This window comes from Streptomyces sp. NBC_00659, from assembly GCF_036226925.1.
Taxonomy (GTDB): Bacteria; Actinomycetota; Actinomycetes; order Streptomycetales; family Streptomycetaceae; genus Streptomyces.
The window spans coordinates 6,428,272-6,658,957 of the sequence record NZ_CP109031.1; the positions used below are offsets into that span (position 1 = coordinate 6,428,272).

Consider the following 230,686-nt stretch of genomic DNA (forward strand, 5'->3'; position numbering starts at 1 on the left):
CTTGAGCGTGGTGGTCTTGCCCGCGCCGTTCGGGCCGAGGAGGCCGAGGATCTCGCCGGGCCGCACCGTGAGGTCGATGCCGCGCACCGCCTCGACCGGGCCGTGCTTCGTCGCGAAGGTACGGGCCAGGCCGGCCGTACTGATGATTGCCATGCCGTCAAGAAAAACAGAGTCACTGAAAATTTGCAATGACTCCAAAAATTCAGGAGCTCCAGCGAAAGCTACGATGCGTGCATGACCGAGGGGCTCAGGGAGCGGAAGAAGCGGCAGACCCGGCAGTACATCTCCGATGTCGCCACGGGGCTGTTCCTGGAGCGGGGCTTCGACGCGGTGAAGGTCGCGGAGATCGCGGACGCCGCGAACGTCTCCGTGAACACCGTGTACAACTACTTCCCGGCCAAGGAGGACCTCTTCCTCGACCGGTCCGCGGGCGTGGTCGACCGGCTCGCCCGCTGGGTGCGCGGCCGCCCGAAGGGCGAGTCCGCCGCCGTCGCCGTCCTGCGCGAACTGCGCGAGGAGGCCGAGGCGGTCTCGCCCCGGCTCGGCCTGGCGGTGGGTGTCGCCCGCTTCATGCAGGTCGTCGACGAGGCCCCCGCGCTCCGCTCGCGGCTCTGGGCGATCGGCCAGGAGGCCCTGGAGGAAGCCCTGCGCGAGGAGACCGGTGCGCCGCCCGGGGACCCCCTGCCGGGCCTCGTCGCCGGTCAGATCAACTGGGTGCACCAGACCGTCACGACGGCCATCAGCCGCGAGATGAGGGCGGACCGCGCCCCGGACGAGGTGTCGCGCGAGATCCTCGTGCTCCTCGACGACATGGAGGAGCTCCTGAGCCCGAAGGTTCTCGGCTACGCCGTACGGGCTGACGGATGATCCGAGGCCCGGTGACACGTCCGGACCGGACGTGACGGGTGTCTCACGCCCTGAGACCGTGACACGCGTTACTTACGGGTTTCCCGCCCCCTTCCGAACGCTACTCTCCGCCGAAGAGGCATACACAAGCAGCGTGTTAAGGGAGTACGAGTGGCTGGGAAGCTCGCCGTCATCGGAGCCGGACTCATGGGGTCCGGTATCGCCCAGGTCTCCGCGCAGGCGGGCTGGGACGTCGTTCTGCGCGATGTCACCGACGAGGCGCTGAACCGCGGCCTCGACGGCATCAGGGCCTCGTACGACAAGTTCGTGAGCAAGGGCAGGCTGGAAGCCGCCGACGCGGACGCCGCGCTCGCGCGGATCACGGCGACCACCGACCTGGACGCGGCCGCCGACGCCGACATCGTCGTCGAGGCGGTCTTCGAGAAGCTCGAGGTCAAGCACGAGATCTTCCAGGCCCTGGACAAGATCGTCCGCCCTGACGCCGTGCTCGCCTCCAACACCTCCGCGATCCCGATCACCAAGATCGCGGCGGCCACGGAGCGCCCGGAGCGGGTCGTGGGCGTGCACTTCTTCTCGCCGGTGCCGATGATGCAGCTCGTCGAGCTGGTCCGCGGTTACAAGACCAGCGACGAAACGCTCGCCACCGCGCGGGAGTTCAGCGAGTCCGTCGGCAAGACCTGCATCGTCGTCAACCGCGACGTGGCCGGCTTCGTGACCACCCGCCTCATCTCGGCCCTCGTCGTCGAGGCGACGAAGCTGTACGAGTCGGGCGTGGCCACCGCCGAGGACATCGACCTCGCCTGCCGGCTGGGCTTCGGCCACGCCATGGGACCCCTGGCCACCGCCGACCTCACGGGCGTCGACATCCTGCTGCACGCCACCGGCAACATCTACACCGAGACCCAGGACGAGAAGTTCGCCCCGCCGGAGCTGATGCGCCGGATGGTTGACGCCGGTGACATCGGGCGCAAGAGCGGGCAGGGCTTCTACAAGCACTGAACGATCATGCGGCGACCGGGATCCGGTCGCCGCATGTGCCGCGGAAGCCGTGCACACCTCTCGGATGTCACTCCATGAGGTGAATTCGGTATCGGTTCGCTTACAGACGGCAACCTTCACGGCCCTCAGGCAGTCAGACCATGCACAACATGCAGACGCGAAGACGCGGAAACAGACACACGCGGAGTTACGAGACGCATTCTCGGGGAGCGCATATGTACATCAGGGGCGACCACGCCGAGCTGGTCGTCGGGGGCCGCCTCGACGTACGCAGCGCGGCGGACGCCCGTACGGTCCTGCACACGGCCGTCGACGACGGAGCGGGCGACCTGGTGCTGGATCTGTCCGAGCTGGATTCCTGGGACGCCACCGGGCTCGGTGTCATCATGGGGGCCCACCGACGCGCCGGGCGGTGCGGCCGACGGCTCGTGCTGCGCGGCGTACCGCCGCAGATGCAGCGCCTGCTGGTGGCCACCCGGCTGCACCGGATCCTGGCGATCGAGGGCGGGATCGGGGTCGAGTCCCTGCCCCGGGTGTGACCCGAGCGCACGCCCCCGTCACTCCTGCGCGCACGCGACCGCGTGCGCGACCGAGTACGCGCCCCGGCCGCCGCACCGGGCGCACGGCGTGCACAATCCTCACGAAGCCGTGATGCTTCGGGCGGCGCGGTACCCCGCCTGTTCATAGATACTGTGCGAAGGTTTAGGGTTCGGCTGCCCGCCGACCGAAACCCTACGAGCGGGCACCGGACCAGAAGCGACGAAGCGGTGTGCAGCCAGGCCGGGAGGGCATCGGCACACGACGCTTTTGGGGGGCTTGGAACATGGACCCGATCAACCGGGGAGCCGAAGAGCACGGCCATGACGACGACGGTCAGGTGACTCGCCCGCGCCCGCCGCGTGACCCGCTCGCAGCCGACCTCGGCCAGCACAAACCCGTGCCCGTCCGCACGGTCAGACTCGTCACGGGCGAATTCGCGCTCACCGTCAACCCCATCGACGGCAGCGAGATAGAGAACTGCCCGCCGCACGAGCGGCCGGCGACGCCGGCCAGGCACGACGCCGCGAAACGCGCCGAACTGGCCCGCGCGGCCCAGCCGCCCGTTCCGCCCGGCCCGGCCCAGCCCCGGCTGCCGCTCCTCGAACGCCACGAGGAGCGCGAGCAGGTCGTGCGCCTCCTCGCGCGCGGCCGCTCGGTACGGCTCACCGGCCCCTCGGGATCCGGCCGCACCGTCCTGCTGGACGCCGTCGCCGAGGACTGCGCGGACCTCGCCCCCGACGGCGTCGTCCGCCTGTCCGGCCTCGGGCGCACCGCGAGCGACGTGCTGTACGACCTCTTCGCGGCCGTCTACGAAGCCCCCTTGTACCGCCCGGACCACGAGGAACTGCACCGGCTCGTCCGCGAGATCGGGGCGGTCGTCATCGTCGACGACGCGGAGATCGGCGGCAGCGCCCTCGACGTGCTGCTCGACGCCACCCCCGAGTGCGCCTTCGTGATCGCCGTCACTCCCGACATACCGGCCCCGTCCGTCCAGGCCCAGCTCGACGAGGTCCTGCTCGGCGGTCTCGACCGCAGCGGCGGCCTCGAACTGCTGGAGCGCTCCGTCGGACGCGTCCTGAGCGAGGACGAGTCGAACTGGGCGGGCGACCTCTGGTTCGAGTCCGAGGGACTGCCGCTGCGCTTCATACAGGCCGGAGCGCTGCTGCGGCAGCGCGACCGGATGCAGGCCAGCGAAGAGGCCTTCGACGACTACGGCGTCTTCCAGGAAGCCCCGGCCGACGCGGCCTTCGAGACAGGCGACGGAACCGACGTACCGCTGCCCTCGCTCGCCGAGGGCGCCGCGCCCGCCGCGCTGCTCGCCTCCCGGCTCAGCGAGTCGGCGCGCGCCACTCTGCGCTTCGCCGTCGCGCTCGGCGGCGAGGTGCCCCACCAGGCCCATCTGCCCGCACTCGTGGGCGACACCCACGCCGACGCCGCGCTCGCCGAACTCGCGGCCTCCGCGCTGATCTCCCCGGTCGGCTCCCGCTACCGGCTCGCCGCCGGGGTGCAGGTCCAGCTGGAGGCCTCCGGATACGCGGACACCGTCCAGGAGAGCGCGCTGGCCGCCGCGCGGCACTACACCTGGTGGGCCGGGCACCCCTCGGTCACCCCGGAGCGGGTCTGCGCCGAGGCCGACGCGCTGCTCGCCGCCCTGGACATGCTCGTCCCGGTCACCACCGTCCCGCAGGACGAGGCCGAGGAGAGCGTCTCCGTCCAGCTCGCCCGCACGGCCGCGCCCGCCTTCGCGGCGGGACTGCACTGGAGCGCCTGGGAGCGCGTCCTGCGGTTCGGCGTCGAGGCCTCCGAGCTGGCCGACGACCTCGGTGAACAGGCCTACTTCCACCACGAGTTGGGTGTACTCGCGCTCTGCGGCCACCAGCTCGACCGGTCCCGCGCCGAGCTGGAGGCCTCCGTCGCCATGCGCGGCGAACTCGCCGACAAGCGCGGCACCACCGCCGGCCGCCGCGCCCTCGCGCTGGTCACCGACCGCTCCGGAACCCTTCAGCTGACCGGCGGGCGCACCGCGGCGGGCGAAGAGGTGCCCGGCGCGCGTCACGAGGAGTCGGTGTCGCCTCCCGGCGGTGTACCGGCCGCCTTCCCCCGCACCGACCCGTCGGGCGACACCCTCACGGTGCTCGCCCACCCGGGCAGCCCCGGCATTCCGCCGGCCGGGCCGCGGAGCGTCGCGGGGCGGCTGGTCACCGGCACCCGGCGCAATCTGGTGGCCGCGGGCGCGGGCGCGCTCCTCGTCGCCGTCCTCGGGACCGTGGTGACCCTCGGAGCGACCTCGGACCACAACAACGACACGCCGTCCGAGAAGATCGGCGTCAACCCGTCGGCCACGCAGGACAGCCAGGAGGACAGCCTGGGCGCGGACACGCCGAAGAAGGGCGACGACGCCTCTCCCGGCGCGGTGGCCACCCCCACCGACCCGGGCCCCGACGGCACGTACGGCACCTCGGACGACCCGACCCCCACGGCCTCGGCGAGCCGGCAGCCGTCCGGCGAACCGAGCGGGACGCACACCGGCGCGAGCAAGCCCTCGAAGTCGTCGTCCGCGCCGCCGTCGAAGTCGCCCACGCACAGGCCCTCCCCGTCCCCCTCGAAGTCGTCGAGCGCCTCGCCGTCGGCGTCCTCCACGAAGTCGTCGAGCCCTTCGCCGTCCACGTCGCCGTCGGCCAGTACGTCGACGACCCCGGCCACCACCGACTCCGCGAGCGGCCCCGTGCCGAGCAGCGCGGCGGCGCAGACGTCGGCGGGCAGCGGGCCGGAGAGCACCGGCTTCGCCACGACGTCGCCGAGCGGCACGGTGATCTGACCGTTCGGTCCGGACGCACCGGACCGTCTGGACAAAGCAGAGGGCCGGGTCCGATGGCGGACCCGGCCCTCTGCCGTATACGAACCCGGGGGGCTCAGAACAGCCGCAGTTTGTCGTCCTCGATGCCGCGCAGGGCGTCGTAGTCCAGGACCGCGCACCCGATGCCGCGGTCGGTGGCGAGGACGCGGGCCTGCGGCTTGATCTCCTGGGCGGCGAAGATGCCGCGGACCGGCGCGAGGTGCGGGTCGCGGTTCAACAGCTCCAGATAGCGCGTGAGTTGCTCCACGCCGTCGATCTCGCCGCGGCGCTTGATCTCCACGGCGACGGTCTTCCCCTCGCCGTCCCGGCACAGGATGTCGACCGGGCCGATGGCCGTCATGTACTCGCGGCGGATGAGCGAGTAGCCCTCGCCGAGGGTCTCGATGCGGTCGGCGAGCAGCTCCTGGAGGTGCGCTTCCACGCCGTCCTTGATCAGGCCGGGGTCCACGCCGAGTTCGTGCGAGGAGTCGTGGAGGATCTCCTCCATCGTGATGATGAGCTTCTCGCCCGCCTTGTTGATGACGGTCCAGGTGCCTTCGTCGTCGCCGGACCCCTCCTTCAGTGTGCAGGGCGGCGACATCCAGTTGAGGGGCTTGTAGGCCCGGTCGTCCGCGTGGATCGAGACGCTGCCGTCCGCCTTCACGAGGATCAGGCGGGGGGCCGACGGGAGATGGGCGGTGAGCCGGCCCGCGTAGTCCACGGAACAGCGGGCAATGACGAGACGCATGGTCGGCAACGCTACTCGACCGGCGGCGGTGCACGCGATTCTCGCGACCGTCCCGCGCCCGTCTCCCGGGCCCGGCGCCGAGGAGGAACTCATGGTTCGCCCCATTTGTTCCCCCGGCTTCCGTCGCCCGGCCCGGCCGGCGTTCTCGCGGGTCACCCCATTGATCCTGAAGATTCCCTGTTCCTCCGTGGCCGATTGTCGGCCTACCCGCGGTTCGCTATGTGCCCATTCTCCTGGTGCCGTTACCTGCCGATGCTTACCGTATGAACGGGAGGTCGCGATACATGTACTCAGCGTGTTCGGTATCGCGGTCCCCGTCCCTGTCCGGCAACCCCCGATGTGTGGGGGTGCGAGAGGAGTACCCATGTCGCTCGACGTCTCACCGGCCCTACTCCAACAGGCCGAGCGAGGCGAGGTCGATGAAGCTGAATTCGTCGACTGCGTCCGGACCTCCCTGCCCTACGCGTGGGAGATGATCAGCTCCCTGGTGGCCCAGCTGAAGGTGGACGGCGGCAAGTTCGCCGACAACCAGACGCCCCCGCCGGACGAGCAGGCACGTGGCCAGCTGCTGCGTGCGCTCGCGAGTGACGCGATACGCGGCGCGCTGCAGCGGCACTTCGGAGTGCGGCTGGCCTTCCAGAACTGCCACCGGGTGGCGGTGTTCCCACTGGACGACTCGGTGGACGACACACTGGCACGCTTCACCTCGGTCCGCAGTCAGCTGCTCAACCAGTCCCCGGAGTTCAGGGACTGCTGACGCACTGATGCCGCATTGCTTGCCGCTCCGTACGCGGGAGGTGCATTGGTACTGGGGCGGCAAGCTCCCCGCGTGTCCGGCCCGTCGGGCCGGACCCCGTGCGGTCACCTGAGCTGGGGCAGTACCTCGGTCCCCAGCCGCCGTACGTTCTCCTCGGTCGCCGCCAGGTCGCCCGAACCCTCGACGAGCAGGGCGAACCGCGCGATGCCGGTCCGCTCCGCGGTCGCCGCGAGCCGGTCGGCGCACAGTCGTGGCGTGCCCACCGGGTGCAGTCCGCAGAGCAGTTCGGTGTACGCCACCGGGTCCCGCATCGCGCGGGCACGGCCGTCGACCGTCACATGGGCGTCCAGTCCCTGCCTCAGCCAGCCCGGCATCGCCTTGACGAGGGTCTCGACGGCGCCGGTCCGGCGGTCCGCGATCTGGCAGACGCCGGCGGAGACATGGGCGGCCGTGAGGATCTCGTCCGAGGGGCGGCCCGCCGCGCGCGCGTGCCGCCTCCACAGCGCGACCATTTCGGCCTTCTCCTCGTCCCCGACGTGCATGCCGAGAAGCATCGGCAGCCCGCGTTCGGCGGCGAGCCGAATGCTCGCGGGCGAGGTGCACGCCACGACGACCTCGGGGCCCGGAGCGCCGCTCAGTGCCTCCGACGGGCGCGGCACGACGGGGACTTCACGGAACGGGAACCGTTCGGAGGCGCCGGCGACGGACGGCTCGCGCAGCCAGCGGAGCAGCAGATCGAGTGACTCCGGGAACCCGTGTTCGTACGCCGCGAGGCCCGCGCCGAAGACCTCCAGATCGACCCAGGGGCCGCCGCGGCCGACTCCCAGCGAGAACCGCCCCCCGGACGTCAGGTGCAGCAGGGCGGCCTGCTCGCCGAGCGCCACGGGATGGACGGTGGGCAGCACGCTGACCGCCGTGCCGATCCGGATCCGGTCGGTGCGGCCGAGCAGATACGCGGCGAGTGTGATGGCCGACGGGCATGTCCCGTACGGCACGAAGTGGTGTTCGGCCAGCCAGACCGCGTCGAGCCCGGCCTCCTCGGCGACCTCGGCCGACCGCACCGCGCGGTGCAGGGCCTCTCCCTGGCCCTGCCCAGGGAACTGGGCCGCCAGTACAAAACTTCCAACGTGCATCGAACTTCCTGCTTCCTCGGCTCCGACACGGAGCTCCCCCACCCGGCATAACCGCCTGACACGTGCCGAAGACACGGCCTTGCGGGGAGATTTGCGGATTGTCTGGGAATTGGGCTGTCCGAAGACCGTCCGAGGACTGTCCGAGGGGGGATCTGAGCGGGTTGGCGGAGTACGCGTACCCGTGTGCGTCCCGCGTAGGCTGGTGTCGGCCCCTGCTCCCTGTATAGCTCCGTGAGGTGTCCCTTGTCCCCGCGTCGCAACCGTCCGAAGGACACCGCCTCGTCCGGCAGGAGCCCGGAGGGGGACCCGTCGGACCGTTACGGCGGCTGGCAGTCCACGGAGAGCTGGCAGGGCGAGGAGTGGAGCGTGCGCCATGTGGCGGGCGCGAGCGCGCAGGGCAAGACCTACCGCTGCCCCGGCTGCGACCAGTTGATCCCCTCCGGGGTGCCGCACGTGGTGGCCTGGCCGGAGCACTCGGGCGTCGACGAGCGGCGGCACTGGCACAAGGCCTGCTGGAACGCGAAGGACCGCCGCACCTCGCGGGTGCAGCGGTCCCGTAACGCGCCCAGGTTCTAGGGTCTGTTGTCCGGTTCAGGTGGCGCCGAGGCGCGGTGTGCCGTCGGCCGGGCCGTCACACGTCCCGGCGCTCCAGGAGGACGAAGGCGCCGACGACCGCCGCCGCCGTCACCCCGGCGAGCAGACCGAGCTGCGCACCGCCGTTGCCGCTCTCCGAGTCGAGCCGGAAGACATGGGCGAGGGCGTTCGGAGCGTTGTACTCCTGCATCTTCTCGCCGATCGTGCGCAAGCTCTCGGACATCATCAGGAACGCGGGCATGATCGCAGGCAGGAGCACGACACCGAGCATCGTGGTGATCGCGCCCGCCGAGTGACGCAGCATCGAGCCCACCGCGAGCGCGAGCACGCCGAGCAGGGAGACGTACAGCGCGCCCATCACGACGGTGCCGCCCCAGGCGATCTGGGAGGCCTCGCTGGAGGCGTCGCTGTGCATCCCCTCGGTGAACAGGCCGACGAGCCCGATCGCGAACGCCGAGACGCCGAACGCCACCGCGAAGAAGATGACCAGCTTGGCGGCGAGCACCCGGTGACGCTGCGGCGAGGCCGTGAACGTCGTACGGATCATGCCCGTGCCGTACTCGGAGGAGACCACCAGCACGCCCAGCGTGATCAGGCAGATCTGTCCGAGCATCAGGCCGAAGAACGCCGGGATCGTGTACGGCACGTCGCCGAAGTCCTCGTTCGTGGTCTGTGCGGCGACCAGGAAGCCGATGCCGACCACCAGGAGCAGGAAGATCCCGAGCGTCCACATCGTGGAGCGCACTGACTTGATCTTCGTCCACTCGGAGTTGAGCGCGTGCCCGAGGTGGGTGCGGGTGACGGGGATCGGCGAGGTGTACGAATTGCCGGGCGCCGCCTGCCAGTCGGGGGCAGCGGCGGCCTGCTGCGGCATCGGGGGCTGGGGCGTGCTCATCGGGCGTCCTCGGGCTTGGTCAGGTCGGCGGCGGGCGCGGTCGTGGGTGCGGACTCCGGCGCGGGCGCCGGAGCGGGCGCGGCGGCGGGCGGGCTCGCGGGGCCCTGGGCGTACGGGTTGACGTCCGTGGCGCCGGGGGCCGGAGGAGCGCCGTACGGGCCCGGAGCGCCCGTGCCGGGGGCCGCGGGGGCGCCGTAGGGACCGGTCTGCGGCATGGCGAAGGGCTGCCCGCCCTGCTGGGGCGGCAGCGGCGCGTACCAGCCGGGCTGGCCCTGGCCCGCCACCGGCATCTGCGGCGGCGGCATGGCGCCCGGCGGCAGCTGCTGCTGGAGCCCGGCCTTCTGGTCGACGGTCGAGCGGTAGTCGACGGCGCCCTGCGTCATCCGCATGTACGCCTCCTCCAGCGAAGCCTGGTGCGGCGACAGCTCCCACAGGCGGACGTCGGCGGAGTGCGCGAGGTCGCTGATCCGGGGGAGCGGCAGTCCGGTGATGCGCAGCGCGCCGTCCTGCTCGGGCAGCACCTGACCGCCGGCCTCGGTCAGCGCGGCGGTCAGCTTCTCGCGCTGCTGCGGCTCGGTGTCGGGGGTGCGCACCCGGGCGAAGTCGGCCGAGTTGTGGGAGATGAACTCCTTGATGCTCTGGTCGGCGAGGAGCTGGCCGCGGCCGATCACGATGAGGTGGTCGGCGGTCAGCGCCATCTCGCTCATGAGGTGCGAGGAGACGAAGACCGTACGGCCCTCCGAGGCGAGGGACTTCATCAGGTTGCGCACCCAGAGGATGCCCTCGGGGTCGAGGCCGTTGACCGGCTCGTCGAAGAGCAGCACCTGGGGGTCGCCGAGGAGCGCGGCGGCGATGCCGAGGCGCTGGCCCATACCGAGCGAGAAGCCCTTGGAGCGCTTTCGGGCCACGTCCTGGAGACCGACGACGCCGAGCACCTCGTCCACGCGGCGGGCCGGGATGCCCGAGAGCTGGGCCAGGCTCAGCAGGTGGTTGCGGGCGCTCCGGCCGCCGTGGACGGCCTTGGCGTCGAGGAGCGCGCCGACCTGGCGGGGCGCGTTCGGCAGCCTGCGGTAGGGGAAGCCGCCGATCGTCACCTGCCCGGAGGTCGGGTTGTCGAGGCCGAGGATCATGCGCATCGTCGTCGACTTGCCCGAGCCGTTGGGCCCGAGGAACCCGGTGACGGCACCCGGCCGGACCTGGAAGGAAAGGTTGTACACGGCTGTCTTGGCGCCGTAGCGCTTCGTCAGGCCGACTGCCTCGATCATTCTCCGCACCCATCGAAAGGTTCAGGACGTCGGGGCGCACGCCCCCGTAAGGGTTAGGAGGATATCCGGGCGCCGGCGGTTCCACTCAAGGGCAGGTAAAGTCCCGCCCATCGACTGGTGAAAGATCCAGGAGAGGGCGAGATTTCGTACGACCGTTCTGTCAGGTACTCGTCTTTCCTGGTGGGACGGGAAAAGGGAATGCGCGCCGGCCCGGCGGCGGGAAAATCTCAGACGCGCCCCGGCAGGGAATCGTCCAGCGGCGGAAGATCGTCGTACAGCCGCAGCTCGGCCGATTCGTCGAGGTAGGGCAGGAAATCGGTCTGCGGCAATACCCAGCCCTCCTCGCCGAAGATCAGCGTGCCCGCCTCGCGCAGCGACGGGTCGGCACCCGCACGGCGCACCCAGGCCGCGGGGTCGGGCCCGAGCAGGTCGCGCAGGCGCTCGGAGCCGGCCAGCAGGGCCGTGAGCAGCTCGGACTGGTCACCCCCGCCCGCGCGGGGCCGCCCGGTCTCCGGCTCGGCGAGCACGCCGTACGCGCTGAAGTAGATGTACGCGCCGCCCAGCCGTTCCCCGGAGGGCATCGTCATCGTGAACGCGTCGCCGGGGAGTATCGGCCGCCGGTAGTCGGGGAACTCGGTGTCGTCGACGGCCTTGAGCTGCGTCGAGTCCAGCCAGGCCACCACGAGCGTCGTCTCGGCACCCGGGTCCACGTACGGCGTCCCGGCCACGTAACCCGCCGGACTGATGTGTCCGGAGCAGCCCACGCCGATTCCCCGCACCCGCACCGGAACCATCGGCACCGCCGCCGGGATGCCCAGCCGGGTCAGCTTGTGGGAGACCTGCCCGGGGGAGGCGTTCGAACCGACGGCGATGACCGGGTGGCGCAGCCCGGTGCCCACCTGCCCCAGGTCGGCGAGGGCCTCGTCCAGCCGTTGCTGCGCCTGGCGCTCCTCCACGTACCACTCGCCGAGCCGCAGCGGCCGTACGTCGAGCCGGAGCAGCTCGCCGCCGGTCAGCAGGGACGGCTCGGTGGTGGGCCGGCCGGGATACGTCAGGGGCTTCTGCGCGGGCACGTCGCTCAGGCCCAGCGCCTCGAGGCTTCGGTCCTTCGTCGTCACGGTGACGCCCTCCGGTCGTGGACCTGCGGGCCCGCGCCCGTCTGCGCTGCCTGGAGGACTCCCCGCACGACGGCAGTCTCGTCATCTACAGGCAGTGGCTGAAGGTCCTGGACGCGCAGGGCGAGCCGGCCGACGAGCGGAGCCGGCTCGTGGTCGAACGAGGGGTCCCCTTCACGGTCTGGATACCGGTCGAGGCGCCGGTGGCCGAACTGCCGTTCCGCCGGATCCAGGGCAAGGACCTGTCCCGCTCGTCCGGGGTGAAGCCGCTCGTCCGGCTGACCGCACGGACCGTCGGACTCGGCACCGAGGTCGCCGACGAGCGCTGGTTCGACCCGGAGGCCGGGGACTTCGAACTCGGCCGTTTCGTACCGCTCCAGCCGGATCTCGACAAGGACGTGTGGCAGTGGGAGGGGTGGTCCGGCTTCGACGGACCGACCCACCCCCGCCCGGACGGTGACGAGCCGCCCGGACGTTCTACGCGTCCCGTTTCTTGAGCAGGACATAGCCGCCGGCCAGGGCCACGGCCACCCACAGCAGCATGATGCCGAGGCCGCCCCAGGGACCGTAGGGGGTGTCGTCGATGGGGGTCACCACCCGCAGGATCCTGCTGCCGGCCTGGTCGGGGAGGTAGCGGCCGACCTTCTTGGTCGCGGAGACCGCGCCCAGGATGTTGGAGATCAGGAAGAAGAACGGCATCAGGATGCCGAGCGAGAGCATCGGAGAGCGCAGCATCGCCGCGACACCCATCGAGAAGACGGCGATGAGCGTCATGTAGAGCCCTCCGCCGATCACCGCGCGCAGCACCCCCGTATCGCTGATCGACGCCTTGTGCGTGCCGAGCGCCGCCTGGCCCACGAAGAACGTGATGAAGCTGGTGATCATCCCGACGGCCAGGGCGAGGCCGGCCGCCACCGCGACCTTGCTGAACAGGAAGGTGCCGCGCTGGGGGACGGCCGAGAGCGAGGTGCGGATCATGCCGGTGCTGTACTCGTTGCCGACGACGAGCACCCCGAACACGATCATCGCGAGCTGGCCGAGGGTCATGCCCGCGAAACTGATGAACGTCGGGTCGAAGGTCAGCTGGTCCCTCGGGCTCAGGTTGTCCCACTCGTTGTTGGAGAGGATCGAGATGAGCAGGCCCAGCGCGATCGTGACGACCGCCGCGAGGCTCAGCGTCCACACCGTGGACGACACGGAACGGATCTTGGTCCACTCGGACCTGAGGACCTGGGTCGCCGCCATCCCGCTCAGCCCTTCTTCCAGTCGCTGCCCCACTGCGGGCCAGGGCCAGGGGCGGGGGCGGGGACGGGGGGCGTGCCCGGCGGGCTCGACGCGGGCTCCTGTCCCGGCGTGTCCGTGTGCGCGTGGTACTCGACCGACTCCGCGGTCAGCTGCATGAACGCCTCCTCCAGCGAAGCCTGCTGCGGGCTCAGCTCGTGCAGCACGAGCTGGTGCTGCGCGGCCAGTTCCCCGATGTGCTCCGGTTTCCCGTCGTCCACCTCCAGCGCCCCGCCGCCCGTCTGGACGACGGTGATCCCCGCCCTTTTCAGCACGTCCAGCAGCCGCTCGCGCTGTGGGGAGCGGACACGGACGTAACTGCGCGAGTTCTGCCGGATGAAGTCCGCCATCGAGGTGTCGGCGAGCAGCCTGCCCTGGCCGATGACGACGAGATGGTCGGCGGTCAGCGCCATCTCGCTCATGAGGTGGGAGGAGACGAAGACCGTACGGCCCTGGGACGCGAGGGATTTCATCAGGTTGCGGATCCAGTGGATGCCCTCGGGGTCGAGGCCGTTGACCGGCTCGTCGAACATCAGGATCCGCGGGTCGCCCAGCAGCGCGCCCGCGATGCCGAGGCGCTGGCCCATGCCCAGCGAGAACCCCTTCGCCTTCTTCCGCGCGACCGCGGTGAGGCCGACGGTGTCGAGGACCTCGTGCACCCGCGCCCTCGGGATGCCGTTGCTCTGGGCGAGGCACAGCAGATGGTTGAAGGCGCTGCGGCCGCCGTGCATGGCCTGGGCGTCCAGCAGGGCGCCGATGTACTTCAGAGGGTCCTTGAGCCGGTCGTAGTGCTGTCCGTCGATCCGTACGTCGCCGGCCGTGGGACGGTCGAGCCCGAGCATCATCCGCATCGTCGTGGACTTGCCGGCGCCGTTGGGACCGAGGAAGCCGGTCACGATGCCCGGTCTGACGGTGAAGGTGAGGTTGTTGACCGCCACCTTCTCGCCGTACCGCTTCGTCAGCCCCTCGAGCTCGATCATGCGGCCACGCTAAGACGGCCCCCGGGGGCCTGCCACCCGACGACAAGGCCCGCGCCCTCGGCAGAGGGAGCGGGCCCTGGTGTCGTGCTGTGCGGTTACCGGGACTGCTGTGCCGGAACCCCGCGGGAGATCGGCTCGTCCTCCGCCGGGCCGGTGGCGGCGGCCACCGCGGCGCCCGTGAGCGTCGCGAGCATCTCGCGGACGTTCGTGAGCTGCGCGTTGATCGAGTCGCGGCGGTTGGTGAGGGCGGCCAGCTCGCGCTCGGATTCCGAACGGATCCGGTCGGCCTTGGCGTTGGCGTCGGCCACGATGTCCTCGGCCTGGCGCTGAGCCGTCTCCACCGTCTGGCGGGCGCGGCGCTCGGCGTCCGTGCGCAGCTTCTCGGCCTCCAGGCGGAGCTGCTCCGCGCGGTGCTCGATCTCCGCGAGGCGCTTCTCGGCCTTGGCCTGGCGCGAGGCCAGGTCGCGCTCGGACTGCTCGCGGCGCTTGGCGAGGTTCGTCTCGAAATCGGCGGCGGCCTGGGCGGCCTTGGCGCGGGTCTCCTCGAAGAGGGCGTCCGCCTCCTCACGCTTGGACGAGGCGTCCTTCTGCGCGTCGGAGCGCAGCTGCGAGGCGTCGCTCTTGGCCTTCTCGACGATCCGGACGCCCTCGTCCTCCGCCTTGGACTTGCGGTCCGCGGCGAACGACTCGGCGTCGTTGCGCACCTGCTGAGCCGCCGACTCGGCGAGCTCGCGGTGCTGCTCGGACGCGCGACGGGCCTCCTCGCGCAGGTCCTTGGCCTCCTCCTCGGCGAGGCGGAGGATCTTCTCGACGCGTGCGCCGAGACCGGCGTACGACGGCTCGGCGTCGCTCACCTGCGCCTGGGCGTTCTGCGTTTCGAGATGGAGTTCCTCGATGCGCTTTTCAAGGGCGGTGATACGGGCCAGAGCGCTGTCACGGTCGGAGACGAGCTTCGAGATGCGTTCGTCCACCTGAGCGCGGTCGTATCCACGCCGCACAAGCTCGAAGCCGTAGGGGGAAGTGTCGCTCATGGGGTTCCTGTCGAATGAGACCGGTGAGGTGATAGGTGGAATCCTAGGGGGCAATGCGGTGTGTCATCGAGCGGATACGTGTTTGATCTGGAGAATGACACCCCTTTTGGGTGGCCGGCCGCCGGAAGGCTTGCCAGAACCTGTGACAAACGTCCTACTAAGCACGTAATCCGCGCTTCCGTCCAGCTCTCCGATGCCCTGCCATCCGACCGACCGTCGGCTAGCTCTCCGACGCCTTGCCGCCCGACCGTGCCGCTCCCGCGGCCGCACCCGCCTTCATCCCGCCGTCCTTGCCGGCCGTAGGAGCCTCGAAGGACTCCAACGCTTCCAGGACATCCTGGACACGGGAGATCTCCGTGTTGATGTCCTCACGCCGGCGGACCAGGACCTCCAGGTCGCGCTTGCCCTCCTCGACGGCGGCCTTCGCCTCCTGAATGGCCTCGGACCTGATCTTCTCCGCCTCGGTGACGAGCGAGGACTTCTTCTGCTCGGCCTCCTTGAGGAGCCCCTCGGCCTTGCGCACGGCGGCGATCCGGACCTTGCTCGCCTCGGAGTTCGCCTCCGCCACCAGGTCCTTGGCCTTCGCCTCGGCCTCGGCGAGCTGGTCCTCGGCGGCCTTGATGAGCGCGTCGCACCGGTCGCCCGCGTTCTTCATCGCCTCGGACGACTCACGGCGCGCCCGCTCGTGCAGATCCTCGATCTCGGACGTGACACGGTCGCGCAGCTCCTCGGCGCGCTCCCGGATCGCCGTGGCGTCCCGGCGAGCGCCGATCAGCAGCTCGTCCGCGTCCGCACGGGCCCGCTCCACGCGGGTGTTGCCCTCGACGGTCGCCTCCGAGACGAGCCGCTCGGCCTCGCCACGCGCCACACCGACCATCGTGTCGGCCTGCGACTCGGCGTCCGCCGTCGTCCTCTGCGCGCTCTGCTGCGCCTCCGAGAGCAGCTTGTCCGCCTCGGACGCCGTCTCGGTGATGAGCGTGTCGACCTGCTCGGCCGCTTCGGAGCGCTTCTTGTTGGCTTCCCGGCGTGCCTCGTCCAGCAGGCGCTCGGACTCCTCGCGCGCCGCCGCCGTACGCCGCTCGCCCTCCTCCGTCGCCCGTACCTTGAAGCGCTCGGCCTCGGTGCGGATCCGCTCGGAGTGCTGCTGGGCGGAACCGACCGCCTCGGAGGCCTCGGCGCGCAGCCGCTCCGCGTCACCGGTCGCGTCCGAGATGAGCTTCTCGGCCTTGGCCACGGCCTCGGCGCGTACCCGCTCGGCCTCGGCCGCGGTCTCGGTCCCGAGCCGCTCGGCCTCCGCCGTCGCCTCGGTGATGAGGGTGTCCACCTGCGCGGCCGCGTCCGAACGGATCCGGTTCGCGTCCTCCCGGGCGTCCGCACGGGTGCGCGCGGCGTCCTGGTCGGCGTTCGCGATGGCGTCCGACACCTCGGTGCGCACCCGCTGGGCGTGGTCGGAGGCGTCCGAACGCATCCGCTCCGCCTCGGCGATCGCCTCCGCGACGGTGCGCTCCGCGAGCGCGCTCGCGGCCTCCCTCTCCTCGTTCGCCTCGCGCCGCAGCCGTGCCCCGTCCTCGGAGGCCCGCTCGCGCTCGGCGTACGCGTCGGCGCGGACCCGGTCCGCCTCCTCCTGCGCCTCGGTCCGCGTACGGTCCGCCACGTGCTCGGCGGCCGAGCGCAGCCCGGTGATCTCCTCCTGGGCCTGCTCGTGCAGCCCCGCCACCGAGTCCCGCACCTGCTGCGCGGTCTGCTCGGCGTTGGAGACCATCTCGGTCGCGCGCCGGTCGGCCTCCTCGACGAGACGTACGGCCTCGGCCCCTGCCTCCTCGACGCGCTTGCGCGCGGAAGCCAGCAGTTCCTCGCTCTGCTCGCGGGCCCGCTCGCGCTCCTGGTCGGCCTCCTGGCGCGCCGAACCGAGGGTCTCCTCGGCCTCGCGGCGGCGCCGGGCGGCCTCCTCCTGGGCGGCGGCCAGCGTCTCGGCACCCTCGGTCGCCAGACGCTCGGCCGCGGCCTGCGCCTCGCTCCGCACCCGGTCGGCGCTGTCCTGTGCCTCCGACTTGAGCCGCTCGGCCTCCGCCGCGGCGTCCGAACGCAGCCGTACGGCGATGGACTCGCCCTCGGCACGGGACGCCGCCGCGTCCGCCGCGGCCTCGTCGCGCAGCCGGTCGGCCTCCGTCTCGGCCTGAGCCTGGAGCGTACGGATCCGCTCGGCGGACTCCGAACGCAGCCGGTCGATCTCCTCGGAGGCCTCGCGGCGGATCCGCTCGGCCTCCGCACGCGCGTCGGTCAGCGCCTGCTCGGCGGCGGCCAGACGCTCCTCGGTCTCCGTGTGCAGCCGGGCCAGCCCCTCGGCGGCCTCGGCCTGGCGGGCCTCTATGGCCCGCTCGGTCTCCTCGCGCTGCCGCTCGGCGGCCCGCTCCGCGTCGGCCGCGATCGTCTCGGCCTGCTCGACGGCGTCCGCGCGGTTCCGCTCGGCCTCCGCGCGGGTGCGCTCCAGCGTCTCCTCGGCCTGCCGGCGCAGCGTCGTGGCGCGCTCGATGGCCTCGGTGCGGACCTTCTCGCTGTCCGCCGTGGCGGCCTGGCGCAGCTCGTCCGCGTCCGCCTTCGCCTTGGCGAGCACTTCCTCGGCGGTCCGCGCGCCCTCCTCGATCTGCTGGACGGCCTCGCGCCGGGCCTCGGCGCGGATGCGCTCACCCTCGGCGACCGCGTCCGAACGCAGCTGCTCCGCGTCCCCGCGCAGCCGCCGCGCCTCCTCCTGGAGCTCGACCGTCTTGGCGCGGTACTCCTTGGTGTCGTCCTTCGCCGTGCCCTTGAGCTGCTCGGCGATGTCGTGCGCCTCGGCGCGCAGCCGGTCGGCCTCGGTCTCCGCCTCGGTGCGGATCCGCTCGGCCTCCTCGGACGCCGCCTTCGTGGTCCGCTTGGCGTCCTCGGACGCCTTGTTCAGCACGTCCTCGGCGGTCCGGGCCGCCTTGGCGAGCTGGGAGGCGGTCTCCTCGGCGGTGAGGCTGCGCGCGCTCTCCTCGGCCTCCGCGACGATCGTCTCGGCCTTGCTGCGGGCGTCCGCGACGATCTGCTCGGCCTCGGACTTGGTGGTCTCGGCTTCCTGGCTGGCCTCGCTGACCAGCCGGGCGACCTGCTCCTTCGCCGTCCGGGTGCGCTGTTCGTTGACCGACTCGGCGCTGGCGATCGTCTTCGCCGCGGCTTCCTTGGCCTCGTTCAGGACCTTGTCCGCCTCGGACTGGGCCTCGCGCAGCGCCGTCTCGGCGGCGCTCATGCGCTGCTCGGCGGCCCGGCTCAGCTCGGTGGCCTGACGGCGGGCGTTGTCCGACTCGTTCGCCGTGGAGCTGCGCAGCTGCTCGGCGTGGTCGGTGGCCTCCTGGGCCTGCGTCGAGGCGGCGTTCAGCAGCCGCTCGGCGTCCGTGCGGGCACGGCGCAGCAGCGCCTCGGTCTCCGCGCGGGCCGCCTCGGCGTCGGTGGTGAGCCGCTGGCGCGCCTCGGCGGCGACCCGCTCGGCCTCGGCGCGGGCCGCGGCGAGCGCCTGATCGGCCTCGGCACGCGACTCGTCCAGCAGACGGCGGGCCTGGGACTCGGAGCGGGCGCGGAGCTGCTCCGCCCACGCCACGTTCTCGTTGACGTGCGACTCGACGGTCTGGCGGCGTTCCGCCAGCTCCTGGTCGAGCTGCTGACGCCGGGTGACGGCCTCCTGGTGGAGCTCCGCCTGGAGCCGGGCCGAATGCTCGGCGTGCTCCTGAAGGAGACGCTGGGTCTGCGCCCGTGCCTGGCTGATCTCCCGCTCGGCGTCGACGCGCAGCTGGTCTGCCTGCATCTGGGCATTACGGAGCATCTGCTCGGCCTGATAGCCGATGTCGGCCCCGTCGTAGGCAGGACGGGTCGCCAGACTGCGGCGCGCCTCATGCAGCTTGGCGCGCAGCACCTCGACCTGATAGCCGCGGTCCTCGGCGTGCTGGACGGCCTTCTCCCGCTCGGTCTTCAGCCGTTCCATCTCGGCCTCGAACCGAGAGAGGTGGTCGACGTCAGCCGCCGGCTCTCGCTCCTGGCGTTCGTAGCCCCGCACTGCGCGGTCCCATCCGTCCCCTGGTCGCAAGTAATTCCGAACGAGCACCGTTCTTCCGCCGAACGGGGCCCCCGGGGAATGGTGTCAGATCAACGGCTGAGCACGGGCTGCTGCCCCGACGCTCGCCCCCCGAAACCTGGACCCCGGCCCTTGGTCCCGCTCGCCGGAAGGCGCCAGGACCACGGCCGTCCCCCGCGAAAGGCGACGGCCGAGCCCAACCCTACCGGCCCAGATATACGGAGGTCAGTGCTCAGGTGACTCAACCGCCGCCGAAGTGACCAGTTCTGTCAGTACTCCGTGGCAATCCTTGGGGTGCAGGAACGTGATCCGGGACCCCATGGACCCGGTCCGGGGCTCGTCGTAGAGCACCCGGACGCCCTTGCCGCGGATGTCGGCGGCGTCACCGTCGACGTCCGCGGTGCCGAAGGCGATGTGGTGCACGCCCTCGCCGTTCTTGGCCAGCCACTTGCCCACGGCGGAGTCCTCGCGGGTGGGTTCCAGCAGCTGGAGGTAGGAGGCGCCGCCGTCGGACGTCTCGTTGATCTTGAGCATGGCCTCGCGGACGCCCTGCTCCTCATTGATCTCGGAGTGGAAGACTTCGAAGCCGTACGTCGCACGGTAGAACTCGACAGTGGCGTCGAGGTCGAAACAGGCGATCCCGATGTGGTCGATTCGCGTCAGCATGGAGTCAGTGCAGCGCTCCCGGCGTGGTTACGCAACGTGCGCGCGATCACACTGCGGGCCGGATGACGGGTGGCCTACCGCTCAGTACATTCTCAGTAAACCCTCGTTCACTCCTCGGCTGTGCAGCCGGTAAGGGGATCGCACCTCATGTCTGGAACGAACAGCAGTACCTCGGTGATCGTCGCGGGCGCCCGAACGCCCATGGGACGGTTGCTGGGCTCGCTGAAGTCCTTCTCCGGGGCCGACCTCGGTGGCTTCGCGATCAAGGCCGCCCTCGACCGTGCGGGCATCGGCGGCGACCAGGTGCAGTACGTGATCATGGGCCAGGTGCTCCAGGCCGGGGCAGGGCAGATCCCGGCACGCCAGGCCGCCGTCAAGGCGGGCATCCCCATGAGCGTCCCGGCTCTCACCATCAACAAGGTGTGCCTCTCCGGCCTCGACGCCATCGCCCTCGCGGACCAGCTGATCCGCGCCGGCGAGTTCGACATCGTGGTCGCCGGCGGCCAGGAGTCCATGACGAACGCCCCGCACCTGCTCCCGAAGTCCCGCGAGGGCTACAAGTACGGCGCCATCGAGATGCTCGACGCCATGGCCCACGACGGTCTGACGGACGCCTTCGAGAACATCGCCATGGGCGAGTCGACGGAGAAGCACAACACCCGCCTCGGGATCCAGCGTCCGGCGCAGGACGAGATCGCCGCCCTCTCGCACCAGCGCGCGGCCACCGCCCAGAAGAACGGTATCTTCGAGGCGGAGATCACACCGATCGAGATCCCGCAGCGCAAGGGCGAGCCCGTCGTCTTCAGCAAGGACGAGGGCATCCGCGCCGAGACGACCGCCGAGTCGCTCGGCAAGCTGCGCCCCGCCTTCGCCAAGGACGGCACCATCACCGCCGGCAGCGCCTCCCAGATCTCGGACGGCGCGGCCGCCGTGGTCGTGATGAGCAAGGCCAAGGCGCTGGAGCTCGGTCTGGACTGGATCGCGGAGATCGGCGCCCACGGCAACGTGGCGGGCCCGGACAACTCCCTCCAGTCGCAGCCCTCGAACGCGATCCTGCACGCCCTGAAGAAGGAGGGCCTGGAGGTCGAGGACCTCGACCTGATCGAGATCAACGAGGCCTTCGCGGCCGTCGCGGTCCAGTCAATGAAGGACCTCGGGGTGTCCACGGAAAAGGTGAACGTCAACGGTGGCGCCATCGCCCTCGGTCACCCGATCGGCATGTCCGGCGCCCGTCTCGTGCTGCACCTGGCCCTCGAACTGAAGCGGCGCGGCGGCGGTGTGGGCGCGGCCGCCCTGTGCGGCGGCGGCGGTCAGGGCGACGCGCTGATCGTGCGGGTGGCCAAGGCCTGACCCGCGTTCGTACGACCGACCCCTCGTGAACGGAGCTGTGATGCAGGACGTCTCCTCGCTGGTGACCCAGGCCAGGGAAGGACGGCCGCGGGCGGTGGCCCGGCTGATCTCCCTCGTGGAGGGAGCGGCACCGCAGCTCCGTGAGGTCATGGCCGCGCTGGCCCCGCTGACCGGCAACGCGTACGTGGTGGGTCTCACCGGCTCGCCCGGCGTCGGCAAGTCGACGTCGACGTCGGCGCTGGTGACGGCCTACCGCCGGCAGGGCAAGCGGGTCGGCGTCCTGGCCGTCGACCCGTCCTCGCCGTTCTCCGGCGGCGCGCTGCTCGGCGACCGCGTCCGGATGTCCGACCACGCCTCGGACCCGGGCGTCTACATCCGCTCGATGGCGACGCGCGGCCACCTGGGCGGACTGGCCTGGTCGGCCCCCCAGGCCATCCGTGTCCTGGACGCGGCGGGCTGCGACGTGATCCTGGTGGAGACGGTGGGCGTCGGCCAGTCGGAGGTGGAGATCGCCTCCCAGGCCGACACCTCCGTCGTCCTCCTCGCCCCCGGCATGGGCGACGGCATCCAGGCCGCCAAGGCGGGAATCCTGGAGATCGGCGACGTGTACGTCGTCAACAAGGCCGACCGCGACGGCGCCGACGCCACCGCCCGCGAGCTCAACCACATGCTCAGCCTCGGCGAGTCCCGCGGCCCGGGGGACTGGCGCCCGCCGATCGTCAAGACCGTGGCCGCGCGTGCGGAGGGCATCGACGAGGTCGTCGAGGCCCTGGAGAAGCACCGGGCGTGGATGGAGGAGCGCGGCGTCCTGGCCGAGCGCCGGCTCGCCCGGGCGTCCCAGGAGGTCGAGACGATCGCCGTCACCGCGCTGCGCCGGCGGATCGGCGACCTTCACGGCGACCGCCGTCTCAGCGCCCTCGCCGAGCGCATCGTCGCGGGCGAACTGGACCCCTACGAAGCCGCCGACACCCTGATCCAGGGCCTGACGGAGAGCTGAACCGGCCCGGCGCGAGGCCGGGCACCCTCTCCGAGCCGAGCCGAGCCGAGCCGAGCCGAGCCGAGCCGACCCGCACCCTCCCGTGCCGGGTCGGCTCGACGCCCCCCCGGCACGATGCGGCGCGCACCCGCACGACACGCCCCTTGCGGGAGCGGCACGGCACGGTGCGCCGGGACTCTCGCGGGAGCCGCGCCGGAGGCGACGCCACGCCGCACCGCCCACCGGGGCGGAGCACTCGTGATCCGTTCCGGGGTGCGACGACACGGGCGGGTGCGCTCGCGGAGCGAGCGCCGGACAGGCGCCGGCTTCGCGCCGGTGCCCCGTGGGGCGCTTCGGGGTACGGCGGCACGCACGTGCGCGGCGCCACGCACGGGTGTGCCGGCATACGCGGGTGCGCCGCCGGGACGAGCGCCGGAGGCGGTGCCCGTCGTCGTGGCGCTGGGCGTGGGCCCGCTGGTGGGCCGGCTGTCTCCGGGGCTGTGCTTCGCGGTCTCGGGGGCGGCGGCGATGGCGGCGGCCCCGGTCTGCGCGCGGAGCGCACGGACCCCGCGTCCGGACGCGGACGCGGGGCACTGTGCGGGCGGGGCCGCGCGCCCCGCAGAGGCGGACGGCGCGCGACTGCCCGCCTGAGTCCTAAGGCTTGCCGCGCTGTCCCAGCAGGTGTTCGGCGATCGGGCGCAGCGACTTGTGCAGGTCCTCGAGCGCCTCGGGCGACAGCAGGTCGATGAAGTGCCGCCGCACGGACGCCACATGATGAGGCGAGACCTTCTGCATCGTCTCCATGCCGTGCTGGGTGAGGACCGCGTACAGCCCTCGCCGGTCGGACTCGCAGTTCTCCCGGCGCACCAGATCCGCGTTCTCCATGCGCGTGATCTGGTGCGAGAGCCGGCTCTTGGACTGGAGGGTGGCGGACGCCAGATCGCTCATCCGCATGCGCACGCCCTCCGACTCGGAGAGGTTCACCAGGATCTCGTAGTCGTTCATGGTCAGCCCGAACGGCTGCAGGTCCCTCTCAAGCTGGTACGTCAACAGCCTGTTGACCTCCAGGTGGGTGCGCCAGGCGCACTGCTCCGCATCGGTCAGCCAGCGCGTGGCCGTCTCGGTCTCCATAAATGAAGTCTACCTAAAATGTTGAAATGCGAACTAGTGAGGGGTTGTGTGACGGTGCGCACGTGTTCGACGTGCGTTCGATGTCACACTCCGCAGACTACCGCTCACAGCCCGAAGCGACGCTGGAGGTCCCCCAGCTGTCCGGGAAGGCGCGGTGCGCCGGCTTGCCCCCCGCGCTGACCGGGCACCCCTCCCGCTCCGGGCACCCCGGCCTGCTGCGGGACCGCCCCCGTGGCCTGCTCGGCCATCAGGATCTCGGTGGACTGGAGCAGCACCGTGCCCGCCCCCACGAACTCGAACTGGTGCTCCTCGCCGGAGGCCCCTCCGAGGCCCGTCATCGCACGTAGACCGCCCATCACGCCCGTCATGTACGCATGGTCGTAGTGATGGCAGGGGGAGGGGCAGTCCGCCCATCCGACAAGGGCCTGCGGGTCCACCCGGATCGGGGGTTCCATGAACACCACCGGACCGTTGGACGCGGCCACGAACTTGCCGGTTCCGATCAGTGTCAGAAAGCCCGGCACAATCGACTGCTTGAGCGCGAGACTTGGCTGAAAAGCGAGCAAGTTGCCGGAGCGAATGGTCAGGTTGCCGTCGTCGAGGTCGTACGAATTCACGTCGAAGGCCCGGTCGGCGAGCAGCATCTTGCCCGAGCCCTGCGCCACGACCCAGTCGCTCGCGTGCAGAGGCGAATGGAACGACGTACGGACAAGACGGTCAAGTCGGCCGTGCCCGATGCCGTTGAACTCCATCGATCCGTAGTAGGCGATCATCTTGCCCTTCTGCAGGAACCACTGGCTCCCCTTGAGCTCCACGCAGAAGGTGTAGTTGTTGACGTTGTCGTCGACCGGCAGCGACATCGGATCGTGGATCACCGGACCGCCGGGGGTTCCGTACCCGCTCACAGCTTCTCCTCCGAGGCCTGGACGTACACCGAACCGCTGCCGCTCAGCTCCAGCTGGAACGCCTCGCCCGAACCGCGTCCCACCATGTCGCGCCAGCCCAGCGCCGTGGACAGCTTGTTGCGCACGTCGCCGTGGTGCGCCACGTACGCCTGCGGGTCGACGTGCACCGCGCGCTGCGGGGTGATCGGGATCTCGAAGACGCCGCCGTGCGCCATGACGGCCACCGCCCCGTGGCCCTTGAGCGTTGTCGTGAAGAGTCCCTGACCCGTCACCTGGCCCCGCACCATGCCCATGACGCCGCCCTGCGATCCCAGGAACATCGTCCCCTGCTGGAGCGTCCCGTCGAAGGCCAGCAGCCGGTCCGCCTCGACGTACAGCGTGTCCCCCGTGAGGCCGATCACCTGGACGTGGTGGCCGCCGTGCCCGAAGAGGACCGTGCCCGAACCCTCCACGGTCATGAGGGGAGTCGCCTCGTTGGCCAGGCGGCGGCCGATCATCGACATCACCCCGCCCTGCCCGCCCTGGATGTTGGGGGTGAACGACACCTCGCCCTTGTAGGCGAGCATCGCGCCGCGCTGACTGAACAGCCGCTGCCCCGGCACCACGGTCGCCTCGACGACCTTCGAGTTCACCTCGCGGAACGCCATCTCACACATCCCCCGCGATCGTGTTGCGCTCACTGGGCTGGACGTAGACCAGCCCGTCGCCCTCGAAGCGCATCTGGAACGCCTCGCCGCCGCCCTCGCCGATCAGTGTGCGGAACGTCACACCGGACTGCAGCGACTGCCGCACGTTGCCCTGGTGCGCGATGTACGCGCCCGGATCGACCGTCAGCGGGTACTGGGAACTGACGCGCAGCACCACCGCCGGCCCGTCCGACGTGATCGCCGCCTGGCCGTGGCCCTCGACGGTCGTCGTGAACAGACCGTTGCCCTGCGAGGCGCCGCGCAGCCCCGTGAACGTGGTGCCCGTGCGCAGACCCGTGTCCGTGGCGAGCAGATTGCTCGACTCCACGTACAGCTTGTCCCCCTGAAGGGACACCAGGTTTATCTCCGAGGCCCGGTCGGCGAACCAGCAGGTGCCGTGCCCCTTCACCTCCATCACCGTCATCTGCTCGCCGGTGAGGCGCCGGGTCACCATCCCCCGGATCCCCTCACCGCCCCCGCTGAGCTTCTTGAAGGCCATCTGACCGTCGTACGCGACCATGGAGCCGTTCTTCGCTTTCACGGCGTCCCCGGTCATGTCGACGGCGAGCACCTTGCTGCCCTGAAGTCGAAACATCGCCACGGTGTGAAGGTAGCCGCAGCGCGGGACGGCGGACAGAGTCCACGGGTGGATCCTGTCCCTGATCCGCCCCCTAGGGGGCGTGTCGTCCGGTGCCGTCCGGTATCACCCGGTGTCGTCGGGGCCCCCGGGCCCGGGATCCCGCCCGCCGGATGCCACAATGTCCGGGACGCTTGTGCTTGCGTTCACAAGGGCAGCGTTCCCCCGACAGCGAATCCCACCGAAGGTGACCCGTGGACATAAAGACCGCCACCGCACTCCGCCGGCTCCGTCTGGTCTCGGCCCCCGAGGCCGTTTCCTTCCTGCTGCTGCTCGTCTGCTCGGTGCTGAAGCGGACCACGGACTTCAACGCCGTGCCCGTCATGGGCGCGGTCCACGGTGCCCTCTTCGTCCTGTACGTGATCTTCTGGGCGGACGCCTGGAACCGTGCCCGGTGGAGCGCCGGCACCGGCGTCCTCTACTTCGTTCTGTCGGTGCTGCCCACCGGCGGCTTCTTCGCCGAGCGCAAGCTCAAGCGCGAGGCCGAGGACGCGGTCGTCGCCTCCCGCGCCTTCGCGGAAGGGGCCGTGAAGGCATGATCGTCGCCTTCTCCGTGACACCGCTCGGCGTCGGCGAGGACGTGGGGGAGTACGTCGCCGACGCCGTCCGCGTGGTCCGCGAGTCGGGGCTGCCCAACCGCACCGACGCGATGTTCACCTCGATCGAAGGCGAGTGGGACGAGGTGATGGCCGTCGTCAAGCGTGCCGTCGCCGCCGTCGAGGCCCGCGCGCCCCGCGTCTCGGTCGTCCTCAAGGCGGACATCCGTCCCGGTGTGACGGACGGCCTCACCTCGAAGGTGGAGACGGTGGAGCGACACCTGTCGGAGTGACCCCGGGGCGCGGCCCCGTACCAGGAACCCCGGTCCCTCGGACCGGGGTTCTTTCGTGCCCGCACGGCGACCGCGACGGAGGTGACGGAACCTCAGGGACGAAAGACCACCCGCCCGCACGCCCCCGTACCCCTTCGGACCCGCCCCGTTCGACATGTCACGGAAACTCCACTTATGTGTGGGTACCAGCCATGACGATCATCGGACTCGTCGAACCACGGGAGGGCGATGTGCGGCCCGCGGGCTACGACTACGACACCTACAGCCGGCTCGCCGGACCCCTGACCCAGCCGTCCGGCACCGGCTACCGGGTGCAGTACACCAAGCTCCTGTCGCGCGAGCCGCGCCGAATAGGCGCCATCCTGCTGACGACCTTCGCCCCGGTGCTCACCGGCGCGCTCCTCGTCTACCTCGTGTGGCCCACCCACTGGGTGCAGCGCGAGGGCGGCGAGCCATGGCGGAACGCCCTCGACACCACGATGCTCGTCGTCATCGGCCTGATCGAACTCTTCATGGTCGTCAACGTCATGAGCATCGCCCACGCGACGCTGGTCGCCCGCGACCCCGTACCCGTCCTTCCCGCGCAGGGGACCCGGGTCGCCTTCCTCACCACCTACGTCCCGGGAAAGGAACCCCTCACCACGGTCCGCGCCACCCTCGAAGCCGCGGTCCGGCTCACCCACTCCGGCCCCCTCGACGTCTGGCTGCTCGACGAGGGCGACGACGAGCAGGCCAGAGCCCTGTGCGCCGAGCTCGGCGTCCGGCACTTCACCCGGTTCGGCGTGCCCGAGTGGAACCGCCCCGAGGGAAGCCACAAGGCCCGCACCAAACACGGCAACTACAACGCGTGGCTCGCCCTGTACGGGCACGCGTACGACTTCTTCGCCTCCGTCGACACCGACCATGTCCCGCTGCCCGGATTCCTCGAGCGCATGATGGGCTACTTCCGGGACCCCGACGTCGCGTTCGTCGTCGGCCCCCAGGTGTACGGGAACTACGAGAGCCCCGTCACCAAGGCCGCCGAGTCCCAGCAGTTCCTCTTCCACGCCCTCATCCAGCGCGCCGGCAACCGCTACGGCTCGCCCATGTTCGTCGGCACCAACAACGTCGTCCGGATCGCGGCCCTCAAGCAGATCGGCGGGCTGTACGACTCCATCACCGAGGACATGGCCACCGGGTTCGAACTGCACCGGCACCGCAACCCCCGGACGGGCCGGCACTGGCGGTCCGTCTACACGCCGGACGTGCTCGCCGTCGGCGAGGGGCCCTCCTCCTGGACCGACTTCTTCACCCAGCAGATGCGCTGGTCGCGCGGCACCTACGAGACCCTGATCAAGCAGTACGGGAAGGCGCTGGTCACCATGCCTCCCGGCCGGCTCCTGTCGTACACGCTGATGCTCCTCTACTACCCGATGACCGCCGTCAACTGGCTCCTGGGCATCGTCAGCTGCTTCCTGTTCCTGTGGTTCGGGGCATCCGGGACGCAGGTCTCCGCGTCCATGTGGCTGATGCTCTACAGCGACGCCGCCGCCCTCCAGATCTGTCTGTACCTGTGGAACCGGCGGCACAACGTCTCACCGCACGAACCCGAGGGATCCGGCGGCCTGGCCGGCATGGCGATGTCGGCGCTGTCGGCCCCCATCTATCTGAAGGCGCTGAGCGACGCGGTCGTCCGGCGCCCCAGCCGTTTCGTCGTCACCCCGAAGGGCCACGACGCGAGCCCCGACCGGCTGGGGACCTTCCGTGTCCATCTCGGCTGGGCCGCGCTGCTCGCCGTCTCGCTCGGCGCCTCGGCCGTCCTCGGCCACACCCACGCGGCCATGCGTGCCTGGGCGCTGCTGGCCATGGGGATCTCCCTCGCCCCGGTCGCGGTCTGGATCCGCACCCTCGCCGGGGAGCGCGGGACCCGGCTCGAGGCGCCCGCTTCCGTCCGCGTTCCCGACAGCCGGGAATCGCCGGCGGCCACCCCCGTCACGGTCACCGGCTCCACGACAGGAGGCACCTAGTCCATGGCCCGCCGGCCCTCGAAGAAGACGAAGACGACGAGTACGAAGAATACGAAGAAGGCGAGGAAGACGCTGCTCGGCATCACGGGCCTCGCCGTCCTCGCGGGGCTCAACGCCCCGGCCGCGCTCGGCTTCGCCGGTGAGACGTACCACGAGTACAAGATCTCCCGGCCCGCCTACACGGCGAAGTACGGCTCCTGGAGCAGCGTCGAGATCCCCGCGGAGTACCGCACCAACGCGATCCACGCGGCCCTGCTGCACACCGGGAAGGTGCTCATCGTCGCCGGCTCGGGCAACGAGCAGAAGAAGTTCGACCAGGGGTCCTTCGACACGGTCCTGTGGGATCCGAGGACGGACACCTTCAAGAAGATCCCCACGCCGGACGACTTCTTCTGCTCCGGACACGCCCAGCTCCCCGACGGCAGGATGCTCGTGGCCGGCGGCACCGCCCGCTACGAGAAGCTGGACGGCGAGGTCGTCCGGGCCGGCGGCGGCATGCGCGTGAAGAACGAGAACCCCGACAGAACCGTCGTCCTCAAGAAGGGCACCGTCTTCCGCTCGCCCGCCGGCGTCGACTACGTCAGCAGGGTCGACGTGACGGTCCCCAGGGCGAAGCGGAACCAGATCATCACCTACGACCGCAACGGCGCCATGCAGCCCTGGAGGACCGAGGTCACCGCCGGAGAGGCCCGTGTCTTCGTGGAGGCGGAGGAGAAGGGACCGGGGTCGGTCACCGACCGGCAGGCCCAGTACGAGATCGTCGGCCTGCGCGGCGAGGACGCCTACAACACGTACGGCCTCTCGGAGAAGATCACCCTGGAGAAGCAGGACTTCCAGGGCATCAGGGCCGCCTACGAGTTCGACCCCAGGGCCGAGCGGTACATCCCCGTCGACCCGATGGACAAGGCCCGCTGGTACCCGACCCTCGTGGGACTCGACGACGGACGCGTCCTCGCCGTCTCCGGGCTCGACGACGTCGGGGTCATCGACCCGGGCGACACCGAGATCTACGACCCGGTGACGAAGAGGTGGAGCCCCGGGCCCCACCGCTACTTCCCCACCTACCCGGCCCTCTTCCTCACCAAGGGCGGCAAACTCTTCTACCCGGCCTCCAACGCCGGGTACGGACCCGCCGGCCAGGGCCGCGATCCGGGCCTGTGGGACCCGCGGACCAACACCTTCCAGAAGGTCCCCGGCCTGCGGGACGCCGACCGGACGGAGACCTCCGCGTCGGTCCTGCTCCCGCCCGCTCAGGAGCAGAAGGTGATGATCCTCGGCGGCGGAGGCGTCGGCGAGTCCAGGAAGTCCACCGCCCGCACCGCCATCGTCGACCTCAAGAAGGACAGCCCGGCTTTCGAGGACGGCCCCGACCTTCCCCAGGGCACGCGCTATCTGAACAGCGTGATCATGCCGGACGACACCGTGTTCACCACGAACGGCTCCCGGGACTACCGCGGCCGCGGCGCCAGCAACATCCTCAAGGCGCAGTTCTACGATCCCCGGACCAACACCTTCCACGAGGCCGCGTCCCCCCGCGTGGGCCGCAACTACCACTCCGAGGCACTGCTCCTGCCCGACGGCCGTGTCGTCACCTTCGGTTCGGACCCGCTCTTCGACGATCAGCGGAACACCAAACTGGGCCACTTCGAACAGCGCATGGAGGTCTTCACCCCGCCCGCCCTGCACCGCAACCGCGCGAACCGACCGGTGCTGGGCGCCGGCCCGGAGGAGCTCGACGCGAACCACCGGGCGAGGTTCCTCACCGGCCACCCGGAACGGGTCGTCAAGGCCCGGCTGATGCGGCCGAGCGCCGTCACCCACACCACGGACGTCGAGCAGCGGTCGATCGAACTGGGGCTGACGAGGACGGCGGACTCGGTCACCGTGGACGTACCGAGGGACCCGGCGCTGGTACCGCCCGGCTGGTACATGCTGTTCGTGACCGACGCGCAGGGCACACCGTCCGAGGCGAAGTGGCTCCACGTCAGGTGACCCCGCGCGCGGAGCCGTGGGCGGCCGTCAGCCGGTGGGACCGCGCGTCAGCTCCAGGGCGTACTCCGGCCACCACCGGCCGGCCGCCGGACCGCCCCCGCACTCTCCGTCCGACTCGCCGGGCCGTTTGATCCACAGGTAGGCGTCGAGGGCGGGCTCACCGGTGGCCGTGGTCGGCGGGGTGCCCAGCGCCCGGCCCGGCGGGTTGCACCAGACCCCCTCCAGCGGGCCGTTGCCGTTGCGGCTGGTGTCGACGACGAAGTGCTTGCCGCCGAGTCTGCCGGAGAGGCGGACGCCGTACTCCTTGCTGACCGTGTCCGTCTGGAAGTTGGCGACGTTGAGCGAGAAGCCGTCGGCGTGCGCGATGCCCGCGCGTTCCAGGGGCCCGACCAGTTTCTCCGGGTCGGGGATCCAGGAGGGGTTTCCGGCGTCCAGGTACACCGTGGTGCCCGGCCGGCGCTTCAGCCGGACGATCGCCTCGCTCAGCAGCCGTTCGCGCTCGTCGTGGTACTCGCCCGGCGTACAGCCGTCCACGATGTGGGCGACCGCGTCCGGTTCCAGGATCACCAGGGCCCGGCCGTCGCCGAGGGCGTCGGCGAACCTGCCGATCCACCGCCGGTAGGCGTCCGCGTCCGCCGCCCCGCCCGCCGAGTGCTGGCCGCAGTCCCGGTGCGGGATGTCGTACGCCACGAAGAGCGCCGTCCGCCCCTCGCGGGCCGCGGACGCGGTCGCCGACCGGACCGCCGGACCGGGGTCGAGCTCGCCGGCCGGCCACAGGGCGACGGGCTCGTCCGCGATCCGCCTCAGCAGCGCGGCGTCCCCGGCACGGCCCTGCCGGCGCCACAGCTCGCTCTGCCGGGCCGCCGGGCCCCGAGGGTCGACCCAGAAGGGCGAGCGGGCGGCGGGGCCCGCCTGCTTCGAGGCGCCGCCTGCGACCGGGGTCCGGCCCGTCTCGGGCGAGGGCGCGCAGCCCGCCGCGAGCCCGAGCACCGCGAGCGCCGCGAGGGCGCGGATCAGCCGGGGCATGCTGCTCCCTTGTACGAGGGTGACAACCGGTCACCAATCGTGGCACAAGGGGGCATTGCGGCGGCATTTACGCGGGGGAGCGGCATGGCGCGGTGGGGCACCCCGCGGTCAGCCGCCGCCCGACGCCAGCGCGATCCCGAGTGGCGTCCGCTCGTACAGCACCTGATGCCCGTACCGGCGCGAGACGAGCAGGCCCGCGTCGCGCAGGGCGGTGAGATGCGCGGAGACCGACGACGGGGCGAGGCGCAGCCGGTGCGCGAGCGCGGTCGTGCCGGCCGGTTCGTCGAGCGCGGTGAGCACGGCGGCCCGGCCGCGCCCGAGGAGCCGTACGAGCACGTCGGGGGTGCGGTCCGTCGGCTCGGCCCACAGGCCGCCGATGCCGCGCGCCGGATAGACGAGCGTCGGCTGCCAGGGCGGTTCGAAGCCGCTGATCACGTCCGGCCACGAGAACACGCTCGGCATGAGGACCAGGCCCTGCCCGGCCAGGTGCCGTTCGTGCCGGCCCGCGACCTCGACGGTCAGGGTGTGGGAGCGCCAGCCGAACCGCCGGTCGATCTCCGGGAGGAGTCCGCCGAGGCCGACCTCGGCGAGCCGCCGCGAGTGGAAGGCGACGTCGGCCTCCAGCAGGGCGCGCAGCCGTGGCCAGTCCGGTTCGACGAGGGTGTGCCAGGCCTGTTCCAGCAAGCCGGTCAGTTCGCGCACCATGCGGGCCGGGTCGGCCAGCAGAGCCCGGCCGCGCGCCGAGGCCAGGGCGCCGGGGGTGTCGGCGAGCGAACGCGCGCTCTCCTCGCGGGCCACCTCCGGGTCGGCCGCGCGGATGGCGGCGATCTCCTCCTCGAAGCTCGCCGCGGGGCCCAGCGGTGGCGGGCCGAGCCAGTCGGGGGAGTAGCCGCGCTGCGGCATCAGCAGCCACAGCGGGGTGAGGTCGAGTCCGGCGGCCGCCGCGCGCATACGGCGCAGCCAGTGTGCGTGATAGCCGTGCCGCGCGGGCCGGTTGAGCGTGCGTACCGCCTCCTGCGTCTCCCACAGCGGCGACACCGCGAACCGGCAGTTGAGGAGGTCGTCCTCCCCGAAGTGCAGCAGCGACGGCATGAATGACCTCAGAAGATTCGGCTGACGCCGAAACTTTACGTGGCCGGAGCGGGGCCGGGCACGCTGTCGCCCATGCCGGAAGCAGAGACGAAGGGCGCGCCGACAGTGCCCGCACCAGCGCCCGCCACGGAGAACACCGCTGGGCCCGCCACGGAGAACATCGCTGGGCCCGCCAAGGAGAACATCGCTGGGCCCGCCAAGGAGAACGCGTCCGTCGCCGAGAGCGCGTCGGAAGCCTTCCCCGCGCGGACCGGGTACGGTCCCGTGTTCGCCGTGCCCGAGTTCCGTGCCGTCTTCGCCGCGCACGCGTTCTCGCTGCTCGGGCTCGTCGTCAGCGAGATCACGCTCTCCGTCCTCGTCTACGGTCTGACGGGCTCCCCGCTGCTGAGCGCCCTGACGTTCGCGCTCGGGTTTCTGCCCTACCTGATCGGCGGGACCCTGCTCGCGGGCGTCGCGGACCGCTTTCCGGCCCGCCGGGTCCTGGTGGTGTGCGATCTGGTGTGCGCGGGCTGTGTGGCCGTGATGGTGCTGCCCGGCGCGCCCGTCGCGGTGCTGCTCGTGATGCGGGCGGCGCTCGCCCTGGTCGCGCCGGTCTTCCAGGGGACGCGGACGGCGACCCTCGCGGACGTCCTCGGCGACGGGGAACTGTTCGTACTGGGCCGGTCCCTGCTGCGGATCCTGTCGCAGAGCGCGCTGCTCGCCGGTTTCGGGGCGGGCGGCCTGCTGCTCACCGTCGTCTCCCCGCGCCACGCGCTCCTCGTCACGGTCTGCACCTTCCTCGCCTCCGCGGCGCTGCTGCGCTTCGGCACCCGGCGGCGGCCCGCGCGGGCGCACCGGGGGCAGGCGCTCGTGCGCGACTCCCTGCGCGGTGCCCGCCGGGTGCTGGCCGACCGGCGGATCCTCGTGCTGCTCCTGCTGTTCTGGGTCCCGCCGATGTTCGTCGTCGCGCCGGAGGCGCTGGCGGCGCCGTACGCCGAGGGGCTCGGGGCCGGTACGGCCGGGCTCGGCCTGCTGATGTGCGCGCTGCCCGTCGGCACGATCGCGGGGGAGCTGTTCGCGGGTTCGCGGCTGCGGCCGGTGACCCGGGGCCGGCTCACGCTCCCGCTGGTCTGCGTCACCTTGCTGCCCTACGCCGCGTACGCGCTGCGGCCCGGACTCGGCTGGACGCTGGTCCTGCTGGTGCTCGCGGGCGCCGGATCGGCGTACACCCTCGGCCTGGACCAGTGGTTCGTGCGGGCGGTGCCGGACGAACTGCTCGGGCGGGCCATGACGCTGAACACGGCCGGGCTGATGACCGTTCAGGGCGTGGGGATGGCCCTGTCGGGCGCGGTGGCGGAGCTCGCCGGGGTGAGGGCGACGGTCGTGGGCGCGGGTGTCCTCGGGACCATGGTCTGTGTGGCCCTGGCGGTGGCGGCCCGGCGTGCCGGACACGGCACGGAACCGGGCGGGAGAACGGACAGGACGTCGGACAGGACGTCGGACAGGACGACGGACAGGACGACGGACAGGACGTCGGGGAGCGGTGAACGGTGAACGGTGAACGGAACGGGGATACGGGCGCGGCGGGCGGAACGGGGAGCGGAGGGAGCCGGTAGTCGTATGGAACCGTCGGCCGAACCGGCCCGGCACCCACCTCCCGGACCCTGTCATTTCGGGGTCCCGGGACCGCCCCGGAGCCCGTTTCCGCGGGGGCGGATACCGAAAAGCGAGACGGGGCTGACCACGATGTGACCGGCCGGTAAGGTCGTTGGCGTGCCGAAGCCGCTCAGTCTTGCCTTCGATCCCATCGCCCGTGCCGACGAACACTGGCGCGAGCGCTGGGGCGCCGTGCCGTCCATGTCCGCGATCACCTCGATCATGCGCGCGCACCAGATCCTGCTCGCCGAGGTGGACGCGGTCGTCAAGCCGTACGGACTGACCTTCGCGCGCTACGAGGCGCTGGTCCTCCTCACGTTCTCCAAGGCGGGCGAGCTGCCGATGTCCAAGATCGGCGAGCGGCTCATGGTGCACCCGACGTCCGTCACGAACACGGTGGACCGGCTGGTGCGGTCCGGGCTCGTCGACAAGCGGCCGAACCCGAACGACGGCCGGGGCACCCTCGCCTCCATCACGGACAAGGGCCGTGAGGTCTGCGACGCGGCCACCCGCGATCTGATGGGGATGGACTTCGGTCTCGGGGTGTACGACGCCGAGGAGTGCGCGGAGATCTTCGCCATGCTGCGGCCCCTGCGGGTCGCCGCGCACGACTTCGACGAGGCGTAGCCGCGGGAGAGCCGGGCGCCGGACGGGCGACGGGCGGGTGCCCGGGAGCCCGGGCGGCGTGGCGTGGGGGCGCGTGAAGATCGGCCGAAAAGGGTGGCTACCCTCGTGCCATGAAGAAGAGCGTGTTGACCCGCTACCGCGTCATGGCCTACGTCACCGGCGTCCTGCTGGTTCTGCTGTGCCTCGGCATGATCGCCAAGTACGGCATGGGCATGGACGGAGCCGCGGACTTCACCCGTGTCGTCGCCATCGCGCACGGCTGGCTGTACGTCGTCTACCTGATTTTCGCCTTCGACCTGGGTTCGAAGGCGAAGTGGCCGGTCGGCAAGCAGCTCTGGGTGCTGCTGGCGGGCACGATTCCGACGGCCGCCTTCTTCGTGGAGCGCAGCATCAGCCGCGAGCTGGAATCCAAGGTCGCGGAGGGTGTTCCCGCGGTCGCCAAGGCCTGACCCACGACTGACCCACGACTGACCCACGACCGCCGTGCGGTATCGCACGGCGGTTTGCCATCGACATTTACTAGGACGTCCTAGTAAATTCGAGGTATGGACGCTCACGCCATCGAGGAAGGCCGCCGACGCTGGCAGGCCCGTTACGACGCTTCGCGCAAGCGCGAGGCCGACTTCACCACGCTCTCGGGTGATTCCGTGGAGCCGGTGTACGGTCCCCGGCCCGGGGACAACTACGAGGGCTTCGAGCAGATCGGCTGGCCCGGGGAGTACCCCTTCACGCGCGGGCTGTACGCGACCGGCTACCGGGGGCGTACGTGGACCATCCGGCAGTTCGCCGGGTTCGGCAACGCCGAGCAGACCAACGAGCGCTACAAGAAGATCCTCGCCAACGGCGGCGGCGGCCTGTCCGTGGCCTTCGACATGCCCACGCTGATGGGCCGCGACTCGGACGACCCCCGTGCGCTCGGCGAGGTCGGTCACTGCGGTGTGGCGATCGACTCGGCGGCCGACATGGAGGTCCTCTTCCAGGACATCCCGCTCGGTGACGTCACGACGTCGATGACGATCAGCGGGCCCGCGGTGCCGGTCTTCTGCATGTACCTGGTCGCCGCCGAGCGCCAGGGCATCGACCCCGCCGTGCTGAACGGCACGCTCCAGACCGACATCTTCAAGGAGTACATCGCGCAGAAGGAGTGGCTCTTCCAGCCCGAGCCGCACCTGCGCCTCATCGGCGACCTGATGGAGCACTGCGCCGAGAAGATCCCCGCGTACAAGCCGCTGTCCGTCTCCGGGTACCACATCCGGGAGGCCGGCTCCACGGCCGCGCAGGAGCTCGCCTACACGCTGGCGGACGGCTTCGGCTACGTGGAACTGGGCCTGTCCCGCGGGCTCGACGTGAACGTGTTCGCCCCCGGCCTCTCGTTCTTCTTCGACGCGCACGTCGACTTCTTCGAGGAGATCGCCAAGTTCCGCGCGGCCCGCCGGATCTGGGCCCGCTGGATGCGGGACGTGTACGGCGCCACCTCCGAGAAGGCGCAGTGGCTGCGCTTCCACACGCAGACCGCTGGCGTCTCGCTGACGGCCCAGCAGCCGTACAACAACGTCGTGCGCACGGCCGTGGAGGCGCTCGCGGCGGTCCTCGGCGGCACGAACTCGCTGCACACCAACGCGCTGGACGAGACGCTCGCCCTGCCCTCCGAGCAGGCCGCGGAGATCGCCCTGCGCACGCAGCAGGTGCTCATGGAGGAGACCGGCGTCGCCAACGTCGCCGACCCGCTGGGCGGTTCCTGGTACGTCGAGCAGCTCACCGACCGGATCGAGGCCGACGCGGAGAAGATCTTCGAGCAGATCAAGGAGCGCGGACTGCGGGCGCACCCGAACGGGAAGCACCCCATCGGTCCCATCACCTCCGGCATCCTGCGCGGGATCGAGGACGGCTGGTTCACCGGCGAGATCGCCGAGTCGGCGTTCCAGTACCAGCGCTCGGTCGAGAAGGGCGACAAGCGGGTCGTCGGCGTCAACGTCCACCACGGGTCCGTGACCGGCGACCTGGAGATCCTCCGGGTCAGCCACGAGGTGGAGCGCGAGCAGGTGCGGGTGCTGGCCTCGCGCAAGGGAGACCGCGACGAGGCGGCCGTGCGCGGTGCGCTGGACGCCATGCTCGCCGCCGCGCGCGACGGTTCCAACATGATCGCCCCCATGCTGGAGGCGGTCCGTGCCGAGGCGACGCTGGGCGAGATCTGCGGTGTCCTGCGCGACGAGTGGGGCGTGTACACGGAGCCGGCGGGCTTCTGAACGGCCCCGGGCAGCCCGGCGCCCCTGCCTGCCCGGCATCCGGGCCGGGCCCGGGGCTCCGGGCTCTCGCTCCGCCACCGAGGCCTGCCCGGCGCCAGGTGCCCTTTTCTCGCCCCCTCCGCCCCTACCCGTCCCGTACCCGGGGGCTCCGCCCCCGGACCCCCGCTCCTCAATCGCCGGAGGGGCTGGATTTCCCTGGCCGGGGCTGAAACTTGCCGCGGCCGGGCTGAAATGTGGCGCGGCCACCACGATGCACCCGCAGTCGGCATCCGGTGCGAGGGGACGTGCCGGTACATCGATGCCCGTCGCCACCGACGGTCACGCCTCGGCCGACAGCGACGGGCTGATGCACCGGCGCGGCCCCGACCCACGACATTCCCGGCCGCCCTGTCAGACTCCGGCCGGGCCCTCCGTCGAGGGAGGCGCCGGTTCGTCGGCTGCCGATCCGGTCAGGCCGAAGAGCAGGACCCGGGTGAACGAGCGCACCCATTCCTCGTCCGCGGGTTCCGCGCTGACCAGGGTGCGATGGACGACCGCCCCGGCGACCACGTCGAAGATCAGGGCGGCGGTACGGTCGGCGGCGGCCGGGTCCGACTCCGGGGGGAGTTCGCCGCGCTCCTGGGCGCGGGCGCGGCCCTCCATGACCAGGCGCTTCTGCCGGTCGACGATGGACGTGCGGATGCGCTCGCGCAGCGGCTCGTCACGGGTGGACTCCGCGACCACGGCCATCAGCGCCGTCTTCGCCTCCGGGCGGTCCAGGATCGCCGCGAACTGGAGCACCACGCCCTCGATGTCGGCGGCCAGACTGCCCCGGTCGGGGAGCTCCAGCTCGTCGAAGAGCTCGGCCACCGCGTCGACGACCAGTTCGTTCTTGCCCGCCCAGCGGCGGTAGAGGGTCGTCTTGGCGACTCCGGCGAGGGTCGCCACGTACCCCAACGTCAGTTTGGACCAGCCGAGTTCGACCAGCGCCGTGCGAGTCGCCTCCAGGATCGCGGCGTCGGCGGCGGCGCTGCGGGGGCGGCCCGTCCGGGCGGCCTGGGAGCGACATTGCATGTCAGTGACCATATCCGGCCGCATCACCGTCGATATCCGGCGGTTGTGTGAAGCCGTGAGGGAGATCACCGGAAGACGGTACGCGGGCAGGTCCCCGTGCAGTTACGCTACGACTCGTAGCGAAAGCTCGACCGCGGCGACAACCGCACAGGCGCCAGGTGGGGACCCGGCGCCGAACAGGCCTGACACAGCCTGGCTTTCACGACGCTTTTCACACGTGCGCGAGGAAGGGGGAGGATGTACTCATGCAGCCACGGAACATGTCCATGAGCGGAGTCGTCGACCTCGCCGCGGTGAAGGCGGCCCAGGAGGCCAAGTCGAAGGCGGAGCAGGCGCGAGCCGAATCCGCCAGGCAGGGCGGAGGCGGGGCCGTGACTCCCGCGAGCCTCGTCATCGACGTCGACGAGGCCGGATTCGAGCAGGATGTCCTGCAGCGCTCCACCGAGGTGCCCGTCGTCATCGACTTCTGGGCCGAGTGGTGCGAGCCCTGCAAGCAGCTGAGCCCGCTCCTGGAGCGGCTGGCCGTCGAGTACAACGGGCGCTTCGTGCTCGCCAAGATCGACGTCGACGCCAATCAGATGCTGATGCAGCAGTTCGGGGTCCAGGGGATCCCGGCCGTATTCGCGGTGGTGGCCGGACAGGCCCTGCCGCTCTTCCAGGGAGCCGCCGCCGAGGCGCAGATCCGCGGGACCCTCGACCAGCTCGTCCAGGTGGCCGAGCAGCGCTTCGGCCTGACCGGCCTGACGGTCGACGCCGACGCCGGGCCGGGCGAGTCCCCCGCGGCACGGGAGGTGCCGGCCGGACCGTACGACGCTCTGCTGGAGGCCGCCGTGCAGGCGCTGGACGCGGGCGACTTCGGCGGTGCCGTCCAGGCGTACAAGAACGTGCTGGGCGACGACCCGGGCAACACGGAGGCCAAACTGGGCCTGGCCCAGGCCGAGTTGCTCCAGCGGGTGCAGAGTCTCGACCCGCAGCGGGTGCGCCGGGAGGCCGCCGAGAAGCCCGGTGACGTGGCGGCGCAGATCGCGGGGGCCGATCTGGACCTCGTCGGCGGCCATGTGGAGGACGCCTTCGGGCGTCTCATCGACACCGTGCGGCGCACGGCGGGCGACGACCGGGACGCCGTACGCGTGCGGCTGTTGGAGCTCTTCGAGGTCGTCGGTGCCGACGACCCCCGCGTGGTCGCGGCGCGCAGGGCCCTTGCCCGGGCGCTGTTCTGACCAGTCCGTAAACGCCAGGGCCTGTGATGCCCGGGTGAAAGATTGGCCGACAGGGACGCATGTGGCCGCGCTTTACCAAAACTTGGTAAACGCGGCCGCTGTTACTCGTAGTAAGTCGAGAGCGTTGAACTGTCTGATTCCGTCCGGAATTTGACCGCTGTGTCACCCCTGGCGGTGCCACCCTGCGTCGCCACCCGATACCGACGGGTCGTTCTTCGGTTATCGCGCCGTTACTAGCGAGTAACGAACCCCCTTGTGCACGCGGCGAGAATGCACCACGATCGGCGACGCTCGGTCCATTCCCGCACCCCGACAGCCAATCGGGTCGGCGGACTTTCTGGGTCCCCACCGAGTAGAGCCGACAGCAGTGCGATCGGTTCTTGGGCAGGGGGGTCTTCGCCGTCCGGCGGAGCCTGTCCAGCAGGTTGTGCGTGATGTGTTCAGGCGCGACCAGTGGTTGTCGCTCGGGGGTGATCGCCGGTGATTCGGGTGCATTTCGCACCTCCGGGTACGGGCGCTCTCCTTCCCGAGGACGTAGCACTTCTCCCATCCCTGCCCGACTGAGCCGCCGCAACGTGGCAGTCAGGGCCAGGAGATGTACGTCCGAGAAGGAGGAAAAAATATGTCTCAGGTGCGTGGCGGGACCAGATGGAAGCGGTTCGCCGTCGTCATGGTGCCCAGCGTGGCAGCCACGGCAGCGATAGGTGTCGCCCTCGCGCAGGGTGCTCTCGCCGCATCGTTCAGTGTCTCCGGTCAGTCCTTCAAGGTGACCGCGGACAAGCTTGAGGGAACGGGCTTCTCGCAGTACGGAGCCCTGGACCAGGGCACGGGCCTCGACGGCAAGGCTGCGCTGCACCCCGTCGCGGTGTCGGCGTTCAAGAGCGCCGACATCACGAGCATGTGTCAGTCCGTCGTCACCCCGAACATTCCGGTGCTCGGTTCTGTCAGCCTCGTGCTGAAGGCCGGTGGCGGCAGCACGCCGGTTCACGCCGACAACCTCTACATCGATGTCGAGGACCTCGGCGCCGACGCGACGTTCACGAACATCGACATCGGTGTTGCCGCCAAGGACGCCAGCAAGGGTCCGGGCATGAAGGGCGGCGGCGAGCAGGCCAACCCCTACGGGTTCGCCCAGCAGGCCGAGAAGGCCGTGCTGACCGATGTGAAGCAGACGGCGTGGGCGACCACCGCCGGCACGTTCAAGCTCAGCGGTCTGAAGATGTCGGTCAAGGCCGGCACCCACGAGTGCTACTGAGCACCCCAGGGGTGGGCGAGGAGGCTCAGGCCGCTTCGCCCACTCCGCCCGCTCCGCCCGTCGTACGCGGAGCACTCAACGCGTACTTCTCATAGCAATGCCGTTCCAGGGAGCTGTTTCCATGAGCGCCGAGACCCCTGCCGCGCCCGGCCAGAACGATGAGCACTACCTTCAGGTGTTCCGGCGGAACTTCCGTACCTGGAGGGGCGATCGCCCGTTCTGGGCGGGTCTGTACATCGTGTTCGGCGGTTTCCCCATCGCCTACTTCCCGTACGCGCACCTTCACCTCGGCCATCTGACGCTGGCGATGTCCACCACCGCCGGTGCCGGGTCCCTGATCATCGGCGTACTCCTCGTCGTGCTCGGGATCAGCCTCTGGTTCCAGAAGCACGTACGGACGTTCGCGGGTGTCGCCGCGATCCTTCTCGCCCTGGTGTCCATTCCGGTGGCCAACCTGGGCGGCTTCCTGATCGGCTTCCTGTTCTCCCTGCTCGGCGGTGCCATGGCGGTCTCCTGGGTTCCCGGAGAGCCCGAGGAGGGCTACGCCGCGTCGGGTTCCCTCGCCAAGCAGGACACGCCGGACGGTTCGGCGGCCGAGCCCATCGGGTACGAGGCGGCCGACGGTGCGGGCGACCCGAACGATCTGTCAGGAACGAGCCCGAGCAACGGGGCGAACGGGAGGCGCAGTGCCGGCTGACGAGGTGACCCACGGGATTGATGTGGAGGAGTCCCGTGTGAGAACCGGGCCGCGCCACGCGGCCCCGAGGAAGCCGCTGTTCACCAGGTTCCAGATGCCCGCCGGCAAGGTGATAGCCATAGCGGCGATGCCGACGGCGGTGCTCATGGGCATGGGGTTCACCCCGACGCTCGCCCAGGCCGACGACCACTCCACCTCCAAGAGCCTCACGGCCGAGGAGTACCAGGCGTGCGTCGAGGCCGTTGCCGGTGAGGAGGCGTCGGACACGGCGTCGCCCTCCGCCTCGGCGAGCACGAGCGCGAGCCCGTCCTCGGACCAGGCCACGCCGAGCCCCTCCGCGTCGTCGGGCTCGACGGACAAGGACACGTCCTCTTCGTCGGATTCAGGTTCCGACGACAAGGCCGAGCCCACCGCGTCCCCGTCGGCCTCCGCGAGCACGCAGGAGAAGGCGGCGGACAGCGCTGCCTCCACGCCGGCCCCTTCGGCGACCGAGAGCAGCAAGAACCCGCTCGACCCGCTGGGCGTCGGCGACGCCATCAAGGACATCCTCACGCCCGACGAGACGGCGAGCTCCACTCCGGCGCCGTCCGCCTCGGCGAGCGCGACCGCCGGCTCGGACACGTCGGACGACAAGGGTGCCGCGGAGACCGTCAAGGACACGACCGACAAGGTCACCGAGACGGTCGAGGACACCACCGACAAGGTCACCGACGCGGCGTCGAAGGCCGCGTCGGACACCACCGAGACGGTCGAGGACAAGGCCGCCGAGGCCACCGCGACGCCCAGCCCCTCCGCGAGCGCCACCACGGACGCCGCGGACTGCCCTGTCGCCACCGACGACGAGGGCGGCGTGGACAACCAGGTCGCCCTGCCGACCGATCCCTGGTACCTCAACGCCAGTTCGCTGCTGCTCAAGGGCGCCGACTACCAGGGCATAGTCAAGGTGAGGACCGCCGACGGCACCGTCAAGAAGGTGCTGAAGTACGTCATATCCGACGGTACCGACATCGGCGATCTCCACCAGACCGTGAACGACAAGCAGTCCGGCAAGACCTACCACGTGCAGGCCGCCTCGGGTTCGACGTCCACCATCCGTGACGGCAAGACGATCATGTACACGGAGAGCATCTCCGGGAACCTGCTCGGGCTCATCCCCGTCACGTTCGACCCGGACAACCCTCCGCCGCTGAACATCCCGCTGATCTACTTCACCAAGGTGAAGGTCGTTCAGGCCGGCCAGTTCGGCGGCACCCTGCACGTCCCCGGACTCCACCAGTACACGACCGGCTGAGTCGTCCAGAGCCCGTCCGGGAGCCGCACAAACGCTGAGGGCGCCCCCTGTTCACAGGGGGCGCCCTCAGCGGCGTACGGCGGGCGGGGATCAGGCGCGGTCGGCCTCGCCCAGGTGGTGCACCCGGACCATGTTGGTGGTGCCGGCGACGCCGGGGGGCGAACCGGCGGTGATCACGACGACGTCGCCCTCGTTGAACCGCTTGAGCTTCTGCAGCTCGCGGTCGACCAGTTCGACCATCTCGTCGGTGCTCTTCACGAACGGCACGACGTGGGACTCGACGCCCCAGCTCAGCGTCAGCTGGTTGCGGGTGCCCTCGTCCGTGGTGAAGGCCAGGATCGGCTGGGCGGCGCGGTAGCGGGAGAGCCGGCGGGCGGTGTCACCGGACTTGGTGAAGGCCACCAGGCCCTTGCCGCCGAGGAAGTCGGCGATCTCGCAGGCGGCGCGGGCGACCGAACCACCCTGCGTGCGCGGCTTCTTGCCCGGGACCAGCGGCTGCAGGCCCTTGGAGAGGAGCTCCTCCTCGGCCGCGACGACGATCTTCGACATCGTCTTCACTGTCTCGACCGGGTACGCGCCCACGCTGGACTCGGCCGACAGCATGACCGCGTCGGCGCCGTCCAGGATCGCGTTGGCCACGTCGGAGGCCTCGGCGCGCGTCGGACGGGAGTTGGTGATCATCGACTCCATCATCTGGGTCGCCACGATCACCGGCTTGGCGTTGCGGCGGCACAGCTCCACGAGTCGCTTCTGCACCATCGGGACCCGCTCCAGCGGGTACTCGACGGCCAGGTCGCCACGGGCCACCATGACGGCGTCGAACGCCGCGACGACGCCCTCCATGTTGTCGACCGCCTGCGGCTTCTCCACCTTGGCGATGACGGGGACGCGGCGGCCCTCCTCGTCCATCACCTTGTGGACGTCGTTCACGTCGTCGGCGTCGCGCACGAAGGACAGGGCGACCATGTCGCAGCCCATCCGCAGGGCGAAGCGCAGGTCCTCGACGTCCTTCTCCGACAGCGCGGGCACGTTCACGGCCGCGCCGGGCAGGTTGATGCCCTTGTGGTCGGAGATCACGCCGCCCTCGATGACGACCGTCTTGACCCGGGGGCCGTCGATCTCGACGACGCGCAGCTCCACGTTGCCGTCGTTGATGAGGATCTGGTCGCCGTGGGAGACGTCGCCGGGCAGGCCCTTGTAGGTGGTGCCGCAGATGTGCTTGTCACCCGGCACGTCCTCGGCCGTGATGACGAACTCGTCGCCACGCTCCAGCTCGACGGGGCCTTCGGCGAAGGTCTCCAGGCGGATCTTCGGACCCTGCAGGTCGGCGAGCACGCCGATGGCGACACCGGTCTCGGCCGAGGCGGCCCGGACACGGTCGTACCGGCCCTGGTGCTCGGCGTGGGATCCGTGGCTGAAGTTGAAACGGGCCACATTCATACCGGCCTGGATCAGCTCGACCAGCTTCTCGTGGGAGTCGACCGCGGGGCCGAGAGTACAGACGATTTTCGAACGGCGCATGGGGCGATCCTATCGGTTTGTTTCGCAACGGAATATTCCGTCTGGCGGAAGATACAAATGGGCGGGCGGGTGCTCAGGCGTGGCTTTCCGGCCCGCTCAGGCATTGCCCTTTCCGACCAGCGCGTACGTCTGTGTGGCGATTTCCAGTTCCTCGTCCGTCGGCACGACGGCGACCGCGACGCGCGCGTACGGCGGTGAGATGAGCCGGGGCTCCTCACCGCGCACGGCGTTCAGTTCGCCGTCGACCGCGAGCCCCAGTTCCTCCAGTCCTCTGATCGCGGCCTCGCGCACCGGGGCGGCGTTCTCACCCACTCCGGCGGTGAAGGCGACGGCGTCCACCCGGCCGAGGACCGCGTAGTAGGCGCCGATGTACTTCTTCAGCCGGTGGATGTAGATGTCGAAGGCGAGCCGGGCCTGTTCGTCCCCCTCGTCGACACGGCGGCGGATCTCCCGCATGTCGTTGTCGCCGCACAGACCGATCAGACCGCTCTTCTTGTTGAGAAGAGTGTCGATCTCGTCCGTGGACATGCCGCCAACGCGCTCCAAATGGAAGATGACGGCCGGGTCCACGTCGCCGGACCGCGTTCCCATCACCAGCCCCTCCAGAGGAGTGAGCCCCATCGAGGTGTCCACGCACCGCCCGCCCCTGACCGCGGACGCCGAGGCCCCGTTGCCCAGGTGCAGCACGATGACGTTGACCTCCTCGGGCGCCTTGCCGAGCAGTTCGGCGGTCGTCCGGGAGACGTAGGCGTGCGAGGTGCCGTGGAAGCCGTACCGGCGGATGCGGTGCTCGTCGGCGGTCGCCACGTCGATCGCGTAGCGCGCGGCCGCCTCCGGCATCGTCGTGTGGAACGCGGTGTCGAAGATGGCGACCTGGGGGAGGTCCGGGCGCAGCGCCATCGCGGTGCGGATGCCGGTGAGGTTCGCCGGGTTGTGCAGCGGAGCGACCGGGATCAGCCGCTCGATCTCGGCGAGCACCGTGTCGTCGATGACCGTCGGTTCGGTGAAGGTCTGCCCGCCGTGCACCACCCGGTGGCCGATGGCGGCCAGTTCGGGGGAGTCCAGGCCGAGTCCGTCCACCGCCAGTTCCTCCGCCATCGCCTTCAGCGCGGCGTCGTGGTCGGCGAACGTGTCGGCCCTCTCGCGGGTCTCGCCCGTCGTTCGCGTGGTGTGCCGCAGCAGGGAGGTTCCCTCGCCGATGCGCTCCACCAGGCCGACGGCCAGACGGGTGCCGTCGCGCATGTCGAGCAACTGGTACTTCACCGACGACGAGCCGGAGTTGAGGACGAGGACCCGCACGGCCGGCGGGGCGGCGGGCTCCTTCGGCGCGGCGGCCGAGGGGGACGGGTGGGCGCTCACGGACGGGCAGCCTTCTGGTCGGGGGTCTGGGACTGGATCGCCGTGATGGCGACCGTGTTGACGATGTCCTGGACGAGCGCGCCGCGGGACAGGTCGTTGACGGGCTTGCGCAGACCCTGGAGCACCGGGCCGACGGCGATCGCGCCGGCCGAACGCTGCACGGCCTTGTAGGTGTTGTTGCCGGTGTTGAGGTCGGGGAAGATCAGCACGGACGCCTGTCCGGCGACCTTCGAGCCCGGCAGCTTGGTCGCCGCGACCGACGGCTCGACGGCGGCGTCGTACTGGATCGGCCCCTCGATCCGCAGGTCGCCCCGGCGCGCGCGCACTAGCTCGGTCGCCTCGCGCACCTTGTCGACGTCGGCGCCCGAACCCGAGGTGCCCGTGGAGTACGACAGCATCGCGATCCGCGGCTCGACACCGAACTGCCGCGCGGTGGCGGCCGAGGAGATGGCGATGTCGCAGAGCTGCTCGGCGTTCGGGTCGGGGTTCACCGCGCAGTCGCCGTAGACCAGGACCTTGTCGGCCAGGCACATGAAGAAGACGGACGAGACGATCCGTGACTCCGGCCTGGTCTTGATGATCTCGAACGCGGGCCGGATCGTCGCGGCCGTCGAGTGCACGGCCCCCGACACCATCCCGTCGGCGAGGCCCTCCTGCACCATGAGCGTGCCGAAGTAGTTCACATCGGCGACGACGTCGTAGGCCAGCTCGATCGTGACCCCCTTGTGGGCGCGCAGTTCGGCGTACTTCTCGGCGAAGGAGTCCCGCAGCGGTGACGTCTGCGGGTCGATGAGCTGGGTGCCGCTGATGTCGATGCCGAGGTCGGCGGCCTTCTTGCGGATCTGGTCGACCGGGCCCAGCAGGGTCAGATCGCACACACCCCGGCGCAGCAGCACCTCGGTGGCGTGCAGGACGCGCTCCTCGGTGCCCTCGGGCAGCACGACGCGACGCCGGTCCGAGCGGGCCTGCTCCAGGAGCTGGTGCTCGAACATCATCGGGGTGAGCCGGTCGCTGCTGGGCGCGGAGACCCGCTTCAGCAGGTCGGCGGTGTCCACATGCCGCTCGAACAGGCCGAGCGCGGTCTCCGCCTTGCGGGGCGTGGCCGCGTTCAGCTTGCCCTCCATGGCGAAGAGCGCCTCCGCGGTGGGGAAGGAGTTACCGGCCACCGAGACGACCGGGGTGCCGGGCGCGAGGCGGGCCGCGAGCGTGAGGATCTCGCTGCCGGGCCGCTCGTCCAGGGTGAGCAGGATGCCGGCTATGGGCGGGGTGCCGGCGCTGTGCGCGGCGAGCGAGCCGATCACCAGATCGGCCCGGTCCCCCGGCGTGACCACGAGGCATCCCGGGGTCAGCGCCTTCAGGAAGTTCGGCAGCATCGCTCCGCCGAAGATGAAGCCGAGCGCGTCACGGGCGAGCCCCGCGTCGTCGCCGAGGAGCACCGTGCCGCCGAGCGCGTGGGTGATCTGCGCGACCGTGGGGGCGGAGAGCGCGGGTTCGTCCGGAAGGACGTAACAGGGCACCGGGAGCCGGGAGTCGAGCCGTTCCACGATCGCCGTGCGGTCCTCGGGGGCCACCCGGTTCACCACCATGGCGAGGACGTCGCACCCGAGCCCGTCGTACGCGCGGTAGGCGTTGCGGGTCTCGGCGCGCACCGACTCGGCGCTCTGGCCCCGGCCGCCGACGACCGGGATCACGGACGCGGCGAACTCGTTGGCCAGACGGGCGTTGAGCGCCAGCTCGTCGGGCACCTGGGTGCCGGCGAAGTCGGTGCCGAGGACGAGGACGACGTCGTAGTCGCGGGAGACCCGGTGGAACCGGTCGACGAGCGTGGACACCAGCTCGTCGGTGCCCTGCTCGGCCTGGAGCGCGGACGCCTCGTGGTAGTCCATGCCGTAGACCGTCGCCGGGTCCTGCGGCAGCCGGTAGCGGGCCCGCAGCAGCTCGAAGAGCCGGTCCGGACCGTCGTGCACGAGCGGACGGAACACCCCCACCCGGTCGACCTGGCGGGTCAGCAGTTCCATGACCCCCAGTTCGACGACCTGACGGCCGTCACCTCGGTCGATCCCGGTCACGTACACGCTGCGCGTCACGCGTGCTCTCCATCCGTTTCGTCGCCAGGCGGTGTCTGGGCTCGGAAAAAGGGCCCACCAACGTGAGCAGAACCCTCTTGACAATACCTCCGGCGCTGGCTAGGACGCCCGCCAGGAGAAACGTGCCGGTCAGCCGGGGGCGGCCTCCGGGCCGCGCGGGTGGCGGCGGACGGAATCGGCGGGTCACCCCGGGCCGTGAAACAATCGAAGCGGCTCACACGAACCGGCAGGGAGCAGGAGACACAGCACGATGCGCATCGGAGTTCTCACCGCAGGCGGCGACTGCCCTGGCCTGAACGCAGTGATCCGGTCGGTCGTGCACCGAGCGGTCACCAACTTCGGGGACGAGGTCATCGGCTTCGAGGACGGCTACGCCGGGCTCCTCGACGGCCATTACCGCACCCTCGATCTCAACGCGGTCAGCGGCATCCTCGCCCGCGGCGGCACCATCCTCGGCTCCTCCCGGCTCCAGCGCGACCGGCTCCGCGAGGCCTGCGACAACGCCCAGGACATGGCGCGCGAGTTCGGTATCGACGTGCTCATCCCGATCGGCGGCGAGGGCACGCTCACGGCGGCGCGGATGCTGTCGGACGCGGGTCTGCCGGTGGTCGGCGTGCCGAAGACCATCGACAACGACATCTCCGCGACGGACCGCACCTTCGGCTTCGACACCGCCGTCGGTGTCGCCACGGAGGCCATGGACCGTCTGAAGACGACGGCCGAGTCCCACCAGCGAGTGATGGTCGTCGAGGTCATGGGCCGGCACGCGGGCTGGATCGCCCTGGAGTCCGGCATGGCGGCCGGCGCCCACGGCATCTGTCTGCCCGAGCGTCCCTTCGACCCGTCCGACCTCGTCGCGATGGTCGAGGAGCGCTTCGCGCGCGGCAAGCGGTTCGCCGTCATCTGTGTCGCCGAGGGCGCCCACCCCGCCGAGGGCACCATGGACTACGGCCACGGCGCGATCGACAAGTTCGGCCACGAGCGCTTCCAGGGCATCGGCACGGCCCTCGCGTTCGAGCTGGAGCGCCGCCTCGGCAAGGAGGCCAAGCCGGTCATCCTCGGCCACATCCAGCGCGGCGGCACGCCGACCGCGTACGACCGCGTCCTCGCCACCCGCTTCGGCTGGCACGCCGTCGAGGCCGCGCACCGCGGCGACTTCGGCAGGATGACCGCGCTGCGCGGCACGGACATCGAGATGGTGCCGCTCGCGGACGCGACCACCGAACTGAAGACCGTGCCGAAGGACCGGATGGACGAGGCGGAGTCGGTCTTCTAGGCCCCGGGACCTGGACTCCGGCCCCCGGGACCTGGACTGTCAGGGTCTCGGGACCCGGACTTCCAGGCCCAGGGACCCGGAGACGGAAGGCCGGTCCGGCGCCCGGCCGGGTGTCGGACCACGGCCCCGTCGGCGGCTTCCGCCCGGGGCCGTGGTCCCCCCATGGGTCCGGAATGGTCCGGAATGTCAGTACGAGCTCGCGCGGACAGCTGTCCAGAAATGATCGACGATCCGGTCGAGGAAGTCCTGGCCGGACTCGCCGGAGCCGGTGGTGGCCGGACCGCCGCCCCAGTTCAGTGTGGCGGCCGTCCGCCCCTGGTAGCCGGTGTGCAGCTCCTGGAGCACGACCTCCAGGACGTCACGCTCCAGCGGCACCACCTTCGCGACCGGGCGCACAGAGGCCTGCCACCGCGTCGTCACGGCGCTGCGCAGCAGGTCGGCGAGGCGGCCGTCGCGGCCCGTCACCGTGATGAAGTCGGACAGCGACAGGTCGAGTGCCTTGGCCAGCGCGGTCGACTGCCGCTCGTTCCCGCGCCAGGTGCCGGACTCCTCCATCCGTTCGTAGGCGAGGAGTTCGATCCCGACGGCATGTGCCACGTCCTCCGGGGCGAGATCACGGGCGACGCGGTGTTCGCGCAACGTGCGTGGCGCGCCTATGAGTTCACTCGCGGAACACCACAACACGCCTGCGAGAGCGGTGAGTTCGGGACTGCTCGGCGCGGCGATGCCACGCTCCCAGGCGGTGACCAGATCGGGTGTGGCGTACGGCAGCCCGTACGAGGCTCTCAGGCCGTACGCGACGTGCTCGGGCCCCATTCCGAGCGCTGCCCGCAGTCTTCGGGCGGCCGGGGCGTTGAAGGGCGGGGTGGGCTGTTGGGCTTGCGGTTGGTGCACGCGCACAAGGTATGGGCCGGGGGCAGCGGTGACTACAGTCTGTTCGGCCACAATCACAGATTGTAGGAACATACGGTTTCGGCCGCAGCCCTGAATTCGCCGTGACGTCGGGGGCGTTCCGCCCCGACAGCCGGACGAGGGCGACCGGTCCCTCCGCCGAGGGGTCTTCGACCTGCCGGCGCCGGATCGGTCCGCGGGGAGCCGGTCCGGCGGGTCAGCCCTTGATCCAGCGGTACTGGAGCTCCGGCCGTCCGACCGTCCCGTACTGCGGGGCGCGTGCCGCCCGGCCCCCCTCCACCAGGTGTTCCAGATAGCGCCGGGCCGTGATCCGGGAGATGCCGACGGCCTCGGCGGCCTTGGCCGCCGTCAGTCCGTCCGCGTGGTCCCTGAGGGTGACACTCACGCGTTCCAGGGTCGGCGCGCTCAGGCCCTTGGGCAGCGCGGCCGGGCCGGGAGCCCGCAGGGCGGCCAGCGCGCGGTCCACCTCGGCCTGGCCGCTCGCCTCGCCGGCCGCCGCGCGGAACTCCGCGTACCGGATCAGCCGGTCGCGCAGGGTGGCGAAGGTGAACGGCTTCAGCACGTACTGGACGACGCCGAGCGACACCCCCTCCCGTACGACCGCCAGGTCCCGCGCGGAGGTCACCGCGATGACGTCCGCGCGATGGCCGGCGGCGCGCAGCGAGCGCGCGAGCTGGAGGCCGTGCGTGTCCGGCAGATGCAGGTCGAGCAGCAGCAGGTCCACGGGCGTACGGTCCAGCGCGCGGCGCGCCTGCGCACCTGTGTGGACCTTGCCCACCGCCGTGAAGCCGGGCACCCGGCCGACGTACATGACGTGCGCGTCGGCGGCCACCGGATCGTCCTCGACGACGAGCACGCGGATCGGATCGCTCATGCGCCACCTCCGGGCGGAACGGTCTCGGACGGCAGGAGCGGCGCCGGGTCGGCGGGTGTGGTGGGGAGCGGCAGGCGTACCTCGAACTCCGCTCCGCCGTCCGTTCCTTCGCGCACGTTCAGCGTGCCCGCGTGCCGGCTCACCGTCTGGCGGGCCAGGGCCAGGCCGAGACCACGGCCGCCGGGGCCCGCCGGTTTCGTGGACCAGCCGCGCCGGAAGACCTGCTCGGCGTGGGCGGGGTCCACCCCGGCGCCGGTGTCGGCGACCCGCAGCACCAGGGCCGACTCCTCGGTGAACGCCGTCACCGTGACGCAGGCGCCCGCCGTCCCCTGCGCCGCGTCCATCGCGTTGTCGATCAGGTTGCCGAGCACGGTGACCAGGTCGCGCGGAGTGAGCGAGGCCGGGAGAAGTCCGTCGTCGATGCCGCTGTCCTCGGAGACCACGAGCTCCACACCGCGCTCGTTCGCCTGCGCCGCCTTGCCCAGCAGCAGCGCGGCGAGGACCGGTTCGCTGACCGCGGAGATCACCTCGTCGGTGAGCGCCTGCGCCAGCTCCAGTTCGGCGGTGGCGAAGTCGACGGCCTCCTCGGCGCGGCCCAGTTCGATGAGGGAGACCACCGTGTGCAGACGGTTCGCCGCCTCGTGCGCCTGTGAGCGCAGCGCCTGGGTGAAGCCGCGCTCCGAGTCCAGTTCTCCCGTCAGTGACTGGAGTTCGGTCACGTCGCGCAGGGTGACCACCGTGCCGCGGCGTTCGCCGCCGGACACCGGGGAGGTGTTCACCACCAGCACCCGCGTGTCCGTCAGATGGACCTCGTCCACGCGGGGCTCCGCCGACAGCAGCGCGCCCGTCAGCGGCGCGGGCAGCCCGAGTTCGGCCACCGAACGGCCCACCACGTCGTTCGTGGTGCCGAGCAGCTCCCGTCCGCCGTCGTTCATCAGCGCCACCCGGAACTGTCCGTCCAGCATCAGCAGCCCCTCGCGTACGGCGTGCAGCGCGGCCTGGTGGTAGTCGTGCATCCGGCTCAGCTCGGCCGCGTTCATGCCGTGGGTGGAGCGCCGCAGCCGGGCGTTGATGACGTACGTGCCGACGGCGCCCAGCAGCAGCGCCCCGGTCGCGACCCAGATCAGGGCCGTCACCTGGTCCTGGACGCGTTCGGTGATCGCCTCGACCTTGATGCCCGAGCTGACCAGGCCGATGGTCCGCTCGCCCTCCTTGATCGGGGTGACGGCGCGTACGGAGGCGCCGAGGCTGCCCGTGAACGTCTCCGTGAAGGAGGTGCCCCTCAGCGCCGGGCCGATGTGTCCGAGGAAGTGCTTGCCTATCTGCTTCTCCTCGGGGTGCGTCCAGCGGATGCCGCGCGGATCCATGATGGTCACGAAGTCGACGCGGGTGTCCCGCTGCACGCGCAGGGAGTACGGCTGGAGCTCTGCGGTGGGGTTCGCCGTGCCGATGGCCGCGTGGACGGACGGGGAGTCCGCGACCGAGCGCGCGACCGCCATCGCCTGACGGCCCGCGGCCTCCTCGGCCTGGCTGCGGTCGCCGACGTAGGTGAACAGCGCGTACCCGGCGACGAGGACCGCGATGAGCACGGCCTGCATGCCGAAGAGCTGGCCGGCCAGGCTGCGCGGTCGCGGGACACGGGGAAGACGCATGCCGTTCAGTGTGCCTCGCCCGGCCGCGTGCGCCTCGGGCTGTACAGGCTCGGCGTACGGGCTCGGCCGGGCGGTTCCGGTGGGGTCTGTGAACTCAATGAACGGAAGGGTGACCACCCTCACACGCCGGGAGATAGTCCCCTCAGCCCGGGAGCGAAGCCTTCCGGATCCCCGGACGTGAGCCGCACGCCGGGTCCGCCGGTCGTGAGTCGCACGCCGGATGATGCCGATGACGTCGTCAAGGAGGGCAGCCGTGGCCAGCACGCCGCAAACGGCACCTGCCGCACCCGCCGCCAAGCGGGACCGCACGCACTATCTGTACATCGCCGTGATCGGCGCCGTGGCCCTCGGGATCGCGGTGGGCCTGATCGCCCCCGACTTCGCCGTCGAGCTCAAGCCCATCGGTACGGGCTTCGTGAACCTGATCAAGATGATGATCTCCCCGATCATCTTCTGCACGATCGTGCTGGGCATCGGCTCGGTCCGCAAGGCCGCCAAGGTCGGCGCCGTCGGCGGTATCGCGCTCGGCTACTTCCTGGTCATGTCGCTGGTCGCGCTGGCCATCGGTCTGGTCGTCGGCAACATCCTGGAGCCGGGCAGCAGCCTGGCGATGACCGACGCGGTCAAGGAGGCCGGCCAGGGCCAGGTGTCGGCGGAGGCGCTGCCGCCGGTCGACTTCGTGCTCTCGATCATCCCGACCACGATGGTCTCGGCGTTCACCGAGGGCCAGGTCCTGCAGACCCTGCTCGTCGCGCTCCTGACCGGGTTCGCCCTCCAGGCCATGGGAGCGGCCGGGCAGCCGGTCCTGCGCGGGGTGGAGCACATCCAGCGGCTCGTGTTCCGGATCCTCGCCATGGTCATGTGGGCCGCCCCGCTGGGTGCCTTCGGCGCGATCGCCGCCGTCACCGGTTCCGCGGGCCTGGACGCGCTCAAGAGTCTCGCCGTGCTGATGCTCGGCTTCTACGTCACCTGTTTCCTGTTCGTCTTCATCGTGCTCGGCACGCTGCTGCGGGTGGTGACGGGCCTGAACATCCTCACGCTCTTCAAGTACCTGGGCCGCGAGTTCCTGCTGATCCTGTCCACCTCCTCCTCCGAGTCCGCCCTGCCGCGGCTCATCGCGAAGATGGAGCACCTGGGCGTCGGCAAGCCGGTCGTCGGCATCACCGTCCCGACCGGCTACTCCTTCAACCTCGACGGCACGATGATCTACATGACCATGGCCTCGCTCTACATCGCCGACGCGATGGGCACGCCCATGTCGATCGGGGAGCAGATCCCGCTCCTGCTCTTCCTCCTGGTCGCGTCCAAGGGCGCGGCCGGCGTCAGCGGGGCGGGCCTCGCCACGCTGGCCGGCGGCCTCCAGTCGCACAAGCCCGCCCTGGTGGACGGCGTCGGCCTCATCGTCGGCATCGACCGTTTCATGAGCGAGGCACGCGCGCTGACGAACTTCGCCGGCAACGCCGTGGCCACGGTCCTGATCGGAACCTGGACGAAGGAGATCGACAAGGAGCGGGTGTCCCGAGTTCTCGCCGGACAGCTTCCCTTCGACGAGAAGACCCTGCTGGACGACGCCGACGCCTCCGCCGACGTCCACGCGGACGTGCCGGAGCAGGGCGGGGAGAAGGAGCCGGCCACGGCGTAGGGCGCGTCCGAGGAGCTCCCGGGGCCTGTCCGGCACTCCCCGTCCGACAGGCCCCGGGATGCCGGGCGGCAGGGCACCCCCCCCCACAGGCCCGGCCGCCCGGTGCACGGCTGGGAACGGCCGGGTCCCCGGAGGTCCCTGACCGCCTCCGGGGACTCAGACGCTCAGCTTCGCCACCAGTTCGGTGGCGCGTGAGGCGGGTACGCCCGCCGCGGTCAGCATGGTGACCGTGGCGGAGCCGCCCGCCTCCTCCGCTGCCAGGAGACCGTCGTTCACCGCCTCCATGAGGGCGAACAGGGTCTGCTCGTGCACGTACGCCAGCGCGTTCGGAGGCAGCGGCGAGTCGAACACGCCCTGCTCCAGGCCGCGCCGGAGAATCTCCGCGCAGGCCTCGCGGACCGGCGTCAGACGTTCACGGATCCCCTGCATGGTGACGCTGCGCTGGGCGAGGGCGACCAGCAGCCGGTAGCGGTCGGCGATCTCCCAGACGGCCAGGGTCGAGCGGGCCAGTGACTCGGCCGGGTCCGCGACCCCTTCGCGGCCCGCCGCGTGCGCCGCCGCGACCGCCGCCACGGCCTCGTCGGTCAGGGTGCCGACCAGCGCCTCGCGGCTGGGGAAATGCCCGTAGACCGTGCGCCGTACGACCCCCGCCGCCCGCGCGATCTGGTCCATGGACGCGTCGGGGTCACGCAGCAGTTCGGCGAGCGCGACGTCCAGGATGCGGCGGCGGTTCACATCGGCGCGGCTCGGGTTACCCGTGGTCATGGCTGCCATTCTGCCCGCCCGCCGCCGGGCGGCCGCCTGTCCTGTGAGCACAGGGTCTCGACCTCCTTCATTTGCACAGCGTTGTGCAATCTCGTATCTTGCACAGGGTTGTGCAATTGCACTCCACTGTGCAAGTTCTGGCGCGGACGATCTCCGTGCCCGTCGACGAAGGAAGGGCGACCGTAGCCATGCGTCTCGTCATGAACGAACCGGTCGAGGGGATGGACCGGCCCTACGCCAGGCGGTGGTGGGCGCTGCTGGTGCTCTGCCTGAGCCTGCTGATCATCGTGATGGCCAACACCGCCCTCACGGTCGCGGCACCCGACATGACCCGGGACCTCGGGCTGTCCAGCGCCGACCTGCAATGGGTCATCGACGGCTACACCGTCCCGTACGCCGCCCTGATGCTGCTGCTCGGCGCCATCGGGGACAAGTACAGCCGCCGTGGCGCGCTCATTCTCGGGCTCGTCGTCTTCGGCGGCGGCGCGATCGCCGGTTCGCTCGTCGACAGCTCCACCGGGGTCATCGCGGCCCGTGCCGTCATGGGCGTCGGCGCCGCGCTGATCATGCCCGCCACGCTCTCCCTGCTCGCCGCGACCTTCCCGCGCGCCGAGCGGGCCAAGGCGATCGTCCTGTGGACCGCCACCGCCGGACTCGCCATCGCCGCCGGTCCGCTGGTCGCCGGCGCCCTGCTGGAGCGCCACGGCTGGTCGTCCACGTTCCTGATCAACGTGCCGGTCGCCGCCCTCGCCATCGTCGGTGCCCTCGTCCTCGTACCGCCGTCCAAGGCCGCGCACCACAACCGCATCGACTACGTCGGCGGGCTGCTCTCGGTCGTCTGGATCGGCTCGCTCGTCTACATGATCATCGAGGGTCCGCACTTCGGGTGGGGAGTCAAGGCCGTGACCGCCGCCGTGGTCGCGGGGGCCGGACTGGTCCTCTTCGTGCTGTGGGAGCTGCGCCACCCGCGCCCGGTCGTCGACGTACGACGCTTCGCCAACCGTCGCTTCGCCGGCTCGAACCTCGCCGTCGCCCTCTTCTTCCTGGCCGTCTTCGGCGCCTTCTACTACCTCACCCAGCACCTCCAGTTCGTCCTCGGCTACGACGCCCTGGACACCGGGGTGCGGATGCTGCCGCTCGCCGGCGCCGTCTTCGTGGGCTCGGCGCTCACCGGATACCTCACTCCGCGCATCGGCATGAAGTTCACGGTCACCGCGGGCATGGTCGGCGGCACCGTGGCGCTGGCCCTGCTCACCCGGGTGGACGCCTCCTCGGCGTACGGCGACCTCGTGCTGCCCCTCGTCATGCTCGGCCTCGCCATCGGGCTGGCGCTCTCGCCCTGCACGGACGCCATCATGGGCGCGTTCCCGGAGGCCGAACTGGGCGTCGGCGGAGCGGTCAACGACACCTCGCTGGAGCTCGGCGGCTCGCTCGGTATCGCCATCCTCGGCTCGGTGCTGGCGAGTTCGTACTCCTCGCACCTCGCCGACGCGACCGCGGGCAGCGAGCTTCCGGCGGGCGCCCTGACCACGGCGCAGGACTCGGTGGGCGCGGGGTACGCCGTGGCCCAGGGCATCGGCGACAAGGCCCGCGCGCTCGGCGAGCAGGCCGCGCAGTCCGCGAACGCGGAGCAGGCGGCCCAGTTGAAGGCTCAGGCCGGGCAACTCGCCGACGGCGCCCGGCAGATGGCGGACGCCGTCAGCTCGTCCTTCTCGGACGCGGTGGCGCACACCAGCCTCGTCGGAGCGGTGATCCTGGGCGTGGGCACGGTGCTGGTGGCGGTACTGCTCCCGCGCAAGGCCCGCACGGAGGGTGAGACCGAGGCTCCGCCCGCAGCCACAGCCACAGCCGTAGCCGCGACCGAGGTCAAGCCCGCAGCGGAAGCCGAAGCCGAGCCCGAAGCTCAGCCCGAAGCCGAAGCCCAGCCTGAAGCCGAAGCCGAAGCCGAAGCCCAGCCTGAAGCCGAAGCCGAAGCCGAAGCCCAGCCTGAAGCCGAAGCCGAAGCCGAAGCCCAGCCTGAAGCCGAAGCCGAAGCCGAAGCCCAGCCTGAAGCCGAAGCCGAAGCCGAAGCCGAAGCCGAAGCCGAAGCCCAGCCTGAAGCCGAGGCCGGGAAAGAGGGCGACTCGGCGGGTGGCGGTGGGGCCGAGGGGGCGAGTGGTGCTCCGGACGGAACCGTGACCCCCCGGGCCGCCGTCTCGTAGAACATGCATGACCGTGCCGTGCCGGACCGACCGGCGCGGCACGGCACGTTTTCGCGGAGGACACCGAGCATGAAGATCGACTGGGACCGGCGTACCTGTGCGCGCAAGGGGCACATCACCTACGCGCCGGACGACCCGCGTCTGCGGGTGCGGCTGCACGCCGAGACCGCGCTCGGCGAGGTCTGGCGGTGTCTGCGCTGCGGCGACTTCGCGCTCGGCGCCCCGCACGGCGGCGGACCGGCCGCGGAGGCGCCCCTGGTCCCGCGCGGCAAGGTGCTCCGCGACCTGTTCGTCCTGCGCTTCCTGGCCATCGAGCGGGCCGTGCGCGGGGTGTTCATCGTGCTGGTCGCGGCCGCCGTGTGGAAGTTCAGCAACAGCCAGGACGCGGTGCGCCGGCTTTTCGACGAGTACCTCGACGTCCTCAGGCCGGTCTTCCGGCACTTCCACTACGACCTCGACCACTCGCCCGTCGTCGGCACCATCCAGAAGACCTTCGGCTACAAGCACTCCACGCTGCTGCTGGTCGCGGTCCTGCTGCTGGCGTACGCGCTGATCGAGCTCGTCGAGGCGTTCGGGCTCTGGTACGCCAAGCGCTGGGCGGAGTACCTCACGGTCGTCGCCACCGCCGCCTTCCTCCCGCTGGAGATCTACGAACTCACCGAGCACATCAGCTGGTTGAAGATCGCGACGCTGGTCATGAACATCCTCGCCGTCCTCTACATCGCCCTCACCAAACGGCTGTTCGGCCTGCGCGGCGGACACAAGGCGTTCGAGGCGGAGCGGCAGAGTGCGTCGCTGCTGGAGGTGGAGGAGTCCGCCGGGGTCATGGTCTGACCATGACCCCATGACCCCATGACCCCATGACCCCATGACCCCATGACCCCATGGTCCCGGGGCCCGGACCTCGGAATCATGGGTGTCCGTCCGCCCGTCCACCCGTCAGGGCTCATGGGCCGAGGCGGGCCAGGTCCTCCGTGCTCAGGACCAGGTCCGCGGCCCCCGCGGAGTCCCGGGCGGTCCGCGGGCGACTGGCGCCGGGGATCGGGATCACCGTGGGGGACCGTCGCGAGAGCCAGGCGAGACAGACCTGCTGAGGGCTCACGCCGTGCTCCCGGGCCACCGCGTGGAAGGCCCCGAACCGCGCCCCCGAACCGTCGGCGGTCCCGTCGCCGGACGGACCGGCGGGACCGGCGGGACCGTCCAGGGAACTGCGGGAGATGCCGCCCAGCGGGCTCCAGGGCAGGAAGGCGAGCCCCAGCTCGGCGCAGAGGCGCAGTTCGGGCTCGCTGTCGCGCACCGCGGGGGAGTACTGGTTCTGCACGCAGACCAGCCGGTCGCCGAGGATCGCGTGGGCCCGGCGGATCTGGCCCGCGGTGGTGTTGGAGATGCCGGCCAGCCGGATCGTGCCCGCGTCGAGCAGGTCGCGCAGGGCGCCCACCGAGTCCTCGAACGGGACGGCGGGGTCGGGCTTGTGGAGCTGGTAGAGGCCGATCGCCTCCAGGCCCAGCCTCTTCAGAGAGGCCTCGGCCGCCGCCTTGAGATGGCGCGGGGAGCCGTTCACCGTCCAGGAGCCGTCGGCAGGTCTGCCCCGTCCGCCCTTCGTGGCCACCAGGACGTCCGCCCGGTCGCCGCCGTACGTCGCCAGGGCTCGGGCCACGAGCCGTTCGTTGTGGCCGGGTTCGTCGCCGGGCAGGTGATACGAGTCCGCCGTGTCGAGGAGCGTGACGCCCGCGTCGAGGGCCGCGTGCACCGTTGCCAGGGCCCGCGCCTCGTCCGGCCGCCCCTCGATGGACAGCGGCATCGTGCCGAGCCCCACGGCGCTCACCCGGAGTCCGCCCAGGGTGCGGTAGCGCATGTCAGTCGTCCTTTCCGAGCGTCTCGGCCACCGCGCGCGGCAGCCAGGCCCGCGCGTCGCCGAAGGAAAAACCGAGCCGGGCGGCCCGCGTGTTGTCCATGCCGTAGGAACGGCGGAAGGAGAAGGGGGAGACCTCGCCCACCTCGACGGCCTCCAGCACCGTCCGGCCGTCCGGGAGGTGCGCGCCGATCGCCTCGCACAGCTCCCGCGTGGTCAGCGCTCCGTCGGAGGCGGCGTTGACCGGGCCGGTGAAGTCCTCGCCCACCGTCCAGAACAGGAAGTCGGCGATCTCCTCGACGTGGATGTAGGTCGCCGGACGGTTCACGGCGGGCACGACGATCGTCCCGCCGGTGCGGATACGGTCGGCGTAGTGCTCCAGCCGTCCGGTGAAGTCGTCGTCCCCGCCCAGCACATGGGCGACGCGCACGGCCACGTACGGGAAGGCCGGACCGGCCGCGAAAACCGCCTCGGCCTGCCGCTTGCCCTCGCCGTAGTGGGCGTCGAGGAACTCCCTGTCGTCCCAGGGAAGGGAGAGGTCGACGGCGACCTCACGCGGGTCCACGGCGTCCTCGGCGACCGGCTCCGCCGTGTCCTCGTACTCGTACACCTCGACGGTGGACGTCATCACGTACCGGTGTGTGCGCCCCGCGAAGACCCGGCGGGCGATCTCGGCCTGCCGCGGTGTGTAGCAGACCTGGTCGACGACGACGTCGAAGACCCGAGAGCCCAGCGACTCCTCCAGGGCCTTCTCGTCGTCGCGGTCGGCGACCAGATGCACCGTCCCGGCGGGCGGCGCGGACGACCCGCGGTTGATGACGGTGACCCGGTCTCCCGCCGCCGTCAGCCGGGCTATGAGACGTTTTCCGAAATACCGGTTTCCGCCGATGACGCAGATCTCCCGCACGTCGCCCTCCCCTGTTTCCGCGCACCCGTGCCCCATGCACCCGTGCGTCCCGCTCCATGCGCCTCGCACCGATCTCCGGGCGTCCACGGCGCTTCGGCCTGCGGTCATAATTCTCCCGTCGCAGGGGTCAGTTCCGAAGGGGGAGACATGGGAGATCCGGCTGTCGCACCGAAGGAAACACGGCATCCGCGCGTTGTCTCCGGCGAAACGGTGGTGGGCTTCGACGCGCTCGACCGGCAGATTCTGGAACTGCTCCAGAGCGAGGGCCGCATCAAGCTCAGCGAGCTGGGCCGCCGCGTCCGGCTGAGCCCGGCCGCGGTCGCGGAGCGGGTGCGCCGGCTGGAGGCGACCGGGGCGATCACCGGATACGGCGCCCAGGTGTCGGCGTCCCGCCTCGGCTACGGCATCCAGGCCTTCATCCGCGTCGATCCGCACGGCGGCTACACCCTCAGGCATCCCCGGACGCTGGAACTGCTGGCCCGGCCCGAGGTCACCGAGGCCCACCACGTCGTCGGCGAGGACTGCTGGATCCTCAAGGTCGCCGTCGAGGACACGATCCACCTGGAGGACGTCCTGGAACAGACCTCCGCGCTCGGGCGGACGACGACCTCGATCGTGCTGTCGTCCCCGGTGGACCGCAAACCCCTGCTCCCGCGTACCTCACGCTGACCCGCGCAGGGGCCGCCCCCGGGGACGCTTGCCTTGACGTCGGCGTCAAGGACTACCGTCGGGGTCATGCGAATCGGCGAGCTGGCCGCACGGGCCGGGACGACCACGCGGACCCTGCGCTACTACGAGTCGCGGGGGCTGCTGCCCGCGACTCGGGGCGAGAACGGGTACCGGACGTACGACGAGCACGATCTGCGGCTGCTCCGCCAGATCAGGACCCTTCAGGACTTCGGGTTCGACCTGGAGGAGACACGGCCGTTCGTGGAGTGTCTGCGGGCCGGGCACCCCGAGGGCGACTCGTGCCCGGCGTCGTTGGACGTCTACCGGCGCAAGCTCGGCGAGCTCGACGCGCTGATCGACGAGCTGAGGTCGGTGCGCGCGCAGGTCGGCGAGCAGCTCGCGCGGGCGGAGCGGGCCCGTGACGAATTGGCGGCCGACGCGGAGGTTCCGGGCGGTCCGGAACCCGTATGCGAACTGGGAGGGCGGACGCGATGATCAGGGCGGCAGGCGTGGCCGAGGTGACGGACGCGGACTTCGGGGCGGAGGTGATCGGCTCGGATCTGCCCGTGCTGGTGGAGTTCACGGCCGACTGGTGTCCGCCGTGCCGGCAGATGGGGCCGGTGCTCAGCGAGCTGGCCTTCGAGGAGGGCGACCGGTTCAAGGTGGTCCAGCTCGACGTCGACACCAATCCGGAGACGACGCTGGCGTACGGCGTGCTGTCGATGCCGACGTTCATGGTTTTCCGGGGCGGTGAGCCCGTGAAGTCGATGGTGGGGGCCCGGGCCAAGCGACGGCTTCTCCAGGAGCTGGCCGACGTGCTCTGATCCCACCAGGCACACAGCCCGGCGGACAACCCGGCACACAAAAAATCCCCTGGGCAATTGCGCCCGGGGGATTTCGCTGCGTATATTCAATGATTCGCGACTTCGAGGAATCAAGTCGTGAAGAAGTTCAGTAGGCGCAGTATATCCGGGCGGGAGCGGAATTGTCAAACAAGGGATCTCACACAGAATTCCCCGACGATGAACTGCGAAGTGAGCAGGAATTCATCGACGGGTTGTACGCGCGTGTCGACGCCCTGCGCGGTGTCACCGAGGCCTCCGTCGGGGACGCGCTCGCCCAGGGCAACACGCCCATGCAGGCCCGGCTCGAACGGGACGTCCTGGTCGCCGAACGCTCGGGACTGCTGGCCGCGCTGAACGCCGTGGACGGTTCGCTCTGCTTCGGCCGCATCGACCTGGCCCCGGTGGAGTCCCCCGGGGAAGGGGCGCCCCCCGCCGGCGTCACCCATCACATCGGCCGCATCGGCATCCGCGCCGACGACATCGAGCGCACGCCGATCCTCATCGACTGGCGGGCCCCGGTCGCCCGCCCCTTCTACCTGGCCACCGGGCACACCCCGATGGGCCTGCGCCGCCGCCGGCACATCGGCACCGCGGGCCGGCACGTCACCGACCTGCACGACGAGATCCTCGACCTCGGCGACCGGGAACGCACCGGCCACGAGGACCCGACCGGTGACGCCGTGCTGCTCGCCGCGCTCAACTCGGCCCGCACCGGCCGGATGAGCGACATCGTGCAGACCATCCAGGCCGAGCAGGACCGGATCATCCGCGCGCCGCACCGGGGCATCATGGTCGTCGAGGGCGGCCCCGGCACCGGCAAGACCGCCGTGGCCCTGCACCGCGCCGCGTATCTGCTGTACGAACACCGGGAACTGCTCGCCAAACGGGCCGTCCTGATCGTCGGCCCGAACCCGGCCTTCCTCGGCTACATCGGCGAGGTGCTGCCCTCGCTCGGCGAGACCGGAGTGCTGCTCTCGACCGTCGGCGAACTCTTCCCCGGCGTCCACGCGACCGCCGCGGACACACCGGAGGCGGCCGCCGTGAAGGGCCGCGCCGGGATGGCCGACGTCCTCGCCGGAGTCGTCCTCGACCGCCAGGCCCTGCCCGACCCCGTGATCGCCATCGAGCACGACCGGGACGTCCTCATGCTCGACGCGGGCCTCGTCCAGGTCGCCCGGGAACGCGCCCGCGCGGTCGGCCTGCCCCACAACGTGGCCCGCGAGCACTTCGAGGGCCACATCCTCAACACGCTCACCGACATGCTCGCCGAACGCATCGGCACGGACCCCTTCGACGGCTCCAACCTCCTCGACCCGAGCGACATCACCCAGATCCGCGACGAACTCGCCGAGAACCCGGAGGTCTGGTCGGCCGTCGATCAGCTGTGGCCGAGACTGACCCCGCAGCGCCTGGTGGCCGACTTCCTGGCCGACCCGTACGGCCATGTCCCGGACGAGGACGCGGCGGCGATCCACCGCCCGCTGACCCGCCCCGTCGACTGGACCGCCGGGGACGTCCCCCTCCTCGACGAGGCCGCCGAACTCCTCGGCGAGGACGACCGGGTCGCACGGGCGCTGGCCGACCAGGAACGCCGTACCCAGATCGCCTACGCGCAGGGCGTGCTGGACGTCTCCTACGCCTCGCGGACCTACGAGTTCGAGGACAAGGACGAGGAGGACTCCGAGATCCTGTCCGCGCACAACATCATCGACGCCGAGCGGATGGCGGAACGGCACGAGGAGGACGACCACCGCAGCGCCGCGGAGCGGGCAGCCGCCGACCGGACGTGGGCCTTCGGCCACATCATCGTGGACGAGGCGCAGGAACTGTCGCCGATGGCGTGGCGGCTGCTGATGCGCCGCAGCCCCACGCGGTCGATGACACTCGTCGGCGATCCCGCGCAGACCGCGGAGGCGGCGGGGGTCGGATCGTGGGACGAGATCCTCTCCCCGTACGTGGAGGACCGCTGGGAGCACACCCGGCTCGGCGTCAACTACCGCACCCCGTCCGAGATCATGGACGTCGCCGCCGGTGTGGTGCGGGCCGAACGCCCCGGTTTCGAGCCGCCGCGCTCCGTCCGGTCCACCGGGGTACGGCCCTGGGCGCGCGAGGCCGGGGACGACCTGCCCGGCGCGGTCGCCAAGGCCGTCGCCGAGCTGACCCCGGCCGAGGGCCGGCTCGCGGTGATCGCGCCGCGGGCCCTGCACGCCGCGCTCGCCGGCCGGCTGGACGGGGTGACGGCGGGCCAGGAGCCCGACCTCACCTGCACGGTCGTGCTTCTCGACCCCCGGCAGGCCAAGGGGCTGGAGTTCGACTCCGTCCTGGTGGTCGAACCCGCGTCGTACGGGACGAGCGACCTGTACGTGGCACTGACCCGGGCCACCCAGACGCTGGGCGTGCTGTACACCGGCGAACTGCCCGCGTCGCTGCGCGGCACCGGCCTGGAGTGACGCCCCCGCCCGGTCCCCGGCGGAGTGCCGCCGGGGACCGGGCGCGCGGGAGCGCCGCTATGCGGGCCGCAGCCACACCGTCGCGAGGGGCGGCAGCGTCAGCCGGATGCTGGCCGCGCGCCCGTGCCAGGGCGTGGATTCCGGTTTGACGGGGTCGGGGTTGGTGATGTCGCCGCCGCCGTAGCGGGCGGTGTCGGTGTTGAGGATCTCGTGCCAGGCCGGGATGTCCTCGGGGACGCCGAGGCGGTAGCCGTGGCGGACGGCGGGGGAGAAGTGGGAGACGGCGAGGAGCGGTGTGCCGTCGGCGGCGTGGCGCAGGAAGGCGAAGACGTTGTCGTCGGCGGAGTCACCGGTGATCCAGGCGAAGCCGGACGGGTCGGTGTCGCGTTCCCACAGCGCGGGTTCGCCGCGGTAGCGGGCGTTGAGGTCGCGGACGAGGTCCCGCACACCACGGTGGTCCGGTTCGGCGCCGTAGGCGGGGTCCAGCAGCCACCAGTCGGGGCCGTGGGCCTCGGACCACTCGGCGCCCTGGGCGAACTCCTGCCCCATGAAGAGGAGTTGCTTGCCGGGGTGGGCCCACATGAAGGCGAGGTAGGCGCGGAGGTTGGCGCGCTGCTGCCACCAGTCGCCGGGCATCTTGGAGACGAGCGAGCGTTTGCCGTGCACGACCTCGTCGTGGGAGATCGGCAGGACGTAGTTCTCGCTGTAGGCGTACACCATCGAGAAGGTCATCTCGTCGTGGTGGTACTTGCGGTGCACCGGGTCGTGGGACACGTAGTCCAGCGAGTCGTGCATCCACCCCATGTTCCACTTCAGCCCGAACCCCAGACCGCCGAAGCCTCCGGGACCGGTGTGGTGGGTGGCCCGGGTGACGCCGTCCCAGGCGGTGGACTCCTCGGCGACGGTGACCACGCCGGGGTTACGGCGGTAGACGGTGGCGTTCATCTCCTGGAGGAAGGCCACCGCGTCCAGGTTCTCGCGGCCGCCGTGCTCGTTGGGGACCCACTGGCCGGGTTCGCGGGAGTAGTCGAGGTAGAGCATGGAGGCCACGGCGTCGACGCGCAGGCCGTCGATGTGGAACTCCTCGCACCAGTAGGTGGCGTTGGCGACGAGGAAGTTGCGGACCTCACGGCGGCCGTAGTCGAACTCCAGGGTGCCCCAGTCGGGATGGTCCGCCCGGAGCGGGTCGGCGTGCTCGTAGAGCGGGCGGCCGTCGAACTCGGCGAGGGCCCATTCGTCGCGCGGGAAGTGGGCGGGGACCCAGTCCATGAGGACGCCGACACCGGCGCGGTGCAGGGCGTCGACGAGGTACTTGAAGTCGTCGGGGGTGCCCAGGCGCGCGGTGGGCGCGTAGAACCCGGTGACCTGGTAGCCCCAGGAACCGCCGAAGGGATGCTCGGCGACGGGCATCAGCTCGACATGCGTGAAGCCGAGGTCCGTGACGTAGGCGGGGAGCTGATCGGCGAGCTGACGATAGGTCAGACCCGGTCGCCAGGACGGCAGATGCACCTCGTACACCGAGAACGGCGCCTCGTGGACCGGCCGGTCGGCCCGCCTCGCCATCCACTCCGCGTCGTGCCACTCGTGGTGGGACGCGTGGACGACCGACGACGTGGCGGGCGGTGCCTCGGTGCGGCGGGCCATCGGGTCCGCGCGCAGGGTGCGCGAGCCGTCCGGGCGGGCGATGTCGAACTTGTACAGCTCGCCCTCGCCGATCGCCGGAACGAACAGCTCCCACACCCCGGACGAGCCCAGCGACCGCATCGGATGTCCCGTGCCGTCCCAGAAGTTGAAGCCGCCGGCCAGCCGCACACCACGCGCGTTCGGGGCCCACACCGTGAACCGCGTTCCGGCGACACCCTGATGATCCATCGGCTCGGCGCCGAGCGCCCGCCACAGCTCCTCGTGCCGGCCCTCACCGAGCAGATGCAGGTCCAGCTCGCCGAGCGCCGGCAGGAACCGGTACGCGTCCTCGGTCTCCAGCACCGTCCCCTCGTAGGCCACGAGCAGCCGGTACGCGTCCGGGACCGTGCGCAGCGGCAGCAGTCCCGAGAAGAAGCCGTCCCCGTCGTCGCGCAGTTCCGCGCGCAGTTCGTCCGTGACGACGGTGACCCCGAGCGCGTACGGGCGAAAGGCCCGGAACGCGACGCCGTCGGGCACCGGATGGGCACCCAGCACTCCGTGCGGGTCGTGGTGCGTGCCGTCGAGCAGCCGCTGACGGTCCGCCGGGCCGACTCCGGCTCCGGTTCCGGTGGGACGCGTCGCGCCGGCGGGGTCACCGCTCCCGGCCGGGACGGGACCGGCCGGGTCCTGGACCCCGACCGCCTTTTCGTCCGTCGCCCTCTCGTCGGCAACCCTCTCGTCGGCCGGCGTCTCGTCCGTCGTCCTCCCGGCCGTCGGCAGCTCGGCGGGCTTCTTGTCCTCGGGCGCCGGTTTCTTCGCGCTGGTCCTCTTCGCGCTGGTCTTCTTCGGAGTGTCGTCGGGCCGGGGGCGGGGCGTCACGGGCAGGGCCTCCTCGGGCGGGTGAGCTGGGGCGGGGCACAGGGGGTTCAGGGAGACGAGGCCAGCCGCCGTACCGCCGCCAGCGGAACCGGCAGCCAGTCCGGGCGGTGCCGGGCCTCGTACACGACCTCGTACACGGCCTTGTCCGTCTCGAAGGCACGCAGCAGTACGGGATCCGTGCGCGGGTCGAGGCCGCTGACCTCGGCGTATCCGGTGCAGTAGGCGGCCCGGCAGGTGTCGGCCCAGCCGGACTCCGGTGGTGTCCCTGAGGCACCGGGCGCCTGGGGCACGGAGTGGGCCGCGTAGTCGAAGGAGCGGAGCATGCCCGCGATGTCGCGTGCCGGGGGCTGGGGCATACGGCGCTCGGCGAGCGGTTTCGACGGTTCGCCCTCGAAGTCGATGAGCGACCACTCCCCGTCCGGGGAGCGCAGACACTGGCCGAGATGCAGATCGCCGTGGATGCGCTGGGCCGTCCACGTGTGACCCTCGGCGGACAGATCCGCCAGCGCCTCGAACGCGGTCCGCAGACCGGGTGCGTGGGGCCGTAACACGGGCACCGCCTGCGCGGCGGCGTCCAGCCGCTCGGCCATCGCGTCGACCAGCGGCCTCACCTGGGCGTGGCCCAGGGACACCACGGGCAGCGCGCGGGCCAGTGCCGTGTGCACCTCGGCGGTGGCGCGCCCCAGTGCCCGCGCCTCGGCGACGAAGTCCTCGCCCTTGGCGAGCTCGCGCAGCGCCAGCTCCCAGCCGTCCGAGGCGCCCTGCACGAACGGCTGGAGCACGCCCAGGACATACGACTGCCCGGACAGTTCGGCCCGCAGCCAGGCGGTGGGGGCCGGAACCCGGGCGCAGCCCTCGCGGGCCAGGGCCAGCGGCAGTTCGAGGTCGGGGTTGACCCCGGGAACGACCCGGCGCAGCAGCTTGAGGATGAACGTGTCCCCGTAGACCACGGACGAGTTGGACTGCTCGGCGGTCATCATCCGCGGTACGAGACCGGGCCGTATCTCCTGCCCGGTGTCCCGCTCGAAACGCAGTCCGCCGATGCGGGCCCGGGAGCGCAGGGCTTCCAGGAGCACATCGGCGGGCTGGGGGTCGTAGAGGGCCTCGTACACGGTGTGTCCGGAGAGCGGTCCCTCGCTCAGGTGTCCGATCAGCGCGGGCGCAAGCCGGGGCGGCAGCGCCTCGCGTACGCCTATCAGTAACTGGTAGCAGTCGCCGGGGACGGCCGGGGCACCCGGCACGGGCGGCTGGTGGGCGCGCACCAGCAGGTGGTGGAGGCCGAGCGGGCCGTTCGCCGGGAGCAACTCGGTGGCGGTGACCAGCGAGAGGCCGGTGACGGGCCGTCCCTTGCCGGCGAACCAGCGCTGCCGCGGCAGCCAGGTGCGCAGCAGCGGATCGAGGGACGCCAGAAGGCCGGGACCTGTGGGTGCGGTGCGTGTGACGGCTTCCGACATGGGTCGCGTCCTTTCCCCGGGGGCGGGGTGTTCCTGCATGCGTGCCCCGGGCGCAGCCGTGGAAACCGCCCCGCCCCGGGGCCTTTTCGGTCGAACGGGTCCAGGAGATTTCCCGCTGACACGGCACAAGGGTGTCCAATTCCGGTGTGTGACACCAGACCTGGACACCCCTGCGACGTTCACTCCCGCCCGCGCGTGCCGCGTGGGACCGGAGTGCGCGTCCGGGTCAGCCGGTGGTGTGGGCGAAGGCGAGGCTGATGCCGTGCGCGGTGTCCTTGGAGAGGGTGTGTCGCCCGCCTTCTTGGGCGTGAGCCAGAGCTCGTACTCCGCGGAGTCGCCTTGGTGCTGCTGGTCGGCCGACAGGCCGACGGCGGCGGTGACCAGCGGATCGACACCACCGGTGTTCTGCGCCGTGAACCCGCCGCCCATCTTGGCGCCGGTCCCGGTGAATGGGAGTCGGAGGCGGGGTCTGAACCGTCGCTGTCCGGAACCCGGTTGGGCTCCGGACAGCGTTCTGGACGGTTGCCGCGGCCCGCTAGGCGGCTTCCTTCCGGAGACGGAACCAGTAGAAGCCGTGACCGGCGAGGGTGAGCAGGTAGGGCAGTTCGCCGATGGCGGGGAACCGTACGCCGCCGATCAGCTCGACCGGGTGTCTGCCGTTGAACTCGCGCAGGTCGAGCTCGGTGGGCTGGGCGAAGCGCGAGAAGTTGTGCACACACAGCACCAGGTCGTCGTCCTCCTCGCCCTCGGCCGAGGGCGCTTCGCGCAGGAAGGCGAGGACGGCGGGGTTGGAGGAGGGGAGTTCGGTGTAGGAGCCGAGTCCGAAGGCCTTGTTCTGTTTGCGGATCTCGATCATGCGGCGGGTCCAGTGGAGCAGCGAGGAGGGCGACGACATGGACGCCTCGACGTTGGTGACCTGGTAGCCGTAGACGGGGTCCATGATCGTGGGGAGGAAGAGGCGGCCGGGGTCGCTGGAGGAGAAGCCGGCGTTGCGGTCGGGGGTCCACTGCATGGGGGTGCGCACCGCGTCGCGGTCGCCGAGCCAGATGTTGTCGCCCATGCCGATCTCGTCGCCGTAGTAGAGGATCGGGCTGCCGGGCAGGGACAGGAGCAGGGCGGTGAAGAGTTCGATCTGGTTGCGGTCGTTGTCCAGGAGGGGGGCGAGGCGGCGGCGGATGCCGATGTTGGCGCGCATACGCGGGTCTTTCGCGTATTCGGCGTACATGTAGTCGCGTTCCTCGTCGGTGACCATTTCGAGGGTGAGCTCGTCGTGGTTGCGCAGGAAGATGCCCCATTGGCAGTTGCCGGGGATGGCAGGGGTCTTGGCGAGGATTTCGGAGACGGGGTAGCGGGACTCGCGGCGGACGGCCATGAAGATGCGGGGCATGACGGGGAAGTGGAAGGCCATGTGGCACTCGTCGCCGCCGGAGGGGAAGTCGCCGAAGTAGTCGACGACGTCCTCGGGCCACTGGTTCGCCTCGGCCAGCAGCACCGTGTCCGGATAGTGCGTGTCGATCTCCTTGCGCACCCGCTTGAGGAACTCGTGGGTGGCAGGAAGGTTTTCGCAGTTCGTCCCCTCGACCTGGTACAGATACGGCACCGCGTCCAGCCGGAACCCGTCGATCCCCAGGTCCAGCCAGAACCGCAGCGCGGAGACGATCTCCTCCTGGACGGCCGGGTTCTCGTAGTTGAGGTCGGGCTGGTGGGAGAAGAAGCGGTGCCAGTAGTACTGCTTGCGGACCGGGTCGAAGGTCCAGTTGGAGGCCTCGGTGTCGACGAAGATGATCCGGGCGTCCTGGTACTGCTTGTCGTCGTCGGCCCAGACGTAGTAGTCGCCGTAGGGTCCGTCGGGGTGGGCGCGGGACTCCTGGAACCACGGGTGCTGGTCGCTGGTGTGGTTCATGACGAAGTCGATGATGACGCGCATGCCGCGCTGGTGGGCGGCGTCGACGAACTCGACGAAGTCGGCGAGGTCGCCGAACTCGGGCAGGACGGCGGTGTAGTCCGAGACGTCGTAGCCGCCGTCGCGCAGGGGGGACTTGAAGAACGGGGGCAGCCACAGGCAGTCGACCCCCAGCCATTGCAGGTAGTCGAGTTTGGCGGTCAGGCCCTTGAGGTCGCCGACGCCGTCGCCGTTGCTGTCCTGGAAGGAGCGGACCAGGACCTCGTAGAAGACGGCGCGTTTGAACCACTCGGGATCGCGGTCCTTGGCCGGGGTGTCCTCGAACGTATCCGGGACGGGCTCATTGACGATCATGTGGTGGGTGACCCTCCGATCAACGGTGAGGACGGTCGCAGGACGGTGAGGATGTGCGCGGGCCGGTCACCCGGCTCCAGGCGCACATAGTTGGTCCTGCCCCAGTTGTAGGTCTCGCCGGTGAGCTCGTCGCGCACCGGCACCGACTCGTGCCATTCCAGGCCGAGTTGCGGCATGTCCAACGAGACCGTGGCCTCCTGGGTGTGGTGGGGGTCGAGGTTGACCACCACCACAACCGTGTTCGAACCGTGGGCGTCCGTGACGGACCTCGAGTAGGCGATCACCGCCTCCTGGTCGGCGTGGTGGAAGTGCAGGTCACGCAGCCGGTGCAGGGCGGGACTGCGCCGCCTGATCGCGTTGAGCTCCCTCACCAGCGGCGCGATGCTCAGACCTGCGCGCTCGGCGGCTTGCCAGTCGCGGGGGCGGAGCTGGTACTTCTCGGAGTGGAGGTATTCCTCGCCGCCCTGGCGCAGGGGGGTGTTCTCGCAGAGTTCGTAGCCGCTGTAGATGCCCCAGGTGGGGGAGAGGGTGGCGGCGAGGACGGCGCGCAGCGCGAAGGCGGGGCGGCCGCCGGTCTGCAGGAACTCGTGCAGGATGTCGGGGGTGTTGACGAAGAGGTTGGGCCGCATGCGGGCGGCCGAGTCGCCGGAGAGTTCGGTGAGGTACTCCGTCAGCTCCTGTTTGGTGTTGCGCCAGGTGAAGTAGGTGTACGACTGCTGGAAGCCGACCTCGGCCAGGGTCCGCATCATCGCGGGGCGGGTGAAGGCCTCGGCCAGGAAGATCACGTCGGGGTCGGTCGCGTTGATGTCCGCGATCACCTGTTCCCAGAACACGACGGGTTTGGTGTGCGGGTTGTCGACGCGGAAGATCCGCACCCCGTGGTCCATCCAGTGCCGCAGGACGCGCACGGTCTCGGCGACCAGGCCGGGCGTGTCCCGGTCGAAGGCGATCGGGTAGATGTCCTGGTACTTCTTGGGCGGGTTCTCCGCGTGGGCGATGGTGTTGTCGGGGCGGTGGTGGAACCACTCCGGGTGCTTCTCCACCCAGGGGTGGTCCGGGGAGCACTGCAGGGCGAAGTCGAGCGCGATCTCCAGGCCCAGGGAGCCGGCCCGGCGGACGAAGGCGTCGAAGTCGTCCAGGGTGCCCAGGTCGGGGTGGATCGCGTCGTGGCCGCCCTCGGGGGAGCCGATGGCCCAGGGCACCCCGACGTCCTGGGGCCCCGCGGACAGTGTGTTGTCGGGGCCCTTGCGGTAGGTGGCGCCGATCGGATGGACGGGCGGGAGGTAGACGACGTCGAAGCCCATCTCCGCGATCGCGGGCAGCCGTTCGGCGGCCGTCACGAACGTGCCGTGCACCGGCGGATCGACCTGCCCGCCCTCGGAACGCGGGAAGAACTCGTACCACGCCCCGTACAGCGCCCGCTCCCGCTCCACCAGCAGCGGCAACGCCTCGGACGACGTCACCAGATCGCGCAGCGGATGCTCCGCGAGGACGGCGTCCACCTGCGGGGTGAGCGCGGCGGCGAGACGGGAGGCCACGGAACGAGTGGTGTCGCGCAGCGCGTCCACGGCTTCGAGGAGCGTGTCCCTGCTCTTTCTTCCCGTGGTCCCCTTCGGCAGGGCGGTGACCGCCCGCTCGTACAGCAGCGCGCCCTCCTCCAGCACCAGCTCGGTGTCCAGTCCGGCCGGGATCTTGATCCCCGCGTGACGCCGCCAGGTGGTGACCGGGTCCCCCCACGCCTCCACCGTGTACGTCCAGGCGCCCTCCGTGCCGGCGCTCACCCGGGCACCCCAGCGGTCGGTGCCCGGGGCCAGTTCGCGCATCGGCGTCCACGGGCCGGGGCGGCCGTCCGGGCCGCGCAGGACGACATTCGCGGCGACGGCGTCATGCCCCTCGCGGAAGACCGTGGCCGACACCTCGAACTCCTCGCCCACCACCGCCTTGGCCGGACGGCGCCCCTGCTGCACGACCGGGCGGACATCGAGGACGGGGATGCGTCCGACGGCCGTCGCCGGGGTGACGGCCGGGGCGAGGTGAGTGTCGGGGGTGTCGGAGGTACGGGTGGCGGGGACGGCGGCCTTGCCCGCCTTCGGGGCGGCCTTGACCTCCCTCGGAGTGACCTTGCCCGTCTTCGGTGCGGTCTTGACCTCCTTCGACGCGGTCTTCCCCGTCTTGGGAACGGCGGGCTTGGCCGCTTTCGGAACGGACGACTTGGCCGTCCTGGGAGCGGACTTGGCCGTCCTGGACTTGGGGGCGGTACCGCGACGGGCGGACGTTCCCGGAGCCGACGCGTCGGGGGACGACGTCTGCGGGGCGGTGGCGGGTGCCCCGGCGGAGGTAGCGGTGTCCGGGGCGACGGCGCCGTCGGTGGAGTCGGCGTTCGTGGGGCGCGCGCCGGGGGCGGACGCGCCGGCGGCCGACGGTTTCTCGGGTGTGGTGGGTGCGGCGGGTGTACGGGGCCCGTCCTCGGCCGCGCGTGTTCGGGGGGTTTCGGGGGTGGCTGTCGGGGGTGGCGACGTGTGGTGCGTGGCGGGCATGACCGCTCCTGTCCGCGTCAACGTGGGTGGGCGGATGAGGTGTGGGGAGGTGGGGCCTGCGGGCGTACCGGAGGAGCCTTCCCACCCTATGCGGGTGGGCATTCCGGCACTTTGTTAACTACTCACGCGTATGTCTACACACAAGACCGGCCTCGTCCCGGGCAGGCGAGGCCGGTGCGGTGTGGCTGAATCACCCTGGTTGTACCAGCGCCCCACCAGGCTCATCCGACACGCAGGAGCCTGTTCGGCGAACCCGGTCCCGCGCCCGACACCTTTCCCGGGACCGCCCGTCTCACCAGCGCCTTCACCACCTGCGCGGGCGCGGCCCGGGGATGGTCCGCCAGATACAGCGCGGCCGCGCCGGCGGCGTGCGGGCTCGCCATCGACGTACCGGAGCCCGTGGCTCCCGCCCTGTCGCCGGTGTACGAAGTCGACGTGATGTCCACCCCCGGTGCGAAGAGGTCGAGCGAGGACCCGGTGTTCGAGAAGCCCGCCCGCGCGTCGGTCCGGCCGGTCGCGCCGACCGTGAGCGCCCCGGCGACCCGGGCCGGGGAGAAGAGCGAGGCCGGCATCCCGGAGTTGCCGGCCGCGACCGTGTACGTCACGCCGGAGGCGATGGAGTTGCGGACGGCCGCGTCGAGCTGGGCGTTGGCGTACCCGCCCAGGCTGAGATTGGCCACGGCCGGCTTCCTCGCGTGCCGGGTGACCCAGTCGATGCCCGCGATCACCTGGGCGGTGGAACCGGCCCCCCTGTCGTCGAGGACGCGGACGGCGACGACCCTGGCCCTCTTGGCCACGCCGTACCCGGTTCCGGCGACCGTTCCGGCGACATGGGTGCCGTGGCCGTTGCCGTCCTGCGCCGTCCCGTCGTCGTCGACGAAGTCCCAGCCGTAGCTCGCCCGGCCCCCGAAGTCCCGGTGCGTGATGCGGACGCCGGTGTCGATGACGTAGACGGTCACCCCCGAACCCGCCGACGCGGGTGCCGTGTACCGCCCGTCGAGCGGCCGGCCCGCCTGGTCGATCCGGTCCAGGCCCCACGACGGCGGGTTCCGCTGAACACGGCCGGATGCCGCACCGGCCACCCGGACCCCGTCGAACGTCACCCGCGTGTCCTGGACGACGGAGGCCACGCGGGGATCCGCGGCGAGCCGCCGGGCCCGTCTCGCGTCGGCCCGCACGGCGAAGCCGTTGAGAGCCGCGCCGTAGGTATGGCTGATTCTCGCTCCGTACCGCCCCGCGACGGCCGCTCCGGCCGACGACGGAGCCCGCGTACCCCCCTTGAGCGTCACGATGTAGCTGCCGCTGACGGATCCGGTCTCCCCCACGCCGGATATCCGCCCCGCCGGAGCCGCCTGCGCGGGCGGGGCATTGGCCGAAAGCACCGCGGCCGTCGTGACCGCGGTGAGACCCGCCGCCCAGCGCAGACGCCACTTCCTCGTCCGTGCCATGACCTGAGTTCCCCTCCTCAACTCGACGTACCTAGGGCCTGTCCGCCAGGCCCCAGGCCGGGTCCGGCCGCTCGGGACGGGGTCCGGCCGTACGCCACCCGGTGAGCCTCTCGTGCGGCGCGAAGCGCCACAAGACCGCCCATGCGGGCGGAATCGGCCAACCCGGCGGTGAGGTGTTCGTGAAGGTTGCGTCGATTTCACGCCGATGTCACACGGTCGGCCCCGATCGGGGGCCGTGCCGCGATGCGCCGTGTCGCGAAGGCACCCTCACCGCTAACGTCGTGGTGACGAAGGCCGCACAACGCCGTGCGTCCCTTAGCCGCGTACGTCCTCCGTGAAGGTGGAATTCGTGAAGGCGATCCGCAGATTCACCGTCCGACCCGTTCTCCCCGAAGCCCTTCACCCGCTCAGTGACCTGGCCCGCAACCTCCGCTGGTCCTGGCACGCCGAGACCCGCGACCTCTTCCGGTCCGTCGACCCCGAGCGCTGGGCCGAGTGCGGCGGCGACCCCGTACGACTGCTCGGCAGCGTGCCGGGCGGACGGCTCGCGGAGCTCACCGAGGACAGCCGCTTCCTGCGCCGTCTCGCCGCGGTCCGCGACGACCTGCGCGAGTACGTCGGCGGCGACCGCTGGTACCAGACGCAGACCTCCGACCTGCCCGCCGCCATCGCCTACTTCTCGCCCGAGTTCGGCGTCACCGCCGCCCTGCCGCAGTACTCCGGGGGCCTCGGCATCCTCGCGGGCGACCATCTCAAGGCCGCCAGCGACCTGGGCGTCCCGCTGATCGGCGTGGGCCTGCTCTACCGGCACGGCTACTTCCGCCAGTCCCTGTCCCGCGAGGGCTGGCAGCAGGAGCACTATCCGGTCCTCGACCCCAACGAACTGCCTCTGGTGCCCCTGAGCGAGGAGGACGGCACGCCCGCCCTGGTGTCCCTCGCGCTGCCCGGCGGCCGCGCGCTGCGCGCCCGGATCTGGCTGGCCCAGGTCGGCCGCGTCCCGCTGCTCATGCTCGACTCCGACGTCGAGGAGAACGGCGTCGGCGAACGCGGGGTCACCGACCGGCTCTACGGCGGCGGCAGCGAACACCGGCTGCTCCAGGAGATGCTGCTCGGTATAGGAGGTGTGCGGGCGGTCCGGACGTACTGCCGCCTGACCGGGCACGCGCAGCCCGAGGTGTTTCACACCAACGAGGGGCACGCCGGGTTCCTCGGTCTGGAGCGGATCGCCGAACTCGCCGACGAGGGGCTGGACTTCGCGTCCGCGCTGGAGGCGGTCAGGGCCGGCACGGTGTTCACCACCCACACCCCGGTGCCCGCCGGCATCGACCGCTTCGACCGGGAGGCGGTCGCCCGCCACTTCGGCCCCGACGCCGAACTCCCGCGCATCGACGTCCAGCGCATCCTCGCCCTCGGCATGGAGACCTATCCCGGAGGCGAGCCGAACCTCTTCAACATGGCCGTGATGGGCCTGCGTCTGGGCCAGCGGGCGAACGGGGTCTCCCTGCTGCACGGCCAGGTCAGCCGGGAGATGTTCTCCGGGCTCTGGCCGGGCTTCGACCCCGAGGAGGTGCCGATCACCTCCGTCACCAACGGCGTCCACGCGCCGACCTGGGTGGCGCCCGAGGTCTTCCGCCTCGGCGCCCGGCAGGTCGGCGCGCAGCGCACCGAGGACGCGCTGACCGTCGGCGGCACCGACCGCTGGGACGCGGTGGCCGAGATCGCCGACCAGGAGATCTGGGACCTGCGCAGGGTGCTGCGGGAACAGCTCGTGCTGGAGGTACGGGACCGGCTGCGGGCGTCCTGGCGCCAGCGCGGCGCCGGAACGGCCGAACTCGGCTGGATCGACGGCGTGCTCGACCCCGACGTCCTCACCATCGGCTTCGCGCGCCGGGTCCCCTCGTACAAACGGCTGACCCTCATGCTGCGCGACCGCGACCGGCTCATGGACCTGATGCTGCACTCCGAGCGGCCGGTCCAGATCGTCGTCGCGGGCAAGGCTCACCCCGCGGACGACGGCGGGAAGCGGCTGATCCAGGAACTCGTCCGGTTCGCGGACGACCCCCGGGTGCGCCACCGGATCGTCTTCCTGCCCGACTACGGCATGGCGATGGCGCAGAAGCTCTACCCGGGCTGCGACATCTGGCTCAACAACCCGCTGCGCCCGCTGGAGGCGTGCGGCACGAGCGGGATGAAGGCCGCGCTCAACGGCTGTCTCAACCTCTCCGTCCTGGACGGCTGGTGGGACGAGTGGTTCCAGCCCGACTTCGGCTGGGCGATCCCGACCGCGGACGGCACCGCGACCGACGACGACCGCCGGGACGAGCTGGAGGCCGGGGCCCTGTACGACCTCCTGGAGCAGCGGGTGGCCCCCCGCTTCTACGAGCGCGGACAGGAGGGTCTGCCCGACCGGTGGATCGAGATGGTCCGCCGGACGCTCACCCACCTCGGCCCGAAGGTCTTGGCGGGCCGGATGGTGCGCGAGTACGTGGAGCGCCTGTACGTCCCCGCGGCCCAGGCCCACCGTTCCCTCACCGCCGAGACGGCCGGCGAGCTGGCCGCCTGGAAGTCGCGGGTCCGCGCCGCCTGGCCGGGGATCACCGTCGATCACGTCGAGGCGTCCTCGGCCACCACGACCGCCGAACTGGGCACCACGTTGTCGCTGCGCGTCCGCGTCGGACTCGGCGACCTCGCCCCCGACGACGTGGAGGTCCAGGCGGTCGCGGGCCGGGTCGACGGGGACGACCGCATCGCGGACGCGGTCTGCGTCCCGCTGAAACCGGCCGGCGGCCCCGACCTGGAGGGCCGCTGGGCGTACGAGGGCCCGCTGTCCCTCGACCGCACGGGCTCCTTCGGCTACACGGTCCGGATCCTGCCGTCCCACCGCCTGCTGGCCTCCGGCGCGGAACTTGGCCTGGTGGCGGTGCCCTCGGAGGAGATGGGGGAGGGGGCGGGGGTGTTGCTGCGGTAGGCCGGGGCCGGGCTCCGGGGAGGCCGGGGTGTCACCGCTTCGCCGCGGCGGCCTCGATCTCCTCGGTGAACTGCCGGGCGCCGACGGGCTTGCCGTTGTCGTCGAGCACCGTGATGTCCCGGCCGCCGGCCTTCACCGCCGGGGTGCCGGTGACGTCGCTGTCGTAGAAGGTTTCACCTACCTTGTCGGCCCAGACGAGGTAGGTGCCTTCCTTGACGGCCTTGTTGAAGGCGTGCGTGCGCAGACCGGGCACCTTCCCGGCGATCTTCAGCAGTTCGGCGGTGCTGCCGAAGGTGTCCGTGGTCTCCTCCCTCGGCTGGGCGTCGTACAGGGCGGTGTGGAACTGCTTGAACAGGGCGGGGCTCTCGTTCAGGGCCGCTCCGAGCGCGGCGAGCGCGGTCCGGGAGCCCTTCCCGTCGAGGCGCTTGTCGAGGAAGGTGGCCATATGGAACTCGACCTTCACTTCGCCGGAGTCGGCGAGGGAGGTGAGGGTCGAGCCCAGGTCGCGCTCGAAGCTCGCGCAGTAGGGGCAGCGGAGGTCCTCGTAGACGCTGACGGTGATCGGGGCGCTCGCCTTCCCGTACGTGATCAGCGTGCCGTCGTCCCCGGTGGTGTGCGCCGGGACGACGAGCGTCGCCGCCCCCGAGGTACCCGGCGCGGAGTCGCCGTCGGCGGCGAGCCCGATGCCGACACCGGCGGTGAGCGCGAGCGCGGTGGCGGCGGCACCGATCACCAGGGCACGGTGTGAGGTCTTGCTGACAGGCATGGGCGTCCCTTGTCGCGAGGGGGAGGGTGGGCCGGTGGCGCCGGTCCCGACGCTACGACGGCGCACCACCCCTCCGGAACGGCCCTCCGGCCGTGATCGGCAGGGCCTTCGGACCCGTTCACGCAGCCGGAGGTCCCGCCCGCGAGGGGACCTTTCCTCCTTTGCCCGCCAGGCCGCCGGGGGTGCCGGTGGCGGGGACGGCCGGGCGGAAGGGCTTCAGACCTGGTTGTACGGTGCGCACAGCCGGCGCAGCACCGCCCCGCAGCGCCGTGCGTACGCGTGCTGCAGTTGCCGGGTCGCCGCCCCGCCCGCGCGGGCGTACCACTTGGCCGCGCGGCTGAAGGCAGTGATCGTCAGCCAGACGGTGCCGTCGCCGGTGCGGGAGACGATGAACGCTTCCTCGCCGCACTCGGGATGGCCGGAAAGCGTTCCGTAGGCCCAGGCGGTGCGCCGGTATTCCTCGGCGGTCCAGACGACGCGGCAGGGGGCCTTGATCGGGCCGATACCGACCGTGACGTCGACGCCCGGTGCCGCCTTGCCGGCCTCGGTGACCATGCGGATCCCCATGGCCCGGTGCAGTTCCCAGGTCATCAGGGCTTCGGACGCCCGCCGGAAGACGGCCTCGCCCTCGCCTATCCGGAAGCGGACGTGCAGTCGGTGGAAACCCGGGGGGCAGCGGTCCTCGCGGGTCGCGCCCACGTCCTCGTACGTGTAGGGCATGGGGGCAAGAGTAAGGCGGCACCCGGCGCTGTCCTGTGCCGGGTGCCGCCTCGGTTCGATTACGTTCGTACTAGCTGACGTTGACCCCGGTCCAGGCCGCCGCCACCGCGTTGTACTCGGTGCTGCCGGAGCCGTACAGCGACGTCGCCGCCGACAGCGTGGCCGTACGGGCTGCCTTGTAGTTCGTCGTCGACGTCATGTACGTCGTCAGCGCCTTGTACCAGATCTGCAGGGCCTTGGCCCGGCCGATGCCGGTGACCGTCGTGCCGCTGTAGGTCGAGGAGCTGTAGCTGACTCCGTTGATCGTCTTCGAACCGCTGCCCTCCGAGAGGAGGTAGAAGAAGTGGTTCGCGACGCCGGACGAGTAGTGCACGTCCTTGCTGCCGACCGAGGACGACCAGTAGTCCGCGGAGCCGCCGTCCTTGCTGGGCTTGTCCATGTAGCGCAGCGGGGTGCCGTTCCCGTTGATGTTGATCTTCTCGCCGATGAGGTAGTCGCCCACGTCGGAGGAGTTCGCCGCGGCGAACTCGACGCCCGTGCCGAAGATGTCGGAGGTCGCCTCGTTCAGGCCGCCGGACTCACCGGAGTAGTTCAGGCCCGCGGTGTTGGCGGTGACGCCGTGGCTCATCTCGTGGCCGGCCACGTCCAGCGAGGTCAGCGGGTGCGTGTTGCTGGTGCCGTCGCCGTACGTCATGCAGAAGCAGCTGTCGTCCCAGAACGCGTTGACGTACGCGCTGCCGTAGTGGACCCGGGAGTAGGCCGCGACGCCGTTGTTCTTGATGCCGCTGCGGCCGAAGGTGTTCTTGTAGAAGTCCCAGGTCGCCTGGGCGCCGTAGGCGGCGTCGGCGGCCGCGGTCTGGTCCGTGGTGGAGCTGGAGGCCGCGCCGGTGCCCCAGACGTCGTCCGCGTCGGTGAACAGCGTGCCCGCGGAGGAGGACGTGGTGTGCGACTTGTTGTACGTCTTGTGGCTGCCGCGGGTGCTGTCGGTCAGGCTGTACGTCGAGCCCGACAGGGTCGTGTTGAGGGTCACCGTGCCCGAGTAGAGGGTCTTGCCGGTGCCGGTCTCGATGCCCTGGTACTCGTAGAGCTTCTTGCCGGTGGCGGCGTCGGTGATGACGTGCAGCTCGTTGGGGGTGCCGTCGTCCTGGAAGCCGCCGACGACGGTCTCGTAGGCGAGGGTCGGCTTGCCGGTGGCGGCCCAGATGACCTTGCGGGGGGCCTGGTCGGCGGCGGTCTTGGCCGAGCCGGCGTCCTTGGCGGCGGTCAGCGCCTGCTTCTCGGCCTTGGCGGTGGTGACGAGCGGCTTGAGCGAGGCGACCTTGATGGACGTCTTCGTCGCCTTCGTCACGCCCTCGGTCTTGCCCGCCTTGGTCTCGTGGACGACGAGGTCGCCACCGAGGACCGGAAGTCCGTTGTACGTGCGCTCGTAGCGGGTGTGGACCGTGCCGTCGGCGTCCTTGAGGACGTCTCTGACGACCAGCTGCTCCTTGGCGCCGAGGCCTATGCGCTGGGCCGTCTCGACCTTGGAGGCGTCGGCCTTCTGGATGAGCGCGGTGCGTGCGGATGCGGAGAGAAGGAGGGGCGAACCGGCGAGGGGGGTGGTCTTGCCGGTGGGGAGTGCCGCGGTTTGGGCGGCGGCACCGGTGGTCAGACCGGTGGCGAGCAGGGCTCCGGCGGCGACAGCGGTGGCGATGGCCAGAGAGGTGCGCTTGTGACGCGCGTAGAGGGGGGTCACGCAAACTCCTTCAAGTGGGGGCGTCCGACGGCGTGGGGGCCGAAGAAACGGTTGGGAAGTTGCGGTGCGAGTGAGCCGTGCGGGGTGAAGCGTGCCATCCCAGGCGCGTACATGTCAGGAGCCCATAAGGACCTTGGCCGAAAATCGTCGATCAGGTGAACAGTTGGGTGATCGACTGCCGGGACGGCCGCCGCCAAGGACGGGTCAACCCAAACCCCTGTCCGGGCAAAGGAGGGCGCCGCCCCGGGGAGTCGAACCTCCGGGGCGGCGCCCTGGCGCGCTGCTCGCGTGCGGACTTCCGCCGCGGCCTACGGGAAGGTGAGCTTCCAGCTGTTGATGTAGCCGGTGTCCTGGGCCGCCTGGTCCTGGACCTTCAGTTTCCAGGTGCCGTTGGCGACTTCGGAGGACGCGTTGACCGTGTAGGTCGCGTTCACGTTGTCCGCCGAGTCGGACGAGCTGAAGTTCTTCAGGCGGTACGTCGAGCCGTCGGGGGCGACCAGATCGATCACCAGGTCACCGCGCCAGGTGTGCACGATGTCCACGGCCACCGCGAGGTTCGACGGGGCGTTGCCGGTACGGCCGCTGACCGTGACCGAGGAGGTGACCGCCGCGCCGTTGTCCGGAATCGATACGTCGGCCGTGTTCTCGAACGACGTACCGCCACCGCCGCCACCGCCGGGACGCGTCCCGACGTTCACGGCCGCCCAGGCGTTCTGCACCGCGGTGTACTCGGCGCTCGTCGTGCCGTACAGCTCACCCGTCGCCGCGAGCGTGCCGGTGCGGGCCGCCGCGTAGTTGGTGGTCGAGGTGAACTTGGTGGTGAGCGAGCGGTACCAGATCGCCAGCGCCTTGTCGCGGCCGATGCCGGTGACCGGAAGCCCGTCGGAGGTGGGCGAGTTGTAGCTGACGCCGTTGATGACCTTGGCGCCGCTGCCCTCGCTCAGCAGGTAGAAGAAGTGGTTGGCGACACCCGACGAGTAGTGCACGTCGACGTTGCCGACCCCCGAGTACCAGGAGTCCTTGGAGCCGCCGTCCTTGCTCGGCTTGTCCATGTAGCGCAGCGGGGTGCCGTCGCCGTTGATGTCGATCTTCTCGCCTATGAGGTAGTCGCCCACGTCGGTCGAGTTGTTGGCGTAGAACTCCACGCCGGTGCCGAAGATGTCGGACGTCGCCTCGTTCAGACCGCCGGACTCGCCCGAGTAGTTGAGCCCCGCGGTGTTGGAGGTGACGCCGTGGCTCATCTCGTGGCCCGCGACGTCCAGCGCGGTCAGCGGGTCGGCGTTCCCGGAGCCGTCGCCGTAGGTCATGCAGAAGCAGCCGTCGTCCCAGAACGCGTTCACGTACGAATTGCCGTAGTGCACGCGGGAGTAGGCGCCGACGCCGTTGTTCTTGATGCCGCTGCGGCCGAACGTGTTCTTGTAGAAGTCCCACGTCTCGGCGGCGCCGTAGTGCGCGTCGGCGCCGGCCGTGGCGGCGTTCGACGTGGTGCCGTTGCCCCAGGTGTCGCTCGTCTGCGAGAACAGCGTGCCGGTGCCCGACGTCCCGTGGTTCAGGTTGTACGTCTTGTGGGCGCCGCGCGCACCGTCGTTCAGCGTGTAGGTGGAGCCCGACTGTGTGGTCGTCAGGGTCACCTGGCCGCTGTACTGGGTGTTGCCGATACCGGTCTCGATGCCCTGGTACTCGTAGAGCTTCTTGCCGGTGGCCGCGTCGGTGATGACGTGCAGCTCGTTGGGGGTGCCGTCGTCCTGGAGGCCGCCGACGACGGTCTCGTAGGCGAGGGTGGGCTTGCCGGTGGCGGCCCAGATGACCTTGCGGGGGGCCTGGTCGGCGGCGGTCTTGGCCGAGCCGGCGTCCTTGGCGGCGGTCAGCGCCTGCTTCTCCGCCGTTGCGGCGGCGACCGCGGGCTTGAGGGTGGCGACCTTCAGGGACGCCTTCGTCGCCTTGTAGATGTGCCCGGTCTTCCCGGACTTGGAGGTGTCGACGACCAGGTCGCCGCCGAGGACCGGCAGTCCCTCGTACGTCCGCTCGTAGCGGGTGTGGACGGTGCCGTCGGCGTCCTTCATGACGTCACGGGCGACGAGGTTCTCACCGGAGCCGAGACCCAGGTCCCGGGCGGTCGTGGCCTTGGCCGCGTCGGCGTCGCGTATCAGCTCGGCGCGCTGTGACGCGGTGAGCTTCATGGAGACGGCGCCCGGGTTGACCCTGCCGGCCCGGGGGGCCTGCTCGGGGGAGGCGCTCGCGGCGCCCGACTGGACGGCCGCGGCCAGCAGGGCGGTGACGCCGACGAGGGCGACACCGGCGACTCGGCGCTTGGTGATGTGGGAGGTGCGTCTGTGGGGAGAACTGCTGCTCAACACTGACTCCTTCTGCATGGCCGCGGGTCGCGCGGCCAGGGGAGACCGGACGATGGAGTACCCCGTCCGGGCAGAACTGGGCGTTACGCGGAACCAGGTGCATGGGGTCGTACGGCACAACACAGCGGGGTTTGCTGTGAGGTTGCTGTGAAGTTGCCGAGGGAAGAGTGGCAGGAGATAACCCTTTCTGTCAGGACCGCGTCACGAAAATGGCCGGAAACGGTTCGTTGTCCGGTTAGTCATGTTCGGTATACGGACTGTCCTTCGGGTATTCGTCTCGGGGTGACGGCGTGACGGCGTGACGCTGCTTCGGTGTGACGGTGTTTCGGCCAACGCCTCGGATGCCCCCGGCGCGAGACTCCAGCCCGGCGGCGCGTACCGCCAGATGACCGGCCCGCCGTCAGCAACGGAATGAAGCCCAGACCCTTTCGGGGGCTTTCCGGCACGTCCGCTCGCCCGCCTCCCGCCGCTGCGGTTTGAGTGATCCCCGACATTCCGGTCCGTACCCGGCGTCTTCGACCGGGCGAGGCGGTGCGATCCGGACAGGTACACCCGCAGGAGGTTTGGTGAGAAGGTCACATTGGTGTGCGAGCCTGGCGGCGCTGGGAGGCCTGACCGGCTCTCTCATGCTCGGCGCCTCCCTCCCGTCCGCGGCGGCCGCCCATCCCGGCGACAGCCGTACGGCCGGCACCGTCCACGCCCTGTCCGCCACCCCGGGGCCGAAGCCGGCCCCCGGGCACGTGAAGCCGGCGGACGGGGGCGGCTCCGACCCCTCGCGCGTGTGCCGGGGGCTCGTGCCGGATCCCGTCCCGCCGAGGCTGCAACGCCTCTTCTTCTGCGGTGACTGGCGGCTGGGCCCCCGCCGGCTGCCGACCAGGGGCGCGCTGGGGAACATCCTCGACCGCTACGAACGCCTCGGCCGTCTCACCGCCGTGAAGTTCCTCGACAAGTGGTGGGACCCCACCGCCGACTCGGGCCAGGGCGACTGGCGTTACCCGCCGGACGACGGCTACACCCACCGGAACGGGACGGTGCTCGCCACCCCGCTGGTGCTCCACGCCGGCCTCAGGCTCGACCGCTTCGGCAGCGAGGCGGGCCGCTTCCTCGCCCCGGAGGGCACCAAGTACGGCAAGCGTGTCATCCCGCCGTCGAGCCTCAACACCATGGACCCGCGGTACCCGTACAACTACCACACCTACCGGCTGGCCAAGGATGTGACGGTCTGCGCGGGCAAGACCGCCCCCGGGTTCGAGCAGCCCGGCCTCGGCACCCAGTACGTGACGTCGAGCCGGTTCTGCCCGGACATCCCCCGCACCACGGTGGCGGACCTCGTGAGCAACGGCACGCTGGTGCGCACCAACGACTGACCCGCCCCCCTCACGGGGGCACACGTACGCGCGCGGAAGCCGGTCCAGGCGACGACCGGGCCGGCTCCGCCCGGGGGAAGGCCGAGCGCATGGACCGGTTCGCGTTGTGCCGGGCCCTCGAAGAGGCCGGGGTCCCCGCCACGTCGTACGAGATCGCGGACTGCCCCGGCCGCCACCGCGCGGCCGACCGCTACTTCCTCGACGGTCACGACGGGGACTGGACCGTGGGCGTCCACGAGCGGGGGACCCGCCAGGTCTTCGAGCGGTTCGCCGACGAGGGCGAGGCCTGCCGGTGGATCCACGACCGGCTCCTCGGCGGGGAACCGTCCCCCACGCACCCCGCGCCCGCGCCCGGAGAGCCGGCCGGTCCGGGGCCCGACCCCGAGGCCCTGCGACGACAGGCCGACGACGAACTCGAAGCGGCCCTCACCGAGCTGCGCCGCCGGGCGGCCGGGACGCCCGGCCGTGAGCACCCCGGAAAGCCCGCGGAGGGAGACGGCCCCGCGTAGGGGTGCCGGGCGCAGGGGGTCCGGCGGGAACGGCCGGACAGACCCCGCCGCGCACCGGCCCGTCCGCCGTGGGACGGACCGGCACGGGAGGGAGCGTGGGACGGACCGGCACGGGAGGGAGCGCGGGGGCGCGGATCAGCCGGGCGAGGGGCTCCCGTCCCCGTGCCACGAGTGCCACAGTGCCGCGTACGGCCCGTCGGCCGCCACCAGTTCGTCGTGCGTGCCCAGTTCGGTCAGCCGGCCGTCCTCCATCACCGCCACCCGGTCGGCGTCATGGGCGGTGTGCAGCCGGTGGGCGATCGCGATGACGGTGCGGCCCTCCAGCACGGTGGCCAGCGCACGCTCCGTGTGCCGGGCGGTCGTCGGATCGAGGAGCGCCGTGGCCTCGTCGAGGATCAAGGTGTGCGGGTCCGCGAGCACCACCCGGGCCAGTGCCAGCTGCTGGGCCCGTGAGCCGTCGACGCGCAGGGCCTCGGGCCCCAGTTCGGTGTCCAGCCCGTCGGGGAGCTCCCCGGCCCAGTCGTCGGCGCCGACGGCCGCGAGTGCCGCCCACAACTCCGCGTCGCCGGCGCCCGGTTCGGCGATGAGCAGGTTGTCACGGACCGTGCCGAGGAACACATGGTGCTCCTGGGTGACGAGGACGACGTGCCGGCGCAGCTGCTCCGGGTCGAGGTCGACGACCGGCACCCGCCCGACGGTCACCGTCCCGCTGCCCGGAGCGTCGACCCCCGCCAGCAGCCTGCTCAGCGTGGTCTTCCCGGCGCCCGAGGGGCCCACGACGGCCAGCCGTTCCCCGGGCCGCACCGTCAGATCGACCCCGCGCAGCACCTCGCCGCCACCGTCGTACGCGTACCGCACGCCGGTGACGTCGATCCGGTCGTCCACCGGTACGGGGGAGCCCGCCGGCACCGTGCGCGGCGCCCCGGCGAGACCCTCGACGCGGGCGAACGAGGCGCCGCTGCTCTGCAGTTGCTCGACCTGGTTCAGGATCTGGTCGAGCGGGTCGGCGAGCCGGTGCAGATACAGCGTCGCGGCGACCACGGTGCCGAGGCTCAGCGTGCCCCGGGCGTGCAGCGCGCCGCCCACCAGGAGGACGGCGACGACCGGCACGATGTACGAGATGTCCACCGCCGGGAAGAACACGCTGCGCAGGAACAGGGTCCGCATCCGCGTCACCCGGGAGACCTCCAGCGCGTCCCGGCTCGCCCGGATCCGGGTCTCGCGCAGCCCGAACGCCTCCACCGTGCGGGCGCCGGACGCCGTGGCCGCGAGGATCTCGGCGACCTCCGAGGTGGCGGCCTCCTGGGCGAGATAGTCGGCGCGCGCCCGGCGCAGATACCAGCGCAGCGCGAACACGATCCCGGCCAGTCCGAGCACCCCGCAGGCGCCGAGCAGCGGGTCGATGGCGAAGACGGCGACGAGGACGAACAGCGCCTGCGCGCCGGAGATCAGCAGCTGGGGTCCCGCGTCGCGCAGGGTGTTGCCCACCACCGTGACGTCGCCGGTGCCGCGTGCCGTCAGATCCCCGGTGCCCGCGCGTTCCACGACCGACGCGGGCAGCGTCAAAGTCCGCTCCACGAACTCCTCCCGCACCCGCGCGAGGGTCCGCTCGCCGAAGCGGTACGCCACGTACCCGGCCCAGCGCGACAGCAGCAGCTGGACCAGCGAGGCCACGAGGATGACGAACGCCGGCCCGTCCACCGCCTCGACACCCGCGCCGTCACGTACGTCGTCGATCATCCGCCCGAGCAGCCAGGGGCCGGCCAGTCCTGCGCCCGCGGCCAGCGCGTTGAGCGCGAGCACGGCGGCGAACACCCGTCCGTCCGCCCGGATCAGCCGTAGCGCCGCCCGCCGCACCTCGGCGCGCCCCGCCACCGGCAGCCGGCCCGTCACAGCACGACCTCCTCGTCCACGCCCGCCATCGGATCCGCGTCCCCTTCCTCACCCGTACCCGCGTCCTCGTCCGGCTCCGTGTCACGGGCCACCAGCGACCGGTATCCCGGCTGGCTCCGCAGGAGTTCGCGGTGGGTGCCGGTGGCCGCCGCCTTGCCGTCGACGAGGAAGCAGACGGTGTCCGCGTGGTCCAGTACGAGCGGTGACGTGCTGGTCACGAGGGTCGTACGGCCCGAGCGGGCGGCGCGCAGCCGGGCGGCGACCTTGGCCTCGGTGTGGGCGTCGAGCGCCGAGGTCGGCTCCAGGGCGAGCAGCACCTCGGGATCCGCGAGGAGCGCGCGTACGAGCCGGACCCGCTGCCGCTGCCCGCCGGACAGGTTCCGGCCCTGCGCGTCGACGGCCGCGTCGAGGCCGCCCGGCAGCCCGAGGACGATGTCGTCGGCGGCGGCCGCGCGCACGGCCCGGTCGACGGTCTCCGCGTCGGCGTCCCGGCGTCCCAGGACCAGGTCGCGCAGGACGCCCGCGAACAGGTCGGCCTCGTGTTCGGCCACCAGGATCCGGTCGCGCACCTGGGGCAGCGCGACCTGGTCGAGCCGTAGGCCGCCCCAGGTCACGTCCGAGGCGGCGTACCGGCCGAGCCGGTCGACCACGGCCGCGGACTGGTCGGGGCGGGCTCCGGCCAGCACGGTCAGCCGTCCCGGGACCACCCGGACCCCGGACTCCGGATCGTGCAGAGCGGCCGGGAACTCCGGGGCGTCGAGCGCGTCCGGGGGAGAGGCGACGGGCTCCAGGGACAGGAACCTGACGACGCGCCGGGCGGCGACCACACCCCGGGAGAGTTCGTAGCCGCAGTCGATGAAGAAGTACACCGGCAGGACGAGGACCGCGACATAGCCGTACACCGACACCAACTGGCCGATGGTGATGTCTCCCTGGGCGGCCAGCCGGGCCGCGAGCCAGGTCACCGCGGCCAGCAGGACGGACGGCAGCCCCACGCCGAGCGCCTGGATCCAGCTCGTCACCGCGCCGACCCGGTACCCCTGTTCACGCAGCTTCCGCGCGTCACGGCGGAACGCGTCCGCGAACAGCCCCTTGCCGCCGAGGCCGTTCAGGACGCGCAGACCGCCCGCGAGATCGCCGATGCGCGCGGTCAGGACGGCCTGGTGTTCCCGGTACCCCGTCTCGGTCCCCTGGAGGCGGAGCGTCAACGGCCCGACGAGCACGGCCGTCAGCGGAACCCCGAGCAGGAGCACCGCCGACAACTGCACCGAGACCGGCAGCAGCAGCGCGGCCACGACGCCGTAGGTGACGACCGCGGCCAGACCGGGTCCGACGACGGTCAGCGATCTGCCGATCGTGTCCACATCGCGCACGCCGACCGTGATGATCTCCCCCGTGCCGATCTGCCGCGACAGGGCCGCGCCGAGCCGGGCCGCGTGTTCGACCACGAGTTTGACCGTACGGAAGTTGGCGTCCATCCGGACCTGGGTCATCGTGCGGTGGCGTACGACACCCAGACCGGCGTTGAACACTCCGGTACCGAGCACGGCGGCCGTCCAGCCCGCCAGCGCCGCCCCGTCGCGCGGCTCCAGTCCGTCGTCGATCGCCCGGGACAGCAGATACGGCGTCAGTGCCAAGAGTCCCATCCACACGGTGGAGACCGCCGCGCCGGTGACCGACCGGTGTGTCTGCCGGGTGACCAGCCACCACAGGAACCGCCAGCCGCCCCGGCGGTCCGGTGTCCCCGGCGCCGCGTACGTGTCGATCATCGTGCTTCGTCCGCCCCTTCGTCCGCCCTCTTCCCGACCGTCCGCCACTACACGAGGCTGTCGCGCCATGCCCGGTGCAGGTCCGCGAACCGGCCCGTGCCCGCGACGAGTCCGTCGGGTGTGCCGTCCTCGACGACCCGCCCGTGCTCCATCACCAGCACCCGGTCGGCGATCGCCACCGTCGACAGCCGGTGCGCGATGACCACCGCCGTACGTCCCCGCAGGACCGTCGACATGGCGCGCTGCACGGCCCGTTCACCCGGGATGTCCAGGGAGCTGGTCGCCTCGTCGAGGATCAGGACGGCCGGGTCGGCGAGCAGGGCCCGCGCGAAGGCCACGAGTTGACGCTGGCCCGCGGAGATCCGGCCGCCGCGCTTGCGTACGTCCGTGTCGTAGCCGTCGGGCAGGGCGCTGATGAAGTCGTGCGCGCCGATCGCCTTCGCCGCCTGCTCGATCTCCTCGCGGGACGCCTCGGGGCGGCCGATCGCGATGTTCTCGGCGACCGTGCCCGAGAACAGGAACGCCTCCTGGGTCACCATCACCACCCCGCGCCGCAGTTCGGGCACCGGCAGCTCGCGCAGATCGACGCCGTCGAGCAGGACCCGGCCCTCGGTGGGGTCGTAGAACCGGGCCAGGAGTTTGGCCAGCGTCGACTTGCCGGCGCCGGTCGAGCCGACCACGGCCACCGTCTGTCCGGCGGGCAGCGTGAGCGAGAAGGAGGGCAGGACCTCTCCGCCCGTGCGGTACGCGAAGCGGACCTCGTCGAACACGACCTCGCGGCCGGGGTGTTCGGAGGCGAGGGCGGGCAGCTGCCGGGGCACGGACGGCTCCGGCACGGACGGCGTCTGGGCCAGCAGACCGGCGATCTTCTCCAGCGAGGCCGCGGCGGACTGGTAGGAGTTCAGGAACATGCCGAGGCGGTCGATGGGGTCGTAGAGCCGGCGCAGGTAGAGGACCGCCGCGGCGAGCACACCGAGCGCCAGCGAACCCGACGCCACCCGGTGGGCGCCCCACAGCACGATGCCCGCGACCGCCGTGTTGGCGACGAGCCGGGAGCCCACGACATAGCGGGCCATCTCCAGCAGGGCGTCGCCGTTCGTCCTCTCGTGGCGCCGGTTGAGCACCCCGAACTCGGCCTCGTTGGCGGCCTCCCGGCGGAACGCGCGCACCGGCCGGATGCCGTTCATCGTCTCCGCGAACTTCACGATCACCGCGGCGATCGTCGTCGAACGGACGGCGAAGATCCGGCCCGCGCGGCGCTGGTAGCGGCGGATCAGCAGATACAGCGGCACGAAGGAGACCACCGCGACCGCGCCCAGTCCGACGTCCAGCCAGAGCAGCATCGCCGAGATGTAGACGAAGGACAGGATGACGGTGACGAGCTCCTGGAGCCCCTCGCTGAGCAGTTCGCGCAGCGACTCGACGTCCGTCGTGGAGCGGGAGATCAGCCGGCCCGAGGTGTAGCGCTCGTGGAAGTCGATGCTGAGCGCCTGGGCGTGCCGGAAGATCCGGCCGCGCAGATCGAGCAGCACGTCCTGGTTGACCCGGGCCGAGGCGATGATGAAGGCGTACTGGAGTCCGCCGGAGGCCGCCGCACACAGCAGGTAGGCGACGCCCACGGCGATCAGCGGCCCGTGGTCGTCCTGCCGGAAGGCCGGTACGGCACGGTCGATGGCGTACGCCACCAGCAGCGGGCCCACCTGCACGGCGGCCTGCTGGAGCAGCAGCAGAACAGTGGTCACGGCGACCCGGGCCCGGAGCGGGGCGAGCAGCGAGCGCAGCAGCGTCGCGGTCGCGCCCGGGGGAGTGGGCAGGGTGTCGTGGTCGAAGGCGTCCTCGTACGGCTCGGGTTCCGGGGCCGCCCGGCCCCTTCGGCGCGGACCGCCCGGTCCGTCGTCCGTGCCGGTGCCGGTGCCGGTGCCGGTGCCGGTGCCGGTGCCGCTGTCGGCGTCGGCGTCGGTGTCGGTGTGGGTGCCGCTGCCGGTTCCGTCGTCCCGGCCCGCGTCCGGTCCGCCGCTTCGGCCGCTGTCCGGTCCCTCGCCGGGACCCGTTCCGGTTCCTCCGCCCGGTTCCTCGTTCGGTTCCTTGTCCGGTGCGGTGGTCGTGGGCGCCGCCGTCATCGGCCGTCCTCCTCTGCACCCGACATCAGGTGGGCGTATTCGGCATGGGTGCGCAGCAGTTCGTGGTGGGTGCCGACCGCCGCGATCCGGCCGTCGGAGATCAGGGCCACCCGGTCGGCCAGCAGGACCGTGGACGGGCGGTGCGCCACGATCAGCGCGGTCGTCTCCGCCAGCACCCGGCGCAGCGCGGCCTCGACCGCCGCCTCGGTGTGCACGTCCAGCGCCGACAGCGGGTCGTCGAGCACGAGGAAGCGGGGCCGGCCGACCACCGCGCGGGCCAGCGCGAGGCGCTGCCGCTGCCCGCCGGAGAGGCTGAGGCCCTGTTCGCCGACCTGCGTCCCCGTGCCCTGGGGCAGCGTGTGCGCGAAGTCGGCCTGCGCGACGGCGAGGGCACGGTCCAGCTCCGCGCGGCCGGCGGTCCCGGGGGCGCCCATCAGGACGTTCTCGCCGACCGTGGCCGAGAAGAGGGTGGGTTCCTCGAAGGCGACGGCGACGAGTTCGCGCAGCTCCTCGCGGGGCATCCCGGTGATGTCCCGGCCGTCCAGGGTGATCCGGCCGGAGGTCACCTCGTGCAGGCGGGGGACGAGCGCGGTGAGGGTGGTCTTGCCGGTGCCGGTGGCGCCGACGAGCGCCATGCTCTCGCCGGGGCGGACGTGCAGGTCGATGCGGGCCAGCACCGGGGGTGCGTCCGCGGGGGCGTCGGGATAGCGGAACTCGACGCCGTGGAACCGCAGTCCGCCCTCGCCGTCGGCCGCGCGGGAGCCTTGCCCGGCCGGTTCGCCGGCGTCCCGCGCGGCCGTGGCGTCGCTGTCACTGGCGGCCCCGGCCGTGGATTCCCGCGCTTTCACCGGTCCGGTCACGGGGGCCTGCGCGGCCGTGCCGTCCGACTCCGGCGTCGCGTTCATGACCTCGAAGTACCGCTCCGTGGCCGTCCCGGCCTCCTGGCTCATCGCGAGGAGGAAGCCGATCGAGTCGACGGGCCAGCGCAGGGCGAGCGCGGTCGACAGGAACGCGACCAGCGTGCCGGCGGAGAGACGGCCGTCGGCGACCTGGACCGTGCCGAGGACGAGGGCGGCGCCGATGGCGAACTCGGGCAGGGTGACGATGACGCCCCAGATGGAGGCGAGCAGCCGGGCCTTGACCAGCTCCGTGCCGCGCAGGGTCCGGGACAGCTCGCGGAACGCGCGCGCCTGGCTGCGATGGCGCCCGAACCCCTTGATGATCCGGATGCCGAGCACACTCTCCTCGACCACCGTCGTCAGGTCGCCGACCTGGTCCTGCGCCCGCCGCGCCACCTCCGAGTAGCGCCGCTCGAAGAACCAGCAGACGATCATGACGGGGACGGCGGGGGCGAGCAGCACCAGTCCGAGGGTCCATTGCTGGGCCAGCATGATGGCGATGCCCGCGGTGATCGTCACGCCGTTCACCAGCAGGAAGGTCAGCGGGAACGCCAGGAACATGCGGACCAGCATCAGATCGGTGGTCGCCCGGGAGAGGAGCTGGCCCGACGCCCAGCGGTCGTGGAAGGCGACCGGCAGGCGCTGCAGATGCCGGTACAGATCGGCCCGCATCGCCGCCTCGACACTGGCCAGCGGGCGGGCCACCAGCCATCGGCGCAGCCCGAACAGAACGGCCTCGGCGATGCCGAGCAGCAGCAGATACAGCGCCCCGAGCCAGACACCCGCCGGGTCGTGCCCGGCGACCGGGCCGTCCACCATCCACTTCAGGATCAGCGGGAACACGAGCGCGAGACAGGACGCGACGACGGCGACGAACGCCGCGCCGAACAGCCGCGTCCGCACCGGGCGTACATACGGCCACAGGCGCAGCAGGCTGCGTACGGTCGAACGGTCGGGGTGGTCCGCGGCGGCTGCATCGGATGTGGTCATCATGAGCGAGCCTACGTTTCACCACTGACAGTGCCCACCGAGTTTTTGGGCGCACCTGAATCGTTCGAAACGCTCCCCGGGCGGGCGGGCGGGCGTCCGGCCGGTCGTACCGCCGCGTCGGCCGATCGGCTGATGTCACCTCGGGAGGGCGCCCGCCCCCGGCCCGCACCCCGAGGGGCCATGCCCTCAGCCCGCACCCCGAGGGGCCGCGGCCCCAGCCCGCCTCTCCGCGGGGGGCCGTGCCCTCAGCGGACCCTGAGCAGCAGCACGGACCGCGCCGGCACCGTGATCGCCGTGCCCGCCCGGTGCGTGAGCGCGGGCGCCGCCGTCTGATCCTCGCGCGAGGTGTCCACGACCACCTCGTACGCCGCGGCCCAGGGCGCCCCCGGCAGGTCGAAGGAGGCCGGCCGGTCCCCGGCGTGCAGCACGGCGAGGAAGCTGTCGTCGACGACCGGGGCGCCCCGCGCGTCCCGTCCGGGGATGTCCCGGCCGGACAGATACATGCCGAGGGTCGCGGCGGGCGCGTACCAGTCCCGTTCCGTCATCTCGGTGCCCCGCGCGGTGAACCAGGCCAGATCCCGCAGTCCGTCGGCCGAGTGCGCCCGCCCGGAGAAGAAGGCCCGGCGGCGCAGCACGGGATGCGCGTGGCGCAGCGCGATCAGACGGGACGTCAGTTCGAACAGTGCCCGCCAGTCGGGGTCGTCCAGCAGCGACCAGTCGACCCAGCTGATCTCGTTGTCCTGGCAGTAGGCGTTGTTGTTGCCCCGCTGGGTGCGCCCGAACTCGTCCCCGGCGACCAGCATCGGCACCCCGGTCGACAGCAGCAGCGTGGTCAGCAGGTTCCTCAACTGGCGCCGTCGCAGGGCCCGCAGGCCGTCGTCCGTGCTCTCGCCCTCCGTTCCGCCGTTCCAGGCCCGGTTGTCGTCGGTGCCGTCCCGGTTGCCCTCGCCGTTCGCCTCGTTGTGCTTGCGCTCGTACGACACGAGGTCGCGCAGGGTGAAACCGTCGTGCGCGGTCACGAAGTTGACGGAGGCGTACGGGCGCCGGCCGCCCCAGGCGTACAGGTCGCTCGAGCCCGACAGGCGGTAGCCCAGATCCCGTACGTCGGGCAGCGCACCGCGCCAGAAGTCCCGAACGGCGTTGCGGTAACGGTCGTTCCACTCCGTCCACAGGGGCGGGAAGGCGCCGACCTGATAGCCGCCGGAGCCGACGTCCCACGGCTCGGCGATCAGCTTGACCCGGCGCAGTACCGGATCCTGGGCGATGACGGCGAGGAACGGCGACAGCATGTCGACGTCGTGCATGGACCTGGCCAGGGCGGCCGCCAGGTCGAAGCGGAAGCCGTCGACGCCCATCTCGGTCACCCAGTACCGCAGCGAGTCCGTGATCAGCCGCAGCACCTGCGGCTGCACGACGTGCAGGGTGTTGCCGCACCCCGTGTAGTCCGCGTAGCGCCGGGCGTCGGACTGGAGCCGGTAGTACCCCCGGTTGTCGATGCCGCGCAGCGACAGCATCGGGCCCAGCTCGCCCGCCTCCGCGGTGTGGTTGTAGACGACGTCGAGGATGACCTCGATCCCCGCCGCGTGCAGCGCGCGCACCATCCGCTTGAACTCGCCGACCTGCTGGCCGGTCGTCCCGGAGGCGGCGTAGCCCGCGTGCGGGGCGAAGTAGCCGATCGAGTTGTAGCCCCAGTAGTTCTTCATGCCCCGGCGCAGCAGGTGGTCCTCGTGCGCGAACTGGTGCACCGGCAGCAGCTCCACCGCCGTCACCCCGAGGTTCACCAGGTGCTCGATGGCCGCCGGGTGCGCCAGTCCGGCGTACGTGCCGCGCAGTTCCTCGGGGATCGAGGGGTGCAGACGGGTGAATCCGCGCACGTGCAGTTCGTAGATGACCGAGTCCGCCCACGGGGTCTTGGGGCGGTGGTCGTCCGACCAGTCGTCGTCGTCCTGGACGACGACGCCCTTGGGGACGAGGGGCGCCGAGTCGCGGTCGTCGCGCACGGTGTCGGCGACCTGCTGCTGCGGCCAGTCGCGGACATGGCCGTACACCTCGGGCGGCAGGGTGAAGTCGCCGTCCACGGCACGGGCGTACGGGTCCAGGAGCAGCTTCGCCGGGTTCCAGCGGGCGCCGGTCCACGGGTCCCAGCGGCCGTGCACCCGAAAGCCGTAGCGGCGGCCGGGGAGCACACCGGGGACGAAGCCGTGCCAGATCTCGTGGGTGAGTTCGGTGAGCGGGACGCGGGTCTCGGCGCCCTCCTCGTCGAAGAGGCACAGGTCGACGGCCTCCGCGCCGCCCGCCCACAGGGCGAAGTTGGTGCCCGTGGTGCCGTCGGGGCCGACCCGGAAGCGTGCTCCGAGCGGGGTCGGGGCACCCGGCCAGGCGCCGACGGGAGGCGCCGCGGGGCGCCGTGAGCCGTTCAGCGCGGGAGCGGCCGGTTCCACCGCCGGGTCCGCGGGCGCCGGCACGACGGCGGGCGGTGCGGCGGGCGGCCCCGCCGGGTCCGTGACGGTCTGCGCGGGCAGCCCGCCGCCCGCGGCGCGTCCCTCGTGGACCGCCTCCTGCTCGGGTGCGCTCGACACCGGTCAGCCTCCCACGGCTCATGGAACGGCACGGAAAAGGGTGCACGGCGTCCCGGCCGCGGCTCCGTGGCGCGTCGTCCTCCCCACTGTTCTGCCCAGAGCGTGGCTCGCACTCACGTTTCCCCGGAGGGGCGGCGTCGTTGGGTCCCTTGTGAAGCACGTACACACGCGCGCGCGGCGCGCAGGGGCCGCGCTGGCCGCCGTACTGACCTGGGCCGGTCTGCTGGCCGGAGCCTCCGGCTGCACCTCCGGCGGGATCTCGGACGGGATCGGGGAGGCGTTCGGCAAACCACGGTCGCCGAAGGACGTCATCCACGTCTCGCCCGACGACAACTCCAAGGGCGTACGACCGCGGGAGGCACTGCTGGTACGGGTGCCCGGCGGTCGCCTGGAGTCCGTGAAGGTGGTCAAGTCCCAGGACGCCCGGGAGTCACCCGTACCGGGACACATCAGCGACGACGGCCTGTCCTGGAGACCGGACGACGCGCGGCTCGCCCTGGCCGCCAAGTACACCGTGGACGCGGTGGCCCTGGACGGCGACGGGCACCGCTCGGCCCGGCACACCACGTTCACCACGGCCGTCCCCGACGAGCGGTTCATCGGGTACGTCACCCCGGAGGACCGCTCCGTCGTCGGCACCGGGATGATCGTCTCCCTCGAGTTCAACCGGGAGGTCGAGAACCGGGCCGCCGTCGAACGCGCCATCCGCGTCCAGGCGCGGCCCGCGGTCGAGATCCGCGCGCACTGGTTCGGCGGCGGACGCGTCGACTTCCGTCCCGAGCGCTACTGGAAGCCCGGCACGAAGGTCACCGTGGCGCTGCGGCTGCGCGACGTCGAAGGGGCACCCGGCGTGTACGGACTCCAGTCCAGGACCTTCTCGTTCACTGTCGGCCGCAACCAGACGTCCCTCGTCGACGCCCGCGCCCACACCATGGAGGTACGCCGTGAGGGCAACCTCCTGGCCACGGTTCCGATCACGGCCGGTGCGCCCAGGACGACGACGTACAACGGGAAGATGGTCGTCACCGAGATGCTCGAGGTGACCCGGATGAACAGCCGGACCGTCGGTTTCGGCGGCGAGTACGACATCCCCGACGTCCCGCACGCGATGCGCCTGACCGACTCCGGAACCTTCCTGCACGGCAACTACTGGGCGCCGGACGCCTTCGGCAACACCAACGTGAGCCACGGCTGCGTGGGGCTGCGGGACGTGAAGGGCGGCAGCTCCGGCACCCCGGCGGGCTGGTTCTTCGACCGCAGCCTCATCGGGGACGTCGTCGAGGTCGTCCACAGCAACGACAAGAAGGTGGCCCCCGACAACGGACTCGGCGGCTGGAACATGGGCTGGAAGGAGTGGAAGACCGGCAGCGCAGTCGACTGATCTTCGCTCCCCGGTGCAACCATCTTCACGGTCGATGGTCCAAGTTGCGACGGAACGGTGACATTGACCTGACACGGAGCTCAAAACCGTGAGGTTAATATGCGCCAGTGATCGCGCGGGACGCGCTGGGGTGGGGGCCTGATCAGGCCTTGCGAGGGGAGAAAGACTGTGAACGTGCGACCGGTATCGTGGGCGTCGGCAGGTGGACGCTCACGCGGCCGCAACAAGCGGTGGGCGGTGATCGTCGGCGGTGTGCTGCTGGCCGTCACGGCCTGCGGTGGGGGCGGGGGAACGGACTCGGGGTCCGGAGGGAAGGACAAGGACGGCAAGGGCAGCACCACCGCGGAGAGCAAGCAGTCGGTGGCCGTCGTCACGATCGCGCCGAAGGCCGGTGCCAAGGACGTCGACACCAACAACACCCTCAAGGTCACGGCCAGTAAGGGCAAACTGACCGAGGTCACCGTCAAGGACGACGAGGGCACGAAGATCGACGGCGAGATATCGGCCGACGGCAGCGGCTGGACGCCCGCCACGCACCTCGCGGCGTCCACCAAGTACCAAGTGCACGCGATCGCGAAGGACTCCGAGGGCCGCACGGCGGCCGAGGACTCGTCCTTCACGACGCTGAGCCCGCAGAACACCTTCACCGGCAACTTCACGCCCGAGGACGGCTCCAAGGTCGGCGTCGGCATGCCGTTCTCGGTCCGTTTCACCCGGGGCATCACCAAGCCGGACGACGTCGAGAAGGCCATCAAGATAACGACCGAGCCGGCCGTCGACGTCCAGGGCCACTGGTTCGGCAACGACCGCCTCGACTTCCGGCCCGAGAAGTACTGGAAGGCCGGTACCAAGGTCACCGTGAAGCTGAACCTCGACGGCGTCGAGGGCCGCAAGGGCGTCTATGGCAAGCAGGCCAAGACCGTCTCCTTCACCATCGGCCGCGACCAGGTGTCCGTCGTGGACGCCAAGAAGCACACGATGAAGGTCATGCAGGAGGGCAAGGTCGTCAAGACCATCCCGGTGACCACCGGCAAGCCCGGCTACGCCACCTGGAACGGCCAGATGGTCATCAGCGAGAAGTTCACCGTGACCCGGATGAACGGCGACACGGTCGGCTACGACGGCGAGTACGACATCAAGGACGTCCCGCACGCCATGCGCCTGACCAACTCCGGCACCTTCGTGCACGGCAACTACTGGGGCGGCGGCGCCTTCGGCAACTACAACGCCAGCCACGGCTGCATCGGCCTGCGGGACGTGCGCGGCGGCTACGACAGCGGTGTGCCGGCCGCCTGGTTCTTCAACCACTCGATGGTCGGTGACGTGGTGGTCGTGAAGAACTCCACCGACCCGACGGTCGACCCGGCCAACGGCCTCAACGGCTGGAACATCTCCTGGGCGGACTGGACCAAGTGATCTCGCCGTACCGGACCGAGTGATCTCGCAGGACAGGAGCGCGTGAGGACCGAGGACCGGACCGCGTGACGGCTTTCGCCCGGCTCGCGTGATCGTTTCCGGCCCCGTCGCCCGACCGCTCCCCACCGGGCCGGGTGTGCTGTGACTCAGCACACCCGGCCCGTTGCCGTTAACGGCCACTAACCTGCTTCCATGACTGTGCATCTCGAAGTGGCCGAAGGCGTGGGCACCATCCGCCTGGACCGCCCTCCCATGAACGCCCTGGACGTGGCGACGCAGGACCGTCTCAAGGAACTGGCCGAGGAGGCCACGAACCGGCCGGACGTCCGCGCCGTGGTGCTGTACGGCGGGGAGAAGGTGTTCGCGGCGGGCGCGGACATCAAGGAGATGCAGGCCATGGACCACGCCGCGATGATCGTGCGGTCCCGGGCCCTGCAGGACTCCTTCACCGCCGTCGCCCGCATCCCCAAGCCCGTCGTCGCAGCCGTCACCGGATACGCGCTCGGCGGCGGCTGCGAACTGGCCCTGTGCGCCGACTACCGCATCGCCGGGGACAACGCCAAGCTGGGCCAGCCCGAGATCCTGCTCGGCCTGATCCCCGGCGCCGGCGGAACCCAGCGGCTCTCCCGGCTGATCGGTCCCTCCAAGGCCAAGGACCTCATCTTCACCGGCCGCATGGTCAAGGCCGACGAGGCCCTCACGCTCGGCCTGGTCGACCGGGTCGTCCCCGCCGCCGACGTCTACACCGAGGCGCACGCCTGGGCCGCCCGGCTCGCGCAGGGCCCGGCCATCGCGCTGCGCGCCGCGAAGGAGTCCATCGACGCGGGTCTGGAGACGGACATCGAGACCGGGCTGACCATCGAGCGGAACTGGTTCGCGGGCCTGTTCGCGACGGAGGACCGCGAGCGGGGCATGCGGAGCTTCGTGGAAGAGGGTCCCGGCAAGGCGAAGTTCCTCTGAGCCTGTGCCGCGTCACCGCCGGTCCCCTCGCGGTTGACGCGGTGTCATAACCGCGTCCCTCGATGGGGCGCTTTATCCCTGGCTTAAGACAGCCTTAAGCCCACCTTGTCGAGAGGTGGCGGCGATTGCCCCGGACCGGCCTGTTCCGGCAGGTCGGACGGGCCCCCGCCGCCTCCGAACTGCCTGTGGCATATGCCCATCGAATAGTGTGGAATGTCGCGTTCCGGGGGGCCTATTCCTTCGGAACGGCCCCGGAGCGGGCGCAGGGCGGCCATGATGGGGGGCATGGCGGGGCTGGAGGGTATGGAACAGCCGCGGCGGCACGGAAGTGCGACCGCGGCGCGCTGGACGCCTGCGGTCGAGGACGAACGAGCGCTCAAGGCGCTGGAGTTGTTCGGCAATCCGACCGAGTCGGAGGTGTTGCTGCCGTCCCGCCCGGAGTCCGCGGCCACCGCGCGGCGGCTCACCCAGGTCGTGGTCCTGCGGCACTGGGGCCTGTCCCCGAAGATGACCGAGGACGCGGTCTTACTCGTCTCCGAACTCGTGGGCAACGCCGTACGGCACACCGGCGCCCGCGTCTTCGGACTCCGTACGCGCCGCCGCCGCGGCTGGATCCGTATCGAGGTCCGTGACCCCTCCCGCGGCCTTCCCTGTCTCATGCCGGTCCAGGAGCTGGACCTGAGCGGCCGGGGCCTCTTCCTCGTCGACAAGCTCTCCGACCGCTGGGGTGTCGACCTGCTGCCCCGCGGCAAGACCACCTGGTTCGAAATGCGCGTCGCCGACCGCTGACCCGTTTCCGGCCGCCCGCTCCGTTCCGGCCGCCGGCCTCCGCGGACGCCCCCCCCGCGGCCGCCGCTCCGTTTCCGGCCGTCGGTCCGGCCGTCGCGGACCCGGTCGATTGATCCAAACAGAGGGCGCCGCTCCTCCCCTGGGTCTCGCGCCCCGTACGGCCCGTACGCGCACGCCGCGAGGCGACCCGCACCACCACCCAGTCGGACCAATCGCCGGTTTTTCGGCTGATTCACCCTTAAATGGTCCGGTGACCACGTCCGCCGAAGACCCCGCAGCCCCCGCCCCGCCCCGGCGCGCTGCCCTGCTCACGGGACTCGCGCTCACCGCAGGAACCCTCGCCGCCGGAGCGGCCACCGGCTGTTCCGCCCCGCGAGCCGGCCGGCCCCACGACCTCACGACACCTCCGGCCGCGCCCAGCGCGCCCCCCGCCACGGCGACCCGCGGAACCTCCGCGCTCGCCCCCGCCCCCCGCCGCTACCCCGGCCGACCCGCCGAGATCACCCACGGCTCCCGCACCCACCCGTCCAGAGTGGCCCTCACCTTCCACGGCCAGGGCGACCCCGCCGTGGCGAAGGCGCTTCTCGGCGAGGCGGAGAAGGCGGGCGCCCGGGTCACCGTCCTCGCCGTCGGCACCTGGCTGGACGAGCACCCGGACATCGCCCGCCGCATCCTCGACGGCGGCCACGACCTCGGCAACCACACCCTGCGCCATCTCGACATCAACGCGATGACGGAGACGGAGGCGGCGGCGGAGATCCGGGGCTGCGCGGACCGCCTCAGACGGCTCACCGGCTCGATCGGCACCTGGTTCCGGCCCTCCCGCAGCCCCCGGGCCTCCCCCCTGGTCCAACGCCTCGCCCGCGACGCGGGCTACCCGCACACGCTCTCCTACGACGTCGACTCCCTCGACTACACCTCGCCGGGAGCCACCGCCGTCACCCGCAAGGTGCTGGCCGAGGTCCGGCCCGGCTCCGTCGTGAGCCTGCACTTCGGATACGCCGGCACGGTCGCCGCCCTCCCCGGCCTTCTGCACGAACTCGACCGCCGCGGCCTCGGCGCGGTCACCACCACGGAGCTGCTGAGCTGATGCTGACGCCACCCTCCTCCCCGCGCCGCGTGCTGATCGCCGGCGCCGCCCTCACCGCGCTGGCCCTCCTCGCGGGCTGCGGCGGTTCCTCCCAGGACCACACCGAACGGACGCACAGCACCACCAAGGCGGCCGTCCGGCCCGCCCCGGTGAAGAAGCCGGTCGTCCGGGGACTGCCCGGCATGCCCCCCTTGCTGGACCCCGCGGACGTCTACGCCGCCGACCGCCCGAACCGGCTCTCCCCGGTGGTCAAGGACTTCCCGTCCCGCGTCTACGTGCCCAACACCAACTCCAACACGGTCACGGTCATCGACCCGAAGACGTACAAGGTCATCGAGACGATCCCGGTCGGTGTCCAGCCCCAGCACGTCGTCCCCTCCTGGGACCTGAAGACCCTGTGGGTCAACAACGACCGGGGCAACACCCTCACCCCCATCGACCCGAAGACCGGCAAGGCGGGCAAGCCGGTCGACGTGCACGACCCGTACAACCTCTACTTCACGCCTGACGGCAAGTACGCGATCGTGATGGCCTCCCTCGACCGCGAACTCGTCTTCCGCGACGCGCACACCATGAACACCGTCAAGGCGGAGCCGGTCAGCTGCTACGGCGTCAACCACGCCGACTTCTCCCCGGACGGCCGCTACTTCATCGTCTCCTGCGAGTTCAGCGGCGAACTCCTGAAGGTCGACACCGAGCGGATGAAGGTGATCGGCCAGCAGAGGCTGCCGTTCCACGGGGCGATGCCGCAGGACGTGAAGATCTCCCCGGACGGCAAGAAGTTCTACATCGCCGACATGATGGCCAACGGCGTGTGGGTCCTCGACGGCGACAAGTTCACCGAACCGACCCTGCTGCACACGGGCAAGGGCGCCCACGGACTGTACGTCAGCCGGGACTCGCGCGAGATGTACATCTCCAACCGCGGCGAAGGCACCATCTCCATCTTCGACTTCACGCAGAACCGGCTCACCAAGAAGTGGCGCCTGCCCGACGGCGGCAGCCCCGACATGGGCGGCGTCTCGGCGGACGGCAAGGTCCTGTGGCTCTCCGGCCGGTACAACTCCGAGGTGTACGCCCTCGACACCCGCACCGGCGAACAGATCGCCCGTATCCCGGTCGGCAGCGGTCCGCACGGTCTCGCCGTCTACCCCCAGCCCGGCCGCTACTCGCTCGGCCACACCGGCATCTTCCGCTGACCCGTGAGCGGGGCGGAAGCAGAGCCTCCGCGCCGCTCAGCGGGGCAGTAGCAGAGCCTCCGCGCCCACCGGCCGGTAGCCCGCCGCCTGGAACGCCCGCGCACTGCGGGCGTTCCCCGCGGCCACCTGGGCCCAGACCGGTTCGCCGGCCAGGTGCCGCGCCGCCGACGCCAGCGCCCGGCCCAGCCCCCGGTGCCGTACGCCCTCGTCCACCTCCACCGCGGCCTCCAGACGTCCCCCGACTCCCCGCCCGAGGACGAGGATCCCGCCGTCCGCGGCCCACGCCCGCACGCCGTCGCGCCGTCTGCGGGCGCCCGTGAGCCGGGGGTGGGCGAGGCCGTCGATCTCCGTGAGCGCGAGGGCCGCCGGGCCGGGGAGCGGGGCGGCGACGGACAGCACGTCCACCGTGTCGTTCGACCGGCCCGTCCGCTCCATGAGCGCGGCGAGGAACCGCGGGTTCATGGCCGCAGCGAGCGGGTCGCAGTCCAGGGCCCCCAGCGTTGCGCGCACCCAGCCCTCGTCCTCGTCGGTGAAGACGACGGAGTGCGCGGTGAAGGCGAGGACGCCGGTGTCGCGGGGGGAGTGCGGGCGGACGACCGTGGTGGCGCCGTCGGGCGGCGGGAAGACTCCACGGGCCACGGCGTCCAGAATGTCGCGCAGAGTGCCGCGCATGACCGTCCCCCACCGCTTGAGTCTCCACCCACTGGAAGGCCCAGACTCGCAGACATGATCGACGACGGCACCGCACTTCTCACCATCGGCGAGCTGTCCCGGAGCACCGGCCTGAGTGTCCGCACGATCCGCTACTGGTCGGACGAGGGCGCGCTGCCCCCGGTGGCCAGGTCGGCGGGCGGCTACCGGCTGTACGACGCCGGCTCCGTGGCCCGCCTGGAGCTGGTCCGGACCCTGCGCGAACTCGGACTGGGGCTCGGCGACGTCCGCGCTGTCCTGGCGGGCGAGAGGACGGTGGCGGAGGTGGCGGCCGCGCACGTGGCCGCGCTGGACGCGCAGATCAGGTCGCTGAAGGTGACCCGGGCGGTGCTGTCGACCGTGGCACGACGTGGTTCGAGCGCACAGGAGACGACACTCATGAACAGACTGGCGCGACTGTCCGCCGCCGAACGCGGGCGGATCATCGACGACTTCATGGAGGAGACCTTCGGGGGCCTGGACACCGCGGACCCCGACATCCGTACCCGGCTGCGGTTCAGCGTCGGTGATCTGCCGGACGACCCGACACCCGCGCAGGTGGACGCCTGGGTGGAGCTGGCCGAGATGATCCAGGACCCGGGCTTCCGGGCGCGGATGCGCGAGATGATCGAGTTCAACGCGGCGGACCGGGGACCGCAGGAGCTGGCGGGAACGTCCGTGTGGTTCATGAGCCGGCTGGTGCACCTCGCGGGTGAGGCGCTGGAGCGGGGTGTCGACCCCGGAAGCCCGGAGGCGGACACGGTGCTGAGCGGCCTGCTCGGCGACGCGGACCGGGCTTCCGTACTGGCCCGCATGGAGTCCGCGGCCCATGCCGAGATGGCCCGTTTCCGGGAGCTGGCCTCGCTGGTCAGGGGCATGGACCCGCTGTCGGCACACCGTGAGGAGTTCGCCTGGGTACTCGCCGCACTGCGCGCCCACCCGGACCGTTAATCTGACCTCCGTACACAAGGCAGTAACGCATGCAGTGATGCACGACGAAGGGGCGGATCGGTGGCCGACATCGAGGAAGCACGCAAGCAGTTCGAGCGGATCGATACGGACGGTGACGGGTTCATCACCGCAGCCGAGTTCAAGGCCGCTCTCGCCCAGGGCGGCGACTGGAACGTCACCGAGTCGGTGGCGGAGGCCGTCATCGCCAGCCGCGACCTCAACGGTGACAAGGTTCTCTCGTTCGACGAGTTCTGGGTCCACCTGAACAAGTGACGCCGTCCGAAGGGGCGCCCGCCGGACTCCCGGAGGGCGCCCCTTCGGCGTCACGAGGCCCGCTTGCGGTACTGCCCCGGCGCCACCCCGTACTCCCGTTTGAAGGCCTTGGCGAACGCGAACTCCGAGGTGTAGCCGATGCGTTGGGCGACCAGGCGGAGCGGGAGGTCCGCCGAGCGCAGCAGCCGCCCGGCCGTCGTCATGCGCCACCGGGTGAGGTACGCGAGCGGCGGCTCGCCCACCAGGGCGGTGAACCGGCGGGCGAACGCGGCCCGGGAGAGACCGCCGCGCGCTCCGAGTTCCCCGACCGTCCACGGGTGGGACGGGGTGTGGTGGATGGCGTGCAGCGCGGCCGCGACCGCCGGGTCGGCGAGGGCGCCCGCCCAGCCCGTGGGGTGACCGTCGTCGTGCCGCTCGCGCTGCCACCAGGCGCGCAGGATGTACAGCAGGAGCGTGTCGAGCAGCGATGTGACGACCGTGTCCGAGCCCGGCTGCGGCTCCTCCAGTTCCGTGCCGAGGAGTTCGACCGCCGTCCGCAGCGAGCGGTGGGCGCCGACGCGGGCGGGAAAATGGACGACCTCCGGCAGTTCCGCGAGGAGCGGGTGGGCGCGGGCCCGGTCCAACCCGTAGGCCCCGCACAGCAGAACGGTCCGGGCCCCCGTCGGCGGCCCCTCGGGGGGCGTGGCTTCGGGCCAGCGTCCGTCCGGTCGCACCCGCACCTCCTCCAGGGGCACGGCCACGTCGCTGGCGAGCGCGTGTCCGCGGCCGTGGGCGAGGAACACCACGTCGCCGGGTCCCACCGCCAGCGGTGCGCCGTTCTCCGGGAGCAGCCACGCCGACCCCTGGAGCACCACGTGGAATCCGGCACCGTCCGAGGCTTCGAAGCGCATTCCCCAGGGCGCGTACTTGTCCTGGCGCGAGGAGTGCGGGCGCCCCGTGCGCATGGTGGCGACGGCGTCGCTCAGTACGTCCATGCCCGTACCGTAACTCCACCGCGCACCGGCGAGACGAACAGACAGGAAAACGAGACTGACAGGCATGGATCGTCTCGCGTCCGGCTCCTAGCGTCATGGGTATGCCAACCACCGCACGCACCGTGCTCTTCCATGAACTCGGCGGACCCGACGTCCTGCGGATCGAGGATGTCCCTCTGCCGGGCCTCGTCTCCGGCCCGGACGCCGCCTCCGGTCCCCGGCCCGCCCCCGGGCACGTCCTCGTACGGGTCGAGGCACTCGGCCTCAACCGCGCGGAGGCCCTGTTCCGCGCGGGGACGTACTACTACCAGCCCTCCCTGCCCGGATCTCGGCTCGGGTACGAGGCGTCCGGCACCGTGGAGGCGGTCGGTGAGGGGGTCACCGGTTTCGCGGTAGGAGACCCCGTGACGACCGGACCCGGCATCGAGATGGGCACCCAGGGCGTGTACGCGGAACGCGTCGTGCTGCCGGACACCGCGATCGTGCCGCGTCCGGCGTCGGTGGACGCCGTCACCGGCGCGGCGTCGTGGCTGACGTACACGACGGCGTACGGGGCACTGCTGGAGACCGCGCGCCTCAGGCCCGGCGACCACGTCCTGATCACCGGGGCGTCCAGCGGCGTCGGCACGGCGGCCATCCAGGTCGCCCGCCGCATCGGCGCGATTCCGCTGGCCACCACCCGGTCCGCGGCGAAGCGGCGGCGACTGCTCGATCTCGGGGCGGCCGAAGTGATCGTCTCGGACGATCAGGACGTGCCGGAGGAGGTCCGGCGACTGACCGGCGGCCGGGGCGTCGAGGTGGTCTTCGACGCGATCGGCGGCCCCGGGTTCCGGTCGCTGGGCGAGGCCCTCGCCGAGGCAGGCGTGATGGTCGTCTACGGCTGGCTCGACCGGCGCCCGGCCGAGCTGCCCTGGAACTGGCCGTTCACGATCCACACCTACGCCAACTTCGCCCTCACGTCGGCCCCGGAGGGCCGCCGCCGCTCCACCGCCTTCCTGAACGCCGGTCTGCGGGACGGCGGGTTCCGGCCACCGGTCGCCGAGGTCCTCGAGGGACTCGACCGCATCCGGGACGCGCACCGCCTGATGGAGACCAACACGCACATCGGCAAGATCGTGGTGAAGCCCTGAACCGCACCTGAACCGCTTCTGTCCCTGAAGGCTGAACCCCAAAAGCTCCGAAGCCGGAAACCGGTCGCTGTTTCCCGTGTCTCCGCTGTTTCCGGTCTTTGTCACCCGGACGCCGTACGCCCCGGAATAGCGCGTCCGCCCCGGGAGTTGCCGTGCCCATCAGGAGCACCAACCCCGGAAGGGTCTGTCTCATGAAGATCGGCATCATCGGCGCGGGCAACATCGGCGGCAACCTCACCCGGCGGCTCACCGCCGTCGGGCACGACGTCTCCGTCGCCAACTCCCGCGGTCCCCAGACGCTCGGCGCGCTCGCCGAGGAGACCGGCGCGACCCCCGTCACGGTCGAGCGGGCGGCACAGGGCGCGGACGTCGTGATCGTCACGATCCCGCTCAAGGCCGTGCCGAACCTGCCGGACGGCATCCTGGACGGAGCCGCCGAGGACGTCGCCGTCATCGACACCGGCAACTACTACCCCCAGCAGCGCGACGGCAGGATCGCCGGGATCGAGGACGACGGCCTCACCGAGAGCCGCTGGACCGCCCGGCAGATCGGCCACACGGTCGTGAAGGCGTTCAACGGCACCTACGCGCAGGACATCCTGGACCGCGCCCGTCCGGCCGGTGCCCCCGACCGGATGGCACTTCCGGTGGCCGGCGACGACACGGCGGCGAAGCGGCGTGTACGCGACCTCATCGACGAGATCGGCTTCGACACCGTCGACGCCGGCGGCCTGGACGACTCCTGGCGCCAGCAGCCCGGTACCCCCGTCTACGGCCTCCAGGAAGGCCGCGACGCGGTGACGAAGGCGCTGGCGGAGGCGTCCCCGGAGCGCGCGGCGGACTTCCGCGGCTGAGCGGCCGACCCGTTGCGCACGTGTTCTAGACGGCCTGGCTCAGCGCGTCCGCCGGGATCTGTGAAGCGTGCGGGTAGACGGCGGACCGGTGCTGGAAGGAGAGGATCTTCGGGTTCTGGACGACGCCGTCACGGATCTCGATCGCCTTGCGGACGGTGATGTCGGCGTCCCACGCGGTGGGGCCGCTCATGACCTTGCGCAGGTAGGGAAGCAGCGCCTCACTGATCTCCCAGGTGGCGGAGTTCCACAGGTGGGACGGGCTGTGATCCACCGCGTAGTAGTGGCAGCCCGCTCCGACGGTGGGCATGGGCTCGCCGAAGGTGGTCGGGCGGGCCCAGCCGAAGCCCATGCCCTCGTCGCAGGCGACGTCGATGAAGAACGTGCCCGGCCGGAACAGGGCGAGTTCCTCGTCGGTGACGAACATGAGCGGCGCGTCGGTGTCCTGCAGGACGCAGTTGACGATGATGTCGAACCCGGCCAGGTACTCCGCCAGCGGTACGGGCCCGGCCGGAGTGGAGGCCTGCAGGCCCGAGGGGGTGTCCGGCCGCTCCTCGAAGTGGCTCATCACGACCGAGGGCATCGGTGAGGCCACCGCCGCGGCGGCGCGCTGAGTGAGCACCGTGACGTCGGAGACCCCCATGGCGCCCAGGCCCGTGACCGCTCCGCGCGCCGTGGCACCGAAACTGATGACGACCGCGCGGAGGCGGCGCCCGTAGCTGCCGGTCAGCCCGCCGAGCTGCAGGGCGTGCAGCACCGAGCAGTAGCCGGCGAGTTCGTTGTTCTTGTGGAACACATGGACGCTGAAGGCGCCCGTGGAGGTCCAGTGGTTCATGGCTTCCCAGGCGATCAGCGTCAGCCGCCGGTCGATGCCGATCTGGGTCATCTTCTCGTCCTGCACGCAGTGCGGCCATCCCCACAGCACCTGGCCCTCGCGCAGCTCGGCGAGGTCGTCGTGCAGGGGCTTGGGCAGCAGCATGATGTCGCACTCGGCGACGAGTTCCTCACGGGAGCGCAGTCCGGCCACGAGGGGCCGCAGCGCGTCGTCGGCGACGCCGAACCGTCGGCCGTAGCCGTGTTCGAGGAAGATCTTCTCGCGGACGTCCGGGGCGATCCGGTCGAGGTGGCGAGGGTGCAGGGGCAGGCGGAACTCGTTCTCCTTGCGGGAGGAGGCGAGCACTCCGAGACTCATCAGGCTCATGTGGGGCGGCTCATTTCCTGCCGGACGCGATGCGCTCCGGCCTTGCCGTTCCCCGAGGGCGACGCCGCGATGGATGGCGGCGTGCGAGGTGCGCTCGGTATGTCAACCGTACTCCGGTCCCGGACGCCGTCCGCCCGCCGCTCGTCCGAGCCCGGCGGGCGGCCCGGCGTTCCCGGGAGGAAAGCGGATGCCGGGCGCCCCCGGGGCGGGGCTCCGGGGGCGGGGCGCCCGGCGTCGGCGGTCGGCGGAGAACCGGTGACCTCTAGGCGCTGCCCGCCCACGCGCGCAGGGCGGCCTTGGTGTCGAAGTCCGCGACGTCCCGGTCCACCGGCTCGGAGGTGTACTGGTGGAAGCGCCACTTCGCCTGGATGCGGGGTTCGCCGGCGGTCACGTAGTCGGCGATCCACAGACCGTCACCGGCGTACGAGGTGGTGTCGATGTTCAGCCAGAAGTTCCGGTTCGTGTAGAGCACCACGCGGTTGTCCGGGCGGAGTTCCTTCACCTTGCGGATGAAGCGGTCCTTCTCCGCGTTGCTCGCGTGGGTGCCCTCGCCGGTGGTCTCCCAGTCGACGGCGAGCAGGTCGCCCGCCTTTTCGGGGGCCTTGCTCACGAAGTAGGCGGCCTGGGCGGTGATGTTGCCGGGCCACAGGAAGTGGTAGAAGCCCACGACGCAGTCCGCGTCGCGGGCGGTCCTCACCTGCGCGGTGAGTTTCGGATTGACGTACGAGCGGCCTTCCGTCGCCTTGACGAAGACGAAGGAGAGGCCGGCGGTGCTGTACGTGGACGACTGGTAGGCGCTGACGTCGATGCCTCGCAGCATGGGGGGAGCCTCCGTGCATGGGGGGGGAGGGGGAGGGCCACGCGGGGCGGTCCCCGGGTGTCCCTGGCGAACAACTGCCGCTGTCCCGGGGGACGGTCGTCGGGGGGCGGCCGCCGTTGTCCACGGGGACAGTCCGTACGGGACAACTGCCTTGGGGATTCCCTCACTTCGCCCCCTCCACGCTCGCACGCGTGAGCGGCGCACCCGCACCGGTCGTCAGGGCCGGGCCTTTCGCCTGACGCAGCGCGCGGGAGCCGGCCCGCCCGGGAGCCGGAACCGCGCGGGAGTCGGCCCGCCGGCGCGCGTCAGGGGCCGAACCGGCCACCGGCGGGCGGTCCATGCCGACGAGAGCGCGCGGTCCGCCGACAGGACCGGGTCCGGCGCTCGCTCCGTCCCCGGTCCCCGCCGCTCCGGCCGGCCCTCCCGGGAGCGGGCCCGCCGCTCAGCACTCGATGATGTTGACCGCCAGCCCGCCCCGGGCCGTCTCCTTGTACTTGACGCTCATGTCGGCGCCGGTCTCCTTCATGGTCTTGATGACCTTGTCCAGGGAGACCATGTGGGAGCCGTCGCCGCGCATGGCCATCCTGGCGGCCGTGACGGCCTTCACCGCGGCCATGCCGTTGCGCTCGATGCAGGGGATCTGGACCAGGCCGCCGACCGGGTCGCAGGTCAGGCCGAGGTTGTGCTCCATGCCGATCTCGGCGGCGTTCTCGACCTGCTCGGGGCTGCCGCCCAGCACCTCGGCGAGCGCGCCGGCCGCCATGGAGCAGGCCGAGCCGACCTCGCCCTGGCAGCCGACCTCGGCGCCCGAGATGGAGGCGTTCTCCTTGAAGAGCATGCCGATCGCCCCGGCCGAGAGCAGGAACCGTACGACGCCCTCGTCGTCGGCGCCCGGCACGAAGTTGATGTAGTAGTGCAGCACCGCCGGGATGATGCCCGCCGCGCCGTTGGTGGGGGCGGTGACGACCCGGCCGCCCGCCGCGTTCTCCTCGTTGACCGCCATCGCGTAGAGGGTGATCCACTCCATCGCGTGGGCCAGCGGATCGCCCTCGGCGCGCAGCTGGCGGGCCGAGTGGGCGGCGCGGCGGCGGACCTTCAGACCGCCGGGCAGGATTCCCTCGCGGGCCATGCCGCGCGAGACGCACGCCTGCATGACGCGCCAGATCCCGAGAAGCCCCTCGCGGATCTCCTCCTCGGTGCGCCAGGCCCGCTCGTTCTCCAGCATCAGGGCGGAGATCGACAGGCCGGTCTCCTTCGTGAGCCGCAGCAGCTCGTCACCCGTGCGGAACGGGTACTTCAGGACCGTGTCGTCGAGCTTGATGCGGTCCTCGCCGACCGCGTCCTCGTCGACCACGAAGCCGCCGCCCACCGAGTAGTACGTCTTCTCCAGGACGAGCTCGCCCGAGGCGTCGTACGCGAAGATCGTCATGCCGTTGGCGTGGTACGGCAGGGCCTTGCGGCGGTGCAGGACCAGGTCGTCGTCGAAGGAGAAGCCGATCTCGTGCTCACCGAGCAGGTTGAGCCGCCCGGAAGCCTTGATCTGCTCGACCCGCTCGTCGGCGCCCTCCACGTCCACCGTCCGGGGCGAGGCGCCCTCCAGGCCGAGCAGCACCGCCTTGGGGGTGCCGTGGCCGTGGCCGGTCGCGCCCAGGGAGCCGTACAGCTCGGCGCGTATCGAGGTGACCGGGGCCAGCAGGTCCTCGTTGCGCAGCCGCCGGGCGAACATGCGCGCGGCGCGCATCGGGCCCACCGTGTGGGAGCTGGACGGGCCTATGCCGATCGAGAACAGGTCGAAGACCGAGATGGCCACGGGAACTCCTTGCTGGTTTCGCCGGACGCCGTTGTCCGACGGAGGTGGTGCGGGACTGCATGGAACGGGGCACCGCGCTCTGCTTCCAGTGTGCGCGGTGCCCCGGATATCCGTACGAAGAGAAAACGTACGGGTGAAAACATATGACGAAGAGCCTACGGAACTACTTCAGGCCGGGGTACAACGGGTGCTTGTCGGCCAGAGCGGACACGCGGGCCTTCAGGGACTCCGTGTCGTAGGACGGCTTCAGCGTCTCGGCGATGATGTCCGCGACCTCGGTGAAGTCCTCGGCCGTGAAGCCGCGGGTGGCGAGGGCGGGCGTGCCGATGCGCAGGCCGGAGGTGACCATCGGCGGGCGCGGGTCGTTCGGGATGGCGTTGCGGTTGACCGTGATGCCGACCTCGTGGAGGCGGTCCTCGGCCTGCTGCCCGTCCAGCTCGGAGTTGCGCAGGTCGACCAGGACCAGGTGCACGTCCGTGCCCCCGGACAGGACGTCCACGCCGACGGCCTTCACGTCGTCCTGGACCAGGCGCTCGGCCAGGATGTGCGCGCCGTCCAGCGTGCGCTGCTGGCGCTCCTTGAAGTCGTCCGAGGCGGCGACCTTGAAGGAGACGGCCTTGGCGGCGATCACGTGCTCCAGGGGGCCGCCCTGGAAGCCCGGGAAGACCGAGGAGTTCAGCTTCTTCGCGAAATCCTTCTTCGCGAGGATGATCCCGCCGCGGGGACCGCCGAGCGTCTTGTGCGTGGTGGAGGTGACCACGTCCGCGAACGGCACCGGGTTCGGGTGCAGACCCGCCGCGACCAGGCCCGCGAAGTGGGCCATGTCGACCCACAGGAAGGAGCCGGCCTCGTCCGCGATCCGGCGGAACTCGGCGAAGTCGAGCTGCCGCGGGTACGCCGACCAGCCCGCGATGATCACCTTCGGGCGGTGCTCCTTGGCGAGCCGCTCGACCTCGGCCATGTCGACCAGGCCGGCCTCGTCCACGTGGTACGCGACCACGTTGAACTGCTTGCCCGAGAAGTTCAGGCGCATGCCGTGGGTCAGGTGGCCGCCGTGGGCCAGGTCCAGGCCGAGGATGGTGTCGCCGGGCTGGGCCAGCGCGAACAGCGCGGCCTGGTTGGCGGAGGCACCCGAGTGGGGCTGCACGTTGGCGTACTCGGCGCCGAACAGCTCCTTGACCCGGTCGATGGCGATCTGCTCGGCCACGTCGACGTGCTCGCAGCCGCCGTAGTAGCGGCGGCCCGGGTAGCCCTCGGCGTACTTGTTGGTCAGGACCGAGCCCTGGGCCTCCATGACCGCGACCGGAGCGAAGTTCTCCGAGGCGATCATCTCCAGCGTGGACTGCTGGCGGTGCAGCTCGGCGTCGACGGCGGCGGCGACGTCCGGGTCGAGCTCGTGCAGGGGGGTGTTCATGAGCGACATGCGGTGACTCCTCAGCCGGCCGTGAAGGCGGTGTACTCGTCGGCGGACATCAGGTCCTCGGGCTCGCCGGCGACGCGCACCTTGAACAGCCAGCCGCCCTCGAAGGGAGCGGAGTTGACCAGGGCCGGGTCGTCCACGACGTCCTGGTTGGCCTCGACGACCTCGCCGTCGACCGGGGAGTACAGGTCGCTGACCGACTTGGTCGACTCCAGTTCACCGCAGGACTCGCCCGCGGTCACCGTGTCACCGACGGCCGGGAGCTGGGCGTAGACGACATCGCCGAGCGCGTTGGCCGCGAACTCGGTGATGCCGACCGTCGCGACGCCGTCCTCGGCGACGGACAGCCACTCGTGCTCCTTGCTGTAACGCAGCTGCTGGGGGTTGCTCATGACCTGAATTCTCCTGTACGCGGTGGAGTGCTGATGGAGGGAAGCGTGGGTGACCGGGCGGATGTGCCCAGGGTCACGTCCGGGGCCCTGGGAAGGGCGCCCGTCGGTACCGGCGCCCGACGGGCATCCGGTTCTTCATGCCCGGCCGGTGCGGACCAGTGTCACTTCTGCCGCTTGTAGAACGGCAGCGCCACGACCTCGTACGGTTCGTGGCTGCCCCGGATGTCCACGCCCACACCGGCCGTGCCCGGCGCGGCGTGCGCGGCGTCGACGTACGCCATGGCGATCGGCTTGCCCAGGGTCGGGGACGGGGCACCGGAGGTGACCTCGCCGATCACCTTGCCGTCGGCGACGACGGGATACCCGGCGCGCGGCACGCGACGGCCCTCGGCGATCAGCCCGACGAGCACGCGCGGCGGCTCGGAGGCGGCACGCTCGGCGGCTTCGGTCAGGGCCGTGCGCCCCACGAAGTCGCCGTCCTTCTCGAACTTCACGACCCGGCCGAGACCGGCGTCGAAGGGGGTCAGCGCGGTGGTCAGCTCGTGCCCGTACAGCGGCATGCCGGCCTCCAGGCGCAGCGTGTCGCGGCAGGACAGACCGCAGGGGACGAGACCGGCCGGGGTGCCCGCGTCGGTGAGCGCCTGCCACACCTTCTCGGCGTCGGCGGGGGCGACGAACAGCTCGAAGCCGTCCTCGCCGGTGTAGCCGGTGCGGGCGATCAGGGCCGGAACGCCGGCCACCGTGCCCGGCAGGCCCGCGTAGTACTTCAGGCCGTCGAGGTCCGCGTCGGTGACCGCCTTGAGGATGCCGGGGGACTCGGGGCCCTGCACGGCGATCAGCGCGTACGCGTCACGGTCGTCGCGCACCACGGCGTCGAAACCGGCGGCGCGCTCGCTCAGCGCGTCCAGCACCACCTGGGCGTTGGAGGCGTTGGCGACGACCATGTACTCGTGGTCGGCCAGGCGGTAGACGATCAGGTCGTCCAGGATGCCGCCGTCCTCCTGGCAGATCATGGTGTAGCGGGCGCGGCCGACGCCGACGGTGGCGATGTTGCCGACCAGCGCGTGGTTCAGGAGGGCCGCGGCCTCGGGGCCGGTGACGGTGATCTCGCCCATGTGGGAGAGGTCGAAGAGACCGGCCTTCGTGCGGACGGCGACGTGCTCGTCACGCTCCGAGCCGTAGCGCAGGGGCATGTCCCAGCCCGCGAAGTCGGTCATGGTCGCGCCGAGCGAACGATGCAGGGCATCGAGCGCGGTGTGACGGGGTGCGTTGCTGCTCATCGGTCTGGCTCCCAAGGCATGACGGCGAGGTCGTTCCTCCCCATCTGTCATCGGAACCTGAGAGGTTCATCACGACCACACGAATCGGTGGTCCTGACTTGCACCTTGGGTGGAGCCGCCGGAGCGGCCCGCTTTTCAGATGTGCCTCGCCCGCGCGGTAACGGTGCCTGAGAGATTCAAGGGAGGGACTTGCTCCTTCGGCGCCCGGGTACACGTACCCAGGACTCTCCCGCGCGGATTCAAGCGGCCGGTATGCAGTTGGCGCGGCCATCATCGCACGCGCTGTCGGATCACGGCAGCCCGACATCTGTGACGGGGCTGTGGCAGTCCGCGTATGGAAACGGGAAGCACCGGGCATTACCTTCTCTTTACACTCGACGGGGATGGGACTCCACATCCCAGGGGAGGACGGTCACGGTGAACAGGATCACGGCGTACGCGACGACCTCGGGTCTCGCACTGCACGAGCAGCCCGGCGCACCGGCCCGGGAGGCTCGCGGAGCGCGTCCCACGGTCGTCGTGCGGGATCTCCGCGACCGGGTCGGGCGCAGTCCGCACGGCCTCCGCTTCGGGGCGCAGGACCTCGTCGTCGTCACCGGACTGCCCGGCAGCGGCAAGTCGACGCTGATGCGCCGGGCCGTGCGGGGCACCCGCGTCGACTCCCAGGACACCCGCGAGCGCTGGGACGGCCTGATGGCCGGCCGGCTGCCGTACGCGGTCTACCGTCCCCTCGTCCGCCTCGCGCACTACGCCGGCCTGCGCCGCGCCCTGCGCGAGGGCGGCGGGCTCGTCGTGCACGACTGCGGTACGCAGGCCTGGGTGCGCCGCTGGCTCGCCCGCGAGGCCCGGCGCCGTGGCGGCGCGCTGCACCTGCTGCTGCTCGACGTCACACCCGGCACCGCGCTGGACGGCCAGCGCGAGCGGGGCCGGGGCGTCTCGCGCTACGCCTTCGCCCGCCACCGCGGCGCGATCGCCCGGCTGCTGCGCTCCGCCGAGACGGGAGACCTGCCCGAAGGGTGCGGTTCGGCGGTACTGATCGACCGGGACGCGGCGGACGTGCTGCGCAGAATCGACTTCGGCCACTGACCGGTCACGGTGGCCCACTAACCTTTCCAGCCGGAACAGTGGTTCGAAGCGGGCGGTAGACAGATGGACTTTCCGGCACAGGCACACCCCCATCCGCACGGCGGTTGGCCCGGCAACGAGCTGGAGGAGGTGTTGTCCTCCGCCCTGGGCGTGCCAGGGCCCTCGGCGGGCGCTCGCATCGTCGAGGTGCTCGGCCGCAGCTTCGTATGGGTGCCGCTGCCCAATGGCGGCGGTCCGGACAGTGGTCCGCTGGATCTGCCCACGATGGACATCGGGGGCCAGGTCTTCGTCCCCGTCTTCAGCTCCGAGGAGCAGTTCCGCCAGGTCGTCGGCGGTCACATGTCGTACACGATCGCGCCCGCCGTGGAGTTCGCCCGCGGACTTCCCCCGCAGGTCGGCATCGCGGTGAACCCGGACGGCGTGGTCGGCGTGCCGCTGCCGCCCATGGCCGTGGCCGAATTGTGCCGGGCCGGGCGGACCGAGCTGGACGGGGCGGCCAGCGGCGGCCGGGTGCGGCTCTTCGAGCCCGACTGGCAGGACGATCCGGTGGACTTCCTCGCCGCGGCCTCGGCGGAGTTCGCCGCGACGGGTGTCGTCCTGAGCGCCCGCCGCTGCCTGGCCAGCATCGAGGGCGACGAACCGGTCATGTTCATCGGCGTCGAGCTCGCGGCGTGGGAGGGCGACGCCCGCGCCCTGCCCCTGGACGCCCTGGGCCGTGCCCTCGGCCGCGTCCCGGTCAACCTTCCGGTGAACCTGGTCCTTCTCGACGTGACGCAGGACCCGGTCGGCGACTGGATGCGGGACCGGGTGCGCCCCTTCTACCAGCACGGTCACTGAACGGAGCCCGCGCCGGGAGTGCCCGGCCGGACCGCCGGCCGGCCGCGCGGGGCCCTCGGCCGCCCCGCGCGGCGGTTCCCGGCTCTCGACTGCTTCCCCCGGCGGAGCACGATCGCCGCATAAGCTGGTTTCATGGCCTGGTCGAGGTGTTGACCCATGTCGGTAACCGGTACCTCGGGCGTAAGGGATGAGTTCGTCGTGAATTGTTCGCGAAGGGGCGGTTGAAGGTGAGCGCGTCGGGCACGGCCGCGGCCGGGCAGGTCGAGCACATGCTGCGCCAGGTGACTCCCGGGCGTTACGACGCCTACGAGGCGCTCCTTCGCGCGCTCGCGACCCCGTCGTCCGGCCAGGTGTGGATGCTGCTCTGGCACGGCCAGGCCGGCTCCCCGGACGCCCAGTACGGGAACATGCAGGTGGACGGCCTCGGGTACGCGCCCTGTGTCACCTCCGCGCAGGAACTCTCGGCCAGTGGCTGGAACCGCAGTTACGAGGTCGTGGACGGGCTGGACGTCGCCCGCACCCTGTACCCCGACCACTTCGGTCTCTGGCTCAATCCGCATGCCCCGGGCGGCGGCCTCGGCATCCCGTGGCTGGATCTGCGCCGGATCGCCACGGGCCTGGAGCGGCAGCCCGCGGGCCCGCTGCGGCTGTCCGAACCGGCCATCGAGATTCCGCAGTTCTACGCCCTGCTCACGCAGAACGCCCATCGCACCCCGGCCGTACGGTCGTTGCGCCGCGCCTGGGTCCAACCCACGCTCGGGGCGCCGTATCTGGCCATCGGCCTCGACGTGTACGACACCTCGCCGCCCGCCGTCGACTCGGTGCGGGCGATGATGCAGCAGTCCATCGGCGCCGTCCCGGACGGGCTGCCCGTCTCCACCGTCGCGATGTCGGACGAGTTCGACCCGGTGGCGATGTGGCTGCGTGCCAACGCACGCCCGTTCTACGACCGCGAGGCGCACGCGGCTCCGGCGCAGGCGCCGACAGCGGGCGGTTACGGCTATCCGCCGGCCCGCGGCGGTTACTGAGAGCGTTCCGAATCCCGGACCTGTCGCATGCCCGTGCGAGAACGGCTGGCATCATGGGTTCGCACACGGCCTTCACATGGCGTGCGTTCCATGCTGCTGACCTGCAGGGAAGCGGATGTATGTGCCGATTGTCCCGTTTTGGCGGGGCTTCTGATCAAAAAGACCCTTATGGGGTTTTAGAGGTCAATTGGCAGACGTCCGACTACTGTTACCCACTGTTCGGATAACGGAATCCCTCAACAAGCATCACGGTTGCGCATACATTCCCCATGAGGCCTGGCACCTGATCGTGGCAGCACTGAAGACTCCCCCAACAGGCACGGAATCTTCGATCCTGTGAACGAGCGCAAGCCGAACCAACAGCCGGGTCATCGGGCCGCACCATCTGTGGCCGACTTCCCGGCGGGCAAGTGAACCAAGCCGCAGACAGCGGCAGTCGTAGGCCGGTCACCACCGGCGAGAGGGGTCGGGTCACTGTGACCGCACCGATCGAGACCACCGCGGCGGCAACGGAAGTGCAGCCAGAGGCTGTGCTTGCCGGAGCCGGCAAGGGGCAGATCGAGGGCCGTTCCCTGGGACAGATCGCCTGGACGCGCTTCAAGCGCGACAAGGTGGCGGTCGCCGGCGGTGTCATCGTCGTACTGCTCATCCTGATGGCGGTCCTCGCGCGGCCGCTCCAGTCGATGCTGGGGCTGGACCCGAACGCCTTCAACCAGGACCTGATCGACCCGAACACCTCGCTGCCCAAGGGTGACATGGGTGGCATGAGCGGTAGTCACCCGCTCGGTGTCGACCCGAAGTTCGGGCGCGACATCGCCACCCGCGTCCTGGAGGGCTCCTGGGTGTCGCTGGTGGTCGCCTTCGGCGCCACCATCCTGTCGAACGTCATCGGCGCTGTCCTCGGTGTCGTCGCGGGTTACTACGGCGGGCGGGTCGACTCGATCATCAGCCGGCTGATGGACACGTTCCTCGCCTTCCCGCTCCTGCTGTTCGCCATCTCCATCTCCGCCACGCTGCAGGGCGGCGCGTTCGGTCTCGACGGACTGCCGTTGCACCTCGCCGTGCTCATCTTCGTGATCGGCTTCTTCAACTGGCCCTACCTGGGCCGGATCGTCCGAGGCCAGGCCATGGCCCTGCGGGAGCGCGAGTTCGTGGACGCCTCCCGCGGCATGGGAGCCAAGGCCCCGTACATCCTGTTCCGGGAGCTCATGCCCAACCTGGTCGGCCCGATCATCGTCTACTCGACGCTGCTCATCCCGACCAACATTCTCTTCGAGGCGTCCCTGAGCTTCCTCGGCGTCGGCATCCAGCCCCCGCAGGCTTCTTGGGGCGGAATGCTTCGCGAGGCGGTCACCTACTACCAGGTCGACCCCGAGTACATGATCGTCCCGGGCCTTGCCATCTTCGTCACCGTCCTGGCATTCAACCTGCTGGGTGACGGTCTCCGTGACGCTCTCGACCCGCGCAGTCGCTGACGACTGCCACCGAGAGACCGAAAGTTTCCAACAATGGAGGGGAAAGCTCCCATCATGCGAAGGTCAGCGCTGGCCGCGATTGCGGCCATCGGCACCGCCAGCCTGTTCCTTACGGGTTGCAGCAAGGCCGATGACAACAAGAACGACAACGGCACGAAGTCGGCTGGCGCCGATGCCGCGACCAAGGGCGTCGTGAACGCGTCGGACAAGAAGGGCGGGACGCTCACCTACGAGCTGTCCGACGTCCCGGACTCGTTCGACCCGGGCAACACGTACTACGCGTACATGTACAACCTGAGCCGTCTGTGGGCCCGCCCGCTGATGACCTTCCAGCCCGACGCCGGCCAGAAGGGCAACACCCTCGTCCCGGACCTCGCGGCCGGCAAGGGTGTTCCGAGCGACGGCGGCAAGGTCTGGACGTACAAGCTGCGTACGGGCATGACCTACGAGGACGGCACGCCGATCACCTCGAAGGACGTCAAGTACGCCGTCGAGCGCTCCAACTTCGCGCGTGACGTGCTCTCCCTCGGCCCGAACTACTTCCAGCAGTTCATGGTCGGCGGCGACAAGTACAAGGGCCCCTACAAGGACAAGAGCGCCAAGGGCCTGTCCTCCATCGAGACGCCGGACGACACCACCATCGTCTTCCACCTGAAGCAGGCCTTCCAGGAGTTCGACTACCTGGTCGCGTCCCCGCAGACGGCCCCGGTGCCGCAGGCGAAGGACACCGGCGTCGACTACGTCAAGAAGATCGTGTCCTCGGGCTCGTACAAGTTCGAGAGCTACGAGGACGGCAAGCAGGCCGTCCTCGTCCGCAACGACAAGTGGGACGCGAAGACGGACCCGCTGCGCAAGCAGCTGCCGGACAAGATCGTCGTCAAGCTGAAGGTCAACCCGGAGACGATCGACAAGGACGTCCTCGCGGGTACCGCGATCGACCTCGCCGGTACGGGTGTCCAGGCCGCGACCCAGGCGCAGGTGCTCACCGACGCCTCGAAGAAGGCCAACACGGACAACACCTACGGTGGCCGTCTCGTCTACATGGCGATCAACACCACCGTGGCGCCGTTCGACAAGGTCGAGTGCCGCAAGGCCGTGCAGTACGCGATCGACAAGGTCTCGGTGCAGACCGCCGAGGGCGGCCCGATCCGCGGCGACGTCGCCACCACGGTCCTGCCCCCGGACATCCCGGGCTACGAGAAGTCCGACGCCTACGCCTCGGCCGGCAACAAGGGTGACGTCGCCAAGGCCAAGGAGCAGCTGAAGGCCTGCGGCAAGGACGCGATCACCACCAACATCTCGGCCCGTTCGGACCGTCAGCAGGAGATCGACGCCGCCACGGCGATCATCAACTCGCTGAAGAAGGTCGGCATCACGGCCACCCTCAAGCAGTACCCGTCCGGTAAGTACTTCACCGACTACGCGGGTGTGCCGAAGTTCACCAAGAAGGAGAACATCGGCCTGGAGATGATGCAGTGGGGTGCCGACTGGCCCTCCGGCTACGGCTTCCTGCAGCAGATCCTGAACGGCAGCGCCATCGGCCAGTCCGGTAACACCAACCTGTCGCAGTACGACAACAAGGACGTCAACGCTCTGCTGGCGAAGGCGATCGGCACGCAGGACATGGCCGAGCGCAACAGCCTCTACACGCAGATCGACAAGAAGACCATGGACGACGCAGTCCTCGTCCCGCTGACCTACTTCAAGGTCCTGCTGGCCCGCCCGACGACCTACACCAACCTGGTTTCCACGGCGGCCTTCAGCGGTCAGTACGACTACCTCAACATCGGCGTCGCGTCGAAGTAGCAGCCCCGGAAGGCAGGTGAAGGCATTGGTGCCCGCGGGCCGCAAGGTCCGCGGGCACCAGCGCCGATCCCCGTGATCTCGTACATCCTCCGCCGGACGTTCGCGGCAGTGATCCTGCTGCTGGTCGTCTCCGCGGTCACCTTCGCCATCTTCTTCCTGCTGCCGCGGCTTGCCGGCCAGACAGCGGACCAGATGGCGCAGCAGTACATCGGCAAGAGCCCGTCACCGGCGGACATTGCCGCTGTCAAGCACAACCTCGGTCTGGACCAGCCCGTCTACGTCCAGTACTGGCACTTCATCAAGGGGATCGTGGTCGGCGCCAACTACGACCTCGGCCCCACCACGGTGCACTGCGACACACCCTGCTTCGGTTACTCCTTCAAGACCCACCAGGCAGTGTGGCCGGAGCTCACCTCTCGCCTTCCGATCACCCTCTCGCTGGCCGCGGGTGCCGCCGTACTGTGGCTGATCTCGGGTGTGGCGGCCGGTGTCATCTCGGCACTGAAGCCGCGCTCGATCTTCGACCGCACCTTCATGGGCATCGCGCTCGCCGGTGTCTCGCTGCCCATGTTCTTCACGGGCAACCTGGCGCTCCTGCTCTTCCACTTCAAGTGGCCCATCTTCGGAAGCGACTACGTCCCGCTCACCGAGAACCCCTCGCAGTGGGCCAACACCCTCTTCCCGGCATGGTGCTCACTGGCCCTGCTCTACTCCGCCATCTACGCGCGGCTCACCCGCTCGGGCATGCTGGAGACGATGAACGAGGACTTCATCCGCACGGCCCGCGCCAAGGGCCTGGGTGAGCGCACGGTCGTCGTCCGGCACGGTCTGCGGGCCGCCCTCACGCCGATCATCACCGTCTTCGGCATGGACATCGGTCTGCTGCTCGGCGGCGCCGTCATCACCGAGAGCGTCTTCTCGCTGCCCGGCATCGGGCAGTACGCGGTGCAGGGCATCACCGACAACGACCTGCCCAAGATCCTTGGCGTGACCCTGCTCGCCGCCTTCTTCGTAGTGATCGCAAATCTCCTGGTGGACGTGCTCTACGCCGCTGCCGACCCGCGAGTGAGGCTCTCGTGACCGAACTCTCCAAGACCGGTGCCCCGGTGGGCGCGCCCACCTCCGCCGGCACGGCGTCCGAAGCCTTCCTCCGGGTCCGTGACCTCAAGGTGCACTTCCCGACCGACGACGGTCTGGTCAAGTCCGTCGACGGGCTGACCTTCTCGCTGGAGAAGGGCCGCACCCTCGCCATCGTCGGTGAGTCCGGTTCCGGCAAGTCGGTCACCTCGCAGGCCATCATGGGTCTGCACCGGCTCGGCACCAGCGGCAAGAACGTGCAGATGTCCGGTGAGATCTGGCTGGACGGCAAGGAACTCGTCTCCGCCGCCCCGGACGAGGTGCGCAAGCTCCGCGGCCGCGAGATGGCGATGATCTTCCAGGACCCGCTGTCCGCGATGCACCCGTACTACACGATCGGCGACCAGATCGTCGAGGCGTACCGGGTGCACCACAAGGTCAGCAAGAAGGTCGCCCGCAAGCGGGCGATCGAGATGCTGGACCGGGTCGGCATCCCCGAGCCGGGCAAGCGCGTGGACGGCTACCCGCACGAGTTCTCCGGCGGTATGCGCCAGCGCGCCATGATCGCCATGGCTCTGGTGAACAACCCCGAGCTGCTCATCGCGGACGAGCCGACCACCGCTCTCGACGTGACCGTCCAGGCGCAGATCCTCGACCTCATCCGGGACCTGCAGAAGGAGTTCGGCTCCGCGGTCATCATGATCACCCACGACCTGGGTGTGGTCGCCGAGATCGCCGACGACGTCCTCGTGATGTACGGCGGCCGGTGCGTGGAGCGCGGTCCGCTGGCCGAGGTCTTCGAGAAGCCGCAGCACCCCTACACCTGGGGTCTGCTCGGTTCGATGCCCCGCATCGACCGCGAGACCTCGGAACGGCTCATCCCGGTCAAGGGCTCTCCGCCGAGCCTCATCAACGTCCCTTCGGGCTGCGCCTTCAACCCGCGCTGCCCGTACGCGGACCTCCCCAAGGGGAACGTCACCCGTACGGTGCGTCCCGAGCTCGAGCTGGCCGACGGCGGACACTGGTCCGCCTGCCACCTCTCGACCGAGGACCGTACGCGGATCTGGACCGAAGAGATTGCGCCGAAGCTGTGAGTGAGACGAATAAGACGGACGCACGGGCCTCGGTCCCGCGCCAGGCGTCGGCTCCCGAGAACCGCGAGGTGCTGCTCCGGGTCGAGGGCCTGACCAAGCACTTCCCGGTCAGGAAGGGCATCCTTCAGCGCCAGGTCGCGGCGGTGAAGGCGGTCGACGGCATCGACTTCGAGGTGCGCAAGGGCGAGACCCTGGGCGTCGTCGGCGAGTCGGGCTGCGGCAAGTCGACCATGGGCCGGGTCATCACCCGCCTCCAGGACCCGACCGGCGGCTCGATCCACTTCGAGGGCAGGGACATCACGCGGCTCAGTGCCGGGAAGATGCGCCCGCTGCGCCGCGACATCCAGATGATCTTCCAGGATCCGTACGGCTCCCTCAACCCCCGCCACACCATCGGTTCGATCGTCTCGGCGCCCTTCCGGCTCCAGGGCGTCGAGCCGCAGGGCGGGGTCAAGAAGGAGGTCCAGGGGCTGCTGGAGCTCGTCGGCCTCAGCCCCGAGCACTACAACCGCTACCCGCACGAGTTCTCCGGCGGTCAGCGTCAGCGCATCGGCATCGCCCGCGCGCTCGCGCTGAAGCCGAAGCTCGTGGTGGCCGACGAGCCGGTCTCCGCGCTGGACGTGTCGATCCAGGCCCAGGTCGTCAACCTCATGGACGACCTCCAGCAGGAGCTGGGCCTGACGTACGTGATCATCGCGCACGACCTCTCGGTCGTCCGGCACGTGTCGGACCGGATCGCTGTGATGTACCTCGGCAAGATGGTCGAGCTCGCCGACCGTACCTCGCTGTACGAGTCGCCGATGCACCCGTACACCAAGGCGCTCATGTCGGCCGTGCCGGTGCCGGACCCGAACCGCCGGGGCACGAAGAGCGAGCGCATCCTGCTCAAGGGTGACGTTCCCTCGCCGCTCAACCCGCCGAGCGGCTGCCGGTTCCACACCCGGTGCTGGAAGGCCACGCAGGTCTGCAAGACGACCGAGCCGCTGCTCATCGAGCTGAAGCCCGGTCAGCGCGTCGCCTGCCACCACCCGGAGAACGCCGCGGACCAGGCTCCGCAGGACGTCGTCCTGCTCTCGGGCGCCCGCGAGGCCGTCGAGCTGGTGTCGGGCGTGGAATCCGCCGAGGTGCCGGGCGAGGCTCCGGCCGAGCTCGCCGCCACCGGTGAGGAGGCCGGCTCCGCGTCGGACTCCGCCGTTGCGGAAGCCGATCGTCAGGAGTCAACCGACAAGTAGGCCGTGACGACTTGGCAAAGTCATGAACATGCCTGAACGGGAGAGTGCAGAGTCCTGCGTGTCCGTCTGATCGGAAACGATCGGCACACGTACGAAAGGGACGTTGATGGCACTCTCCCGTTCGGCACGTTCAGGGGCACTCGCGACCGCGATCGCCTCCTTACTTCTCGTCGCCGCCTCCTCCGCCCCCACCCCCGGCGCGGACGGCATCGGCGACACGTACTTCCCTCAGCTCGGCAACGGCGGCTTCGACGCCCGCCACTACGCCCTCGACGTGGCGTACGACCCCGGCACCGACCGCCTCGACGGCCGTACGACCCTCACCGCCCGCGCCACCCAGAACCTCTCCGCCTTCGACCTGGACCTCCAGAAGCTGGACGTCACGAAGGTCGAGGTGAACGGCAGACGCGCCCGCTTCACGCGAGAGGGCGACGAGATCCGCATCACCCCGCGCGGCACGCTGCCCAAGGGCAAGAACTTCACGGTGACCGTCACCTACGGCGGAGTCCCCGAACCGCTCAGCGGCCCGATCGTGTTCGGCTCCGACTACGGGTGGATGAAGACCACGGACGGCGTGTTCGTCGCCTGCGAGCCCAACGCCGCCTCCACCTGGTTCCCCTCCAGCGACCACCCGTCCGACAAGGCGACCTACGACATCCGCATCACGGCCCCCAAGGGCCTGACGGGGGTGTCCAACGGACGCCTGGTGTCGACCCGCGACAAGGGCGCCGTCACGGTCACGCACTGGCGCGAGAGCCGCCCCATGGCCACCTATCTCGCGACGGCGACCATCGGGAAGTTCGACGTGAGGACCGGCACGACCCCGGCCGGGACACCGATCTACGTCGCCATCGACCCGGTGCTCGCCAACAGCAACAGCGTCGACGTGTACGCACTCACCGCCGAGGCCACCGACTACTGGTCGCAGGTGTTCGGCCCGTACCCCTTCGAGGAGACCGGCGCCATCGTCGACGACATGCCCGAGGCGGGATTCTCGCTGGAGGTCCAGTCGAAGCCCGCGTACTCGGCGGTGCGCTCGGAGTCGACCATCGTGCACGAGCTGGCCCACCAGTGGTTCGGCGACTCCGTCTCGGTGGCGCACTGGAAGGACATCTGGCTCAACGAGGGCTTCGCGACCTACTCCCAGTGGCTGTGGACCGAGCACAGGGGCGTCCGCTCGGCGCACGACTCGTTCGTCGCCGGGTACAACCAGCGGCCCGCGGACTCCGCCTTCTGGCAGACCACGGTCGGCGACCCGCAGCGGGACACGATGTTCGCCTCGGCGGTCTACCAGCGGGGCGCGATGACGCTCCAGATGCTGCGCGAGCGCATCGGCGACACCGCCTTCTTCAAGCTGCTGCCCGCGTGGACGAAGCTGCACCGGTACGGCAACGCCGGTACCGCCGACTTCATCGCCCTCGCGGAGCGGATCTCCGGGCAGGAGCTCGACGATCTCTTCCAGACCTGGCTGTTCACCACAGGCAAGCCCGCCGTCTAGGCCTTCCTAGGCAAGCCCGCCGTCTAGGCCTTCCTTCGTAAGGCGCACACCCCGCGACAGGCGAGAATATGGGGGTGTTCCAGCATCTGTTCAACCCCTCCGTCCAGCACACGCTCGACCTGATCGGCATCTTCGTCTTCGCGATCTCCGGCTCCCTGCTGGCCGTCCGCAAGAACTTCGACGTCTTCGGGATGGCCGTCCTCGCGGAGATCACCGCGCTGGGCGGAGGGCTGCTGCGCGACATCATCATCGGTGCCGTACCCCCGGCGGCCTTCACCGACCTGGGGTACTTCACCACACCGCTCGTCGCCGCCCTGCTCGTGTTCTTCCTGCACCCAGAGGTGGAACGCATCCAGGCAGGCGTGAACGTCTTCGACGCGGCCGGGCTCGGACTGTTCTGTGTCACCGGCACCGTGAAGGCGTACGACTACGGGCTCGGCCTGACCGCCTCCGCCGCCCTCGGCCTCGCGACGGCCGTGGGCGGCGGCGTGCTGCGGGACGTCCTCGCCAACGAGGTCCCCTCCCTGCTGCGCTGGGACCGTGACCTCTACGCGGTCCCGGCGATGGTCGGCGCCACGATGGTCGTGCTCTGCATCCGCTTCGACGCGCTCACCCCGTTCACCAGCGGTCTCGCCGTCGTCACGGCCTTCGTGCTGCGCCTGTTCGCGATGCGGTTCCACTGGCGGGCTCCGCGTGCGTGGAACCGCCGCTCGACGGTTCGTGAGGACGAGAGCCCCTGATCCGGTCGGCGCCGACCGCTCCGCCGGCGTCTCCGGGACCGCCCGTCCCGCCCTCCGTGCCCTTTGTGCCTTCCGTCTCTTCCGTCCCCGGAGTCCCTGCCGTGCCGACCCCGCCGGAGTCGAACCGCTCGGTCAGCCAGCGGAACACCTCCGGGAGCTGCGGCCGCCACAGTCCCATGTCGTGGCCGCCCGCGCTGCGCGGCAGCAGCACCACGTCCACGCTCGTCGGCGGCTTCGCGATCGCCTGGATCGCGGTGCCCGCCTGGTATCCGTCACCCGACTCGCCGGAGAAGTAGAGGGCGATCCGGGGATGGACAGGGGCGGCGCGCAGCAGCAGACGGGGATTGTTCCGCCGACGCAGGTCGAGGGTCCGCCCGGCGAGTGAACTGCGTTCGCCCCGGGGGTCGTTGTAGCCGGACATGCTCACCGCGGCCCGGTAGCGGTCGGGGTGGGCGACGGCCAGCTTGGTGGCGCAGTGCGCCCCGGCCGAGTATCCGGCCGTGGCCCAGCCGTCCGGGGCGGGCTCGGCGCGGAAGTTGTCCATGACCATCAGCGGTACGTCGATGCTGAGCCAGCTCTCCGCGTTCACCGTTCCGGGGATGTTCGCGCAGCCGGTGTCCGCGCGGGCCAGCAGGTTGGTGCGCGGCGCGACCAGGATGAAGGGCGCGACCCGGCCGTCGAGCATCATCGGCCGCAGCTGCTCGTGCACCCTCAGGGAGCCGAACCACGCCTTGGCGGAGCCCGGATATCCCGGCAGCAGCTCCACGACGGGGAACGCGCGGTGCCGGTAGGCGGGTTCGTCGTACTGCGGCGGCAGCCAGACGTAGACCTCGGCGTTCACCCCCGAGATCCGTCCCCTCAGGTCGGTGACGCGCACCCCGCCGGCCTGTCGCATATGCGGCCCGCGGGCCTGCCGGAATGTCTGCCGCACCGGGGGCAGGTTCTTCAGCGAGATCCCTCCGGTGCCGTCCTCGCCGAGGTCGGCGGCCTGCTGCACGTGGTTGCCGGTGCCGAGGAGGTCGGCCCAGTCGTCGTAGAGGTTGTTGGCGTTGTTCACGAGGACGAACACCAGACTGATCGCCGTCCCCTGGACGAACAGCAGCATCAGGAGCCGGGCCGCGGCGCGCACCGGCGCCGGTCCTGGCACCCGGGACCACAGGACCAGGGGCAGCAGAAGGGCGACGGCGCACAGCACGAAAGAGGTCAGGAGGAATGATGTCCCGGTGAGGCTCATGTCCCATCAGAGGAGAACTCGGACCGATTGGTTACGCATGATTACGGACACTTGACAGGAAATTGCCGAATCCTCACCTGAACGGTCGGATGATGAGGGAAGTTGCAAAGGCGTCCGCGCCTCCGAATGGGTGAAAGCTACCGCTTAGTAATTTCCTGTTGTACCGTTCATGTATGCCAGAAGCAGCTTCGGTACAGGCCGCACGGGCCACGATCGGCGACAGCGAGTTCGACCGGGACACCGCCGTCACCCCGCGCGGGGCCGGCGTCTACGACGTCGACCTCTCCGCCGGGTGGACGATCATCAACGCCGTCAACGGCGGCTATCTGCTGGCCGTCCTCGGCCGGGCGCTCGCCGACGCCCTCCCGCACTCCGACCCGTTCACGGTCTCCGCGCACTATCTGACCGCGTCCCAGCCGGGCCCCGCGGTCATCCGCACGGACGTCGTACGCACCGGCCGGACGCTGTCGACCGGACAGGCCTCCCTCTTCCAGTACGACGACGAGGGCCGCGAGATCGAGCGCATCCGCGTGCTCGCCTCGTACGGCGATCTCGACTCCCTGCCCGACGACGTCCGCACGACCGCGCTGCCGCCCGCGATCCCGCCCATGGACCAGTGCTTCGGCCCGCAGGACGCGCCCGCCCCCATCCCCGGCAGCTCGGCGATCACCGACCGGCTGTTCCTCAAGCTCGACCCCGCGACCCTCGGTTGGGCGCTCGGCGCTCCGTCCGGGAAGGGCGAGATGCGGGCGTGGTTCGGACTCGCCGACGGCCGGGACGCCGACCCGCTCTCGCTGCTCCTCGCGGTCGACGCGCTGCCGCCGACGGCCTTCGAGATCGGCCTGTCCGGCTGGGTGCCGACCGTCGAGCTGACCGCGCACGTGCGGTCCCGCCCGGCACCCGGCCCGCTGCGGGTGTCGATCACCACCCGCAACCTCGCCGGGGGCTTCCTGGAGGAGGACGCGGAGGTCTGGGACAGTGAGGACCGCCTGGTCGCCCAGTCCCGCCAACTCGCCCGCGCCCGCCTCGCCTGACCGCCACGGCCGCTTCCGGCCCGCCCCGGACGGCCGGGGCTCCGGCCCCCGGCCCCCGGCCCCGAAGCCGTGAGCGCGGCGCAGGATCGCCTGCGGCGCTCTCACGGCTTCTGAGACCCCCTGCCCGCCCCGGTGCCCCTTCCCGCCCGTGGTGCGGTGCTCCGCACCGTCAGGCGACCACCGTCAGGCGGTCGGCAACGGGAGCCGGCCACCAGCGGGCGGTCACCGTCGGGCAGCCGACGTCAGGCGGTCACCAGCGGGCGGCGGCCCATCCAGGCCGCCAGCCGCCCGTACGCGTCGGCACCCTCGGGAACCGGCGCCACCGCGCCGAAGGGCAGCTCGGGGTCCTCGCGTCCCTCGTCGGGCAGCACCCGGGCCGCGATCGTGAGTGCGAACTCGGCCAGTTCCGGATCGAGTTCGAGCGGCCGGCCCAGCGCCTCCGAGAGGTCCCAGGTGTGAGTGACGGCCTCCATGACGTACCCGGCGAGGGCGATCCGTCCGGTCGCCTCACCCCACGGCACCCGCACCGGCGCCTCCAGCCGCGCGTCGTCCGCCCATCCGGCGCGGACCTGAGCCCTGGCCTCCTCGTACGCGGCGCTCCAGCCGTCGTCCGGCACCCCGTCGGCGAACGGCCGCACCGCGAGCCCGTCGCCGCCCGCCCCGATCACGGCGATCCGCCGGGTGCCGCCGACCATGTGCGACAGCAGCAGCCGTACGTCGAACTCGGCGCACGGAGTGACACCGCCGAGCTGTTCCGGCCGGACGGTCGCGATCAGCGACGCGATCTGAGCGGCGGCGCGGGCGTACAGGGGGCGGGGATCCATGGCGTTCATGACTACCTCTTCCGTGTCTCGGTGTGCCCTCACCCTCGACGCATAACCTGACAGTTTCCGTCAGCATTTGTGGACGGCCCGTGGCGGGCGCGATCCTGGGCGCGTGAAGTCCGACCGCCTGCTCTCGATCCTGCTGCTGCTCCAGACGCGCGGACGCGTCCCGGCGCACGAACTCGCCGAACGGCTGGAGGTGTCGGTGCGCACCATCTACCGGGACGTCGAGGCCCTGTCCGCCTCGGGCGTCCCGGTCTACGCCGAACGCGGGCGGCACGGCGGTATCGAGCTGCTCGCCGGATTCCGTACGGACGTCACGGGACTGACCGCGGACGAGTCCCGCTCGCTGTTCATCCTGGCCGCGCAGGGCGCGCACGCCGCCCTCGGCCTCGACGCGGCGCTCGGCTCGGCCCTGCGCAAGGTGATGGCCGCGCTGCCAGCGCCCTTCAGACCCGCCGCCGAGGTCACCAGCCGGCGGATCCTCGTCGACGCCACACGCTGGAGGGGCGGACCCCGGCGGGCGGTTGATCTGGACGTGCTGCAGGACGCCGTCTTCTCCGACCGCCGGTTGCGGCTGCGCTACCGCCACGGCGGGGACGCCGAACCGCGCACCTGCACCGTCGACCCGTACGGCCTCGTCTCCAAGGCCGGTGTCTGGTACCTGGTCGCCGACCGGCGCGGAGCTCCGCGGCTGTTCCGCGCCGACCGGGTCCGCTCGGCCACCCTGCTGCCGGACCCGGTGCGGCGCCGTCCGGGCGTCGAACTCGCCGATGCCTGGGAGGTGCTGCGCCGTCAGGTCGAGGAGCGGCCGGGGGGTGTCGACGTCACGGTTCGGGTACGGCGCTCCCGCCTCGACATGTTCGTACGCCTCCACGTGGCCTCCCTCGTGGAGCTGCCCGAGGACGACGGCGCCGGTGAGTGGGTGACCGCGCGCCTCGCCCTCGGCTCGGTGCGCGAAACCCGCACGCTGCTGGCCTTCGGGGACGCGCTGGAGGTCCTCGCGCCGGCCGAGGCGCGCGAGGAGCTGGCGGAGACGGCGGCCGCCATCGGCGCGGTGTACGAGGGAGGTTGAGCACCGGCGCCGGGCCCGCGCCGCACAGCAAGGCACAGCTCCGGCACAGCGCGGCCCTACGTGGATCTGGTCCGCTGTCTCCCGCTCGTCCGGCCCTCGTCGGCCGACTTACGTGACCTGACCGGGAGTTGCCCCATGAACCGTCGTGCACGACTCGTTCCCTTCGTCGCCGTCCTCGCGCTCTCGCCCCTGCTGGCGGCCTGCGGCTCCGGTGACTCGTCGTCCTCGGACGGCAAGACCTCCGGCGGGCAGAACTGCACGCGCCCGTCCGGGATGCCGGGCGGAGCCTCCGGACGCCCCAGCGGTGCGCCCTCGGGCATGCCCTCGCGGTCCGGTGCCCCTTCGGGCATGCCCACCGGGAACGCCCCCTCCGGATTCCCCTCGGGCATGCCGAGCGGTGGCCCCGGCGGTGGCGCGGGCGGCGGTCAGGGCGGCTGCGGCGGCGGTCCCGGCGGCGGCCAGACGGGGCAGGGGCAGGGGCAGTCGGCCGCTCAGGGCTGAGACGGGGGAGGACCCGCTGTCGTACGGAGGCGGTGTCACGCCGGTACGGCGCGGCCCGCGGGGCCGAGGGCGAGTGGCGGTGCGGCGCGTCCGGGGAACGGGCGCGCCGCCGGTCTGCGCCGCTGTCCTGGCCCCGCGGCGGGGCTGATCAGCCGAGCCGGTGCGGCGGCCGATGCCGATCAGCCGAGCCAGTGGCGGCGGCCGATGCTGATCAGCCGCATCTGACGGCTCGCCGTCCTGGCCACCCGTTCGCGTTCCGCCGGGGAGCCGTCCAGCGCCTCCAGGAACGCCGAGGCCGCCATCAGCATGTGGTCGACGTACAGGCCCGCCAGCATCAGCAGATCGTCGTCGTTCCACCCCGCCGACTCGGGGTGCTCGGCCAGCGCGTCCCTGACCTCCTCGGCGAACCGGGCCAGTTGCTCGCTGATCGCGTCCCGCACCGGCTGGACACCGCCGTGCCGCTCGCGCGCGATGAAGCGGACGTGCGCCGGGTGCGTCGCGACGTGGTGGGCGATCAGTTCCACGGCGCGCGCGATGCGTTCGTCGCCGTCGCCGGCCGTCGACACGATGTCCTCGATCATCGGGTGCAGGCTGCCGAGCGCCTCCTCGACCAGCGCCGCACCGAGATCCGCCGTCGAGCGGAAATGCCGGTAGAAGGCGGTCGGAGCGACTCCGACGGCGCGGGTGACCTCCCGCAGTCCCAGGCTGCTCAGGCTCTGATCCTCCAGAAGCCCCAACGCGGCGTCCAGCAGCGCCTGTCGGGTTTTCTGCTTCTGCGCCTGGCGGATGCCGAGAGTGTGACTCATGCCATGCAGTTAACAACTGTTCTCCGGAATTTTAAAGCCGTGGAGCACGCTAGACTCCAGAGTCAGTGAACAACTGTTACTACAACCGTTCACTGAGCTGTCAAGTCCCGGAAACATCGGGCCCTCACCGTTGAGGTCCCGGAGGTTCCAGGACCGGACTTCGAGACTTCTTCGAGAGGCATCTCATGCTGTTCCTCGTCGCCGCACTTTTGCTGCTCGGCGTCGTGATGGGCTCCGTGGCGCACGCGCCGCTGTCCTTCACCCTCGTCGCCGCGGCCGTCATCGGCGTCTGGCTGATCGTCTTCGCGCTGCGCGAGCGCGGGGCCCGCCGGCGTCACCCCTCCGCCAACTGACCGTTGGTCCCGCACCTTTGCCGACCGGCCGTTGGTCCCACACCTTCACCAACTGACCGTTGGGAGCTGACTCACGTCATGGAACTCACCGCGCGCACCACCGGCACGACCCGCTCACCCCGCACCACCGCGACGCCCCGCACCGCCGAAGCCGTCCGCACCGCCGACGCCACCGAGACCGTCCGCGCCACGCGCCGGACCGGCGTCAAGGACGCCGACGGCATGGCCGTGGCCTCCTTCGTCCTCGGCCTGCTCGGCCTGCTCGTGCTGAACATCTTCCTGGGCCCCGTCGCCATCGTCCTCGCCTCCGTCGCCCTCTGGCGCGGCACGGCCCGCCGGGGCCGCGCCTTCCTCGGCCTCGGCCTGGGCATCGCCGACCTGGTGGTCCTGGTCGCCTTCATGCAGGTCGACAACACGGTGTCCTGGAGCTTCTGAGGCCGCCGCGACGACCGGGGCCGAGGTCACGGCCCGCGGCGAGCGGCGCCGGGCCGCCGTGCGAGGGCCCGGGCGCGGCGCCGCGGAGCGCACCGCCGGGCCGCGCGCGAGCCGGGGCGGGCCGTCATGCCGCCGGGGGCAGGGGAGTAGAGGGAACGGGCCCGTAGAATCGAGCCCACCATGGCTTACCTCGACCACGCCGCGACCACCCCCATGCTGCCCGAGGCAGCAGAGGCTCTGACCGCCCGACTGGGCGTCACGGGCAACGCCTCCTCCCTCCACGCCGCCGGCCGCACCGCGCGGCGGGCCGTCGAGGAGGCCCGTGAAACCCTGGCGGACGCCCTTGGCGCCCGCCCCAGCGAGGTGGTCCTCACCTCAGGCGGCACCGAGGCCGACAACCTCGCGGTAAAGGGCCTGTACTGGTCCCGCAGAGACGCCGACCCGGCCCGTACCCGTGTTCTCGCGAGCCCCGTCGAGCACCATGCCGTCCTCGACGCGGTCCACTGGCTCGGTGAGCACGAGGGCGCCACGGTCGAGTACCTGCCCGTCGACGCCTACGGCCGCGTCCATCCCGACGCCCTGCGCGAGGCCATCGCCCGCAACCCCGCGGACGTCGCCCTCGCCACGGTCATGTGGGCCAACAACGAGATCGGCACCATCATGCCGGTCCGCGAACTGGCGGACGTCGCAGCCGAGTTCGATGTCCCACTGCACGCCGACGCGGTCCAGGCCTTCGGTCAGGTCCCGGTCGACTTCGCGGCCTCCGGCCTCGCCGCGATGACGGTGTCCGGCCACAAGATCGGCGGTCCCTACGGGATCGGCGCGCTGCTTCTCGGCCGCGAGTACAGCCCCGTGCCCGTGCTGCACGGGGGCGGTCAGGAGCGCCATGTGCGTTCCGGCACCCTCGACGTCCCCGCCACCGTGTCCTTCGCGGTCGCCGGGCGGCTGGCCGCCGAACGGCAGGAGTGGTTCGCCCGCGAGATCGGCGCCCTGCGCGACGACCTGGCCGACGCCGTCGTCAAGGCCGTGCCCGACGCGATCCTCGGCGGTGACCCGGAACCCGGGGGCCGGCTGCCCGCCAACGCGCACTTCACGTTCCCCGGCTGCGAGGGCGATTCGCTGCTCCTGCTGCTCGACGCACAGGGCATCGAGTGCTCCACCGGCTCGGCGTGCACGGCGGGCGTGGCCCAGCCGAGCCACGTCGTCCTCGCCACCGGCACCGACCCGGACCTCGCCCGGGGCACCCTGCGCTTCTCCCTCGGCCACACCTCCACACGGGCGGACGTCGCGGCGGTGGCGCGGGTCATCGGCCCGGCGGTGGAGCGGGCGCGCATGGCGGGTCTGACCTGACGTCCCCCCGGTGAGGCGCCGGGGGATCCTCGGCAGACAGGATTCCCGGGAGTCCTCGTCAGACGGGATTTCTCGTCAGGCCGCTGCCGACCGGGCCCGCCGTACGAGCCGTATGTACCGGTCCCAGTCCCAGTACCGCCCGGGATCCGTGTGGTCCGTGCCCGGGACCTCGATGTGTCCGATGATGTGCTCGCGGTCCACGGGGATGCCGTACCGCCCGCATATCCTCGCCGTCAGCCGCGCCGAGGCCTCGTACATCGCGTCCGTGAACGACGAGGGGCGGTCGACGAAACCCTCGTGCTCGATGCCGACGCTGCGTTCGTTGTAGGCGCGGTTGCCCGCGTGGAACGCCACGTCCAGCTCGCGGATCATCTGCGTGACCTGACCGTCCCTGCGGACGACGTAGTGAGCGGCCGCCTCGTGCTTCGGGTCCTGGAAGGCCCGCACCGCGCTCGTGAAGCTGCCCTGGGTGACGTGGATGACCACCCGGTCTATCCCGTAGTCGTCGGGACGGTCGGCCCGCCGCCAGTTCGCCGCCGAAGCCGCCACCCACTGCGCGCCCCGGAAGTCCACCGCCCCCGCGACGCGTGCCTTCTCCACGCCCGGCAGCCGCCACCACAGGTGCGACAGCTCCTCGCGGGCGAGCCCGGCCGCGCTCACGGCCGCCGCCAGACCACCGATGAGCAGCACACGGCGTCCGGCCGGCCGGTCGCCGTCCTTGGCTCCCGCCGCTGCCCCACCGCTCCGCGGCTTTGCCGGCTTCTCCTTTTTCGCCCCCATGCGATCTTCAACGGATACTCGCGGGTTCCGGTTCCCGCGGCCCCGTACTCTGGAGGGGTTATGACTGACACCTCGCAGCGCCCCCTCCGCGTCCTTGCCGCCATGTCGGGCGGAGTGGACTCCGCCGTAGCCGCCGCCCGTGCCGCCGAGGCCGGGCACGACGTGACGGGTGTGCACCTCGCCCTCTCGGCGAACCCGCAATCGTTCAGGACCGGCGCGCGCGGCTGCTGCACCATCGAGGACTCGCGCGACGCCCGCCGCGCCGCCGACGTCATCGGCATCCCGTTCTACGTCTGGGACCTCGCCGAGCGCTTCCGCGAGGACGTTGTCGAGGACTTCATCGCCGAGTACGAGGCCGGCCGCACCCCGAACCCGTGCCTGCGCTGCAACGAGAAGATCAAGTTCGCCGCCCTGCTGGACAAGGCGCTCGCGCTCGGCTTCGACGCGGTCTGCACCGGCCACTACGCGCAGGTGATCGTCCGCGAGGACGGCACGCGCGAGCTGCACCGGGCCTCCGACATGGCCAAGGACCAGTCGTACGTCCTCGGCGTCCTGGACGACCGGCAGCTCGCCCACGCGCTGTTCCCGCTCGGCGACACGGTCACCACCAAGGACGAGATCCGCGCCGAGGCCGAGCGCCGGGGCCTGGCCGTCGCCAAGAAGCCGGACTCGCACGACATCTGCTTCATCGCCGACGGCGACACCCAGGGCTTCCTCGCGGGCCGGCTCGGCAAGGCCGAGGGCGACATCGTCGACGAGACCGGCGCCAGGATCGGTACCCACGAGGGCGCGTACGGCTTCACGATCGGCCAGCGCAAGGGCCTGCGCATCGGCACCCCGGCCGCCGACGGCAAGCCGCGCTACGTCCTGGACATCTCGCCGGTGAACAACACGGTCACGGTCGGCCCGGCCGCCTCCCTGGACGTGTCCGCCCTGACCGCGATCAAGCCCCGCTGGTGCGGCGCCGCCCCGGTCGGTCCCGGCACCTACACCGCCCAGCTGCGCGCCCACGGCGGCGAGACCGAGGTGAACGCAGGCCTGGTCGACGGCGAGCTGCGGGTCACCTTCACCGAGCCGGTCCGGGGCGTCGCCCCCGGCCAGGCGATCGTCCTGTACGACGGCACCCGCGTGGTGGGGTCGGCGACGATCGCGACGACCACGCGCGCGACGGCTGACGTCTAGACCGACCGGCCCGGCCGGTACGGGAGAGCCCTCGTGGCCGACTCGGCCGGGCAGGTGAGAGACCTTGGGCCGGGCAGGTGAGATCTCGGGCCGACCGGGTCGGGCAGGGGAGAGACCCCGGGCCGACCGGGTCGCGCAGGGGAGAGACCCCGATGGTGCCCTCGGCTAACCGTCCGTGCCGAAGAACTCCGCCAGCACCGGGGCGAGCGCCTGGGGATCCACCATGTGGGTCTGTCCCTCCAGAGTGCGGTACGACCCGTTCGGCGCGGCCTCCGCGATGGTCCGGGCCGCCTCGCGCATCCACGCGGGGCTCGCGTCGCCCGCGACGGACAGCAGCGGCACGGAGAGCGCGGCCAGCCGTTCGCGGGGCACCCGGCCCCCGCCCATCGCGGCGTCGTCGTACGCCAGGGTCGGAGCGAGGGTTTCCATGCCGGGCCAGGCGTGGGACATGCGCACTCCGGCGATCATCTCCGGGGGCGTGCCCACGAGGGTCAGGAACAGCTCGACCGCGTCACCGCGACGACCCTGGCCGAGCAGCTCGGTCAGCCGCCCGGTGTACTCGGCCCGCTGCTTGGCCGCCACCTCGTCCACGGCGAACGGCGTCTCGTAGACGGCGACTTCGCGGACGGGCAGCCCGCTCGCGGCCGCCTCCAGGGCCAGCGCGCCGCCCGACGAGATGCCGTAGAGCGCCGCGCTGTCCCCGAAGGCCTCGATCAGCGCCGCGATGTCCTCGATCTCCCGGGCCACCGCGAAGGGCGCCGTGTCGCCGCTGCCGCCACGGCCCCGCCGGTCGTAGGTGACGGCGCCGAAGCGGTCCGAGAGGGCCTCCGCGAGGGGCGCGAGCGTGGCGCCCGTGCACATGGCGCCACCCACCAGCACGACCGTCGGGCCGTCACCGTGGCGTTCGTAGGCGATGGGCGTCCCGTCGCGCGAGATCGTCTTGTTGTCCATGCCTGTAGAGACTGCCGGGCGAGCGGGAACTCATCGCGTCACCACGCCCGCGCGCCCGGAAGTCAGGACACGCAACTCAGGACACGTCAACCTCGTAGAAGCAGAGGTGGTCCCTGATCTCGGCGACGTCGGGCTTGGGATCGGGGTAGGCCCACACGAGATCGGCCGCTCCGGGACGCGACCAGTAGGAGGCGGTGCCCTTGAAGGGGCAGTACGTGTGGGTGTCGGAGGGCGTCAGCAGCTCCAGACGGACGTCCTCGGGCGGGATGTAGTAGCGGACCGGACAGCCCGTCTCGCGCAGCACCAGGGGGCGGTCGCTCTCCGCCAGGACCTGGTCGCCGTGCACGACGCGGACATGGCGCGTGCCTTGCTCGATCGTGATCGTGTGTCCTTCAGCCATACCGGGAAAGCGCTCGCGGGCCCCGAATCCTTCCCGCGTACGGTGAAGTCATGAACATCTGTGTCTTCCTCTCCGCCGCCGACCTCGACGACCGCTACACGCGCCCCGCCCGGGAGTTCGCCGAACTCCTCGGCAAGGGCGGCCACACGCTGGTGTGGGGCGGCTCCGACGTCGGGCTGATGAAGGTGGTCGCCGACGGCGTGCAGGAGGCGGGCGGACGACTGGTGGGCGTCTCCGTGGACTTCCTGGCCGCCAAGGCCCGCCCGGGAGCCGACGAGATGGTCGTCGCTCGTGACCTGGCCGAGCGCAAGGCGCTGCTGCTGGCGAAGGCCGACGCGGTGGTCGTCATGGTGGGCGGCACCGGCACGCTCGACGAAGCGACCGAGATCCTGGAGCTGAAGAAGCACGGGAAGACCGAGAAGCCGGTGGTCCTGCTCAACACGGCCGGCTTCTACGACGGCCTCAAGGAGCAGTTCCGGCGGATGGACACCGAGGGTTTCCTGCCGCGCCCGCTCACCGACCTGGTGTTCTTCGCCGAGGAGCCGGTGGGGGCACTGGCCTACCTGGAGGAGAGCGTCGGCACCCGCTGAGGCGCGACAGGCGCCCGCCGGGGTGCCGGGCAGGCGGTTCGAGACCGGCGCCCGGTGATGCGAGCATGGCGCCCATGGCTACACATGTGATCACCGGGGCCGGTTCCGGAATCGGCGCGGCCGTCGCCCGCCGTCTGCACACGCGCGGGGACGAACTCGTGCTCCACGCGCGCGACGCCGGCCGCGCCAAGGAACTGACCGCCGCGTTCCCCGGGGCGAAGACCCTGGTGGGCGACCTGGCGGACCCCGACAAGCTCTCCTGGGCGTTCTCCCACCAGTCGCTCCCCGGCCAGGTCGACTCGCTGCTGCACATCGCGGGCGTGGTCGACCTCGGTCCGGTCGGCGAACTGACCCCGAAGTCCTGGCGCCATCAGCTCAACGTCAACCTGATCGCCCCCGCCGAGCTGACCCGCCACTTCCTGCCCCAGCTCCGCCTGGCCCAGGGCCACGTGCTCTTCGTGAACTCCGGCGCCGGTCTGAACGCCCACGCCGACTGGTCCGCCTACGCCGCTTCCAAGCACGGCCTGAAGGCCCTCGCCGACTCCCTGCGCCACGAGGAGCATGCGGCCGGGGTCCGGGTGACCTCCGTCTACCCCGGCCGCACCGCGAGCCCCATGCAGGCCAAGGTCCACCAGCAGGAGGGCAAGGAGTACGACGCCTCGAAGTGGATCGACCCCGAGTCGGTGGCGACGACGATCCTGATGGCGCTCGACCTGCCCCGGGACGCCGAGGTCAACGATCTGACGGTGCGCCCGGGCGGCTGACCTCCCCGCGGGATTCCGTAGGCTTCCGGGGTGAGCGAAAAAAGCGAGTTCAGGTTCGGTCCCGCCACCGGGGTCGGGTCCATGCCGGGCGGTGACGCGCGGGAGGCCGCGAAGACCGTCACCGGTTCCCTCGACGACTTCCCGTTCCTCGCCGAACTGCCCGCACGGGGGCCCGGGGCGGACATGATCGGCCGGACCGCCGGAATGCTCGTCGAGCTGTACGCGCGCGTGGAGCCCAGCGGCTGGCGGTTCGGGGACCGGCCGGGCCGGGACACCAAGCGGGCCAGGTCGTGGCTGGGGGAGGACCTCGACGCCCTGGAGGAGTTCACCCAGGGGTACGAGGGCCCCCTCAAGGTGCAGGCCGTCGGTCCCTGGACCCTGGCCGCCGCCCTGGAGCTGCGGAACGGCGAGTCCGCCCTCTCCGACCCGGGCGCCTGCCGAGACCTCGCGGGATCGCTCGCCGAGGGACTGCGCCTGCACCTCGACGACGTACGCCGGCGGATCCCCGGTGCCGAGGTCGTCCTCCAGCTCGACGAACCCTCCCTCGTCGCCGTGCTCCGCGGTCAGGTGCCGACCGCCAGCGGCTACCGCACCAACCGCGCCGTGGACCGCCAGGTCGCCGAGGCCAGGCTCCGGGACGTCGTCGGCGTGAACGGGGACGGTCCCGTCGTCGTCCACAGCTGCGCGCCGGACGTCCCCTTCGCCCTGCTGCGCCGGGCGGGCGCGGCGGCGATCTCGTTCGACTTCTCTCTTCTCACCGAGCGTGACGACGACGCGATCGGGGAAGCTGTCGAAGGCGGCACCCGGCTGTTCGCCGGTGTCGTCCCCGGCGTGGACGTCCCGTTGTCGGACCCTGCCGGTAGCGTCATGGGTGTCAGGACGCTGTGGCGCAGGCTGGGGCTGCGGCCGGGTCTTCTCGCGGAGGCGGTCACGCTCACTCCGTCGTGCGGACTCGCGGGGGCCTCCCCCGACTTCGCGCGCCGGGCGCTGGCCCACTGCGTCCGGGCGGCGAGATCTCTCGCGGACAACCCTGAGTAACGGGAGGACACAACGGTGGCCGGCGAAATCCACGCAGAGCCCACATCGGTACCCACCGAGGCGCGGGAGCGGCACGCCCAGCTCGCCGAGGAGATCGAGGAGCACCGGGCCCGGTACTACGGGCAGGACGCTCCCGTCATCAGCGACGCGGAGTTCGACACCCTCCTGCGCTCTCTCGAAGCCCTTGAGGACGAGTATCCGGAACTGCGGACACCGGACTCGCCGACCCAGAAGGTCGCCGTCGAGTACGAGACCGATCTCGCAGCGGTCGAACACCGCGAGCGCATGCTCTCCCTCGACAACGTCTTCGACGACGCGGGGCTCGGGGCTTGGGCCGTCCGTGTGGCCAAGGACGTGGGTTCGTCCGGCTACCACTTCCTGTGTGAACTCAAGGTCGACGGCCTCGCCGTGAACCTGACGTACGAGGACGGCAGGCTCACCCGCGCGGCCACCCGGGGAACCGGCCGGACCGGTGAGGACATCACCACCAACGTCATGACGATCGCGGAGATCCCGCACCGTCTGAAGGGTGATCACGTTCCCCGGCTCGTCGAGATCCGCGGCGAGGTCTACTTCCCGATGGAGGAGTTCGAAGGGCTCAACGCCCGTCGTGTGGCGGCTGGTGAGAAGCCGTACGCCAACCCCCGCAACTCGGCGGCGGGTTCGCTGCGTCAGAAGGACCCCAAGGTCACCGCGACGCTGCCGCTCCACATGGTCGTCCACGGCATCGGCGCCCTGGAGGGGTTCGAGGGCCTCGGCCGGCTCTCCGAGGCCTACAGCCTGCTGCACGCCTGGGGACTGCCGACGACGCGGTACGCCAAGGTGGTCGACGACCTCGACGGCGTACGGGAGTTCATCGCGTACTACGGCGAGAACCGCCACTCCGTGGAGCACGAGATCGACGGCGTGGTCGTCAAGCTCGACGAGATCCCCCTCCAGGGCCGGCTCGGCTCCACCGCGCGCGCACCTCGCTGGGCGATCGCCTGGAAGTACGCGCCCGAGGAGGTCAACACCAAGCTCGTCAACATCCGTGTCGGCGTGGGCCGTACGGGCCGGGTCACGCCGTACGCGCAGGTCGAGCCGGTCACGGTCGCGGGTTCCGAGGTCGAGTTCGCCACCCTGCACAACCAGGACGTGGTGAAGGCCAAGGGCGTCCTCATCGGGGACACGGTGGTGCTGCGCAAGGCCGGTGACGTCATCCCCGAGATCCTCGGACCGGTCGCCGACCTGCGCGACGGCACCGAGCGGGAGTTCGTGATGCCGGCCGAGTGCCCCGAGTGCGGTACGGCGCTGCGGCCCATGAAGGAGGGCGACATCGACCTCCGCTGCCCCAACGGCCGCTCCTGTCCGGCACAGTTGAGAGAGCGGGTCTCGTATCTCGCGGGCCGGGAGTGCCTCGACATCGACCATTTCGGCAGCGTGGCCGCGGCGGCGCTGACCCGCCCGCTGGAGCCCGCCGCCCCGCCGCTCGTCGACGAGGGCGACCTCTTCGACCTCACGATCGAGCAGCTGCTCCCCATCAGGGCGTACGTTCTCGACCCGGACAGCGGCCTGCCCAAGCGCGACCCGAAGACCGGCGAGGAGAAGATCGCCACGGTCTTCGCCAACCAGAAGGGCGAGCCGAAGAAGAACGCGCTTGCCATGCTGGAGGGGATCGCCGAGGCGAAGAGCCGTCCGCTCGCCCGTTTCATCAACGGACTCTCCATCAGGCATGTGGGCCCGGTGGCCGCCGAGGCGCTGGCCCGCGAGTTCCACTCCATCGACCGCATCGAGCAGGCCACCGAGGCGGAGCTCGCCGCGGTCGACGGGGTCGGCGGGATCATCGCGACGTCGCTCAAGGAGTGGTTCGCCGAGGACTGGCACCGCGAGATCATCCGCAAGTGGAAGGCGGCCGGCGTCCGGATGGAGGACGAGGGCGCGGGCGAGGATGAGGGGCCCCGTCCGCTCGAAGGGCTCACCGTCGTGGTCACGGGCACGCTCGAACACCACACGCGGGACGGGGCGAAGGAGGAACTGCAGAGCCGTGGAGCAAAGGTGACCGGCTCTGTCTCGAAGAAGACATCCTTCGTCGTGGTGGGCGACAATCCCGGCTCGAAGTATGACAAAGCGATGCAGTTGAAGGTTCCGGTGCTGAACGAGGAGGGCTTCGCCGTCCTGTTGGAGCAGGGGCCGGACGCGGCGGCGGACGTCGCGCTTCCGATCGAGGAATAGCGGTTGAAGACCACCCGTTCGGCGCATACCGGTGACATACGGGTGACCAGGTCGCATTCGGGCAACCGTCGACGACCGCTGCCCGTGGAAGCCTTCCGCGGCCTACTGTTGACGTGTGCGCCCGCCGTGCCCGGCCTCGGTCGGCGCATCCCTCGCTCCTCATGAGCTGGGGGAAGGGTTTTCCACGCGGCCACCGTTGGCGGTTGTCGCCGGCAACGGATCGTGTGGCGTGGGCACCGCCGGCAGTGAGAGGGACGGGAATGGAACCGACCGAGAGCGCCGCTCCCGACTCACGGCTGCGCCTGCGCCGGACGACCGGCGCGTGGCTGACCGGCCTGCGGTCGGGACGGCCTTCGGAGCGCGCCGTCCGGAGCGGGCTCGGCGCCGCGCCGCTCCCCCTTCCCGCCGGTCCCGGTGCTCTCACCGCCGAACGCGGCACCGGCCTGCCCGGCCAGGACCCCCAACGCCAACTGTCCTGGCCCGCGCTGCCGTCGGCGGTCGTGGCCACGGCCGCGTTCGTCCTGGGCGCCGGCTTCTACCGGGCGTTCAGCGGTCACCACGCCCTCTTCCCCTGCGGCGCCGTCGGCTGGGCGCTGGCCCTGCTCACCGGCGTCATCGTCGGTCACCTGGTCGCCCTCGGCCGTGCGCGCTGGTGGGGCGGCACCGGTTCCGGCGCCGCGCTGACCCTCGCGGTCCTGCTGCTGTACGGCTGGGTCCCGGCCGGCATGGTCAGTCTCACCGTCGTCGTCCTGGTGGGCACGGCCCGCCGCAACCGCTGGCGCCAAGCCGTCATGCACGGCGCCGCCGACATCCTCGGGATCGGTGCCGGAGCCCTGGTCCTCGCGTCGTTCGGGCGGTTCCCGAGCGTCGAGACGCCCTGGGTCCCCGACACCTGGACGTTCTACACCGCTCCCCAGCTCGTCCTGGTCGCCGGCGCCTATCTCGCCGTCACCCGCGTCCTGCTCTGGTACCTGAACACACCGGTCGGGAGTCTCCCCACCGTCGCCCGTACGGCCCTGGTCAGACATGGGCTCGTCGCTGTGGCGCTCCTCGGCATCGCGCCGCTGATCTGCGTCGTGGCGATGGCCCAGCCCACGCTGCTGCCCCTGTTCTCGATCCCGCTGATCGCCCTCGACTCCACCCTGTGGATAGCCCGCGCGCGGGCCGAGGAGCAGCTGCGCGACCCGCTGACCGGACTGCCGAACCGTCAGTGGCTGCTGGAGCGCACCTGGACGGCCCTGGACGACGCCGAGCGCATCGGCGCACGCTCCGCCCTCCTGCTCATCGACCTGGACCGCTTCCGTTCGGTGAACGACACGCTGGGGCACCTCGCCGGTGACCGGCTGCTCCTCCAGATAGCCGACAGGCTGCGGCTCGCACTGCCGCGCGGGGCGGAGGCCGCGCGGCTCGGCGGAGACGAGTTCGCCGTCTTACTGCCGGTCGCGGACTCCACCACGTCGGCCACGCGGGTCGCCCGCAATCTCGTCGCCACCCTCGGCTCGCCGCTCGATCTGGACGGGCTCACCCTCGTCCTGGAGGCCAGCGCCGGGCTCGCCGTCTTCCCCGACCACGCGCTCGACGCGGAGGGGCTGCTGCGCCGCGCGGACATCGCGATGTACCAGGCGAAACGGGACCGTACGGGCGTGGAGGTGTACGAGTCCAAGCGGGACTCCAACACCCCCGACCGGCTGGGCCTGCTGGGCGATCTGCGCCGGGCCCTGGACACCGGCGACGTCGAACTGCACTACCAGCCCAAGGTCCGCTTCGACGGACAGGTGGCCGGTCTCGAGGCCCTGGTGCGCTGGGTGCATCCCGAGCGCGGGAAAGTTCCGCCGGACGAGTTCATCGCCATCGCCGAGTCGTCCGGGCTGATGCCGCACCTCACCGAGTACGTCCTGGAGACGGCCCTCGGACAGGTCGCGCGCTGGCGGGCACAGGGCCTGTACGTGCCGGTCGCGGTGAACGTGTCGCCGCGCGATGTCCACACGCCGGGGTTCGCCGGCGCCGTCGCCGCACGTCTCGCCCGGCACGGAGTCCCCGCGGGAGCGCTCCAACTGGAGATAACGGAGCACGTGCTCCTGGAGGACCCGCAACGGGCCGCCGACACCCTCGCGGCTCTCACCGCGCACGGCGTGAAGATGTCGCTGGACGACTTCGGCACCGGGTACTCCTCCCTGGTCCATCTGCGCCGGCTGCCGGTCAGCGAACTGAAGATCGACCGTTCGTTCGTCGCGCGCCTGGCCGTGGACGCCGAGGACGCCGAGATCGTGCGCTGCACCGTCGACCTCGCCCATTCGCTGGGGCTTCTCGTCGTGGCGGAGGGCGTCGAGGACGACGAGACGTGGGAGCGGCTGCGGGACCTGGGCTGTGACGCCGTCCAGGGGTGGCTGGTCGCCGCGGCGATGCCTCCGGAGGAGGCCACGGCGTGGCTGCTGGCCCGCGGTTCCCGCGGCTGGCAGCGCCCGCGAGCCGCCCTTCCCGCCGCCGAGTAGCGCCGCCCGGCCTGCGGCCGGATGCCTCCCACCCACGCACCACCCGTGACAGTTTTCCGACAGGCTCGGCCCCCTCGTGGTGCCTTCCCGCCGCAGGCGTCGTGCGGTTGGGAGGGAGCACGGCCGCGGACGCGGCCTCCTGCGGCCTCCCGCGCCCTCCGGCGCGGCGGACGCCGACGGCGGGACGGCCGAACGGCAGAGCTCACCTGTCCGGAGACGGTGAACGGGTGGTGCGCGGGTGGGAGACGACCGGCCGGAGGCCGGGCCGTGGGCGCGCCCCGGCAAACCCGGGCGCGGGCATCGGCCCGAGCCCCATAGGATTGGGCCAAACCACACCGCACTCACCCCAGAGGATCGCTGCATGCCTGGCATCACGCGCGAGGAGGTCGCCCACCTCGCACGGCTGGCGCGTCTGGAGCTGAAGGGCGAAGAGCTCGACCACTTCGCAGGCCAGCTCGACGACATCATCGGCGCGGTCGCCCGCGTCAGCGAGGTCGCCGACCAAGACGTACCGCCGACCTCTCATCCGCTGCCGCTGACGAACGTCATGCGCGCGGACGAGGTCCGTCCGTCGCTCACCCCCGAGCAGGCGCTCTCCGGCGCCCCGGCCCAGGAGCAGCAGCGTTTCAAGGTGCCGCAGATCCTGGGGGAGGACTAATCACCATGACGGACACCAACGTCAACATCATCAAGCTCACCGCGGCCGAGATCGCCGGGAAGATCGCGGCCGGCGAGCTCACCGCCGTCGAGGTCACCGAGGCCCACCTCGCCCGGATCGAGGCCGTCGACGAGAAGGTGCACGCCTTCCTGCACGTCGACCGCGAGGGCGCCCTCGCCCAGGCGCGTGCCGTGGACGCCAAGCGGGAGGCCGGCGAGAAGCTCGGCCCGCTCGCCGGTGTGCCCCTCGCGCTGAAGGACATCTTCACCACCGAGGGCATCCCGACCACGGTCGGCTCGAAGATCCTCGAAGGCTGGATCCCGCCGTACGACGCGACCCTCACCAAGAAGCTGAAGGCCGCCGACGTCGTCATCCTCGGCAAGACCAACATGGACGAGTTCGCCATGGGGTCCTCCACCGAGAACAGCGCGTACGGCCCGACCGGCAACCCCTGGGACCTCACCCGGATCCCCGGCGGCTCGGGCGGCGGCTCCTCCGCGGCCCTCGCCTCCTACCAGGCACCCCTCGCCATCGGCACCGACACCGGCGGCTCCATCCGCCAGCCGGCCGCCGTCACCGGCACGGTCGGCGTCAAGCCGACGTACGGCGCGGTCTCCCGCTACGGCATGGTCGCCTTCTCGTCCTCCCTCGACCAGGGCGGCCCCTGCGCCCGTACGGTCCTGGACGCGGCCCTGCTCCACGAGGTCATCGCCGGGCACGACCCGCTCGACTCGACCTCCATCGACGCCCCGGTCCCGCCGGTCGTCGAGGCCGCCCGCAACGGCAGCGTGACGGGCATGCGCGTCGGTGTCGTCAAGCAGTTCCGCGGCGAGGGCTACCAGGCCGGTGTCGTGCAGCGCTTCGACGAGGCCGTCGCCGTGCTCAAGGAGCTCGGCGCCGAGATCGTCGAACTGGACTGCCCGTCCTTCGACCTGGCGCTCTCCGCGTACTACCTGATCGCCCCGTCGGAGTGTTCGAGCAACCTCGCCCGCTTCGACGGCCTGCGCTACGGCGCGCGCGTCGGCGACGACGGCACGCACTCCGCCGAGGACGTCACCGCGCTGACCCGCGAGGCCGGCTTCGGCCCCGAGGTCAAGCGCCGCATCATGCTCGGCACGTACGCGCTCAGCTCCGGCTACTACGACGCGTACTACGGCAGTGCCCAGAAGGTCCGCACGCTCATCACGCGCGACTTCGAGAAGGCGTTCGAGCAGGTCGACGTGATCGTCAGCCCGACCACGCCCACCACCGCCTTCCCGATCGGCGAGCGCGCCGACGACCCGATGGCGATGTACCTCGCGGACCTGTGCACCATTCCGACCAACCTGGCCGGCAACTCCGCCATGTCGCTGCCCTGCGGTCTCGCCCCGGAGGACAACCTTCCGGTCGGACTGCAGATCATCGCTCCGGCGCTGAAGGACGACCGTCTGTACAAGGTCGGAGCCGCCGTGGAGGCCGCCTTCGTGGAAAGGTGGGGGCACCCGTTGCTTGAGGAGGCTCCGTCGCTGTGAGCAAGGCAATGTCCAAGGCCAAGGGCTTCAAGAAGTCCAAGTCCGGCACGTATCTGTCCATGGCGGGCACGGCGTTCGGCGCCCTCGGTGTCGCGAAGCAGGTCAAGAAGGCCCGCAAGGAACACGACACGCTGCGCCTCATCGACGCGGCCGTGTCCGCCGCCGCCATCGTCACCGGCCTCGCCATCCTCTACCGGGAGCTCAAGCGCCTGGGCGACGACGACGTCCTGCTGGGCTGAGAGGGAAGTTTTCACCGTGACCACCACGATCGACCTGGTGTCGTACGAGGACGCACTCGCTACGTACGACCCCGTCATGGGCCTCGAGGTCCATGTCGAACTCGGCACCAAGACGAAGATGTTCTGCGGCTGTTCGACCGAGCTGGGCGCCGAGCCCAACTCGCAGACCTGCCCGACCTGCCTCGGCATGCCCGGCGCCCTCCCGGTCGTCAACGCGACCGGTGTCGAGTCCGCCATCAAGATCGGCCTCGCGCTGCACTGCGAGATCGCCGAATGGTGCCGCTTCGCCCGGAAGAACTACTTCTATCCGGACATGCCGAAGAACTTCCAGACCTCCCAGTACGACGAGCCGATCGCCTTCAACGGCTATCTGGACGTCCAGCTGGAGGACGGCGAAATCTTCCGCGTGGAGATCGAGCGCGCCCACATGGAGGAGGACACCGGCAAGTCGCTGCACGTCGGCGGCGCCACCGGCCGTATCCACGGAGCGTCCCACTCGCTGCTCGACTACAACCGGGCGGGCATCCCGCTCATCGAGATCGTCACCAAGCCGATCGAGGGCGCGGGTGAGCGCGCTCCCGAGGTCGCCAAGGCGTACGTCGCCGAGCTGCGCGAGCTCATCAAGGCGCTCGGTGTCTCCGATGCCCGTATGGAGCAGGGCCAGATGCGCTGCGACGTGAACCTCTCGCTGCGCCCGCACGGCCGCGAAAAGTTCGGCACGCGTTCCGAGACGAAGAACGTCAACTCCCTGCGTTCCGTCGAGCGGGCCGCCCGCTTCGAGATCCAGCGCCACGCCGCGGTGCTGAACTCCGGCGGAACGATCATCCAGGAGACCCGCCACTTCCACGAGGACACCGGGTCCACGACCTCGGGCCGTGTGAAGGAGGAGGCCGAGGACTACCGGTACTTCCCGGAGCCCGACCTCGTCCCCGTCGCCCCGTCCCGTGACTGGGTCGAGGAGCTGCGCGCCGGACTGCCCGAGCAGCCGCTGGCCCGGCGCAACCGGCTGCGCGAGGAGTGGGGAGTCAACGCCCACGACATGCAGTCGATGCTCAACGCCGGTGCCATCGACTCGATCGTCGCGACGATCGAGGCCGGTGCCGACTCCGCCTCCGCCCGCAAGTGGTGGATGGGTGAACTGGCCCGCAGCGCCAACGAGTCGGGCAAGGCCCTGGAGGACCTGCCGATCACCCCGGCGCAGGTCGCCCGGGTCGCCGAGCTGGTCTCCGCCGGTGATCTGAACGACAAGCTGGCCCGTCAGGTCATCGAAGGCGTCCTCGCCGGCGAGGGCACCCCCGACGAGGTCGTCGACAAGCGCGGCCTGAAGGTCGTCTCGGACGAGGGCGCGCTGACCGCCGCCGTCGACGAGGCCATCGCCGGGAACCCGGGCATCGCCGACAAGATCCGCGGTGGCAAGGTCCAGGCCGTCGGCGCGCTCGTCGGCGCGGTCATGAAGGCCACCCGCGGCCAGGCCGACGCCGCTCGCGTCAAGGAGCTCATCCTGGAGAAGCTGGGCGTCTCCGAGGGCTGAGATCCGGGTTTTCCCACATCCCAGGGGGTGCATCGCAACCGATGCACCCCCTGGGGTCTGTGTCGGCGTGCTCAGGCCAACGCGCTACGCTCCCGCGCCATGAGTGGAAGCACCGACTCCGAGACGCACGACCGCACGACGCAGGACCAGGAAGAGCGGGACCAAGAAGCACGGGACCAAGAAGCGCAGGGCCGAAAGAAGCAGGGCCAAGAGGAGCAGGACCAGGACCGGCCGGAGCGAGCGGGGTCGGAGCCGGAGGAGTCGGCGCGGGGCGAGCGGGACCGGGGCGAGGCGGACCCCGGCGATCCGCGTACCGGGAGCCAGGGCCCTGACGATCCGGGCCCTGACGATCCGGGCTCGGGCGATCCGGGTCCCGGGATCCAGGGCTCCGGCGGTCCCGACCCCGAGGACGACGAGGACCACGAGGACCAAGAGGACCAAGAGGAGCAAGAGGAGCACGGCCCGGAGGATCCCGACGACGAGGATCCGGACCCGGAGGTGCGCCGGGCGCGCTGGACCGCGGTCGCGACGGGCGTGCTGCTGACCGTCGCCGGACTCGCCGCGTCGGTGATGCGCTCCGCCGGCTCGGGGACCGCGCTCATACCCCTCTCCTATGCCTCGGGGGCCGTCCTGTGCGCCGGCGCGTCGGCGCTCGGGGCCAGGGGCCGTACCCGGCGGGCGCTGTGGCTGATGATCGTCGGCGTGATGGTCATGGCTGTGGGTGACCAGCTCGACTGAGCTGTCACAGGCGGGGTGGCAGAGGCCACACGCATGCACTGTGACGTCGGACGCAACCCTGTGAGTAAGCCCACGAATGCGACAAATGATCACTTCAGGCTGTAAGAGTGATGACGCATTAGTCATGTGTTCTTTGCGGGCAGTTCCCGATAAAGATCCACAAATCCCCCAGGGAGCTCGCTCGTGGCAGCCCTTGCACGGTGGTGCGTCCAGCACCGCCTCGTCGCCGTACTGCTCTGGCTTCTCGCCTTCGGCGGTGTGACCGCGGCCGCTGCCGTGACGGGCTCCGCGTACTCCAACGACTACGAGGTCCCCGGCACCGAATCGGGCCACGCGACGCAGCTCCTGAACAGCGGCTTCCCCGGCCTCGGCGGCGACAGTGACACCGTTGTCTGGCACACCGGTTCGGGCACCGTGCGCTCCGCCGACGTCGAACAGTCGATGACCCGCGCCCTGGACAAGATCGAGAAGCTCCCCGGAGTGGCCTCCGTCGACAGCCCGTACACGCACCAGGGATCGGGCCGGATCAGCCAGGACGGCCGGACGGCGTACGCGACCGTCACCTTCGCCGACCGGGCCGAGAACCTCGACAAGGGCGAGGTCCAGGCCGTCGTCGACGCCGCGAAGTCCGCCGAGGCCAAGGGGCTCGACGTCGAGCTGGGCGGCACCGCCATCTCCCTCACCAAGGCGTCCGGCGGGCACACGGCCGAGATCGTCGGCGTGGCCGTGGCCGCCGTGGTCCTCTTCCTCGCGTTCGGCTCGCTCGCCGCCTCCATGCTGCCCATCGCCACCGCCCTGGTCGGCGTCGGCACCGCGTACTTCGGCATAGTGCTCCTCGGACACGCCATGACCGTCGCCGACTTCGCCCCCATGCTCGGCATGCTGGTGGGCCTCGGCGTCGGGATCGACTACGCGCTGTTCATCGTGACCAGACACCGGCGCGGCCTCAAACGCGGACTGCCGGTGGCCGAGGCGGCGCAGAACGCCGTGGCCACCACCGGACGCGCGGTCGTCTTCGCCGGCGCCACCGTCTGCATCGCCCTGCTGGGCATGCTCATCCTGCGGCTCAACTTCCTCAACGGTGTGGCGATTGCCGCCTCCCTGACCGTCGTCCTCACCGTCGCGGCCTCCGTGACCCTGCTGCCCGCGCTGCTCTCCTTCATCGGTCCACGCGCGCTGAGCCGCCGAGAGCGGCGACGCCTGGAGGAACTGGGGCCCCAGCCGGAGATGGCCACGGGGTTCGCCGCCCGCTGGTCCGCCTTCGTGGAGCGCCACCCCAAGCTGCTCGGTGCCGTGGCCGTCGTCGTGATGGCCGTGCTCGCCCTCCCCACGCTCTCCCTCCACCTGGGCACGTCCGACCAGGGCAACGACCCGAGGACGACGACCACCCGGCAGGCGTACGACCTGATCTCGGAGGGCTTCGGCCCCGGAGTGAACGGGCCCCTGACCCTCGTCACCAAGGTCGGCGGCGCCGAGGACAGGCTCGCCCTGGACAACCTGGACGCCACGCTGCGGGCCACCGAGGGCGTCGCCTCGGCGACCCCGGTGACGTACAACGGCACCGGTGACACCGCCTTCCTCACCGTCGTCCCGTCCTCCGCGCCGCAGTCCCAGAAGACCAGCGACCTGGTGGACCGGCTGCGCGCCGACGTCCTGCCGCGCGCCGAGTCGGGCACCTCCCTCGACGTACAGGTCGGCGGTGTCACGGCGAGCTACGACGACTTCGCGGACGTCATCATCGGCAAGCTCCCGCTCTTCGTCGGTGTCGTGATCAGCCTCGGCTGTGTCCTGCTGCTGCTCGCGTTCCGTTCGATCGGCATCCCCCTCAAGGCCGCGGCGATGAACGTCGCCGCCGTCGCCGCCGCCTTCGGAGTCGTCGTCGCGATCTTCCAGTGGGGCTGGGGGAGTGAACTGCTCGGTCTCGGCCGCGCGGGCCCGATCGAGCCGTTCCTGCCCGTGATCATGGTGTCGGTGCTCTTCGGGCTCTCCATGGACTACCAGGTCTTCCTGGTCAGCCGGATGTACGAGGAGTGGCTGGAGACCGGTGACAACCGGCGCGCGGTCCGTGTCGGCCTCGCCGAGACCAGCCGGGTGATCAACTCCGCCGCCGTCATCATGATCTCGGTCTTCCTCGCCTTCGTGCTCAGCGGCGACCGTGTCATCGCGATGTTCGGGATCGCCCTCGCCGCCGCCGTCGCCCTGGACGCCTTCGTCCTGCGCACGCTCCTCGTCCCCGCCCTCATGCACCTGCTCGGCGACGCCAACTGGTGGCTGCCCCGGGGGCTCGACCGGAGACTGCCGCGCATCAGCATCGAGCCGCCCGAGTGCCGGGCCGCGCATGAGAGGCTGGCCGAGGCCACGGACGCCGAGGCGGCCGACGTACTGGGCCGCGGGGCGGCCGACGCCGGAATCCTGGACGCCGGAATCCTGGACGCGGAGATGACGGACGCCGAGACGAAGGACGCCGGGGGCACCGACGTGACGACGAAGGAGCGGTGACGGGATGTACGCGATATCCCTGGGCGACGACGCCGTACTGCGGCCCCTGGAGCCCTGGCACGCCGAGGAGTTCCTCGCCCACCTGGACCGCGGGCGCGAGTTCATCGGGCAGTTCATCCCCTTCGGCTCCGGGTCCACGGACGTACCGTCCGCGCGGGCGCAGCTCCAGAGGTACGCCGACATGCGCTGCGCCGACACCGGGTCCCTGCACGGCCTGTGGCTGGACGGGAAGCTCGTGGGCGGTGTGCTCTTCCTGAACTTCGACGCGGACCAGGGCAACTGCGAGGTCGGCTGCTGGCTGGAACCCGCCGCCTCCGGGCGGGGTCTGGTCACCCGCGCGATGCGGATCCTCATCGACTGGGCGGTCGAGGAGCGCGGGATCCACCGCGTGGAGTGGGTCGCCGCGGCGGGCAACGTCCCGAGCCTGAACGTGGCCCGGCGGCTCGGCATGAGCCGGGACGGCGTGTTCCGGGAGAAGCACACCCATCACGGGGTCCGGCACGACCTGGAGGTGTGGTCCCTGCTCGCGCCCGAGTGGCGTGCCGCACGCGCGGACGCCGCCCGCGAGGATCATTAAGGAACTTCTCAGACGGCATCCGTACGGTGCCCGCATGGGAACCAAGACAGTTGACGAGGCCGGGGCCGAGACCGGCACCGAGGCGCAGCGCGACGAGCGGACCGAGGACGCCACCGAGACCGGCACGGCCGGGGCGTCCACGGACGAAGCGACCGGGACCCCGGCCGAGGCCGAGGCGCGGGACGAGGACCTGGACGAGGGGGACGAGGCCGACGAGGATCTCGCCGGCCTCGATGACACCGGCGCGGGCCGGGACGCCGGTGTCGGCCAGGGTGCCGCCGCCGTGGTGTCCGCCGGACTCGGCGTGGTGTCGCTGACCGGCAGCTGGGTCGCCACCGTGGCCGCCGCCCGGGAGACCCTGATCGGCCAGCTCCAGACCTCGTCGTCCGCGAGCGTGGCCACGCAGGTCAAGGAGGTCTACGGCGACGCCTGGGCGACCACCGCGCTGGTCGGCGGCCTCTTCGCGCTGGCCGCGCTGATCGTCGGCGTCGTCGTGCTGGTCCGGCCCGCGTTCGGCGCCCCCGGCAAGCCGCAGGCCGCCTGGATCAAGTCCGTCGCCTGGGCGGGCGTCTCGCTCGGCGTCGTAGGACTGGTGCTGGCGGTCGCCAAGTACTCCGACATCCTCCTCGGACTGCCTTCCACCAGCTGAGTCCCGCGACCCGGTACCACCGAAGAACCGACACCTCAGAGGGGCCTTAGGGCCGGCACGGGAAACCGGCAGCCGCTCTAAGGCCCTTCGCGTTCCCAAGATGCGGAACTCTCCCGATGTGGCGCACCCCCCTGGGAGACGAAGGTTGAGGCATCGCGAACGAGCGAGACCGAAACCGACTCTTCACGAGGGGTACAAGATGTTCGAGTTCGAGCTTCAGCAGATCCGGTCCGACGAACTGATCCGCAGGGCCCAGACCTACCGGCTCGCCAGGGAAGCCACGAGCGGCCGCCGGGCCGCCCGCCGCGCCGCCGCCCTCCGGTCCGCACAGGACGGCACCGAGGAACGCGCCCATAGCGGCCGCACCCGCCGGCACCGGTCGGCCCGCACCGCATGACTGCCGGGGCGCCCGTGGACGGCCGGGTACCGTCCGGCCGTCCACAGGCTGTGCGGGACGGCGCTCCCGCGGCGGCCGGCCGTCTCCCACCGGGCGGCGGCCGGCCGGCCGCCGGGGCACTGGCCGCCGTCCCGATAACCGCTGCCGTCCTGTCGGACCCCTGTGCCATGCTCGGGCCCGTGGAGACCAGGTCCGTCAGCCCGGTGTTCGTCGGACGCGCCGACGAACTGGAGGTGTTGAACGACGCGCTCGCCCGCGCCGCCGCCGGGGGAGAACCCCAGGCGTTCCTGCTCGGCGGCGAGGCCGGCGTCGGCAAGACCCGCTTCCTGGAGGAGTTCTCCGCCGCCGCCACCCGCGAGGGCGCCGTCGTCGCCATGGGCGGCTGCGTCGAGATCGGCGCCGACGGCCTCCCCTTCGCCCCCTTCTCCACCGCCCTGCGCGCCCTGCGCCGCGCCCTGCCCGACGAACTCGCCGCCGCGGCCGCCGGGCAGGAGGAGGAACTCGCCCGCCTCCTGCCCGAGCTCGCGCAGACGACCCGGGGACGGCAGTACGAGGAGGACGGCATGGCCCGCCTCTTCGAGCTCACCGCCCGCCTCCTGGAACGGGTCGCCGCGGACCGCACGGTCGTCGTCGTCCTCGAGGACCTGCACTGGGCCGACGCCTCCACCCGCCACCTGCTCGCCTACCTCTTCCGCACACTGCGCAGCGGCCGTCTCGTCGTGATCGCCACCTACCGCGCCGACGACATCCACCGCCGTCATCCGCTGCGCCCCCTGCTCGCCGAGCTCGACCGCCTCCGCACGGTCCGCCGCATCGACCTGGGCCGCTTCAACCGGGCCGAGGCCGGCCGCCAGATCGCCGGAATCCTCGCCCGCGAGCCCGACGCCGCCCAGGCCGACGAGATCTTCGCCCGCTCCGACGGCAACGCGTTCTTCGTCGAGGAACTCGCCGTCGCCGGCCGCGAAGGCTGTCCCACCGGACTCACCGACACCCTGCGCGACCTGCTCCTCGTCCGCGTCGAAGGACTGCCCGAGAGCGCCCAGCGGGTCGCCCGGATCGTCGCCGAGGGAGGCAGCACCGTCGAGTACCCCCTGCTCGCCGCGGTGGCACGGCTCGCCGAGGACGACCTCATCGAGGCCCTGCGCGCCTGCGTCGGCGCCAACATCCTGATCGCCTCGCCCGGCGGCGACGGCTACCGCTTCCGCCACTCCCTGGTCCGCGAGGCCGTCAGCGACGACCTGCTGCCCGGCGAACGCTCCCGCTTCAACCGCCGCTACGCCGAGGCACTGGAGGCCGACCCGGCGCTCGTACCGGCCGACGAGCGCGTCACCCGGCTGGCCAGCTACTGGTACCACGCCCATGACGCCGCCAAGGCCCTGCCCGCCGTCCTCGACGCCTCGGTCGCGGCCCGCCGCCGGCACGCCCACTCCGAGCAACTGCGGCTCCTGGAGCGGGCGATGGAGCTGTGGGAGACGGTCCCCGACGCCGTACGGGCCGAACTGCGCCCCATCGACTACGTGGAGGCCTACCCCCCTCCCCTGCCCGAGGGACACGGGGAGACCCCCGACGGCCGCGGCTCCGCGGCCACACCCCTGAGCTACCTGGACCTGATGGCCGAGGCCGCCGTCGCCGGCCGGCTGTGCGGGGAACGCGAACGCGCCCTGAAGACGACCGGACGGGCGCTGCACCTCCTGGAGGACGCGGGCGACCCGCTGCGCGCCGCCTGGTTCTGGATCCAGCGCTCCCGGCTCGTCCAGGCACAGGTCCGCGGCGACGGCTGGAAGGAACTCGCCACCGCCCAGGACCTGGTACGCGGTCTGCCGCCCTCCCAGGTGCACGCCGAGGTCCTGTCCATGGTCGCCGCCTGGTGCATGGTGCACCAGCCGGGCCACGGCGCCCTCTCCGCGGCCGAACGCGCCGTGGAGTACGCGCACATGGTGGGCGCCCGGGACACCGAGCTGAACGCCCGGCTCACCCTCGGCGGGCTGATGGTCGACGCGGGGCAGATCGAGGACGGGCTCGCGGAGATGTACCGGGTCAGGGAGCGGGCGAACCGCCAGGGCGCCGCGTACGTCGTGGGCCGTCTGCACATCAACCTGCCCTCCCATCTGGAGTCGGTCGGCCGCTCCCGCGAGGCCGTCGCCATCCTGCGCGAGGGCATAGAACTCGCCTGCCGGAACGGCCTGTTGGACACCCAGGCCTGGGTCTGGGGCAACCTCTCCGAATCGTTGTACGCGCTCGGCCGCTGGGACGAGGCCGCCGAGGCCGCCCGCAACGCCCTGGCCATCGGACTCGGCGGCAAGGCCTCCGGGGTGGGCGCGTCCCGGCTCGCGCCCGTGGCCCTGGCCCGCGGCGACCTCGCCGAGGCGGGCCGCCGGCTGACCGCCGCCCGCGGCCACTTCGGCAGCCACGACCCGATGCCCCAGCACGCCCTGCCGCTGCTGTGCACCACCATCGGCGTCGCCGCGGGCGAGGGCCGCTTCCTCGACGCCCGTACCGCCCTGGACGAGGCACTGGCCACGGGCTTCCCGCCCGGCACCCAGCGTTACGCCTGGCCGCTGCTGCTGGCCGCCGTCACCGCGGAGGACGACGCCCGCGGCCTGCCCGTCGCCGCCCCCGGCCGCACCCCGGCCCTGGAACGCATCCGCACGGCCGCGCGGACCCTGGCCACCGGAGCGCCCGTCTGGCTCGCCCACGCCGCCTGGGTGGGTGCCGAGCTCCGGCGGGCCGACGGCGCGGGCACCCCGGACCAGTGGTCGGAGGTGGTCGAGGCCCTCGAACCCCTGGAGCGCCCCTACGACCTCGCCCGGGTCCGCCTCCGCCTCGCCGAGTCCCTGCTGCTCACGGGCGCGGACGACGAGCGCGCCCGCGCCGCGGAACTCCTCCGGCTGGCCGGCGCCGCCGCCGGACACCTCGGCGCCCGCCCGCTCGGCGACGCGGTCGCGCTGCTCGCCCGGCGCGCCCGCCTCGCCCTGGAGCACACCGGTGAACGGTCCCGGACCGCTCCCGCCGACCCCGCGGCCGCGTTCGGTCTCACCAGCCGCGAGCGCGATGTCCTGCGCCTGGTCGCGGCCGGGCGCAGCAACCGCCGGATCGCCGAGGAGCTCTTCATCTCCCCGAAGACGGCCAGCGTCCATGTCTCGAACATCCTGGCCAAGCTGGACGTCTCGGGACGGGGGGAGGCGGCCGCGCTGGCCCACAGGCTGCGGCTGTTTCCGGCGGACGCCCCGGCCGCCCGAGCGGCCGGCTGAGCGTGCGCCTGCCGGACAAGCCCGAGGGCCGAGCCGCGTTCGCCGCGGCCGCCCCCTCGGCCCGCCACCGTCCTACTTCACCTCCAGCTCCAGAAGCCGGTCGTCGCCCTTCACGGGGGTGCCGCGGCCGTCGGTCTCGCTCGTGGTCAGCCAGAGCCGGTCGCCGCCCGCGGAGACGACCGTGCGGAGGCGGCCGTACCTGCCCGTGAGAAAGGCCTCGGGTGCCGCGGACGCCTCGGTGCCGTTCAACGGGACGCGCCACAGGCGCTGCCCTTTGAGAGCCGCCGTCCACAGGGACCCCTCGGCGTAGGCGATCCCGCTCGGAGAGGCCTCGTCGGTGTGCCACTGGACGATCGGATCGTGGTACCTGGAGTCGTGGCCGATGCCTTCCACCACCGGCCAGCCGTAGTTGCCGCCCGGCTTGATCTGGTTCAGCTCGTCCCAGGTGTCCTGGCCGAACTCCGAGGCCCACAGCCGCTGTTTGTCGTCCCAGGCCAGACCCTGGACGTTGCGGTGCCCGTACGAGTACACGGCCGAGTCGGGGAACGGATTGCCCGGCGCGGGCTCGCCCTCCGGCGTCATGCGCAGGATCTTCCCGGCGAGCGACTTCTTGTCCTGGGCCAGGCCCCGGTCACCCGTCTCGCCGGCGCCCGCGTACAGCATCCTGTCCGGGCCGAAGGCGATCCGGCCACCGTTGTGGATCATGCCCTTGGGGATGCCCTTGAAGATCGTGTCCGGCGCGCCGAGCTGTTCGCCGGACGGCCTCCGCTCGTCGTACAGCATGCGGACGATGCGGTTGTCGGACGCCGTGGTCAGGTACGCGTAGACCATGTGGTCGGAGGCGTAGTCCGGCGAGAGGGCTAGGCCCAGGAGACCGCCCTCACCGGCCGGGGCCACCCCGGGCACCTCGCCCAGCAGTGTCTTCCCGCCGGTCTTCTCGTCGATCCGGGTGATCGTCCCCTTGTCCCGCGAGGACACCAGCAGACCGCCCCCGGCCAGCGGCGCGAGGCCCCAGGGGGTGTCGAGGTCCTCGGTGACGGTACGCAGGACCTTCACCGAGCCCTTCGCGGGCGGTGTCGGCTCAGCGGTGGCGTTCTGGGCGGACGGCGAGTGCGAGGCCGTGCTCCCGGCGCCCGCGGACGTGCCCGGGCCCGCCGGGCCCGGCCGGCCGCCGGAGGAGCAGCCTGCCGTCACCAGGAGCGCGGTCGTGGCCAACACGACTGTCACTGCTCGAACTTGCACCATCAATGTCCCTTCGACGCGGCGGTCCTCCTGTTCATACACCGCTCGCGTTCCCCGGGGTCCCGGTCCCGGCCGGGCAATCCGCGCCGGGCTCCACGATCGCCGGTCAGTCCCAGGATCCCAGCGCCCCCGGCAGCGCCGCCACCTCGGCGAGATCCTCTGCCGTCAGCCGCAGTCCGGCCGCCCCCGCGTTCTCGACGACCCAGCGCTCCCGCTTGGCCCCCGGCACCGGGACGACATGCGGACCCTGCGCCAGCACCCACGCCAGCGCCACCTGCGCGGGCGTGACGGGACGGGCACCGCCCCCGTGCCGCCGCGCGACGCGCCGCAGGCCGACGACGATGGGCTGGTTCGCCGCCATCATCTCGGCGGTGAAACGGGGATGGCGGGCCCGCGGATCGTCGGGCTCGAAACCCTCGCCGGGGGTCAGCGTGCCGGTCAGGAAGCCGTTGCCGAGCGGCATCGCGGCGAGGAACCCGACACCGCGCGCCGCACACCACGGCAGCAGCGCGTCCAGCGCCTCCGTCGACCACACCGACAGCTCGGCCTGCACGGTGCTCACCGGGAAGACCTGCTGCACCCGCTCCAGCAGCCGGATCGTTCCGTCGTGCAGCCGCGCCCCCGCCCGGCGGCCGGACCCCGCGCCCACCGCGCACAGCCCGAGCGAGCGGACCTTTCCGGCCGCGACGAGCTCGGCCATCGCGCCCCACGTCTCCTCGACCGGCACTTCCGGGTCCGCGCGGTGCAGCTGGTAGAGATCGATGACGTCCGTCTGGAGCCGGCGCAGCGACGCGTCGCAGGCCCGCCTCACATAGCCGGGGCGGCCGTTGGCCACGAGGTGCTGATCACCCACCAGCAGGCCGACCTTGGTCGACACGAAGGCCTCGGAGCGCCGCTCCTTCAGGACGCGCCCGACGAGCAGCTCGTTGGTGAAGGGCCCGTACATGTCGGCCGTGTCGAGCAGCGTTGACCCCCGGTCCAGTGCCGCGTTCACCGCGCGCAGCGACTCCTCGCCACGCTGTTGCGACCCGGTGTAAGCCCAGCTCATCGGCATGCATCCGAGTCCGACCGCCCCCACACAGAGCGCCGCCGCCCCGATCGTTCTGCGCTCCACCTGGCCGTGATCCTCCTTCTGCCGGCCCCCAACCTAACCTGTGCGCATGGGCGTCTGGCATAACCTCCTGACCATGACTTCCGATGTCTGGCTCCCCTTTCACACGGACGAGATCGACGGACTCCCCGAGGGCCCCGACTACCGTTTCTGGGACGGCGGCCAGGAGTTTCCCGCGGATCCCGCCGACTGCGTGTTCTATGTCGTGCCCTACATGAAGCCGCCCGCCGTCTCGCGGCGGCCGATGGCCGAAATGACCTCGCTCCGGGCCGTACAGACCCTCTCCGCCGGTGTCGACCACATCCTGCCGAGCCTCAACTCCCTTCCCTCCGGCGTGGCGTTGTGCAACGCCCGCGGGGTGCACGAGGCGAGCACCGCGGAACTCACGCTCGCCCTGATCCTCGCCTCGCTGCGCGGGATCCCCGACTTCGTGCGGGGCCAGGACAAGCAGGAGTGGCTCACGGGCTTCCGTCCCTCACTGGCCGACAAGTCCGTTCTCATCGTGGGGTACGGGTCGATCGGGTCCGCCATCGAGGACAGGCTCGCGCCGTTCGAGCTCGCGCGGGTCACGCGCGTCGCACGCTCCGCCCGTGCCACGGCGCGCGGTCCCGTGCGCCCCCTCGCCGAACTGCCCTCCCTGCTTCCCGAGTCCGACGTCGTCGTGCTGACCACGCCGCTCACGGACAGCACCCGCGGCCTGGTGAACGCCGACTTCCTGTCCCGGATGAAGGACGGCGCGCTCCTGGTGAACGTGGCCCGCGGCCCCGTCGTCGACACGGACGCGCTGCTCGGCGAGCTGAACAGCGGGCGCATCACCGCGGCCCTCGACGTCACCGACCCCGAACCGCTGCCCCCGGGCCACCCGTTGTGGCACGCGCCCGGCGTTCTCATCAGCCCCCACGTCGGAGGACCGACCTCGGCGTTCTGGCCGCGCGCCAAGCGACTGCTCGCGGATCAGCTGACCCGCTTCGTGAACCGGGAGCCGCTGCGCAACGTGGTCCTTACCACCGGCACCTGAACGACGCCCTGTCCGCTCGCCGTCCCGTCTCGGGCACGCTCCGCAGTCCTCCGGATGCGGGCAGTGCCGACATAGTCCCTGGTCGTTACGCAGCGTAGAGGAACTATGTCCCTGAGTGACGAGACTGGTGTATCGTCCCGACAGGGGCTGCGCCGCGCACCGTTCGGCGCCGGGGACGGACATTGAGACTGCGAGGGGGGCGACGGGCGATGCACGGCCTATGGACCAACGATCCGACGCGGCGGGGCCGCCGCCGACGACCCTGGCGCGCGGCCACGCACAGCCGCGGTCACGGCAGCCATCACCACCGCAGGCACCAGGGCCGCCGGAGGCACGGACATCCGGCGCACCGGGAGCAGCGGGACCCCGGGGCACGGACCGGGTGGGCCCGGTGAGCTCCCCCGGAGCGCTGCTGACCCGTCGGACGGTGTTCGACGGCGGGACGGGCCTGTTCTCGCAACTCGCGCTGGCCCTGGTGTGCGCGGCCTACGCCGTCGGTTCCGCGCTCGGCTGGGGCTCCACGAGTCTGGCGCTGGTCATGGGCGACTTCGGGCTGAGCGCCGCCGCGGGCACCGCGGCGGTCTCCTGCTTCCTCTACGCCCGTGGCCGCCGCAGCCGCTTTCGGCCCGCGTGGCTGCTGTTCGCGCTCTCCTCGGTGATGGCCTCGCTCGGAAACCTGGTCTGGGGGTGGTACGAGGTCGTCCTCGACCGCCCCGTGCCCACCCCGAGCTACGCCGATCTGTTCTTCCTCTGCTTCGCGCCGCCCGCCATCGTGGGACTGCTGGTGCTCGCCAAGCGGCCCGTCACCCGGGCGGGCTGGGTGTGTCTCGCGCTGGACGCCTGGCTGATCGGCGGATCGCTGCTCACCCTGTCCTGGAGTCTGGCGCTCGCCCAGGCCGCGAAGTTCGACGGGCCGAGCGTCGCGCACACCGCGCTGTCGCTCGCGTACCCGCTGCTGGACATCGCGTTGGTCAGCATGGTGCTGGCGCTGCACTTCAGGCGCTCGTCGGTGAACAGGTCGGCCGTGAACACGGCGATCGGGGCGCTCGCCCTGACCGTGATGTGTGACGCGTTGTTCACCTCACCCCTCCTGCACAACAGCTACCACTCGGGCCAGCTCCTCGACGCGGGCTGGTTCGCCGGCTCGCTGCTCCTCGCGTACGCCCCCTGGGTCGTCACCCGGCACATGAACGAGGCGGAGGAGCACGGCCCCGAGGAGCACGCCACCGAGGAGTACGACAGCGGCAAGCACGACAGCGGCGAGCACGGCATCGACGCGTACGGCCCGGACCCGCACGGACCCGACGAGCAGGGAGCGCAGGAGCACACGCGCGTGGCGCACGAGGTCATCCCGGGACAGCGCAGGGAAGGGCAGCACGGGCCCCCGGGAAGCCACGCGTCGCCCGGACCCCAGGGGACCCGTCCGCCGTACGGACCGGGGGCCCCGCAGGAGGGGCCCGGATCCCACGAGGGCGAGGGGCAGCACGAGGAGCCGGACCCCTCCCAGGGACCGCAGCAGGGCGGATCCGCGCCCGCGGACTCCCAGGGGCACGGGCCCGGCCGCTCTGCGGCGGCGCGTCCGATCACGGGATCGCTGGCCGCGCTGACGCCCTATCTGGCCGCCGCCGTCTGCACGTTGGGGATCCTCTACAACATCCTGAACGGACGCCGGGTGGACCGCGTGGTGCTCGTCACCGCCGGCCTCGTCGTGCTCGCCCTCGTGGTGCGCCAGGGCATCATGCTGCTCGACAACATCACCCTCACCCAGGAACTGGCCCAGAAGGAGAACCACTTCCGTTCCCTGGTGCAGGGTTCGAGCGACGTCATCATGATCGCCGCGCCGAACGGCATCCTGAGGTACGTCAGCCCGGCCGCCGCCGGGGTCTACGGCCGTGACGCCGAGGAACTCGTCGGCTCCGAACTCGCCTCGCTCATCCACCCCGAGGACCTCGGCTGCGTGGTCCACGAGGTGCGGCGCTTCCTCGCGGCCAGCCACGCCGAGGAGCCCACCACCCGGATCGAGTGCAGGTTCCGGTCCGGCGACGGCGGCTGGCTCAACGTGGAGTCCACCGTCAACCGGCACCACGGCGGCCTCATCTTCAACAGCCGTGACGTCACCGAGCGCGTGCGGCTCCAGGCGCAGTTGCAGCACAACGCCGAGCACGACCCGCTCACCGACCTGCCCAACCGCGCGCTGTTCACCCGGCGCGTCCAGCAGGCCCTGTCCGGGCGCCGCTCCACCGACCGGGGCACCGCCGTCCTCTTCATCGACCTCGACGGCTTCAAGGCCGTCAACGACACCATCGGGCACCAGGCCGGTGACGAGCTGCTCGTCCAGGCCGCCCGCAGGCTCCAGGACTCCGTCCGGCACGGCGACACCGCCGCACGGCTCGGCGGGGACGAGTTCGCGGCTCTCATCGTCGGTGACGGAGGCCGCGACCGTACCGCCCGTGAGCAGCAGGTACGGGAACTCGCCGACCGTCTGCGGATCAGGCTCTCCCAGCCCTACTGCATCGACGGCAACGATGTCCGGGTCGCCGCGTCCATCGGCGTCGGCTTCGCCGAACCGGGACTGGGAGCGGGCGAGCTGCTGCGCAACGCCGACCTCGCCATGTACCGGGCGAAGGCCGCCGGAAAGGGCCGCGTCGAGCTGTACGCGCCCCAGATGCAGCAGGACGTGGTCCGCAGGGCGGAGCTGGCGACCCGGCTGCGCTCCGCGCTCCAGGACGGCGAGTTCGCCCTGCTGCACCAGCCCGTGGTGTCGCTGGAGAACGGCCGGATCGCTTCGGTCACCGCGCAGGCGCGCTGGCGTTCCTCCCAGGGGGTGCTGTTCACGCCCGCCGAGTTCCTGCGGGTCGCCGAGGACGGCGAGAAGACTGCCGAACTCGGCCGCTGGATGCTCGACGAGGCCGTCGGGCAGGCTGCCGAGCGCACCGCCGCGGGGGTCGTCGTGCCGGTCTCGGTCCGGATGACCGCCCGGCGTCTGGTGGACCGCTCGATGCCGCTGGGTTCCGTGGAGTCCCTGCTGACCCGGCACGGGCTCGCCTCCGGCGGCCTGATCATCGAGCTGTCCGACACCGACCCGAGGGTCCCCCTGGACGAGCTGGAGCGCCGGCTGAACGCGCTCAGACGTCTCGGTGTGCGGATCGCCCTGGACGGCTTCGGCAGCGGCTACGCGGCGATCACGGCACTGAGACGGCTCCCCGTGGACGTGCTGCGTCTCGACAGGAGTCTGGTCGAGGGAGTCGTCGAGTCCGCCCGGCTGAACAAGATCACCAGCGGGCTGCTGCGGATCGCCGCCGATCTGGGGCTGCAGTCCGTGGCCGACGGGGTGGATCTCCCGGAGCAGGTCGTCGCGCTGCGCGCGATGGGTTGCACCCACGGGCAGGGCATGGCCTTCTCCGGACCGCTGGACGAGTACCGGCTGCGCAGGGCGCTCTCTTCCGGCCACTATCCGGTGCCGAGCGGACCCGCCGAGCCGGTGTTCGCGGGCGGCGGGGGCTCCGGGGTGTATACGAGTGGAGTGCCCGTCACTCTCGGGGGCGGAACGGCCCTCCGCTCACATAATGAGACTCCCGTCCCACCTACTTGACAGTCGGTGTGTGCCGGGGGGAGGGTCAATGCCATGCGCACCCGAATTCTCGTACTTGGAAAGCGCGTCGGCTGAAGCTAGGTGGTCACCGGAAAGTTCCGGAACACCCAGCGACCGCACCCGGCGCGCTCCCCTCGCTTGCCTCACGGCACGAGGGGTTTTTTGTTGCACAGGCATCAGTCGTACACCGCACAAAAGTCGCAAAAACCCTCAGCATCGAGAAGAGAATGCCGATGACCGAGCAGGCCACCGGGGCCCACCATCCGCAGCCGCGGCCCCGTTCCGGAGGACAGCAGTCCGCCCCCGAGCACGTCACGGGTGCGCAGTCCCTCATCCGCTCGCTCGAGGAGGTCGGGGCCGAGACCGTATTCGGTATCCCCGGCGGTGCGATCCTTCCGGCCTACGACCCGCTGATGGACTCCCGCCGGGTGCGGCACGTGCTCGTGCGCCACGAGCAGGGAGCCGGTCACGCGGCCACCGGATACGCGCAGGCCACCGGCAAGGTCGGTGTCTGCATGGCCACCAGCGGCCCCGGCGCGACCAACCTGGTCACCCCGATCGCCGACGCGCACATGGACTCGGTCCCGCTCGTGGCGATCACCGGGCAGGTCGCGTCCAAGGCGATCGGCACGGACGCCTTCCAGGAGGCGGACATCGTCGGCATCACCATGCCGATCACCAAGCACAACTTCCTGGTCACCAAGGCCGAGGACATCCCGCGGACGATCGCGGAGGCCTTCCACATCGCCTCCACCGGCCGGCCAGGACCGGTCCTCGTCGACATCGCCAAGGACGCCCTCCAGGCCCGGACCACCTTCCAGTGGCCGCCCACCCAGGACCTGCCCGGCTACCGTCCGGTGACCAAGCCGCACGCCAAGCAGATCCGCGAGGCCGCCAAGCTGCTCAGCCAGGCCAAGCGGCCCGTGCTGTACGTCGGCGGCGGCGTCCTCAAGGCGCACGCCACCACCGAGCTGAAGGTCCTCGCGGAACTCACCGGAGCGCCCGTCACCACCACCCTGATGGCGCTCGGCGCATTCCCCGACAGCCACCCGCTGCACGTGGGCATGCCGGGCATGCACGGTTCGGTCACCGCCGTCACCGCGCTGCAGAAGGCCGACCTGATCGTCGCCCTCGGAGCCCGCTTCGACGACCGTGTCACCGGCAAGCTGGACAGCTTCGCGCCGTTCGCCAAGATCGTCCACGCCGACATCGACCCGGCCGAGATCGGCAAGAACCGCGCCGCCGACGTGCCGATCGTCGGAGACGCCCGCGAGGTCATCGCCGACCTGGTCCAGGCGGTCCAGAAGGAGCACAGCGAGGGGAACGCCGGCGACTACACCGCCTGGTGGAGCGACCTCAACCGCTGGCGCGAGACCTACCCGCTCGGCTACGAGCAGCCCGAAAACGGCTCGCTCTCGCCGCAGCAGGTCATCGAGCGCATCGGACAGCTCGCCCCGGAGGGCACGATCTTCGCGGCGGGCGTCGGCCAGCACCAGATGTGGGCCGCGCACTACATCCAGTACGAGCAGCCCTCCACCTGGCTGAACTCCGGGGGCGCCGGAACGATGGGCTACGCGGTCCCGGCCGCGATGGGCGCCAAGGCGGGACAGCCGGACCGCACGGTCTGGGCGGTCGACGGCGACGGCTGCTTCCAGATGACCAACCAGGAACTCACCACCTGCGCCCTGAACAACATCCCGATCAAGGTCGCCATCATCAACAACGGCGCCCTCGGGATGGTCCGCCAGTGGCAGACCCTCTTCTACAACCAGCGCTACTCCAACACCGTGCTGCACAGCGGCCCGGACGCGGACGGCAAGCAGCCGAGCGCCGGCACCCGCGTCCCCGACTTCGTGAAGCTGTCGGAGGCCATGGGCTGCTACGCCATCCGCTGCGAGTCCCCGGAGGACCTCGACAAGGTGATCGAGGAGGCGAACTCGATCAACGACCGCCCGGTCGTGGTCGACTTCATCGTCCACGAGGACGCGATGGTGTGGCCGATGGTCGCCGCCGGCACCTCCAACGACGAGGTCATGTTCGCCCGGGACGTCCGCCCCGACTTCGGCGACAACGAAGACGACTGAGAGAGAGCCGAGTCAGACCCATGAGCAAGCACACCCTCTCCGTCCTCGTCGAGAACAAGCCCGGTGTCCTCGCCCGGATCACCGCCCTGTTCTCCCGGCGCGGCTTCAACATCGACTCCCTCGCCGTCGGTGTCACCGAGCACCCCGAGATCTCCCGCATCACCATCGTGGTGAACGTGATCGAGGAACTCCCGCTCGAACAGGTCACCAAGCAGCTCAACAAACTCGTCAACGTCCTGAAGATCGTCGAGCTGGAACCCGGTTCGGCCGTTCAGCGGGAACTCGTTCTGGTGAAGGTGCGCGCCGACAACGAGACGCGCTCCCAGATCGTCGAGATCGTTCAGCTGTTCCGCGCCAAGACCGTCGACGTCTCCCCGGAGGCCGTCACCATCGAGGCCACGGGCGGCGCCGACAAGCTGGAGGCCATGCTCAAGATGCTGGAGCCGTTCGGCATCAAGGAGCTCGTCCAGTCCGGCACGATCGCGATCGGACGCGGGGCGCGTTCGATCACCGACCGGTCGCTGCGCGCACTGGACCGCTCGGCCTGAGCCAGGAGACCACCGGTCCACGGGCGGGCCGCTCACCCGGTCCGCCCGTATACCGAGACCAGAGAACTTCATTCCCCCGCCCGCCGTACGGTGGGACGCAACACCGGAAATACCGGAAAACAAGGAGAACCCCAGTGGCCGAGCTGTTCTACGACGACGACGCCGACCTGTCCATCATCCAGGGCCGCAAGGTCGCGGTCATCGGCTACGGCAGCCAGGGCCACGCCCACGCGCTGTCGCTGCGCGACTCGGGTGTCGACGTCCGCGTCGGTCTGCACGAGGGCTCCAAGTCCAAGGCGAAGGCCGAGGAGCAGGGCCTGCGCGTGGTGACGCCGTCGGAGGCCGCCGCCGAGGCCGACGTCATCATGATCCTGGTGCCGGACCCGATCCAGTCCCAGGTCTACGAGGAGTCCATCAAGGACAACCTCAACGACGGCGACGCGCTGTTCTTCGGCCACGGCCTGAACATCCGGTACGGCTTCATCAAGCCCCCGGCCGGCATCGACGTCTGCATGGTCGCCCCCAAGGGCCCGGGCCACCTCGTGCGCCGCCAGTACGAGGAGGGGCGCGGCGTCCCCTGCATCGCGGCCGTCGAGCAGGACGCGACCGGCAACGCCTTCGCGCTCACCCTCTCGTACGCCAAGGCCATCGGCGGCACCCGCGCCGGCGTCATCAAGACGACCTTCACCGAGGAGACCGAGACCGACCTGTTCGGTGAGCAGGCCGTCCTCTGCGGTGGCACCGCCGCCCTGGTCAAGGCCGGTTTCGAGACGCTGACCGAGGCCGGCTACCAGCCGGAGATCGCGTACTTCGAGTGCCTGCACGAGCTGAAGCTCATCGTCGACCTCATGTACGAGGGCGGCCTGGAGAAGATGCGCTGGTCCGTCTCCGAGACCGCCGAGTGGGGCGACTACATCACCGGCCCGCGCATCATCACGGACGCCACCAAGGCCGAGATGAAGAAGGTCCTCGCCGAGATCCAGGACGGCACGTTCGCCCGTAACTGGATGGACGAGTACCACTCGGGCCTGAAGAAGTACAACGAGTACAAGACCCAGGACGAGAACCACCTCCTGGAGACCACCGGCAAGGAGCTGCGCAAGCTCATGTCGTGGGTCAACGACGACGAGGCGTGAGCCGTACGACGGGGGGCCGGGGCGGCACGCTCCGGCCCCTTCGTCGAACCCCCGGTAACCCCGGTGGGCACGGTGTTGGACATCCCGTCCAGCCACGGACGGGTGATCCTTCCTCGGAGGCGCAGGACGACCTCCGCGGCGCCACTACACTGCTGCACATCAACAACGCGTCAGGCCCACAGCGTCGTGCGTCTTCCACGCGGCTCGAGCGGCTCCCCAGAAGCGCAGGCACACCCCGGGGCCGCTGTAAACCCTCCACCGCCTGCGGCCGTCGGGACGGCCGTCCGCATTGGACTTGTGAGGACTCACGTGAGCTCGAAACCTGTCGTACTCATCGCTGAAGAGCTGTCGCCCGCGACTGTGGACGCCCTGGGCCCGGACTTCGAGATCCGGCATGTGAACGGCGCGGACCGCGCCGAGCTGCTGCCCGCCATCGCCGACGTCGACGCCATCCTGATCCGCTCGGCCACCAAGGTCGACGCCGAGGCCGTCGCCGCCGCCAAGAAGCTGAAGGTCGTCGCACGAGCCGGCGTCGGCCTGGACAACGTCGACGTCTCCGCCGCCACCAAGGCCGGCGTGATGGTCGTCAACGCCCCCACCTCCAACATCGTGACCGCGGCCGAGCTGGCCTGCGGTCTCCTTCTCGCCACCGCGCGGCACATCCCGCAGGCCAACACGGCGCTGAAGAACGGCGAGTGGAAGCGCAGCAAGTACACCGGTGTCGAGCTCGCCGAGAAGACCCTCGGTGTCGTCGGCCTCGGCCGCATCGGCGCGCTCGTCGCGCAGCGCATGTCGGCGTTCGGCATGAAGGTCGTCGCCTACGACCCCTACATCCAGCCCGCGCGGGCCGCGCAGATGGGCGTGAAGGTCCTCACCCTCGACGAGCTGCTCGAGGTCTCGGACTTCATCACCGTGCACCTGCCGAAGACCCCCGAGACCCTCGGTCTCATCGGTGACGAGGCGCTGCACAAGGTCAAGCCGTCGGTGCGCATCGTCAACGCCGCGCGCGGCGGGATCGTCGACGAGGCGGCGCTGTACTCGGCGCTCAAGGAGGGCCGCGTCGCCGGCGCCGGCCTCGACGTGTACGCGAAGGAGCCCTGCACGGACTCCCCGCTCTTCGAGCTCGACGAGGTCGTCTGCACCCCGCACCTCGGCGCCTCCACGGACGAGGCGCAGGAGAAGGCCGGTATCTCCGTCGCCCGCTCGGTGCGTCTCGCCCTCGCCGGTGAGCTCGTTCCCGACGCGGTCAACGTCCAGGGCGGAGTCATCGCCGAGGACGTCAAGCCCGGTCTGCCGCTCGCCGAGAAGCTCGGCCGCATCTTCACCGCCCTCGCGGGCGAGGTCGCGGCCCGCCTCGACGTCGAGGTGTACGGCGAGATCACCCAGCACGACGTCAAGGTGCTCGAACTCTCCGCGCTCAAGGGCGTGTTCGAGGACGTCGTCGACGAGACGGTCAGTTACGTCAACGCCCCGCTGTTCGCGCAGGAGCGCGGCGTCGAGGTCCGTCTGACCACGAGCTCCGAGTCCCCCGACCACCGCAACGTGGTCACCGTGCGCGGCACGCTCGGCGACGGCCAGGAGATCGCGGTCTCCGGCACGCTGGCCGGTCCGAAGCATCTGCAGAAGATCGTCGCCGTCGGCGAGTACGACGTGGACCTCGCGCTCGCCGACCACATGCTCGTGCTCAAGTACGAGGACCGTCCCGGTGTCGTCGGCACCGTCGGTCGCATCATCGGCGAGGCCGGCATCAACATCGCCGGCATGCAGGTCGCCCGCGCGGCCGTCGGTGGCGAGGCCCTCGCGGTCCTCGCCGTCGACGACACGGTGCCGCAGGGTGTCCTGACCGAGCTGTCCGAGGAGATCGGCGCGACGTCGGCGCGGTCGGTCAACCTCGTCTGAGGCGTATCCGCGACGGCTTGCCGTGCGCGAGCGAGGGCCGGGACACCCGCGGGTGTCCCGGCCCTCGTGCGTCGCGGGACGTCCTGGTCCGCGGCGGCCCGCTCACGCGGACGGTGTCGTCTCCGGCTCGATCAGGCCCTCGCGGTAGGCGATGGCCACGGCCTCGGTCCGGCTCGCGGCACCCAGCTTGGCGAGGATGTTGGAGACATGGACGCTCGCCGTCTTGCCGCTGATGAACAGCTCCTCGCCGATCTGGCGGTTGGTGCGTCCGCGGCCGAGCAGCCGCAGCACGTCGCTCTCCCGGGCGGTCAGCGCGGCGACGCGCTGCTCGGCGGCCGGTGACCCGGTGAGGCGGCCGCGCCGCAGAAGCGCCTCGAGGGCCTCGCGCAGCGGCACCGCGCCGAGCCGTACGGCGGTGTCGTGGGCCGCGCGGGCCTGTTCGCCGGCCTCCTCGCGGCGGCCCGCCGCGAGGAGGGCCTCGGCGAGGCGCCGTCTGCTCCTGGCCAGCTCGTACGGATCGCCGTAGCCGAAGGCCGCGACGGCCCGCTCCCAGGCCGCGGCGTCCGGACCCGTGCGGGCGCGCAGCGACTCCGCCTCGGCACGGGCGAACCAGGCCAGGCCCTCGGGCCCCTCGGCGTCCTTCCCGCCGCGGTCCGCCGCGGTCCTGGCCAGCTTCATCAGCTCGGTCGCGGTGTCCGTCCAGTGCTCGCCGCCGGCCACGTCGCCGCTGCGGCGCGCCTCCTCCGCCGCGTCCGCGACAGCCGACAGCGCGAGCGCGGCGAGCCGCACCACGACCGGCGGCGGGCCGGTGCCGGAGACATCGGTGAGGTCCTCGGCCGCGGTGCGCAGCCGCCGTACGGCCTCCTCGGCGTCGCCGCTCCGGGTCGCCGCGTCGGTCAGGACGATGCTCGCGACGAGCGTCGACATCCAGTCGAAGGGCCGGTCGAGCAGGGCGCGGGCTCCGGCGACGGCCGCCTCGTGCTCACCGCGGGCGAGGGCGACGTACAGGGCGGGGCCCGTCGCGAACCCGGCCGCCGCCGGCAGCAGTTCGGCGTCGTCGGCGGCCGCTCGCGCGCACGCGTCCCAGCGGCCCAGCGTGTAGAGCACCAGCGACTGGAGATAGAGCAGCTCCAGGGCGTACGGCGAGGGGAGGAGACCGGCGCGGCGGGCCCGGCCCACACCGTCGCCGAGCCAGGTCAGGCACTCCTCCAGGTCACCGGATTCGTAGGCCCCGATCGCCAGGTTGAACAGCGCCCGCATCTCCACCGGGAAGTTCCCGGCGCCGTGGGCCAGTTCACGAGCCCGACGCAGGCGTTCGCGGCCCTTCGGGGTGCGCCGGTTGTCCGCTTCCATGCCGACCAGGGAGATCGTCAGGTCGGCCTGGGCGTCGGCCAGCCGGAGCTGTTCGGCGGTGGCGAGCGCCTGCCGGGCGACCCGCTCGGCGTCCTCCTCCCGCCCCACGAGGCGGGCCGCCATGACATGGGTGGCCGCCGCCCACACCCAGGTGTACGAGGGCGGTTCGGCCGGGATCAGGGCGAGCGCCTCGCTGCTGTACGTGAACGCGTCCTTCAGGCTGTCGATCCGCATCAGGTTGCCGGCGAGGGTGTATCGGACCCGGGCGGCGAGTTCGGAGTCGGCGTCCGAGCCGGCCCTGGCGAGCGCGTCACGGGTGAGGTGGACCGCGCGATGCGTCTCCCCGGCGCTGGCGGCGGCGGCCGAGGCACGCAGCGTGAGGGCGACCGTGCCGCCGTCGGGGCGGGCACCGGCGTCCACGGCGGGCCACAGTTCGAGCGCGGCCTCCAGGTGGCGCAGTTCCTCGGCGGGGGCGCCGACGCACTGGGCGTGATCGGCGGCTTCGAGGGAGGCGGTGAGCGCGTCGGCCAGGTCGTGGCTCTCGCGCGAGTGGTGGGCGCGCTCCGCCGCGTTCTTCGCCGAACGGGCCTCTCCCGCGAGGAGTCCGGCGAACTGGCGGTGCAGCCGGACCCGTTCACCGGGCAGCAGGTCCGCGTACACGGCCTCGCGGGTGAGCGCGTGCCGGAACGAGTACGTCGCGTCGTTCCCAGGGACCAGGAGCTGGTGGCCGACAGCCTCGCGCAGCGCCGACTCCAGTTCGTCCTCCGGGAGTTGTACGGCGCCACGCAGCAGCTCGTGCTCGACGCGCCGCCCCGCGACGGCCGCCGTGCGCAGCACCTGCTGGGCGGTGCCGGAGAGTTGCTCGATGCGGATGAGCAGGAGGTCGGCCAGTCCGCTGGGCATGGCGGGGGAGACGGGGGCGTCGTCGCCGGGCAGCGCGGCGAGCAGTTCCTCGGCGTAGAAGGCGTTGCCCTCGGCGCGCTCGACGATGCTTTTGACCGTGGTGTCGGAGACCGGGCCGGTGCGCAGCGCGCGCACGAGCCGGGCCACGTCGGCGTCGCCCATGGGCCGCAGCTCCAGCCGGTCGACGGCCGGCAGCCGGATCAGCTCGGCGAGCAGGGGGCGCAACGGGTGGCGGCGGTGCAGGTCGTCCGCTCGGTACGAGGCGAAGACCGCGAGACGCCGGGCGGGGCCGCCGGCCCCGGGCGGCTGGAGCACGCCCCGGCTGAGCAGGAAGCGGAGCAGGTCGCGGGAGGACTGGTCCGCCCAGTGGAGGTCCTCGAGGATCAGCAGGACCGGGGTGATGTCGGCCAGGTCGGCGAGGAGACCCGTGATCGCCTCGAAGAGCCGGAGCCGGCCGCCGGCGTCGGGTGCGCCACCGGGTCCCGGACCGGAGCCGGTCAGCCGGTCCACCGCCGGGTGAGCCGCGAACGCCGGAGCGAAGCGGTCGTCCTCGGCCGCGGCGCCCAGGATCTCCGTGAAGGGGAGGTAGGGCAGGCCCACGTCGCCGAGGTCCACACAGTGCCCGGTCAGGACGGTCGTCCCGGAGGCGGTCGCCCGCGCCGCGGCCTCCGTCAGCGTGCGGGTCTTGCCGACGCCGGCGTCTCCGGCCACCAGGACTGCGCGCGGTTCGCCGCCTCTGGCGCGCTCCAGCACGCCGGTGAGCCGGGAGAGTTCGTCACCCCGGCCGATGAACGGCGTACCGAATGTCTGTGTCACACGCCCATCCTGGCACGCCCCGCCGACAACTCCCCGGCGTAGCCGCCCTGATCGCGGCACATGCCGGTGACCGGCCGGGGCGGGGTTCCGCCCGCGGCTTCCCGGTGCCGGGCGGGGTGGTGGGCTTCCGGGTGCGTGCCGGTGATTGGCGGGGAAGGGAGCCTTTCCTGCGCATGTGGGTGTCTGGCCGGGAGGGGGCTTTCCGGCGCATACGAGTGCCGGGCGGGCCGGAGTTCTCCGGCCCGCCCGGCGGACGGGCGTTCAGGTCGTCGTTCGCCCGGTGGGCGGGCCTCAGGCGGGAGTCAGGCCGCTGTTCTGCTCCGAAGCCGCCGCCTGGAGCGGCTCGCCGGTCCCGGCGTCGACGTCCTCGCCACTCTCGCGCACCGCCACCTTGCGCAGGCTCGCCGTGGCGAGGACGGCTGCGCCCAGCAGCAGGACCGTGCCCGCCACGGCCGCCGCCTGCATGCCGTGGGTGAACGCCTCCCGTGCGGCGTCGGTCAGCGCCCGCCCGGCGTCGCCCGGCAGCTGTCCGGCCACGGCCAGCGCGCCGCCCAGCGTCTCGTGGGCCGCGGCCGGGACGCCGGCCGGGATGTCGTGGCGGTAGACCGCCGTGCCGATGGAGCCCAGGACCGCCATGCCGAGGGCGCCGCCGAACTCGGCGCCGGTCTCCAGCAGGGAGGCGGCGGCGCCCGTGTTGCCGAGGGGCACGGTGCCGAGGGCCAGGTCCATCATCTGCGACATCACGGTGACGATCCCGGAGGCGAGGACGCCCGCGCCGGCCAGTACGAGCCACAGGGAGTCGGTGCCGGCGAGGGCCAGCAGGCCGTAGCCGCAGGCGGCGACGACGAATCCGCCGGAGACGACGTGGGCGCGGTGGACGCCCTTCTGCACGAGCTGCGCGGCGACCGGCGCGGCCACACCCACCAGGACGGTGGGAAGCAGGGACCACAGGGCGGCCGCCATGGAACTCTTCCCGAGCACCGACTGGAGGTACTGGGTGGTGAAGAACGCCGAGCCCATCATGCCGAAGGACGAGATCAGGTTGAGGACGACCGCGGGTGCGAAGCCGCGGCCGCGGAACACGGCGGGGGAGATCAGCGGCGACTTCGCGGTGCGCTGGCGGTGGACGAACAGGGCGGCGAAGACCAGGCCGACGAGGACCGAGACGACGTACTCGGTCTTCCAGCCCTCGGACGGGATCTCCTTGATGCCGTAGATCACCGGCAGGACGGCGGCCATCGACAGCGGAACGCTCAGCAGGTCGAAGCGGCCGGGCTCAGGGTTCCTGGACTCGGGCAGCAGGAACGGGCCGAGGACCAGCAGCAGCGCCATCGCGGGCAGGTTGACCAGGAAGACCGAGCCCCACCAGAAGTACTGGACGAGGACTCCGCTCATCACCGAACCGAGGGCGATGCCGCCGGTCATGACGCCGGACCACAGGCCGATCGCCTTTGTGCGCTGTCCGGGGTCGGTGAACATCGTCCTGATGATCGCCATCGTCGACGGCATGAGGGTCGCGCCGCCCACGCCGAGGAGCGCGCGGGCCGCGATCAGCATCTCGGCACTGTTCGCGTAGGCGGCCAGCACCGAGGCGGTGCCGAACGCGGCGGCGCCGAACAGGAGCAGCTTTCGGCGCCCGATGCGGTCGCCGAGCGAGCCCATCGTCATCAGCAGCCCGGCGAGCACGAACGCGTAGATGTCGAAGATCCACAGCTGCTGGGTGCCGCTCGGCTCCAGGTCCGCGCTGATCGAGGGGATCGCGAAGTAGAGGACGGAGACGTCCATCGAGACCAGGAGCAGCGGAAGCATCAGGACGCCGAGGGCGGTCCATTCGCGGCGGCCGGCCAGGGCGCCGGACGCGGTAGTCGTGCTCGTCGGGTTCGTCATGACAGGGACTGTACGGACGTATTAAACGCTTGTCTAGTACGTACGTTTAAGACGTTCGTTTTTGACGCCCGTATGGGACGGTTGTCTGAATCGGGGGTAGGCTGGCCGGCATGGGACACCGTGAGGATCTGCTCGAAGGCGCCAAGCGCTGCCTGCTGGAGAAGGGCTTCGTGCGCACCACGGCGCGCGACATCGTCAAGGAGTCGGGGACGAACCTGGCGTCCATCGGCTACCACTACGGGTCGAAGGACGCGCTGCTGACCCAGGCCTTCGTGGAGCTGATCCAGGAATGGGGCGAGAAGTTCGACTCGCCCGCGGCCCGCGAGGTCGAGCCCGGGGGGTCCCTGGAGCGGTTCCACAGCGTGTGGGCACGGACGCTGGAGTCCTTCGAGGACTTCCGGCCTGTCTGGGCGGCCAGCATGGAGATCGTGACGCAGGGGGAGCGCGTACCGGAGCTGCGGGATCTGATGGCCAAGGCGCAGATCGAGGGGCGCTCCGGGCTTGTCGCGATGTTCACGGACCAGGACGAGGAGACACTCGACGAGCGGACCGTGAAGTCGCTCGGCGGCTTCTACCAGGCGCTGCTCAACGGCCTGATGGTGCAGTGGCTCTTCGACCCGGCGAGCGCGTCCACGGCGGACGACCTCGCCGAGGGCCTGCGCCGGGTGGTCGCCGGGGTCCGCGAGACGGAGCGAACCTCCCTGGAACCAGGGGCTGTCGACGGCTCCTAGAGCCGCGCACCCTTGAGCGCCATGTGCAGCAGCAGCCGGTCCTCGCCGTCGTCGAGGTCGAGGCCGGTGAGCTGCTCCACGCGGGACAGGCGGTAGTAGAGCGTCTGGCGGTGGATGCCCAACTCGGCTGCCGTGCGCCCGGCCTGGCCCGCACGGTCGAGGAACACCTCGGCCGTGCGCGCGAGTTCGCGGTGCGCGGCGCCCAACAGGGTGGTCACGACGGGGTCGTGGGCCGCGTCCGGCGGCAGGGCGGTGAGGAGCCGGAAGGGGCCGATCGCCCCCCACTCGGCGACCGGACCGAGCCGGGGTTCGGCCAGCGCCGCGCGCGCGGCCGCGGCTGCCTCGCGCCAGGCGGCCCCCAGTTCCCCGAGCCCCTCCCGGGCCCCGGCGACCCCGGCGGCCGCCGTCCCGCCCGGGGACGCGGCTCCCGGACCGCCTCCGGATTCGGCGCCCTTGCCGCGGACGCCCGAGGCCTCCCGTACGAACCGGCCGGCCGCCGTCAGCGCCGGAGTCAGGACGTCGGGCGACCGCAGCCGGACCAGCAGGGCCAGGCTCTGGCCGGTGGTGCCCCACGGGATGGTGCACAGGGCGGTCGTACCCGGCACCGTACGGGCGGAAGGGGCGTCGTCCGGGTCGGCCGAGGGCCACGGGGCCACGCACACCACCGTGTGCAGGCCGTCGCCGCGCGGGCCGAGCGCCGTACGCAGCTCGGCCACCGCCATGTCCCGCTGCCAGCCGCGCTCGGCGGTCAGGACGGCCCGCAGCTCGCGGGTGAGATCCGCGCCGGCCTGGGCCTCGTCCGCGAGCAGCGCGCCGATGCGGGAGGCCACCTGCATGGCGCCGGCCAGCTGGGCGTCGGTGGGGCCCGGGTCGTCGTCGAGCAGCCAGACATAGCCGAGGACGACACCCCGGTGACGTACGGGGAGACAGATCCGCCCCCGGTAGACCCCGGCCTCGGGGGTCGGCGGGATACGGACGGGTCCGGTCGCGCGGGTGATGCCGAAGCCCTCGAACCAGGTGCGGACCGCGGTGGTGGAACGCCGGGTGAGGATCGAGCGGGTGCGCACGGGGTCCAGGGCGGACGGGTCGAGGTCGCCCTCGCTGTCGTACGCACCGAAGGCGATCAGTTCGAAATCGCGGTTCTCCAGCGTCGCCGGGACGCCGAGGAGCGCCGAGATCTCGTCGACCAGCTCTTGGTAGTCGCCTCTGTGTTCACCGCTCACCCCGGCATTCTCGCGCATTCCCGCGAGCCCTTCATACATATGTCTGAGATCTGGGCCAGGGATGCGTGACAGGTGTCGATGGCCCACGATCGGAGAGATCCCTAAGTTTCACGGTGGTTCTCCGTGCCGTACCCGAATCGTCGGGACTCGGCCTCCTGCTGACTTCGTTGTGGAGGTGCCCCGTGCTGGGTCCCGTGATTCTCGCCGCCTCGCGCAGCGACAAGATGCGCCGTCTGATCTCGGCCGCCCCGGTGACCAAGCCGGTCGTCGACCGCTTCATCCCCGGTGAGACCGTCGACCAGGTCGTCCCGATCATCAAGGACCTCACGGGCAAGGGCCTGGAAGTCACGATGGACGTCGTCGGCGAGGACATCACGACCCCCGAGCAGTCGTACGCCGCCCGTGACGCGTACCTGGAGCTGATCGGCCGCCTCGAGGAGCTCGGCCTCGGCACCAAGGCCGAGATGTCGGTCAAGCTGTCGATGTTCGGGCAGGCGCTGGAGGGCGGTCACGAGCTGGCCCTCGCCAACGTCCGTCCGGTCGTCGAGGCCGCCGCCGCCATCGGCACCACCGTCACGCTGGACGCCGAGGACCACACCACCCTCGACTCGATGTTCGCGATCCACGAGGAGCTGCGGAAGGACTTCCCGGGGACCGGCTGTGTGATCCAGGCCTACCTGTTCCGCACCGAGGCCGACGCCCGCCGCCTCGCCGAGAGCGGCAGCCGCGTCCGTCTGGTGAAGGGCGCCTACAAGGAGCCCGCCGAGGTCGCGTACCAGCAGAAGTCCGAGACCGACAAGGCGTACGTCCGCATCCTGAAGATCCTGATGGAGGGCGAGGGGTACCCGATGATCGGGTCCCACGACCCGCGGCTCATCTCGATCGCCCAGGAGCTGGCGCGGACGGCCGGGCGCAAACTGGATGAGTACGAGTTCCAGATGCTCTACGGCATCCGCAGCGACGAACACCTGCGGCTCGCCGCCGAGGGCCACCGCATGCGCGTCTACACCGCGTACGGCACCGACTGGTACGGCTACTTCATGCGGCGCCTGGCGGAGAAGCCGGCCAACCTGCTCTTCTTCGCCCGTTCCATCCTCACCAAGGGCTGAGACCGAACCACCCGCTCGACTCAAGGAGTTACGGAAAAAATGGACGCTGTGACCCAGGTCCCCACCCCCGTCAACGAGCCGGTGCACGGCTACGCCCCCGGCTCGCCCGAGCGCGGCCGCCTGGAGGCCAAGCTCAAGGAACTGGCCGAGAACCCGATCGACCTGCCGATGACCATCGGCGGCGAGCGGCGCATGGGCGGCGGCGACCGTTTCGACGTCGTGCAGCCGCACAACCACAAGGCGCGCATCGGCACCTACGCCAACGCCACCCAGCAGGACGCCCAGGACGCCGTCGACGCGGCCCTCGCCGCCGCTCCCGCCTGGCGCGCGATGGCCTTCGACGACCGCGCCGCGATCATCCTGCGCGCCGCCGAGCTGCTGGCCGGTCCCTGGCGCGAGACGCTGGCCGCCTCCACCATGCTCGGCCAGTCGAAGACCGCCCAGCAGGCCGAGATCGACACCCCCTGCGAGCTCGTCGACTTCTGGCGCTTCAACGTCCACTACGCCCGCCAGATCCTCGCCGAGCAGCCGCCGGCGAACTCCCCGGGCGTGTGGAACCGCATGGACCACCGTCCGCTGGAGGGCTTCGTCTACGCGATCACGCCCTTCAACTTCACCGCGATCGCGGGCAACCTGCCCACCGCTCCGGCGCTCATGGGCAACGTCGTCGTGTGGAAGCCGTCCCCGACGCAGACCCACGCCGCCGTGCTGCTGATGCAGCTCCTGGAGGAGGCGGGCCTGCCCAAGGGCGTCATCAACCTCGTCACCGGTGACGGCATCGAGGTCTCCAAGGTCGCCCTGGAGCACCGCGACCTCGCCGGCATCCACTTCACCGGCTCGACCAAGACCTTCCAGTACCTGTGGAAGACGGTCGGCAACAACATCGAGAAGTACCGCTCCTACCCGCGTCTGGTCGGCGAGACCGGCGGCAAGGACTTCGTGGTCGCCCACCCGTCGGCCGACCGCGCGGTCCTCAAGACCGCCCTGACCCGCGGTTCCTTCGAGTACCAGGGCCAGAAGTGCTCGGCGAGCTCCCGCGCCTACGTCCCGGCCTCCATCTGGAACTCCGGTTTCAAGGAGGAGTTCGCGGCCGAGGTCGACGGGCTGACCATGGGTGACGTCACCGACCTGTCGAACTTCATCGGCGCGGTCATCGACGAGCGGTCCTTCGCCAAGAACAAGGCGGCCATCGACCGCGCGAAGGCCGACCCGACCTGCACGATCGTCGCGGGCGGCTCGTACGACGACTCCGTCGGCTACTTCGTGCGCCCGACCGTCGTCGAGTGCTCGGACCCGGAGAACGAGGTCTTCACGACCGAGTACTTCGGCCCCTTCCTCGCGGTGCACGTCTACGAGGACGAGAAGTACGACGAGATGCTGACCCAGATGGAGTCGGCGTCCGACTACGCGCTCACCGGCGCGGTCATCTCCGGCGACCGCGCGGCGGCCGCGTACACGATGGAGAAGCTCCGCTACGCGGCGGGCAACTTCTACATCAACGACAAGTCGACCGGTGCCGTCGTCGGCCAGCAGCCCTTCGGTGGCGGCCGTGCCTCCGGCACCAACGACAAGGCGGGTGCCCCGCAGAACCTGATGCGCTGGACGCTGACCCGTGCCATCAAGGAGACGCTGGTTCCGCCGACCGACTACGGCTACCCGCACATGGGCTGACAGCCGAACGCGGCCGCCGGCCCCCGGGCCGGCCGCCCGTCACCCACTCCGCCCCCGCCCCACGGTCTCCCCCGTCCGTGGAGCGGGGGCGGTTCCAATTTTCCGGCCCCGCGGAGCTATCCGGGCAACTCCGTCCGCTCCCACCACTCGTACACGGGCAGCCTGCCCTCCGGCGAGTCCGCGTGACGCCGGGTCGGCCTGAAGTGCTCGTATCCACCGCGCAACTCGATCTTCACGTCCGATCCGGGGTCCGGGGCCGGGACGATCCGTTCGGGCAGGTCGTCCGGGCCGCCCTCAAGCAGTGCTCTGGTCGTGTCGCTCATGCCGTCACCGTTTCCCGCTGCCGGAGCCCGATGTGGCATACCTCGCCGAGGATCAGTCGTGCGGGTGACGCGCTTCGCGGCCGTCGGCCGTCGCGCCGCGGTCGAGGAAGTCCCGGACGAGGGCCGCGATCTGGGCCGCGTGCGTCTCCAGGGCGAAGTGCCCCGTGGGGAGCAGATGGATCTCGGCGTCCGGGAGGTCGCGGCGGAAGGCGAGCGCTCCCTCCGGGACGAAGATCTCGTCGCCGCCTCCCCAGACGGCCAGGAGCGGGACCTGGCTGGTGCGGAAGTACTCCTGGAACGCCGGGTAGAGCGCGAAGTTGGAGCCGTAGTCGGCGATCAGGTCGAGCTGGATCTCCGGCTGACCGGGGCGGGCCATCAGGGCGGTGTCGTGCTCGTAGGCGTCGGGGCTGACCAGGGTCGGGTCCGGCACGCCGGTCAGATACTGCCACCGGATCCCGTCCGGGCCGCTGATCGCCCGGACCGGCGCCTCCGTCCCGGGTGTGCGCTCCGCGATCAGCGCCAGCACCGGCGCCCAGGCGTCCGCGCCCAGCCCCTCCTCGTACGCGTTGCCGTTCTGCGTGATGATCGCGGTCACCCGCTCGGGATGCGCGAGCGCCAGGCGCAGGCCGATCGGGGCGCCGTAGTCCTGGATGTAGAGCGCGTACTCCTTGAGGCCGAGCTGCTCGGTGAACTCCCCGGTGATCTCGGCCAGGCGGTCGAAGGAGTACGGGAAGTCGGTGGCCGCCGGGGCGTCCGAGCGGCCGAAGCCGAGGTGGTCGGGGGCGATCAGGCGGTAGCGGTCGGCGAGCAGCGGCAGCAGGTCCCGGAACATGTGCGAGCTGGTCGGGAAGCCGTGCAGCAGGAGCAGGACGGGAGCGTCCGCGGGGCCCGCCTCGCGGTAGGCGATGCGGTGGCCGCCGACGGTGGTGGTGCGGTGGTGGACCGGGTGATGGACCGGGTGGCTGCGCATGATCGGATCCCCTAACCCCTGAAAGCCGTCTTGGTGGTGAGGACAGTCCAGCATGCTCGCGCCTAACCGGTCAAGATGTTTTTAAAGGTTAGGTCGCCGGAGGCGGCCGCCGTGAGGGCCGCGCCGAGACGGCCGTCGCCTGCCGGCCGGTGGGCCGGAGGTCTGGGATTCCCGTCTCCCGTGTGAATACTGACCGCATGGCCACCCGACTGCGGATCGCCCATACGGCGGATCTCGACCCCGCCGAACTCCGCGCCGCACGCGCCCTGTTGGAGGACGCCTTCGACGGGGACCTCAGGAACGAGGACTGGGACCACGCGCTCGGGGGCCTGCACGTCCTGGTCCGCGACGGCCGGGGCCTCGCGGCGCACGGCTCGGTGATCCAGCGGCGCGTCCTGCACCGCGGCCGCTCGCTGCGGGTCGGATACGTGGAGGCGGTCGGCGTACGCGCCGATGTGCGCCGCGCGGGGCTCGGCGGACGGGTGATGGCCGAGCTGGAACGGATCATCGAGGGTGCGTACGGACTCGGCGCGCTCTCCGCGAGCGAGGACGGGGCCGCTCTCTACGCGGCGCGGGGCTGGCGGCTCTGGCCGGGCCAGGTGTGTGTGCTCGCTCCGGGCGGGGCCGTCCGCCTCCCCGAGGAGGAGGGCGCCACCTTCGTCCGCCCCGGCACCGTGCGGGGGCCCCTCGATCCGGCGTACGCGCTGGTCTTCGACTGGCGCGAGGGCGATGTGCTCTGAGTGAAACCCCCAGGTCGCGGCCGTGTGACGCAATCCGCCGTCTCAGATAGTAGGAAGTCCGAGTAATCGTGGAGACAGATGCGCGGTCCTCGCCTAGCTTGGTAGGAGCCGAACGTCTCGCTCGACCAAGCGAATGGCGGTCGTGAGCCGGAGCCCTTGGCAGGCAACCCCTGCGGCACCGCTCCCCGCCCCCTTCCGGCGTCTCGTAAATTCCTCATCGCACTTCCGGCCGCCCGTGCGGGCGTCGTCGGAGGCAAGGAGTCGATTCATCATGGCCGAGACGACCGTCCGCCGAGTCCGTCACCTCACTCGCACGAGCAGCGAGTCCGACCGCAAGAACGCCGCCGCCGCGCTCCAGCGCGCCCTCGACCGCAGGGACAACGGCGGAGCGACGGGCCACTGAGGCCCGCCGCCCTCGTATCCGGGAGCCGCACCCGTGAAAGGTGCGGCGTGGGGCGGTGCCCCGCGCCGCACCTCGCCCCGGCCGCGCCGTACGCCGCACGGTGTCGCGGTGTTCAGCTTCCGCGCCGCACCTCGAAGTGGTCGATGCGCTTGCCGCTCTGGGCCAGCGCCGACACCGTGAGCCGGGGCGAGGGTCCCGCCTGTGCCTCCACCGAGAGGAAGGAGAAGCCGGTGTACCGCACCCTGGACCACTCCACGGTGTCCGCCTTCTGCTGCTTCGACTTCGTCCAGTGGAAGGTCTCGACGGCCTCGCGCCGCGTGACCTTGCCCTCGTAACTGTCCTTGACCCCGACGGGGAAGCGGTACAGGCTCTTGCCCGCGCCGCCCGCCGTGACGTAGACGATCCCGTCCCGGGTCGGATCGGTCGAGGCGCCCACCGGCACCTGCTTGCCCACCTTGCCGCCCTTGATGGCGTCGGTGCGCTCGTACACATGGTTGTGTCCGTTGATCACCAGATCCACCTGGTGCTTGGCGAACAGCGGCACCCAGGCGTCACGCACCCCGCCGTCCGAGGCGTGCGTCGACGTCGAGTAGGCGCAGTGGTGGAAGAAGACGACGACGAAATCGGCCTGACGGCGCAGCTCCCCGAGCCGCTTGTCGAGCCAGGCCGTCTGCCTGCCCTCCGAGTAGCCCTTGTTGGCGGGGATCTCGTACGACACGTCGTTGGCGTCCAGCGCGACGATGCCGACGTTGCCGTAGACGAACGAGTAGGCGCCCGGTGCGTTGCGGGGGTCGAAGCCGTTGCCGGGCAGTGCCCAGCGTGCCGACTGGCCGCCGTAACCGTTCGGCGAGTACCAGGCCTCCATGTCGTGGTTGCCGGTCGTCACCATCCACGGCACCGTCTTCGCCACCGTCTCGGTCTGCTTGAGGAACAGGTCCCAGGCGCCCGGGTCGTAGATGTCCGAGTCCTCGCCGTGCCCGGTCCCGTCCGCGTAGCAGATGTCGCCCGCGTGCAGGTGGAAGGCCGGGTCGCGGCCGAGGAGCACCTTGTCGTTGGCGAGGGCGTCGGGGGTGACGCCCTGGTCCCCGAAGGCGGTGAACACGAACTTCTCGGGGTGCGCGGGCGCCGTGCGGAAACGGCCGATCGTGGAGTGCCGCGCCCTGCTCGCCGGGTCGAAGCCCTCGTGGCCGACGCCGTAGTAGTACGTCGTCCCGGGGCGCAGCCCGTCGAGCGCCGCGTGCAGGTAGTACTGGTCCAGGGCCGCCCGCTGCCCGGTGAGGCCCGGTGTGCGCAGATGGCGGACCTCGGCCTCGATCCTGTGGCTCAGGACCCAGGGGGTCGGGCCCACCCGGATGTAGGGCTTCCTGACCGCGAACGGCACCTGCCAGGAGATCCGCATCTGGGTCTTCGGGTCCGCGCCGAAGGCGAGGTGACGGCCGAACGGTGTGACGACGGCGCCGGGAATCCGGCTGGTGGCCGGGTTCGGCGAGGAGCCGGACGTCACCCGCGCGGGGGCCTCGGCGCCCTGGACGCAGCCGGCCAGCAGCCCGCCGCCCGCGAAGGCGCTCGCCGCGACGAGTGCCCGGCGCCGTGTGAGTCGTGTCCGCAGGTACTCGTACTGCTCCGGCATGCTCAGTTCGCGTGCGAGCTCGCGGGGGATGCCGACATCGGGGACGGGCAGCTCGGGGGAAGTCCCCGTGGAGGGAGCGGTCATGTCTGGAAAGTTCCCACCCTGCGCCAACGGCGTTCATACATACGGGTGAACGTGTGTCGAAGGGGAGACGTGCCGCGACACCGGTCTGTCCGTATGGCGGACATCGCGTGTCATTCCATGGGACACGGAGTACGGTGCCGTCATGTCTCGCAGCATCGATCTCGCAGTGATCCCCGGTGACGGCATCGGCCAGGAAGTCGTGGCCCAGGGGCTCAAAGTCCTCTCCGCCGTCCTCCCGCAGGACGTGAAGCTGGAGACCAGGGAGTTCGACTTCGGCGCCCGGCGCTACCACGCCACCGGTGAGACCCTCACCGACGCCGACCTCGACGCCCTGAAGCCCCACGACGCCATCCTGCTGGGTGCGATCGGCGATCCCTCGGTCCCGTCGGGCGTTCTGGAGCGCGGTTTCCTGCTCAAGCTCCGCTTCGCGTTCGACCACCACGTGAACCTGCGTCCCTCGAAGCTCCTGCCGGGGGTCGAGACCCCGCTGGCCGGCCAGCCCGAGATCGACTTCGTCGTGGTCCGTGAGGGCACCGAGGGCCCGTACACCGGCAACGGCGGCACCATCCGCAAGGGCACCGAGCACGAGGTCGCCACCGAGGTCTCCGTCAACACCGCCTTCGGTGTCGAGCGGGTCGTCCGTGACGCCTTCGCCCGCGCCCAGGCCCGCCCGCGCAAGAAGCTGACGCTGGTCCACAAGAACAACGTGCTGACCTTCGCGGGCCACCTGTGGACGAACGTCTTCAACAAGGTGGCCGAGGAGTTCCCCGAGGTCACCACGGACTACATCCACGTGGACGCGGCGACGATCTTCCTCGTCACGCAGCCCGAGCGCTTCGACGTGATCGTCACCGACAACCTCTTCGGCGACATCATCACCGACCTGGCCGCGGCCGTCTCCGGCGGCATCGGCGTCGCCGCCTCCGGCAACATCAACCCCAGCGGCGAGTTCCCCTCGATGTTCGAGCCCGTGCACGGCTCGGCACCCGACATCGCGGGCCAGGGCAAGGCCGACCCGAGCGCCACCGTCCTGTCCGTCGCCCTGCTGCTGCGCCACCTCGGCTACGAGGCCGAAGCGGCCCGGATCGAGGAGGCCGTCGCGGCCGACCTCGCCGAGCGGGTCGGCAAGCCCGCCCGCAGCACGGAGGAGATCGGCGACGCGCTCGCCCTGCGAGTAGCCGGCTGACCCGGCGCACCACCTACGTTCCGTAGCAAGCCGCCGGGCCGCATCCGCACCCGGCGGCTTTGCTGTGCCCTCGCCGGGTGCCACCATCAGTCCCCGGGTCATCCCTGGGTCATTCCCAGGGCCGTATTCACATGTTTCGTCCACGGTCCTCCGCGCGCGATAATCGACAGCGGAGCCGCGGAATGAGGGAATGCTCGGACGTCCTAGCACTGGCCACGGGCAGTTCGGGCGTGAGCGCGGCCCGTCACATACAACCGGTGAAGGACAAAACCACTCATGACGCAGCCCACGATCGAGCTCAAGCCGTCCGCCAGTCCGCTCTCCGCCGCCGAGCGCGAGGCGATCCTGGTCAACCCCGGGTTCGGCCGCCACTTCACCGATCACATGGTGACCATCAAGTGGACCGAGGGCCGTGGCTGGCACGACGGCCAGCTCGTCCCGTACGGACCGCTCTCCCTCGACCCGGCGAACATGACCCTGCACTACGCGCAGGAGATCTTCGAGGGACTCAAGGCCTACCGCCGGCCCGACGGCTCTGTCGCGACGTTCCGTCCCGACAAGAACGCCAAGCGCTTCCAGGCCTCCGCCCGCCGGCTCGGCATGCCCGAGCTGCCCGTGGAGACCTTCGTCGAGGCCTGTGACGCGCTCGTCCGCCAGGACCGCGACTGGGTTCCCGCGCACGGTGGCGAGGAGTCCCTCTACCTGCGTCCCTTCATGATCGCGACCGAGGTCGGCCTCGGCGTGAAGCCCGCCAACGAGTACCTCTTCCTCGTCATCGCCTCGCCCGCCGGCGCCTACTTCGCGGGCGGCGTGAAGCCGGTGTCGATCTGGCTCTCCGAGGACCGCGTCCGCGCCGTTCCCGGTGGCATGGGCGACGCCAAGACGGGCGGCAACTACGCCGCCTCGCTCCTCGCCCAGAAGGAGGCCGCCGCCAAGGGCTGCGACCAGGTCTGCTACCTCGACGCGGTCGAGCACAAGTGGATCGAGGAACTCGGCGGCATGAACCTGTACTTCGTGTACGGCGACCGGATCGTCACCCCGTCCCTCACCGGCTCCATCTTGGAGGGCGTCACCCGCGACTCCCTGCTGACCGTCGCCCGCGACCTCGGTTACACCGCCGAGGAGGGCCGCGTCTCCATCGACCAGTGGCAGACCGACGCCGAGAACGGCACCCTCACCGAGGTCTTCGCCTGCGGCACCGCCGCCGTCATCACCCCCGTCGGCACGGTCAAGCGCGACGGCACCGAGTGGCGCCAGTCCGGCGGCGAGCCCGGCAAGGTCACCCTCCGCCTCCGTGAGGCCCTGCTCGACATCCAGCGCGGCATCACCGAGGACACCCACGGCTGGATGCACCCCCTGGGCTGATCCGCCCGCACCTTCAGCCGGTCCCCGTCTCCCCGACAGGGGTGCGGGGACCGGCTGTTCGTTCGACGCGTAGCGCCCCGGCGACACGGGTATCCACTCAGTCCACGAGGGGAGCGTGTCCTCCCGTGCGCCCGCACGGCCGCGGAGGGAGCGCAGGTGAGTGCAAGGTCGCCGCTGTCACGGCCGGGCCGGCTGCTGCGCACCCTGCGCACTCCGCGCCGACCGCAGAGCCTCACCGTCCTCGGCCTGCTCGCCGCCGTCGCCGCACTCCTGCTGTGGACCAGCAGGCGGATGGTCAACTACGGGGAGAACCTCGCCCTCAACCTCGGCACGGACATCGTCGGCGTGGTCGTCACCGTCTTCGTGATCGGCCCGCTGATCAGCCGCGCCCAGGAGGGCCGGGTCCGCGAGCACACCCGGCTGGACTACGAATGGTTCAGCTCCCAGGTCTACGGCGCGACCTCGAACGTCAAGGTCCTCGACACCTTCTCCAGCGTCTTCGGCCCGCAGTTCTCCGAGCGGCTGTTCCGCGGCATCAAGGCGGCCACCGCGCACGGTGCCCGCGTCCAGATCCTGCTGCTGGACCCGGACTCGCTCGCGGTCATTCTGCGCGGCCGTGAACTGGGCGAGCGGAGCGCCGACATCCGCCGCGACATCATGCGCAACCTGCGCACCCTGGACCGGTTCGCGCTCCGGCTCGACGAGGAATCCCGCCAGCTCCTCGAAGTGCGCCTGTGTTCCACCTCTCCGGGCGTGACCCTCTACCGCTGGGACGACCGCTGCCTCGTCTCCTTCCTCACCGTGGGCCGCCTCTCCGGCGAAGGCGTCCAGCTCGAAGTGGCCGTCCGTTCCCCGCTCGGCACCTTCGTCGAGCAGCGCTTCGACGAGCTGTGGCAGCAGAGCAAGCCCATGGACCGGTTCACCCATCTGCCGGTGACCCTGGTCGACGCGACCGACGGGCGCAGGGCGTTCAGCTGCCGTTTCGTGTACGCGGACGACGCCGTGTACGTCGCGGGGCACGACCTCGTGTCGTACATGGCACGTCACCGGCTGGACCAACTGTCGGCGCACAGCGACTTCTTGAGCGCCCCCGGCGCGCACGAACTGGTCGTGGTGGACGACGAAAGCGAGCTGCACGCCTTACTCATCCAGCACTTCGCGGAGAAGTACGATGCGACCGCGACGGCTTTCGTCGAACTGCGGCCGCAGGCTCTCGTCACGGAATAGAGGCCCCGTTCACCGTGTGCTCAGCGCTCCACCCGGCTCCGTACGAGAGCACCCGACCCGTCGACACGAGCCCCCGCTTTCGCGCCTTCACCCCTCGTGACCTGGACGGCCTGCTCCAGCGTGTGCCGCTGCCGCCCTCCGAGCGGCTCGCCCTGCGGGCCGTGGCGGCCGTCCTGCCGTTCCGCACGAACAGCTACGTCGTCGACGAGCTGATCGACTGGGCGGCCGTGCCCGACGACCCGATCTTCCGGCTGACGTTCCCGCAGGCCGAGATGCTGCCCGAGCCCGATCTCAAGCAGATGGCGGACCTGCTCTCCCAGCAGGCCCCGAAGGCGGACGTGCTGCGCGCTGCCCACGAGATCCGGATGAAGCTCAACCCGCATCCCTCCGGGCAGCTCGACGCCAACGTCCCCGTGCACGAGGGGCGTCGCCTCACCGGTCTCCAGCACAAGTACCCGGAAACGGTGCTGATCTTCCCGCGCCAGGGCCAGACCTGCCATGCCTACTGCACGTACTGCTTCCGCTGGCCCCAGTTCGTCGGCGAGTCCGACCTGCGGATCGCCACCGACGACATCGCCGCCACGTCCGCCTATCTGCGCGCCCACCCGGAGGTCACCAGCGCCCTGATCACGGGCGGCGATCCGATGGTGATGAGCACCGAGGTGCTGCGCCGGTACGTCGAGCCGCTCCTGGAGATCGACACGGTTCGCTCGATCCGCATCGGGACCAAGTCGCTCGCCTTCTGGCCGTACCGCTTCCTCACAGACCGGGACGCCGACGACCTGCTGAGGCTGCTGGAGAAGGTGGTGGCGAGCGGCCGGAATCTCGCCCTGATGGCCCACTTCACGCACCCGCAGGAGCTGCGGCCCCCGGCCGTGCGCGAGGCGATGCGCCGGGTGCGCGACACGGGGGCCGTGATCCGCTGTCAGGGTCCCCTGGTCAGGGGGATCAACGACAGCGCCGCGGCGTGGGCCGAGCTGTGGAACGAGACGACCGCGCTGGGGGCGGTGCCCTACTACCAGTTCGTGGAGCGGGACACCGGCCCGCAGGGCTACTTCGGGGTGCCGCTGGCCCGCTGCCATCAGATCTTCCGCGACGCCTACGCCCAGGTGTCCGGCCTCGCGCGGACCGTGCGCGGCCCGGTCATGTCGGCGATGCCGGGCAAGGTCTGCGTGGACGGGACGGCGGAGGTCGCGGGCGAGAAGGTCTTCGTGCTCCATCTCATCCAGGCCCGTGATCCGGACCTGGTGGGACGGCCGTTCTTCGCCGCGTACGACGAGCGCGCCACCTGGTTCAGCGACCTAGAGCCGGCTTTCGGCGCGAGCCGGTTCCTGCCCGGCCTCGATCCGGTGTGACGTCTCCTTCGCCGTCAGGGCCAGGTAGGTGAGGCCGCCGACCAGGCCGGAGAGGATGAAGCTGCAGTCCACCCCGCCCGTCAGGGACAGCAGCGGGCCCTCGTACGACGGCAGTGACACGGCCAGGAGACCGACGAAGGCGCCCAGGGCCCAGGCCGCCGTGGCCCGGACGTTCCAGCCGGCCCGGTACCAGTAGATCCCGCCGCGGGAGCGGCGGTTGAAGACCTGGAGGGCGTCGGGGTCGTAGACCCCGCGGCAGCGGACGAAGCCGATCAGCGTGATGACCGCCCACGGGGTGCCGATCGCGGTCAGCAGCAGGACGAAGGAGGTCATCGCGGACTGGGCGTTCCAGGCGTAGTGGCCGACGAACACGCAGAGCATGGCGACGACGGCGACCGCGCAGGTGGCCCGGGCGCGCGAGGCGCGGGGCAGGATGGCGTCGAGGTCGAGGCCCATCGAGTAGAGCATCAGACCGGCGTTGCCCACCGAGCCCGCGGAGGCGGCCAGCAGCAGCGGGACCAGGTACCAGCCGGGGGAGGCGGACACCAGCGGGCCCGCGTAGTCGAGGGCCGCGCGGGCCCCGTACGCCGTGAAGGTGCCGAAGAGCTGGGGGACGAGGAGACCGGCGATCAGGCCCAGCCAGGTGCCGTGCAGGACCGTACGGGAGGAGTGGCGCTCGGGGGAGATGTAGCGGGTGTAGTCGCCCAGCAGCGTGATGAAGGCGATCGGGCCCGACAGGCCGGCCGCGACCGCCGCGAGCAGCCAGGTGGGCCAGAACGAGCCGAGCAGATAGCCGCCGGCCTCCGGGAGCGCCGCGGTGCTGAAGTGCGGGGCGTACGCGATCACGCCGACCACCAGCAGGGCCGACATGCCGATCGCGAGGGCGCGCGACATGGCGAGCAGCACGCGGTAGCCGTAGACGGCGCCCGCGACGGTGGCGGCGGCCAGCAGCGTGTACACGACGGCGTACGCCAGGCCGTTCGGCTCCAGGCCGAAGAGGCGGCCGAGGACGCCGACCATCACGTCGCCGCCGATCCACACGGTCAGCGCGGTGTACCCGAGCGCGAGGAGCAGGCCGACGACCGAGCCGACCAGCCGTCCGCGCACGCCGAACTGCGCGCCGGAGGAGGTGGAGAGGTTGGTGCCGGTCCGCAGGGAGACCAGGGCCAGCGGCGCGGTGAGCGCCGTCCCGACGACCGTGCCTGCGACGATCGAGCTCACGGAGGACCACCAGTCGAGCCCGAACGAGGGCGGCAGCCAGCCGAAGATGATCACCCCGAGGCAGAGGTTGGAACCGAGCAGGATCGATACGAGGTCGCGCGGCCCGCTGGTGCGTTCCTCCTCGGGGATGGTGTCGACTCCGCGCTGTTCGATCGGCATGGCTGGTCTCCTTTGACGGCCGCCTGGCGTGGTGCGGGCAGCATCACGAGTTAGAGCGACGCTCAATGTGGCGCCTCCGATGCTTATCCGTCAATGTTTCCCTTCCATGAATCCGGCGTTTAGAGTGGCGCTCTAAATGGAGGAAGGCGAGGAGGTGTCGTGGCGTGAGACTGACCCCCACGGAACGTGACCGACTGCTGCTGTTCTCGGCGGCCGAGCTGGCCCGTGCCCGCCGGGCGCGAGGACTGCGGCTCAACGTGCCGGAGGCCACCGCCCTGATCGCGGACACCGTCTGCGAGACCGCCCGCGACGGCGGACGGCTGGCCGAGGCCGTCGAGGCGGCCCGGTCCGTCCTCGGCCCCGACGACGTCCTGCCCGGCGTCGCGGACATCGTGACCGAGGTGCATGTCGAGGCCGTCTTCGAGGACGGCTCGCGCCTCGCGGTGGTCAGTGACCCCATCGGCGGCGGCCTCGGCGAACGGGCACCCGGCGCGCTGCTGCCGGGCCCGGAGCACACCGAGCCCGAGGCCGCCGTCCGCCTGTCCGTGACGAACACGGCCCCCGTCCCCGTCTCCGTCACCTCCCACTTCCACTTCTTCGAGGCCAACCCGCGGCTCGACTTCGACCGGCCGGCCGCCTACGGCATGCGGCTGGCCGTGCCCGCCGGCTCGTCCGTCCGCTTCGGCCCGGGGGAGAGCGCCGAGGTGGGACTGCTGCCCATCGGCGGAGCGCGCGTCGCGATCGGCTTCGCCGGGCTGGTCGACGGACCGCTGGACGCGCCCGGCGCCAGGGAAGAGGCCCTGCGCCGGGCCGCCGCCTGCGGATACCTCGGCGTACCCGACACCCGCGACCAGGAGGTCGAGCGATGAGCCGCCCCGGAGGGCACCCCGCCGAGGCGCGCCGCCTCACCCCCTACGAGTACGCCGCCACCCACGGCCCCCGCGCCGGCGACCGGGTCCGGCTCGGCGACTCGGGGCTGACCATCCGCGTCGAGTCCGACGCCCAGCTCCCCGGGGACGAGTTCCTCGCCGGATTCGGCAAGACCGCCCGCGACGGACTGCACCTCAAGGCCGCCGCCGTCCGGGACACCTGCGACGTCGTCATCAGCAACGTCGTGGTGATCGACGCCGTCCAGGGCATCCGCAAGGTGTCCATCGGCATCCGCGAGGGCCGGATCTGCTCGATCGGGCGGGCCGGCAACCCCGACACCCTCGACGGCGTCGACGTCGTGGTCGGCACCGGCACCTCCATCGTCTCCGGTGAGGGCCTCATCGCCACCGCCGGAGCCGTCGACACCCACGTCCATCTGCTGTCGCCGCGCATCATGGAGGCCTCGCTCGCCTCCGGGGTGACGACGGTCATCGGCCAGGAGTTCGGGCCGGTGTGGGGCGTCGGCGTCAACTCGCCCTGGGCGCTGCGCCATGCCTTCGGCGCCTTCGACGCCTGGCCGGTCAACATCGGCTTCCTGGGCCGGGGTTCGTCCTCCGACAGCGCGCCGCTGATCGAGGCGCTCGCCGAGGGCGGCGCGAGCGGCTTCAAGGTCCACGAGGACATGGGCGCCCACACCCGGGCGCTCGACACCGCGCTGCGCGTCGCCGAGGAGCACGACGTCCAAGTCGCCCTGCACAGCGACGGGTTGAACGAGTGTCTGTCCGTCGAGGACACCCTCGGGGTGCTCGAAGGACGCACCATCCACGCCTTCCACATCGAGGGCTGCGGCGGCGGGCACGTCCCGAACGTGCTGAAGATGGCCGGCGTCCCGAACGTCATCGGCTCGTCCACCAACCCGACCCTGCCCTTCGGCCGGGACGCGGTCGCCGAGCACTACGGCATGATCGTCTCCGTCCACGACCTGAAGACCGACCTGCCCGGCGACGCCGCCATGGCCCGCGACCGCATCCGCGCCGGGACCATGGGCGCCGAGGACGTCCTGCACGACCTGGGCGTCATCGGCATCACCTCCTCCGACGCGCAGGGCATGGGACGCGCCGGTGAGACCGTGCGCCGGACCTTCGCCATGGCAGGGAAGATGAAGGCCCAGTTCGGCGCCCCCGAGGACCACGACAACGAACGCGTCCTGCGCTACATGGCCAAACTGACCATCAACCCGGCCATCGCGCACGGCCTCGCCCACGAGGTCGGCTCCATCGAGACCGGCAAGCTCGCCGACATCGTGCTGTGGCGCCCCGAGTACTTCGGCGCCAAACCGCAGCTCGTCCTGAAGGCGGGCTTCCCGGCCTACGGAGTGGTCGGCGACCCGAACGCCGCCACCGACACCTGTGAACCCCTGGTCCTCGGTCCGCAGTTCGGGGCGCACGGCGCGACACCCGCCGAGATCTCGGTGGCGTTCGTCGCCCAGGCCGCGCTCGACCAGGGCAACGACACCATGCCGACCCGCCGCCGCCGGGTGGCGGTCCGCGGCACCCGCGGCATCGGTCCCGCCGACCTGCGCCTCAACTCCCGTACCGGAGCGGTCGAGGTGGACGGGTGCACCGGCCTGGTCACCCTCGACGGCGAACCGCTCCGCTCCGATCCCGCCGACTCGGTCTCCCTCAACCGCCTGTACTTCCTGTAATCGACACGGCCTGTAATCGCCACAGCCTCAAAGGATCAACATGTCTGCTGCCGCCGACGGCTTCCGCATGCCCGCCGAGTGGACCCCGCACGAGCGCACCTGGATGGCGTGGCCGGGCCCCAACCCCACCTTCGACAACCCCGAGGACCTCGCCGCCTCCCGTGCCGCCTGGGCGGAGGTGGCCCGCGCGGTCCGCCGCTTCGAACCCGTCACCGTGGTGTGCGGCCCCGGCCAGTCCGCCCCGGCCGCCGCGCTCCTCGGCCCCGGCGTCGACACCGTCGAGCGGGAACTCGACGACGCCTGGATGCGCGACATCGGCCCCACCTTCCTCACCAACGGCCAGGGCGAACTGGCCGCCGTGGACTGGACGTTCAACGGCTGGGGCGCCCAGGACTGGGCCCGCTGGGAGCACGACTCCAAGATCGGCGCGCAGGTCGCCGAACTGGCCGGAGCGAAGGCGTACGCCTCCCGGCTGGTCAACGAGGGCGGCGCGATCCACGTCGACGGCGAGGGCACCGTGCTGCTCACCGAGACCGTGCAGCTCGGCCCCGAGCGCAACCCCGGCTGGAGCCGCGAGCAGGTCGAGGCGGAGATCCACGCCCAGCTCGGCACCGAGAAGGCGATCTGGCTGCCGCGCGGCCTGACCGGCGACTATCCCCCGTACGGCTTCGGCACCCTCGGCCACGTCGACATCGTCGCCGCCTTCGCCCGGCCCGGCGTGATCGTCGCCCACTCCCAGCAGGACCCCGCGCACCCCGACCACGAGGTCGGCAAGGAGGTCATCGGGCTGCTCAAGGCCCAGACCGACGCGCGCGGCCGTGCCATCGAGGTCGTCGAGGTCCCGGCCCCGACGGTCCTGGAGGCCGACGGCCACTGGGCCGACTACTCGTACATCAACCACTACCTCTGCAACGGCGGCGTCGTGCTCTGCGGCTTCGACGACCCGCGCGACGAGACGGCGGCGGGCATCTTCCGCCGGCTCTTCCCCGAGCGGACCGTGGCCCTGGTGGACGCACGTACGATCTTCGCGGGCGGCGGTGGCATCCACTGCATCACCCAGCAGCAGCCCAAGGTCTGACAACGGGAGTCACGGATGGCCGGTGCGCGGAAGAACGCGCCACCGCGCGAGGAGGTCCTCGCCGCCGCAATGGAGATGATCGCCGAACGCGGTCTGGAGAAACTCACCATGGCGGCGCTCGGCCGCGAGGTCGGCATGAGCAGCGGCCACCTCCTCTACTACTTCCGCACCAAGGACGAGCTGCTGCTGCGCACCCTGGAGTGGAGCGAGGGCCGGCTCGGCGCGGAGCGCGGCCGGCTGCTCGCCGCGCGCGGAACCGCCCGCGAACGCCTTGACGCCTACGTCGACCTGTACGTCCCCGACGGCCACCGGGACCCGCACTGGACCCTGTGGCTGGAGGTCTGGAACCACTCCCAGAACGCGGACGACGACGCCCGCGAACGGCAGGCCGCCATCGAGGGCGCCTGGCACCGGGACCTCGTCGCGCTGCTCGCCGAGGGCGTCTCGCGCGGAGAGTTCCGCCCCGTCGACGCGGACCGCTTCGGTGCCCGGCTGCGCGCCCTGATGGACGGCTTCTCCATCCATGTGGCGATCGGTCTGCGCGGCACCAGCCGCGATCAGGTCCTGTCCCACGTGAAGGAGTTCCTCGACGCGTCGCTGGGCTGACCGGTCGTACATCCGTACCGGCCATGTAGCCCAGTGCTCGCATCCTGAGACACCGTGTGATCACGGAGGCGGTTTGTGCCACACTGCCCCCGTGCTCTCGTTCGCCACGATTATTGGCAGCAGGCGCGCCGGTCCGCAGTGACCGCCACGTACGACCAGGTACGGGCGGACACCGTCGTTCTCGACCCGCGCGCAGACCTCTCGCACCCGCGAGGGGTTTTTCGCATTTCTGGCCCACCTTCAGCCGGGAGCGCAGCGCGCGGGATCATTGGGGGACGGTGGAGCCGGTCATTCCGGTAGACCGAGTTTCAATACAGGAGCCTTGAGACCATGACGGAAACCAGCGAAGTCGACGATTCCTTCCACGTCTTCGACACGACGCTGCGCGACGGCGCGCAGCGCGAGGGCATCAACCTCACCGTGGCGGACAAGCTGGCCATCGCGCGGCACCTGGACGACTTCGGGGTGGGCTTCATCGAGGGCGGCTGGCCCGGCGCCAACCCCCGAGACACCGAGTTCTTCGCCCGCGCCGCCCAGGAGATCGACTTCCGGCACGCCCAGCTCGTGGCCTTCGGAGCGACCCGCAGGGCCGGCGGCAAGGCCTCGGAGGACCCCCAGGTCAAGGCGCTCCTGGCCTCCGGCGCCCCGGTGATCACGCTGGTGGCCAAGTCCCACGACCGGCATGTGGAGCTGGCGCTGCGCACCACGCTGGAGGAGAACCTGGAGATGGTCCGCGACACCGTCTCCCACCTGGTCGCGCAGGGACGGCGGGTGTTCGTGGACTGCGAGCACTTCTTCGACGGCTACCGGGCCAATCCGGAGTACGCGAAGTCCGTGGTGCGGGCGGCGCACGAGGCCGGTGCCGACGTGGTCGTGCTGTGCGACACCAACGGCGGCATGCTCCCGGCGCAGGTACAGGCCGTGGTCTCCACGGTCCTGGCGGACACCGGCGCCCGGCTGGGCATGCACGCCCAGGACGACACCGGCTGCGCGGTCGCCAACACACTGGCCGCCGTGGACGCGGGCGCCACCCACGTCCAGTGCACCGCCAACGGCTACGGCGAACGCGTCGGCAACTCCAACCTCTTCCCCGTCGTCGCCGCACTGGAGCTCAAGTACGGCAAGAAGGTGCTCCCCGAGGGCGCGCTGCGGGAGATGACGCGGATCTCGCACGCCATCGCCGAGGTCGTCAACCTGACCCCCTCCACCCACCAGCCCTACGTGGGGGTGTCGGCGTTCGCGCACAAGGCGGGCCTGCACGCCTCCGCGATCAAGGTCGACCCGGACCTCTACCAGCACATCGACCCCGAGCAGGTCGGCAACACCATGCGGATGCTGGTCTCCGACATGGCCGGCCGCGCCTCCATCGAGCTCAAGGGCAAGGAGCTCGGCGTCGACCTCGGCGACGACCGCGAACTCGTCGCCCGCGTCGTGGAGCGCGTCAAGGAACGCGAACTCAAGGGCTACACCTACGAGGCCGCCGACGCCTCCTTCGAACTCCTGCTGCGCACGGAGGTGGAAGGCCGGGCGCGCACCTACTTCGAGGTCGAGTCCTGGCGGGCCATCGTCGAGGACCGCCCCGACGGCAGCCACGCCAACGAGGCCACGGTCAAGCTCTTCGCCAAGGGCGAGCGCATCGTCGCCACCGCCGAGGGCAACGGCCCGGTCAACGCCCTGGACCGCGCCCTGCGCGTCGCCCTGGAGACGATCTACCCGCAGCTCGCCAAGCTGGAACTGGTCGACTACAAGGTCCGCATCCTGGAGGGCAAGCACGGCACGCAGTCCACGACCCGGGTCCTGATCTCCACGTCCGACGGCACGGGGGAGTGGTCCACGGTCGGCGTGGCGGAGAACGTCATCGCCGCGTCCTGGCAGGCACTGGAGGACGCGTACACCTACGGTCTGCTGCGGGCCGGGGTGGAACCCGCGTCGTGAACCCGCCCGAACGCCGGAGGGCGCGGTTCCCGCACCCTCCGGCGTTCACGGCGTTCACGGCGTTCACGGCGTTTTCGCCGGTCCGGCGTACGTGACGGCTAGCCCAGCTGCCATTTCTGGTTCGCGGCCCCCGTGCACGACCAGATCTGCGCCCGTGCCCCGTTCGCCGACGAGTTGCCGGTCACATCGAGGCATTTGTTCGCCGCGGTGTTGACCACGTCACCCGTCGATGAGTTGTACGACCACTGCTGGGCGCCGGAGCCGTTGCAGTCGTAGAGCTGGACCTTGGCGCCGTCGGACGTCGAGCCCGACGTGACGTCGAGGCACTTCCCGAGCGAGCGCACCGACCCGTCGGTCCCCACGGTCCAGGACTGCGCGGCGGTTCCGTTGCAGTCGTAGAGCTGCACCGCGGTGCCGTTGGCGCTCGACGCGCCCGCCACGTCGAGGCACTTGCCGGCCGGCCCGACGAACGCGCCCGACTGTCCGCTCCCGCCCGACGGGGTGCCGGACCAGGTGAAGGTCGCCGAGGTCTTGCCCGGCAGTGAGTAAGTGGCGTGCTGGGATCCCCAGTTGACGGTCACCGTCTTGGCGCTCGACGCGTCGTTGTAGGCGATCAGCGCCTTGGTGCCGTCCGGGTTGCGCCAGGCGACGTTCGGGACGGCCGAGGACGCCGTGGAGGCGATCCGCTGCGCCCCGGGCCGGACGAACTTCGTCAGGTGGCCCATCGTGTAGTACTCGACCGTGTAGTCGACCGTCCCGCTCGCGCCGTCCCCGTTGTGCACGGTGATCAGCCCGGTGCAGGTGCCGCAACCCCCGTTGTGCGGGCCCTTGTTCTGGTCCACGGCGAGCGACCACTTGGTCACCGACTTCGCCCAGTTGCGGGTGTAGTCGACGATGTTGAGCATGTCCTCGCGCTGCTGGTTGGCGATCCAGGTGCCGCCGGAGTGCTCGGTCCCGAAGGCGTCGAGTCCCGGGTACTGGTTGTGCACGCTCGTCTGCCTGGCGATGTCGCCGCCGTACCCGTGCCAGGCGATCCCGCCGAAGTTCGGGTGCGAGCGGACCGCCGCGTCGTCGACGGTCTGGGCGGCGTAGGAGTCGTACACGTCCCAGTTCCAGTCGTGCGCGAGCACCTTCGTGGACAGCCCGGCCGCCTGGAGCTTGGGCAGCAGCTCGCTCTTGGTGAAGTAGGCGAGTCCCGAGGCGTTCCAGCTCATCGACGGATAGCCCGAGCAGCAGGTCGGCTCGTTCTGGGCGGTGACGTACGAGACGGGGACGCCCTGATCCCGGTACGCCTGGAGGTACTTCACGAAGTACGAGGCGTAGGCGCCGTAGTCCTCCGCTTTCAGCCAGCCGCCGTTCAGCGACCCGCTGTCCTTCATCCAGGCCGGTGCCGTCCACGGCGAGGCCATGACGGTCAGGGAGGGATTGAGCTGGAGCGCCTGCCTGGTCAGCGGCACCACGTCGGCCAGGTCGTGCGCGATGGAGAACTGCGCCAGACCGGGGTCGCTCTGCCCGGCCGGCACGTCGTCGTAGCTGTAGCCGTAGCGCGCGAGGTCCGAGGCGCCCATCGGGTTGCGCAGGAAGGACAGCCCGATCCCGTCCGTCGGTGAGAACAGCTTGCGCATCGTCGCGTCGCGGGTGCTCTGCGACAGGGCGCCGCTGCTGTTCATCAGCCAGGCCGCGGTGTCCGTGAAGGAGGCGCCGCCGCCGGTGAAGGTCTGGTATCGCGTGTTCTCGTCGACGGTGATGTTCTCACCGCTGCCGCCGCTGCCCGACTGGAAGGCGAACGGCGCCTGGGCCTGGAGCCCGCGGACGACATGACGTCCGCCGTCGTCGTCCGTCGTCGTCAGGTACGCGGTGACCTGTTCGCCCGCGGCGTGCGCGGGCGCGGCCGCCGTGAATCCCGCGGTGGCGAGCAGCCCGGCGACGATCAGCCGGGCCGCCCGAGTGGATCTCCTCATGGAGCGCCGCCCTTCTGGAGGTGGGGGGAGGCGTGCGAGGCGTGAGTAAATGACGGCTGCGGAGCCGCGTCAAGGGGTTGCGCGTTCAGACTTTGAAGGAACAACTGCTCTGATCCGGACGGGACTTGAGTCTGTACCGGTTCCGGCGTGAAGTCTTGACGGGTTGCCGGGGCACCAGTTAACTCACGCCCTGATCTAAGTCGTAAGAAGAGTGAGGGAACAGAGCAAGCACGTCATCGTCAGGAAGCCACGTCGTCAGAACGACGTGAGAGTCGAGGGGACCCCCATTGACCGGGCTCGATCGGAATTCCGTACGAAGAACCGCTCTGCTGGCCGGTGCCGCGCTGATCGCCGGACTGCTTCCGCTCGCTACGGCGGGAACGGCGGCGGCCGATGATCCCGCACCCGTTCCGGTCGACCGCTTCGAGGGCGAGGTGCCCTTCGCGAACCAGCCCGCCGAGGGGATCTTCACCTGGGGCGGCGACAGCGACGATCCGCCGAAGCTGGCCCTGACCGCACGCTCCGACGCACCCGAGGGCGCCAAGGTCCTCACCGGCGACTACGACATCAGCGGCTACGGAGGCTTCACCCACGACTTCGCGGCCGACCAGCCGGCCCACGACTGGTCCGCGCACAAGGGCGTCCGCTTCTGGTGGGACGGCCGCGCCACCGGCAAGAAGATCGCCTTCGAGATCAAGGACGGCGGTACCAACGGCGAGGCCTCGGAACTGTGGACGACCTCCTTCACCGATGACTTCAGCGGCTGGAAACAGATCGAGATCCCCTTCGCCGACTTCGTCTACCGCACGGACTACCAGCCCGTCGGCGGTATCGACCACGTCCTCGGCCTGACGCAGATGTGGGGCTACGCCCTCACCCTTCCGGTCGGCGTCCAGGGGCAGTTCGCCATGGACGACGTCGAGCTGTACGGCAAGGCCGACCAGTCCCTGCGCGCCTCCGTCACCACCGACGCGGCGGTCTACCCGGTGAAGGAGGGTGGCACCGCGCGGGTGAGGATCTCCGTCGCCACCACCGGCTCCGCCCCGATCGACGAGCCCGTGACCGTCGCGTACGAGAGCGCGGGCGGCGGCGGCGAGCCCGGCAGGGACTACACCCCCGTCAAGGGCGAGATCACCTTCCCGGCGGGCACGACGTCCGGCGCGAGCCGCACCGTCACCGTCCGGACCCTGCGCGACAAGTCCGTCGAAGCGGCCGAGACGATCCCCCTCAAGCTCACGGTGACCGGCGCCAAGGCTCCCGCCGAGACCCCGCAGGTCGTCGTCGACGCCCACGGGCTGCCGTATCTGAACCCGAAACTGCCCGTGAAGAAGCGGGTCGCCGACCTGGTCTCCCGGATGTCCCTGGAGGAGAAGACCGGGCAGATGACCCAGGCCGAGCGCGGCGCGATCGGTACGGGCGGTGACATCGCCTCCTACGACCTCGGGTCGCTGCTCTCCGGCGGCGGCTCCACGCCGACCCCCAACACCGCCGAAGCCTGGGCGTCGATGATCGACGGCTACCAGCTCCGGGCCCAGGCCACACGGTTCCAGATCCCGCTGATCTACGGCGTGGACGCGGTGCACGGCCACAACAACCTCGCCGGCGCGACGATCATGCCGCACAACATCGGTATCGGCGCCACCCGTGACCCCGCTCTGGCGGAGCGGACGGGCGCGGTGACCGCCGCCGAGGTCCGCGCCACCGGCATCCCCTGGGACTTCGCCCCCTGTCTGTGCGTGACCCGCGACGAACGCTGGGGCCGCTCCTACGAGTCCTTCGGCGAGGACCCGGCGCTCGTGAAGTCCATGGAGACGGTCGTCCAGGGCCTCCAGGGTGCCCGCGACGGCAGTGACCTGAAGGACGACGACAAGGTCCTCGCCACCGCCAAGCACTTCGTCGGCGACGGCGGCACCGGGTACGGCACGTCCACGACCGGCTCGTACACCGTCGACCAGGGCGTCACCAAGGTCACCCGGCAGGAGCTGGAGGCCGTGCACCTGGCGCCGTTCCAGACCGCGGTCGACCGGGGCGTCGGCTCGGTCATGCCGTCGTACTCCTCGCTCGACATCGTCGGTGACGGCCAGGGGCCGGTGAAGATGCACGCCCGCGCCGACATGATCAACGGCGTGCTCAAGGGCCGGATGGGCTTCGACGGCTTCGTCATCAGCGACTGGAACGCCATCGACCAGCTCCCCGGCGACTACGCCTCGCACGTCCGCACCTCGGTCAACGCGGGCGTGGACATGATGATGGTGCCGTACTCGTACAAGGACTTCCGGGCGACGCTCACGGACGAGGTGAAGGCGGGCCGCGTCACCGAGCGGCGGATCGACGACGCGGTGTCGCGCATCCTCACCCAGAAGTTCGAGCTGGGCCTCTTCGAGAAGCCGTACGCGGACACGAGCGGCGCGTCGAGGATCGGCTCGGCCGCGCACCGCTCCGTGGCACGGCAGGCGGCGGCCGAGTCCCAGGTCCTGCTGAAGAACGCGGACGGCGTCCTGCCGCTGAAGAAGTCCCAGAAGGTGTACGTCGCCGGTTCGAACGCCGACGACCTCGGCAACCAGACCGGCGGCTGGACCCTCACCTGGCAGGGCTCGTCCGGCGACAGCACCAAGGGCACCACGATCCTCCAGGGCATGCGGAACGCCGGCGGTGACGTCACCTGGTCCAAGGACGCCTCGGCCCCGACCGGCGGCTACGACGTCGGTGTGGTCGTCGTCGGCGAGACCCCGTACGCGGAGGGCGTCGGCGATGTCGGCAACGGCAACGACCTGGAGCTGACCGCGGCCGACAAGGCCGCCGTGGACAAGGTGTGCGCGGCGATGAAGTGTGCGGTGCTGGTCGTCTCGGGCCGCCCGCAGCTCATCGGCGACCGGCTCGGCGCCGTCGACGCCCTGGTGGCCTCCTGGCTGCCGGGCACCGAGGGCGACGGGGTCGCGGACGTCCTCTACGGAAAGCGCGCCTTCACCGGGCAGCTCCCGGTCACCTGGCCGAAGTCGGACTCCCAGCTCCCGATCAACGTCGGTGACACCTCCTACGATCCGCAGTTCCCCTACGGATGGGGTCTCACCACGCTGACGAAGGCACCGGGGGGTGGCGCCGCCACACTGCGGGCGCTGGCCCTGGTGGCCTCGGCGGCGGAGCGGCACGGCGCCGACGGGACGGCCCGCGCGGCCGTGACGAAGGCCCGTCTGCTCGTCCAGCAGAAGATCGGCTCGTCGGTCACCGCGGCGAACGCCGGACCCTTCGCGGACGCGGATCACCTTCTGCTGACCGGCCACTACGGAGAGGCGGTGGCGAAGCTGGCCCAGGCGTACCGAGCGGGATAGAGGGAGAACGTGGAGGGCCGGCCGGGGCTGGACACATCAGCCCCGGCCGGCCCGCGTTCCGGCGGCAGCGGGACGCCACTCTCCCGATGTCCGGTTTTGCTCTGGTTCGGGTAGCTTCAAGGCATGAGGGTCGCACACACCCGAGGACTTCCAGGCCTGCTGGTCGCACTGATACTCGCGGCCCTGGCGCTGGTGTGGTTCCCGGCGCCCCCGGCCCGTGCCGCGACGGACGTCTCCACGGTCGCGGCGGCCCTGCGGAAGGGCCCTGTCTATGTGGACCCGGCCGCCTCCGGGCAGCTCTCCGCGTCGGAGGCCGACGCCCTCGCCGCCAAGATCAAGAAGGCCGACAAGCCGCTCTTCGTCGCCGTCCTTCCCGCGGACTTCCCCACCGAGAACCTCTTCCGGAACCTGCGCACCGACACCGGCGTCACGGGCCTCTACGCGATCAGGCTCGGCGACCGCTTCGACGCCCGCGCCGACTCCGCGGTGATGTCCCGCTCAGCCGTACAGAACCTCGTCACCAGCGTCCAGGGCGTGTCGGACGCGAACACCCAGCTGAACCGGTTCACCGACCTCGCGCTCCCCGGCATCCACGGTTCGGCCCCCGCGAGCTGGGGCGGTGCCACGAACGGCGGAGGCGTTTCGGCGGGAGCGCTGATCGCGGTCGGCGCGGTGGCCGTCATCGGCGGCGCGGGCGCCTACACGGTCGTGCGCCGCAACCGGCGCCGCAAGGAGGAGGAACAGCGCGCCGCGCTCGACAGGCTCCGCGTGGTCGTGGACGAGGACATCACCGCCTTCGGCGAGGAACTCGACCGCCTCGACTTCCACCCCGCGGAGGCCGGCGCGGACGACGTGATGCGCGCGGACTACGAACGCGCGCTGGACGCCTACGAACAGGCGAAGTCGTTCATGGCCGAGGCCCGGCGCCCCGAGGACGTACGGGCCGTCACCCAGTCCCTGGAGGAGGGCCGCTTCTCCCTCGCCGTGCTCGCGGCGCGCCGCGAGCACCGAGCGGTCCCCGAGCGCCGCGCGCCCTGCTTCTTCGACCCCCGGCACGGCCCCTCCGTCGCCGACGCGGCCTGGACACCCGCCGGGGGCGCGCCCCGCGAGGTCCCGGTCTGCAAGGCGGACTGGATGCGTCTCACCGGCGGCGAACAGCCGGCGATGCGCGAGGTCGAGACGGAGTACGGCCGCCGCCCGTACTGGGACGCGGGCCCGGCGTACGGCCCCTGGGCGGGCGGCTACTTCGGCGGCGGCGTGCTGCCGGGCCTGCTCGTGGGGACCGTGCTCGGCAGCATGATGGCGAGCCCCGGATACGGGGCCGCGTACGGCACCGGTTACGGCGACTTCGGCGGCGGCTACGACGGAGGCGATGTCTCCGGTGCCGACTTCGACGCCGGTGACTTCGGTGGCGGCTTCGGCGACGGCGGGGGTGGCGGCGACTTCGGCGGGGGTGGCGGCGACTTCGGCGGCGGCTTCTGAGGGGTGACCCACTCCGTTGAAGTGACCCGGTTTCGTTGCGGGGTGACGCGCTCCGTCCGGCCGCGCTCGGGCCGGCCGCGGTCCGCGCACACGGCGACGCCGAGCGCCCCTGTCCGGGGAGCTCGGCGTCGGAGAAGGCGCTCGGCGGCGCGGGGCCGAAGCCCGTGGCTCAGCCGGCGTTCTTGATCGCCGAGATGTCGAAGTTCAGCTTGATCTTGTCGGAGACGAGGACGCCACCGGTCTCCAGGGCGGCGTTCCAGGTGAGGCCCCACTCGGAGCGGAGGATCTCGGCCTTGCCCTCGAAGCCCACGCGCTCGTTGCCGAACGGGTCCTTGGCGGCGCCGTTGAACTCCAGGTCGATGCTGATCTGCTTGGTGGTGCCGAGGATCTCCAGATCGCCGGTGATCCGGTAGTCGTCACCGCCGAGAGCCTCCGCCTTGACGGAGCGGAAGGTCATCGTCGGGAACTCGTCGGTCTTGAAGAAGTCGGCGCTCTTGAGGTGACCGTCGCGGTCGGCGGACCCGGTGTCGATGCTGTCCATCGTGATGTCGAGGGAGGCCGTGGACCGCGACGGGTCGGTGCCGTCCAGGTGCAGCGTGCCCTCGAACTCGTTGAACGTGCCCTTGACGTTGGTCACCATCGCGTGCCGGGCGACGAAGCCGATGCTCGAGTGGGACGGGTCGATGGTGTAGTCGCCGGTCAGCGCGGCCAGGTCCGGGTTCACGGCACCGGCCGTCGCGGTGGCCGTCGAGGTGGCGGCGGTGTCGGTGGTCTTGCGGCCGAAGATGCCCATGAGGTGCTCCTTGGGGGGACGGGCCGCGGTTCCGGTGAGAGCCACGGCGTAAATCTGTTGAATGTTCAACGAGGTCAACGTGGGCAACCGTAGACCTATTCCGTTCAAGTTTCAACAGCATCCGGAGCGTGTGCGTGGCGTCACGGTGGGTCGCCTTTGTCCGGCCTCTGGCGGACGCGCGTAGAGCTCGGGCACCATCTGCGTGCACCCCCTGCACAGCCGCCCCACAGGAAACGCGGCCGGACGTCCGTGCGGCCGCCCCACGGTCCTCAGCAGGAAAGGTCTCCCCAGATGAAGCTCAGGTCCACGTTGACCGCCCTCGCCCTCGTCGTGGCCCCCGGCGTCGCCGTCGTCGGCACCGCCGGCGACGCCTTCGCCGTCAGCAAGATCAGTCACGCCACCGCGACCTCGATGTTCCGCCAGGCCGGCATCACCTGGTCCTCCTCCGGTGGCTGCTCCGACCGCAACAACGCCACCTGCACGTCGTTCGAGCAGCTCAACCTCGCCACCGCGCAGGGCGCCCAGACCCTCAAGGGGGCCAGCGGCTGCGCGCTCAACATCACCGGCGGCACCGAGACCGGCCACGCGAGCGGCACCTACTCGCACTGGAACGGCTACAAGCTCGACTACGGCAAGAACACCTGCGTCACCGGCTACATCAAGAACACCTTCGGCTACATAGGCCTGCGCGGCGACGGCGCTCCGCAGTACCGGTCCGGTGCCGGCAACATCTACGCCGACGAGGGCAACCACTGGGACGTCCTCTACTACAACTGCGGCGGCTGCTGAGCCGGCGCCTCCGGGGTGCGCGGACCGCCGAACGGGCGTCCGCGTCACCCCGGTGATGGCATGCGCCACTCATGGATGTGAGATGGCAGTCGGCCGAACAGTTTGTGAGACCTCCACAAGCCCAAGCCCCTCCTGGCAGTCGGATCGCCTGCATGTGATGGTGGTTCTGTTCAGGGGCACCAGGAAAACGGTCCGGAGACTGTGCAGAGTCGACGGCCCTGTTTCCTTGGTGGACTTCGTATGGTCGCTACATGACCGTTTTGGACGAGGCCGACACCGCGAGCTCCACGATCCCCGCAGGCGAACCGACGGACGCGCGTGGCCGTGTGGCCGAACTGCACGCCATCCGTGCGGAGGCGCTGCGGGGTCCCAGTGAGAAGGCGACCGAGGCGCAGCACGCCAAGGGCAAGCTGACCGCCCGGGAGCGCATCGAGCTGCTGCTGGACGCGGGCTCGTTCCGGGAGGTCGAGCAGCTGCGCCGGCACCGGGCGACCGGTTTCGGCCTGGAGGCCAAGAAGCCGTACACCGACGGTGTCATCACCGGCTGGGGCACGGTCGAGGGCCGTACGGTCTTCGTGTACGCCCACGACTTCCGGATCTTCGGCGGGGCGCTGGGCGAGGCCCACGCCACGAAGATCCACAAGATCATGGACATGGCCATCGCGGCGGGTGCGCCGCTGGTGTCTTTGAACGACGGTGCCGGCGCCCGTATCCAGGAGGGCGTCTCGGCGCTCGCCGGCTACGGCGGCATCTTCCAGCGCAACACGAAGGCCTCCGGGGTCATCCCGCAGATCTCTGTGATGCTCGGCCCGTGCGCCGGCGGCGCGGCCTACTCGCCGGCGCTGACGGACTTCGTGTTCATGGTCCGCGAGACCTCGCAGATGTTCATCACCGGCCCGGACGTGGTCAAGGCGGTGACGGGCGAGGAGATCACCCAGAACGGCCTGGGCGGCGCCGACGTCCACGCGGAGACCTCCGGCGTCTGCCACTTCGCCTACGACGACGAGGAGACCTGCATCGCCGAGGTGCGCTACCTCCTGTCGATGCTGCCGCAGAACAACCGCGAGAACCCGCCGCGCGCGGAGTCCTCCGACCCGGCCGACCGCCGCAGCGAGGTGCTGCTGGACCTGGTCCCGGCCGACGGCAACCGCCCGTACGACATGACCAAGGTCATCGAGGAACTCGTCGACGACGGCGACTACCTGGAGGTCCACGAGCGCTGGGCCCGCAACATCATCTGCGCGCTGGCCCGCCTCGACGGCATGGTCGTCGGCATCGTCGCCAACCAGCCGCAGAGCCTGGCGGGTGTCCTGGACATCGAGGCCTCCGAAAAAGCTGCGCGCTTTGTCCAGATGTGTGACGCTTTCAATATCCCGATCATCACGCTGCTGGACGTGCCCGGGTTCCTCCCGGGTGTCGACCAGGAGCACGGCGGGATCATCCGGCACGGCGCGAAGCTGCTCTACGCGTACTGCAACGCGACGGTGCCGCGGATCTCCCTCATCCTGCGCAAGGCGTACGGAGGTGCCTACATCGTCATGGACAGCCAGTCCATCGGGGCCGACCTCACCTACGCCTGGCCGACGAACGAGATCGCCGTGATGGGCGCCGAGGGCGCCGCCAACGTCATCTTCCGCCGCCAGATCGCCGACGCCGCCGATCCCGAGGCCATGCGGGTCCGCATGGTCAAGGAGTACAAGGCCGAGCTGATGCACCCGTACTACGCGGCCGAGCGCGGTCTGGTGGACGACGTCATCGACCCCGCCGAGACCCGCGAGGTCCTGGTCAAGTCACTCGCGATGCTGCACACCAAGCACGCGGACCTGCCCTCCCGCAAGCACGGCAACCCTCCGCAGTAACCCTGCGGATTCTCCGCGGTACCCCCGCGGAAACCTCTCTCATGGAGACTGAAACCTATGAGCAACGCTGACATCCGCGTCGAGAAGGGCCACGCCGAGCCCGAGGAGGTCGCCGCCATCACGGCGATCCTCCTGGCCCGCGCCGCCGCCGCTCCCACTGATGCCGCTTCTTCCCACCGCCCCCACCGCAAGGCGGGCTGGCGCCGACTGGAGCGGGAGCCCGGTTTCCGGGCGCCGCACAGCTGGCACTGAGGGTCTGACGCCGACAGCCCCGTCCTCCGGTGGAGGACGGGGCTGTGGTGTGTCCGGGAGTCCGAGGACGCCCTCCAGGGCCGACAGGGGGCTCTGCGGCGGGCGTTCGGGCGGGCCCCGGTCGTCCCGCCGCCCAACGGGGCTGTACGGGACAGGAGTTCGGCCGGGAGTCCTCGCCCGCGCGTGCCGGGCCCGTACGCCCGGGCAGCGGACGCTCTCGGGCCGGGGCGGCCGGCGAACGAGCAACGGCCCCCGCTTCTCCGGCCGGAGAAGCGGGGGCCGTTGTCGTACGAGCGGGGGCCGCTAGCGCAGGCGCGCCATGAGGGCGTGCTCGACCAGCGTGATCAGCGCCGACTTGGCGTCCGCGCGGTGGCGGGCGTCCGTCGTGATGATCGGGGCGTCGGGGCCGATCTGAAGGGCCTCGCGGACTTCCTCGGGCTGGTACGGCTGGTTGCCGTCGAAGCCGTTGAGGGCGATGACGAACGGCAGGCCGCTGTTCTCGAAGTAGTCGACCGCGGGGAAGCAGTCGGCGAGACGCCGGGTGTCCACCAGGACGATCGCGCCGATGGCGCCGCGGACCAGGTCGTCCCACATGAACCAGAAGCGGTCCTGACCGGGCGTACCGAAGAGGTACAGGATCAGGTCCTGGTCGAGGGTGATACGGCCGAAGTCCATGGCGACGGTCGTCGTCTTCTTGTCGCCGGTGTGCGTGAGGTCGTCGATGCCCGCCGAGGCGGACGTCATGACGGCCTCGGTGCGCAGCGGGTTGATCTCCGAGACGGCGCCGACGAACGTGGTCTTGCCCACGCCGAAGCCGCCCGCCACCACGATCTTCGCGGACGTGGTGGAGCGGGAAGGCCCTCCGCTAGAGCTTGCGAAGTCCACTGAGCACCCTTTCGAGCAATGTCACGGCTGGCTGGCCGCCGGCGCTCTCGTCGCCGCCCGGCTGATGAATGGCGACCAGGCCCGCCTCCGCCAAGTCGGCGACGAGGATCCTGGCTACACCGAGAGGGATGGTCAGCAGGGCCGAGATCTCGGCCACCGACTTGATCTCCCGGCAGAGGTTGCAGATGCGCTGATGCTCGGGCAACTGGCCCTGCATCTGGTGCGGCTGCGCGGTCGTGTGCACCAGCGCCTCGATGGCGAGCTGGTAGCGGGGCCTGGTGCGGCCACCCGTCATGGCGTAGGGACGCACCAGGGGGTTGCTGGCACCCCCGGCGGGTGACGCCTCGGGGGAGCGCCGCTGCGGCTGCACGGGCTGGATGCGCGGCGCCGACGGCTGGTCGTAGGGAGAGGGCCCGGGGCCCTGCGGACCCTGGGGCGGGTACTGCCGTCGCTGGCCGGGTGCGGAGGGAAAGTTGTACGGGTTCTGTGAACCGTCGCCCTGGCCGCCCTGCCCCTGGCCGGGGCCGTACGACCAGTTGCCCGAAGACGAACCGCCTGGGGGTGTTACCACTCTCTCTCCTCCTCCGACCGTGCCGGGCACCCAACGCTGGGACCGCGTCCCGAAACCTTACGGCCCCGGGACGCGAATTCGCACCGTCTGTCTATTAGTTGAGAAGGCTGCCCTGGAGCTCCGCACGAAGGTCCGGAGTGAGAACCGTGCCCGCACGGTCCACCAGAAGCGCCATCTCGTACCCAATGAGACCGATGTCCGCCTCAGGGTGTGCAAGTACTGCGAGTGAAGAACCATCCGAAACGGACATCAGGAAGAGGAATCCTCGCTCCATCTCCACAACGGTCTGGTTCACGTGGCCGCCCTCGAAGATACGGGACGCGCCCGCGGTCAAAGAGGTCAGACCGGACGCGACGGCTGCCAGCTGGTCGGCGCGGTCGCGGGGAAAGCCTTCGGACATAGCCAGAAGGAGTCCGTCGGCGGAGACCACCACTGTGTGCGACACCCCGGGGGTGTTGTCCACGAAGTTGGTGATCAACCAGTTCAGGTTCTGTGCCGCCTGGCTCATCGGGCTCACAACTAACGCTCCTGGTTGTAGGTGCTGTCAGAACCGAAGCCCTGACCGTTCGTGTCAGTACCTGCACTGCGTCCCCGCTCCACGCCGCGACGCAGGTTGCTCAGCCTGCCCCGGACGTCCTCAGGAGCGCGGGAGACCTGGGGGCCTCCCTGGGGGGTCGATTCCGCGGTTCCCTCGACCAGGTTGGCCTTGGGCACCCGCCGCGGCAGACCGGACGAGGTGACCCCGCCCGCCTTGGGCTTCTTCAGCTGCTCGGCGCGCTGCCACCGATCGTCGTTCGACGACCGCCAATCGTCACCCGTGTTCCCGGAGGGCATGGGCGCCGACTGCTCCCTCGCCGGTTCCGCGGGGCGCCGGGCGTTGCCGGCGGGGGCGGGTCCGCGACGGGGAAGTCCCGCGTTGGTCATCGTGTGGGGGGCCGAAGAGGCCGGACCCGGACGACCAAAGCCTACGCTGTTCTGCTCGCCCGCGTCAGCGACCTGCGGGGATTCCGCTTGCGGAGCGTAGTCGGGCCGGTACCCGCCCTGGTACGCGTCCTGGCGCCCGTCCTGCTGCGGCCAGTCGTCCTGGTAGGACGGCTCACCGAAGCCCGGCACCGTCTCCGGGGCGGAGCCGCCCATTCCGGCGTGCTCCTGCTGGACCGGCTCCGTGTAGGAAGGCTCAGGGTAGCCGCCGTTGGACGGGAAGTACGCCTCGTCGTACGCGGCCTGCTGCGGCTCCTCGTACGACGTCTGCTGGTCGTACGTGGTCTGCTGCTCCTCGTGGACACCCTGGGTGCCGTCGTACGCCTGGGTGCCGTCGAAGGACGCCTGCCCGTTGTCGTACGAGGAGGCGGGCTGCCCGTCGAAGCCGTCGGCGTAGGCCTGGGGGGCCTCGATGGCCTCCGGACCCTGCGCCTGGGCCTCCAGGGCCGCACGGCGCTCCTCGCGCATCAGAGAGCGGCCCACGGGGTCCAGATCACGGATGTCGTCCGGGACCTCGTAGCGGCTGTCGTCGAAGCCGAGGTCCGCGGCGGTCAGCACAGGCTGCTGCTGCGGGACACCGAAGTTCTCGCCCTGGAACGACTGCTGCTGCTGCTCGGGGATGATCTGCGACACGGTGAACTCGTCGGCCATCGGCTGGTGCTCGCCACCGCCACCGTGGGTGATGGCGTCGGGGAGCATGACCAGGGACGTGGTGCCGGCCTGCTCGCCCGAGGGGCGGAGCTGGACGCGGATGCCGTGGCGGTCGGACAGCCGGCCGACCACGAAGAGGCCCATGCGCTGCGAGATCGCGGCGTCCACGGTCGGCGGGTTGGCCAGCTTGTGGTTGATGTCCGCGAAGTCCTCGGCGGTGAGGCCGATGCCCTTGTCGTGGATCTCGACCATGACGCGGCCGTCGGGAAGACGGGTCGCGGTGACACGGACCTTGGTCTGCGGGGAGGAGAACGTGGTCGCGTTCTCCAGGAGCTCGGCGAGCAGGTGCACGAGGTCGGTCACGGCGCGGCCGTGGATCTCGGCCTCCGGGACGCCGGAGAGCTCGACGCGCTCGTACTGCTCCACCTCGGAGGAGGCGGCGCGCAGGACGTCGACCAGCGGGACCGGCTGGTCCCAGCGGCGTCCGGGCTCCTCGCCGGCGAGGACCAGGAGGTTCTCGCCGTTGCGGCGCATACGGGTCGCGAGGTGGTCCAGGCGGAAGAGGTTCTCCAGCTGGTCCGGGTCGGCCTCGTTGTTCTCCAGGTCGGTGATCAGGGTCAGCTGGCCCTCGATCAGCGACTGGTTGCGGCGCGAGAGGTTGGTGAAGATCGCGTTGATGTTGCCTCGCAGGAGGGCCTGCTCGGCGGCCAGTCGCACGGCCTCGCGGTGGACCTGGTCGAAGGCGCGGGCGACCTCGCCGATCTCGTCCGTGGTGGTGATCGGGATCGGCTGCACGCGGGTGTCGACCCGGCCGGGGTCGGTGCGCGAGAGCTGGTCGACCAGCATCGGCAGACGCTGCTCGGCGACATTGAAGGCGGCGCTGCGCAGCTGGCGCATCGCGCGGCTCATCTGGCGGGCCACCATGCCGGCCAGGATGAACGCGGCGAGCAGGGCGATCACGACAGCGGCACCGGTGATGAAGGCGTCGGTCCGAGCGGTGTCGGAGATGTCACCGGCCTCGGCCACGGCCTTGTCGGCGAGGTCCGACTCGATCTGGCGGTACGCGTTGTACTTGGCGGTGTTGACCGCCATCCAGTTCTGGGCGGTGACGCCCTTCGCGGCGAGCCCCGCACGGTCGCTCTCCAGCGTGGACGGGAGCCCCGAGAGTTCCTTGACCATCTCGGTGTCGCCGGAGGGCGGCGGCACGTAGTTCGGGTCGGCGCCTGCGGCCTCGCGCGCCTTCGCGGTCAGATCCGTCTTGATCTTCGCCGCCGCGGATTCGAGCTTGGTCGTGTCTTCCTCGGTGCCGCCACCCTTGTACTCCTCGATGGCGATGCCTTCGAGGTAGGCGTACGAGGACAGGGCGACGCGCTGGCTGGCGAGGCTGCTGGTGCCGGGACCCGGCTTGATCAGCATGTGCATGCCGATGGACCGCTCCAGCGACAGCGCGGCCTTGGACAGCGAGATCGCGTAGACCGTACGGCCGTAGCTGGTGATGTTGCCGGTGCCCAGACCGAGCTCGTTGGCGAACTCCATCAGCGGGTGCTGGATCTGGAGGTAGCCCTCTTCGGTCGTCACACCGGGACGCTTGGTGGTGTACGCCTCGTCCCGCAGCTTCTGGAGACCGGGCTCCACATTGCGGAAGACCGAGAGGCGCCGCTCCAGGCCCGGAGTCTTGGGCATGTCCTTGGCGGCCACCTCGAAGGCGTCGGCGGCCAGGTTGGTGTCGCGGCGGACCTTGACGACGGTGGCGTCCTTGTCCCCCTTGCCGGACAGCAGCGGGTAGGCGCTGAGGTCACGCTCGACGAACAGCTTGTCGCCGTAGTTCAGTGCCGCCTGCACGAGGCGCGCCGTCTTCTCGGCGTCCTGCGCTTCCTGCCAGGTGTCGATCGAGCCCTTCACCTGGAAGCCGCCCATGACGAGGCCGACCACCACGGGTATGAGCAGGATCGCGTTCAGCCTGGTCGGCACACGCCAGTTACGCGGGGAGAATCGGCTCCCGCTCGGCGCGGGCGCCGGCATGGGCTCCGGGCCGGCGACTTGTGCGGGCGCCGCTCCGCGCGACGGCGGGGTGAAGTTGCCCCGTGCCGACGGCTCGGGACCGTTCATGCTTCGCCTCACTCGACCAACAACCTCTCGGCGTCGGCACCTACTGTGTGCCGCCGTATCTACCAGCGCCCTTGACTACTGGGCAGTTCAGCGCATTCCAGCACGTCAAGCAGCGCCCTTCCAAACACTCGGAACGGATGATTCCGAGTGGCGCTGACCACAGACAAAACGGTCATAAAGAGCGAGCCCCGTCAAAAGACGGGGCCTTCATGAACGCAGGGGTACCGGGCGACCGCTATGCGTGTCGGGGCCGGCGAAATTCTCTGTCGAAACGTTATGAACACTGAGGCCGGCCGTGTCAAATGACACAGCCGGCTCCAACGCGTCTACGACAACTTCCATACAGAGTCGTCTACTTGGCTGCTACCGCAGCCGTGCCATGAGAGCGTGCTCGACCAGCGTGATGAGAGCGCTCTTCGCGTCTGCACGGTGGCGCGCGTCCGTCGTGATGATCGGAGCGTCCGGGCCGATCTGAAGAGCCTCGCGCACTTCCTCCGGGTTGTACGGCTGGTGACCGTCGAAGCCGTTGAGGGCGATGACGAACGGCAGGCCGCTGTTCTCGAAGTAGTCGACCGCGGGGAAGCAGTCGGCCAGACGCCGGGTGTCCACCAGGACCACGGCGCCGATGGCGCCGCGGACCAGGTCGTCCCACATGAACCAGAAGCGGTCCTGGCCCGGCGTACCGAAGAGGTACAGGATCAGGTCCTGGTCGAGGGTGATACGGCCGAAGTCCATGGCCACCGTGGTGGTGGTCTTGTCCCCGGTGTGGGTGAGGTCGTCGATGCCCGCCGAGGCGGAGGTCATGACGGCCTCGGTACGCAGGGGGTTGATCTCGGAGACGGCACCCACGAACGTGGTCTTGCCGACACCGAAGCCACCCGCTACGACGATCTTCGCGGAGGTGGTCGCCCGGCCTCCGTCAGAGCTTGCGAAGTCCACTGAGCACCCTTTCGAGCAGTGTCACGGCCGGCACGCCGCCGTTGTTCTCATCGCCGCCAGGCTGGTGAATGGCGACGAGTCCGGCCTCCGCGAGGTCCGCGACAAGGATCCTGGCCACGCCGAGCGGCATGGACAGGAGGGCCGACACCTCGGCCACCGACTTCACTTCCCGGCACAGATGGCAGATGCGCTGGTGTTCGGGCAGCAGTCCCATCAGCTGGGCCGGATCGGCCGTGGTGCTGATCAGAGCTTCTATGGCCAGTTGGTACCGCGGCCGGGTCCGGCCACCGGTCATCGCGTACGGACGTACCAGCGGCTGGTCGCCTTCATCCCCGTACGACTCGGCGTACGGATCATGAGAGGCGGGGGGCGGGGTCATGAATCCTCCGGGCGGGACAGCAAGTCGGTCAGTCGTGCCGTCTGTTAGGGCCGGTGGGGGGATTGTGGCGGCCGGACGGTGATTTCGTGCGGTGTCTGGATCCGGCGGCGGTCAGTGAAGCAGACTGCCTTGTAGTTCGGCACGCAGGTCCGGCGTGAGGACGGCGCCCGCACGGTCGACGAGCAGTGCCATCTCGTAGCCGACGAGGCCGATGTCGCATTCCGGGTGGGAGAGGACCGCGAGAGACGATCCGTCCGAAACCGACATCAGGAAGAGGAAACCGCGCTCCATCTCCACGACCGTCTGGGCCACCGCACCGCCTTCGAAGATCCGGGAAGCCCCGGCAGTCAGCGAAGTGAGTCCGGAGGCGACGGCCGCCAGTTGGTCCGCGCGGTCGCGGGGGAAGCCTTCGGACATCGCCAGAAGGAGTCCGTCGGCGGACACGACGACGGTGTGGGACACCCCGGGGGTGTTGTCCACAAAGTTGGTGATCAACCAGTTGAGGTTCTGTGCCGCCTGGCTCATCGGGCTCAACTAACGCTCCTGCTGGTGAGTGGGGCTGGGGAAGCTGCCGGTCTGGCCGTTGGGAGCGGCCTGTCGACCTTGCTGAATGCCCCTACGGAGATTGGTCAGCCGGCCGCGTACGTCATCAGGCGCACGCGAGACCTGCGGACCGCTTTGGTGCTGTTGCTGCTGTGCCGTGCCCGCGACGAGGTTGGCTCGCGGGACGCGGCGCGGCAGGCCTGAGGTGGTGACCCCGCCTGCCGACGGCTTACGGGAACGCTCCGCCTGCTTGACGAGGTCGTCGTTCGGAGAGCTGCGCCACGTCGTGGTGGCGGCCGGTGCGGCGGTCGGTGCGGCGGCCGGTGCGGCGGCCGGCCGCTGCGGAGCCGGGGGAGTCTGCGGCTGCTGTGGGGCGGCCGGCGGGTATCCCTGGGAACCGTTGTCCTGGTGGGCGGTGCCGTTGGCCGGAGCGCCGTCCGAGCCGTTGGCCTGACCGTGGAACCAGTTGGTCTCCAGCGTGTCGTACAGCGGGGTACGGCCGTCACCGGGGTTCGAGGCCGGGGGAAGCGCCTCGGGGACCTGCGGACGGGCGGGCGGCTGTGGGGTTGCCGGTCGCTCGTACTGTCCGGTGGACGAACCCTGCCCGTTGCCGTAGCCGGTTGCCGCGAACTGCCCGGTGGACGCGGGGTCCTGGGAAGGCGCGTAGCCCGGCTGGGCGAACTGGCCGGTGGACGACGGGGACTGGGAGGCCCCGTAGCCCTGGGCGGGGAACTGTCCCGTGGCGGCCGGGTTCTGGCCGGTGGGGGACTGGTTGCCGTAACCGTACTGGCCGTTGTTCTGGCCGTTGTTCTGCGGCGCGCTCGCGCCGGGGCGCGGGGCGTCGAAGTCGGGACGGGCGAACTCCGCGGTGGAGGCGGGGCCCCGGTCCTCGACCCGCGGCATGCGGGACGTGGCGTCGGGCTCCTCGTGACCACGCGGGGTGTCGAGGGACGTACGCGGAACCGGCGGCTGCGCGTTGTCGTCGCTCCAGCTCGGCGTGCGGGAGCCGGCGTTGCCACCGGGCAGCTCGGCGCGCGCGGCGCCACCGCGTCCCGGAAGCTGCGGCCGGCGACGGCCGCCCTTGCCGTTGGACGGTGCCTTCGCGGGCGGCGCTGCCGGAGCCGCGTTGCTGTCGCCGAAGGCGTTCTGGCCCGTGCCGTTGCCGTTGCCGAAGCCCTGCTGCTGCGAGCCGTTCTGGGCGGGGAAGCCCTGCTGCGGGCTCTGCCCGAAGGCGTTCGCACCGGCGGGAGCCTGCCTGCCCTGCTGGCCGCCGGCCTGGCCCTGCTGGCCATGCGCACCGCCGGAGCCACCCGGGCGACCGCCCTGGTTGCTGCCGGGCAGCGCGGCCCGCGGACCCTGGCCCGCGCCGACCTGTCCGCGCTGCGGCGGGGCCCCGAGGGGACCGCCGGGGGCGGAGGGGGCTCCGGCACCGAGCGAGGGACCGCCCGAGCGACGGGCCGCGGACGCACCGGCCGAGGCCTGCGCCGCGGCGGGGCCGCCGCCGACGGCACTCTGGCCCGGCTTGTTCGGCATGGGCTTCTTGCCGCCCTGAGCGACGTCCACCGGCAGCATGACCAGCGCGGTCGTACCGCCGGAGTCGGACGGGCGAAGCTGGATACGGATGCCGTGACGCTGCGACAGACGACCGACCACGAACAGACCCATGCGTCGGGAGACGGAGACGTCCACCGTGGGCGGAGCGGCGAGCCGCTCGTTGATCGCGGCCAGGTCCTCGGGGGACAGACCGATACCGGTGTCGTGGATCTCGATCAGCACCCGGCCGTCGGGCAGGGCGTGACCGGTGACCTTGACCTTGGTCTGCGGGGAGGAGAACGACGTGGCGTTCTCCAGCAGCTCCGCGAGCAGGTGGACGAGGTCGTTGACGACCCGGCCGGCGACCTCGGTGCCGGGCACCGAGGAGAGTTCGATGCGCTCGTACTGCTCCACCTCGGAGGCGGCGGCGCGGAGCACGTCGACCAGCGGGACCGGGCGGGTCCAGCGGCGACCGGGCTCTTCACCGGCGAGGACGAGGAGGTTTTCACCGTTACGGCGCATGCGGGTCGCGAGGTGGTCGAGCTTGAACAGCGAGGAGAGCTGGTCGGGGTCGGCCTCGCGGGACTCCAGCTCGGATATGAGCGAGAGCTGACGCTGGATAAGACCCTGGGAACGGCGCGAGAGGTTGGTGAACATCGCGTTGACGTTGCCTCGCAGAAGGGCCTGCTCGGCGGCGAGGCGGACAGCCTCGCGGTGCACGTCGTCGAAGGCCGCGGCCACCTGGCCGATCTCGTCCCGGGAGTGCACACCGACCGACTCCACGGAGGTGTCGACGTCCTGCGGGTCCGACTCCGAGAGCTGCTTGACGAGCTCGGGCAGACGGTCCGAGGCGACCCGGGTGGCGGTGTCCTGGAGACGGCGCAGCGAGCGGATCATGGACCGGGCCACGACGAAGGCGCCGACGAGCGAGACACCGAGGACGAGCAGGATCAGTACACCGGAGATGATCGCTTCACTCTGGGACTCGTTACGCAGCTCACGGGCCTTCTGCTCCATCTCGCTGAGCAGCGTGGTCTCGATCTTCGACATCTGGTCGATCTTGGCCGAGTCGTCGTCGAGCCAGTCCTTGTAGGACCGCTTGTTCTGCGACTTGAGGCCCTCGGAGTTGCTCAGCACACGCTTGGCGTACTGGTCGGCCGACTTGATCGTCGGGTTGTCACCCTCGATCGGCAGGAGCAGTTCCGTGTTGCCCTCGCCGTAGATGTTCTTGAAGCTGCTGGTCTCGGACTCCTGGCTCTGCTGCGCGGACTGCGCGTACTGCTGGTCGTTCTTGGAGAGGGTTCCGAAGACCTTCGGCTGCGTGGGAAGCGCGGCGGCGATGACGGCCCGCTGGATGGAGGCGTACTCCTTGGCGGAGGAGAACGCGGCCAGCGCGCGGGTGCGCTGGATCATCTCCGGGTTGCTGGTCGCCTCGGCCATGTCCTGCGAGAGCGCGAGGAGCTCGGTGATCAGGCGGTGGTAGGCGTCCACCGTCTGGGTCGAGTTCTGCGGGTCGTTGTAGGCGGCACCGCGGATCGTGTTGAGGTTGTACAGCTCGTGCACGACACCGACGAGGCTGTCGTGCACGCCGACGAGCTGGCCCTCGGCCGTCGCGTTGTCGACCTGCTGCGTGCCTTGGAGGAAGTGCTTCCTCGCCACGTCGGTCTTGTCGCGCGCCGACTTGACCTCGTAGTCGTTGGCCAGGGCGCCCTGTGTCAGCGGACCGGCCGTCTCGTCGCGCTCCTGCTGGAGCGCGGCGGCGAGCTCGGTGGCCTGCTTGGTCATCTCGGTCAGCAGCCGCATGTTGTCGAGCTGCTGGATGTTGTCCATCGACTCGTTGATGCGGAGCGCACCCAGCGAGGTCGCGGCGACCACGGGGAGCGCGAGCAGCGAGACAAGTCGCGTCGAGATGCGCCAGTTGCGCAGGGCTACACGCGAGCCGTAGCTCGGTGTGCCCGTCGACGTGGCATCGGTCGTGGTGGCGGGAGCCTTGGGCTTCGCGCCGGCGCGAGCGGAGTGTTCACCGCTGCCGCCGACCTCTGCCGGTCCCGGGTTCTGGGCGTGCTGGGGCGAGGAACCGCGGTCGGTCCCGCCGCGCGGCTCCGGCTCCGCCGAAGCGCTGCCATCCCTCTTGAAACGTCCCTGCACTAGCGTCGCAACCTCTGGACCAGGCGCCCCTCCGCTGGAACGGCGGGGCGGTGTCGGCGTTGTACACGGACGCAGATGCGCCCTGTGTCTGTGGTCTGAATGACCGGCGCAGGTTCCCCCTTCCCGCCGCCACTCGGCGCTGAGTAGCGCCCCTGCGCGCCGGATTCGTGAATCCGCGGCGGTCCGAGGAATTCCAGCACAGTGCAGGATCTCCAACAAGGGCCATGTACCAGGCTGTGACCTCCGTGACAGCATGTGAGTGACAGGTCACGAGGCGTGTAAAGGGTTCTCGTACATACCGGGCATAGGCCTACGAGCCATGGGCGTCACAGCCGTGTCCCAGTCGCGATGATCAGGAGCGGAATGACTGGTTCAGTGGAGTAATGTCCGTTTGGTCGGCCCGTATTGGGGGCCACGATTGACCGGTTTGCCCCTTGGTAAGTGAGCAAACTCACACAGCGATCATGGCCTCTTCACGGCATCGCCAGGGAATTGAATGTTTAGCCTGACGCTTTACAGGGATGGCGAATCCGACAACCCGCGTCTATGTGGGGCTCTTTGACCCCGACCGGCGCCCAGGACGACAAGGTCGAGCAAAACGGTGAAGACGACGATGATGTTCCGCAACATTGCCAATCCGCGGCGCACGACGCTGGCGCACCTCGAGGACGCCGATGCCCTGCGCACGCCGGAGCGGCCGGAGCACTCGGTCGAGCTCCCCCTCCAGACGGCCAACCCCCGCCGCACCGTCCTGATGGACGCCCCGGTCACGGTCGCCGCCGCCGCGGAGTGAACGCGGTGACCGGCGAAGGGCCGCGCACCGCGCGGCCCGGCCGGTCACGGACACCCCTCCACGAGGGCACCCCCACCCCTGGCCCGGACCGGCGCGCCGCCGCCCGTCACCCCGGAGCACGCCCCGCCGTTCACCGCACCGGCGGATATACGCGAAGCCCGCAGCCCTTGCCGCGTTAGCCTGGAGCGTCAGACTCCAGCCAGCTCAGTGAGGGGCGCCAGGATCCCGTGCGCATCGCCAGATTCTCCATCGACGGCAACGTCGCTTTCGGCGCGGTCGAGGGCGACAAGCCGGACGAGCTCGTCCTCGACATCATCAAGGGCATCCCGTTCGCGGACTTCGAGCTCTCCGGTACGAAGGTCCCGCTGAACAAGGTCCGGCTGCTGCCGCCGGTGCTCCCGAACAAGGTCGTGGCCTTCGGCCGCAACTACGCGGAGCACGCCAAGGAGCTCGGCAACGAGGTGCCCGACGCCCCGTTCGCCTTCTTCAAGCCGTCGACCTCCGTGACCGGTCCGGGCGACCCGATCCAGTACCCCTCCTTCTCCAGCGAGCTGCACCACGAGGCCGAGCTCGCCGTCGTCATCGGCCGCATGTGCCGCGAGGTCCCGCGCGAGCGCGTCAAGGACGTCATCCTGGGCTACACCTGCGCCAACGACGTCACCGCCCGCGATGTGCAGAGGCGCGAGAAGCAGTGGGCCCGCGCCAAGGGCTTCGACAGCTCCTGCCCCCTCGGCCCCTGGGTGGAGACGGACCTGGACCCCGCGGACCTGACCATCCAGTGCACGGTCAACGGCCAGCAGCGCCAGCTCGGCCGGACCAGCGAGATGATCCACTCCATCGAGGACCTGATCGTCAACATCACCGAGGCCATGACGCTGCTCCCCGGCGACGTGATCCTCACCGGCACCCCGGCTGGGGTCGGCCCCCTGAACGTCGGCGACGAGGTCGCCGTCACCATCGAAGGCATCGGCACTCTCACCAACAAGGTGATCAAGCGTGGCTAACGTCCGTGTACGTTTCTGTCCCTCCCCGACCGGCAACCCCCATGTCGGGCTGGTCCGCACCGCCCTGTTCAACTGGGCGTTCGCCCGGCACAACGAAGGCACCCTGGTCTTCCGCATCGAGGACACCGACGCGGCCCGCGACTCCGAGGAGTCGTACGACCAGCTCCTCGACTCGATGCGCTGGCTGGGCTTCGACTGGGACGAGGGCCCCGAGATCGGCGGCCCGCACGCGCCGTACCGCCAGTCGCAGCGCATGGACATCTACGCGGATGTCGCCGCCAAGCTCCTGGACGCGGGCCACGCGTACCGCTGCTACTGCTCGACCGAGGAGCTGGACACCCGCCGCGACGCCGCCCGCGCCGCCGGCAAGCCCTCCGGCTACGACGGCCACTGCCGCGACCTGTCCGCCGAGCAGAAGGCCGCCTACGAGGCCGAGGGCCGCAAGCCCATCGTCCGCTTCCGGATGCCCGACGAGGCGATCACCTTCGACGACCTGGTCCGCGGCGAGATCACGTACCTCCCGGAGAACGTCCCGGACTACGGCATCGTCCGTGCCAACGGCGCCCCGCTGTACACGCTCGTCAACCCCGTCGACGACGCCCTGATGGAGATCACCCACGTCCTGCGCGGCGAGGACCTGCTCTCCTCCACCCCCCGGCAGATCGCCCTCTACAAGGCGCTGACCGAGCTGGGCATCGCCAAGGAGACCCCGGCCTTCGGCCACCTCCCGTACGTGATGGGCGAGGGCAACAAGAAGCTCTCCAAGCGCGACCCGGAGTCGTCGCTCAACCTCTACAGGGAGCGCGGCTTCCTCCCCGAGGGCCTGCTGAACTACCTCTCCCTGCTCGGCTGGTCGCTCGCGGCGGACCGCGACATCTTCTCGATCGACGAGATGGTCGCCGCGTTCGACGTCACGGACGTGAACCCGAACCCGGCCCGCTTCGACCTGAAGAAGTGCGAGGCGATCAACGCCGACCACATCCGCATGCTCGATGTGAAGGACTTCACCGAGCGCTGCGCCCCCTGGCTGCGCGCCCCCTTCGCGCCCTGGGCGCCGGAGGACTTCGACGAGGCGCAGTGGCAGGCCATCGCCCCGCACGCCCAGTCGCGGATGAAGGTCCTCTCCGAGATCACGGACAACGTCGACTTCCTGTTCCTGCCGGAGCCGGCCGTCGACGAGGCGTCCTGGACGAAGGCGATGAAGGAGGGCAGCGACGCCCTGCTCCGGACGGCCCGCGAGAAGCTGGAGGCGGCCGACTGGACCTCCCCGGAGTCCCTGAAGGAGGCCGTCCTGGCCGCCGGTGAGGAGCACGGCCTCAAGCTCGGCAAGGCCCAGGCCCCGGTCCGCGTCGCCGTCACCGGCCGCACGGTCGGCCTGCCGCTCTTCGAGTCCCTGGAGATCCTGGGCAAGGAGAAGACGCTGGCGCGCGTCGACGCCGCGCTGGAGCGGCTCGCGGCCTAGCCCGCAGACGTACGCGACAGGGGCGGTGTCCGGTTCGGGCGCCGCCCCTGTCGCGTGTGCGCCGCCCCTGCCGCATGTGCCCGGCCTGTCACTCTCGGTTCACCGTTCCCGTCAACTCCCTCTTGAGGTAGCGCAGTTGTACGTCCGCTGTGCCCCTGACCGACACGACTGCCACCGTCCGAGGGACAGCCGCCCGCCCCCGGGGATACCGTCGGCGCATGAGCATCGACGCCGTGGTCTGGGACATCGACGACACGCTCTTCGACTACACGGCCGCCGACCGGGCGGGCATGCGGGACCATCTCGCCGCCGAGGGCCTGCTCGACGGCGGGACGACCGTCGAGCAGGCCCTCGCGCGCTGGCGGGAGATCACCGACGCCCAGTGGGCGAGGTACGCGGCCGGCGAGACGGACTGGCAGGGCCAGCGGCGGGACCGTGTCCGGGTGTTCCTGGGGGAGCCGCTGAGCGACACCGAGGCCGACGCCTGGTTCGACCGGTACGTCACGCACTACGAGGGCGCCTGGGCGCTCTTCCCGGACGTCCTGCCCGTCCTGGACGCGCTCGTGGCCAGCCACCGGCACGCCGTGCTGTCCAACTCCAGCCTCCTCGTGCAGGACCGCAAGCTGCGCGTCCTCGGTGTGCACGACCGCTTCGAGGCCATCCTGTGCGCCGCCGAACTCGGCGTCTCCAAACCCGCGGCGGCCGCCTTCCACGCGGCCTGTGACGCCCTGGGGCTGCCGCCGCACCGCGTCGCCTATGTCGGGGACCATCCGGAGATCGACGGGCGCGGCGCCGCCGACGCCGGTCTGCTCTCGGTCTGGATCGACCGGGGCGGTGCCCACGCCGCCGCCGCCGGACGGACGGGTCCGCGTCGCATCGGATCGCTGGCCGAGTTGCCCGCGATCCTCGACACGGATACCCGTTTTGGAGCGTGGTCCACCTTCGGGTAATGTTCTTTCTGCGCCGCCGGGAGCGGGCCGAAAGGCCGGAGCCCGGAGGTGCCAGCTAAAACAAGATCCCCCTGAGGGGTTGCGTTTCAGTGGCCTATGGTGTAATTGGCAACACTACGGTTTCTGGTACCGTCATTCTAGGTTCGAGTCCTGGTAGGCCAGCTCGCAGAGCTCATCTGCACACGCGGAAATCCAGATCCGCACCCGCCCCCGTTGTGTAGCGGCCTAGCACGCTGCCCTCTCACGGCAGTAGCGCCGGTTCGAATCCGGTCGGGGGTACAGATCCTTCCCAGGGAGGCAGTCCGGGTCGCACCCGCTGCCCCTCATGCAGGATCGCTAGGGCCCCCGTTGTGTAGCGGCCTAGCACGCTGCCCTCTCACGGCAGTAGCGCCGGTTCGAATCCGGTCGGGGGTACTGGTCTAAACCACCATGGGCTATGGTGTAATTGGCAACACTACGGTTTCTGGTACCGTCATTCTAGGTTCGAGTCCTGGTAGCCCAGCTCCGAATCTGCGGAAACGCAGGATTCAGGCCCCCGTTGTGTAGCGGCCTAGCACGCTGCCCTCTCACGGCAGTAGCGCCGGTTCGAATCCGGTCGGGGGTACAAGGTCCGCAAGGGTCTCCACTTCGGTGGGGGCCCTTTCGGCGTTCGGAGATCAACTCGGACCGCGGTGCCATGAGGGAGATCGGCTCGGACCACGGTGCGGTGAGTTGGATCACCCCGGAAACGAGGCGCGGGGTGCACGGGCTCGGTGAGCCGGTACACCCCGCGTACGGGACGGTGCGCTTCGGGAAGGGCCTGCCGCGGCGTTGAGGCCGGCCCTTCCCCTCGCGCGGGGGAATCGGAGCGAAGGTCAGCCCGTGCGGCGCAGGGCCTCGGAGAGGCGGCCGGCGGCGTCGATGACCGCCTGGGCGTGCATACGGCCCGGGTGGCGGGACAGGCGCTCGATCGGCCCGGAGACCGAGACGGCGGCCACGACACGGTTCGAGGGGCCGCGGACCGGCGCGGAGACGGACGCCACGCCCGGCTCGCGTTCACCGATCGACTGGGCCCAGCCGCGGCGCCGTACTCCCGACAGCGCGGTGGCGGTGAAGCGGGCGCCCTGGAGACCGCGGTGCAGCCGCTCCGGCTCCTCCCAGGCCATCAGGATCTGGGCGGAGGAACCGGCCTTCATGGTGAGCGTGGAGCCCACCGGGACCGTGTCCCGCAGACCGGACAGCCGCTCGGCCGCGGCGACGCAGATGCGCATGTCGCCCTGGCGGCGGTAGAGCTGCGCGCTCTCGCCCGTGATGTCCCTCAGGTGCGTGAGCACCGGGCCCGCCGTCGCGAGGAGGCGGTCCTCCCCGGCGGCCGCGGCCAGTTCGGCGAGCCGGGGTCCGAGGATGAAACGGCCCTGCATGTCGCGCGCCACCATGCGGTGGTGTTCAAGTGCCACGGCGAGGCGATGTGCCGTGGGTCGTGCCAGTCCGGTCGCCGCGACCAAGCCTGCGAGGGTGGCCGGACCGGACTCCAGAGCGCTCAGGACAAGGGCTGCCTTGTCCAGAACGCCGACGCCGCTACTGTTGTCCATGAAACGATACTCGCGTCTCACTCTGTGAAACGCAAGTTCAATTTCCGGTGGAACGCGCCACCCTTGTAGACACAGCGGCCCGCGAACCAACGGGTCCGGCGGACGACGTCCGGTACGAGGGGTACGGACGTTCAACCGCCCCGGAAATCTCTAGTTGGGCCGGCGCCACACAAGCCGGCCGGAGGGAAAGCGATGGGTAGGACACTCGCGGAGAAGGTCTGGGACGACCATGTCGTCCGGCGCGCCGATGGCGAACCCGACCTCCTCTTCATCGATCTGCACCTGCTGCACGAGGTGACCAGCCCGCAGGCCTTCGACGGCCTGCGTCAGGCGGGGCGCCCGGTGCGCCGCCTCGACCTCACCATCGCCACCGAGGACCACAACACCCCGACCCTCGACATCGACAAGCCCATCGCGGACCCGGTCTCCCGGGTCCAGCTGGAGACGCTGCGCAAGAACGCCGCCGAATTCGGCGTGCGGCTGCACTCGCTGGGCGACGTCGAGCAGGGCGTGGTGCACGTGGTGGGGCCGCAGCTGGGTCTGACCCAGCCGGGCACCACCGTGGTCTGCGGTGACTCGCACACCTCCACGCACGGCGCCTTCGGCGCCCTGGCGTTCGGCATCGGCACCTCCCAGGTGGAGCATGTGCTGGCCACCCAGACGCTGCCGCTGGCCCGCCCGAAGACCATGGCCATCACCATCGACGGCGAACTGCCCGACGGTGTCAGCGCCAAGGACCTGATCCTGGCGATCATCGCCAAGATCGGTACCGGCGGCGGCCAGGGCTACATCCTGGAATACCGCGGCTCCGCCATCGAGAAGCTCTCGATGGAAGCCCGGATGACCATCTGCAACATGTCGATCGAGGCCGGCGCCCGCGCGGGCATGATCGCCCCCGACGAGACCGCCTTCGCGTATCTCAAGGGCCGCGCCCACGCCCCCGAGGGCGAGGAGTGGGACGCCGCGGTCGCGTACTGGAAGACCCTGAAGTCCGACGACGACGCCGAATTCGACGCGGAGGTCGTCATCGACGCCGCCTCCCTGTCGCCGTTCGTCACCTGGGGCACCAACCCCGGCCAGGGCGCGCCGCTGTCGGCGAACGTCCCCGACCCGGCTTCGTACGAAGACGCTTCGGAGCGCCACGCCGCCGAAAAGGCCCTGGAGTACATGGGGTTGACCGCCGGACAGCCGCTGCGTGACATCCAGGTCGACACCGTCTTCGTAGGTTCGTGCACCAACGGCCGTATCGAGGACCTGCGCGCGGCCGCCGCGGTCGTCGAGGGCCGCAAAGTCGCCGACGGCGTACGGATGCTGGTCGTCCCCGGCTCCGCGCGGGTCGGTCTCCAGGCCGTCTCCGAGGGCCTGGACGTGGTCTTCAAGGAGGCCGGCGCCGAATGGCGGCACGCGGGCTGCTCGATGTGTCTGGGCATGAACCCGGACCAGCTGGCCCCCGGCGAGCGCTCCGCGTCGACCTCCAACCGCAACTTCGAGGGGAGGCAGGGCAAGGGCGGCCGTACGCACCTGGTCTCGCCCGAGGTCGCCGCCGCCTCGGCGGTCGCCGGCCGCCTGGCCTCCCCGGCCGACCTGTCCGACGCCCCTGTGCCCGCTGGAGTCTGAGAGCCATGGAAGCATTCACCACGCACACCGGCCGGGCGGTCCCGCTGCGCCGCAGCAACGTCGACACCGACCAGATCATCCCCGCCCACTGGCTCAAGAAGGTGACCAGGGACGGCTTCGAGGACGGCCTCTTCGAGGCCTGGCGCAAGGACGCCTCCTTCATCCTCAACCAGCCCGAGCGCCAGGGCGCCACGGTTCTGGTCGCGGGTCCCGACTTCGGTACGGGCTCCTCCCGTGAGCACGCCGTCTGGGCGCTCCAGAACTACGGCTTCAAGACCGTCATCTCGTCCCGGTTCGCCGACATCTTCCGCGGCAACTCGCTCAAGAACGGCCTGCTCACGGTGGTTCTGGACCAGAAGATCGTGGACGCGCTCCAGGAGCTGTCGGAGAAGGACCCGCAGGCCGAGATCACGGTCGACCTCGAGGCCCGTGAGGTGCGCGCCGAGGGCATCACCGCCGCCTTCGAGCTCGACGAGAACGCCCGCTGGCGGCTGCTGAACGGGCTGGACGACATCTCCATCACCCTCCAGAACGAGGGCGACATCGCGGCGTACGAGGCCAAGCGCCCCTCGCACAAGCCGAAGACGCTCCAGGTCTGACACCCGGCCCGGCTCCGGCCGGGCACGGCTGATTCCAGCCACGCGGCATCACTCTGTACCCCCAATCGTGGACGGTTGGGGGTACAGCTGTTTCCGCTCCCGGAGGGCTCCCGCGCACCCTCACGAGGACGGTCAACTCCCTTAGTTACAAGGCGGGTTGCCTGGGTAGGCGACTATGTGGGCGACTTCCGGCCAAGAGGGTCAGAAGGCCTCCGGTGGGCGGCAGTTACCCCCTGCGCAGGCGACAACTCGCCCCAGATGGCACAATCTGTGCATGGAACGTGACAGCCAACTCGAGCTCTACGCGGCGGTCGCGGCCCAACTCAAGGAAGCGCACACAAGAGTGCGCGCACTGCAAGTCCCGGAGGGCGTACGGATGGCGCTGGCCCGGAAGCTGCTGGTCATTACGGCCGCGGCCAAGCACGATCTCGCCGACGCGACAAGGCGGCTGGAGCGGTTCACCACCGACCTCGACGAGGGTCGATTCCTCGAAGGGGATCACTGACGAACTGCGCTACGGCCCGAGTTCGTTGCGGCACAAGGGTGATTAGCCCGTTTCGTGTTTGATTTGCGGTATATATCTGCCTAACGTGCGAAAAAGCTTGAACGCATTCGTTCGGGCAATGTCTCCGAAGGGGAAGACGTGAACAAGGCGCAGCTCGTAGAAGCGATTGCCGACAAGGTCGGCGGGCGTCAGCAGGCCGCCGACGCGGTCGACGCTGTACTGGACGCCATCGTCCGTGCGGTTGTCGGCGGAGACCGGGTCTCGGTCACGGGCTTCGGTTCCTTCGAGAAGGTCGACCGCCCCGCCCGTTACGCCCGCAACCCTCAGACGGGTGAGCGTGTTCGGGTCAAGAAGACCTCTGTGCCGCGCTTCCGCGCCGGCCAGGGCTTCAAGGACCTGGTGAGCGGCTCGAAGAAGCTCCCGAAGCACGACGTCGCGGTCAAGAAGGCCCCGAAGGGCAGCCTCTCCGGCGGCGCTTCCGCGACGGTGAAGAAGGCCGCGGCCAAGAAGGCCACCACCGCCAAGAAGGCGGCGGTCAGGAAGATCGCGGCGAAGAAGACGGTCGCGAAGAAGACCACGGCCGCGGTGAAGAAGACCGCGGCGAAGAAGACGGTCGCGAAGACGGCCGCCGCCAAGAAGACGACGGCGAAGACGACCACGGCCAAGAAGACCGCCGCCAAGAAGGCTCCGGCGAAGAAGGCCACGGCCAAGAAGGCCCCCGCGAAGAAGTCGACGGCTCGCAAGATCACCGCCAAGAAGGCCACCGCCCGCTAGAAGCAGGGCCGAGGGGCACCTCACACGCCGGGCCGGGCTCCCACCGGGAGCCCGGCCCGCGGCACGTTCGGAACGTCTGCGTCAGAACGTCTGCGTCAGAACATCTCTGCGTCAGAACGTCTGCAGCGTGATCAGGGTGATCCTGAGCTCCGCGCCCTCGCCCTCGGTCTCGATCCGCACGCGCTGTCCCGGCCGCAGCAGCCGCAGCCCGCCGGCGTCGAACGCCGGACCGTCGAAGGGCACCGGGGTGCCGTCGTCGAGCAGCACCTGTCCGCTGCGGGTCTCGGGGTCGTACGTGTACGAGGTCGCCTGCATGGGGGCAGCCTACTGATCCCGCCCCGCGCGGGACGCGAGCAGTCCCGCCACACCCGGGCTCGGCCGCCCATTGCCGCCTACTGCCCGGGAATCAGTAGCCGTGCCGCCGCGGCCGCCGTGCGCGGTCCGACGCCGAGTGCCAGCGCCGCCCGCAGATCCTCCCGGGTGTCCACGTCCTGGCGTACGGAATCCACCGCGTCGAGACGGAGTTCCGCGGCCCCCGAGGCGCGATGGCGGGCCCGGGAATCACCGCCGAAAGCGGGGAGCAATTCCCGGCCCGGGGAAGCGGCCAGGAGCGTCGTGCCGATTGCAGCAGCATCGGCCAGAAAAGCGCGGGGGAATTCGCCCGCGGCGGCCAGTACCCGGGCCAGTTCCGAAGGCCGCAGAGCGGGCAGATCGGCGTTCAGGGCCGCGACGGCGCATTCGGGATCCCGGGCCCGTACGGCCTCGGCCCCGTGCGCCAGCGCCGCGTTGAGACCCCCGCCCGGCTCGTCCGCGACGATGTGCGCGCCGAGCGCGGCCAGCTCCCTCCCGGCCAGGGCGTCGCCCGTGACGACCGCCACACCCCGGACGGTGGCGCAGGCCAGCGCCGCCGCCACGGTGTCCTGCGCGAACGCGAGGGCGAGCCCTGGGCGCAGTACGTCGGAAGCGGTGTCCGCCAGCCTGCTCTTGGCCCGCGCCAGGGGTTTGAGGGGTACGACCAAGGTCCACCGCACGAGCGCTCCACCCTCTCCAGTCACGCCTTATTGTGACCTGGTCACCCTGGCGGTCAGGGTGTCGGGGCGTACGGTGTTCTCGACAGACAGGCGGCCTGGAGCGACACTTGTGCGGCCCCCCAGGCTCTAGAGGAAGGTGTCCGCGTGCCCCGCCGCAGAATCGGCTTCTGGTACCGCTTCGCAGCGGTTCTCTGCAAACCGCCGCTGGTGCTTCTCATCAAGCGGGACTGGCGCGGGATGGAGAACATTCCGGCCGAGGGCGGATTTATCACCGCGGTGAACCACAATTCCCATGTGGACCCGTTCGCGTATGCGCACTACCAGTACAACACCGGGCGTGTTCCGCGCTTCCTGGCGAAGGCCGGGCTTTTCAAGAAGGGATTCGTCGGCGCCGCGATGCGCGGCACCGGACAGATTCCCGTCTACCGCGAGAGCACCGACGCCCTGAGCGCCTTCCGGGCCGCGATCGACGCGGTGGAACGCGGTGAGTGCGTGGCGTTCTACCCCGAGGGCACGCTCACCCGTGACCCCGACGGCTGGCCGATGACCGGCAAGACCGGTGCGGCCAGGGTCGCCCTGCAGACCCGGTGCCCGGTGATCCCGGTCGCGCAGTGGGGCGCCAACGAACTGCTGCCCCCGTACGCCAAGAAGCCCGACATCCTTCCGCGCAAGACCCACCACGTGCTCGCGGGCCCGCCGGTGGACCTCTCGCGCTACTACGACCGGGAGATGAACCCGGACCTCCTGAAGGAGGTCACCGAGGTCATCATGGCGGCCGTCACCGCGCAGCTTGAGCTGATCCGCGGCGAGAAGGCGCCCGAGAACGTGTACGACCCGCGCGAGGTGCGCATCGCGCAGCGCCGTAGGACCGCGGCCAAGCCGAAGGCACAGCAGGAAGAGGGGCAGAGCACGTGAGCAAGCCGGTCAGGGCGGCCGTCTTCGGGACCGGATCGTGGGGTACGGCCTTCGGCATGGTGCTCGCCGACGCGGGGTGCGACGTCACCCTGTGGGCACGCCGTCCCGAACTCGCCGACGCGGTCAACTCCACGCGCATGAACCCGGACTACCTCCCGGGCATCGAACTCCCGGAGAACCTGCGGGCCACCGCCGACCCGGCGAAGGCCGCGCGCGGAGCCGATTTCACCGTCCTCGCCGTGCCTTCCCAGACACTGCGCGGCAACCTCGCGGACTGGGTGCCGCTGCTCGCCCCCGACACCGTGCTCGTCTCGCTCATGAAGGGCGTCGAACTCGGCACCGTGAAGCGGATGAGCGAGGTCATCGAGGAGGTCGCGAAGGTCTCCGCGGACCGTGTCGCCGTCGTCACGGGGCCCAACCTCGCCAAGGAGGTCGCCCAGCGGATGCCGGCGGCGGGCGTCGTCGCCTGCCGCGACGAGGCGGTGGCCCGGCGCATCCAGACCGCCTGCCACACGCCGTACTTCCGCCCGTACACGAACACCGACGTGGTGGGCTGTGAACTCGGCGGAGCCGTCAAGAACGTGATCGGTCTCGCCGTCGGCATCGCCGACGGCATGGGTCTGGGCGACAACGCCAAGGGCTCGCTGATCACCCGCGGCCTGGCCGAGACCACCCGCCTCGGACTCGTGATGGGCGCGGACCCGATGACGTTCTCCGGCCTCGCGGGCCTCGGCGACCTCGCCGCGACCTGCTCGTCGCCGCTGTCCCGCAACCACACCTTCGGCATCAACCTCGGCCGGGGCATGACCCTCCAGGAGACCATCGCGGTCACCCGGCAGACCGCCGAGGGGGTCAAGTCCTGTGAGTCGGTGCTGGATCTGGCACGCCGGCACGGCGTCGACATGCCGATCACGGAGACCGTCGTCAGCATCGTCCACGAGGGCAAGCCGCCGGTGGTCGCCCTCAAGGAGCTGATGGGGCGCAGCGCCAAGCCCGAACGCCGCTGAACCGGCTCCGCCGAACCACCAGGTGGGCGACGCTCCGCAACGGTGGGTACGACGCTGAGCAACAGCCGCCGTGGGGCGCTGACTCACCGCCGTACCACCGGGTACTCTCAACCCGATATGAGCACCGAGAACCTCCCCCAGAGCCCTGAGCAGCCGACGCGCAAGCCGCGCGTGGCCGTCGTCTTCGGCGGCCGAAGCTCCGAACACGGGATCTCCGTGGTCACCGCCGGCGCCGTCCTCAGCGCGATCGACCGTACGAAGTACGACGTACTGCCGATCGGCATCACCCAGGACGGCCGTTGGGCGCTCACCGCGGACGAGCCGGAACGCATGGCGATCGTCGACCGCAAGCAGCCCAGCGTCGAGCAGCTCGCCGAGTCCGGCGAGGGCGGCGTGGTGCTCCCCGTCGACCCGGCCAGCCGTGAAGTCGTCTACAACGAGCCGGGGTCGGTCCCCAAGGCGCTCGGTGAGGTCGACGTCGTCTTCCCGATGCTGCACGGCCCTTACGGCGAGGACGGCACCCTCCAGGGCCTGCTGGAACTGTCCGGGGTCCCCTACGTCGGCTCGGGCGTCCTCGCCTCGGCCGTCGGCCAGGACAAGGACTACATGAAGCGGGTGTTCACCTCGTTCGGCCTGAAGGTGGGCCCGTACGTGGTGATCCGGCCGCGCGAGTGGCAGCAGGACGAGGCCGCCGCCCGCAAGAAGATCGTCGACTTCGCGGGTGAGCACGGCTGGCCGCTCTTCGTGAAGCCCGCGCGCGCGGGTTCTTCGTTCGGCATCACGAAGGTCGACGACCTCTCGGGCCTCGACGAGGCCATCGAGGAGGCCCAGCGGCACGACCCGAAGATCATCGTGGAGGCGCTGCTGCGCGGCCGCGAGATCGAGTGCGGAGTCCTGGAGTTCGAGGACGGCCCGCGCGCGTCGGTCCCCGCGGAGATCCCGCCCGTGCAGTCGCACGCGTTCTACGACTTCGAGGCCAAGTACATCGACGCCGCCGACGGGATCGTGCCGGCGCCGCTCACCGAGGAGCAGACCGCGGAGGTCCGCCGTCTGGCCGTCGAGGCCTTCGACGCGGCGTCCTGCGAGGGCCTGGTCCGCGCGGACTTCTTCCTCACCGAGGACGGCGAGTTCGTGATCAACGAGATCAATACGATGCCGGGCTTCACGCCGATCTCCATGTACCCGCGCATGTGGCGGGAGACGGGCGTCGGCTACGCGGAGCTCGTCGACCGCCTGATCCAGGCGGCGCTTCGGCGGTCCACCGGACTGCGCTGAGTACGTCGCGGGACCAGCACGTCAGTCGGCGATCCCCTTGGGGATCGCCTTCTTGACGGAGGTGGCCAGGTCGACGAGCACGCCGGAGGCATCGGCCCCTTCGGGCACGGTGACCTGGACGTACGCCAGACGCGACGCGGTGGTGAGGCGGGTCGTCCCGTCGTCCTGCGTCTCCATCAGCCAGTCGACGCCGTTCACTCCGCCGCCCACCGCCTTCGGGTCGTCGCCCGCCGCCACCTTCGGATCGATCATCTTCGGCGGCCGCTCGACACCGCAGCGCAGTATGATCGCCGGGCTTCCCCAGCCCGCGGTCAGCGCGGACCGGGGCTCCGGGTCCTCCCGGCGCCGGCCGTCCACGGTCCGCGGCAGCGCCTTGTCCAGGTTCTGGCACAGCTCGGTGACCTTCGTGTCCGGGCTCGGAACCGCGACGGACGCGCTGTCGTCTGCTGAGGAGCAGCCCGCGATCGCGATCAGTGCCGCGAGAACGGGCAGCCCGGGGGAAGCGGTGTGCCGGTGACGGAAGAAGTTCACCGGCCAAGGGTAGACGGGGGCTACAGGTGCACGACCGGACAGGTCAGGGTGCGGGTGATGCCGTCCACCTGCTGGACCTTGGCCACCACCATGCGACCGAGTGCGTCGACGGTGTCGGCCTGGGCGCGCACGATCACGTCGTAGGGTCCGGTCACGTCCTCGGCCTGGATCACCCCCGGGATCTTGGCGATCGTCTCGGCGACGGTCGACGCTTTGCCGACCTCCGTCTGGATCAGGATGTACGCCTGTACCACGGAACCTCCAGGGCGGCCACGAGGATCATGTGGGGAAAAGGAACGCCACGGTATCGCGTTGCCGCTCGCCGCGGGGAGACCCGCGGTCACTGGGGCTCGCGCGCCGGGGTGGAGGGACTGCGCAAGTTGACGGTCAACTCGACCGTACCGAGTACTCAGACGGCTCGCGACCGGGCACGAGCAGCGACAGAGGGAGCACGACGATCATGAAGGGCACCGTGGGCGAGTTGGGGGAGTTCGGGCTCATCCGAGAGCTCACCTCGCGTCTCACCACCACCCCGGCGGTCCGGGTCGGCCCCGGCGACGACGCCGCGGTGGTGGCAGCGCCGGACCGCAGGGTCGTGGCGAGCACCGACATCCTCCTCGAAGGGCGTCACTTCCGCCGCGACTGGTCCACGGCGTACGACGTCGGCCGCAAGGCCGCCGCACAGAACCTCGCGGACATCGCCGCGATGGGCGCCGTGCCGACCGCGCTGCTGCTCGGCCTGGTCGTGCCCGCCGAGCTCCCGGCCACCTGGCCCTCGGAGCTGATGGACGGGCTGCGCGACGAGTGCCAGGTCGCGGGCGCCGCCGTGGTCGGCGGTGATGTCGTACGGGGGGAGACCATCACCGTCGCGATCACCGCGCTCGGCGATCTGCGCAACCACGAGCCGGTCACCCGGGGCGGTGCCCAGCCCGGTGACGTCGTCGCCGTGACGGGCTGGCTGGGCTGGTCCGCGGCCGGGTTCGCGGTGCTCTCCCGGGGCTTCCGCTCGCCGCGCGCCTTCGTCGAGGCCCACCGTCGCCCCGAACCGCCGTATCACGCGGGTCCGGCCGCCGCCGGGCTCGGCGCGACCTCGATGACGGATGTCAGCGACGGCCTGATCGCCGACCTCGGGCACATCGCCGAGGCGAGCAAGGTCCGTATCGACATCCGTTCCGGGGACATCGACATCCCCTCGCAGATGAACGACATCGGTCAGGCCGTGGGGGTCGACCCCATCCAGTGGGTGCTCACCGGCGGCGAGGACCACGCGATCGTCGCCACCTTCCCGCCCGACGTGAAACTGCCCGCGCGCTGGAAGGTGATCGGCGAGGTCCTCAACCCGTCGGCGCTGCCCCGGGTGACCGTGGACGG

General features: G+C 70.9%; 190 protein-coding genes, 5 tRNA genes, 1 pseudogene and 2 riboswitches (2 of these 198 running past the window's edge). Of the genes and pseudogenes, 117 read left to right on the top strand and 79 right to left on the bottom strand.

Going from position 1 to position 230,686, the window contains the following annotated elements; genetic code table 11:
* Positions 1-153, bottom strand: the 5' portion of a protein-coding gene (locus tag OG410_RS28230) for an ABC transporter ATP-binding protein (RefSeq protein WP_329301682.1). 630 nt of this gene lie to the left of the window's left edge; 153 of the gene's 783 nt are visible here — the first part of the coding sequence; the start codon lies at positions 151-153; its stop codon lies beyond the left edge, outside the window.
* Positions 154-234: 81 nt separating this feature from the next.
* On the opposite strand from OG410_RS28230, the gene OG410_RS28235 reads away from it, so the two are divergent.
* The 4 genes from OG410_RS28235 (at position 235) to OG410_RS28250 (ending at position 5,224) form a co-directional block, all read left to right on the top strand.
* Positions 235-867, top strand: a complete 633-nt coding sequence (locus tag OG410_RS28235; RefSeq protein WP_329301683.1) for a TetR/AcrR family transcriptional regulator — start codon at positions 235-237, stop codon at positions 865-867.
* Between the two features lie 150 nt (positions 868-1,017).
* Positions 1,018-1,866, top strand: coding sequence for a 3-hydroxyacyl-CoA dehydrogenase family protein (locus tag OG410_RS28240; RefSeq protein WP_329301684.1), 849 nt, complete (start codon positions 1,018-1,020; stop codon positions 1,864-1,866).
* A 215-nt stretch (positions 1,867-2,081) separates the two neighbouring features.
* A complete protein-coding gene (locus OG410_RS28245; protein ID WP_329301685.1) occupies positions 2,082-2,405 on the top strand; it encodes an STAS domain-containing protein in 324 nt (107 codons plus the stop codon).
* Positions 2,406-2,689: 284 nt separating this feature from the next.
* Positions 2,690-5,224 (top strand): ATP-binding protein, encoded by a 2,535-nt coding sequence (locus OG410_RS28250; RefSeq protein WP_329301686.1) that lies wholly within the window; start codon positions 2,690-2,692, stop codon positions 5,222-5,224.
* A 94-nt stretch (positions 5,225-5,318) separates the two neighbouring features.
* Here OG410_RS28250 and nucS read toward each other — a convergent pair whose 3' ends face one another.
* On the bottom strand, positions 5,319-5,990 hold the full coding sequence (nucS, locus tag OG410_RS28255) for an endonuclease NucS (protein ID WP_329301687.1): 672 nt from the start codon (positions 5,988-5,990) through the stop codon (positions 5,319-5,321).
* A 364-nt stretch (positions 5,991-6,354) separates the two neighbouring features.
* Between nucS and OG410_RS28260 the strand changes: the two genes are divergently transcribed.
* Positions 6,355-6,747 carry an SCO5389 family protein gene (locus OG410_RS28260; RefSeq protein ID WP_037624912.1) on the top strand — a complete coding sequence of 131 codons (393 nt, stop codon included), beginning with the start codon at positions 6,355-6,357 and terminating at the stop codon, positions 6,745-6,747.
* A 104-nt stretch (positions 6,748-6,851) separates the two neighbouring features.
* Here the strand turns inward: OG410_RS28260 and OG410_RS28265 are convergent, their stop codons facing one another.
* Positions 6,852-7,880: an LLM class flavin-dependent oxidoreductase gene (locus OG410_RS28265; protein WP_329301688.1), complete on the bottom strand. Its 1,029-nt coding sequence runs from the start codon at positions 7,878-7,880 to the stop codon at positions 6,852-6,854.
* Positions 7,881-8,123: 243 nt separating this feature from the next.
* Between OG410_RS28265 and OG410_RS28270 the strand changes: the two genes are divergently transcribed.
* A complete protein-coding gene (locus OG410_RS28270; protein WP_329301689.1) occupies positions 8,124-8,456 on the top strand; it encodes an ATP/GTP-binding protein in 333 nt (110 codons plus the stop codon).
* 55 nt (positions 8,457-8,511) lie between these two features.
* Here the strand turns inward: OG410_RS28270 and OG410_RS28275 are convergent, their stop codons facing one another.
* The 3 genes from OG410_RS28275 to OG410_RS28285 form a co-directional block, all read right to left on the bottom strand.
* Positions 8,512-9,369, bottom strand: coding sequence for an ABC transporter permease (locus OG410_RS28275; RefSeq protein ID WP_329301690.1), 858 nt, complete (start codon positions 9,367-9,369; stop codon positions 8,512-8,514).
* On the bottom strand, positions 9,366-10,634 hold the full coding sequence (locus OG410_RS28280) for an ABC transporter ATP-binding protein (protein WP_329301691.1): 1,269 nt from the start codon (positions 10,632-10,634) through the stop codon (positions 9,366-9,368). The genes OG410_RS28275 and OG410_RS28280 overlap by 4 nt, the downstream gene beginning before the upstream one ends.
* A 227-nt stretch (positions 10,635-10,861) precedes the next feature.
* Entirely contained in the window at positions 10,862-11,752 is an 891-nt protein-coding gene (locus tag OG410_RS28285) for a hypothetical protein (protein WP_329301692.1), read from the bottom strand.
* Between the two features lie 17 nt (positions 11,753-11,769).
* Between OG410_RS28285 and OG410_RS28290 the strand changes: the two genes are divergently transcribed.
* Positions 11,770-12,246, top strand: coding sequence for a hypothetical protein (locus OG410_RS28290; protein WP_329301693.1), 477 nt, complete (start codon positions 11,770-11,772; stop codon positions 12,244-12,246).
* On the opposite strand, the gene OG410_RS28295 is transcribed toward OG410_RS28290, so the two are convergent.
* From OG410_RS28295 to mce, 5 genes are all read right to left on the bottom strand, one after another.
* Positions 12,227-12,994 carry an ABC transporter permease gene (locus tag OG410_RS28295; protein WP_329301694.1) on the bottom strand — a complete coding sequence of 256 codons (768 nt, stop codon included), beginning with the start codon at positions 12,992-12,994 and terminating at the stop codon, positions 12,227-12,229. The two genes, OG410_RS28290 and OG410_RS28295, sit on opposite strands and share 20 nt — an antisense overlap.
* Before the next feature lie 5 nt (positions 12,995-12,999).
* Positions 13,000-14,010, bottom strand: a complete 1,011-nt coding sequence (locus OG410_RS28300) for an ABC transporter ATP-binding protein (protein ID WP_329301695.1) — start codon at positions 14,008-14,010, stop codon at positions 13,000-13,002.
* Between the two features lie 95 nt (positions 14,011-14,105).
* Positions 14,106-15,041 carry a cellulose-binding protein gene (locus tag OG410_RS28305; protein WP_329301696.1) on the bottom strand — a complete coding sequence of 312 codons (936 nt, stop codon included), beginning with the start codon at positions 15,039-15,041 and terminating at the stop codon, positions 14,106-14,108.
* 220 nt (positions 15,042-15,261) lie between these two features.
* Entirely contained in the window at positions 15,262-19,110 is a 3,849-nt protein-coding gene (scy, locus tag OG410_RS28310; protein WP_329301697.1) for a polarized growth protein Scy, read from the bottom strand.
* 243 nt (positions 19,111-19,353) lie between these two features.
* Positions 19,354-19,794 carry a methylmalonyl-CoA epimerase gene (gene mce, locus OG410_RS28315; RefSeq protein WP_326785462.1) on the bottom strand — a complete coding sequence of 147 codons (441 nt, stop codon included), beginning with the start codon at positions 19,792-19,794 and terminating at the stop codon, positions 19,354-19,356.
* 147 nt (positions 19,795-19,941) lie between these two features.
* On the opposite strand from mce, the gene OG410_RS28320 reads away from it, so the two are divergent.
* From OG410_RS28320 to OG410_RS28330, 3 genes are all read left to right on the top strand, one after another.
* Positions 19,942-21,144, top strand: coding sequence for an acetyl-CoA C-acetyltransferase (locus OG410_RS28320; RefSeq protein WP_328671459.1), 1,203 nt, complete (start codon positions 19,942-19,944; stop codon positions 21,142-21,144).
* A 40-nt stretch (positions 21,145-21,184) separates the two neighbouring features.
* Positions 21,185-22,141 carry a methylmalonyl Co-A mutase-associated GTPase MeaB gene (gene meaB, locus OG410_RS28325; protein WP_328448070.1) on the top strand — a complete coding sequence of 319 codons (957 nt, stop codon included), beginning with the start codon at positions 21,185-21,187 and terminating at the stop codon, positions 22,139-22,141.
* Between the two features lie 420 nt (positions 22,142-22,561).
* A complete protein-coding gene (locus OG410_RS28330; RefSeq protein ID WP_329301698.1) occupies positions 22,562-22,771 on the top strand; it encodes a hypothetical protein in 210 nt (69 codons plus the stop codon).
* A gap of 3 nt (positions 22,772-22,774) precedes the next feature.
* Here OG410_RS28330 and OG410_RS28335 read toward each other — a convergent pair whose 3' ends face one another.
* The 4 genes from OG410_RS28335 to OG410_RS28350 all read right to left on the bottom strand — a co-directional run bounded on the left by OG410_RS28335 (position 22,775) and on the right by OG410_RS28350 (position 25,437).
* Entirely contained in the window at positions 22,775-23,251 is a 477-nt protein-coding gene (locus tag OG410_RS28335; protein WP_326785460.1) for a MarR family winged helix-turn-helix transcriptional regulator, read from the bottom strand.
* 104 nt (positions 23,252-23,355) lie between these two features.
* Positions 23,356-24,156, bottom strand: a complete 801-nt coding sequence (locus OG410_RS28340) for an AIM24 family protein (RefSeq protein WP_329301699.1) — start codon at positions 24,154-24,156, stop codon at positions 23,356-23,358.
* Positions 24,153-24,803, bottom strand: a complete 651-nt coding sequence (locus OG410_RS28345) for an AIM24 family protein (protein WP_328671461.1) — start codon at positions 24,801-24,803, stop codon at positions 24,153-24,155. The genes OG410_RS28340 and OG410_RS28345 overlap by 4 nt, the downstream gene beginning before the upstream one ends.
* Before the next feature lies 1 nt (position 24,804).
* The gene (locus tag OG410_RS28350) at positions 24,805-25,437 is read right to left on the bottom strand and encodes an AIM24 family protein (RefSeq protein WP_326790792.1); all 633 of its coding nucleotides are present in this window, start codon (positions 25,435-25,437) and stop codon (positions 24,805-24,807) included.
* A gap of 236 nt (positions 25,438-25,673) precedes the next feature.
* Between OG410_RS28350 and OG410_RS28355 the strand changes: the two genes are divergently transcribed.
* The 4 genes from OG410_RS28355 to OG410_RS28370 all read left to right on the top strand — a co-directional run bounded on the left by OG410_RS28355 (position 25,674) and on the right by OG410_RS28370 (position 30,306).
* Positions 25,674-26,018 (top strand): DUF3817 domain-containing protein, encoded by a 345-nt coding sequence (locus OG410_RS28355; RefSeq protein ID WP_329301700.1) that lies wholly within the window; start codon positions 25,674-25,676, stop codon positions 26,016-26,018.
* On the top strand, positions 26,015-26,308 hold the full coding sequence (locus tag OG410_RS28360) for an MTH1187 family thiamine-binding protein (RefSeq protein WP_326785456.1): 294 nt from the start codon (positions 26,015-26,017) through the stop codon (positions 26,306-26,308). The genes OG410_RS28355 and OG410_RS28360 overlap by 4 nt, the downstream gene beginning before the upstream one ends.
* 191 nt (positions 26,309-26,499) lie before the next feature.
* Complete coding sequence (locus OG410_RS28365) at positions 26,500-28,314, top strand: glycosyltransferase family 2 protein (protein WP_329301701.1); 1,815 nt, start codon at positions 26,500-26,502, stop codon at positions 28,312-28,314.
* A gap of 3 nt (positions 28,315-28,317) precedes the next feature.
* Positions 28,318-30,306 carry a kelch motif-containing protein gene (locus tag OG410_RS28370; RefSeq protein ID WP_329301702.1) on the top strand — a complete coding sequence of 663 codons (1,989 nt, stop codon included), beginning with the start codon at positions 28,318-28,320 and terminating at the stop codon, positions 30,304-30,306.
* Between the two features lie 27 nt (positions 30,307-30,333).
* Here the strand turns inward: OG410_RS28370 and OG410_RS28375 are convergent, their stop codons facing one another.
* Positions 30,334-31,332 (bottom strand): glycoside hydrolase family 6 protein, encoded by a 999-nt coding sequence (locus OG410_RS28375; RefSeq protein WP_329301703.1) that lies wholly within the window; start codon positions 31,330-31,332, stop codon positions 30,334-30,336.
* Between the two features lie 108 nt (positions 31,333-31,440).
* Complete coding sequence (locus tag OG410_RS28380) at positions 31,441-32,424, bottom strand: ArsR/SmtB family transcription factor (RefSeq protein WP_329301704.1); 984 nt, start codon at positions 32,422-32,424, stop codon at positions 31,441-31,443.
* A gap of 72 nt (positions 32,425-32,496) precedes the next feature.
* Here OG410_RS28380 and OG410_RS28385 point away from each other — a divergent pair, with 72 nt between their 5' ends.
* The 4 genes from OG410_RS28385 to OG410_RS28400 all read left to right on the top strand — a co-directional run bounded on the left by OG410_RS28385 (position 32,497) and on the right by OG410_RS28400 (position 36,932).
* Positions 32,497-33,957 (top strand): MFS transporter, encoded by a 1,461-nt coding sequence (locus OG410_RS28385; protein ID WP_329301705.1) that lies wholly within the window; start codon positions 32,497-32,499, stop codon positions 33,955-33,957.
* A 219-nt stretch (positions 33,958-34,176) separates the two neighbouring features.
* Positions 34,177-34,686 (top strand): MarR family winged helix-turn-helix transcriptional regulator, encoded by a 510-nt coding sequence (locus tag OG410_RS28390; protein ID WP_329301706.1) that lies wholly within the window; start codon positions 34,177-34,179, stop codon positions 34,684-34,686.
* A gap of 110 nt (positions 34,687-34,796) precedes the next feature.
* Positions 34,797-35,135: a DUF3817 domain-containing protein gene (locus OG410_RS28395; protein ID WP_326785449.1), complete on the top strand. Its 339-nt coding sequence runs from the start codon at positions 34,797-34,799 to the stop codon at positions 35,133-35,135.
* Positions 35,136-35,231: 96 nt separating this feature from the next.
* The gene (locus OG410_RS28400) at positions 35,232-36,932 is read left to right on the top strand and encodes an acyl-CoA mutase large subunit family protein (protein ID WP_329301707.1); all 1,701 of its coding nucleotides are present in this window, start codon (positions 35,232-35,234) and stop codon (positions 36,930-36,932) included.
* A 390-nt stretch (positions 36,933-37,322) separates the two neighbouring features.
* On the opposite strand, the gene OG410_RS28405 is transcribed toward OG410_RS28400, so the two are convergent.
* A complete protein-coding gene (locus OG410_RS28405) occupies positions 37,323-37,985 on the bottom strand; it encodes a TetR/AcrR family transcriptional regulator (RefSeq protein ID WP_329301708.1) in 663 nt (220 codons plus the stop codon).
* A 245-nt stretch (positions 37,986-38,230) separates the two neighbouring features.
* Between OG410_RS28405 and OG410_RS28410 the strand changes: the two genes are divergently transcribed.
* The 4 genes from OG410_RS28410 (at position 38,231) to OG410_RS28425 (ending at position 42,448) form a co-directional block, all read left to right on the top strand.
* Positions 38,231-39,205, top strand: a complete 975-nt coding sequence (locus tag OG410_RS28410; RefSeq protein WP_329301709.1) for a tetratricopeptide repeat protein — start codon at positions 38,231-38,233, stop codon at positions 39,203-39,205.
* Positions 39,206-39,827: 622 nt separating this feature from the next.
* A complete protein-coding gene (locus OG410_RS28415; protein WP_326785445.1) occupies positions 39,828-40,460 on the top strand; it encodes a DUF6230 family protein in 633 nt (210 codons plus the stop codon).
* Positions 40,461-40,581: 121 nt separating this feature from the next.
* On the top strand, positions 40,582-41,157 hold the full coding sequence (locus OG410_RS28420; protein ID WP_329301710.1) for a DUF6114 domain-containing protein: 576 nt from the start codon (positions 40,582-40,584) through the stop codon (positions 41,155-41,157).
* The gene (locus OG410_RS28425) at positions 41,147-42,448 is read left to right on the top strand and encodes a hypothetical protein (protein WP_329301711.1); all 1,302 of its coding nucleotides are present in this window, start codon (positions 41,147-41,149) and stop codon (positions 42,446-42,448) included. Before OG410_RS28420 ends, OG410_RS28425 begins: the two co-directional genes overlap by 11 nt.
* A gap of 90 nt (positions 42,449-42,538) precedes the next feature.
* On the opposite strand, the gene pyk is transcribed toward OG410_RS28425, so the two are convergent.
* From pyk to pta, 3 genes are all read right to left on the bottom strand, one after another.
* Positions 42,539-43,969, bottom strand: a complete 1,431-nt coding sequence (gene pyk, locus OG410_RS28430; RefSeq protein WP_329301712.1) for a pyruvate kinase — start codon at positions 43,967-43,969, stop codon at positions 42,539-42,541.
* 96 nt (positions 43,970-44,065) lie between these two features.
* A complete protein-coding gene (locus OG410_RS28435; RefSeq protein WP_443063913.1) occupies positions 44,066-45,268 on the bottom strand; it encodes an acetate kinase in 1,203 nt (400 codons plus the stop codon).
* A 56-nt stretch (positions 45,269-45,324) separates the two neighbouring features.
* Positions 45,325-47,415: a phosphate acetyltransferase gene (pta, locus tag OG410_RS28440; protein ID WP_329301714.1), complete on the bottom strand. Its 2,091-nt coding sequence runs from the start codon at positions 47,413-47,415 to the stop codon at positions 45,325-45,327.
* A gap of 250 nt (positions 47,416-47,665) precedes the next feature.
* Between pta and OG410_RS28445 the strand changes: the two genes are divergently transcribed.
* Entirely contained in the window at positions 47,666-48,691 is a 1,026-nt protein-coding gene (locus OG410_RS28445) for an ATP-dependent 6-phosphofructokinase (protein ID WP_329301715.1), read from the top strand.
* A gap of 186 nt (positions 48,692-48,877) precedes the next feature.
* On the opposite strand, the gene OG410_RS28450 is transcribed toward OG410_RS28445, so the two are convergent.
* The 3 genes from OG410_RS28450 to OG410_RS28460 all read right to left on the bottom strand — a co-directional run bounded on the left by OG410_RS28450 (position 48,878) and on the right by OG410_RS28460 (position 52,129).
* On the bottom strand, positions 48,878-49,591 hold the full coding sequence (locus OG410_RS28450; RefSeq protein WP_443063914.1) for a helix-turn-helix domain-containing protein: 714 nt from the start codon (positions 49,589-49,591) through the stop codon (positions 48,878-48,880).
* Positions 49,592-49,799: 208 nt separating this feature from the next.
* Positions 49,800-50,477 carry a response regulator gene (locus OG410_RS28455; protein ID WP_329301716.1) on the bottom strand — a complete coding sequence of 226 codons (678 nt, stop codon included), beginning with the start codon at positions 50,475-50,477 and terminating at the stop codon, positions 49,800-49,802.
* Positions 50,474-52,129 (bottom strand): sensor histidine kinase, encoded by a 1,656-nt coding sequence (locus OG410_RS28460; protein WP_329301717.1) that lies wholly within the window; start codon positions 52,127-52,129, stop codon positions 50,474-50,476. The genes OG410_RS28455 and OG410_RS28460 overlap by 4 nt, the downstream gene beginning before the upstream one ends.
* A 229-nt stretch (positions 52,130-52,358) precedes the next feature.
* Between OG410_RS28460 and OG410_RS28465 the strand changes: the two genes are divergently transcribed.
* Positions 52,359-53,771, top strand: coding sequence for a cation:dicarboxylate symporter family transporter (locus OG410_RS28465; protein ID WP_329301718.1), 1,413 nt, complete (start codon positions 52,359-52,361; stop codon positions 53,769-53,771).
* Positions 53,772-53,927: 156 nt separating this feature from the next.
* On the opposite strand, the gene OG410_RS28470 is transcribed toward OG410_RS28465, so the two are convergent.
* The gene (locus tag OG410_RS28470; RefSeq protein ID WP_329304279.1) at positions 53,928-54,545 is read right to left on the bottom strand and encodes a TetR/AcrR family transcriptional regulator; all 618 of its coding nucleotides are present in this window, start codon (positions 54,543-54,545) and stop codon (positions 53,928-53,930) included.
* A 179-nt stretch (positions 54,546-54,724) separates the two neighbouring features.
* Between OG410_RS28470 and OG410_RS28475 the strand changes: the two are divergent.
* Together OG410_RS28475 and OG410_RS28480 are read left to right on the top strand one after the other, a co-directional pair.
* Positions 54,725-56,359: pseudogene (locus tag OG410_RS28475) on the top strand (MFS transporter); the annotation flags it as partial.
* A gap of 447 nt (positions 56,360-56,806) precedes the next feature.
* Positions 56,807-57,571, top strand: coding sequence for a DUF2127 domain-containing protein (locus OG410_RS28480; RefSeq protein ID WP_329301719.1), 765 nt, complete (start codon positions 56,807-56,809; stop codon positions 57,569-57,571).
* Between the two features lie 112 nt (positions 57,572-57,683).
* On the opposite strand, the gene OG410_RS28485 is transcribed toward OG410_RS28480, so the two are convergent.
* Together OG410_RS28485 and OG410_RS28490 are read right to left on the bottom strand one after the other, a co-directional pair.
* Positions 57,684-58,592 (bottom strand): aldo/keto reductase, encoded by a 909-nt coding sequence (locus tag OG410_RS28485; RefSeq protein ID WP_329301720.1) that lies wholly within the window; start codon positions 58,590-58,592, stop codon positions 57,684-57,686.
* A 1-nt stretch (position 58,593) separates the two neighbouring features.
* Positions 58,594-59,532: an NAD-dependent epimerase/dehydratase family protein gene (locus OG410_RS28490; RefSeq protein WP_329301721.1), complete on the bottom strand. Its 939-nt coding sequence runs from the start codon at positions 59,530-59,532 to the stop codon at positions 58,594-58,596.
* A 111-nt stretch (positions 59,533-59,643) separates the two neighbouring features.
* On the opposite strand from OG410_RS28490, the gene OG410_RS28495 reads away from it, so the two are divergent.
* The 4 genes from OG410_RS28495 (at position 59,644) to OG410_RS28510 (ending at position 63,460) form a co-directional block, all read left to right on the top strand.
* The gene (locus OG410_RS28495) at positions 59,644-60,165 is read left to right on the top strand and encodes an Lrp/AsnC family transcriptional regulator (RefSeq protein ID WP_329301722.1); all 522 of its coding nucleotides are present in this window, start codon (positions 59,644-59,646) and stop codon (positions 60,163-60,165) included.
* Positions 60,166-60,231: 66 nt separating this feature from the next.
* Positions 60,232-60,660 carry a MerR family transcriptional regulator gene (locus tag OG410_RS28500; protein ID WP_329301723.1) on the top strand — a complete coding sequence of 143 codons (429 nt, stop codon included), beginning with the start codon at positions 60,232-60,234 and terminating at the stop codon, positions 60,658-60,660.
* A gap of 14 nt (positions 60,661-60,674) precedes the next feature.
* The gene (locus OG410_RS28505) at positions 60,675-60,989 is read left to right on the top strand and encodes a thioredoxin family protein (protein WP_328458104.1); all 315 of its coding nucleotides are present in this window, start codon (positions 60,675-60,677) and stop codon (positions 60,987-60,989) included.
* A 143-nt stretch (positions 60,990-61,132) separates the two neighbouring features.
* Entirely contained in the window at positions 61,133-63,460 is a 2,328-nt protein-coding gene (locus OG410_RS28510) for a HelD family protein (protein ID WP_329304280.1), read from the top strand.
* 57 nt (positions 63,461-63,517) lie between these two features.
* Here OG410_RS28510 and glgB read toward each other — a convergent pair whose 3' ends face one another.
* The 5 genes from glgB to OG410_RS28535 all read right to left on the bottom strand — a co-directional run bounded on the left by glgB (position 63,518) and on the right by OG410_RS28535 (position 73,658).
* Positions 63,518-65,962 (bottom strand): 1,4-alpha-glucan branching enzyme, encoded by a 2,445-nt coding sequence (glgB, locus tag OG410_RS28515; protein WP_329301724.1) that lies wholly within the window; start codon positions 65,960-65,962, stop codon positions 63,518-63,520.
* A 47-nt stretch (positions 65,963-66,009) separates the two neighbouring features.
* Entirely contained in the window at positions 66,010-67,416 is a 1,407-nt protein-coding gene (locus tag OG410_RS28520) for a maltokinase N-terminal cap-like domain-containing protein (RefSeq protein ID WP_329301725.1), read from the bottom strand.
* Between the two features lie 535 nt (positions 67,417-67,951).
* Positions 67,952-69,673, bottom strand: coding sequence for a maltose alpha-D-glucosyltransferase (gene treS / locus OG410_RS28525; RefSeq protein ID WP_329301726.1), 1,722 nt, complete (start codon positions 69,671-69,673; stop codon positions 67,952-67,954).
* Positions 69,670-72,210 carry a maltotransferase domain-containing protein gene (locus tag OG410_RS28530; RefSeq protein ID WP_329301727.1) on the bottom strand — a complete coding sequence of 847 codons (2,541 nt, stop codon included), beginning with the start codon at positions 72,208-72,210 and terminating at the stop codon, positions 69,670-69,672. The genes treS and OG410_RS28530 overlap by 4 nt, the downstream gene beginning before the upstream one ends.
* Before the next feature lie 221 nt (positions 72,211-72,431).
* Positions 72,432-73,658 (bottom strand): S8 family peptidase, encoded by a 1,227-nt coding sequence (locus OG410_RS28535; protein WP_329301728.1) that lies wholly within the window; start codon positions 73,656-73,658, stop codon positions 72,432-72,434.
* A gap of 349 nt (positions 73,659-74,007) precedes the next feature.
* Here OG410_RS28535 and OG410_RS28540 point away from each other — a divergent pair, with 349 nt between their 5' ends.
* Positions 74,008-76,626, top strand: coding sequence for a glycosyltransferase family 1 protein (locus OG410_RS28540; protein ID WP_329301729.1), 2,619 nt, complete (start codon positions 74,008-74,010; stop codon positions 76,624-76,626).
* A 31-nt stretch (positions 76,627-76,657) separates the two neighbouring features.
* Here OG410_RS28540 and OG410_RS28545 read toward each other — a convergent pair whose 3' ends face one another.
* The 4 genes from OG410_RS28545 to OG410_RS28560 all read right to left on the bottom strand — a co-directional run bounded on the left by OG410_RS28545 (position 76,658) and on the right by OG410_RS28560 (position 82,201).
* Positions 76,658-77,392: a thioredoxin domain-containing protein gene (locus OG410_RS28545; RefSeq protein WP_329301730.1), complete on the bottom strand. Its 735-nt coding sequence runs from the start codon at positions 77,390-77,392 to the stop codon at positions 76,658-76,660.
* 216 nt (positions 77,393-77,608) lie between these two features.
* The gene (locus tag OG410_RS28550; protein ID WP_329301731.1) at positions 77,609-78,112 is read right to left on the bottom strand and encodes a DUF1990 family protein; all 504 of its coding nucleotides are present in this window, start codon (positions 78,110-78,112) and stop codon (positions 77,609-77,611) included.
* 70 nt (positions 78,113-78,182) lie between these two features.
* On the bottom strand, positions 78,183-79,847 hold the full coding sequence (locus tag OG410_RS28555) for a M4 family metallopeptidase (protein ID WP_329301732.1): 1,665 nt from the start codon (positions 79,845-79,847) through the stop codon (positions 78,183-78,185).
* Between the two features lie 308 nt (positions 79,848-80,155).
* Complete coding sequence (locus OG410_RS28560) at positions 80,156-82,201, bottom strand: M4 family metallopeptidase (RefSeq protein WP_329301733.1); 2,046 nt, start codon at positions 82,199-82,201, stop codon at positions 80,156-80,158.
* Between the two features lie 566 nt (positions 82,202-82,767).
* On the opposite strand from OG410_RS28560, the gene OG410_RS28565 reads away from it, so the two are divergent.
* Together OG410_RS28565 and OG410_RS28570 are read left to right on the top strand one after the other, a co-directional pair.
* Positions 82,768-83,568, top strand: coding sequence for a TNT domain-containing protein (locus OG410_RS28565; protein ID WP_329301734.1), 801 nt, complete (start codon positions 82,768-82,770; stop codon positions 83,566-83,568).
* An 89-nt stretch (positions 83,569-83,657) separates the two neighbouring features.
* Entirely contained in the window at positions 83,658-84,077 is a 420-nt protein-coding gene (locus tag OG410_RS28570; protein WP_329301735.1) for a hypothetical protein, read from the top strand.
* A 135-nt stretch (positions 84,078-84,212) separates the two neighbouring features.
* On the opposite strand, the gene OG410_RS28575 is transcribed toward OG410_RS28570, so the two are convergent.
* From OG410_RS28575 to glgX, 5 genes are all read right to left on the bottom strand, one after another.
* Positions 84,213-85,970, bottom strand: a complete 1,758-nt coding sequence (locus OG410_RS28575) for an ABC transporter ATP-binding protein (RefSeq protein WP_329301736.1) — start codon at positions 85,968-85,970, stop codon at positions 84,213-84,215.
* On the bottom strand, positions 85,967-87,739 hold the full coding sequence (locus OG410_RS28580) for an ABC transporter ATP-binding protein (protein WP_329301737.1): 1,773 nt from the start codon (positions 87,737-87,739) through the stop codon (positions 85,967-85,969). The genes OG410_RS28575 and OG410_RS28580 overlap by 4 nt, the downstream gene beginning before the upstream one ends.
* A 47-nt stretch (positions 87,740-87,786) precedes the next feature.
* Positions 87,787-89,859 (bottom strand): ABC transporter ATP-binding protein, encoded by a 2,073-nt coding sequence (locus tag OG410_RS28585; RefSeq protein WP_329301738.1) that lies wholly within the window; start codon positions 89,857-89,859, stop codon positions 87,787-87,789.
* Complete coding sequence (locus OG410_RS28590; protein ID WP_329301739.1) at positions 89,856-91,748, bottom strand: ABC transporter ATP-binding protein; 1,893 nt, start codon at positions 91,746-91,748, stop codon at positions 89,856-89,858. The genes OG410_RS28585 and OG410_RS28590 overlap by 4 nt, the downstream gene beginning before the upstream one ends.
* A gap of 245 nt (positions 91,749-91,993) precedes the next feature.
* On the bottom strand, positions 91,994-94,327 hold the full coding sequence (gene glgX, locus OG410_RS28595; RefSeq protein ID WP_443063803.1) for a glycogen debranching protein GlgX: 2,334 nt from the start codon (positions 94,325-94,327) through the stop codon (positions 91,994-91,996).
* A 151-nt stretch (positions 94,328-94,478) separates the two neighbouring features.
* Between glgX and OG410_RS28600 the strand changes: the two genes are divergently transcribed.
* From OG410_RS28600 to OG410_RS28625, 6 genes are all read left to right on the top strand, one after another.
* Entirely contained in the window at positions 94,479-95,708 is a 1,230-nt protein-coding gene (locus OG410_RS28600; RefSeq protein ID WP_329301740.1) for a L,D-transpeptidase, read from the top strand.
* Positions 95,709-95,876: 168 nt separating this feature from the next.
* The gene (locus tag OG410_RS28605; protein WP_443063804.1) at positions 95,877-97,124 is read left to right on the top strand and encodes a L,D-transpeptidase; all 1,248 of its coding nucleotides are present in this window, start codon (positions 95,877-95,879) and stop codon (positions 97,122-97,124) included.
* 192 nt (positions 97,125-97,316) lie between these two features.
* Positions 97,317-98,084 (top strand): enoyl-CoA hydratase/isomerase family protein, encoded by a 768-nt coding sequence (locus OG410_RS28610; protein WP_329301742.1) that lies wholly within the window; start codon positions 97,317-97,319, stop codon positions 98,082-98,084.
* Between the two features lie 285 nt (positions 98,085-98,369).
* The gene (locus tag OG410_RS28615) at positions 98,370-98,873 is read left to right on the top strand and encodes an ATP-binding protein (protein ID WP_326785411.1); all 504 of its coding nucleotides are present in this window, start codon (positions 98,370-98,372) and stop codon (positions 98,871-98,873) included.
* Positions 98,874-99,123: 250 nt separating this feature from the next.
* Positions 99,124-99,963, top strand: a complete 840-nt coding sequence (locus OG410_RS28620) for a polysaccharide deacetylase family protein (RefSeq protein WP_443063805.1) — start codon at positions 99,124-99,126, stop codon at positions 99,961-99,963.
* On the top strand, positions 99,963-101,162 hold the full coding sequence (locus OG410_RS28625) for a YncE family protein (protein WP_329301743.1): 1,200 nt from the start codon (positions 99,963-99,965) through the stop codon (positions 101,160-101,162). The genes OG410_RS28620 and OG410_RS28625 overlap by 1 nt, the downstream gene beginning before the upstream one ends.
* A gap of 36 nt (positions 101,163-101,198) precedes the next feature.
* Here OG410_RS28625 and OG410_RS28630 read toward each other — a convergent pair whose 3' ends face one another.
* Positions 101,199-101,834 carry a GNAT family N-acetyltransferase gene (locus OG410_RS28630; protein WP_329301744.1) on the bottom strand — a complete coding sequence of 212 codons (636 nt, stop codon included), beginning with the start codon at positions 101,832-101,834 and terminating at the stop codon, positions 101,199-101,201.
* A 54-nt stretch (positions 101,835-101,888) separates the two neighbouring features.
* On the opposite strand from OG410_RS28630, the gene OG410_RS28635 reads away from it, so the two are divergent.
* The gene (locus OG410_RS28635; protein WP_329301745.1) at positions 101,889-102,803 is read left to right on the top strand and encodes a helix-turn-helix domain-containing protein; all 915 of its coding nucleotides are present in this window, start codon (positions 101,889-101,891) and stop codon (positions 102,801-102,803) included.
* A 60-nt stretch (positions 102,804-102,863) separates the two neighbouring features.
* Positions 102,864-103,076, top strand: coding sequence for an EF-hand domain-containing protein (locus tag OG410_RS28640; RefSeq protein WP_329301746.1), 213 nt, complete (start codon positions 102,864-102,866; stop codon positions 103,074-103,076).
* Between the two features lie 50 nt (positions 103,077-103,126).
* On the opposite strand, the gene OG410_RS28645 is transcribed toward OG410_RS28640, so the two are convergent.
* On the bottom strand, positions 103,127-104,050 hold the full coding sequence (locus OG410_RS28645) for an AraC family transcriptional regulator (RefSeq protein WP_329301747.1): 924 nt from the start codon (positions 104,048-104,050) through the stop codon (positions 103,127-103,129).
* A 101-nt stretch (positions 104,051-104,151) separates the two neighbouring features.
* Here OG410_RS28645 and OG410_RS28650 point away from each other — a divergent pair, with 101 nt between their 5' ends.
* Both OG410_RS28650 and OG410_RS28655 read left to right on the top strand, forming a co-directional pair.
* Positions 104,152-105,180, top strand: a complete 1,029-nt coding sequence (locus OG410_RS28650; protein WP_329301748.1) for a zinc-dependent alcohol dehydrogenase family protein — start codon at positions 104,152-104,154, stop codon at positions 105,178-105,180.
* A 191-nt stretch (positions 105,181-105,371) separates the two neighbouring features.
* Entirely contained in the window at positions 105,372-106,034 is a 663-nt protein-coding gene (locus tag OG410_RS28655) for an NADPH-dependent F420 reductase (RefSeq protein WP_329301749.1), read from the top strand.
* A gap of 25 nt (positions 106,035-106,059) precedes the next feature.
* On the opposite strand, the gene OG410_RS28660 is transcribed toward OG410_RS28655, so the two are convergent.
* The 6 genes from OG410_RS28660 to gcvT all read right to left on the bottom strand — a co-directional run bounded on the left by OG410_RS28660 (position 106,060) and on the right by gcvT (position 112,954).
* Positions 106,060-107,232, bottom strand: coding sequence for a N(5)-(carboxyethyl)ornithine synthase (locus OG410_RS28660; RefSeq protein ID WP_329301750.1), 1,173 nt, complete (start codon positions 107,230-107,232; stop codon positions 106,060-106,062).
* Between the two features lie 262 nt (positions 107,233-107,494).
* Complete coding sequence (locus tag OG410_RS28665; RefSeq protein ID WP_329301751.1) at positions 107,495-108,052, bottom strand: glycoside hydrolase family 25 protein; 558 nt, start codon at positions 108,050-108,052, stop codon at positions 107,495-107,497.
* A 442-nt stretch (positions 108,053-108,494) separates the two neighbouring features.
* On the bottom strand, positions 108,495-109,862 hold the full coding sequence (locus OG410_RS28670; protein WP_329301752.1) for an L-serine ammonia-lyase: 1,368 nt from the start codon (positions 109,860-109,862) through the stop codon (positions 108,495-108,497).
* Between the two features lie 163 nt (positions 109,863-110,025).
* Positions 110,026-111,285 (bottom strand): serine hydroxymethyltransferase, encoded by a 1,260-nt coding sequence (gene glyA, locus OG410_RS28675; protein ID WP_329301753.1) that lies wholly within the window; start codon positions 111,283-111,285, stop codon positions 110,026-110,028.
* Between the two features lie 11 nt (positions 111,286-111,296).
* A complete protein-coding gene (gcvH, locus tag OG410_RS28680) occupies positions 111,297-111,674 on the bottom strand; it encodes a glycine cleavage system protein GcvH (RefSeq protein WP_329301754.1) in 378 nt (125 codons plus the stop codon).
* 161 nt (positions 111,675-111,835) lie between these two features.
* Positions 111,836-112,954 carry a glycine cleavage system aminomethyltransferase GcvT gene (gene gcvT, locus OG410_RS28685; RefSeq protein WP_329301755.1) on the bottom strand — a complete coding sequence of 373 codons (1,119 nt, stop codon included), beginning with the start codon at positions 112,952-112,954 and terminating at the stop codon, positions 111,836-111,838.
* 34 nt (positions 112,955-112,988) lie between these two features.
* Positions 112,989-113,099: riboswitch (glycine riboswitch) on the bottom strand.
* Positions 113,100-113,196, bottom strand: a riboswitch (glycine riboswitch).
* Positions 113,197-113,371: 175 nt separating this feature from the next.
* Between gcvT and OG410_RS28690 the strand changes: the two genes are divergently transcribed.
* The 10 genes from OG410_RS28690 (at position 113,372) to OG410_RS28735 (ending at position 124,827) form a co-directional block, all read left to right on the top strand.
* On the top strand, positions 113,372-114,040 hold the full coding sequence (locus OG410_RS28690) for an AAA family ATPase (RefSeq protein ID WP_329301756.1): 669 nt from the start codon (positions 113,372-113,374) through the stop codon (positions 114,038-114,040).
* Between the two features lie 63 nt (positions 114,041-114,103).
* The gene (locus tag OG410_RS28695) at positions 114,104-114,877 is read left to right on the top strand and encodes an enhanced serine sensitivity protein SseB (RefSeq protein WP_329301757.1); all 774 of its coding nucleotides are present in this window, start codon (positions 114,104-114,106) and stop codon (positions 114,875-114,877) included.
* Between the two features lie 227 nt (positions 114,878-115,104).
* The gene (locus OG410_RS28700) at positions 115,105-115,905 is read left to right on the top strand and encodes an enhanced serine sensitivity protein SseB C-terminal domain-containing protein (RefSeq protein ID WP_329301758.1); all 801 of its coding nucleotides are present in this window, start codon (positions 115,105-115,107) and stop codon (positions 115,903-115,905) included.
* Between the two features lie 476 nt (positions 115,906-116,381).
* On the top strand, positions 116,382-117,380 hold the full coding sequence (locus tag OG410_RS28705) for an ABC transporter permease (protein WP_329301759.1): 999 nt from the start codon (positions 116,382-116,384) through the stop codon (positions 117,378-117,380).
* Between the two features lie 54 nt (positions 117,381-117,434).
* Positions 117,435-119,186, top strand: a complete 1,752-nt coding sequence (locus OG410_RS28710; protein ID WP_443063806.1) for an ABC transporter substrate-binding protein — start codon at positions 117,435-117,437, stop codon at positions 119,184-119,186.
* Positions 119,187-119,258: 72 nt separating this feature from the next.
* On the top strand, positions 119,259-120,266 hold the full coding sequence (locus OG410_RS28715; protein WP_329301761.1) for an ABC transporter permease: 1,008 nt from the start codon (positions 119,259-119,261) through the stop codon (positions 120,264-120,266).
* A complete protein-coding gene (locus OG410_RS28720; protein WP_329301762.1) occupies positions 120,263-121,357 on the top strand; it encodes an ABC transporter ATP-binding protein in 1,095 nt (364 codons plus the stop codon). The genes OG410_RS28715 and OG410_RS28720 overlap by 4 nt, the downstream gene beginning before the upstream one ends.
* Positions 121,354-122,589 (top strand): ABC transporter ATP-binding protein, encoded by a 1,236-nt coding sequence (locus OG410_RS28725; RefSeq protein ID WP_329301763.1) that lies wholly within the window; start codon positions 121,354-121,356, stop codon positions 122,587-122,589. Before OG410_RS28720 ends, OG410_RS28725 begins: the two co-directional genes overlap by 4 nt.
* A gap of 106 nt (positions 122,590-122,695) precedes the next feature.
* The gene (locus OG410_RS28730; protein WP_329301764.1) at positions 122,696-124,087 is read left to right on the top strand and encodes a M1 family metallopeptidase; all 1,392 of its coding nucleotides are present in this window, start codon (positions 122,696-122,698) and stop codon (positions 124,085-124,087) included.
* Between the two features lie 74 nt (positions 124,088-124,161).
* Complete coding sequence (locus tag OG410_RS28735; RefSeq protein WP_329301765.1) at positions 124,162-124,827, top strand: trimeric intracellular cation channel family protein; 666 nt, start codon at positions 124,162-124,164, stop codon at positions 124,825-124,827.
* Here the strand turns inward: OG410_RS28735 and OG410_RS28740 are convergent.
* A complete protein-coding gene (locus tag OG410_RS28740; RefSeq protein WP_329301766.1) occupies positions 124,727-126,061 on the bottom strand; it encodes an alpha/beta hydrolase in 1,335 nt (444 codons plus the stop codon). The genes OG410_RS28735 and OG410_RS28740 overlap by 101 nt on opposite strands.
* Before the next feature lie 173 nt (positions 126,062-126,234).
* Between OG410_RS28740 and OG410_RS28745 the strand changes: the two genes are divergently transcribed.
* Entirely contained in the window at positions 126,235-127,095 is an 861-nt protein-coding gene (locus tag OG410_RS28745; RefSeq protein WP_326785390.1) for a thioesterase family protein, read from the top strand.
* 242 nt (positions 127,096-127,337) lie between these two features.
* Here OG410_RS28745 and OG410_RS28750 read toward each other — a convergent pair whose 3' ends face one another.
* A complete protein-coding gene (locus tag OG410_RS28750; RefSeq protein WP_329301767.1) occupies positions 127,338-127,928 on the bottom strand; it encodes a TIGR03086 family metal-binding protein in 591 nt (196 codons plus the stop codon).
* Positions 127,929-128,031: 103 nt separating this feature from the next.
* Here OG410_RS28750 and OG410_RS28755 point away from each other — a divergent pair, with 103 nt between their 5' ends.
* Both OG410_RS28755 and OG410_RS28760 read left to right on the top strand, forming a co-directional pair.
* Positions 128,032-128,994 (top strand): helix-turn-helix transcriptional regulator, encoded by a 963-nt coding sequence (locus OG410_RS28755; RefSeq protein ID WP_329301768.1) that lies wholly within the window; start codon positions 128,032-128,034, stop codon positions 128,992-128,994.
* A 135-nt stretch (positions 128,995-129,129) separates the two neighbouring features.
* Positions 129,130-129,495, top strand: a complete 366-nt coding sequence (locus OG410_RS28760) for a hypothetical protein (RefSeq protein ID WP_329301769.1) — start codon at positions 129,130-129,132, stop codon at positions 129,493-129,495.
* Positions 129,496-129,674: 179 nt separating this feature from the next.
* Here the strand turns inward: OG410_RS28760 and OG410_RS28765 are convergent, their stop codons facing one another.
* Positions 129,675-130,301: a TetR family transcriptional regulator gene (locus tag OG410_RS28765; protein WP_328447865.1), complete on the bottom strand. Its 627-nt coding sequence runs from the start codon at positions 130,299-130,301 to the stop codon at positions 129,675-129,677.
* Between the two features lie 185 nt (positions 130,302-130,486).
* On the opposite strand from OG410_RS28765, the gene OG410_RS28770 reads away from it, so the two are divergent.
* From OG410_RS28770 to OG410_RS28780, 3 genes are all read left to right on the top strand, one after another.
* Positions 130,487-130,654 (top strand): hypothetical protein, encoded by a 168-nt coding sequence (locus OG410_RS28770; protein ID WP_326785385.1) that lies wholly within the window; start codon positions 130,487-130,489, stop codon positions 130,652-130,654.
* A 222-nt stretch (positions 130,655-130,876) separates the two neighbouring features.
* Entirely contained in the window at positions 130,877-131,089 is a 213-nt protein-coding gene (locus OG410_RS28775) for a DUF4190 domain-containing protein (protein ID WP_329304283.1), read from the top strand.
* A 180-nt stretch (positions 131,090-131,269) separates the two neighbouring features.
* Positions 131,270-132,439: a cysteine desulfurase family protein gene (locus OG410_RS28780; RefSeq protein WP_329301770.1), complete on the top strand. Its 1,170-nt coding sequence runs from the start codon at positions 131,270-131,272 to the stop codon at positions 132,437-132,439.
* A gap of 75 nt (positions 132,440-132,514) precedes the next feature.
* Here the strand turns inward: OG410_RS28780 and OG410_RS28785 are convergent, their stop codons facing one another.
* Entirely contained in the window at positions 132,515-133,219 is a 705-nt protein-coding gene (locus tag OG410_RS28785) for an N-acetylmuramoyl-L-alanine amidase (RefSeq protein WP_329301771.1), read from the bottom strand.
* Positions 133,220-133,279: 60 nt separating this feature from the next.
* On the opposite strand from OG410_RS28785, the gene mnmA reads away from it, so the two are divergent.
* The gene (mnmA, locus tag OG410_RS28790) at positions 133,280-134,401 is read left to right on the top strand and encodes a tRNA 2-thiouridine(34) synthase MnmA (protein WP_329301772.1); all 1,122 of its coding nucleotides are present in this window, start codon (positions 133,280-133,282) and stop codon (positions 134,399-134,401) included.
* Between the two features lie 165 nt (positions 134,402-134,566).
* On the opposite strand, the gene OG410_RS28795 is transcribed toward mnmA, so the two are convergent.
* Positions 134,567-135,352 carry an alpha/beta fold hydrolase gene (locus OG410_RS28795; protein ID WP_329301773.1) on the bottom strand — a complete coding sequence of 262 codons (786 nt, stop codon included), beginning with the start codon at positions 135,350-135,352 and terminating at the stop codon, positions 134,567-134,569.
* A gap of 76 nt (positions 135,353-135,428) precedes the next feature.
* A complete protein-coding gene (locus tag OG410_RS28800; RefSeq protein WP_329301774.1) occupies positions 135,429-135,752 on the bottom strand; it encodes a DUF427 domain-containing protein in 324 nt (107 codons plus the stop codon).
* A 50-nt stretch (positions 135,753-135,802) separates the two neighbouring features.
* Between OG410_RS28800 and OG410_RS28805 the strand changes: the two genes are divergently transcribed.
* The 15 genes from OG410_RS28805 (at position 135,803) to OG410_RS28875 (ending at position 154,897) form a co-directional block, all read left to right on the top strand.
* Positions 135,803-136,342: a TIGR00730 family Rossman fold protein gene (locus OG410_RS28805; protein WP_329301775.1), complete on the top strand. Its 540-nt coding sequence runs from the start codon at positions 135,803-135,805 to the stop codon at positions 136,340-136,342.
* 65 nt (positions 136,343-136,407) lie between these two features.
* Positions 136,408-137,106, top strand: coding sequence for an SDR family oxidoreductase (locus OG410_RS28810; protein WP_329301776.1), 699 nt, complete (start codon positions 136,408-136,410; stop codon positions 137,104-137,106).
* Positions 137,107-137,136: 30 nt separating this feature from the next.
* A complete protein-coding gene (locus OG410_RS28815) occupies positions 137,137-138,144 on the top strand; it encodes a methionine synthase (RefSeq protein ID WP_329301777.1) in 1,008 nt (335 codons plus the stop codon).
* A 15-nt stretch (positions 138,145-138,159) separates the two neighbouring features.
* Positions 138,160-140,355 carry an NAD-dependent DNA ligase LigA gene (ligA, locus tag OG410_RS28820; RefSeq protein ID WP_329301778.1) on the top strand — a complete coding sequence of 732 codons (2,196 nt, stop codon included), beginning with the start codon at positions 138,160-138,162 and terminating at the stop codon, positions 140,353-140,355.
* Between the two features lie 260 nt (positions 140,356-140,615).
* A complete protein-coding gene (locus tag OG410_RS28825) occupies positions 140,616-142,847 on the top strand; it encodes a putative bifunctional diguanylate cyclase/phosphodiesterase (RefSeq protein WP_329301779.1) in 2,232 nt (743 codons plus the stop codon).
* Positions 142,848-143,208: 361 nt separating this feature from the next.
* Complete coding sequence (gene gatC / locus OG410_RS28830; protein WP_015036350.1) at positions 143,209-143,505, top strand: Asp-tRNA(Asn)/Glu-tRNA(Gln) amidotransferase subunit GatC; 297 nt, start codon at positions 143,209-143,211, stop codon at positions 143,503-143,505.
* 5 nt (positions 143,506-143,510) lie between these two features.
* Positions 143,511-145,016 (top strand): Asp-tRNA(Asn)/Glu-tRNA(Gln) amidotransferase subunit GatA, encoded by a 1,506-nt coding sequence (gatA, locus tag OG410_RS28835; protein WP_329301780.1) that lies wholly within the window; start codon positions 143,511-143,513, stop codon positions 145,014-145,016.
* Between the two features lie 8 nt (positions 145,017-145,024).
* Positions 145,025-145,255, top strand: coding sequence for a hypothetical protein (locus OG410_RS28840; protein ID WP_326790784.1), 231 nt, complete (start codon positions 145,025-145,027; stop codon positions 145,253-145,255).
* A gap of 16 nt (positions 145,256-145,271) precedes the next feature.
* Complete coding sequence (gene gatB, locus OG410_RS28845) at positions 145,272-146,786, top strand: Asp-tRNA(Asn)/Glu-tRNA(Gln) amidotransferase subunit GatB (protein WP_329301781.1); 1,515 nt, start codon at positions 145,272-145,274, stop codon at positions 146,784-146,786.
* A gap of 99 nt (positions 146,787-146,885) precedes the next feature.
* Positions 146,886-147,524 (top strand): hypothetical protein, encoded by a 639-nt coding sequence (locus OG410_RS28850; protein WP_329301782.1) that lies wholly within the window; start codon positions 146,886-146,888, stop codon positions 147,522-147,524.
* Between the two features lie 183 nt (positions 147,525-147,707).
* Complete coding sequence (locus tag OG410_RS28855) at positions 147,708-150,023, top strand: MMPL family transporter (protein ID WP_329301783.1); 2,316 nt, start codon at positions 147,708-147,710, stop codon at positions 150,021-150,023.
* A gap of 4 nt (positions 150,024-150,027) precedes the next feature.
* Positions 150,028-150,600 (top strand): GNAT family N-acetyltransferase, encoded by a 573-nt coding sequence (locus tag OG410_RS28860; protein ID WP_329301784.1) that lies wholly within the window; start codon positions 150,028-150,030, stop codon positions 150,598-150,600.
* Positions 150,601-150,634: 34 nt separating this feature from the next.
* The gene (locus OG410_RS28865; protein WP_329301785.1) at positions 150,635-151,249 is read left to right on the top strand and encodes a hypothetical protein; all 615 of its coding nucleotides are present in this window, start codon (positions 150,635-150,637) and stop codon (positions 151,247-151,249) included.
* 199 nt (positions 151,250-151,448) lie between these two features.
* Positions 151,449-151,646, top strand: a complete 198-nt coding sequence (locus OG410_RS28870) for a hypothetical protein (protein WP_329301786.1) — start codon at positions 151,449-151,451, stop codon at positions 151,644-151,646.
* Between the two features lie 167 nt (positions 151,647-151,813).
* A complete protein-coding gene (locus tag OG410_RS28875; RefSeq protein WP_329301787.1) occupies positions 151,814-154,897 on the top strand; it encodes a helix-turn-helix transcriptional regulator in 3,084 nt (1,027 codons plus the stop codon).
* A 72-nt stretch (positions 154,898-154,969) separates the two neighbouring features.
* On the opposite strand, the gene OG410_RS28880 is transcribed toward OG410_RS28875, so the two are convergent.
* Both OG410_RS28880 and OG410_RS28885 read right to left on the bottom strand, forming a co-directional pair.
* A complete protein-coding gene (locus OG410_RS28880; protein WP_329301788.1) occupies positions 154,970-156,142 on the bottom strand; it encodes a PQQ-dependent sugar dehydrogenase in 1,173 nt (390 codons plus the stop codon).
* A gap of 103 nt (positions 156,143-156,245) precedes the next feature.
* A complete protein-coding gene (locus OG410_RS28885; protein WP_329301789.1) occupies positions 156,246-157,253 on the bottom strand; it encodes an aldo/keto reductase in 1,008 nt (335 codons plus the stop codon).
* A gap of 73 nt (positions 157,254-157,326) precedes the next feature.
* Between OG410_RS28885 and OG410_RS28890 the strand changes: the two genes are divergently transcribed.
* From OG410_RS28890 to serA, 6 genes are all read left to right on the top strand, one after another.
* Positions 157,327-158,268 carry a 2-hydroxyacid dehydrogenase gene (locus OG410_RS28890; protein ID WP_329301790.1) on the top strand — a complete coding sequence of 314 codons (942 nt, stop codon included), beginning with the start codon at positions 157,327-157,329 and terminating at the stop codon, positions 158,266-158,268.
* Between the two features lie 220 nt (positions 158,269-158,488).
* Positions 158,489-161,860 (top strand): EAL domain-containing protein, encoded by a 3,372-nt coding sequence (locus OG410_RS28895; protein ID WP_443063807.1) that lies wholly within the window; start codon positions 158,489-158,491, stop codon positions 161,858-161,860.
* Positions 161,861-162,087: 227 nt separating this feature from the next.
* Entirely contained in the window at positions 162,088-163,944 is a 1,857-nt protein-coding gene (locus OG410_RS28900; protein ID WP_329301792.1) for an acetolactate synthase large subunit, read from the top strand.
* A gap of 20 nt (positions 163,945-163,964) precedes the next feature.
* Complete coding sequence (gene ilvN, locus OG410_RS28905; protein WP_037622651.1) at positions 163,965-164,492, top strand: acetolactate synthase small subunit; 528 nt, start codon at positions 163,965-163,967, stop codon at positions 164,490-164,492.
* Between the two features lie 134 nt (positions 164,493-164,626).
* Positions 164,627-165,628: a ketol-acid reductoisomerase gene (gene ilvC, locus OG410_RS28910; protein ID WP_326785360.1), complete on the top strand. Its 1,002-nt coding sequence runs from the start codon at positions 164,627-164,629 to the stop codon at positions 165,626-165,628.
* Between the two features lie 309 nt (positions 165,629-165,937).
* Positions 165,938-167,527, top strand: a complete 1,590-nt coding sequence (gene serA, locus OG410_RS28915) for a phosphoglycerate dehydrogenase (protein ID WP_329301793.1) — start codon at positions 165,938-165,940, stop codon at positions 167,525-167,527.
* A gap of 102 nt (positions 167,528-167,629) precedes the next feature.
* Here the strand turns inward: serA and OG410_RS28920 are convergent, their stop codons facing one another.
* On the bottom strand, positions 167,630-170,599 hold the full coding sequence (locus OG410_RS28920; RefSeq protein ID WP_329301794.1) for a helix-turn-helix transcriptional regulator: 2,970 nt from the start codon (positions 170,597-170,599) through the stop codon (positions 167,630-167,632).
* A 291-nt stretch (positions 170,600-170,890) separates the two neighbouring features.
* Positions 170,891-172,486 carry an MFS transporter gene (locus OG410_RS28925; RefSeq protein ID WP_329301795.1) on the bottom strand — a complete coding sequence of 532 codons (1,596 nt, stop codon included), beginning with the start codon at positions 172,484-172,486 and terminating at the stop codon, positions 170,891-170,893.
* A gap of 110 nt (positions 172,487-172,596) precedes the next feature.
* On the opposite strand from OG410_RS28925, the gene OG410_RS28930 reads away from it, so the two are divergent.
* The gene (locus tag OG410_RS28930) at positions 172,597-173,217 is read left to right on the top strand and encodes a TetR/AcrR family transcriptional regulator (protein ID WP_329301796.1); all 621 of its coding nucleotides are present in this window, start codon (positions 172,597-172,599) and stop codon (positions 173,215-173,217) included.
* Here OG410_RS28930 and OG410_RS28935 read toward each other — a convergent pair.
* A complete protein-coding gene (locus OG410_RS28935) occupies positions 173,214-174,458 on the bottom strand; it encodes a PucR family transcriptional regulator (protein WP_329301797.1) in 1,245 nt (414 codons plus the stop codon). The genes OG410_RS28930 and OG410_RS28935 overlap by 4 nt on opposite strands.
* 164 nt (positions 174,459-174,622) lie before the next feature.
* Here OG410_RS28935 and OG410_RS28940 point away from each other — a divergent pair, with 164 nt between their 5' ends.
* Both OG410_RS28940 and pruA read left to right on the top strand, forming a co-directional pair.
* Positions 174,623-175,549 carry a proline dehydrogenase family protein gene (locus tag OG410_RS28940; protein WP_329301798.1) on the top strand — a complete coding sequence of 309 codons (927 nt, stop codon included), beginning with the start codon at positions 174,623-174,625 and terminating at the stop codon, positions 175,547-175,549.
* 39 nt (positions 175,550-175,588) lie between these two features.
* Positions 175,589-177,220, top strand: coding sequence for an L-glutamate gamma-semialdehyde dehydrogenase (gene pruA / locus OG410_RS28945; RefSeq protein ID WP_329301799.1), 1,632 nt, complete (start codon positions 175,589-175,591; stop codon positions 177,218-177,220).
* Positions 177,221-177,336: 116 nt separating this feature from the next.
* Here pruA and OG410_RS28950 read toward each other — a convergent pair whose 3' ends face one another.
* Both OG410_RS28950 and OG410_RS28955 read right to left on the bottom strand, forming a co-directional pair.
* Complete coding sequence (locus tag OG410_RS28950; protein WP_329301800.1) at positions 177,337-177,543, bottom strand: DUF5988 family protein; 207 nt, start codon at positions 177,541-177,543, stop codon at positions 177,337-177,339.
* Between the two features lie 52 nt (positions 177,544-177,595).
* Positions 177,596-178,513 (bottom strand): alpha/beta fold hydrolase, encoded by a 918-nt coding sequence (locus tag OG410_RS28955; protein ID WP_329301801.1) that lies wholly within the window; start codon positions 178,511-178,513, stop codon positions 177,596-177,598.
* 197 nt (positions 178,514-178,710) lie between these two features.
* On the opposite strand from OG410_RS28955, the gene OG410_RS28960 reads away from it, so the two are divergent.
* Positions 178,711-179,253, top strand: coding sequence for a GNAT family N-acetyltransferase (locus OG410_RS28960; RefSeq protein WP_329301802.1), 543 nt, complete (start codon positions 178,711-178,713; stop codon positions 179,251-179,253).
* Positions 179,254-179,524: 271 nt separating this feature from the next.
* Positions 179,525-179,656: a hypothetical protein gene (locus tag OG410_RS28965; protein WP_328671621.1), complete on the top strand. Its 132-nt coding sequence runs from the start codon at positions 179,525-179,527 to the stop codon at positions 179,654-179,656.
* Between the two features lie 112 nt (positions 179,657-179,768).
* Here the strand turns inward: OG410_RS28965 and OG410_RS28970 are convergent, their stop codons facing one another.
* Positions 179,769-181,337, bottom strand: a complete 1,569-nt coding sequence (locus OG410_RS28970; RefSeq protein WP_329304284.1) for a purple acid phosphatase family protein — start codon at positions 181,335-181,337, stop codon at positions 179,769-179,771.
* Positions 181,338-181,512: 175 nt separating this feature from the next.
* Here OG410_RS28970 and OG410_RS28975 point away from each other — a divergent pair, with 175 nt between their 5' ends.
* From OG410_RS28975 to OG410_RS28990, 4 genes are all read left to right on the top strand, one after another.
* A complete protein-coding gene (locus OG410_RS28975) occupies positions 181,513-182,556 on the top strand; it encodes a 3-isopropylmalate dehydrogenase (protein ID WP_329301803.1) in 1,044 nt (347 codons plus the stop codon).
* A 276-nt stretch (positions 182,557-182,832) separates the two neighbouring features.
* On the top strand, positions 182,833-183,921 hold the full coding sequence (locus OG410_RS28980) for a branched-chain amino acid aminotransferase (RefSeq protein ID WP_329301804.1): 1,089 nt from the start codon (positions 182,833-182,835) through the stop codon (positions 183,919-183,921).
* A gap of 156 nt (positions 183,922-184,077) precedes the next feature.
* The gene (locus OG410_RS28985) at positions 184,078-185,148 is read left to right on the top strand and encodes a hypothetical protein (RefSeq protein WP_329301805.1); all 1,071 of its coding nucleotides are present in this window, start codon (positions 184,078-184,080) and stop codon (positions 185,146-185,148) included.
* A 14-nt stretch (positions 185,149-185,162) separates the two neighbouring features.
* Positions 185,163-186,503: a KamA family radical SAM protein gene (locus OG410_RS28990; RefSeq protein WP_329301806.1), complete on the top strand. Its 1,341-nt coding sequence runs from the start codon at positions 185,163-185,165 to the stop codon at positions 186,501-186,503.
* Here OG410_RS28990 and OG410_RS28995 read toward each other — a convergent pair.
* Complete coding sequence (locus OG410_RS28995) at positions 186,450-187,883, bottom strand: cytosine permease (RefSeq protein ID WP_329301807.1); 1,434 nt, start codon at positions 187,881-187,883, stop codon at positions 186,450-186,452. The genes OG410_RS28990 and OG410_RS28995 overlap by 54 nt on opposite strands.
* 164 nt (positions 187,884-188,047) lie before the next feature.
* Between OG410_RS28995 and ureA the strand changes: the two genes are divergently transcribed.
* The 5 genes from ureA to cimA all read left to right on the top strand — a co-directional run bounded on the left by ureA (position 188,048) and on the right by cimA (position 194,077).
* The gene (gene ureA / locus OG410_RS29000; RefSeq protein ID WP_329301808.1) at positions 188,048-188,752 is read left to right on the top strand and encodes an urease subunit gamma; all 705 of its coding nucleotides are present in this window, start codon (positions 188,048-188,050) and stop codon (positions 188,750-188,752) included.
* Positions 188,749-190,458, top strand: coding sequence for an urease subunit alpha (locus tag OG410_RS29005; protein WP_329301809.1), 1,710 nt, complete (start codon positions 188,749-188,751; stop codon positions 190,456-190,458). Before ureA ends, OG410_RS29005 begins: the two co-directional genes overlap by 4 nt.
* Before the next feature lie 40 nt (positions 190,459-190,498).
* Positions 190,499-191,536: an agmatine deiminase family protein gene (locus OG410_RS29010; RefSeq protein ID WP_329301810.1), complete on the top strand. Its 1,038-nt coding sequence runs from the start codon at positions 190,499-190,501 to the stop codon at positions 191,534-191,536.
* 15 nt (positions 191,537-191,551) lie between these two features.
* Positions 191,552-192,142, top strand: coding sequence for a TetR/AcrR family transcriptional regulator (locus OG410_RS29015; RefSeq protein WP_326785340.1), 591 nt, complete (start codon positions 191,552-191,554; stop codon positions 192,140-192,142).
* 330 nt (positions 192,143-192,472) lie between these two features.
* Positions 192,473-194,077 (top strand): citramalate synthase, encoded by a 1,605-nt coding sequence (gene cimA / locus OG410_RS29020; protein WP_329301811.1) that lies wholly within the window; start codon positions 192,473-192,475, stop codon positions 194,075-194,077.
* 98 nt (positions 194,078-194,175) lie between these two features.
* Here the strand turns inward: cimA and OG410_RS29025 are convergent, their stop codons facing one another.
* Complete coding sequence (locus OG410_RS29025; protein ID WP_329301812.1) at positions 194,176-196,038, bottom strand: lectin; 1,863 nt, start codon at positions 196,036-196,038, stop codon at positions 194,176-194,178.
* Between the two features lie 287 nt (positions 196,039-196,325).
* Here OG410_RS29025 and OG410_RS29030 point away from each other — a divergent pair, with 287 nt between their 5' ends.
* Together OG410_RS29030 and OG410_RS29035 are read left to right on the top strand one after the other, a co-directional pair.
* On the top strand, positions 196,326-199,367 hold the full coding sequence (locus OG410_RS29030) for a glycoside hydrolase family 3 protein (RefSeq protein ID WP_329301813.1): 3,042 nt from the start codon (positions 196,326-196,328) through the stop codon (positions 199,365-199,367).
* Positions 199,368-199,490: 123 nt separating this feature from the next.
* The gene (locus OG410_RS29035) at positions 199,491-200,849 is read left to right on the top strand and encodes a hypothetical protein (protein ID WP_329301814.1); all 1,359 of its coding nucleotides are present in this window, start codon (positions 199,491-199,493) and stop codon (positions 200,847-200,849) included.
* Positions 200,850-201,018: 169 nt separating this feature from the next.
* Here the strand turns inward: OG410_RS29035 and OG410_RS29040 are convergent, their stop codons facing one another.
* On the bottom strand, positions 201,019-201,642 hold the full coding sequence (locus OG410_RS29040) for a YceI family protein (protein WP_329304285.1): 624 nt from the start codon (positions 201,640-201,642) through the stop codon (positions 201,019-201,021).
* Between the two features lie 291 nt (positions 201,643-201,933).
* Here OG410_RS29040 and OG410_RS29045 point away from each other — a divergent pair, with 291 nt between their 5' ends.
* The 3 genes from OG410_RS29045 to OG410_RS29055 all read left to right on the top strand — a co-directional run bounded on the left by OG410_RS29045 (position 201,934) and on the right by OG410_RS29055 (position 204,542).
* Positions 201,934-202,431, top strand: coding sequence for a hypothetical protein (locus OG410_RS29045; protein ID WP_329301815.1), 498 nt, complete (start codon positions 201,934-201,936; stop codon positions 202,429-202,431).
* Between the two features lie 251 nt (positions 202,432-202,682).
* Positions 202,683-204,290 carry an acyl-CoA carboxylase subunit beta gene (locus OG410_RS29050; protein WP_329301816.1) on the top strand — a complete coding sequence of 536 codons (1,608 nt, stop codon included), beginning with the start codon at positions 202,683-202,685 and terminating at the stop codon, positions 204,288-204,290.
* A gap of 57 nt (positions 204,291-204,347) precedes the next feature.
* A complete protein-coding gene (locus tag OG410_RS29055; RefSeq protein WP_329301817.1) occupies positions 204,348-204,542 on the top strand; it encodes an acyl-CoA carboxylase subunit epsilon in 195 nt (64 codons plus the stop codon).
* Positions 204,543-204,845: 303 nt separating this feature from the next.
* On the opposite strand, the gene OG410_RS29060 is transcribed toward OG410_RS29055, so the two are convergent.
* The 8 genes from OG410_RS29060 to OG410_RS29095 all read right to left on the bottom strand — a co-directional run bounded on the left by OG410_RS29060 (position 204,846) and on the right by OG410_RS29095 (position 215,281).
* Positions 204,846-205,427 (bottom strand): GTP-binding protein, encoded by a 582-nt coding sequence (locus tag OG410_RS29060; protein ID WP_151472110.1) that lies wholly within the window; start codon positions 205,425-205,427, stop codon positions 204,846-204,848.
* Entirely contained in the window at positions 205,408-205,998 is a 591-nt protein-coding gene (locus tag OG410_RS29065) for a DUF742 domain-containing protein (RefSeq protein WP_328671653.1), read from the bottom strand. The genes OG410_RS29060 and OG410_RS29065 overlap by 20 nt, the downstream gene beginning before the upstream one ends.
* A 94-nt stretch (positions 205,999-206,092) precedes the next feature.
* The gene (locus OG410_RS29070; RefSeq protein WP_261709979.1) at positions 206,093-206,506 is read right to left on the bottom strand and encodes a roadblock/LC7 domain-containing protein; all 414 of its coding nucleotides are present in this window, start codon (positions 206,504-206,506) and stop codon (positions 206,093-206,095) included.
* Between the two features lie 11 nt (positions 206,507-206,517).
* On the bottom strand, positions 206,518-209,751 hold the full coding sequence (locus OG410_RS29075; RefSeq protein ID WP_329301818.1) for a sensor histidine kinase: 3,234 nt from the start codon (positions 209,749-209,751) through the stop codon (positions 206,518-206,520).
* A gap of 351 nt (positions 209,752-210,102) precedes the next feature.
* Positions 210,103-210,678 (bottom strand): GTP-binding protein, encoded by a 576-nt coding sequence (locus OG410_RS29080; RefSeq protein ID WP_028802395.1) that lies wholly within the window; start codon positions 210,676-210,678, stop codon positions 210,103-210,105.
* On the bottom strand, positions 210,659-211,057 hold the full coding sequence (locus OG410_RS29085) for a DUF742 domain-containing protein (protein ID WP_329301819.1): 399 nt from the start codon (positions 211,055-211,057) through the stop codon (positions 210,659-210,661). Before OG410_RS29085 ends, OG410_RS29080 begins: the two co-directional genes overlap by 20 nt.
* A gap of 111 nt (positions 211,058-211,168) precedes the next feature.
* Complete coding sequence (locus OG410_RS29090) at positions 211,169-211,582, bottom strand: roadblock/LC7 domain-containing protein (RefSeq protein WP_266765867.1); 414 nt, start codon at positions 211,580-211,582, stop codon at positions 211,169-211,171.
* A 9-nt stretch (positions 211,583-211,591) separates the two neighbouring features.
* Positions 211,592-215,281, bottom strand: coding sequence for a sensor histidine kinase (locus OG410_RS29095; protein ID WP_329301820.1), 3,690 nt, complete (start codon positions 215,279-215,281; stop codon positions 211,592-211,594).
* A 601-nt stretch (positions 215,282-215,882) separates the two neighbouring features.
* On the opposite strand from OG410_RS29095, the gene OG410_RS29100 reads away from it, so the two are divergent.
* The 9 genes from OG410_RS29100 (at position 215,883) to OG410_RS29140 (ending at position 220,094) form a co-directional block, all read left to right on the top strand.
* Positions 215,883-216,074, top strand: coding sequence for a hypothetical protein (locus tag OG410_RS29100; RefSeq protein ID WP_326785329.1), 192 nt, complete (start codon positions 215,883-215,885; stop codon positions 216,072-216,074).
* A gap of 227 nt (positions 216,075-216,301) precedes the next feature.
* Positions 216,302-217,078, top strand: coding sequence for a fumarylacetoacetate hydrolase family protein (locus tag OG410_RS29105; protein WP_329301821.1), 777 nt, complete (start codon positions 216,302-216,304; stop codon positions 217,076-217,078).
* Complete coding sequence (gltX, locus tag OG410_RS29110) at positions 217,071-218,540, top strand: glutamate--tRNA ligase (RefSeq protein WP_329301822.1); 1,470 nt, start codon at positions 217,071-217,073, stop codon at positions 218,538-218,540. The genes OG410_RS29105 and gltX overlap by 8 nt, the downstream gene beginning before the upstream one ends.
* 218 nt (positions 218,541-218,758) lie before the next feature.
* A complete protein-coding gene (locus OG410_RS29115) occupies positions 218,759-219,490 on the top strand; it encodes an HAD family hydrolase (protein WP_329301823.1) in 732 nt (243 codons plus the stop codon).
* Positions 219,491-219,580: 90 nt separating this feature from the next.
* A tRNA-Gln gene (locus tag OG410_RS29120) sits at positions 219,581-219,652 on the top strand.
* Positions 219,653-219,696: 44 nt separating this feature from the next.
* Positions 219,697-219,769: transfer RNA gene (locus OG410_RS29125), tRNA-Glu, on the top strand.
* A 62-nt stretch (positions 219,770-219,831) separates the two neighbouring features.
* A tRNA-Glu gene (locus OG410_RS29130) sits at positions 219,832-219,904 on the top strand.
* 16 nt (positions 219,905-219,920) lie between these two features.
* Positions 219,921-219,992 (top strand) — tRNA-Gln (locus OG410_RS29135).
* A 29-nt stretch (positions 219,993-220,021) separates the two neighbouring features.
* A tRNA-Glu gene (locus OG410_RS29140) sits at positions 220,022-220,094 on the top strand.
* A 250-nt stretch (positions 220,095-220,344) separates the two neighbouring features.
* Here the strand turns inward: OG410_RS29140 and ndgR are convergent.
* A complete protein-coding gene (ndgR, locus tag OG410_RS29145; protein WP_081219617.1) occupies positions 220,345-221,061 on the bottom strand; it encodes an IclR family transcriptional regulator NdgR in 717 nt (238 codons plus the stop codon).
* Between the two features lie 192 nt (positions 221,062-221,253).
* Between ndgR and leuC the strand changes: the two genes are divergently transcribed.
* The 4 genes from leuC to OG410_RS29165 all read left to right on the top strand — a co-directional run bounded on the left by leuC (position 221,254) and on the right by OG410_RS29165 (position 224,556).
* Complete coding sequence (gene leuC / locus OG410_RS29150) at positions 221,254-222,678, top strand: 3-isopropylmalate dehydratase large subunit (RefSeq protein WP_329301824.1); 1,425 nt, start codon at positions 221,254-221,256, stop codon at positions 222,676-222,678.
* A gap of 5 nt (positions 222,679-222,683) precedes the next feature.
* Complete coding sequence (leuD, locus tag OG410_RS29155; protein ID WP_326785325.1) at positions 222,684-223,277, top strand: 3-isopropylmalate dehydratase small subunit; 594 nt, start codon at positions 222,684-222,686, stop codon at positions 223,275-223,277.
* A 274-nt stretch (positions 223,278-223,551) separates the two neighbouring features.
* Complete coding sequence (locus tag OG410_RS29160) at positions 223,552-223,782, top strand: hypothetical protein (RefSeq protein WP_328671664.1); 231 nt, start codon at positions 223,552-223,554, stop codon at positions 223,780-223,782.
* Positions 223,783-223,920: 138 nt separating this feature from the next.
* On the top strand, positions 223,921-224,556 hold the full coding sequence (locus OG410_RS29165; protein WP_329301825.1) for an HU family DNA-binding protein: 636 nt from the start codon (positions 223,921-223,923) through the stop codon (positions 224,554-224,556).
* A gap of 111 nt (positions 224,557-224,667) precedes the next feature.
* On the opposite strand, the gene OG410_RS29170 is transcribed toward OG410_RS29165, so the two are convergent.
* Both OG410_RS29170 and cofC read right to left on the bottom strand, forming a co-directional pair.
* Positions 224,668-224,871, bottom strand: a complete 204-nt coding sequence (locus tag OG410_RS29170; protein ID WP_326785322.1) for a hypothetical protein — start codon at positions 224,869-224,871, stop codon at positions 224,668-224,670.
* A 77-nt stretch (positions 224,872-224,948) separates the two neighbouring features.
* Positions 224,949-225,587, bottom strand: a complete 639-nt coding sequence (gene cofC / locus OG410_RS29175) for a 2-phospho-L-lactate guanylyltransferase (protein WP_329301826.1) — start codon at positions 225,585-225,587, stop codon at positions 224,949-224,951.
* A 144-nt stretch (positions 225,588-225,731) separates the two neighbouring features.
* Between cofC and OG410_RS29180 the strand changes: the two genes are divergently transcribed.
* The 3 genes from OG410_RS29180 to OG410_RS29190 all read left to right on the top strand — a co-directional run bounded on the left by OG410_RS29180 (position 225,732) and on the right by OG410_RS29190 (position 228,784).
* Positions 225,732-226,502, top strand: coding sequence for a lysophospholipid acyltransferase family protein (locus tag OG410_RS29180; protein ID WP_329301827.1), 771 nt, complete (start codon positions 225,732-225,734; stop codon positions 226,500-226,502).
* Entirely contained in the window at positions 226,499-227,509 is a 1,011-nt protein-coding gene (locus tag OG410_RS29185; protein WP_328671668.1) for an NAD(P)H-dependent glycerol-3-phosphate dehydrogenase, read from the top strand. The genes OG410_RS29180 and OG410_RS29185 overlap by 4 nt, the downstream gene beginning before the upstream one ends.
* Before the next feature lie 117 nt (positions 227,510-227,626).
* Positions 227,627-228,784 carry a D-alanine--D-alanine ligase family protein gene (locus OG410_RS29190; RefSeq protein WP_329301828.1) on the top strand — a complete coding sequence of 386 codons (1,158 nt, stop codon included), beginning with the start codon at positions 227,627-227,629 and terminating at the stop codon, positions 228,782-228,784.
* A 21-nt stretch (positions 228,785-228,805) separates the two neighbouring features.
* On the opposite strand, the gene OG410_RS29195 is transcribed toward OG410_RS29190, so the two are convergent.
* The gene (locus OG410_RS29195) at positions 228,806-229,315 is read right to left on the bottom strand and encodes a DUF3515 domain-containing protein (protein WP_329301829.1); all 510 of its coding nucleotides are present in this window, start codon (positions 229,313-229,315) and stop codon (positions 228,806-228,808) included.
* A gap of 20 nt (positions 229,316-229,335) precedes the next feature.
* Complete coding sequence (locus OG410_RS29200; RefSeq protein WP_326785316.1) at positions 229,336-229,569, bottom strand: Lrp/AsnC family transcriptional regulator; 234 nt, start codon at positions 229,567-229,569, stop codon at positions 229,336-229,338.
* A gap of 206 nt (positions 229,570-229,775) precedes the next feature.
* Here OG410_RS29200 and OG410_RS29205 point away from each other — a divergent pair, with 206 nt between their 5' ends.
* Positions 229,776-230,686: the 5' portion of a thiamine-phosphate kinase gene (locus OG410_RS29205; protein WP_329301830.1), read on the top strand. The gene runs 55 nt beyond the window's last position; the window shows 911 of its 966 coding nt (coding positions 1-911); the start codon lies at positions 229,776-229,778; its stop codon lies off the right edge, out of view.

Coding starts and splice junctions, on each gene's coding strand:
- treS (WP_329301726.1), bottom strand. CDS start 69,673: ATGATCGTCAATGAGCCCGTCCCGGATACGTTCGAGGACACCCCGGCC.
- OG410_RS28530 (WP_329301727.1), bottom strand. CDS start 72,210: ATGCCCGCCACGCACCACACGTCGCCACCCCCGACAGCCACCCCCGAA.
- OG410_RS28455 (WP_329301716.1), bottom strand. CDS start 50,477: ATGAGCGATCCGATCCGCGTGCTCGTCGTCGAGGACGATCCGGTGGCC.
- OG410_RS28420 (WP_329301710.1), top strand. CDS start 40,582: ATGAGCGCCGAGACCCCTGCCGCGCCCGGCCAGAACGATGAGCACTAC.
- cimA (WP_329301811.1), top strand. CDS start 192,473: ATGACGGAAACCAGCGAAGTCGACGATTCCTTCCACGTCTTCGACACG.
- OG410_RS29025 (WP_329301812.1), bottom strand. CDS start 196,038: ATGAGGAGATCCACTCGGGCGGCCCGGCTGATCGTCGCCGGGCTGCTC.
- OG410_RS29070 (WP_261709979.1), bottom strand. CDS start 206,506: ATGAGCCAGGCGGCACAGAACCTGAACTGGTTGATCACCAACTTCGTG.
- ilvN (WP_037622651.1), top strand. CDS start 163,965: ATGAGCAAGCACACCCTCTCCGTCCTCGTCGAGAACAAGCCCGGTGTC.
- OG410_RS28770 (WP_326785385.1), top strand. CDS start 130,487: ATGCTGTTCCTCGTCGCCGCACTTTTGCTGCTCGGCGTCGTGATGGGC.
- OG410_RS28730 (WP_329301764.1), top strand. CDS start 122,696: ATGGCACTCTCCCGTTCGGCACGTTCAGGGGCACTCGCGACCGCGATC.
- OG410_RS28410 (WP_329301709.1), top strand. CDS start 38,231: ATGCAGCCACGGAACATGTCCATGAGCGGAGTCGTCGACCTCGCCGCG.
- OG410_RS28895 (WP_443063807.1), top strand. CDS start 158,489: ATGGACCAACGATCCGACGCGGCGGGGCCGCCGCCGACGACCCTGGCG.
- OG410_RS28975 (WP_329301803.1), top strand. CDS start 181,513: ATGTCTCGCAGCATCGATCTCGCAGTGATCCCCGGTGACGGCATCGGC.
- OG410_RS28305 (WP_329301696.1), bottom strand. CDS start 15,041: ATGAGCGACACTTCCCCCTACGGCTTCGAGCTTGTGCGGCGTGGATAC.
- OG410_RS28900 (WP_329301792.1), top strand. CDS start 162,088: ATGCCGATGACCGAGCAGGCCACCGGGGCCCACCATCCGCAGCCGCGG.
- ndgR (WP_081219617.1), bottom strand. CDS start 221,061: ATGGACAACAGTAGCGGCGTCGGCGTTCTGGACAAGGCAGCCCTTGTC.
- OG410_RS29090 (WP_266765867.1), bottom strand. CDS start 211,582: ATGAGCCAGGCGGCACAGAACCTCAACTGGTTGATCACCAACTTTGTG.
- OG410_RS29055 (WP_329301817.1), top strand. CDS start 204,348: ATGAGCAACGCTGACATCCGCGTCGAGAAGGGCCACGCCGAGCCCGAG.
- OG410_RS28405 (WP_329301708.1), bottom strand. CDS start 37,985: ATGCAATGTCGCTCCCAGGCCGCCCGGACGGGCCGCCCCCGCAGCGCC.
- OG410_RS28775 (WP_329304283.1), top strand. CDS start 130,877: ATGGCCGTGGCCTCCTTCGTCCTCGGCCTGCTCGGCCTGCTCGTGCTG.
- OG410_RS29115 (WP_329301823.1), top strand. CDS start 218,759: ATGAGCATCGACGCCGTGGTCTGGGACATCGACGACACGCTCTTCGAC.
- OG410_RS28955 (WP_329301801.1), bottom strand. CDS start 178,513: ATGCGCAGCCACCCGGTCCATCACCCGGTCCACCACCGCACCACCACC.
- OG410_RS28350 (WP_326790792.1), bottom strand. CDS start 25,437: ATGTTTCGACTTCAGGGCAGCAAGGTGCTCGCCGTCGACATGACCGGG.
- OG410_RS28400 (WP_329301707.1), top strand. CDS start 35,232: ATGGACGCTCACGCCATCGAGGAAGGCCGCCGACGCTGGCAGGCCCGT.
- OG410_RS28625 (WP_329301743.1), top strand. CDS start 99,963: ATGCTGACGCCACCCTCCTCCCCGCGCCGCGTGCTGATCGCCGGCGCC.
- pyk (WP_329301712.1), bottom strand. CDS start 43,969: ATGCGCCGTTCGAAAATCGTCTGTACTCTCGGCCCCGCGGTCGACTCC.
- OG410_RS28880 (WP_329301788.1), bottom strand. CDS start 156,142: ATGGTGCAAGTTCGAGCAGTGACAGTCGTGTTGGCCACGACCGCGCTC.
- OG410_RS28630 (WP_329301744.1), bottom strand. CDS start 101,834: ATGCGCGGCACTCTGCGCGACATTCTGGACGCCGTGGCCCGTGGAGTC.
- OG410_RS28335 (WP_326785460.1), bottom strand. CDS start 23,251: ATGGAGACCGAGACGGCCACGCGCTGGCTGACCGATGCGGAGCAGTGC.
- OG410_RS28965 (WP_328671621.1), top strand. CDS start 179,525: ATGGCCGAGACGACCGTCCGCCGAGTCCGTCACCTCACTCGCACGAGC.
- OG410_RS28535 (WP_329301728.1), bottom strand. CDS start 73,658: ATGGCACGGACGAGGAAGTGGCGTCTGCGCTGGGCGGCGGGTCTCACC.
- OG410_RS29045 (WP_329301815.1), top strand. CDS start 201,934: ATGAAGCTCAGGTCCACGTTGACCGCCCTCGCCCTCGTCGTGGCCCCC.
- OG410_RS28995 (WP_329301807.1), bottom strand. CDS start 187,883: ATGCCGATCGAACAGCGCGGAGTCGACACCATCCCCGAGGAGGAACGC.
- OG410_RS28765 (WP_328447865.1), bottom strand. CDS start 130,301: ATGAGTCACACTCTCGGCATCCGCCAGGCGCAGAAGCAGAAAACCCGA.
- mnmA (WP_329301772.1), top strand. CDS start 133,280: ATGACTGACACCTCGCAGCGCCCCCTCCGCGTCCTTGCCGCCATGTCG.
- meaB (WP_328448070.1), top strand. CDS start 21,185: ATGCAGGACGTCTCCTCGCTGGTGACCCAGGCCAGGGAAGGACGGCCG.
- OG410_RS28590 (WP_329301739.1), bottom strand. CDS start 91,748: ATGACCACATCCGATGCAGCCGCCGCGGACCACCCCGACCGTTCGACC.
- OG410_RS28570 (WP_329301735.1), top strand. CDS start 83,658: ATGGACCGGTTCGCGTTGTGCCGGGCCCTCGAAGAGGCCGGGGTCCCC.
- OG410_RS28265 (WP_329301688.1), bottom strand. CDS start 7,880: ATGCACGTTGGAAGTTTTGTACTGGCGGCCCAGTTCCCTGGGCAGGGC.
- OG410_RS28875 (WP_329301787.1), top strand. CDS start 151,814: ATGCTCGGGCCCGTGGAGACCAGGTCCGTCAGCCCGGTGTTCGTCGGA.
- OG410_RS28415 (WP_326785445.1), top strand. CDS start 39,828: ATGTCTCAGGTGCGTGGCGGGACCAGATGGAAGCGGTTCGCCGTCGTC.
- OG410_RS28360 (WP_326785456.1), top strand. CDS start 26,015: ATGATCGTCGCCTTCTCCGTGACACCGCTCGGCGTCGGCGAGGACGTG.
- nucS (WP_329301687.1), bottom strand. CDS start 5,990: ATGCGTCTCGTCATTGCCCGCTGTTCCGTGGACTACGCGGGCCGGCTC.
- OG410_RS28645 (WP_329301747.1), bottom strand. CDS start 104,050: ATGGACGTACTGAGCGACGCCGTCGCCACCATGCGCACGGGGCGCCCG.
- mce (WP_326785462.1), bottom strand. CDS start 19,794: ATGCTGACGCGAATCGACCACATCGGGATCGCCTGTTTCGACCTCGAC.
- OG410_RS28260 (WP_037624912.1), top strand. CDS start 6,355: ATGTCGCTCGACGTCTCACCGGCCCTACTCCAACAGGCCGAGCGAGGC.
- OG410_RS29010 (WP_329301810.1), top strand. CDS start 190,499: ATGTCTGCTGCCGCCGACGGCTTCCGCATGCCCGCCGAGTGGACCCCG.
- OG410_RS28950 (WP_329301800.1), bottom strand. CDS start 177,543: ATGAGCGACACGACCAGAGCACTGCTTGAGGGCGGCCCGGACGACCTG.
- OG410_RS28375 (WP_329301703.1), bottom strand. CDS start 31,332: ATGCCCCGGCTGATCCGCGCCCTCGCGGCGCTCGCGGTGCTCGGGCTC.
- OG410_RS28710 (WP_443063806.1), top strand. CDS start 117,435: ATGCGAAGGTCAGCGCTGGCCGCGATTGCGGCCATCGGCACCGCCAGC.
- OG410_RS28550 (WP_329301731.1), bottom strand. CDS start 78,112: ATGCCCTACACGTACGAGGACGTGGGCGCGACCCGCGAGGACCGCTGC.
- OG410_RS28245 (WP_329301685.1), top strand. CDS start 2,082: ATGTACATCAGGGGCGACCACGCCGAGCTGGTCGTCGGGGGCCGCCTC.
- OG410_RS28810 (WP_329301776.1), top strand. CDS start 136,408: ATGGCGCCCATGGCTACACATGTGATCACCGGGGCCGGTTCCGGAATC.
- OG410_RS29035 (WP_329301814.1), top strand. CDS start 199,491: ATGAGGGTCGCACACACCCGAGGACTTCCAGGCCTGCTGGTCGCACTG.
- OG410_RS28460 (WP_329301717.1), bottom strand. CDS start 52,129: ATGCGTCTTCCCCGTGTCCCGCGACCGCGCAGCCTGGCCGGCCAGCTC.
- OG410_RS28745 (WP_326785390.1), top strand. CDS start 126,235: ATGCCAGAAGCAGCTTCGGTACAGGCCGCACGGGCCACGATCGGCGAC.
- OG410_RS28865 (WP_329301785.1), top strand. CDS start 150,635: ATGGGAACCAAGACAGTTGACGAGGCCGGGGCCGAGACCGGCACCGAG.
- OG410_RS28320 (WP_328671459.1), top strand. CDS start 19,942: ATGTCTGGAACGAACAGCAGTACCTCGGTGATCGTCGCGGGCGCCCGA.
- OG410_RS28465 (WP_329301718.1), top strand. CDS start 52,359: ATGACGTCGTCAAGGAGGGCAGCCGTGGCCAGCACGCCGCAAACGGCA.
- gatC (WP_015036350.1), top strand. CDS start 143,209: ATGCCTGGCATCACGCGCGAGGAGGTCGCCCACCTCGCACGGCTGGCG.
- OG410_RS28890 (WP_329301790.1), top strand. CDS start 157,327: ATGACTTCCGATGTCTGGCTCCCCTTTCACACGGACGAGATCGACGGA.
- OG410_RS28485 (WP_329301720.1), bottom strand. CDS start 58,592: ATGCGCTACCGCACCCTGGGCGGACTCCGGGTGAGCGCCGTGGGGCTC.
- OG410_RS28500 (WP_329301723.1), top strand. CDS start 60,232: ATGCGAATCGGCGAGCTGGCCGCACGGGCCGGGACGACCACGCGGACC.
- OG410_RS29050 (WP_329301816.1), top strand. CDS start 202,683: ATGACCGTTTTGGACGAGGCCGACACCGCGAGCTCCACGATCCCCGCA.
- OG410_RS28615 (WP_326785411.1), top strand. CDS start 98,370: ATGGCGGGGCTGGAGGGTATGGAACAGCCGCGGCGGCACGGAAGTGCG.
- OG410_RS28365 (WP_329301701.1), top strand. CDS start 26,500: ATGACGATCATCGGACTCGTCGAACCACGGGAGGGCGATGTGCGGCCC.
- OG410_RS28520 (WP_329301725.1), bottom strand. CDS start 67,416: ATGTCGGAAGCCGTCACACGCACCGCACCCACAGGTCCCGGCCTTCTG.
- OG410_RS28300 (WP_329301695.1), bottom strand. CDS start 14,010: ATGATCGAGCTCGAGGGGCTGACGAAGCGGTACGGCGAGAAGGTGGCG.
- OG410_RS28795 (WP_329301773.1), bottom strand. CDS start 135,352: ATGGACAACAAGACGATCTCGCGCGACGGGACGCCCATCGCCTACGAA.
- OG410_RS28580 (WP_329301737.1), bottom strand. CDS start 87,739: ATGATCGACACGTACGCGGCGCCGGGGACACCGGACCGCCGGGGCGGC.
- gatA (WP_329301780.1), top strand. CDS start 143,511: ATGACGGACACCAACGTCAACATCATCAAGCTCACCGCGGCCGAGATC.
- OG410_RS28800 (WP_329301774.1), bottom strand. CDS start 135,752: ATGGCTGAAGGACACACGATCACGATCGAGCAAGGCACGCGCCATGTC.
- OG410_RS29160 (WP_328671664.1), top strand. CDS start 223,552: ATGGAACGTGACAGCCAACTCGAGCTCTACGCGGCGGTCGCGGCCCAA.
- OG410_RS28385 (WP_329301705.1), top strand. CDS start 32,497: ATGCCGGAAGCAGAGACGAAGGGCGCGCCGACAGTGCCCGCACCAGCG.
- OG410_RS28870 (WP_329301786.1), top strand. CDS start 151,449: ATGTTCGAGTTCGAGCTTCAGCAGATCCGGTCCGACGAACTGATCCGC.
- leuC (WP_329301824.1), top strand. CDS start 221,254: ATGGGTAGGACACTCGCGGAGAAGGTCTGGGACGACCATGTCGTCCGG.
- OG410_RS28665 (WP_329301751.1), bottom strand. CDS start 108,052: ATGCTGCGAGGCATCGACGTCAGCGCCTACCAGTCGTCCACGTACAGC.
- OG410_RS28280 (WP_329301691.1), bottom strand. CDS start 10,634: ATGATCGAGGCAGTCGGCCTGACGAAGCGCTACGGCGCCAAGACAGCC.
- OG410_RS28470 (WP_329304279.1), bottom strand. CDS start 54,545: ATGGCAGCCATGACCACGGGTAACCCGAGCCGCGCCGATGTGAACCGC.
- OG410_RS28695 (WP_329301757.1), top strand. CDS start 114,104: ATGGACTTTCCGGCACAGGCACACCCCCATCCGCACGGCGGTTGGCCC.
- OG410_RS28345 (WP_328671461.1), bottom strand. CDS start 24,803: ATGGCGTTCCGCGAGGTGAACTCGAAGGTCGTCGAGGCGACCGTGGTG.
- OG410_RS28925 (WP_329301795.1), bottom strand. CDS start 172,486: ATGACGAACCCGACGAGCACGACTACCGCGTCCGGCGCCCTGGCCGGC.
- gcvH (WP_329301754.1), bottom strand. CDS start 111,674: ATGAGCAACCCCCAGCAGCTGCGTTACAGCAAGGAGCACGAGTGGCTG.
- OG410_RS28750 (WP_329301767.1), bottom strand. CDS start 127,928: ATGAACGCCATGGATCCCCGCCCCCTGTACGCCCGCGCCGCCGCTCAG.
- OG410_RS28650 (WP_329301748.1), top strand. CDS start 104,152: ATGCCAACCACCGCACGCACCGTGCTCTTCCATGAACTCGGCGGACCC.
- OG410_RS28545 (WP_329301730.1), bottom strand. CDS start 77,392: ATGCCTGTCAGCAAGACCTCACACCGTGCCCTGGTGATCGGTGCCGCC.
- pruA (WP_329301799.1), top strand. CDS start 175,589: ATGGACGCTGTGACCCAGGTCCCCACCCCCGTCAACGAGCCGGTGCAC.
- OG410_RS28930 (WP_329301796.1), top strand. CDS start 172,597: ATGGGACACCGTGAGGATCTGCTCGAAGGCGCCAAGCGCTGCCTGCTG.
- OG410_RS28825 (WP_329301779.1), top strand. CDS start 140,616: ATGGAACCGACCGAGAGCGCCGCTCCCGACTCACGGCTGCGCCTGCGC.
- glyA (WP_329301753.1), bottom strand. CDS start 111,285: ATGTCGCTCATGAACACCCCCCTGCACGAGCTCGACCCGGACGTCGCC.
- OG410_RS29170 (WP_326785322.1), bottom strand. CDS start 224,871: ATGCAGGCGACCTCGTACACGTACGACCCCGAGACCCGCAGCGGACAG.
- OG410_RS28980 (WP_329301804.1), top strand. CDS start 182,833: ATGACGCAGCCCACGATCGAGCTCAAGCCGTCCGCCAGTCCGCTCTCC.
- OG410_RS28610 (WP_329301742.1), top strand. CDS start 97,317: ATGACTGTGCATCTCGAAGTGGCCGAAGGCGTGGGCACCATCCGCCTG.
- OG410_RS28275 (WP_329301690.1), bottom strand. CDS start 9,369: ATGAGCACGCCCCAGCCCCCGATGCCGCAGCAGGCCGCCGCTGCCCCC.
- OG410_RS28490 (WP_329301721.1), bottom strand. CDS start 59,532: ATGGGGCACGGGTGCGCGGAAACAGGGGAGGGCGACGTGCGGGAGATC.
- OG410_RS29005 (WP_329301809.1), top strand. CDS start 188,749: ATGAGCCGCCCCGGAGGGCACCCCGCCGAGGCGCGCCGCCTCACCCCC.
- OG410_RS28235 (WP_329301683.1), top strand. CDS start 235: ATGACCGAGGGGCTCAGGGAGCGGAAGAAGCGGCAGACCCGGCAGTAC.
- OG410_RS29190 (WP_329301828.1), top strand. CDS start 227,627: ATGAGCACCGAGAACCTCCCCCAGAGCCCTGAGCAGCCGACGCGCAAG.
- OG410_RS28495 (WP_329301722.1), top strand. CDS start 59,644: ATGGGAGATCCGGCTGTCGCACCGAAGGAAACACGGCATCCGCGCGTT.
- leuD (WP_326785325.1), top strand. CDS start 222,684: ATGGAAGCATTCACCACGCACACCGGCCGGGCGGTCCCGCTGCGCCGC.
- OG410_RS29015 (WP_326785340.1), top strand. CDS start 191,552: ATGGCCGGTGCGCGGAAGAACGCGCCACCGCGCGAGGAGGTCCTCGCC.
- OG410_RS28805 (WP_329301775.1), top strand. CDS start 135,803: ATGAACATCTGTGTCTTCCTCTCCGCCGCCGACCTCGACGACCGCTAC.
- OG410_RS28585 (WP_329301738.1), bottom strand. CDS start 89,859: ATGACGGCGGCGCCCACGACCACCGCACCGGACAAGGAACCGAACGAG.
- OG410_RS28370 (WP_329301702.1), top strand. CDS start 28,318: ATGGCCCGCCGGCCCTCGAAGAAGACGAAGACGACGAGTACGAAGAAT.
- OG410_RS28840 (WP_326790784.1), top strand. CDS start 145,025: ATGTCCAAGGCCAAGGGCTTCAAGAAGTCCAAGTCCGGCACGTATCTG.
- OG410_RS28380 (WP_329301704.1), bottom strand. CDS start 32,424: ATGCCGTCGCTGCTGCACTTCGGGGAGGACGACCTCCTCAACTGCCGG.
- OG410_RS29085 (WP_329301819.1), bottom strand. CDS start 211,057: ATGACCCCGCCCCCCGCCTCTCATGATCCGTACGCCGAGTCGTACGGG.
- OG410_RS28480 (WP_329301719.1), top strand. CDS start 56,807: ATGAAGATCGACTGGGACCGGCGTACCTGTGCGCGCAAGGGGCACATC.
- OG410_RS28740 (WP_329301766.1), bottom strand. CDS start 126,061: ATGAGCCTCACCGGGACATCATTCCTCCTGACCTCTTTCGTGCTGTGC.
- OG410_RS28655 (WP_329301749.1), top strand. CDS start 105,372: ATGAAGATCGGCATCATCGGCGCGGGCAACATCGGCGGCAACCTCACC.
- OG410_RS28780 (WP_329301770.1), top strand. CDS start 131,270: ATGGCTTACCTCGACCACGCCGCGACCACCCCCATGCTGCCCGAGGCA.
- OG410_RS28250 (WP_329301686.1), top strand. CDS start 2,690: ATGGACCCGATCAACCGGGGAGCCGAAGAGCACGGCCATGACGACGAC.
- gcvT (WP_329301755.1), bottom strand. CDS start 112,954: ATGAGCAGCAACGCACCCCGTCACACCGCGCTCGATGCCCTGCATCGT.
- OG410_RS28850 (WP_329301782.1), top strand. CDS start 146,886: ATGAGTGGAAGCACCGACTCCGAGACGCACGACCGCACGACGCAGGAC.
- OG410_RS28395 (WP_326785449.1), top strand. CDS start 34,797: ATGAAGAAGAGCGTGTTGACCCGCTACCGCGTCATGGCCTACGTCACC.
- OG410_RS28960 (WP_329301802.1), top strand. CDS start 178,711: ATGGCCACCCGACTGCGGATCGCCCATACGGCGGATCTCGACCCCGCC.
- OG410_RS28860 (WP_329301784.1), top strand. CDS start 150,028: ATGTACGCGATATCCCTGGGCGACGACGCCGTACTGCGGCCCCTGGAG.
- OG410_RS29040 (WP_329304285.1), bottom strand. CDS start 201,642: ATGGGCATCTTCGGCCGCAAGACCACCGACACCGCCGCCACCTCGACG.
- OG410_RS28760 (WP_329301769.1), top strand. CDS start 129,130: ATGAACCGTCGTGCACGACTCGTTCCCTTCGTCGCCGTCCTCGCGCTC.
- OG410_RS28935 (WP_329301797.1), bottom strand. CDS start 174,458: ATGCGCGAGAATGCCGGGGTGAGCGGTGAACACAGAGGCGACTACCAA.
- OG410_RS28295 (WP_329301694.1), bottom strand. CDS start 12,994: ATGGCGGCGACCCAGGTCCTCAGGTCCGAGTGGACCAAGATCCGTTCC.
- OG410_RS28445 (WP_329301715.1), top strand. CDS start 47,666: ATGCGCATCGGAGTTCTCACCGCAGGCGGCGACTGCCCTGGCCTGAAC.
- OG410_RS28660 (WP_329301750.1), bottom strand. CDS start 107,232: ATGAGCCTGATGAGTCTCGGAGTGCTCGCCTCCTCCCGCAAGGAGAAC.
- OG410_RS28635 (WP_329301745.1), top strand. CDS start 101,889: ATGATCGACGACGGCACCGCACTTCTCACCATCGGCGAGCTGTCCCGG.
- OG410_RS28785 (WP_329301771.1), bottom strand. CDS start 133,219: ATGGGGGCGAAAAAGGAGAAGCCGGCAAAGCCGCGGAGCGGTGGGGCA.